This is a genomic window from Catenibacterium mitsuokai (assembly GCF_025148785.1).
GTDB classification, from domain to species: domain Bacteria; phylum Bacillota_I; class Bacilli_A; order Erysipelotrichales; family Coprobacillaceae; genus Catenibacterium; species Catenibacterium mitsuoka.
This window is the reverse complement of record NZ_CP102271.1, coordinates 1,957,911-2,188,596: the sequence shown is the minus strand read 5'-3', so window position 1 is coordinate 2,188,596 and position 230,686 is coordinate 1,957,911. Positions and strand designations below refer to the sequence as shown.

At 33.4% G+C, this 230,686-nt stretch carries 232 protein-coding genes, 3 tRNA genes and 2 pseudogenes (2 of these 237 only partly in view); 186 read left to right on the top strand and 51 right to left on the bottom strand.

Annotated elements, in window-relative coordinates; all coding sequences use genetic code 11:
* The 27 genes from NQ499_RS11360 to NQ499_RS11230 form a co-directional block, all read left to right on the top strand.
* Positions 1-531 carry the 3' portion of an energy-coupling factor ABC transporter permease gene (locus NQ499_RS11360; protein WP_006504541.1) on the top strand. The gene continues 456 nt to the left of window position 1, outside the view, so 531 of the gene's 987 nt are visible here — the last part of the coding sequence; its start codon lies beyond the left edge, outside the window; the stop codon is at positions 529-531.
* Complete coding sequence (locus NQ499_RS11355; protein WP_006504540.1) at positions 506-1,240, top strand: energy-coupling factor transporter transmembrane component T; 735 nt, start codon at positions 506-508, stop codon at positions 1,238-1,240. The genes NQ499_RS11360 and NQ499_RS11355 overlap by 26 nt, the downstream gene beginning before the upstream one ends.
* The gene (locus NQ499_RS11350) at positions 1,237-1,965 is read left to right on the top strand and encodes an energy-coupling factor ABC transporter ATP-binding protein (RefSeq protein WP_006504539.1); all 729 of its coding nucleotides are present in this window, start codon (positions 1,237-1,239) and stop codon (positions 1,963-1,965) included. Before NQ499_RS11355 ends, NQ499_RS11350 begins: the two co-directional genes overlap by 4 nt.
* Before the next feature lie 23 nt (positions 1,966-1,988).
* Entirely contained in the window at positions 1,989-2,495 is a 507-nt protein-coding gene (nrdG, locus tag NQ499_RS11345) for an anaerobic ribonucleoside-triphosphate reductase activating protein (RefSeq protein WP_006504538.1), read from the top strand.
* Positions 2,496-2,591: 96 nt separating this feature from the next.
* Positions 2,592-4,214, top strand: coding sequence for a peptide ABC transporter substrate-binding protein (locus NQ499_RS11340; RefSeq protein ID WP_040389575.1), 1,623 nt, complete (start codon positions 2,592-2,594; stop codon positions 4,212-4,214).
* A gap of 126 nt (positions 4,215-4,340) precedes the next feature.
* Positions 4,341-4,417 (top strand) — tRNA-His (locus NQ499_RS11335).
* A gap of 190 nt (positions 4,418-4,607) precedes the next feature.
* Positions 4,608-5,426 carry a M15 family metallopeptidase gene (locus NQ499_RS11330; protein ID WP_006504536.1) on the top strand — a complete coding sequence of 273 codons (819 nt, stop codon included), beginning with the start codon at positions 4,608-4,610 and terminating at the stop codon, positions 5,424-5,426.
* 287 nt (positions 5,427-5,713) lie between these two features.
* Positions 5,714-6,307 carry a L,D-transpeptidase family protein gene (locus NQ499_RS11325; protein WP_006504535.1) on the top strand — a complete coding sequence of 198 codons (594 nt, stop codon included), beginning with the start codon at positions 5,714-5,716 and terminating at the stop codon, positions 6,305-6,307.
* 150 nt (positions 6,308-6,457) lie between these two features.
* A complete protein-coding gene (locus NQ499_RS11320; protein WP_006504534.1) occupies positions 6,458-6,640 on the top strand; it encodes a hypothetical protein in 183 nt (60 codons plus the stop codon).
* Entirely contained in the window at positions 6,633-7,043 is a 411-nt protein-coding gene (tnpA, locus tag NQ499_RS11315; RefSeq protein ID WP_006504533.1) for an IS200/IS605 family transposase, read from the top strand. Before NQ499_RS11320 ends, tnpA begins: the two co-directional genes overlap by 8 nt.
* Complete coding sequence (locus NQ499_RS11310; protein ID WP_259848516.1) at positions 7,036-8,649, top strand: hypothetical protein; 1,614 nt, start codon at positions 7,036-7,038, stop codon at positions 8,647-8,649. The genes tnpA and NQ499_RS11310 overlap by 8 nt, the downstream gene beginning before the upstream one ends.
* Before the next feature lie 244 nt (positions 8,650-8,893).
* Positions 8,894-9,733 carry a diaminopimelate epimerase gene (gene dapF / locus NQ499_RS11305; protein ID WP_006505522.1) on the top strand — a complete coding sequence of 280 codons (840 nt, stop codon included), beginning with the start codon at positions 8,894-8,896 and terminating at the stop codon, positions 9,731-9,733.
* Positions 9,726-10,430 carry a 2,3,4,5-tetrahydropyridine-2,6-dicarboxylate N-acetyltransferase gene (gene dapD / locus NQ499_RS11300; RefSeq protein WP_006505521.1) on the top strand — a complete coding sequence of 235 codons (705 nt, stop codon included), beginning with the start codon at positions 9,726-9,728 and terminating at the stop codon, positions 10,428-10,430. The genes dapF and dapD overlap by 8 nt, the downstream gene beginning before the upstream one ends.
* A gap of 2 nt (positions 10,431-10,432) precedes the next feature.
* Positions 10,433-11,548, top strand: a complete 1,116-nt coding sequence (locus NQ499_RS11295; RefSeq protein ID WP_006505520.1) for a M20 metallopeptidase family protein — start codon at positions 10,433-10,435, stop codon at positions 11,546-11,548.
* Positions 11,548-12,723 carry an aspartate aminotransferase family protein gene (locus tag NQ499_RS11290; RefSeq protein ID WP_006505519.1) on the top strand — a complete coding sequence of 392 codons (1,176 nt, stop codon included), beginning with the start codon at positions 11,548-11,550 and terminating at the stop codon, positions 12,721-12,723. The genes NQ499_RS11295 and NQ499_RS11290 overlap by 1 nt, the downstream gene beginning before the upstream one ends.
* Positions 12,724-12,777: 54 nt before the next feature.
* Complete coding sequence (locus NQ499_RS11285; RefSeq protein ID WP_006505518.1) at positions 12,778-14,796, top strand: cysteine peptidase family C39 domain-containing protein; 2,019 nt, start codon at positions 12,778-12,780, stop codon at positions 14,794-14,796.
* 6 nt (positions 14,797-14,802) lie between these two features.
* The gene (ybeY, locus tag NQ499_RS11280) at positions 14,803-15,270 is read left to right on the top strand and encodes an rRNA maturation RNase YbeY (protein ID WP_006505517.1); all 468 of its coding nucleotides are present in this window, start codon (positions 14,803-14,805) and stop codon (positions 15,268-15,270) included.
* Positions 15,270-15,665, top strand: coding sequence for a cytidine deaminase (gene cdd, locus NQ499_RS11275; RefSeq protein WP_006505516.1), 396 nt, complete (start codon positions 15,270-15,272; stop codon positions 15,663-15,665). Before ybeY ends, cdd begins: the two co-directional genes overlap by 1 nt.
* Positions 15,662-16,558: a GTPase Era gene (gene era, locus NQ499_RS11270; protein ID WP_006505515.1), complete on the top strand. Its 897-nt coding sequence runs from the start codon at positions 15,662-15,664 to the stop codon at positions 16,556-16,558. The genes cdd and era overlap by 4 nt, the downstream gene beginning before the upstream one ends.
* The gene (recO, locus tag NQ499_RS11265) at positions 16,545-17,282 is read left to right on the top strand and encodes a DNA repair protein RecO (RefSeq protein WP_006505514.1); all 738 of its coding nucleotides are present in this window, start codon (positions 16,545-16,547) and stop codon (positions 17,280-17,282) included. Before era ends, recO begins: the two co-directional genes overlap by 14 nt.
* Before the next feature lie 15 nt (positions 17,283-17,297).
* Positions 17,298-18,221 (top strand): serine aminopeptidase domain-containing protein, encoded by a 924-nt coding sequence (locus tag NQ499_RS11260; protein WP_006505513.1) that lies wholly within the window; start codon positions 17,298-17,300, stop codon positions 18,219-18,221.
* 136 nt (positions 18,222-18,357) lie between these two features.
* Positions 18,358-19,734, top strand: coding sequence for a glycine--tRNA ligase (locus NQ499_RS11255; RefSeq protein ID WP_006505512.1), 1,377 nt, complete (start codon positions 18,358-18,360; stop codon positions 19,732-19,734).
* Between the two features lie 12 nt (positions 19,735-19,746).
* The gene (gene dnaG / locus NQ499_RS11250) at positions 19,747-21,513 is read left to right on the top strand and encodes a DNA primase (protein ID WP_006505511.1); all 1,767 of its coding nucleotides are present in this window, start codon (positions 19,747-19,749) and stop codon (positions 21,511-21,513) included.
* A 2-nt stretch (positions 21,514-21,515) separates the two neighbouring features.
* The gene (gene rpoD, locus NQ499_RS11245; RefSeq protein WP_006505510.1) at positions 21,516-22,772 is read left to right on the top strand and encodes an RNA polymerase sigma factor RpoD; all 1,257 of its coding nucleotides are present in this window, start codon (positions 21,516-21,518) and stop codon (positions 22,770-22,772) included.
* Entirely contained in the window at positions 22,772-23,443 is a 672-nt protein-coding gene (locus NQ499_RS11240; protein ID WP_006505509.1) for a tRNA (adenine(22)-N(1))-methyltransferase, read from the top strand. The genes rpoD and NQ499_RS11240 overlap by 1 nt, the downstream gene beginning before the upstream one ends.
* Before the next feature lie 46 nt (positions 23,444-23,489).
* Positions 23,490-24,233, top strand: coding sequence for a Nif3-like dinuclear metal center hexameric protein (locus tag NQ499_RS11235; protein WP_006505508.1), 744 nt, complete (start codon positions 23,490-23,492; stop codon positions 24,231-24,233).
* A 1-nt stretch (position 24,234) separates the two neighbouring features.
* The gene (locus tag NQ499_RS11230) at positions 24,235-24,693 is read left to right on the top strand and encodes an NUDIX hydrolase (protein ID WP_006505507.1); all 459 of its coding nucleotides are present in this window, start codon (positions 24,235-24,237) and stop codon (positions 24,691-24,693) included.
* A gap of 15 nt (positions 24,694-24,708) precedes the next feature.
* Here NQ499_RS11230 and NQ499_RS11225 read toward each other — a convergent pair whose 3' ends face one another.
* Together NQ499_RS11225 and NQ499_RS11220 are read right to left on the bottom strand one after the other, a co-directional pair.
* Positions 24,709-25,560 (bottom strand): Cof-type HAD-IIB family hydrolase, encoded by an 852-nt coding sequence (locus NQ499_RS11225; protein ID WP_006505506.1) that lies wholly within the window; start codon positions 25,558-25,560, stop codon positions 24,709-24,711.
* A gap of 8 nt (positions 25,561-25,568) precedes the next feature.
* A complete protein-coding gene (locus NQ499_RS11220) occupies positions 25,569-26,480 on the bottom strand; it encodes a 4-hydroxy-3-methylbut-2-enyl diphosphate reductase (protein WP_040389831.1) in 912 nt (303 codons plus the stop codon).
* Between the two features lie 98 nt (positions 26,481-26,578).
* Between NQ499_RS11220 and NQ499_RS11215 the strand changes: the two genes are divergently transcribed.
* The 3 genes from NQ499_RS11215 (at position 26,579) to NQ499_RS11205 (ending at position 30,663) form a co-directional block, all read left to right on the top strand.
* Positions 26,579-27,952, top strand: coding sequence for a DEAD/DEAH box helicase (locus NQ499_RS11215; RefSeq protein ID WP_006505504.1), 1,374 nt, complete (start codon positions 26,579-26,581; stop codon positions 27,950-27,952).
* Positions 27,949-28,821, top strand: a complete 873-nt coding sequence (locus tag NQ499_RS11210) for a deoxyribonuclease IV (RefSeq protein ID WP_040389830.1) — start codon at positions 27,949-27,951, stop codon at positions 28,819-28,821. The genes NQ499_RS11215 and NQ499_RS11210 overlap by 4 nt, the downstream gene beginning before the upstream one ends.
* 588 nt (positions 28,822-29,409) lie before the next feature.
* Entirely contained in the window at positions 29,410-30,663 is a 1,254-nt protein-coding gene (locus NQ499_RS11205; protein WP_006505502.1) for an RNA-binding domain-containing protein, read from the top strand.
* Between the two features lie 31 nt (positions 30,664-30,694).
* On the opposite strand, the gene ispG is transcribed toward NQ499_RS11205, so the two are convergent.
* Positions 30,695-31,762, bottom strand: a complete 1,068-nt coding sequence (ispG, locus tag NQ499_RS11200; RefSeq protein WP_006505501.1) for a flavodoxin-dependent (E)-4-hydroxy-3-methylbut-2-enyl-diphosphate synthase — start codon at positions 31,760-31,762, stop codon at positions 30,695-30,697.
* 113 nt (positions 31,763-31,875) lie between these two features.
* Positions 31,876-32,139, bottom strand: a complete 264-nt coding sequence (rpsT, locus tag NQ499_RS11195; RefSeq protein ID WP_040389829.1) for a 30S ribosomal protein S20 — start codon at positions 32,137-32,139, stop codon at positions 31,876-31,878.
* A 144-nt stretch (positions 32,140-32,283) separates the two neighbouring features.
* Here rpsT and fmt point away from each other — a divergent pair, with 144 nt between their 5' ends.
* Genes fmt through NQ499_RS11175 form a run of 4 tightly spaced genes read left to right on the top strand, consistent with a single transcriptional unit; the run spans position 32,284 to position 36,074 of the window.
* The gene (fmt, locus tag NQ499_RS11190) at positions 32,284-33,234 is read left to right on the top strand and encodes a methionyl-tRNA formyltransferase (protein ID WP_259848515.1); all 951 of its coding nucleotides are present in this window, start codon (positions 32,284-32,286) and stop codon (positions 33,232-33,234) included.
* A gap of 9 nt (positions 33,235-33,243) precedes the next feature.
* On the top strand, positions 33,244-34,545 hold the full coding sequence (locus NQ499_RS11185; RefSeq protein WP_040389828.1) for a pyrimidine-nucleoside phosphorylase: 1,302 nt from the start codon (positions 33,244-33,246) through the stop codon (positions 34,543-34,545).
* A gap of 3 nt (positions 34,546-34,548) precedes the next feature.
* On the top strand, positions 34,549-35,391 hold the full coding sequence (locus tag NQ499_RS11180; RefSeq protein WP_006505497.1) for a Cof-type HAD-IIB family hydrolase: 843 nt from the start codon (positions 34,549-34,551) through the stop codon (positions 35,389-35,391).
* A gap of 11 nt (positions 35,392-35,402) precedes the next feature.
* On the top strand, positions 35,403-36,074 hold the full coding sequence (locus tag NQ499_RS11175; RefSeq protein ID WP_006505496.1) for a TIGR00266 family protein: 672 nt from the start codon (positions 35,403-35,405) through the stop codon (positions 36,072-36,074).
* Positions 36,075-36,129: 55 nt separating this feature from the next.
* Here NQ499_RS11175 and NQ499_RS11170 read toward each other — a convergent pair whose 3' ends face one another.
* Positions 36,130-36,720: a sugar O-acetyltransferase gene (locus tag NQ499_RS11170; protein ID WP_006505495.1), complete on the bottom strand. Its 591-nt coding sequence runs from the start codon at positions 36,718-36,720 to the stop codon at positions 36,130-36,132.
* 136 nt (positions 36,721-36,856) lie between these two features.
* On the opposite strand from NQ499_RS11170, the gene pyrB reads away from it, so the two are divergent.
* The 8 genes from pyrB to NQ499_RS11130 all read left to right on the top strand — a co-directional run bounded on the left by pyrB (position 36,857) and on the right by NQ499_RS11130 (position 46,508).
* A complete protein-coding gene (gene pyrB, locus NQ499_RS11165; protein ID WP_006505494.1) occupies positions 36,857-37,792 on the top strand; it encodes an aspartate carbamoyltransferase in 936 nt (311 codons plus the stop codon).
* Positions 37,789-38,214 carry an aspartate carbamoyltransferase regulatory subunit gene (locus tag NQ499_RS11160; RefSeq protein ID WP_006505493.1) on the top strand — a complete coding sequence of 142 codons (426 nt, stop codon included), beginning with the start codon at positions 37,789-37,791 and terminating at the stop codon, positions 38,212-38,214. Before pyrB ends, NQ499_RS11160 begins: the two co-directional genes overlap by 4 nt.
* A gap of 95 nt (positions 38,215-38,309) precedes the next feature.
* Positions 38,310-38,738, top strand: coding sequence for a MarR family winged helix-turn-helix transcriptional regulator (locus NQ499_RS11155; RefSeq protein WP_006505492.1), 429 nt, complete (start codon positions 38,310-38,312; stop codon positions 38,736-38,738).
* 13 nt (positions 38,739-38,751) lie between these two features.
* Positions 38,752-40,503 (top strand): ABC transporter ATP-binding protein, encoded by a 1,752-nt coding sequence (locus NQ499_RS11150; protein WP_006505491.1) that lies wholly within the window; start codon positions 38,752-38,754, stop codon positions 40,501-40,503.
* Positions 40,493-42,385: an ABC transporter ATP-binding protein gene (locus NQ499_RS11145; protein WP_006505490.1), complete on the top strand. Its 1,893-nt coding sequence runs from the start codon at positions 40,493-40,495 to the stop codon at positions 42,383-42,385. The genes NQ499_RS11150 and NQ499_RS11145 overlap by 11 nt, the downstream gene beginning before the upstream one ends.
* 572 nt (positions 42,386-42,957) lie before the next feature.
* Positions 42,958-44,253, top strand: coding sequence for a group II intron reverse transcriptase/maturase (gene ltrA / locus NQ499_RS11140; RefSeq protein ID WP_259848505.1), 1,296 nt, complete (start codon positions 42,958-42,960; stop codon positions 44,251-44,253).
* A gap of 348 nt (positions 44,254-44,601) precedes the next feature.
* The gene (locus tag NQ499_RS11135) at positions 44,602-45,477 is read left to right on the top strand and encodes a DUF5131 family protein (RefSeq protein WP_006504923.1); all 876 of its coding nucleotides are present in this window, start codon (positions 44,602-44,604) and stop codon (positions 45,475-45,477) included.
* 95 nt (positions 45,478-45,572) lie between these two features.
* The gene (locus NQ499_RS11130; protein ID WP_050772150.1) at positions 45,573-46,508 is read left to right on the top strand and encodes an Abi family protein; all 936 of its coding nucleotides are present in this window, start codon (positions 45,573-45,575) and stop codon (positions 46,506-46,508) included.
* Between the two features lie 141 nt (positions 46,509-46,649).
* On the opposite strand, the gene NQ499_RS11125 is transcribed toward NQ499_RS11130, so the two are convergent.
* On the bottom strand, positions 46,650-47,294 hold the full coding sequence (locus NQ499_RS11125) for a hypothetical protein (RefSeq protein ID WP_006504925.1): 645 nt from the start codon (positions 47,292-47,294) through the stop codon (positions 46,650-46,652).
* A 110-nt stretch (positions 47,295-47,404) separates the two neighbouring features.
* Here NQ499_RS11125 and NQ499_RS11120 point away from each other — a divergent pair, with 110 nt between their 5' ends.
* From NQ499_RS11120 to NQ499_RS11100, 5 genes are all read left to right on the top strand, one after another.
* Complete coding sequence (locus NQ499_RS11120; protein ID WP_006504926.1) at positions 47,405-48,742, top strand: MATE family efflux transporter; 1,338 nt, start codon at positions 47,405-47,407, stop codon at positions 48,740-48,742.
* 30 nt (positions 48,743-48,772) lie between these two features.
* Positions 48,773-49,264 (top strand): signal peptidase I, encoded by a 492-nt coding sequence (lepB, locus tag NQ499_RS11115; RefSeq protein ID WP_006504927.1) that lies wholly within the window; start codon positions 48,773-48,775, stop codon positions 49,262-49,264.
* A 194-nt stretch (positions 49,265-49,458) separates the two neighbouring features.
* The gene (locus NQ499_RS11110) at positions 49,459-51,210 is read left to right on the top strand and encodes a hypothetical protein (RefSeq protein WP_006504928.1); all 1,752 of its coding nucleotides are present in this window, start codon (positions 49,459-49,461) and stop codon (positions 51,208-51,210) included.
* Positions 51,211-51,332: 122 nt separating this feature from the next.
* A complete protein-coding gene (locus NQ499_RS11105) occupies positions 51,333-52,091 on the top strand; it encodes an SDR family NAD(P)-dependent oxidoreductase (RefSeq protein ID WP_006504929.1) in 759 nt (252 codons plus the stop codon).
* A 124-nt stretch (positions 52,092-52,215) separates the two neighbouring features.
* Entirely contained in the window at positions 52,216-52,629 is a 414-nt protein-coding gene (locus tag NQ499_RS11100) for a hypothetical protein (RefSeq protein WP_006504930.1), read from the top strand.
* 9 nt (positions 52,630-52,638) lie between these two features.
* Here NQ499_RS11100 and NQ499_RS11095 read toward each other — a convergent pair whose 3' ends face one another.
* Together NQ499_RS11095 and NQ499_RS11090 are read right to left on the bottom strand one after the other, a co-directional pair.
* Entirely contained in the window at positions 52,639-53,481 is an 843-nt protein-coding gene (locus NQ499_RS11095) for a hypothetical protein (protein WP_006504931.1), read from the bottom strand.
* Between the two features lie 197 nt (positions 53,482-53,678).
* Positions 53,679-54,356: a LytR/AlgR family response regulator transcription factor gene (locus tag NQ499_RS11090; RefSeq protein WP_040389675.1), complete on the bottom strand. Its 678-nt coding sequence runs from the start codon at positions 54,354-54,356 to the stop codon at positions 53,679-53,681.
* 180 nt (positions 54,357-54,536) lie between these two features.
* Between NQ499_RS11090 and NQ499_RS11085 the strand changes: the two genes are divergently transcribed.
* The 3 genes from NQ499_RS11085 to NQ499_RS11075 are packed head-to-tail and all read left to right on the top strand — an operon-like array spanning position 54,537 to position 55,778.
* The gene (locus tag NQ499_RS11085; protein WP_155812590.1) at positions 54,537-55,082 is read left to right on the top strand and encodes a hypothetical protein; all 546 of its coding nucleotides are present in this window, start codon (positions 54,537-54,539) and stop codon (positions 55,080-55,082) included.
* 30 nt (positions 55,083-55,112) lie between these two features.
* A complete protein-coding gene (locus NQ499_RS11080) occupies positions 55,113-55,490 on the top strand; it encodes a hypothetical protein (RefSeq protein WP_006504934.1) in 378 nt (125 codons plus the stop codon).
* Between the two features lie 21 nt (positions 55,491-55,511).
* Entirely contained in the window at positions 55,512-55,778 is a 267-nt protein-coding gene (locus NQ499_RS11075; RefSeq protein ID WP_006504935.1) for a hypothetical protein, read from the top strand.
* Between the two features lie 115 nt (positions 55,779-55,893).
* Here the strand turns inward: NQ499_RS11075 and NQ499_RS11070 are convergent, their stop codons facing one another.
* Positions 55,894-57,186 carry an IS110 family RNA-guided transposase gene (locus NQ499_RS11070; RefSeq protein WP_006504659.1) on the bottom strand — a complete coding sequence of 431 codons (1,293 nt, stop codon included), beginning with the start codon at positions 57,184-57,186 and terminating at the stop codon, positions 55,894-55,896.
* 317 nt (positions 57,187-57,503) lie between these two features.
* Between NQ499_RS11070 and NQ499_RS11065 the strand changes: the two genes are divergently transcribed.
* A complete protein-coding gene (locus NQ499_RS11065; protein ID WP_259848514.1) occupies positions 57,504-57,854 on the top strand; it encodes a hypothetical protein in 351 nt (116 codons plus the stop codon).
* Between the two features lie 62 nt (positions 57,855-57,916).
* On the opposite strand, the gene gdhA is transcribed toward NQ499_RS11065, so the two are convergent.
* Positions 57,917-59,260, bottom strand: a complete 1,344-nt coding sequence (gdhA, locus tag NQ499_RS11060; RefSeq protein WP_006504877.1) for an NADP-specific glutamate dehydrogenase — start codon at positions 59,258-59,260, stop codon at positions 57,917-57,919.
* A gap of 260 nt (positions 59,261-59,520) precedes the next feature.
* Here gdhA and NQ499_RS11055 point away from each other — a divergent pair, with 260 nt between their 5' ends.
* Entirely contained in the window at positions 59,521-59,757 is a 237-nt protein-coding gene (locus tag NQ499_RS11055; RefSeq protein WP_006504878.1) for a PF20097 family protein, read from the top strand.
* A 53-nt stretch (positions 59,758-59,810) separates the two neighbouring features.
* On the opposite strand, the gene NQ499_RS11050 is transcribed toward NQ499_RS11055, so the two are convergent.
* Positions 59,811-60,539 (bottom strand): MIP/aquaporin family protein, encoded by a 729-nt coding sequence (locus tag NQ499_RS11050; protein ID WP_006504879.1) that lies wholly within the window; start codon positions 60,537-60,539, stop codon positions 59,811-59,813.
* A gap of 96 nt (positions 60,540-60,635) precedes the next feature.
* On the opposite strand from NQ499_RS11050, the gene NQ499_RS11045 reads away from it, so the two are divergent.
* Complete coding sequence (locus NQ499_RS11045; RefSeq protein ID WP_040389662.1) at positions 60,636-61,028, top strand: hypothetical protein; 393 nt, start codon at positions 60,636-60,638, stop codon at positions 61,026-61,028.
* Positions 61,029-61,113: 85 nt separating this feature from the next.
* On the opposite strand, the gene NQ499_RS11040 is transcribed toward NQ499_RS11045, so the two are convergent.
* Entirely contained in the window at positions 61,114-61,377 is a 264-nt protein-coding gene (locus NQ499_RS11040) for a hypothetical protein (RefSeq protein WP_006504881.1), read from the bottom strand.
* A gap of 225 nt (positions 61,378-61,602) precedes the next feature.
* Here NQ499_RS11040 and NQ499_RS11035 point away from each other — a divergent pair, with 225 nt between their 5' ends.
* From NQ499_RS11035 to NQ499_RS11015, 5 genes are all read left to right on the top strand, one after another.
* Positions 61,603-62,535 (top strand): AEC family transporter, encoded by a 933-nt coding sequence (locus tag NQ499_RS11035; protein ID WP_040389663.1) that lies wholly within the window; start codon positions 61,603-61,605, stop codon positions 62,533-62,535.
* 45 nt (positions 62,536-62,580) lie between these two features.
* The gene (locus NQ499_RS11030) at positions 62,581-63,138 is read left to right on the top strand and encodes a TetR/AcrR family transcriptional regulator (protein ID WP_006504883.1); all 558 of its coding nucleotides are present in this window, start codon (positions 62,581-62,583) and stop codon (positions 63,136-63,138) included.
* 99 nt (positions 63,139-63,237) lie between these two features.
* Positions 63,238-64,686 (top strand): oleate hydratase, encoded by a 1,449-nt coding sequence (locus tag NQ499_RS11025; protein WP_040389664.1) that lies wholly within the window; start codon positions 63,238-63,240, stop codon positions 64,684-64,686.
* Positions 64,687-65,253: 567 nt separating this feature from the next.
* Positions 65,254-65,544 carry a hypothetical protein gene (locus NQ499_RS11020; protein ID WP_006504885.1) on the top strand — a complete coding sequence of 97 codons (291 nt, stop codon included), beginning with the start codon at positions 65,254-65,256 and terminating at the stop codon, positions 65,542-65,544.
* Positions 65,537-65,842, top strand: a complete 306-nt coding sequence (locus NQ499_RS11015; RefSeq protein ID WP_006504886.1) for a type II toxin-antitoxin system RelE/ParE family toxin — start codon at positions 65,537-65,539, stop codon at positions 65,840-65,842. Before NQ499_RS11020 ends, NQ499_RS11015 begins: the two co-directional genes overlap by 8 nt.
* A 157-nt stretch (positions 65,843-65,999) precedes the next feature.
* Here the strand turns inward: NQ499_RS11015 and NQ499_RS11010 are convergent, their stop codons facing one another.
* Both NQ499_RS11010 and NQ499_RS11005 read right to left on the bottom strand, forming a co-directional pair.
* On the bottom strand, positions 66,000-66,887 hold the full coding sequence (locus tag NQ499_RS11010; RefSeq protein WP_259848513.1) for an IS3 family transposase: 888 nt from the start codon (positions 66,885-66,887) through the stop codon (positions 66,000-66,002).
* An 11-nt stretch (positions 66,888-66,898) separates the two neighbouring features.
* A complete protein-coding gene (locus NQ499_RS11005) occupies positions 66,899-67,651 on the bottom strand; it encodes a helix-turn-helix domain-containing protein (protein ID WP_259848497.1) in 753 nt (250 codons plus the stop codon).
* Positions 67,652-67,972: 321 nt separating this feature from the next.
* On the opposite strand from NQ499_RS11005, the gene NQ499_RS11000 reads away from it, so the two are divergent.
* From NQ499_RS11000 to NQ499_RS10930, 15 genes are all read left to right on the top strand, one after another.
* On the top strand, positions 67,973-68,941 hold the full coding sequence (locus tag NQ499_RS11000; protein ID WP_006506043.1) for an ATP phosphoribosyltransferase regulatory subunit: 969 nt from the start codon (positions 67,973-67,975) through the stop codon (positions 68,939-68,941).
* Positions 68,934-69,557 carry an ATP phosphoribosyltransferase gene (gene hisG, locus NQ499_RS10995; RefSeq protein WP_040389977.1) on the top strand — a complete coding sequence of 208 codons (624 nt, stop codon included), beginning with the start codon at positions 68,934-68,936 and terminating at the stop codon, positions 69,555-69,557. The genes NQ499_RS11000 and hisG overlap by 8 nt, the downstream gene beginning before the upstream one ends.
* Position 69,558: 1 nt before the next feature.
* Entirely contained in the window at positions 69,559-70,854 is a 1,296-nt protein-coding gene (gene hisD, locus NQ499_RS10990) for a histidinol dehydrogenase (protein ID WP_006506045.1), read from the top strand.
* 3 nt (positions 70,855-70,857) lie between these two features.
* Entirely contained in the window at positions 70,858-71,445 is a 588-nt protein-coding gene (gene hisB, locus NQ499_RS10985; RefSeq protein ID WP_006506046.1) for an imidazoleglycerol-phosphate dehydratase HisB, read from the top strand.
* A complete protein-coding gene (gene hisH / locus NQ499_RS10980; RefSeq protein ID WP_006506047.1) occupies positions 71,446-72,054 on the top strand; it encodes an imidazole glycerol phosphate synthase subunit HisH in 609 nt (202 codons plus the stop codon). It begins immediately after the preceding gene.
* A complete protein-coding gene (hisA, locus tag NQ499_RS10975; protein WP_006506048.1) occupies positions 72,048-72,767 on the top strand; it encodes a 1-(5-phosphoribosyl)-5-[(5-phosphoribosylamino)methylideneamino]imidazole-4-carboxamide isomerase in 720 nt (239 codons plus the stop codon). Before hisH ends, hisA begins: the two co-directional genes overlap by 7 nt.
* Entirely contained in the window at positions 72,757-73,524 is a 768-nt protein-coding gene (hisF, locus tag NQ499_RS10970) for an imidazole glycerol phosphate synthase subunit HisF (protein WP_006506049.1), read from the top strand. Before hisA ends, hisF begins: the two co-directional genes overlap by 11 nt.
* Complete coding sequence (gene hisIE / locus NQ499_RS10965) at positions 73,524-74,165, top strand: bifunctional phosphoribosyl-AMP cyclohydrolase/phosphoribosyl-ATP diphosphatase HisIE (RefSeq protein ID WP_006506050.1); 642 nt, start codon at positions 73,524-73,526, stop codon at positions 74,163-74,165. Before hisF ends, hisIE begins: the two co-directional genes overlap by 1 nt.
* Before the next feature lie 44 nt (positions 74,166-74,209).
* Positions 74,210-75,679 carry a UDP-N-acetylmuramoyl-L-alanyl-D-glutamate--2,6-diaminopimelate ligase gene (locus tag NQ499_RS10960; protein WP_006506051.1) on the top strand — a complete coding sequence of 490 codons (1,470 nt, stop codon included), beginning with the start codon at positions 74,210-74,212 and terminating at the stop codon, positions 75,677-75,679.
* On the top strand, positions 75,672-76,460 hold the full coding sequence (locus tag NQ499_RS10955; protein ID WP_006506052.1) for a histidinol-phosphatase HisJ family protein: 789 nt from the start codon (positions 75,672-75,674) through the stop codon (positions 76,458-76,460). Before NQ499_RS10960 ends, NQ499_RS10955 begins: the two co-directional genes overlap by 8 nt.
* Positions 76,461-76,496: 36 nt before the next feature.
* The gene (locus tag NQ499_RS10950) at positions 76,497-76,853 is read left to right on the top strand and encodes a hypothetical protein (RefSeq protein WP_040389978.1); all 357 of its coding nucleotides are present in this window, start codon (positions 76,497-76,499) and stop codon (positions 76,851-76,853) included.
* Positions 76,854-76,897: 44 nt separating this feature from the next.
* Entirely contained in the window at positions 76,898-78,061 is a 1,164-nt protein-coding gene (locus tag NQ499_RS10945) for a cation diffusion facilitator family transporter (protein WP_006506054.1), read from the top strand.
* Positions 78,062-78,143: 82 nt separating this feature from the next.
* Positions 78,144-79,433 carry a galactokinase gene (locus tag NQ499_RS10940; RefSeq protein WP_006506055.1) on the top strand — a complete coding sequence of 430 codons (1,290 nt, stop codon included), beginning with the start codon at positions 78,144-78,146 and terminating at the stop codon, positions 79,431-79,433.
* A 106-nt stretch (positions 79,434-79,539) separates the two neighbouring features.
* Positions 79,540-80,883 (top strand): magnesium transporter, encoded by a 1,344-nt coding sequence (gene mgtE, locus NQ499_RS10935; protein WP_040389979.1) that lies wholly within the window; start codon positions 79,540-79,542, stop codon positions 80,881-80,883.
* Positions 80,884-80,901: 18 nt separating this feature from the next.
* A complete protein-coding gene (locus NQ499_RS10930; RefSeq protein WP_040389980.1) occupies positions 80,902-81,150 on the top strand; it encodes a TIGR03905 family TSCPD domain-containing protein in 249 nt (82 codons plus the stop codon).
* A gap of 25 nt (positions 81,151-81,175) precedes the next feature.
* Here the strand turns inward: NQ499_RS10930 and crcB are convergent, their stop codons facing one another.
* Positions 81,176-81,538, bottom strand: a complete 363-nt coding sequence (gene crcB / locus NQ499_RS10925; RefSeq protein WP_006506058.1) for a fluoride efflux transporter CrcB — start codon at positions 81,536-81,538, stop codon at positions 81,176-81,178.
* Positions 81,539-81,620: 82 nt separating this feature from the next.
* Between crcB and NQ499_RS10920 the strand changes: the two genes are divergently transcribed.
* The 7 genes from NQ499_RS10920 to NQ499_RS10890 all read left to right on the top strand — a co-directional run bounded on the left by NQ499_RS10920 (position 81,621) and on the right by NQ499_RS10890 (position 87,020).
* A complete protein-coding gene (locus tag NQ499_RS10920) occupies positions 81,621-82,301 on the top strand; it encodes an MBL fold metallo-hydrolase (RefSeq protein WP_040389981.1) in 681 nt (226 codons plus the stop codon).
* On the top strand, positions 82,288-82,671 hold the full coding sequence (locus NQ499_RS10915; RefSeq protein WP_006506060.1) for a hypothetical protein: 384 nt from the start codon (positions 82,288-82,290) through the stop codon (positions 82,669-82,671). Before NQ499_RS10920 ends, NQ499_RS10915 begins: the two co-directional genes overlap by 14 nt.
* A 24-nt stretch (positions 82,672-82,695) precedes the next feature.
* Entirely contained in the window at positions 82,696-83,592 is an 897-nt protein-coding gene (locus tag NQ499_RS10910; protein WP_006506061.1) for a LysR family transcriptional regulator, read from the top strand.
* 115 nt (positions 83,593-83,707) lie between these two features.
* Positions 83,708-84,106, top strand: coding sequence for a hypothetical protein (locus NQ499_RS10905; protein WP_040389982.1), 399 nt, complete (start codon positions 83,708-83,710; stop codon positions 84,104-84,106).
* Between the two features lie 208 nt (positions 84,107-84,314).
* Positions 84,315-85,610 (top strand): phosphopyruvate hydratase, encoded by a 1,296-nt coding sequence (eno, locus tag NQ499_RS10900; RefSeq protein WP_006506063.1) that lies wholly within the window; start codon positions 84,315-84,317, stop codon positions 85,608-85,610.
* Between the two features lie 80 nt (positions 85,611-85,690).
* The gene (locus NQ499_RS10895; RefSeq protein ID WP_155812784.1) at positions 85,691-86,590 is read left to right on the top strand and encodes a DMT family transporter; all 900 of its coding nucleotides are present in this window, start codon (positions 85,691-85,693) and stop codon (positions 86,588-86,590) included.
* A 46-nt stretch (positions 86,591-86,636) separates the two neighbouring features.
* Positions 86,637-87,020, top strand: a complete 384-nt coding sequence (locus tag NQ499_RS10890) for a hypothetical protein (RefSeq protein ID WP_006506065.1) — start codon at positions 86,637-86,639, stop codon at positions 87,018-87,020.
* A gap of 10 nt (positions 87,021-87,030) precedes the next feature.
* Here the strand turns inward: NQ499_RS10890 and NQ499_RS10885 are convergent, their stop codons facing one another.
* From NQ499_RS10885 to NQ499_RS10875, 3 genes are read right to left on the bottom strand one after another with little or no spacing between them, the layout of a single operon-like run.
* On the bottom strand, positions 87,031-87,636 hold the full coding sequence (locus NQ499_RS10885; RefSeq protein WP_006506066.1) for an ABC-2 transporter permease: 606 nt from the start codon (positions 87,634-87,636) through the stop codon (positions 87,031-87,033).
* Entirely contained in the window at positions 87,633-88,451 is an 819-nt protein-coding gene (locus NQ499_RS10880; protein ID WP_006506067.1) for an ABC transporter ATP-binding protein, read from the bottom strand. The genes NQ499_RS10885 and NQ499_RS10880 overlap by 4 nt, the downstream gene beginning before the upstream one ends.
* Complete coding sequence (locus tag NQ499_RS10875) at positions 88,438-88,824, bottom strand: GntR family transcriptional regulator (protein ID WP_040389983.1); 387 nt, start codon at positions 88,822-88,824, stop codon at positions 88,438-88,440. Before NQ499_RS10875 ends, NQ499_RS10880 begins: the two co-directional genes overlap by 14 nt.
* 130 nt (positions 88,825-88,954) lie before the next feature.
* Between NQ499_RS10875 and NQ499_RS10870 the strand changes: the two genes are divergently transcribed.
* Positions 88,955-90,394, top strand: a complete 1,440-nt coding sequence (locus NQ499_RS10870) for a glycoside hydrolase family 1 protein (RefSeq protein ID WP_006506069.1) — start codon at positions 88,955-88,957, stop codon at positions 90,392-90,394.
* 37 nt (positions 90,395-90,431) lie between these two features.
* Here NQ499_RS10870 and NQ499_RS10865 read toward each other — a convergent pair whose 3' ends face one another.
* Positions 90,432-90,785, bottom strand: coding sequence for a Rossmann-fold NAD(P)-binding domain-containing protein (locus tag NQ499_RS10865; RefSeq protein WP_006506070.1), 354 nt, complete (start codon positions 90,783-90,785; stop codon positions 90,432-90,434).
* Positions 90,786-90,881: 96 nt separating this feature from the next.
* Here NQ499_RS10865 and NQ499_RS10860 point away from each other — a divergent pair.
* The 11 genes from NQ499_RS10860 to NQ499_RS10810 all read left to right on the top strand — a co-directional run bounded on the left by NQ499_RS10860 (position 90,882) and on the right by NQ499_RS10810 (position 97,644).
* A tRNA-Trp gene (locus NQ499_RS10860) sits at positions 90,882-90,955 on the top strand.
* Between the two features lie 111 nt (positions 90,956-91,066).
* Positions 91,067-91,336: an HPr family phosphocarrier protein gene (locus NQ499_RS10855; protein ID WP_006506071.1), complete on the top strand. Its 270-nt coding sequence runs from the start codon at positions 91,067-91,069 to the stop codon at positions 91,334-91,336.
* A gap of 59 nt (positions 91,337-91,395) precedes the next feature.
* A complete protein-coding gene (locus NQ499_RS10850) occupies positions 91,396-92,175 on the top strand; it encodes an HAD family hydrolase (RefSeq protein ID WP_006506072.1) in 780 nt (259 codons plus the stop codon).
* Between the two features lie 6 nt (positions 92,176-92,181).
* On the top strand, positions 92,182-92,430 hold the full coding sequence (locus NQ499_RS10845; RefSeq protein ID WP_006506073.1) for a hypothetical protein: 249 nt from the start codon (positions 92,182-92,184) through the stop codon (positions 92,428-92,430).
* Positions 92,430-93,395 (top strand): dipeptidase, encoded by a 966-nt coding sequence (locus NQ499_RS10840; protein ID WP_006506074.1) that lies wholly within the window; start codon positions 92,430-92,432, stop codon positions 93,393-93,395. The genes NQ499_RS10845 and NQ499_RS10840 overlap by 1 nt, the downstream gene beginning before the upstream one ends.
* 241 nt (positions 93,396-93,636) lie before the next feature.
* Positions 93,637-94,461, top strand: coding sequence for a MurR/RpiR family transcriptional regulator (locus NQ499_RS10835; RefSeq protein ID WP_006506075.1), 825 nt, complete (start codon positions 93,637-93,639; stop codon positions 94,459-94,461).
* Positions 94,462-94,469: 8 nt separating this feature from the next.
* A complete protein-coding gene (locus NQ499_RS10830) occupies positions 94,470-95,312 on the top strand; it encodes a fumarate hydratase (RefSeq protein WP_006506076.1) in 843 nt (280 codons plus the stop codon).
* Positions 95,309-95,863: a Fe-S-containing hydro-lyase gene (locus tag NQ499_RS10825; protein ID WP_006506077.1), complete on the top strand. Its 555-nt coding sequence runs from the start codon at positions 95,309-95,311 to the stop codon at positions 95,861-95,863. The genes NQ499_RS10830 and NQ499_RS10825 overlap by 4 nt, the downstream gene beginning before the upstream one ends.
* 2 nt (positions 95,864-95,865) lie before the next feature.
* Positions 95,866-96,705 carry a MurR/RpiR family transcriptional regulator gene (locus NQ499_RS10820; protein WP_006506078.1) on the top strand — a complete coding sequence of 280 codons (840 nt, stop codon included), beginning with the start codon at positions 95,866-95,868 and terminating at the stop codon, positions 96,703-96,705.
* Between the two features lie 65 nt (positions 96,706-96,770).
* Entirely contained in the window at positions 96,771-97,046 is a 276-nt protein-coding gene (locus NQ499_RS10815) for an HU family DNA-binding protein (RefSeq protein WP_006506079.1), read from the top strand.
* 73 nt (positions 97,047-97,119) lie between these two features.
* Positions 97,120-97,644, top strand: coding sequence for a flavodoxin domain-containing protein (locus NQ499_RS10810; RefSeq protein WP_006506080.1), 525 nt, complete (start codon positions 97,120-97,122; stop codon positions 97,642-97,644).
* A gap of 32 nt (positions 97,645-97,676) precedes the next feature.
* Here the strand turns inward: NQ499_RS10810 and NQ499_RS10805 are convergent, their stop codons facing one another.
* Positions 97,677-98,246, bottom strand: a complete 570-nt coding sequence (locus tag NQ499_RS10805; RefSeq protein WP_006506081.1) for a PduL/EutD family phosphate acyltransferase — start codon at positions 98,244-98,246, stop codon at positions 97,677-97,679.
* Positions 98,247-98,390: 144 nt separating this feature from the next.
* Between NQ499_RS10805 and cdaA the strand changes: the two genes are divergently transcribed.
* From cdaA to NQ499_RS10745, 12 genes are all read left to right on the top strand, one after another.
* Positions 98,391-99,191 carry a diadenylate cyclase CdaA gene (cdaA, locus tag NQ499_RS10800; RefSeq protein WP_040389984.1) on the top strand — a complete coding sequence of 267 codons (801 nt, stop codon included), beginning with the start codon at positions 98,391-98,393 and terminating at the stop codon, positions 99,189-99,191.
* Positions 99,184-100,293 carry a CdaR family protein gene (locus tag NQ499_RS10795; protein ID WP_006506083.1) on the top strand — a complete coding sequence of 370 codons (1,110 nt, stop codon included), beginning with the start codon at positions 99,184-99,186 and terminating at the stop codon, positions 100,291-100,293. The genes cdaA and NQ499_RS10795 overlap by 8 nt, the downstream gene beginning before the upstream one ends.
* A gap of 15 nt (positions 100,294-100,308) precedes the next feature.
* Positions 100,309-101,655 carry a phosphoglucosamine mutase gene (gene glmM / locus NQ499_RS10790; protein WP_006506084.1) on the top strand — a complete coding sequence of 449 codons (1,347 nt, stop codon included), beginning with the start codon at positions 100,309-100,311 and terminating at the stop codon, positions 101,653-101,655.
* Between the two features lie 76 nt (positions 101,656-101,731).
* On the top strand, positions 101,732-102,385 hold the full coding sequence (locus NQ499_RS10785) for a response regulator transcription factor (protein ID WP_040389985.1): 654 nt from the start codon (positions 101,732-101,734) through the stop codon (positions 102,383-102,385).
* On the top strand, positions 102,385-103,698 hold the full coding sequence (locus tag NQ499_RS10780) for a sensor histidine kinase (RefSeq protein WP_006506086.1): 1,314 nt from the start codon (positions 102,385-102,387) through the stop codon (positions 103,696-103,698). Before NQ499_RS10785 ends, NQ499_RS10780 begins: the two co-directional genes overlap by 1 nt.
* A gap of 44 nt (positions 103,699-103,742) precedes the next feature.
* Complete coding sequence (locus NQ499_RS10775) at positions 103,743-104,858, top strand: aldo/keto reductase (protein ID WP_006506087.1); 1,116 nt, start codon at positions 103,743-103,745, stop codon at positions 104,856-104,858.
* Positions 104,859-104,863: 5 nt separating this feature from the next.
* A complete protein-coding gene (locus tag NQ499_RS10770; RefSeq protein ID WP_259848512.1) occupies positions 104,864-105,286 on the top strand; it encodes a hypothetical protein in 423 nt (140 codons plus the stop codon).
* The gene (locus NQ499_RS10765; RefSeq protein ID WP_040389986.1) at positions 105,234-105,599 is read left to right on the top strand and encodes a hypothetical protein; all 366 of its coding nucleotides are present in this window, start codon (positions 105,234-105,236) and stop codon (positions 105,597-105,599) included. Before NQ499_RS10770 ends, NQ499_RS10765 begins: the two co-directional genes overlap by 53 nt.
* 4 nt (positions 105,600-105,603) lie before the next feature.
* Entirely contained in the window at positions 105,604-106,308 is a 705-nt protein-coding gene (gene deoD / locus NQ499_RS10760; RefSeq protein ID WP_006506090.1) for a purine-nucleoside phosphorylase, read from the top strand.
* Positions 106,308-106,919: an HAD-IB family hydrolase gene (locus NQ499_RS10755; protein WP_006506091.1), complete on the top strand. Its 612-nt coding sequence runs from the start codon at positions 106,308-106,310 to the stop codon at positions 106,917-106,919. Before deoD ends, NQ499_RS10755 begins: the two co-directional genes overlap by 1 nt.
* Before the next feature lie 89 nt (positions 106,920-107,008).
* Entirely contained in the window at positions 107,009-108,085 is a 1,077-nt protein-coding gene (gene alr / locus NQ499_RS10750; RefSeq protein WP_259848511.1) for an alanine racemase, read from the top strand.
* On the top strand, positions 108,075-108,392 hold the full coding sequence (locus tag NQ499_RS10745; protein WP_006506093.1) for an FmdB family zinc ribbon protein: 318 nt from the start codon (positions 108,075-108,077) through the stop codon (positions 108,390-108,392). Before alr ends, NQ499_RS10745 begins: the two co-directional genes overlap by 11 nt.
* A 29-nt stretch (positions 108,393-108,421) precedes the next feature.
* Here the strand turns inward: NQ499_RS10745 and NQ499_RS10740 are convergent, their stop codons facing one another.
* Positions 108,422-108,844, bottom strand: coding sequence for a hypothetical protein (locus NQ499_RS10740; RefSeq protein WP_006506094.1), 423 nt, complete (start codon positions 108,842-108,844; stop codon positions 108,422-108,424).
* 395 nt (positions 108,845-109,239) lie between these two features.
* Here NQ499_RS10740 and NQ499_RS10735 point away from each other — a divergent pair, with 395 nt between their 5' ends.
* A complete protein-coding gene (locus NQ499_RS10735; protein ID WP_006504947.1) occupies positions 109,240-109,614 on the top strand; it encodes a RidA family protein in 375 nt (124 codons plus the stop codon).
* 96 nt (positions 109,615-109,710) lie between these two features.
* Entirely contained in the window at positions 109,711-110,553 is an 843-nt protein-coding gene (locus NQ499_RS10730; RefSeq protein ID WP_006504948.1) for an undecaprenyl-diphosphate phosphatase, read from the top strand.
* 32 nt (positions 110,554-110,585) lie between these two features.
* Here the strand turns inward: NQ499_RS10730 and trpS are convergent, their stop codons facing one another.
* Positions 110,586-111,587, bottom strand: a complete 1,002-nt coding sequence (trpS, locus tag NQ499_RS10725; protein WP_040389680.1) for a tryptophan--tRNA ligase — start codon at positions 111,585-111,587, stop codon at positions 110,586-110,588.
* Between the two features lie 296 nt (positions 111,588-111,883).
* Between trpS and spx the strand changes: the two genes are divergently transcribed.
* Both spx and NQ499_RS10715 read left to right on the top strand, forming a co-directional pair.
* Positions 111,884-112,336 (top strand): transcriptional regulator Spx, encoded by a 453-nt coding sequence (spx, locus tag NQ499_RS10720; protein WP_006504950.1) that lies wholly within the window; start codon positions 111,884-111,886, stop codon positions 112,334-112,336.
* Positions 112,337-112,889: 553 nt separating this feature from the next.
* Positions 112,890-113,528, top strand: coding sequence for a reverse transcriptase domain-containing protein (locus tag NQ499_RS10715; protein ID WP_259848510.1), 639 nt, complete (start codon positions 112,890-112,892; stop codon positions 113,526-113,528).
* A 56-nt stretch (positions 113,529-113,584) separates the two neighbouring features.
* Here the strand turns inward: NQ499_RS10715 and NQ499_RS10710 are convergent, their stop codons facing one another.
* The 3 genes from NQ499_RS10710 to NQ499_RS10700 are packed head-to-tail and all read right to left on the bottom strand — an operon-like array spanning position 113,585 to position 116,781.
* Positions 113,585-114,592 (bottom strand): site-specific integrase, encoded by a 1,008-nt coding sequence (locus NQ499_RS10710; protein WP_006504374.1) that lies wholly within the window; start codon positions 114,590-114,592, stop codon positions 113,585-113,587.
* Positions 114,579-115,556 (bottom strand): tyrosine-type recombinase/integrase, encoded by a 978-nt coding sequence (locus tag NQ499_RS10705; RefSeq protein ID WP_006504375.1) that lies wholly within the window; start codon positions 115,554-115,556, stop codon positions 114,579-114,581. Before NQ499_RS10705 ends, NQ499_RS10710 begins: the two co-directional genes overlap by 14 nt.
* On the bottom strand, positions 115,534-116,781 hold the full coding sequence (locus tag NQ499_RS10700) for a site-specific integrase (protein ID WP_155812551.1): 1,248 nt from the start codon (positions 116,779-116,781) through the stop codon (positions 115,534-115,536). Before NQ499_RS10700 ends, NQ499_RS10705 begins: the two co-directional genes overlap by 23 nt.
* A 149-nt stretch (positions 116,782-116,930) precedes the next feature.
* Between NQ499_RS10700 and NQ499_RS13700 the strand changes: the two genes are divergently transcribed.
* Positions 116,931-117,632 (top strand): group II intron maturase-specific domain-containing protein, encoded by a 702-nt coding sequence (locus NQ499_RS13700; protein ID WP_259848822.1) that lies wholly within the window; start codon positions 116,931-116,933, stop codon positions 117,630-117,632.
* A 95-nt stretch (positions 117,633-117,727) separates the two neighbouring features.
* Here NQ499_RS13700 and NQ499_RS10690 read toward each other — a convergent pair whose 3' ends face one another.
* Positions 117,728-118,294 carry a CYTH domain-containing protein gene (locus tag NQ499_RS10690; protein ID WP_259848509.1) on the bottom strand — a complete coding sequence of 189 codons (567 nt, stop codon included), beginning with the start codon at positions 118,292-118,294 and terminating at the stop codon, positions 117,728-117,730.
* Between the two features lie 317 nt (positions 118,295-118,611).
* On the opposite strand from NQ499_RS10690, the gene NQ499_RS10685 reads away from it, so the two are divergent.
* From NQ499_RS10685 to NQ499_RS10670, 4 genes are all read left to right on the top strand, one after another.
* A complete protein-coding gene (locus NQ499_RS10685; protein WP_006504659.1) occupies positions 118,612-119,904 on the top strand; it encodes an IS110 family RNA-guided transposase in 1,293 nt (430 codons plus the stop codon).
* A gap of 183 nt (positions 119,905-120,087) precedes the next feature.
* Complete coding sequence (locus NQ499_RS10680; RefSeq protein WP_006507187.1) at positions 120,088-120,855, top strand: NAD kinase; 768 nt, start codon at positions 120,088-120,090, stop codon at positions 120,853-120,855.
* Positions 120,852-121,700, top strand: coding sequence for an RluA family pseudouridine synthase (locus NQ499_RS10675; protein WP_006507186.1), 849 nt, complete (start codon positions 120,852-120,854; stop codon positions 121,698-121,700). Before NQ499_RS10680 ends, NQ499_RS10675 begins: the two co-directional genes overlap by 4 nt.
* Positions 121,672-122,133, top strand: a complete 462-nt coding sequence (locus NQ499_RS10670; protein ID WP_006507185.1) for a hypothetical protein — start codon at positions 121,672-121,674, stop codon at positions 122,131-122,133. The genes NQ499_RS10675 and NQ499_RS10670 overlap by 29 nt, the downstream gene beginning before the upstream one ends.
* Before the next feature lie 41 nt (positions 122,134-122,174).
* Here NQ499_RS10670 and NQ499_RS10665 read toward each other — a convergent pair whose 3' ends face one another.
* Positions 122,175-123,377: an FtsW/RodA/SpoVE family cell cycle protein gene (locus NQ499_RS10665; protein ID WP_006507183.1), complete on the bottom strand. Its 1,203-nt coding sequence runs from the start codon at positions 123,375-123,377 to the stop codon at positions 122,175-122,177.
* 88 nt (positions 123,378-123,465) lie between these two features.
* On the opposite strand from NQ499_RS10665, the gene NQ499_RS10660 reads away from it, so the two are divergent.
* The 7 genes from NQ499_RS10660 (at position 123,466) to NQ499_RS10630 (ending at position 130,051) form a co-directional block, all read left to right on the top strand.
* Positions 123,466-123,801 carry a PTS transporter subunit EIIB gene (locus NQ499_RS10660; protein WP_050772230.1) on the top strand — a complete coding sequence of 112 codons (336 nt, stop codon included), beginning with the start codon at positions 123,466-123,468 and terminating at the stop codon, positions 123,799-123,801.
* A gap of 12 nt (positions 123,802-123,813) precedes the next feature.
* Complete coding sequence (locus tag NQ499_RS10655) at positions 123,814-124,182, top strand: VOC family protein (protein ID WP_006507182.1); 369 nt, start codon at positions 123,814-123,816, stop codon at positions 124,180-124,182.
* 319 nt (positions 124,183-124,501) lie between these two features.
* Positions 124,502-126,763: a formate C-acetyltransferase gene (gene pflB, locus NQ499_RS10650; protein WP_006507181.1), complete on the top strand. Its 2,262-nt coding sequence runs from the start codon at positions 124,502-124,504 to the stop codon at positions 126,761-126,763.
* 51 nt (positions 126,764-126,814) lie between these two features.
* Complete coding sequence (gene pflA / locus NQ499_RS10645; RefSeq protein ID WP_040390280.1) at positions 126,815-127,549, top strand: pyruvate formate-lyase-activating protein; 735 nt, start codon at positions 126,815-126,817, stop codon at positions 127,547-127,549.
* A 36-nt stretch (positions 127,550-127,585) separates the two neighbouring features.
* Complete coding sequence (locus NQ499_RS10640) at positions 127,586-127,843, top strand: hypothetical protein (protein WP_006507179.1); 258 nt, start codon at positions 127,586-127,588, stop codon at positions 127,841-127,843.
* A gap of 86 nt (positions 127,844-127,929) precedes the next feature.
* The gene (locus NQ499_RS10635) at positions 127,930-128,814 is read left to right on the top strand and encodes an ROK family protein (protein WP_006507178.1); all 885 of its coding nucleotides are present in this window, start codon (positions 127,930-127,932) and stop codon (positions 128,812-128,814) included.
* Between the two features lie 37 nt (positions 128,815-128,851).
* Positions 128,852-130,051: an L-serine ammonia-lyase, iron-sulfur-dependent, subunit alpha gene (locus tag NQ499_RS10630; protein ID WP_006507177.1), complete on the top strand. Its 1,200-nt coding sequence runs from the start codon at positions 128,852-128,854 to the stop codon at positions 130,049-130,051.
* Positions 130,052-130,175: 124 nt separating this feature from the next.
* Here the strand turns inward: NQ499_RS10630 and NQ499_RS10625 are convergent, their stop codons facing one another.
* The gene (locus tag NQ499_RS10625) at positions 130,176-131,426 is read right to left on the bottom strand and encodes an IS110 family RNA-guided transposase (RefSeq protein ID WP_259848508.1); all 1,251 of its coding nucleotides are present in this window, start codon (positions 131,424-131,426) and stop codon (positions 130,176-130,178) included.
* Positions 131,427-131,881: 455 nt separating this feature from the next.
* Between NQ499_RS10625 and NQ499_RS13760 the strand changes: the two are divergent.
* Positions 131,882-133,154, top strand: a pseudogene (locus NQ499_RS13760) (transposase).
* Between the two features lie 364 nt (positions 133,155-133,518).
* Positions 133,519-134,799 (top strand): MATE family efflux transporter, encoded by a 1,281-nt coding sequence (locus NQ499_RS10610; protein WP_259848506.1) that lies wholly within the window; start codon positions 133,519-133,521, stop codon positions 134,797-134,799.
* 106 nt (positions 134,800-134,905) lie between these two features.
* On the opposite strand, the gene ltrA (NQ499_RS10605) is transcribed toward NQ499_RS10610, so the two are convergent.
* Both ltrA (NQ499_RS10605) and NQ499_RS10600 read right to left on the bottom strand, forming a co-directional pair.
* Complete coding sequence (gene ltrA, locus NQ499_RS10605) at positions 134,906-136,201, bottom strand: group II intron reverse transcriptase/maturase (RefSeq protein ID WP_259848505.1); 1,296 nt, start codon at positions 136,199-136,201, stop codon at positions 134,906-134,908.
* Between the two features lie 567 nt (positions 136,202-136,768).
* On the bottom strand, positions 136,769-137,074 hold the full coding sequence (locus NQ499_RS10600; RefSeq protein ID WP_006504532.1) for a hypothetical protein: 306 nt from the start codon (positions 137,072-137,074) through the stop codon (positions 136,769-136,771).
* Between the two features lie 184 nt (positions 137,075-137,258).
* Between NQ499_RS10600 and NQ499_RS10595 the strand changes: the two genes are divergently transcribed.
* The 3 genes from NQ499_RS10595 to NQ499_RS10585 all read left to right on the top strand — a co-directional run bounded on the left by NQ499_RS10595 (position 137,259) and on the right by NQ499_RS10585 (position 138,656).
* Positions 137,259-137,666, top strand: a complete 408-nt coding sequence (locus NQ499_RS10595; RefSeq protein WP_006504531.1) for a hypothetical protein — start codon at positions 137,259-137,261, stop codon at positions 137,664-137,666.
* A gap of 156 nt (positions 137,667-137,822) precedes the next feature.
* Complete coding sequence (locus NQ499_RS10590; protein WP_006504530.1) at positions 137,823-138,134, top strand: transcriptional regulator; 312 nt, start codon at positions 137,823-137,825, stop codon at positions 138,132-138,134.
* A gap of 99 nt (positions 138,135-138,233) precedes the next feature.
* Positions 138,234-138,656: a VanZ family protein gene (locus NQ499_RS10585; protein WP_006504529.1), complete on the top strand. Its 423-nt coding sequence runs from the start codon at positions 138,234-138,236 to the stop codon at positions 138,654-138,656.
* Positions 138,657-138,716: 60 nt separating this feature from the next.
* Here NQ499_RS10585 and NQ499_RS10580 read toward each other — a convergent pair whose 3' ends face one another.
* Together NQ499_RS10580 and pepT are read right to left on the bottom strand one after the other, a co-directional pair.
* Positions 138,717-139,622, bottom strand: a complete 906-nt coding sequence (locus tag NQ499_RS10580) for a diacylglycerol/lipid kinase family protein (protein WP_006504528.1) — start codon at positions 139,620-139,622, stop codon at positions 138,717-138,719.
* 3 nt (positions 139,623-139,625) lie between these two features.
* Entirely contained in the window at positions 139,626-140,840 is a 1,215-nt protein-coding gene (pepT, locus tag NQ499_RS10575) for a peptidase T (RefSeq protein ID WP_006504527.1), read from the bottom strand.
* 117 nt (positions 140,841-140,957) lie between these two features.
* Here pepT and NQ499_RS10570 point away from each other — a divergent pair, with 117 nt between their 5' ends.
* From NQ499_RS10570 to NQ499_RS10560, 3 genes are all read left to right on the top strand, one after another.
* A complete protein-coding gene (locus tag NQ499_RS10570; protein ID WP_006504526.1) occupies positions 140,958-141,548 on the top strand; it encodes a ribonuclease H1 domain-containing protein in 591 nt (196 codons plus the stop codon).
* Positions 141,545-142,438 carry an exonuclease domain-containing protein gene (locus tag NQ499_RS10565; RefSeq protein WP_006504525.1) on the top strand — a complete coding sequence of 298 codons (894 nt, stop codon included), beginning with the start codon at positions 141,545-141,547 and terminating at the stop codon, positions 142,436-142,438. The genes NQ499_RS10570 and NQ499_RS10565 overlap by 4 nt, the downstream gene beginning before the upstream one ends.
* Positions 142,439-142,591: 153 nt before the next feature.
* Positions 142,592-142,915: a PadR family transcriptional regulator gene (locus tag NQ499_RS10560; RefSeq protein WP_006504524.1), complete on the top strand. Its 324-nt coding sequence runs from the start codon at positions 142,592-142,594 to the stop codon at positions 142,913-142,915.
* A 60-nt stretch (positions 142,916-142,975) separates the two neighbouring features.
* Here the strand turns inward: NQ499_RS10560 and NQ499_RS10555 are convergent, their stop codons facing one another.
* Positions 142,976-144,085, bottom strand: coding sequence for a YdbT family protein (locus NQ499_RS10555; protein ID WP_006504523.1), 1,110 nt, complete (start codon positions 144,083-144,085; stop codon positions 142,976-142,978).
* A 132-nt stretch (positions 144,086-144,217) separates the two neighbouring features.
* On the opposite strand from NQ499_RS10555, the gene NQ499_RS10550 reads away from it, so the two are divergent.
* The 5 genes from NQ499_RS10550 to NQ499_RS10530 all read left to right on the top strand — a co-directional run bounded on the left by NQ499_RS10550 (position 144,218) and on the right by NQ499_RS10530 (position 148,239).
* Positions 144,218-145,225, top strand: coding sequence for a glycosyltransferase family 2 protein (locus NQ499_RS10550; RefSeq protein WP_040389571.1), 1,008 nt, complete (start codon positions 144,218-144,220; stop codon positions 145,223-145,225).
* Positions 145,226-145,298: 73 nt separating this feature from the next.
* Positions 145,299-145,964: a phosphatase PAP2 family protein gene (locus NQ499_RS10545; protein ID WP_006504521.1), complete on the top strand. Its 666-nt coding sequence runs from the start codon at positions 145,299-145,301 to the stop codon at positions 145,962-145,964.
* Between the two features lie 131 nt (positions 145,965-146,095).
* Positions 146,096-147,307, top strand: a complete 1,212-nt coding sequence (locus tag NQ499_RS10540) for an ATP-binding protein (protein WP_006504520.1) — start codon at positions 146,096-146,098, stop codon at positions 147,305-147,307.
* Positions 147,308-147,596: 289 nt separating this feature from the next.
* On the top strand, positions 147,597-148,136 hold the full coding sequence (cysE, locus tag NQ499_RS10535; RefSeq protein WP_022425388.1) for a serine O-acetyltransferase: 540 nt from the start codon (positions 147,597-147,599) through the stop codon (positions 148,134-148,136).
* A 26-nt stretch (positions 148,137-148,162) separates the two neighbouring features.
* Positions 148,163-148,239 (top strand) — tRNA-Arg (locus tag NQ499_RS10530).
* Positions 148,240-148,361: 122 nt separating this feature from the next.
* Here NQ499_RS10530 and NQ499_RS10525 read toward each other — a convergent pair.
* The 4 genes from NQ499_RS10525 to NQ499_RS10510 form a co-directional block, all read right to left on the bottom strand.
* Positions 148,362-149,015, bottom strand: a complete 654-nt coding sequence (locus tag NQ499_RS10525; RefSeq protein WP_006504517.1) for a helix-turn-helix domain-containing protein — start codon at positions 149,013-149,015, stop codon at positions 148,362-148,364.
* Between the two features lie 124 nt (positions 149,016-149,139).
* A complete protein-coding gene (locus tag NQ499_RS10520) occupies positions 149,140-150,174 on the bottom strand; it encodes a PDDEXK nuclease domain-containing protein (protein WP_040389570.1) in 1,035 nt (344 codons plus the stop codon).
* A gap of 273 nt (positions 150,175-150,447) precedes the next feature.
* Positions 150,448-150,792 carry an inorganic diphosphatase gene (locus NQ499_RS10515; protein WP_006504515.1) on the bottom strand — a complete coding sequence of 115 codons (345 nt, stop codon included), beginning with the start codon at positions 150,790-150,792 and terminating at the stop codon, positions 150,448-150,450.
* A 251-nt stretch (positions 150,793-151,043) separates the two neighbouring features.
* Positions 151,044-152,384, bottom strand: a complete 1,341-nt coding sequence (locus NQ499_RS10510) for an ATP-binding protein (RefSeq protein WP_006504514.1) — start codon at positions 152,382-152,384, stop codon at positions 151,044-151,046.
* Between the two features lie 494 nt (positions 152,385-152,878).
* Between NQ499_RS10510 and NQ499_RS10505 the strand changes: the two genes are divergently transcribed.
* The 8 genes and pseudogenes from NQ499_RS10505 (at position 152,879) to NQ499_RS10470 (ending at position 158,717) form a co-directional block, all read left to right on the top strand.
* Positions 152,879-153,007, top strand: a complete 129-nt coding sequence (locus tag NQ499_RS10505) for a hypothetical protein (protein WP_006504512.1) — start codon at positions 152,879-152,881, stop codon at positions 153,005-153,007.
* A gap of 199 nt (positions 153,008-153,206) precedes the next feature.
* On the top strand, positions 153,207-155,288 hold the full coding sequence (locus NQ499_RS10500) for a glycogen synthase (RefSeq protein ID WP_006504511.1): 2,082 nt from the start codon (positions 153,207-153,209) through the stop codon (positions 155,286-155,288).
* A gap of 168 nt (positions 155,289-155,456) precedes the next feature.
* Entirely contained in the window at positions 155,457-155,951 is a 495-nt protein-coding gene (locus tag NQ499_RS10495; RefSeq protein ID WP_040389569.1) for a nitroreductase family protein, read from the top strand.
* Between the two features lie 146 nt (positions 155,952-156,097).
* Entirely contained in the window at positions 156,098-156,676 is a 579-nt protein-coding gene (locus NQ499_RS10490; RefSeq protein WP_006504509.1) for a type IV toxin-antitoxin system AbiEi family antitoxin domain-containing protein, read from the top strand.
* On the top strand, positions 156,676-157,170 hold the full coding sequence (locus NQ499_RS10485) for a nucleotidyl transferase AbiEii/AbiGii toxin family protein (RefSeq protein WP_006504508.1): 495 nt from the start codon (positions 156,676-156,678) through the stop codon (positions 157,168-157,170). Before NQ499_RS10490 ends, NQ499_RS10485 begins: the two co-directional genes overlap by 1 nt.
* Positions 157,171-157,358: 188 nt before the next feature.
* On the top strand, positions 157,359-157,640 hold the full coding sequence (locus tag NQ499_RS10480) for a hypothetical protein (protein WP_259848504.1): 282 nt from the start codon (positions 157,359-157,361) through the stop codon (positions 157,638-157,640).
* 214 nt (positions 157,641-157,854) lie between these two features.
* Positions 157,855-158,217: pseudogene (locus tag NQ499_RS10475) on the top strand (nucleotidyl transferase AbiEii/AbiGii toxin family protein); the annotation flags it as partial.
* A gap of 128 nt (positions 158,218-158,345) precedes the next feature.
* Positions 158,346-158,717: a hypothetical protein gene (locus NQ499_RS10470; RefSeq protein ID WP_006507025.1), complete on the top strand. Its 372-nt coding sequence runs from the start codon at positions 158,346-158,348 to the stop codon at positions 158,715-158,717.
* On the opposite strand, the gene NQ499_RS10465 is transcribed toward NQ499_RS10470, so the two are convergent.
* The 5 genes from NQ499_RS10465 to NQ499_RS10445 form a co-directional block, all read right to left on the bottom strand.
* Positions 158,667-159,632, bottom strand: coding sequence for an IS3 family transposase (locus tag NQ499_RS10465; protein WP_259848503.1), 966 nt, complete (start codon positions 159,630-159,632; stop codon positions 158,667-158,669). The two genes, NQ499_RS10470 and NQ499_RS10465, sit on opposite strands and share 51 nt — an antisense overlap.
* A gap of 81 nt (positions 159,633-159,713) precedes the next feature.
* Positions 159,714-160,142 carry an HTH domain-containing protein gene (locus NQ499_RS10460; protein ID WP_006507027.1) on the bottom strand — a complete coding sequence of 143 codons (429 nt, stop codon included), beginning with the start codon at positions 160,140-160,142 and terminating at the stop codon, positions 159,714-159,716.
* Between the two features lie 238 nt (positions 160,143-160,380).
* On the bottom strand, positions 160,381-160,989 hold the full coding sequence (locus NQ499_RS10455) for an NUDIX hydrolase N-terminal domain-containing protein (protein WP_006506745.1): 609 nt from the start codon (positions 160,987-160,989) through the stop codon (positions 160,381-160,383).
* Between the two features lie 263 nt (positions 160,990-161,252).
* Positions 161,253-161,708, bottom strand: coding sequence for a hypothetical protein (locus tag NQ499_RS10450; RefSeq protein ID WP_006506744.1), 456 nt, complete (start codon positions 161,706-161,708; stop codon positions 161,253-161,255).
* Positions 161,705-162,202, bottom strand: a complete 498-nt coding sequence (locus NQ499_RS10445; protein WP_006506743.1) for a GNAT family N-acetyltransferase — start codon at positions 162,200-162,202, stop codon at positions 161,705-161,707. The genes NQ499_RS10450 and NQ499_RS10445 overlap by 4 nt, the downstream gene beginning before the upstream one ends.
* 701 nt (positions 162,203-162,903) lie before the next feature.
* Between NQ499_RS10445 and NQ499_RS10440 the strand changes: the two genes are divergently transcribed.
* Positions 162,904-163,602, top strand: coding sequence for a CvpA family protein (locus tag NQ499_RS10440; RefSeq protein WP_006506742.1), 699 nt, complete (start codon positions 162,904-162,906; stop codon positions 163,600-163,602).
* 50 nt (positions 163,603-163,652) lie between these two features.
* On the opposite strand, the gene NQ499_RS10435 is transcribed toward NQ499_RS10440, so the two are convergent.
* Positions 163,653-163,916, bottom strand: coding sequence for a tryptophan synthase subunit alpha (locus tag NQ499_RS10435; RefSeq protein ID WP_006506741.1), 264 nt, complete (start codon positions 163,914-163,916; stop codon positions 163,653-163,655).
* 216 nt (positions 163,917-164,132) lie between these two features.
* Between NQ499_RS10435 and NQ499_RS10430 the strand changes: the two genes are divergently transcribed.
* The 3 genes from NQ499_RS10430 to NQ499_RS10420 all read left to right on the top strand — a co-directional run bounded on the left by NQ499_RS10430 (position 164,133) and on the right by NQ499_RS10420 (position 167,611).
* Positions 164,133-164,267 (top strand): hypothetical protein, encoded by a 135-nt coding sequence (locus NQ499_RS10430; protein ID WP_259848502.1) that lies wholly within the window; start codon positions 164,133-164,135, stop codon positions 164,265-164,267.
* A gap of 104 nt (positions 164,268-164,371) precedes the next feature.
* Positions 164,372-164,521, top strand: coding sequence for a hypothetical protein (locus NQ499_RS10425; protein ID WP_006506739.1), 150 nt, complete (start codon positions 164,372-164,374; stop codon positions 164,519-164,521).
* A 291-nt stretch (positions 164,522-164,812) separates the two neighbouring features.
* Complete coding sequence (locus NQ499_RS10420) at positions 164,813-167,611, top strand: metallophosphoesterase (protein ID WP_040390156.1); 2,799 nt, start codon at positions 164,813-164,815, stop codon at positions 167,609-167,611.
* A 171-nt stretch (positions 167,612-167,782) separates the two neighbouring features.
* Here NQ499_RS10420 and NQ499_RS10415 read toward each other — a convergent pair whose 3' ends face one another.
* On the bottom strand, positions 167,783-169,702 hold the full coding sequence (locus NQ499_RS10415; protein ID WP_006506737.1) for a BglG family transcription antiterminator: 1,920 nt from the start codon (positions 169,700-169,702) through the stop codon (positions 167,783-167,785).
* 197 nt (positions 169,703-169,899) lie between these two features.
* On the opposite strand from NQ499_RS10415, the gene NQ499_RS10410 reads away from it, so the two are divergent.
* The 16 genes from NQ499_RS10410 (at position 169,900) to NQ499_RS10335 (ending at position 192,703) form a co-directional block, all read left to right on the top strand.
* Positions 169,900-170,361 carry a PTS sugar transporter subunit IIA gene (locus NQ499_RS10410; protein ID WP_006506736.1) on the top strand — a complete coding sequence of 154 codons (462 nt, stop codon included), beginning with the start codon at positions 169,900-169,902 and terminating at the stop codon, positions 170,359-170,361.
* Position 170,362: 1 nt separating this feature from the next.
* A complete protein-coding gene (locus tag NQ499_RS10405; RefSeq protein WP_006506735.1) occupies positions 170,363-170,683 on the top strand; it encodes a PTS fructose transporter subunit IIB in 321 nt (106 codons plus the stop codon).
* Positions 170,684-170,785: 102 nt separating this feature from the next.
* Entirely contained in the window at positions 170,786-171,886 is a 1,101-nt protein-coding gene (locus NQ499_RS10400) for a PTS fructose transporter subunit IIC (protein ID WP_006506734.1), read from the top strand.
* Positions 171,887-171,935: 49 nt separating this feature from the next.
* Complete coding sequence (locus NQ499_RS10395; protein ID WP_006506733.1) at positions 171,936-174,656, top strand: glycoside hydrolase family 38 N-terminal domain-containing protein; 2,721 nt, start codon at positions 171,936-171,938, stop codon at positions 174,654-174,656.
* 148 nt (positions 174,657-174,804) lie between these two features.
* Positions 174,805-176,586 carry an AIPR family protein gene (locus NQ499_RS10390; protein WP_040390155.1) on the top strand — a complete coding sequence of 594 codons (1,782 nt, stop codon included), beginning with the start codon at positions 174,805-174,807 and terminating at the stop codon, positions 176,584-176,586.
* A 189-nt stretch (positions 176,587-176,775) separates the two neighbouring features.
* Complete coding sequence (locus tag NQ499_RS10385; RefSeq protein ID WP_040390154.1) at positions 176,776-178,641, top strand: DUF2075 domain-containing protein; 1,866 nt, start codon at positions 176,776-176,778, stop codon at positions 178,639-178,641.
* Between the two features lie 12 nt (positions 178,642-178,653).
* Positions 178,654-178,974, top strand: a complete 321-nt coding sequence (locus NQ499_RS10380) for a nucleotide pyrophosphohydrolase (protein WP_006506730.1) — start codon at positions 178,654-178,656, stop codon at positions 178,972-178,974.
* Positions 178,975-179,190: 216 nt separating this feature from the next.
* On the top strand, positions 179,191-179,343 hold the full coding sequence (locus NQ499_RS10375) for a hypothetical protein (RefSeq protein WP_006506729.1): 153 nt from the start codon (positions 179,191-179,193) through the stop codon (positions 179,341-179,343).
* 158 nt (positions 179,344-179,501) lie between these two features.
* Positions 179,502-180,635 carry an SIR2 family protein gene (locus tag NQ499_RS10370; protein ID WP_006506728.1) on the top strand — a complete coding sequence of 378 codons (1,134 nt, stop codon included), beginning with the start codon at positions 179,502-179,504 and terminating at the stop codon, positions 180,633-180,635.
* Positions 180,632-182,446 (top strand): ATP-binding protein, encoded by a 1,815-nt coding sequence (locus NQ499_RS10365; protein ID WP_006506727.1) that lies wholly within the window; start codon positions 180,632-180,634, stop codon positions 182,444-182,446. Before NQ499_RS10370 ends, NQ499_RS10365 begins: the two co-directional genes overlap by 4 nt.
* A gap of 24 nt (positions 182,447-182,470) precedes the next feature.
* A complete protein-coding gene (locus tag NQ499_RS10360; protein WP_006506726.1) occupies positions 182,471-182,791 on the top strand; it encodes a nucleotide pyrophosphohydrolase in 321 nt (106 codons plus the stop codon).
* A 598-nt stretch (positions 182,792-183,389) separates the two neighbouring features.
* On the top strand, positions 183,390-184,673 hold the full coding sequence (locus tag NQ499_RS10355) for a hypothetical protein (RefSeq protein WP_006506725.1): 1,284 nt from the start codon (positions 183,390-183,392) through the stop codon (positions 184,671-184,673).
* 326 nt (positions 184,674-184,999) lie between these two features.
* Entirely contained in the window at positions 185,000-185,803 is an 804-nt protein-coding gene (locus tag NQ499_RS10350) for a hypothetical protein (protein ID WP_006506724.1), read from the top strand.
* Positions 185,804-185,815: 12 nt separating this feature from the next.
* Positions 185,816-186,244, top strand: a complete 429-nt coding sequence (locus tag NQ499_RS10345) for a DUF6508 domain-containing protein (protein WP_006506723.1) — start codon at positions 185,816-185,818, stop codon at positions 186,242-186,244.
* Positions 186,245-186,501: 257 nt separating this feature from the next.
* Entirely contained in the window at positions 186,502-191,577 is a 5,076-nt protein-coding gene (locus tag NQ499_RS10340; protein WP_006506722.1) for a discoidin domain-containing protein, read from the top strand.
* A 112-nt stretch (positions 191,578-191,689) separates the two neighbouring features.
* Positions 191,690-192,703, top strand: coding sequence for an ATP-binding protein (locus NQ499_RS10335; protein ID WP_155812877.1), 1,014 nt, complete (start codon positions 191,690-191,692; stop codon positions 192,701-192,703).
* Positions 192,704-192,823: 120 nt separating this feature from the next.
* Here the strand turns inward: NQ499_RS10335 and NQ499_RS10330 are convergent, their stop codons facing one another.
* Positions 192,824-193,840, bottom strand: coding sequence for an ATP-binding protein (locus NQ499_RS10330; protein ID WP_006506720.1), 1,017 nt, complete (start codon positions 193,838-193,840; stop codon positions 192,824-192,826).
* A 174-nt stretch (positions 193,841-194,014) separates the two neighbouring features.
* On the opposite strand from NQ499_RS10330, the gene NQ499_RS10325 reads away from it, so the two are divergent.
* Positions 194,015-194,374 (top strand): hypothetical protein, encoded by a 360-nt coding sequence (locus tag NQ499_RS10325; RefSeq protein ID WP_006506719.1) that lies wholly within the window; start codon positions 194,015-194,017, stop codon positions 194,372-194,374.
* Between the two features lie 240 nt (positions 194,375-194,614).
* Here NQ499_RS10325 and NQ499_RS10320 read toward each other — a convergent pair whose 3' ends face one another.
* Entirely contained in the window at positions 194,615-196,261 is a 1,647-nt protein-coding gene (locus tag NQ499_RS10320; RefSeq protein ID WP_040390153.1) for an RNA-binding domain-containing protein, read from the bottom strand.
* 638 nt (positions 196,262-196,899) lie between these two features.
* Here NQ499_RS10320 and NQ499_RS10315 point away from each other — a divergent pair.
* The 15 genes from NQ499_RS10315 (at position 196,900) to NQ499_RS10245 (ending at position 219,371) form a co-directional block, all read left to right on the top strand.
* Positions 196,900-198,240: a glycoside hydrolase family 1 protein gene (locus NQ499_RS10315; protein ID WP_006506717.1), complete on the top strand. Its 1,341-nt coding sequence runs from the start codon at positions 196,900-196,902 to the stop codon at positions 198,238-198,240.
* A 16-nt stretch (positions 198,241-198,256) separates the two neighbouring features.
* Complete coding sequence (locus NQ499_RS10310; RefSeq protein ID WP_040390152.1) at positions 198,257-199,270, top strand: LacI family DNA-binding transcriptional regulator; 1,014 nt, start codon at positions 198,257-198,259, stop codon at positions 199,268-199,270.
* 86 nt (positions 199,271-199,356) lie between these two features.
* The gene (locus NQ499_RS10305) at positions 199,357-204,975 is read left to right on the top strand and encodes a discoidin domain-containing protein (protein WP_050772190.1); all 5,619 of its coding nucleotides are present in this window, start codon (positions 199,357-199,359) and stop codon (positions 204,973-204,975) included.
* A 631-nt stretch (positions 204,976-205,606) separates the two neighbouring features.
* The gene (locus NQ499_RS10300) at positions 205,607-206,563 is read left to right on the top strand and encodes a carbohydrate kinase family protein (RefSeq protein WP_202898495.1); all 957 of its coding nucleotides are present in this window, start codon (positions 205,607-205,609) and stop codon (positions 206,561-206,563) included.
* 123 nt (positions 206,564-206,686) lie between these two features.
* Positions 206,687-207,109, top strand: coding sequence for a PTS sugar transporter subunit IIA (locus NQ499_RS10295; protein ID WP_040390151.1), 423 nt, complete (start codon positions 206,687-206,689; stop codon positions 207,107-207,109).
* 18 nt (positions 207,110-207,127) lie between these two features.
* The gene (locus tag NQ499_RS10290) at positions 207,128-207,613 is read left to right on the top strand and encodes a PTS sugar transporter subunit IIB (protein WP_006506712.1); all 486 of its coding nucleotides are present in this window, start codon (positions 207,128-207,130) and stop codon (positions 207,611-207,613) included.
* Between the two features lie 19 nt (positions 207,614-207,632).
* Complete coding sequence (locus NQ499_RS10285; RefSeq protein ID WP_006506711.1) at positions 207,633-208,433, top strand: PTS mannose/fructose/sorbose/N-acetylgalactosamine transporter subunit IIC; 801 nt, start codon at positions 207,633-207,635, stop codon at positions 208,431-208,433.
* Entirely contained in the window at positions 208,430-209,254 is an 825-nt protein-coding gene (locus tag NQ499_RS10280; RefSeq protein WP_006506710.1) for a PTS system mannose/fructose/sorbose family transporter subunit IID, read from the top strand. Before NQ499_RS10285 ends, NQ499_RS10280 begins: the two co-directional genes overlap by 4 nt.
* Positions 209,255-209,284: 30 nt before the next feature.
* Positions 209,285-211,384: a glucosidase family protein gene (locus tag NQ499_RS10275; RefSeq protein WP_407651062.1), complete on the top strand. Its 2,100-nt coding sequence runs from the start codon at positions 209,285-209,287 to the stop codon at positions 211,382-211,384.
* Entirely contained in the window at positions 211,368-212,486 is a 1,119-nt protein-coding gene (locus NQ499_RS10270) for a glycoside hydrolase family 172 protein (protein ID WP_006506708.1), read from the top strand. Before NQ499_RS10275 ends, NQ499_RS10270 begins: the two co-directional genes overlap by 17 nt.
* Positions 212,487-212,588: 102 nt before the next feature.
* A complete protein-coding gene (locus NQ499_RS10265) occupies positions 212,589-215,222 on the top strand; it encodes a sigma 54-interacting transcriptional regulator (RefSeq protein ID WP_040390149.1) in 2,634 nt (877 codons plus the stop codon).
* The gene (rpoN, locus tag NQ499_RS10260) at positions 215,212-216,456 is read left to right on the top strand and encodes an RNA polymerase factor sigma-54 (protein ID WP_006506706.1); all 1,245 of its coding nucleotides are present in this window, start codon (positions 215,212-215,214) and stop codon (positions 216,454-216,456) included. Before NQ499_RS10265 ends, rpoN begins: the two co-directional genes overlap by 11 nt.
* 304 nt (positions 216,457-216,760) lie before the next feature.
* Positions 216,761-217,033 (top strand): hypothetical protein, encoded by a 273-nt coding sequence (locus tag NQ499_RS10255; protein ID WP_259848501.1) that lies wholly within the window; start codon positions 216,761-216,763, stop codon positions 217,031-217,033.
* Between the two features lie 88 nt (positions 217,034-217,121).
* On the top strand, positions 217,122-218,168 hold the full coding sequence (locus NQ499_RS10250) for an IS1/IS1595 family N-terminal zinc-binding domain-containing protein (protein WP_040389582.1): 1,047 nt from the start codon (positions 217,122-217,124) through the stop codon (positions 218,166-218,168).
* Between the two features lie 204 nt (positions 218,169-218,372).
* Positions 218,373-219,371, top strand: coding sequence for a type II toxin-antitoxin system antitoxin SocA domain-containing protein (locus tag NQ499_RS10245; RefSeq protein WP_006504985.1), 999 nt, complete (start codon positions 218,373-218,375; stop codon positions 219,369-219,371).
* A 41-nt stretch (positions 219,372-219,412) separates the two neighbouring features.
* On the opposite strand, the gene NQ499_RS10240 is transcribed toward NQ499_RS10245, so the two are convergent.
* Positions 219,413-219,799: an HIRAN domain-containing protein gene (locus tag NQ499_RS10240; RefSeq protein WP_006504984.1), complete on the bottom strand. Its 387-nt coding sequence runs from the start codon at positions 219,797-219,799 to the stop codon at positions 219,413-219,415.
* A 12-nt stretch (positions 219,800-219,811) separates the two neighbouring features.
* Complete coding sequence (locus NQ499_RS10235; RefSeq protein WP_006504983.1) at positions 219,812-220,483, bottom strand: hypothetical protein; 672 nt, start codon at positions 220,481-220,483, stop codon at positions 219,812-219,814.
* A 257-nt stretch (positions 220,484-220,740) separates the two neighbouring features.
* Between NQ499_RS10235 and NQ499_RS10230 the strand changes: the two genes are divergently transcribed.
* Positions 220,741-222,936 carry a family 16 glycosylhydrolase gene (locus tag NQ499_RS10230; protein WP_006504982.1) on the top strand — a complete coding sequence of 732 codons (2,196 nt, stop codon included), beginning with the start codon at positions 220,741-220,743 and terminating at the stop codon, positions 222,934-222,936.
* A gap of 25 nt (positions 222,937-222,961) precedes the next feature.
* Here the strand turns inward: NQ499_RS10230 and NQ499_RS10225 are convergent, their stop codons facing one another.
* The 3 genes from NQ499_RS10225 to NQ499_RS10215 all read right to left on the bottom strand — a co-directional run bounded on the left by NQ499_RS10225 (position 222,962) and on the right by NQ499_RS10215 (position 225,005).
* The gene (locus tag NQ499_RS10225; RefSeq protein ID WP_006504981.1) at positions 222,962-223,684 is read right to left on the bottom strand and encodes an HAD-IIB family hydrolase; all 723 of its coding nucleotides are present in this window, start codon (positions 223,682-223,684) and stop codon (positions 222,962-222,964) included.
* On the bottom strand, positions 223,665-224,099 hold the full coding sequence (locus NQ499_RS10220) for a heme-binding protein (protein WP_040389688.1): 435 nt from the start codon (positions 224,097-224,099) through the stop codon (positions 223,665-223,667). Before NQ499_RS10220 ends, NQ499_RS10225 begins: the two co-directional genes overlap by 20 nt.
* Positions 224,100-224,216: 117 nt before the next feature.
* Positions 224,217-225,005, bottom strand: a complete 789-nt coding sequence (locus tag NQ499_RS10215; RefSeq protein ID WP_040389687.1) for a MurR/RpiR family transcriptional regulator — start codon at positions 225,003-225,005, stop codon at positions 224,217-224,219.
* A gap of 117 nt (positions 225,006-225,122) precedes the next feature.
* Here NQ499_RS10215 and NQ499_RS10210 point away from each other — a divergent pair, with 117 nt between their 5' ends.
* The 8 genes from NQ499_RS10210 to NQ499_RS10175 form a co-directional block, all read left to right on the top strand.
* Positions 225,123-226,460, top strand: a complete 1,338-nt coding sequence (locus NQ499_RS10210) for an MATE family efflux transporter (protein WP_040389686.1) — start codon at positions 225,123-225,125, stop codon at positions 226,458-226,460.
* A gap of 131 nt (positions 226,461-226,591) precedes the next feature.
* Complete coding sequence (locus tag NQ499_RS10205; RefSeq protein ID WP_006504977.1) at positions 226,592-227,290, top strand: amino acid ABC transporter permease; 699 nt, start codon at positions 226,592-226,594, stop codon at positions 227,288-227,290.
* Entirely contained in the window at positions 227,280-228,014 is a 735-nt protein-coding gene (locus NQ499_RS10200) for an amino acid ABC transporter ATP-binding protein (protein WP_006504976.1), read from the top strand. The genes NQ499_RS10205 and NQ499_RS10200 overlap by 11 nt, the downstream gene beginning before the upstream one ends.
* A 43-nt stretch (positions 228,015-228,057) precedes the next feature.
* Entirely contained in the window at positions 228,058-228,819 is a 762-nt protein-coding gene (locus NQ499_RS10195; protein WP_006504975.1) for a transporter substrate-binding domain-containing protein, read from the top strand.
* 62 nt (positions 228,820-228,881) lie between these two features.
* Positions 228,882-229,151 carry a hypothetical protein gene (locus NQ499_RS10190; RefSeq protein ID WP_155812594.1) on the top strand — a complete coding sequence of 90 codons (270 nt, stop codon included), beginning with the start codon at positions 228,882-228,884 and terminating at the stop codon, positions 229,149-229,151.
* Positions 229,152-229,160: 9 nt separating this feature from the next.
* Positions 229,161-229,847, top strand: coding sequence for a Tim44 domain-containing protein (locus NQ499_RS10185; protein ID WP_040389684.1), 687 nt, complete (start codon positions 229,161-229,163; stop codon positions 229,845-229,847).
* 151 nt (positions 229,848-229,998) lie between these two features.
* Positions 229,999-230,529, top strand: a complete 531-nt coding sequence (locus NQ499_RS10180; RefSeq protein ID WP_006504971.1) for a methylated-DNA--[protein]-cysteine S-methyltransferase — start codon at positions 229,999-230,001, stop codon at positions 230,527-230,529.
* A gap of 100 nt (positions 230,530-230,629) precedes the next feature.
* Positions 230,630-230,686, top strand: the start of a protein-coding gene (locus NQ499_RS10175) for a type II toxin-antitoxin system RelB/DinJ family antitoxin (protein WP_006504970.1). Its footprint extends 249 nt past the window's final position; only the first 57 of its 306 coding nucleotides appear in the window; its start codon is at positions 230,630-230,632; its stop codon lies beyond the right edge, outside the window.

Genomic DNA, 230,686 nt, shown 5'->3' with positions numbered 1-230,686 from the left:
CAATTAGGTGCTTTCTCAGTAGTTGTAGAAACAGAATTATCAGGTATTACAGCACTCCCATGGAACTTATTCATTGGTGTGATGCAGCCTATTCATCTTGCGATAGGTGCGGTAGAAGGTATTATTACAGGCTTAGTTCTATCGTTTATTTATGAAGCACGTCCAGAACTCATCTGGCAGGGGCATACAACTAAACTAGCAAAAACATCTAAAAAGAAGCTTCTTGCATTATTTGGTGGTCTATCAGTTGCAGTGGCTGGTATCTTATCCATATTCGCAAGTGCCTTTCCTGATGGATTAGAATGGTCTATTTTACAGTTAACTGGTTCTACAGAACTACAACACAAAGGGGCTATTTATTCTATGTCTTCTCGTGTTCAGGAACTCACTGCATTATTACCTGACTATAATATTGCAGGACATGAATCAATCTTAGGTGGGATGTTTGCAGGAATCGTTGGAGTCTTAGTTGTTATAGGACTCTATATGCTCATTCATTGTTATCATGAAAAACATACAGAAAGCAATTAAGAGAGTGCATCAAATTGATGCACTTTCTAAGCGTACAACCATTCTTTCTGCCATTCATCCCACTTATAAGATTTTGATTGTATTACTTTATTTGATAATCACTGCTTCTTATTCTATTCATGATTTATATATTTTGGTGATGTTTTTACCATTACTCTTATTTTCGTTATTGGGAGAAATCAATTTATTCAAATGCCTAGGAGAACTCAAACCATTAGTGGCTTTACTACTCTTTATGGGAACACCTTTCTTATTCTTTAAGGGATATGGAACCACTTGTTTTATTGTGCTTGCATTAAAAGGAATATTTGCTTTACTATTCTCTTACATATTGATGACCACAACATCTATGGAGGAACTCTGTATGGGATTATCTAAACTAAAAGTGCCTCAACCTCTTATTGTCGTCATCATGTTAATCCAGAGATATCTCATTCTTTTCTTTAAAGAAACAGATAAAACTTTGCTTGCCTATAGCTTGCGTGCACCAGGACAGAAAGGTATTTCTATAAAGACATGGGGTACATTAGTTGGTTCAATGATGCTTCGTTCCATTGATCGTGCTATGAATGTCTATCAATCTATGATGTTAAGAGGTTTTAAAGGTGTAATGCCATTACAATCACAAAAATATGATTATAAGTTATCTAAACTTACATTTGGTATTATGTGTGTACTATTACTATTCTTGAAAGGAGTGACTTTATGATTAAACTGAATCATTTCTCTTTCTCTTATATAGAGAATCGTATTATATTAGATGATTTGAATTTTCATATCCAAAAAGGTGAAAAAGTAGGGCTCATTGGCTGTAATGGAGCAGGGAAATCTACACTTCTTAAAACTATTATTGGAATAGAAAATGGTCAGGGAGAACTGAAAGTTACAGATTTAACTATGAACAATCAAAACCTTGCATCCATTCGTTCCCATATAGGTTATGTCTTCCAGGATTCAGATAATCAGCTCTTTATGTCTTCTGTATATGAGGATGTAGCCTTTGGCCCAATGAATGAAGGATTACAGGGAGATGAATTAGAAGAACGTATCAACAAAGCATTAGATCTTGTACATATGCAGGAAAAGAAGCATGAGAAGATTTATCGCTTATCTGGTGGGGAGAAAAAAAGAGCTGCCATTGCGACAGTCCTTTCTATGCGTCCAGATATTCTATTATTTGATGAACCTTCTGTTTCATTAGATCCTAAACATCGTCGTGGACTAATTAACGTATTAAACGAACTCCCTTATACAATGTTGATAGCGTCCCATGATTTAGATTTTATTTATGATACATGTGATCGTGTTTTATTACTATCTAATGGAAAACTTGTTGCAGATGGACCAACTCAAGACATCTTAACAAATAAAAAGCTTCTTGAAGAAAATGGTTTAGAGCTTCCTCTTTCATTTAGTAGACAAAAGAGTATATAATAAAACTTTGTGAGGTGAAAAAGATGCGTTATGCACAAATAAGAGAAGTAGATATTGCGAATGGACCAGGTATTAGAGTATCTCTTTATACTCAAGGATGTCATCGTCATTGTCCATTCTGTTTTAATCAGGAAACATGGGATTTTAATGGAGGAAAGGCTTTTACATCTGAATTAGAAGATGTATTAATTAAACTAATTAATAAACCCCATATTGCAGGATTCACACTTTTAGGTGGAGAACCTTTTGAAGAAGAAAACAGAGACGATATTTTAGAATTACTCAAACATATCAAAAAAGAATGTCCTACTAAATCTATTTGGGTCTATTCTTCATTCCTTTATGAAGAAATTATGGAATGGAAACAGCCATTACTTGATTATGTTGATGTATTAGTAGATGGACCATTTGTAAATGAATTAAAAGATGCAAATCTCAAATTCAGAGGTTCTTCTAATCAAAGAATTATTGATATTAAGAAAACAAAAGAAAATAAAGATATCACTTTAGTTGAGTTCAAAGAGATATAATAAATGCTTATTAGTTTGATAAATATTTTTCTGTACAAAAGAAAACGTTTTAGCGTATAATAGTATTTATAAAGATTATAAATGGAGGGGATTTTTATGAAAAGTCTCAAGATTATAGTGGCAGCAGCTTTGGTTGCTTCTATGTTAGTGGGATGTGGTTCTACTTCCGATGATAAAGCAATTTATAACTTTTCAAGTGAAGCAGATGTAACATCTCTAGATTCAAGTGTATCTGATGATGGTGTTTCATTTAATGCGATTCATGCATTTAGTGAAGGACTCATGGATATTACTGCAAAGGGTGGTACAAAGCTTGTACCAGCTGCTGCATCATCTTATAAGGTATCAGATGATGGATTAACTTATACATTTACTATTAGAAAGAATGCGAAATGGTCTAATGGTGATGATTTAACAGCTGATGATTTTGTTTATTCATGGAGAAAACTAATTGCGAATGCAGGTAGCTATGCCTATATCTTTGGTAAAGAAGGGGCATGTATTAAGAATGCAGATGAATTGGCTGAACTTGGTACTACTGCTGGTGATAAGATCAAGGAACTAGGTGTTGAAGCAAAGGATAAGAAAACATTACAGGTTACTTTATCTCAGCCATGTCCTTATTTCCTAGAAATTATGACATTCCCATGCTTCTATCCACAGAATCAGAAATTTGTTGAAAAGTGTGGTTCTAAATATGCTACTGATGCGAAGTATTTACTTGCAAATGGTCCATTCAAGGTGACTAAGTGGACTAAGTCTAATAAGATTACTTTTGAAAAGAATAATAAATACTATGATGCAGATAAGATTGAACTAGATGGTTTAAATATGTATCTTGTTCAAGATCCTAAGACTGCAGCTGCAGCATTTGATAATGGTAAAGTTGATTTTGCGACTATTAACTCAGCTTTAGTTGATAAGTATGAAGGTAAAGATAGTCTTGTAAAGTTCAAACAGGGTTATATGTATTATTTATATTTGAACTTCAATAACAAGGCTCTTGCGAATACAAATATTCGTAAAGCATTATCTCTCGCTATTGATCGTAAAGACTTATGTAATAAAGTCTTAAAGGATGGTTCTAGAGAAGCAGATGGTTTTGTAAGTGCTGATTTCACTTATGGACCAGATGGTAAAGAATATCGTTCAGAAGGTAAAGATTATACTGAATATAATCTAAAAGAAGCACAGGCTGCTTTTGATCAAGGCTTAAAAGAACTTGGTGTTTCTTCATTAAAATTAAGATTGCTTTATGGTACAGATGAAACACCTGCAGATACTGAAGCAGAATATTTACAGGCATGTTTCAAAAAACTTAAAGGTTTAGATATCGAAATGGTTGCAACTGTTAAGAAAGACCGTGTAGAACGTCAGAAATCAGGCGACTTTGATATCTCATGTGCAAGATGGGGACCAGACTTCCCAGATCCAATCACTTATTTGAACCTTGTTTCTACAGGTAACTCAAATAACTATGGTAAATATAACAATGCGAAGTATGATCAGCTTATTAAGGCTTCTGCAACTGAAAGAGATGCTAAGAAGAGATGGCAGATGCTTTATCAGGCAGAAGATATCTGTATGAGTGAATATGCTGTATTACCAGTATTCCAGAAGGGCGCTGCATCATTACAGAATAAGAAATATACAGGTATTGTATATGAAGCTGCATTAGGTTCAGCATTCACATTCAAGTTTATTCATAAGACTAAATAAGATACAAATCCCGGGTCAATCTCGGGATTTTAAATTTCTCACGAATTCTTTAAAAAAAGTTAAATTTTCTCTTTACAAACCACTCACACTTGTATATAATCTTACTTGTCTCTTACGAGAGATATGGCGGTTGTGGTGAAGCGGTTAACACACCGGATTGTGGCTCCGGCATTTCGTGGGTTCGATCCCCATCAGCCGCCCCATTAAAAAATAACTCTGGTTTACCAGAGTTTTTATTTTATATAAATAAAGGAACTGTATTTTCATATAGTTCCTTTCATATTGTTGATAAACTAAATGTGTGAGCAGTCTTATCTTTTGATTTTAGTGATAATGTTGTAATGGTATATTGTTTTGAACAAATGATTAACAAGAAGAAATCAAGGTTGGTCTATGAAAAAGAAGAGAATTCTATTAATAACACTTATTTTTGCATTATTGATCTGTTTTTTCTTTTTCTTGCCTAAAGAAGTTAAACAGCCAGTAAAGAAAAAAATAAAATCTATAAGTTATGAACATCCAGAATATAAAGAACGTTATAATTTATATAAAAGTAAGCATCCTCATCTAACGAAAGAAGAGATTGTTACACTTGTAAATATGAATCGTGATTATGATTTCTATGATCATATTATAAAACAAGAACATCCTAATGATTTAAATACAATTGTGAATAAATATTATCAGTTAGATGAAAACTATGCGCCCGATGATCTTGTAGAAATCAATAATAAAGCTAAAAAGTATGGTTTTCTTTATGGTAAACATACTGCTCGAAAAGTTTTATATGATGATTTTATTGCTTTACAAGAGGCTTGTTATCAAAAGGGCTTTGAGTTATACGTAACTTCTGGCTATCGTTCTACACTTTGGCAAAAAGAAATCTATAATCATATGGTAGAAACCTATGATGTTGCAAAGGCCGATGAAACATGTTCACGTCCCGGTCATAGTGAGCATACAACAGGTCTAGGACTTGATGTTGCTTTAGATCAATACAAATATGAAGATGTTGTTAATCATCCTTGCTATAAATGGTTTTTAAGTCAATTAAGTCAATATGGTTTTATTCTACGTTACCCAAAGGATAAAGACGATTTGACAGGGTATCATTATGAATCATGGCATATTCGTTATGTGGGTAAAGATTTAGCTAAAAAGGTAGAAGAGAGTCAATTAACATTTGATGAATATTATGCTAGACATTACTAGAAAGAAGATAAAAACTATCTTTTCTAGACTGTAAGTAAACAAAATTGAATGTATAGTTAATGTCGTAAGTGTCCACACTTCAATTAAGAAAATTTGTGGTCTTGCGACTTTTTTGTTTCTTATAAATGGGATGTAATAATAGAAATGACTCATCAATTTGATGAGAAAGACCTGTGAAAAGAACAACAGGACTTATAGATGGTTTTAAATATCTGAATTTGTCAATAATCTGAAAGAAATTGTATTTTCGGATTGTTTTTTCATATAATGATGAGGGAGGGATTTATATGGATATAGATTCTTTAAAAGCATCAAAGAAAACAGATCAGCTCTTTTTGGTTTGTGTCGATCATTATAATACAAGTCATGCGACATTCTATTATTATAAGAAAGAAGAAAAATGGGAGCTTGTCTTACAAACACCAGCACTTATTGGACAAAGAGGCATGGGTGAAGGAAAAGAAGGAGCAAGACAAACACCTATAGGTGAATATACTTTTGGTAAACTCATGGGTATTGCGCCAGATCCTGGTACAATAATGCTTTATCATCAGATTACTGAAGATGATTATTGGTGTGGTGAACAATATTATAATGAGTTTGTGGATGAAAAGACTAGGAACCATTCTCATTGTACAAAAGAGAATGATGAACATCTCATCGATTATGCAAAGCCTTATGAATACACAGCCTTCTTTAACTATAATAAGGAGTGTATTAAAGGAAAGGGGAGTGCTTATTTCTTTCACTGTTTTGGTACTCATGACTATACAATGGGATGCGTTGCCTTACATCATGATATTGTGAAATATCTCTTTACTATGATTGATGAGAAGACGATTATGATCATCGATTCTTACGATAATTTGTATAAATATTAGTTAGTGTCACAGTGATAATTTTATGTTATAGATTAGTGGCGAAAAAACCATAGGCTTGCCTATGGGTTGAAAGCCACATAATTTTTACTTAAGTTTTGTATAGAGTCGATATATAATGTATGTATAAAAACAGAAAGAACTTTTTAATCAATGGGAAGACCAAAATCAAATAATGTTCAAATAAACATATCTATTCCTATGGAGTGGAAAATAGAACTTGAAAACCTTGCGCGTATCTATTCTGTTAAGGAAGGCAAGACTATTACATTTCTTGATCTTATGCGTAGAGGCATTCAGGAAAAATATCAGCTTGGAGAGCAGGGTGATGAGTGAAAAAAAATATCATAGTGCTTCACATTGTAAATATCTAATACAATATCATATCATATGGTGTCCTAAATTCAGATTTTCGGTTTTAAAAGGTAATGTTGAAAATACTTTAAAACAGACATTACAGAAAATTTGTAATGATTATAATTATCATATAAAAGCACTCGAAGTGATGCCAGATCATATACATATTTTCATAGATGTGCCACAGACTGTTGCTCCTTGCGATGTGGCTAGAACTCTTAAAAGTATCAGTGCTATCGAATTATTTAAAGCGTACCCGCAGCTAAAAAAGTTCTATGCAAGATATGGAGCTTTATGGTCAGGAGGGTATTTTGTCTCAACTGTAGAACGCATAAGCGAAGCTACAGTAGTTAAGTATATAGAGGAACTAAAAGATGATTAGTGACGAAGAATACAAAAAGACTCTAAAACAATTTCATAAGCTTTCTGATAGGCATATTCTAGCTGCTGAAACTGATATGTCTTTTTCTGATATACAAAAAGTTGTAAAGCTTTCGGATAAGATCAGAAAAGCAGCTAACGAACTTGTAGGTCTTATGAGAAAGAATTTTGATCAGCTTATGCGTACCAAGAGATATCGTAAACTACTAAAATTATATGGTTCTACAGAAGACAAGAAAAAACGTAAGTATCTTGCTGGACAGCTTAATGAAATGCAAAAGCAGTATGATGTTACCTGGGATTTTTGCAGAAAATCAATGATATTTATTGGCAAGAAGTATAATGTAGATGCGGTCTTTGCCCTTACTAAAGCTGAAGATGTTTGGCATGGCATGGAAAAATGTTTATATGGTAATGGTAATATCTTACATTTCTCTAAATATGGAGACCTGCCTTGCATAAGGGCAAAACAGATGAATCGTGATATCCCTATCTTCGTTAAGGATAATAAGTTACAGTTCAAGCTTGGCAGAACTGTATTTGGAATTAAGATTAATGATAGATTTCAGACAGATGAAGTGAATGCAGTATTGGATTATCTTGCTGAACCTGAAATCATGAATAATAAGGCTGTGCAGACACTCATGGATGAAGCGTACTGTATTGATACATACAGACCCTGCTATGCTACTCTTGTACCAAAAATAATTCGTGGTAAATACAGAGTATATTTACATATAACCATCGAAGGTAAGGCAAAACCTAAATATGACAGATTCGGCAATCCAAGACATAAATATGGCAGAGGAATGATCGGTGCTGATATAGGAATACAGACAGTTGCCTATACTTCCAATACGGAAGTAGTACTTAAAAATCTTTCGGAGCGAGGCAACAGTATTCAGACTTCTGAGAGAAAAGAACGTCTGCTTTATCGTGCTATGGACAGGTCAAGACGAGCAACTAATCCGCAGAATTATAATGAAGATGGTACAATTAAAAAAGGTCGCAAGACTTGGAAATATTCTAATCATTATAAGAAGTTAAAAGAAAAACATTCTGAATTATGCCGTATTAATGCGATAAATAGACAGCTTGCTATAAACGAAGACGCTAATTATTTAAGGAGTCTTGGTGATGTATTTATAACAGAAGCTAAAAATGCAGGTAAGCTTATGAAAAGAGCCAAGGAAACTACTGTCAATAGCAAGGACAGGTTTAATAAGAAAAAACGTTTTGGCAAGTCTATTAAGAATAGATGTCCTTCTGGTTTTCAGACTGCTGTAGAAGAAAAATTCAAGATCACAGGTGGTACATATATAGAAGTGCCTAATGATTATAGAGCATCACAATATGACCATACAGCAGATGAATACATAAAGAAAAAATTATCTGACAGGATGTATCATCTATCAGATGGAACTCTAGTACAAAGAGACTGGTATTCATCATTTCTGTTGTACTGCTATGATTACAGGACTAAGAATATAGATAGAGACAGATGTATTTCAGAATTTGAAGAGTGTTACAGCAAAGAAGAAGCTTTAATTAAAAGAATTAAAATTAATAGAATCAAAGTATTGAATAGTGGAATCAAAATAGCATAAAATAAGCAACAGGGAGATTGATTACACTTCCGTATCGCAAGATAGAAATTTACCGCTAATGTGGTCGTTGGACTGCTTGGTAATAAAAGTTCTTACTTAAATAGATTTACACTTGTATTCCAAAGCCTGAAAATGATGTACGATTACAAGCTAAACTTGACAGTAAGAACCCTACGGGCTTGCCCGTGGGAGTAGTCAGACTGTCAATAAGTTCAGAGTATGAACAAGAAAGGTGTAAAAGAAAATGTTGAAATTCTTGAAAATGGAAGGTATCGGGAATGACTATGTTTACTTTGATGGAATCAATCAGGATGTTCCAACAGATGAAACATTTATCAAGAAGGTATCTAATCGTCATATAGGTATTGGCAGTGATGGTGTCATTATCATCTTACCAAGTGAAACATGTGATTTCAGAATGCGTATGTTCAACCTTGATGGAAGTGAAGGAAAGATGTGTGGAAATGGAATCCGCTGCTTTTCTAAATTTGTGTATGATCAAGGCTTAACTGATAAGACAACATTGAAGATTGAAACACTTGCAGGAATAAGAACCTGTGAATTGAATGTAGAAGATGGAAAGGTAACAAGTGTCTGTGTAGATATGGGTGAACCAATTACTCTATGTTCTGATATTCCGGTGAATTATTCTAAAGTAGAGATGGTGAATGCACCTATTGAAATAGATGGTAATACATATTATTGTACAGCTGTTTCTATGGGTAATCCGCATGTCATCCAGTATGTAGATACACTTGATTTTGATATCGAAGCAATTGGTCCTAAGTTTGAGCATGCTTCTTTATTCCCTGAATCAGTGAATACAGAATTTGTAAAGGTTGTTGATAGAGAACATCTAAAGATGCGTGTATGGGAAAGAGGCAGTGGTGAAACAATGGCTTGTGGTACAGGTGCATGTGCTGTGATGTATGCAAGTTATCTCAACAACAAGTGTGATGAGAAAGTGGATGTAGAATTATTAGGGGGTCATTTACAGATTGAACTCCGTGATAAGAAGATATTTATGACAGGTCCTGCAAGGACTACTTTTGAAGGTACATTAAAGGAGGAAGACTATGCTTAAAACTGCAGAAGAAATTATCCAGTATATTGGAAATGCGAAAAAACAAACACCAGTCAAGGTATATATCAATGGTCATGATTTACCTAAGGCTGAAGGATTCAAGATGTTTGGTACAGAAGATTCAAAAATCTGTATTGGAGATTTAGATGCAATCCGTGCTTATTTAGAAGAAAACAAAGATAAGATTACAGAAACTTATATGGAACAGGATCGTCGTAATAGTGCGATTCCTATGATTGATATGACAAATATCAATGCGCGTATTGAACCAGGCTGCTTTATCCGTGAACATGTCACTATCGGAGATAATGCAGTTATCATGATGGGTGCAGTCATCAACATTGGTGCTAAGATTGGTGAAGGTTCTATGATTGATATGGGTGCAGTACTTGGAGGACGTGCTGAAGTTGGTAAACATTGTCACGTTGGTGCAGGTGCAGTGCTCGCAGGTGTTATTGAACCCCCTTCAGCAAACCCAGTTGTCTTAGAAGATGATGTATTGATTGGTGCCAATGCGGTTGTTATTGAAGGTGTAAGAATTGGTAAGGGTGCTGTCGTAGGTGCAGGTTCTATCGTTACTAAGGATGTACCAGCAGGTGCCGTTGTTGTGGGTAACCCAGCTCGTATTGTGAAAGAAGAAAAAGACGACCAGACAAAAGATAAGACTCAGTTAATGGATGATTTAAGAAAGATCTAATCATGGATGATTTAAAGAGATGGCGCAGGGATCTACATCAGATTCCTGAGCTAGGATTAAAAGAGACACAAACAACAGCTTATCTAAAAGCCGAACTGGAAAAGATGGGGTATCAGCCACAGCCATTATTAGAAACAGGACTCTATGTCTTTATTGATCATGGCTATGGTAAATCAGTGGCTTTTAGAACAGATATTGATGGCTTACCTGTCAATGAAGAAACAGGTGTAGACTTTGCTTCTACCCATAAAGGAATCATGCATGCCTGTGGACATGATGGCCATATGACTGCACTTCTAGGCTTTGCGAAGGCTTTAAAAGAGAATAAAGAACCTATTCTTTATGATATTCTTTTAATCTTCCAGCCAGCTGAAGAATCTCCTGGAGGGGCACGTATTGTCTGTGAAAAAGGTTTATTAAAACAGTTTAACGTAGAATCTATTTTTGGTATTCACCTCATGCCTTTGTTAGATGAAGGTGTGATTGCTTCTAAACCAGGTGGTTTAATGGCTGAATGTGGTGAATTAGATGTAAAAGTAATAGGAAGAGGAGCTCATGCAGGACTACCTCATGAAGGTGTAGACTCTTTACTTATTGCTTGTTCTTTAATAAATGAATACCAGCATATTTTGACAAGAATGAAGACGCCATTCCATCCAGCTATTATGAATATTGGAGAAATTCATGGTGGTACAGCACGTAATAGTGTGGCCAAGGAAACAGAATTCCATGGCACAGTACGTTGTTATAGTGATGAAATGTTTGCCCATCTCACAGATTCTATAGGACGTATTAATAAAGGCTTTGAAGAAGCCTATGGATGTCAAATTGAGTGGAGCTGTCCACCATTTTATCCAGCTGTCATCAATGATAAAAAGCTATTTAACTATGTCTCATCAATCACTTCATTAAAAGAACTTGATGAACCACTCATGCTTGCTGAGGATTTCTCTTTCTATCAGAAAGAGGTAAAAGGTCTATTTATCTTTGTCGGTACTAAAACAAAGGAATTCCAAAGCGGACTTCATACAGGTACATTCAATTTTAATGAATCTGTATTACAGTCTGTTGTGGATATGTATATGAAAATCGTTTTGAATTATCAGGAGGAGAACTAATGGGGTATTATGAAGAAGGAGAACAGTATTTTCTTCATGCGTATGGCAGATATGATACTGTTTTAGATCATGGAGAGGGAGTATATCTCTATGATACAGAAGGTAATAAATACTTAGATTTCTATAGTGGTATTGGTGTCAATTCACTTGGCTATGGTTATCCTGCTTATGTAGAAGCAGTAGAGAAGCAGTTAAAGACATTAACTCATGTTTCTAACTATTTCTATACTGTCCCTGCCATTGAAGCAGCTAAGAAAGTAGTGGAGGCAACTCGTCTTTCAAAGGTATTCTTCTGTAACTCAGGTGCAGAAGCAACTGAAGGGGCATTAAAGCTTGCACGTAAATACTACTTCTTAAAACATCATAAGGCTGATAGTGAAGTCATCGCATTCCATCAGTCATTCCATGGACGTACAACAGGTTCTGTTAAGTTGACTGGTAATGCCCATTATCAGCAGGCATTTGGTCCATTAATGGAAGGTGTAAAATATGCCACTTTAAATGACTTAGAAAGCGTTAAAGCCTTACTTACTGATCGTACAGGAGCTATTATTGTAGAACCAGTACAAGGTGAAGGTGGTGTCAATCCTTGCACAAAAGAATTCTTACAGGGATTAAGACAAATCTGTGATGAAAAAGATATTTGTCTTATTCTTGATGAAGTACAGTGCGGTATGGGAAGAACAGGAACTATCATGACTTATTTCCAGTATGATATCTTACCTGATATTGTCTGTCTTGCGAAAGGTATTGGCTGTGGTGTGCCCGTAGGTGCTTTTGTGGCTAATGAAAAGTTTGCAGAGGCAATGGAACCAGGCGACCATGGAAGTACTTATGGAGGTAATCCATTTGTGACTGCTGCTGTTTCTACTGTATTTGATATCTTAAAGAAAGATTCAATTGTAGAAAACTGTAGAGAAGTATCTGAATATCTTCTAGAAGAGTTAGATAAAGTTGTTGAGGATTATGACTGTGTTGTAGGTCATAGAGGTTTAGGATTAATGCAGGGAATTGTATTAAATGTCCCAGCTAAGAAATATGTCCAGGCATTACTTGATGAAGGTGTCATTGTAGTCACTGCAGGTGAAAAGGTGATTCGTTTATTACCACCTCTAGTAATCACAAAAGAACATGTTGATGAATTTATTACTAAACTTAGAAAAGTTTTAGCTTAAAATATTAAGAAATCTCCCACTTGTAAAGGAATAAGTAAGTGGGAGGTTTTTTATATGCGTAAATATCCTATATATCTTCAGGATGATGAAATATCCTGTGGTGTCTATTGTATCAAGATGATATTGAAATATTATGATATTGAAGAAGACACCCTCAACATTAAAAGAAAAGCACGAATGGACCATACGGGTACAACCATTAAGGGGTTAGTAGAAACATTTAAAGCCTATGCGATAGAAGCCAAAGCATACCATGCTTCTTTATCAGATATTAAAGAACATATTACATTGCCCTGTATCTTACATACATTAGAAGAGGGCATAGGACATTTTGTAGTGCTCTATGAAATCAAGGAAGATACTTATATTATTGGTGATCCTGCACATGGTATTGTGGTCTATGATCAAGAAGAATTGGCATCAATTTATACAGAAAATGTAGTATCCATCACTCATATTGGACGTTATTTTGAATATGAGAATAAGACATTCAAACAGTTCTTGAAGGAAATCAAGAAGCTCTATCATAAGGATATTAGAAAATTAGGTAGCTATACATTCTTTATCACATTATTCTCTTATGTATTATCACTTATTTATGCTTCACTTATTGATTATATGAAGGTCAAAACACCGAGTGTGATATTAATGATTGTTTCAGGTGCTTACTTGCTTATTGGTTTAGTGAAGATTGGTATAGAAAAGACAAAAGAGAAGAAAAGTATTCTTTTAACTCGTGCTTTTGACAAGGAATTTGTGTATACAAGTATCAGTCATGCAATAGACTTGAAAGGAGATACAGGAACATTACATCCACAGATCATGGATTTATACCAGTTAAGTCAGTTCTGTATTGCGTATTTTAGTATCTTCTATGTAGATCTTGTATCTATTCTATTAGAACTACTTGGTTTATTACTTATTTCTAGACAGTTATCTTTAGTGCTTGTTGTTGTATTAGTGATTCTATCTCTCTTTATCTATTTTAAAAGTAAGCATTTCTTAGAACTCTATAAGGATTATATTGCGGCTCATATTGAGTCTTCTCATGCATTGATTGATTATTTGGACCAGAGGGAAATAGGAAAGAGATATTATGGAAAACATCAATGGCTAAAAAGATATGAACACTATTATGAAAATGAAGCCAATCATAAGCAAGATCAAGAAGAATTCTCACTGACACTCTCTACTGGTATGCATATGATCCAAATACTTGGAGAAGCACTTATATTATTTGTAGGGTTATTTCTTTATCATCAAAAGAGTATTCGTATGGGTGAATTGATTTTATTTTATATGGTTTATAATATGATTCTTATTCCTCTTATTCATCTTTGTACCACTCTAGTGGAATATTCCCAAAGTACAGTACTTTATGAAAAGTATAAGGAACTCACCACACCATTACCGCAAGGTCAATTGCTTATAGAAGAACCCATTCATGCTATTCATATGAATAATGTTTCTTATGCTTATGGTTTTCATGAGCCTGTTTTAAATCATCTTGATTTAGAAATAGATCATTCTTTCTTCTTGTTTGGAGATAATGGATCTGGTAAGTCTACTTTAGCTTATTTACTCGAAGGCAATGATTCTCACTATCGTGGTGAAGTACTCCTGAATAATAAGCCTTTAAAGGATATCAATCAGGATTCTTTAAAGAAACATATCATTCTTGTACAGGAACATGAATCATTTATTCCTGGTTCTATCAAAGAGGTATTGAATTGTGAGGATGAAGAACGTATACTTCATGTATTACTTTCCTTAACAGGAGAAAGATTAATTGAATTAGGAGACTCACCCATTACTTCTCAGGGACTTCCTTTATCCTTAGGAGAACAACAGATTCTTTCCCTTGCCCGTGCCTTGTTGTGTGATGGAGATATTTATATTCTTGATGAGGCCTTGAGTCATCTTTCTTTTGAACGTAAAGAAATCATCATTCAAACTTTGTTTGAGACTTATCAAGAAAAGTTGTTTATGGTGATTTCACATGATAAAAAAATCATGAACATGGGATATGACTATGTTATAATGGATAAAGGAAAAATCATCGAGAAAGGGTGATCATAAATGAATATAGATTTTGTATTTGATAATGAAGTAGATAACTTTGAAAATAATTATGAACAGGATTTTACAGCTATTATTGAACAGGCTTTAAAGACTTTAGGTATTGAAGATGATGTAGAAGTATCATGTGTACTTGTAGATGATGAAAGAATACATGAAATTAATAGAGAATATCGTCATATAGATCGTTCCACTGATGTTATCAGTTTTGCGATGGAAGATAATGATCAGTTTTATGTGGAAGGCATGCCTAGAACTTTAGGGGATATTTTTATTTCTGTAGATCATGCTAAGAAACAGGCAGAAGAATATGGTCATTCTTTAAGAAGAGAAATGTGTTTCTTATTTACACATGGTATTCTCCACTTACTTGGTTATGATCATATGACAGATGAACAGGAAAAAGAAATGTTTGGTTTACAGGATGAGATTTTAGGTGCCTTAAGTATTGAAAGAGAGGGAGTCTAATGGATTATCAATATCTAGTGGATGAAGCCTTTAAGGCAAGAGAAAATGCCTATGCCCCTTATTCACATTTTAAAGTAGGCGCATGCTGTGAACTCAATGATGGCAAGATGATTTATGGTGCCAATATTGAAAATGCTGCTTACGGTTCTACGATGTGTGCTGAACGTAATGCAGTATTTCAGGCTTATTGTCAAGGCTACCGTAAAGAGGATATTAAAGCACTTGCGATTGTCGGAGATGGACCTACATTGATTTCTCCTTGTGGTTCATGTCGTCAGGCATTGAGTGAACTTTTAAAGCCTGATACACCTATTGTATTAGGAGCAAGAGATCACTATGAAGTGACAAATATCTATGAATTATTACCTAGAAGTTTTAGTGAGGAGGATTTATGAGTTATAAATCAGGTTTCGTAAGTATTGTAGGACGTCCTAATGTAGGAAAGTCTACTTTATTAAATCATATTTTAAAGACAAAATTAGTTATTACATCACCTACTGCCCAGACTACAAGAAATACAGTTCAGGGTGTTTATACAGATGATGAAGCACAGATTGTATTTTTAGATACACCTGGTATTCATAAACCACAGGATGGTTTAGGTTCATTTATGAATACAACAGCTCTAAATAGTATCGTAGGAACTGATGTGATTTTATTTATCGAACCTGCCAATGAACGTATTGGTAAGGGGGACCGCTTTATTGTAGAAAGGCTAAAGAAAGCAGAATGTCCTGTCTATCTTGTTTTAAATAAGGCGGATCTTCTTTCAAAAGATGAATTAATGGATAAGTTGATTGAATGGAATCAGATGATGGACTTTAAGGAAATCATCCCAATCAGTGCACTTAATGGGGATAATGTGGATGAATTAATCAAGACTGTCAAACAGGATTTACCAGAAGGCCCAGCGATTTATCCAGAAGATACAATTACAGACCATCCAGAACAGTTTATTATGGCTGAATTCATCCGTGAAAAGATTCTTTATTTCACTCATGATGAAATTCCACATGATGTGGCAATAGAAATTGAACAGTGGATTGAAGATGAAAATGGATTAGACATCATGGCTGTCATTATTGTGAATAGAAAGAGCCAGAAAGGTATTATTATTGGTAAGCAGGGGACAATGATCAAGAAGATCAAAGACCAGGCAAGACGTGATATGAAGCGTTTTGCGGGTGTTCCTGTTAAGCTTTCACTCTTTGTAAGAGTAGAAAAAGACTGGCGTAATAAAGCACAGTATTTAAAGGAATTTGGTTACAACCAGGATGATTACTCATAATATTGAGAAAACAGAAGGGGTTGTACTTAAAATAACACCTTCAAAAGAATCTGATGCAATACTTTCTATTTATACACATGACTATGGTCGTATATCTGTCTATGGAAAAGGAATTAGAAAGATCAATTCTAAAAACGCCCGTGGAGTGACACCTTCCTCGTTAAGCTTATTTGAATTGAATATACGTAAAGGCTTGTCTACTCTTGTACGTGCAACAGGAATTGAATACTATATACATATCCAGGATCATATAGAAACAGATATTCTTGCACAATGTTTATTAGAATATTATTATCGCTATGTTCCTGAAAATAAACCGGATCTAGATACTTATGCATTTTTGGTTGATGCACTTAAGGCAATAGATACAGGATATTCATATAAATTGATTTATGCATTGATTCTTGTCTTTATTATGAAAGATAACGGAATAGAGTTAGAAGTAGACGGGTGTGTCCATTGTGGACATACATCAGTCACTTCTTTTTCACTTGTAGATGGTGGATTTGTATGTCGTAAGCATCAAACACCACAGGATGTACAGATGTCTATAGAAGCTTTAAAGGCAATACGTCATATTTATAAGACGCCGATGGCGCATATTGATACATTGTCTATAGATGAATCTGTACTTAAAGAGATATTATTCATATTTGAGTATTATATTGATGAATATTGTGGAATATATCTCAATGCGTTGCGTTTTGTGAAGGAATGGATATGAGGGGAGGATGGATGTATGAAGCACGAAGAAACTTATACATCAACACTACATACACATGTTCACTTTTTCGTTTATGAACCACAGGTGATCATTAGAGTCAAAGCTGTTTTATTTGTACAGCATGATCTCAATGAAAATGCATGTAACTATGATCATTTTGCGAATTTCATGTGTGATAAAGGATATGTTGTCGTAGTGAGTGATATGGTCGGACATGGTCATTCACTGATTGATTTTGAACAGGGTTATTTTGGAAAAGGAGAAGTACTTGATCATTTGATGAAGGATATGCATCGTCTTCAGAAAATCATGATGGCACGCTATACAGATACACCTTATTTTTATTTAGGAACTGGCTTTGGTGCACAGATGATTCGTGAATATGCAGCACGCTTTGGTGATTATTTCCAGGGAATGTTGTTGATGGGGGCAGTGTCCGGTGTCAGAGCGTACCGCTATAAGAATCTTTGTCTTAACTTCTTTAAGCTGATGAAGGGTGAAAGATATCATTTAAATAAGCTTGCATTAAGAAACAGAATGAAGTTATCACATCGTTTCAATGAAGATCATCCATTCTCTTATCTTGCAGATAATGAAAAATTAGTAGATAGATTTTCTAATGATACATTGACGAATTTCTCTTATACAGTTAAAGGGTATAGTGATATCTATAAGATTTCTAGACATGCCAATAGTGAAGAGACATACCAGAAAACACCAACTTATTTATCTACATGGATTGCATCAGGTGCACTTGATCCTCTCACTCGTCTAGGTAAAGATGCGCAGCTGATTTATCATAACTATAAAACACTTGGCATATCTGATATTACACTAAAGATCTATGACAACAAACGTCATGCATTACTATTTGGCAAGGATCGCATCAATGTCTATACAGACATTCTTGCCTGGTTAAACGCACGTACTTATATCTAACCTTTCTTAGGAAAGGTTCTTTTTTATACCCTTATGATTGGTTGACAAATATACACTATAAGGGTATAAATAGTGGGACTATAAAGTTCATGGCTTAGGTTATTCCTAAGTCATTTCTTATCTCAAGGAGGAAAATATGGCTACAAAAGATATGGAAAAGCTAATTGCACATGCAAAAGGTGAAGGTTTTGTCTATCAGGGATCAGAAATCTATGATGGACTCGCAAATACATGGGATTACGGACCAATGGGTGTCCAGTTAAAGAATAACATCAAAAACTTATGGTGGAAGAGATTCGTTCAGGAATGTCCTTACAACGTAGGTATTGATTCTGCAATCTTCATGAATCCAAGAGTTTGGCAGGCAAGTGGACATGTAGGTAACTTCAATGACCCACTTATTGACTGTAAACAGTGTAAATCAAGACATAGAGCGGATAAATTAATTGAAGCTTATGATCCTGAATTACATCCAGATGGATGGACTCCAGAAGAAATGATGACTTTTATTAGAGAACATAACATCGCATGTCCTGAATGTGGTGGACATGATTTCACAGATATCAGACAGTTCGAATTGATGTTTGAAACATCTATGGGTGTTGTAAAGGATGCTAAGAGCAAGATCTACTTAAGACCAGAAACTGCTCAGGGTATCTTTGTAAACTTCAAGAACGTTCAGAGAACATCACGTAAGAAATTACCATTTGGTATTGGACAGATTGGTAAATCATTCCGTAACGAAATCACTCCAGGTAACTTCATTTTCCGTACGAGAGAATTTGAACAGATGGAACTTGAATTCTTTACTAAACCAAATGAAGACTTAGAATGGTTTGAAAAATGGCGTCATGACTGTATGCAGTTCTTATATGATTTAGGTATCAATAAAGAAAACTTAAGATACAGAGACCATGACCAGAAAGAACTTTCTTTCTACTCTAAAGCAACAACAGATATCGAATACTTATACCCATTTGGATGGGGTGAATTATGGGGTATCGCAGATCGTACTGATTATGACTTAGGACGTCATCAGGAATATTCTAAGAAGAACTTAGAATACTTAGATCCAGACACTCATGAAAAGTATCTTCCATACGTTATTGAACCATCAGTAGGTGCTGACCGTTTATTCTTATCAGTTCTTGCAGATGCATTCGAAGAACAGAAACTTGAAAATGGTGATGTAAGAAAAGTTATGCATTTCCATCCTGCATTAGCTCCAGTAAAGGTTGCAGTATTACCACTTACTAAGAAGCAGTCTGATGAAGCAATGGAACTTTATAACGATTTAGTAAAAGACTTCTATTGTGAATATGATCAGGCAGGTCAGATTGGTAAGAGATATAGAAGACAGGATGCTATTGGTACACCATTATGCGTGACTGTAGACTTCGATACAGCTGAAGATCATAGCGTTACTGTAAGAAATCGTGACACTATGGAACAGATCAGATTACCAATTGATCAGTTAAAAGCTTATATTGCGGATAAAACACGTTTTAACTAAGAGGATGATTAGATGGCAAGATTATCACAGGAAAAGATTGATGAAATCAGACAAAGCGTAGATATCGTTGATGTGATGGGCCAGTACCTTGAACTTCATAAAAAAGGCAAGAACTATATGGCTATCTGTCCTTTCCATGATGATAATCATCCATCTTTATCTATTTCACAATCAAGACAGATTTATAAATGTTTTGTATGCGGCAACGGAGGGAATGTTTTCACATTTATTCAGGAATATTTAAAGGTTCCTTTCGTAGAAGCCGTTATGAAAGTGGCAGAGTTTGGACATGTAGATATGTCTGGCTATTCACTAGAAAAGCGTGTTGTGAAAGTAGATGAGGCGCTTGCGCCTCTTTATGATATGCACGCTTTTGCATTAAAACTTTATATGTATTATCTTTATACCCAGTCAGGTAAACAGGCACTTGATTATTTACGTCATCGTGGTTTTGATGATGATCTCATCAAGATGTTTGGGATTGGTTATGCGCCAGAAAAATCCATTCTACATGAACGTTTCCAGAAAGAAGGCTATACTGAAGTGGCTCAGGTCAAATCAGGCCTAGTCTTAGAGAATGAACGTCATTATGATCGTTTCCATGATCGCGTCATGTTCCCTCTTTATGATGAATTTGGAAAAGTTGTCGGTTTTTCAGGAAGAGTTTATAAAGTTCAGGATAAGAATTCTAAATATATGAACTCACCAGAGTCCGATATATTTATTAAAGGTAAAACACTTTATAATTACCATCGTGCGAAAGAAGCAGTTCGTCAGGCAGGCTTTGTCTATATTAATGAAGGGTTCATGGATGTGATTGCGATGCATCGTGCCCATCATGATAACTGTATTGCCTTGATGGGTACAGCTCTTACTAAAGATCATTTAAGAATGTTGAAGCGTATGACACGTACGATTCATTTATGCTTAGATGGTGATATGGCCGGTCAGGCGGCCGCAATGAAATCCAGTGATTTACTTACATCGCAGGGCTTTGAAGTCAAAATCGTTCTTTTACCTGATGGACGAGATCCAGATGAAATCTTATCAACAGAAGGTATAGAAGGTCTGGATGCGGTTTTAAAGGATACATTAAGTCCTATTGACTTCATGATGGCCTTTGAATGTTCAAGACTTGATTTACGTAATTATGAAGATCGTAAAACCTTACTTGTAAAGGCATGTGAGAAGATTGCGAAGATAGAAGATAGAATTGATCGTGGACATTATATTGCGAAGCTTTCATCATTGACTGATTTCCCTAAGGAAATCATTGAGGAACAGCTGCTCAATAGTTCCGCTATTCTAGAACATCGTGAACAGTTCTCTCAAAATCGTATTGAAACAATTCAGGACCAGCGTCCTATTCTAGATAAATATACTTTGGCAGAAAAGAATTTATTATTCTATATGTTGAATGACCGTCAGGTCAGTGATATTTATGAAGCAAAAGCAGGCTTTATGCATAATGATACATATCGTGCATTAGCCGCTTATATTAGAGACTATTATCGTACGCATAAGACAATGGATGTAGCGAACCTTATCGATAAGATTGGGAGTTCTCATTCAGCTCTTGTGAATGCATTGACAGATATTGCGGAGTGTTCACTTCCACTCCCTTATCAAAAAGAAGTAATTGATGATTATATTGCGAGAATTACAGAAAATACCAAGAATATTCGTGAACAGGAACTGCAGCAACAGTTCAAGGATGTTCTTGCACCTAGCGCAAAAGCTGAGATTCTCCAAAAACTAATTGATTTGAAAAAGGAGTAGCTATGGCAAAAAAGGATAAAGCAGTACAGGGTATTACTCTTGAAGAACTTGAAAAAATGCTGATTAGTGCCGCTAAGGCTAAAGGCAACCGTTTAACTCAGGATGACTTAGATGCTTTCCAGTCTAGATATGATTTAGATGATGAAGCATATGAAAACCTTATTGATGCAATCAATGAAAACCACATTGAAATTGAAGATGGTTTAGATGCATTAGAAATAGATGATGATGACTTCATGGCTGGAGGGGCAGATGATCTTGATGACCTTGAAGGCTTAGAAGTAGATACAGATGATGATACAGGTGATGATGATATTGCTAATCTAGATTTCGGTAATGATCTAGATATGGACTTTGGTGATACAAATAAGATGTATAACCAGTCTGATGACGATGATGATATGAACCAATTAGGTTCTAACGTTAAAATCAATGACCCTGTAAAAATGTACTTAAAGGAAATTGGTCGTGTAGACTTATTAACTCATGAACAGGAAATTGAACTTGCAAAACGTATTCTTGAAGGTGATGAACAGGCTAAGAAAGAACTTGCAGCTGCAAACTTAAGATTAGTTGTATCTATCGCTAAGAGATATGTAGGGCGTGGTATGTTATTCCTAGACTTAATTCAGGAAGGTAACATGGGTCTTATTAAGGCTGTAGAAAAGTTCGATTATACAAAAGGATTTAAGTTCTCTACATATGCAACATGGTGGATCAGACAGGCTATTACTCGTGCAATTGCCGATCAGGCACGTACTATCCGTATTCCAGTACATATGGTAGAAACTATCAACAAGTTAACTCGTATCCAGAGACAGCTTGTTCAGGAATTAGGTCGAGAACCAACAGCTGAAGAAATCGCAGAAAAGATGGATGGAATGACTCCTGCAAAGGTAAGAGAAATCCAGAAGATTTCTTTAGAACCAGTTTCTTTAGAAACACCTATCGGTGAAGAAGATGATTCTCATTTAGGAGATTTCATTGAAGATGAAGGTGCTATGAGTCCTGATGATTATGCATCTAACGAATTATTAAAAGATGAATTAAATGAAGTATTATTAGAACTTACAGATAGAGAAGAAAAAGTATTAAGACTTAGATTTGGTCTAGATGATGGACGTACAAGAACACTTGAAGAAGTAGGTAAAGAATTCAATGTTACTCGTGAACGTATCAGACAGATTGAAGCAAAAGCTTTAAGAAAATTAAAACATCCTTCACGCTCTAAACGTCTAAAGGACTTCTTAGATCACTAATGAAGCTTCATTCAAAACGTCTAAGCAAAGTTGCTTGGATGATTGAAGAACATAAACAAGGAACTATCCTGGCAGATATCGGCACTGATCATGCCTATCTGCCTTGTTTTTTACTTGATGAAAACATCATCACATCAGCTTATGCATGTGATGTAGCGGAAGGACCTCTCTCTAGTTCTAAAGAAACAATTCAGTCTTTACATCTTGAAAATCAAGTCATCCCATTACTTGGTAATGGATTAGATCCTATCATCGATAAGAAAGTAGATATGATCTCTATTTGTGGTATGGGTGGCTTATTGATGAGTGAAATATTAGATGCCCATCTTGACTATGTAGAAGATAAAATACTCTTTCTACAGGCCAATACAGCCATTGATTTATTAAGAGAATACTTAATGAATCATAACTTACAGATTATTGATGAAGCATTAGTCAAAGATGCTCATCATATTTATGAAATCATGGTTGTGAAAAAAGGCCATCAGGAATTAGATGAAAAAGATATTCTCTTTGGACCAGTCCTTAGAAAACAGAAGGATCCTCTCTTTATTGAAAAGTGGGAAAGAGAACTAAAGATCCAAAGACGTATATTGGATTCATTAAATACTGAACATGAAAAATATGCAAAGGTATTACATTCTATTGCCTTAATTGAAGAAGTACTCTAGGTACTTCTTTTTTGTGTTATAATGTTTGAAATGGAAGGTGATATTTATGAAAGCAGAACAGATTATTAAAATCATGGAATCTCATTATCCTTTAAACTGTCAAGAGGACTGGGATCATTGTGGATTACAGGTGGGTAATATTCATACTGATGTGAATAAAATAATGATTGGTTTAGATGCAGACTTACAAACTCTACAGGAAGCCATTGATGCAGGATGTCAGATGTTGATTACCCATCATCCATTCTTATTCAATACATTGACTTTAGATACTACAACACCTGTAGGACGTTTTATTGAAAAAGCGATTAAACATAACATTGTTGTCTATAGTGCGCATACATCTTTAGATAAGATTTCCATGAATAGATGGCTAATGGAAGCATTAGGATGTTTAAATATTGAAGATGCCGATGAATCTAATATTACCAAGAAGGGTGTACTCCCAGATACAATGGGTATGTATGAATTCTTAGACTATGTAAAGAAAGCTTTTAATATTCCATCAGTCAATTATGCAGGTAAAGTGAAAGAAGTCTCTACAGTAGGAATCTGTGGTGGCTCTGGAGGAGATTTAATAGATGAAGTCGCTCCACAGGTCGATGCTTATGTCACAGGTGATTTGAAATATCATAGTGGTTTAAAAGCATCAGATTATAATATTCTTTTAGTAGATGTAGGACATCATGTAGAAGTTATTATGGTACATAAATTAAAAGAATTATTAGAAAAAGAAATAGACTGTGAAATCGTAGAAGCGACTTCTCCAGGCTATTTCAAGGAGTATTAGGATGATTTTGACTACAATAGCGTATTTAAAGAAAGATGGGCAGACATTACTTCTTCATCGTATAAAAAAGAAGAAAGATATCAATGAAGGTAAATGGATTGGCGTAGGCGGTAAATTAGAACCAGGTGAATCACCTGATGAATGTGTAAAAAGAGAAATACTAGAAGAAACAGGTTATACAGTGCATTCAGTTAGATGTCATGGTTATGTCACATTCCCAGGTCTTTATTATGGTGAAGACGAAGGTATGTTTGTTTATTCTTGTCATGACTTTGAAGGGACATTAAAAGAATGTGATGAAGGTGTTCTTGAATGGGTGAATGATGATTTAATTCCTGATTATCCACAATGGGAAGCAGATTATCATTTCTTAAACTGGATGGAAGATGATCATTATCACCATGCCAAGGTGACTTATAAGAATGATGAACTTGTAGAATATAAAGAAGAAATATACTAAAAAAGAGCGCGGACATTAGATTAATCCGTGCTCTTTCATATTTTTATAAATACCATCATTCGCAATATCATCACATACTTCATCAGCAATAGCCTTTAAACCTTCTTTCGCATTACCAACTGCAACACCATGAGCTACAAATGTCAGCATTTCTGCATCATTCATACCATCACCATAAGCATATGTATCCTTTTGATCAATACCTAAATGGTTAATAAGTGCTTCAATGGCAGTATGCTTATTCACACCCGCTACAGACAATTCACCTGATGCATCACCAAATGCAGGAACAGTACATTCAATCACCTGGAATGCATCACTAAACTGCTTTCTAATCTCATCAAATGGAATAGATTCATGTTCTAAGAAACAAATCTTATTCACATCATTTCTATACATATTCTCATTTTCAATCAGTGCAGTAATAAAATGACTTGGTTCCTCTTCCTTCTTTCTTCTTGCTTCAGGATCATTTTCTAGATCACCATAGATGATGCTTTCTAATCTTTTAATGAGGTTCTTAGAGGCAAATAAACCACCATTAGACTCTAAATAATAGTCATAATGATTTGTTTCAAAGAAGTCTACAACACGATGAACATCTTCATCACTGACCTTCTTATGATATAACATCTTATCACCCATCTGTACAAATCCACCTCCAGCACCAATAATGCCATCAAATCCTACATCTAAAATATAAGGATAGATTTCTGCAAGAGAACGCCCTGTACAAAGGTAACATAAATTTCCTTTTTTACGCGTCTCGTGCACTGCCTGGATAGTTGATTCAGGAATACATTCCTTTACAGGTCTCACATCAACTAAAGTCCCATCTACATCAAAAAATATAATCTTCTTACGCATATACTCTCCTATAACATCTTTTCATAAGGTATTTCAGGTTTAATAAAACTATCTGGGTTATTTTCATCATACTGTTTCAAAAAATCAATAATCTGATTGGTCAATACAGTAGGGGTAGAAGCTCCAGAACTTACTCCTACATGTTTCTTTCCTTTAAGCCATGATAAATCTAACTCTTCAAGACTTCCAATCATCTTGGTATCTTTATGTGCTTTCTCCATACTAATAGAAGCCAGCTTCTTTGTATTATTAGAATGAGGATCACCTACAATAATGACTAGATCAATATCTTCATCCATCTTCGCAATGGCTTCCTGTCTAATCTGTGTAGCTGAACAAGTTTCCTTCATGATCTCTACATCTAATATTTCTTTCGCATACTCACATAAATCATAAACATCATAAAGGGACATAGTTGTCTGGTTTGTCATGACATAATGTTTATCTTTATCGAGTGTCTCTAAATCCTTCTTAGATGTAATTAAATGAATATGTTCAGGATCAATCAATAATGCACCTTCAGCTTCAGGATGATTCTTTTTACCTATATATAAAACATCCTTACCACGCTTTAACTGTTCCTTAATAAGCGTATGTGTCTTAATAACATCTAAACATGTTGCATCCACTACATTGAGTCCTTTACTCTTTGCCTTCTCAATGACACAATCTCCTGCACCATGTGCTGTAATAATAACTGTTCCTTCATTGATTTCATCAAGAAGTTCCATTCTAGTCTTACTTGCATCCTCAATTGTGATAGCACCACGCTTCTTTAATGCATCCACAATAAACTGATTATGTACAATCATACCAAGTACTGTAATAGGACCTGGCTGTTCTATTGTCTCTTTTACTATATTAATGGCACGTATAACACCCTTACAATATCCTCTAGGGACAATTCCTGTAACCTTCATATTCTTCACCTCAAAAACAATTCTAACATAAGTGAGATTAGATTTGTTTTTTTTTAAAATCATGGTATGATAATAGACGCTAAAGGAGGCGAATTATAATGGATTTATTTGACAAATTTCAATTTAATGATTATGTAAAAAAGACTTTAAACAACATACATTTCACATCACCAACACCTATACAGGATAAGGTGATCCCCCTTGTTTATAAGAATAAAGATATTATTGGTATCTCACAGACAGGTACTGGTAAAACTCATTCATTCTTAATTCCTATTATTGATCGTATTGATACAAATGCAGATTATGTACAGGCTGTTATTACAACTCCTACAAGAGAACTTGCACATCAGATCTATGAAAACGCAAAGGAATTTAAGAAAGAAAACCCTGATTTAAGAATCTCACTAGTGATTGGTGGTTCTGATAAGCAGAAGGCTATTAATAAGCTTTCTACACAGCCACATATCGTTATTGGTACACCAGGACGTATTAAAGACTTATCTTTAAATGAACAGGCTTTAATTATCACTACAGCTACTACATTTGTAGTGGATGAAGCCGATATGACTTTAGAATATGGTTATCTTGAAGATTTAGATGCAGTCTTATCTAAGATGAGAGAAGATTTACAGATGCTTGTATTCTCAGCTACTATTCCTGAACATTTATGGCCATTCTTAAGAAAATATATGAATGCGCCAGAATTAGTACAGATTGATGCCCATAAGAAAACAACAGACAATACAAAACATTACTTAATTCATACAAAGCATCATGACCGTTATACAGTATTAAAGAATATCATGGATATCATCGATCCATATATCTGCTTAATCTTCTGTAATAAGAGAACAGAGGCCACTAAGCTATCTGATCAGTTAAGAAGTGATGGTTATCGTGTCGGTGAAATTCATGGTGACTTAGAACCACGTGAACGTAAACAGATGATGAGACGTATCAACAATAATGAATATCAGTACATTGTAGCTACAGATATTGCGGCTAGAGGTATTGATATTGATGGTGTATCTCATGTTATTAATATGGAATTCCCAACAGAAAGAGACTTCTATATTCATAGATCTGGTAGATGTGGTCGTGGTAAGTATAAGGGTGAATGTTACTCTATGTATGATTCATCTAATCAGCAGATGGTTGAATCACTTGAAAAGAAGGGTATTCACTTTGAAGTAAAAGAAATCCGTAATGGTGTATTAACGGATGCCAAGGCACGTAATAAGCGTAAGAATAGAAATGCGCCACAGTCTGAATTAGAAAAAGAAATTCAGCGTATTATTAAGAGACCTAAGAAGGTTAAACCTGGTTATAAGAAGAAGAGAAAAAGAGAAATTCAGGCTATTTACCAGAAAAAGAAAAGAGATATTATTCGTAAAGATATTCAGAGACAGAAAAAAGAACGTGCGAAACAGGCACAGAGAGAAAAACGTGAAAGGGAGAACATGCAGTGATTATAGGTTCACATGTCTCAATGGGTGGTAAGGAAATGCTTCTAGGAAGTGTAAAAGAAGCATTAAGTTATAATGCCAATACATTCATGTTTTATACAGGTGCGCCTCAGAATACGAGACGTAAACCTGTTTCTGAATTACGTGTAGAAGAAGCCAAAGAATTAATGAAAGAAAAGGGAATAGATATGGACAAAGTTGTTGTTCATGCCCCTTATATTATTAATTTAGGAAATACAATCAAGCCTGAAACAAGAGAACTTGCCGTATCATTCTTACGTCAGGAAATTGAAAGATGTGACGAAATTGGTGCTACAAGACTTGTTCTTCATCCAGGTGCTCATGTTAAAGCAGGGGATGAAGCAGGATTAGATGCCATTGTATCTGGCTTAAATGAAGCAATGAAACCAGACCAGAAGGTACATATTGCCTTAGAAACAATGGCTGGTAAAGGCACTGAACTAGGTAGAACATTTGATCAGTTAGCTTATATTATTGATCATTGTGATTATCCTGAATTATTAGGTTTATGTTTAGATACTTGTCATTTAAATGATGCAGGTTATGATATTTCTGATTTTGATGCAATTCTTGATGAAGTCGATGAAAAAATCGGTTTAGATAAGGTATTAGTTGTTCATGTCAATGACTCTAAGAATCCACAAGGTTCTCATAAAGATAGACATGAGAATATTGGTTTTGGGACAATCGGTTTTGATACATTAGACTCTATTGTATCTAATGAACGCTTAAAGGATGTTCCTAAGATTCTAGAAACACCTTATATTGAAAAGAATGCACCTTATAAAGAAGAGATTGAAATGTTGAAAAAGCATGAATTCAACCCAGGTTTAAAAGAAATGTTTGAATAAGCAGCCGTAATTGGTTGCTTATTTTTTTTATGTTCAATAAGTACATAATTTGGACGTAAAACTTTTCGATTGAATTTATGATTGTCTTTGATGTGTATTGTTGAATTATTCAGCTATATTATTACCTTGTCATGTAACGAGTAAGTTATTAATTTGGACGAAAATCCCACAAAGAGGGTGTTTTAAAATTTACGATTGAAAATAGCGCGGACGAAAAAGTTTTCGATTGAATTTTCGATTGTTTTTACGCGTATTTTTGCTTGAATAAGCTCTATATATGTATCTAGTGAGTGTTTGATGTTATAAAAAATACTGTTATATACTTTATAATTTTGATTATGTTTTAAAGCATGAACGAAAATTGAATCGATTGAAATTACGTTCATTTTTAATTTTATTTATGAGAAATGGAATGTATTCTGAGATTGATATTCGTATAATTAAGTGTATTATTCGCTCGAAAATCATATAAAAAGGGTGTTTTTTCTGATTTACGATTGAAATAATTTGGACGAAAAAGTTTTCGATTGAATTTACGCTCATTTTTAATTATACTTAAAGTAGTAGGATAGGAAAGGAGATAGTAATATGCGTGAAACAAGAAATTTAGAGTTCAAAGAAACAATCACAAGTACTTTCTTGAAAACAGTCAGTGCTTTTTCTAACTATGATGGTGGAACAATCTTGTTTGGAGTTGACGATGATGGCAATATTAAAGGTTTATCAGATCTAATCAAATCATGTTTAGATATTGAAAACAAAATCAATGATACTATTTCTCCACAACCAGATTATGTACTTGAACCAAATGAAGTAAACAAGACCATAAAACTTATTGTGAAAAGTGGATTACAGAAACCATATTTATATAAATCAAAAGCATACAAGCGTAATGATTCTGCGACTATAGAAGTAGATACATTAGAGTTCTCAAGACTTGTATTAGAAGGTAAAAATATTAGCTTTGAGGAATTACCATGTAAAGACCAAAATCTTACTTTTCATTTTCTTGAAGAACAATTAGAAAAATCTATTCAAATCAATTCGTTTACTTTAGACACATTAAAAACTCTTAATCTCTATGATAATAATAATGGTTATAATAATGCGGCTGGTTTACTAGCAGATAATAATGATTTCCCTGGAGTTGATATTATAAAATTTGGAGAAAATATCAGTGTTATTCAGAAAAGAATTACATTTGATCATATGTCTATTCTAGAAGTCTATAAGAAAACACTTGAGGTATTTAGAGATTATTATAGATATGAAGTGATAGAAGGACCTGAAAGAAAGAATGTAGAAAAGATACCAGAAGCAGCTTTTAGAGAAGCTATTGCGAATGCTCTTATTCACAGGGTGTGGGATGTGAATTCTCATATTAGAATATCTATGTTTGATAATCATATCGATATAGTGTCTCCAGGTGGATTGCCTTCGGGGATTTCTGAAGAAGAGTATTTGAATGGTAAAATATCTGTTTTAAGAAATAGAAATCTTGCGAATGTATTCTATCGATTAGGCTTTGTAGAAATATTTGGGACAGGTATTACACGAATCAAACAATTATATGAAAGTAGTTTTGTGAAACCTCGTTTTGAAGTATCAGAAAATGCTATAAAGATTGAATTGCCTGTTTTTGAAGATATTTCTGATTTGACAGATGATGAGCATCTTATTTTAAAAGCATTAAGTAAAACAGTCCTAAAATCTATTAGTGAAATAGTACCAAGTACACCTTTTGGTAAATCAAAAGTATCTTCTCTATTAAAAATATTAGAGAAAAAGGGAGTTATACTGATTCAAGGAAAAGGTAGATCTACAAAATATATAATAAAATAGAAAATCTAACGTAAAAAAGCGAGTTTATGAATTACTCGCTTTTTTCTTCAACCATCTTTAAAATCTCATCTTTAAGTGTCTGAACCATATCTTCCTGTTTAACACGTTTTACAATCTCTCCATGCTTAATAAGAAGACCTTCACCAACACCACCTGCAATACCAATATCTGCATGACGTGCTTCCCCTGGACCATTTACTGCACAACCCATGATTGCGACTGTAATATCGAGATGAATATCCTTTAAGAAATCTTCCATCTCTTTAGCGATAGGAATCAAATCATACTGAATACGACCGCAAGTAGGACATGATACAAGAGTAGGGACACCCTTTAATAAACCTAATTCCTTTAATAGAATCTTAGCAACCTTGATTTCTTCTACAGGATCATCACTTAAAGATACTCTAATAGTATTTCCAATACCTTCATATAATAATGTACCAATACCTAAAGAAGACTTAATAGTGCCTCCTAAGGCTGTACCTGCTTCAGTGACACCTACATGCAAAGGGTAAGGGAATGTTTTAGATGCTAATTCATATGCTTTAATAGTCAACATTGTATTAGAAGACTTTAATGAAATAACGATATCATGGAAATCTAGATCCTCTAGAATTTTTACATGCTTCATTGCGGATTCAACCATACCTTCAGGTGTAGGTTCTCCATATTTCTCTAGAATATCTTTTTCTAAAGAGCCACCATTAACCCCAATTCTAATAGGGATATGCTTTTTTTTACATGCATCTACAACTGCTTTTACCTTTTCGATAGAACCAATATTACCAGGATTAATACGTACCTTATCGATACCAGATTCTATGGCAATAAGAGCGAGCTTATAATCAAAATGAATATCAGCCACTAAAGGAATATGAATCCCTTTCTTAATCTCTTTAATTGCATAAGCATCTTCTTTATCAAATACAGCCACTCTTACAAGTTCACAGCCTGCCTGTTGTAATGCATTGATCTGTTTAATAGTTGCTTCTACATCCTTAGTCTTTGTATTACACATAGACTGAATCACTACATGATTATTACCACCGATAGTTAAATTGCCTACCTGTACACTTCTTGTTTCTTCTCTTAACATATTTCTATACCTCGCACTTTATATTTTAAGAAACTTACACCCTAAATGCAAGGTATAAGAAAACATCCAGCAAAATGCTGGATGTTTATGTTTCATATAGAAAACTCTATCAATTATCCGATTGAGTTAATTTTCTTCTGAAGTCTTGCTTTCTGTCTGCTAGCATAGTTCTTGTGATGGATATGCTTAGTTACAGATGAATCTAACTGTCTTGTGCAATCGTTAAATTCCTTAGTAGCAACTTCCTTGTTACCTTCTTCTACAGCCTTTAATACCTTCTTGATTGAAGTCTTTAAAGCGCTCTTTACTGCGTTGTTTGCTAATCTTTTTTCATTATCGTTTTTATAACGTTTAATCTGCTGTTTCATGTTTGCCATAATAATCTCACCTCGTTCTATAGTTTGCTGAACTATAATACCAAAAATGCTAGATGATTGCAATAGTTTTTTTGGCTTTTCCTGTGTGGTAGCACTTATAAAATGAGTATGTTATAATAAAAAAGACAATACAGGAGGAATTTTATGAGTAAAAAAATTGTTTTTATGGGAACTGCATCTTTTTCATTAAAAGTACTGCAGATGTTATTAGAAAATAAATATGATGTTGTGGGTGTTGTCACTCAGCCAGATCGTTATGTAGGAAGAAAGAAAGTACTCACTATGAGTGATGTGAAACAGGAAGCATTAAAACATGATATTCCTGTATTACAGCCAGAACGTATTAGAAATGACTATCAGGCAGTCTTAGATCTAAAGCCTGATTTAATTATTACTGCAGCTTATGGACAGATTGTACCAACTGCTGTATTAGAAGCACCACGTCTAGGATGTGTGAATGTACATGCGTCTTTATTACCACTTTATCGTGGTGGGGCACCAGTGCATCGTGCTATTATTGATGGTCGCACAGAAACAGGTGTGACTATTATGTATATGGCAGAAAAGATGGATGCAGGTGATATTATCTCTCAAAAATCCACACCAATTACAGATGATGATAACTTAGAAATTGTATATGATCGTTTAACTGATATTGGTGCTGAATTATTAAAGGATACATTACCATCTATCTTTGATGAAACAAATGATAGAATTCCACAGAATCCTGATGAAGTTGTTTATGCACCTATTATTAAGAGAGAAGATGAAAGACTTGACTGGAATAAGACAGCAAGAGAAATCTTTAATCACGTAAGAGGCTTATATCCTCATCCGGGTACATTTACCACTTATAATGGACAGATTGTAAAAATCTATAAGGGTGAAATTCATGACTGCCCTAATGCCAAGGAACATCATAAAGATGAAAAGAATGGTACTATCGTTAAGATCTTTAAAGATGCAATTGGGGTAAAGGTAGAAGATGGTGTATTCGTTATTACAGAGATACAGCTTTCTGGTAAGAAACGTATGTCTGTAAAGGATTATTTAAATGGTAAGAATATATTCGAGGTAGGAACTCAGTTTGAGTAGGTGATATTTATGAGAATGGTAGATCTTATTGAAAAGAAAAAAGATAATGTAGTATTAACTGATGAAGAAATTCATGAATTAATCCAGGGATATACGAAAGGTGATATTCCTGATTATCAGATGAGTGCTTTCTTGATGGCTGTTGTCTTTAATGGATTAACAGATCACGAAACAGCCCAGCTGACTTTAGAAATGATGCATAGTGGTGATGTGATTGATTTAAGTGGTATTCATGGTATTAAAGTAGATAAGCATTCTACTGGTGGTGTTGGTGATAAGACATCTTTAGTATTAGGTCCAATGGTAGCTGCATGTGGTGTACCAGTCGCTAAGATGAGTGGTAGAGGACTTGGACATACAGGTGGGACTCTAGATAAGATGGAGTCTATTCCAGGACTTAATATTTATGTCAATGAAGAAGATTTTATTAAACAGGTGAATGACATTCATTTAGCTATTATTGGTCAGACAGCGTCTCTTGATCCTGCTGATAAGAAGATGTATGCATTAAGAGATGTCACTGGAACTGTTCAGTCTATTCCTTTGATTGCTTCTTCTATTATGAGTAAGAAGTTAGCTGCAGGCAGTGATGCAATTTTACTTGATGTAAAATATGGTGATGGTGCTTTTATGAAGAACTTAGAGGATGCGAAGAAGCTTGCTCGTACAATGATCACAATTGGTCAGCATCTTCATAAGGATACAAGAGCCACTATTTCTAATATGTCCCAGCCTTTAGGCTATGCAATTGGTAATTCATTAGAAGTGAAAGAAGCGATTGCAACACTTAATGGCAATGGTCCTGAAGATTTATTAGAATTATGTCTAACTGCAGGAAGTACAATGCTGATGATGGCACAAAAGGCAGAAACAGTGACTGAAGCAAGAAAGATGCTAGAAGACGCCATTTCTTCTAAAAAAGCATTACATGCCTTAGAAGCAATGGTAAAAGCACAGGGTGGAGACAGCGATTATATTCTTTATCCTGAAAAGTTTACAGTAGCTGAACACATATTTGATGTTTATGCACCTGAAACAGGATATATTGAAGATCTAGAGGCATTAACTCTTGGACTAGTATCAATGCGTCTAGGTGGAGGAAGAGAAACAGTCACAGATGAAATTGATCATAGCGTTGGTTTGATTCTACATAAGAAGATTGGTGATTATGTAGAACAGGGAGAACCATTAGTGACTGTTCATGATAATGGTAAATGGACACAAGAAAGAAAAGAAGAATTATTAAGTGCATTCCATTTTAGTAAAGAAAAGGTTGAAAAACCTATATTGATTGATGAGATTATGGAGTAATATATGAGTAAATTTTTATTTTTTGATATTGATGGTACATTAGTAGGAAAATCAAGACATGTAACAGAAAAAACAAAAGAAGCGATTCAAGCAGCAAAGAATGCAGGAAATAAAGTATTCTTATGTACAGGTAGAGCACCTACTTCTATTGTAGGTGATGTCAAAGCATTACCGATAGATGGTATTGTGGCAAGTGCAGGAGGATTTGTTCAGGTAGATGGAAAGTATATCTTTAAGAACTACATGGATCAATATACTCTTTCAGAAATGATGACACTCTTTGTGAATCATGGTATCTTATTCTGTCTAGAAACTGAACATGCTATTTATCAGACACCAGGTGTGAATGAATTCTTTGACAAGAGACACAATAAGGAATTTGGGGATAATGTAGAATTACAGAGATTCTTTGAATTAAAACGTCAAGAAGAAAATCGTATTCCTATCTCACAGTTTGATTTAGAAAAGACAGGTGTCACTAAGATTGGTTTTATTGCCCCTGATCCGATTGCTTTTTATGATTGTGTAAAGTATATTGCGCCAATGTTTAATATTGTGACATTCTCTAAATATGAAGATGATTTCATTAATGGTGAAATCATCTTAAAGAACTGTACAAAGGCAGATGGTGTGAGACGTGTTGTGGATTATTATCATGGAGATATGAAGGATACAATCGGTTTTGGAGATTCTATGAATGATTTCCAGATGATTGATGCATGTGAAATTGGTGTCGTTGCAGAGAATGCGCCAGATAAATTAAAAGCCATTGGAACATGCTTCTTCAAGGATCCAGATGCTGATGGTTTAGCAGATGCGATTTATGAATTAAAATTAGATCAGTAGGAGATGATTGTATGAAGTATGAAATTAAAGGAAAACCACTTCCTGTCGCAATACTTCATCTAGATCAAGGCGAATCTATTTTGACAGATAGTGGCGCAATGGTATGGATGAAACCAGCTCTAACTATGGATACTGTATCAGGTGGTATGAAATCTTTATTTGGCCGTGCTTTTTCAGGAGAAACACTTTTCTTGAATAAATATACAGCGACACAGCCTAGTATGATTGCCTTAGGCTCTTCTTTTCCTGGTGATATATTAGTCTATGATGTGAGTCAGGGAGATATTATCGTACAGAAGTCTTCTTATCTTGCAAGTGAAGAAACTGTAAAAAGAGAAATCTCATTCTCTAAAAAAGGAACTATTGGTTTCTTTGGTGGAGAAGGGTTCATCATGAATAGATATTTTGGCTCAGGTTTACTATTTATTGAGATAGATGGTACAGCTATAGAATATGACTTAAATCCTGGTGAAGAGCTGATTGTGAATACAGGTAACCTTGTCGCAATGAGTTCATCTTGTCATATTGATGTTGTTTCTGTAAAAGGTATAAAGAATAAGTTCCTAGGAGGAGAAGGATTCTTTAATACAGTAGTCAAGGGACCAGGCCATGTCATTGTACAGACAATGCCTATTTCTACATTGGCTGAAAGCTTATCTGGTTTTATGCCTCAAAATGATTAGAGGAATGTCCCTTAGGTGAATATGTAATTATAAAAGGATGTCGGCGACATCCTTTTTAAATACGATCCCAATCTGTGTGTTCATCTTCTTCGGTAATTTCTCTAATAACATGGCATGGATTACCTACGGCTACACTGTTGCTAGGAATATCCTTTACAACAACACTGCCTCCACCAATAACAACATTATCTCCAATAGTGACTCCAGGCATCACTTGAACACCTGCACCAATCCAGACATTATTTCCCACCGTAATAGGATAAGCAAATTCAAGTCCTTGATTTCTACGTTTTGTATCAATTGGATGTCCCGCAGTATAAAAACCACAGTTAGGTGCGATAAAGACATTATCTCCAAAAGTTACTGGAGCACAATCAATAATGACAGTATTATGATTCGCAAAGAAGTTTTTTCCTACCTTGATGTTATATCCATAATCACACCAGAAAGATGCTAGAATCGATGCGGTATCATCTATTTGTCCAAGTAGTTCCTTTAATAGTTTCTTTTGATTCTCTACATCAGAAGGCATCAGCTGATTGAATTTGAAACATAAATCTTTTGCGATTGTTCTTTCTTTAAGTAGATCTTCATCATTGTTGGCATTATACAACATTTCTTTCAACATTTTCTCTTTTTCAGTCATATTTTCTCCTTACCTATATCATAATAATATAGTTAATATATCAATTAAACGTTTTTATTAGAAAAAACTGTTTAAATAGAGGGTCTGTGATATAATAGATAGGAATTAAAACAAGTTTATAAAGAAGGAGCTCACCATGAAAAAATTCATTATTGATCCAATGGACTTATCTGTTGAAGAAATTGATGATTTAATCGCACTCGCAAACGATATCATCAAAGACCGTACACGTTATCAGGACGTATGTGCACATAAGATTCTTGCAACATTATTCTTCGAACCTAGTACACGTACAAGATTATCTTTTGAAAGTGCTATGTTATCACTTGGAGGAAAGGTATTAGGATTCCCAACTGCTAACGTATCTAGTGCCTCTAAAGGAGAAACAGTATCAGATACAATTCATGTAGTTAGCGGTTATTGTGATATTATCGCGATGCGTCATCCAAAGGAAGGTGCTCCAGTTGTGGCTTCATCAACATGCACTGTACCTTTAATTAATGCAGGTGATGGAGGACATAATCACCCTACTCAGACATTAACTGACTTATTAACTATTCAGAGAGAAAAAGGCACTTTAAAGAACCTTACAGTAGGTTTCTGTGGTGACTTGAAGTTTGGACGTACAGTTCATTCATTATTAAAAGCAATGTCACGTTATGAAGGTACTAAGTTTGTATTTATCTCTCCAGATGAATTAAAACTTCCTGAATATTTAAAAGAAGACATTCTTGATCCAATGGGTATTGAATATAAAGAAGTACGTAGCATGGAAGAAGTCATGCCAGAATTAGATATTCTTTATATGACAAGAGTACAGCAGGAACGTTTCTTCAATGAACAGGATTATATCCGTTTAAGAGATACTTATATCTTAGATGAAGAAAAATTACAGGCTGCAAAGAAAGATATGATTATTATGCATCCACTTCCACGTATCAATGAAATCAAGACTGAAGTCGATGCAGATCCAAGAGCTGCTTATTTCAGACAGGCTCATAATGGACGTTTTATCCGTATGGCATTGATCTTAAGCTTATTAGGATTACAGAATGAGGTGGAAAGATTATGAGAATAGACAGTATTAAAAATGGTATTGTGATTGACCATATTGCAGCTGGTAAGGCAAAAGAAGTATATGATGCTCTTGATCTAGGTAAGTTAGATTGTCAGGTTGCAATCATCATGAATTGCCGTTCTAATAAGATGGGTAAGAAAGATATCATCAAGATTGATAACGATTTTGATGTTGATTTAGATGTATTAGGTTATATTGATCCTAATATTACTGTTTCTATTATTAAGAATGGTGAAACAGTAGAAAAGAAAAACTTACAGCTTCCAGAAAAAATCATTAATGTGGCTAAATGTAAGAACCCAAGATGTATTACATCTGTAGAAAGAGATTTAGATCAGGTGTTCTATCTAGCAAATAGAGAGAAACGTATCTATAGATGTTATTATTGTGAATCTAAGGCTGAGAAGAAGGACTAAGTCCTTCTTTTTTTATAATTTAATATTTAATAGCATACTATTGACATTAGATTGAAAGTGTACTATCATTCTAATGCGCAGAAGGAGGTAAACTGATGAGAGAAAGTGAAGCAGTAGGCTATATTAAGCATATTAATGACTGTTTAAAGAAGCGTGCGAATAATTCTTTAAGAAAAGAAGGATTAACTTTAATGCAGTCCCATGTTTTATTGAAATTACAGGACGCACCTGATCAGAAAATGACCTTTAAGGAGATTGAGAAGGATTTACATGTAGCTCAATCAACAACTGCGGGACTTCTTAGAAGACTTCAGGAAAAGAATCTGATTGATTGTTGTGATGATCCGAAGGATAAGCGAATTAAAGTTGCCTGTTTATCACAAAAAGGAGAAAGCCATTGTGCACAGGTAAGACGTAATATAGCGCAATCAAATCGTTTGATGATGAGTGGATTAACACAGGAAGAAATTGATACTTTAGCTGATCTTCTTAGTAAAGTCTATTCAAATTTAGAAAATAAATGAAAGGGGAAAAAAGATGAATATAATTCGTGTGCTTAAGAAAAGTATTCGTGAATACAAGAGAGATTCTATTTTGACACCTATCTTAGTTGCCTTTGAATCATTGACAGAATGTTTTCTACCATTGATGGTCGCAACTTTGGTGAATAAAATGCAGAACGGTTGTGATCTCTCTGTTATTGTGAAATATGGTGTGATACTTATTATCATGGCTTGTTTCTCACTCCTATTTGGTGCTCTTGCAGGTATTACTGCAGCCAATGCATCAGCAGGTTTTGGTAAGAACTTACGTAAAGACTTGTTTGTCGCAGTTCAGAACTTCTCATTTGAAAACATTGACCGTTTCAGTGCATCATCACTTGTTACTCGTATGACAACGGATGTTACTAACGTTCAGATGGCTTATATGATGATTATTCGTACAGTTATACGTGCGCCACTTATGTTGATCTTCTCATTAATCATGGGATTTGTAATGGGTGGTCGACTTGCATTAATCTTCTTATTCACTATTCCAGTACTTGGTATTGGTTTAGGTCTTGTTATTAAGAAGACAATGCCTTTATTTAGAAAAGTATTTAGAAAATATGATAATTTAAACAACTCAGTACAGGAAAACATTAATGGTATCAGAGTTGTAAAATCATTTGTCCGTGAAGACTTTGAAATGAAGAAATTCAATACTGCAGCAGAAGATGTTTGTAATGACTTCACAAGAGCTGAAAAGATTCTTGCATTAAACAACCCAATGATGCAGTTCTGTATCTATGTTGTAATGATCTTTGTAATGACATTTGGTTCATTCTTAGTTGTTAATTTTGGTGGAGCTATTATCCAGGTAGGTCAGTTATCTTCATTACTTACTTATAGCTTCCAGATTCTTATGAGCTTGATGATGTTATCTATGGTATTTGTCATGGTGACTATCTCTATGGAATCATGTGAACGTATTGTTGCTGTATTAGAAGAAAAACATACTATCTCTAATCCAAAAAATCCTATCTATGAAGTAAAAGATGGTTCTATTGATTTTAATAACGTTTCATTTAAATATTCTAAACGTGCTGATCGTTATGCCCTTGCAAATATTAATCTACATATTAAATCTGGACAGACTATTGGTATTTTAGGTGGTACTGGTTCTTCTAAAACATCACTTGTTAATCTTATTTCACGTCTTTATGATGTAACTGAAGGTGAAGTAAAAGTCGCTGGTGTAAATGTAAAAGACTATGACTTAGTGACTCTAAGAGATGCAGTTTCTGTTGTATTACAGAAGAACGTCTTATTTTCTGGTTCTATTAAAGAAAACTTACGCTGGGGTAATAAAGATGCTACAGATGAAGAAATAGTAGAAGCATGTCATCTTGCATGTGCTGATGAATTCATCGAACAGTTCCCAGATAAATATGATACACATATTGAACAGGGTGGTACTAACGTTTCTGGTGGTCAGAAACAGAGATTATGTATTGCACGTGCATTACTTAAGAAACCAAAAATCTTAATTCTTGATGACTCTACAAGTGCTGTAGATACTAAAACAGATGCTATTATTAGAGCAGGATTTAAGAAGTTTATTCCTGAAACAACTAAGATCATTATTGCTCAGAGAGCATCAAGTGTACAGGATGCAGATCAGATCATTATTATGAATAATGGTTCTATTGAAGCAATCGGTACACATGATGAACTTCTTGCATCAAATCCAATTTATCAGGAAGTATACTATTCACAAAACAAGGGAGGTGAACAGGATGAAAAATAATCGTGGTAATAAGAAGAACACATTTACACGTTTGATCAAAACACTCTTTGAATTCTATCCTGTTCTTCTACCTGTCATTATTTTCTTAATTCTTTTTAATGCAGTTGTCAGCTCTATTCCATCTATCTTCATGCAGAATATTATTTCTGTTATTGAAAAGTATTGGCGTACTAAAGACTGGGTACATGCAAAACCTGAAATCTTCTCAATCGTTGTTGTATTACTCGTTCTTTATATTCTTTCATTAATCGCATCATTTACATACAACCGTTTAATGGCTGTAGTGACTCAGGGCTCATTAATGAAGTTCAGAGAAAAGATGTTTGCGAAAATGGAAAGTCTTCCTATCCGTTATTTTGATACAAATGCACATGGTGATATCATGTCTATTTATACAAATGATACAGATACATTAAGACAGCTTATTTCGCAGTCATTACCTGCACTTATGCAGACTTCTATTGTTTTAATCACAGTGGTTAGTATCATGCTTTATTTCAGTTTATGGCTAGCAGGAGTTATCTTCATTGGCTGTATCGTCATGGTTTTAATTACTAAGAATTTTGGTGCTAAGAGTTCAAGATTCTTTATTAAACAGCAGCAGACACTTGGTGAAACTGAAGGTTATATTGAAGAAATGATGAACGGGCAGAAGGTCATCAAAGTATTCAACCATGAAGAAGAAGCAATTGCTGGATTTGATAAAGTAAACAATGAATGGTTTGAAGCGTCAAGAAAAGCCAATACGTTTGCGAATATCTTAATGCCTATTCTAAATAACGTAGGTAATATACTTTATGTATTAATTGCCTTAACAGGTGGAATTCTTCTTTACTTAAAAACACCTAATATTTCATTATCTGGTATGGCTTTAAATATTTCTATTGTTGTTCCATTCTTAAATATGACTAAGCAGTTCTGTGGACAGATTGGTCAGATTTCTCAGCAGATCAACTCTGTTGTTATGGGGCTAGCAGGGGCTAGTCGTATCTTTGGATTATTAGATGAAGAACCTGAATTTGATGAAGGTTATGTTACTTTAGTGAATGCTAAAGAAGAAAATGGTGAATTAGTAGAAACAACTGAACGTACTGAAATGTGGGCATGGAAACATCCACATGAAGATGGTACTGTGACTTATACAAGACTTGAAGGCGATGTAGAAATGCATGATGTAGATTTCGCTTATAATCCTAATAAGATGATTCTTCATAACATCACATTATATGCAAAGCCTGGTCAGAAAGTAGCCTTTGTAGGGGCTACTGGTGCTGGTAAGACAACTATTACTAATCTTATTAACAGATTCTATGATATTGAAGATGGTAAGATCAGATATGATGGTATCAACATCAATAAGATCAAAAAGCCTGATTTAAGAAGATCACTTGGTATTATCTTACAGGATACAAACCTCTTTACTGGTACAGTTATGGATAATATCCGTTATGGTTATCTAGAAGCGACAGATGAACAGTGTATTGAAGCTGCAAAGCTTGCGGGTGCTGATGATTTCATTACTCGTTTACCAGATGGTTATAACACAATGTTGACTGGTAATGGGGCAAGTTTATCACAAGGTCAGAGACAGCTTATTGCGATTGCAAGAGCTGCTGTGGCAGATCCACCTGTTATGATCATGGATGAAGCAACATCTTCTATTGATACACGTACAGAAGCAATTGTACAAAAGGGTATGGATGCTTTAATGAAGGGACGTACTGTATTTGTTATTGCACATAGATTGTCTACTGTACAGAACTCAGATGTAATCATGGTATTAGATCATGGTCATATTATTGAACGTGGTTCTCATGAGGACTTAATTAAACAGAAAGGTCAGTATTATCAGTTATATACTGGAGCATTCGAATTAGAATAAAATGAGCATGCCTAGAAGGCATGCTTTTTTGAGGTGTGCCGGGCATGGCACTGATTCAGTCGGAGATAAACCGACCACAGGTAGTTACCGCCAAGTGTAGTGAACCACAAGCCGATACCATAAAGGTAGGAGTGAAGGAAGTGGTGTAGCAATTCCTTTGAGCGTACGAACAGAAACTTGATATAAGGCTAAATGGTGGATAAGGTTGCCTTACAAACCGAAGTCCTAAAGGTAAACGTAAAACCAAGAGAGTAAATCAAGGCGTTGTGAAGGAAACAGGATTAGTGAATTACCCCGGGAGGCCTCACAGGCAACGAAGTCCAATATCTTTAAAATCAGTGATGGTAAGTTGTGCGACAAAAAGCTCACTGTGAGGAGTCAGCTGAGGTCATAGTAGGTGTCTCACCAACACTAAAGGACCTAATGTTTATATGATGTTACTCATCATAAAGCAATGTCTAGATAGTTCGAAATTGGAATCATTTCATAAATGGAAAACGTAATTTCTGTGGAGATGAAGGAAGAGGGAACAGTTCTAGATAAATCTACGATATGAAAAGGAGAACACAGACATGAGATTAATTGATGAAATACTTAGTGATTCTAACATCGACAGGGCTATTCTACAGGTCAAGAGAAACAAAGGTGTATCTGGAATCGACAAGATGACAGTAGATGAACTTGATGAATATTTCTATAAGTATAGAAGAGAGATTAGATACTCTATACTTAATAAGAAGTATAAGCCCCAATCAGTCAAGAGAGTCTATATCCCAAAGCCTAATGGCAAGAAAAGACCATTAGGTATACCTACAGTAGTGGATAGAGTTATTCAACAGGCTGTTGCACAGATATTGATGAAGAAATTAGATTCTTCATTCAGTGAATTCAGTTATGGATTCAGACCAAGAAAAAGTGCACAGATGGCTGTATTAAAGACTCTAGAATACATCAATGAAGGTTATGACTGGGTTATAGACTTAGATATTGAAGCATACTTTGACACTGTAAATCATGATAAATTAATCTCAATACTTAGAGAAAAGCACGTGAATGACTCAACAACATTACATCTTATTCGCAAATTCATGCAGGCAGGGATTATGGAAGATGGTTTAGTAAAACCTTCGAGAATCGGTGTGCCTCAGGGAGGTCCACTCTCACCAATCCTTTCTAACGTTTATTTAGATAAGTTTGACAAGGAACTGGAATATAGAGGACTACGCTTTGTTAGATATGCAGATGACTGCAATATCTTCGTTAAGAGCGAGATGAGTGCAAATAGAGTAATGAAGTCAGTCACTTCATGGCTAGAGAGAAAACTATTTCTTAAAGTCAGCGCTACTAAAACCAAAGTGGTCAGACCACCCGAAAGCAAGTTTCTAGGATTCACCTACCTCCAAAGGAATGGTGAATGGAAATGCAAGCCTTCCAATCAGAGCAAGATGAAAATCTACGATAAATGTAGAAGAGAACTTATAAGAAGGATAGGAATTGCACGCCCTCTTGCAGTTACATTCAAGAGAATCAATCAGATTGTAGTGGGGTGGATTAACTATTATCGAATAGGCGTGATGAAATACTTCATTGACGTCTTTGGTCAATGGCTTCGCCATAAAATCAGAGTAATCATTTTGAAACAGTGGAAAAGACCTAAAACGATTTATAAAAACTTATACAAAATGAATAGGCTATTTTCTTGCCAATTTTCTGATGAACAAATCTTTTCGGTGGCAAACTCTAGACGCGGACTTTATAGCCAGGCCTGTGGTCATGTAATTAATAATATTATTAGTCCCAAATTCTTGGGTAAAAGAATAGGAGATAGACCTGGTCTGATCAATCCCCTTAATTACTATCTAAGTTAGTCTGAAATTATCATATAAATGTAGCGCCGTATACGAGACCCGTACGTACGGTGCAACGGGAGGCACAGAAATAATAGTTAATTAACCTTTTAATATTATTCCTTGTCTACCCTATTGCAATTACACTATCGTACAGTCTCATTTGTTTCTTCTATCAGTAGTTATCTTAAGTTTTTCTAATCATTATAATAAGGCGTATTTCTTGTGTAAGAACTGTTTTGATATTACAATGATTGCAGCAACTATTATTCTCTGTTTAGTAACACGTTCACCACTCTATGGCATATGTGTAGGACGTATTATTAAATGGTTTTAAATAAAGCAATTTAGTTTGATAAGGAGTTAATAATGCATGATATCTGGAATCCCTGGCATGGCTGTGTAAAGTATTCTGAAGGGTGTATGAATTGTTATATGTATGTTTTGGATAAGATGAGAAATCAGGATGGTTCACATATATATAAGACCAATGATTTTGCATATCCACTTTCTAGAAATAGAGATGGTACATATAAGATACAAAGAGGAGAAAAGATAAGAGTCTGTATGACAAGTGATTTCTGTCTAGAAGAGGCAGATATATGGAGAGATGATGTCTGGTCCATGATCAGAAGAAGACAGGATGTCATTTTCTATATACTTACTAAAAGAGCAGAAAGACTTGAAGAATGCTTACCAGATAACTGGGGTGATGGATATGAGAATGTAATACTTAATGTTACATGTGAGAATCAGAAACGTGCTGATGAACGTATACCTATTCTATTAGATATTCCTGCTAAACATAAAGGAGTTATGTTAGCACCTCTTATCGGTCCTATTGATTTAGAAAAGTATTTAGATGGACGCATAGAAGAAGTGACATGCGGTGGAGAGAATTATGGTGGTACAAGAGCATGTGACTTCGATTGGATTAAATCTTTACATAATCAATGTGTGAATAAGAACACTACATTCACTTTTATAGAAACAGGATCTCATTTTGTGAAGGATGGTATTCATTATCGAGTGAAAGGAAAAGTAGCTCAGACAAGAATAGCTTATCGTTCTAAAATGAATTATCAAGGAAATAAACCAGTATATCATCTTTATGATTTCTTTGATAATGAATTAAGAGAAGATCAGTTGTATAAAAGAGAATTCAGTGAACATTGTATAGAATGTGCATCAAAACCTATATGTAATGGATGTGCAAGAAGATTTGGATGTAAACAATGTCTTTGATAATGAGAAAAAAGAAGTTTCAAATAGTATGAATAAGTAGAAGACTATAAGAGTAATTCTTATAGTTTTTTTGATACGTTTAAAGGAGATAGATGATGGAAAAGAATAAACCAAGATTATCTCTAGATGAACAGATTCAACATTTGAAAGACAAGGGAATACTTTTCAATATCATGGATGAGGATTCTGCTAAACAGTATCTCAAATACAACAATAATTATTATAAGTTGACTTCTTTCAGAAAAAATTATGATAAACATCCAGGTGGAAAAAATGAGGGAAAGTATATTAATTTGGAATTTGCGTATCTAGTAGATGTGTCAATCATTGATATGCGTCTTCGCTATAGAGTAGTAGAAATGGCTTTGGATATTGAACATCATACTAAATTACAATTATTAAGAAAAATAGATGAGTATGATGAAGATGGTTATCAAATAGTCAAAGATTATATTGGTTCTTTGGATGACAGGCAAAAGAATAATTTTGAATCTGAGATTAATAGGAACAGAAGAGGTATCTATTGCAGGGATATTATTGAAAAATACGAAGGTAATTATCCTGTTTGGGCATTTATTGAAATAATATCGTTTGGGAAATTGGTTGGATTTTATCACTATTGTGCTAATCGTTTCTCTGATAAGGAAATGAAATATGATTATTATGGGTTGTTAACTTGTAAAAAAATTAGAAATGCATCAGCTCATAGTAATTGTATATTAAATGATTTGAGATCTCATACTGCAGAACATCGAACAAAGAAAGATATTACAGAAGAACTAATGAATATTCCGCATATGAATTCTAATTTCAGAAAGAATAGAATGAGTAACGAGAGAATTCAACAGATTATCACATTATTGTATATGCATAAGAAAATGGTAAGAAGTGAAGGAGTTGCCTTATATGAAAGTGGGAAATTGAAGAAATTAATAAGAAGGATTGATAGAAATTCTACCTATTATAAGACAAATAAATTAATCCAAGGAACTTTCAAATTTCTAGGATTAGTAGTTGACAGTTGGTTTTAGACAGTGTAACATTGCAGTAGATGAAAAAAGATATTCTTTTACAGTAGCGGCATTGTGCAAACGATGTTTGCTCGGGTTTTCTATTAATAGACCTCTTCGGAGGTCTTTTTTGTACATAAAAAACACATGTTTCCATGTGTCTTACTTAATAGTTGGATTGTAGTAAGTAATATGATGCTTCTTACAATAAGCATTGATTGCAGCTCTCCAGTCAGTATTTTTAGTATACTCTACTAAATAAGTCGCAATACCTTTTTCCTGACATGTATTTAAATATTTCTTTAATCGTGTTGATACTTTAGTATCCTGTTTTACATATTTCTTACCCTGTTTCTTAGTCATCATACAAGTCTGGTTTACACCTGCAACCATCTTAGAATTCTTATAAACAGTTTCTCTATAATCATAGGCATTATTCACAATAACTTTTAACTTATTCTGATTTGCTTCTTTAATAAGAGCATCTAATGCATCTGCATCATCAATCTTACTAATAAAAATACCATCAGCCTTTAACTCTTCAGCTTTATGATGTGGTTTCTTTAAATTCATATAGAAATAAATCTGTTTAGACTTCTTTCTTAAAACCTTCATATCTTCTATAGTTAAATCTTTACTTCTCACTACAATAAGATCATAGTGTTTCTTCATCTTAAGAAGCTCACTCTTTTTCTTTTTAGTAAGGACTGCATATGTACTCGCTTGTGATTTAACAGCTGTTTTAGAAGAACATCCAGTTAATACAAAGAAAGTACATAATACTAGTGTTAATATTTTTTTATACATTTTCTCATACCTCGCATCTCTTACATTATCACAATTTTTTCATTATGTGAACCCAGATTGTTTTAAGTGTGAAGTAGTTTTATAATAAATAGCCAAAAGGGGAAAGTTATATGACACAATATGAATCACAGTATGAGAGAATGATCAAGCAGCCAATCCCTTCTCTGATACTTACTCTCGCATTACCAACAACAATCTCAATGTTAGTGACTAATATCTATAATATGGCTGATACGTACTTTGTCTCTACAGTTGGGACAAGTGCTACAGGTGCAGTAGGGATTGTTTTTGGATTGATGGCTATACTGCAAGCTTTTGGTTTTATGTTTGGGCATGGAGCAGGCGCAAACATATCAAGAAGACTAGGGGCAAAAAGAGTAGAAGAAGCACGTATTTTTGCATCTACAAGTTTTTTTGGTTCACTCTTTTTTGGTGCTTTAATTGCGATACTTGGCCTTATATTCCTAAACCCGCTTATGTATTTAATGGGTTCAACTTCTACTATACTACCTTATGCAAGAGCCTATGCCTTCTTTATTTTGATTGCAGCACCTGCCATGACTTTATCATGTGTGATGAATAATATACTAAGATATGAAGGACAAGCATCACTTGCAATGATTGGACTCACATCTGGTTCTATTATTAATATCTTTGGTGATTATATTTTTATGCGTATATTTCATATGGGTGTCACTGGTGCAGGACTCTCTACGGCCCTGTCTCAATATATCAGTGCATTCATTCTCTATTCTATGTATCACAAAGGAAAGACACAAAGCTGTTTCAAATGGCAATATGTAAGTTTAGAAAAACATGTAATTGGAAGTATTGTTGCGGTAGGATTCCCTTCATTATGTCGTCAGGGATTAAATAGTATCAGTGTTATGACTCTTAACTTTGCGGCAGGAATCTATGGAGATGAAGCGATTGCGGCAATGAGTGTTGTGAGTCGTATATCTAATCTCATCTTCTCAGTAGGAGTAGGCATAGGTCAGGGTTTCCAGCCAGTATCAGCATTTAGCTATGGTGCTAAACGATATGACCGTTTGAAACAGGCATTTATCTTCACTGTGACTCTTTCTACTATTCTATTAAGTATTATTAGTGTCATCTGTTTATGCTTCACTAAACCGCTTCTCTTACTCTTTACACAGGATAGTCAAGTACTCTCTATTGCGCAGCTTGCGATGAAATTTGAATGTATTGCGATATTCTTTATGGCTATTAGTATTGGTGCAAATATGTTGTTCCAAAGTATTGGTAGAAGTGTTATAGCGACATTTCTAGCTGCTTTAAGAAGTGGTTTGGCTTTTATCCCACTAGTCATTCTATTGCCTCACATATGGGGTATTACAGGTTTAGCCTTATCTCAGCCTATATCTGATTTATGTGCAAGTATTATTCCTATTCCCTTTATTTTTAGTTTATTCAAGGAATTATCCTAAAACTATGGTATAATCATTTCGGTGATTAAAATGAAAAATATGAAACAAACAATATTAGAATATGTAAAAGTAATTCTTGTGACAGTAGTTCTTACATATGGTTTCTTATTCTTTGTCCAGATTTCTCATGTAGAAGGACAATCTATGGAACCTAATTATCATGAAGGGAACATTGTCTTAGTCAATAAGCAGTTCTATCATTATGATGATGTAAAATATGGTGATGTTGTCATTGCAAAATGTAATATATTAGGACAGCAGAGACAGATCATTAAAAGAGTCATTGGCAAGCAGGGTGATACAATAGAATGTATTGATCATGAACTCTATCGTAATGGTAAGAAAGTCAATGAAACATATATCAATGAACAAATGACAGACAGTAATTGGACTTATACAGTTCCTAAAGGTGATGTCTTTATTATGGGGGATAATAGAAACCATTCTACAGATTCCCGTTATATAGGTGCTGTTTCTTTTAAGAAAGAAATAGTCGGTAAAGTATTCTTTAAGGCCTTCTAGTAAAGGTCTTTTTTATATTACATATTAGATTTAACTAACTTAGCAAGCAAAATATGGGAATTTACTAAATTCCATAAATAATACCGCTTACATATGATAATTACAAAATTAGGCTTTGCATATTGTAAATATCTCTGTTATTATGGGGTAAAATAGATAGGAGCTAACATAATCTATTTAGAAAGGATGAAAAAATGGCTAAGAAATTCGAAATTACTAGAGGTAATGCAATCTTAAACTTCTCTGAAGAATTCTGTCAGAGTAGATGTGAATTAGTGGAAAGTGAATCTTTCTCTAAGGTATTGGAGAAATTCATTAAGAATCAGCGCAGATTAGAAACACAGTTATATATTTATTTACATGAACGCAATGCGGATGATTTCTTCTTATTAGGAGATTTAAGAAGCATTTTCAAGTTATTACTTGTACTTGATGCAGAACAGGTTTGTGCATTAAGACCAGAATATGCAGTGTATTTTGAAGATCGTGATATGTTCGTAAAGTTAATTGAAGACATTTATTTATACTGGAGAAAACTTCAGAGATATGCAATTGTTTTCAATGACTCAAAGAAATCAGGTTACCAGAGTGTACAGTTTGCTGACGCTCAGGAAGCATTTGAAAAACTTGTATTAGAAGTATATCGTTCAATGCAGAGAGCTGTAGGTAAGAACGATAAGGTATTAAGACAGATTACAGCAGGTGTGAATGCTGGTTTAACTGTTACTCACTTAACTACAGGTTTACCTGATGATTATGAATGTTTAAAGGATGTTCCATTCATTGAACAGGTTGTTATTCATCCACCATTCATCACTTATTCTAAGAGAAACAAAAGAGATGGTGTATTCCCAGAAAGTAGAACAAATCCAGTCACTGACTTAACATTTAATCCTGATCAGTGGTTATGTTACCCTGCAAAGGTTGGTAAGTTATTATGTTTCGTTTACTTCAATACTAAGTTTATGGCACAGGGTGTTACTTTATGTAACTTATTTGAACTTGCTGATGAATCAGAATATAGACATAATAAACCAGATCTAGTATATGTATATGGTTATGAAGATGGTAAGAAGGATCAGTCATTCTTCCAGGATGACAAGAACGATATGATGGTTGCTAAACTATCAGCAAGTGATGAATTCGATTACTTCGGATATATGAAGAAGATGTGTTTAACACTTCACAACGTATCTAACATCAACCACCACAAATTACCTATCCATGGTGCTATGATCCAGATGAAGTTACATGATGGTTCTGAAAAGAATATCGTTGTAATGGGTGACTCTGGAGCTGGTAAATCAGAAACTATTGAACAGATTAAGGCTTATGGTGAAGCTTATATCGAAGATATCAAGACTATTTATGATGATATGGGTTGCTTATCATTAGTTGATGGTAAAGTAAAGACTTCAGGTACAGAAGTTGGTGCCTTCGTTCGTCTTGATGACTTAGATGCTGGTTACAGCTTTAAGGAATTAGATAGATCTGTATTCATGAACCCAGATAAAGTCAATGCTCGTATTGTAATTCCTATTACTGATTATAAGGATGTTATCGCTGATCATGATGTAGATATCTTCTTATATGCTAATAACTATGAAGCTGAAGGTGAAGCCTTAGAATTCTTTGACAATGAAGAAGATGCATTAAAGGTATTCAGAGCTGGTAACCGTATGGCTAAGGGTACTACTACTGAATATGGTTTAGTTGGCTCTTATTTCGCAAACCCATTTGGTCCAGTTCAGAGAAAAGAACAGACAGAACCATTATTACAGGAATTCTTCCATAAGATGTTTGAACAGGGTGTACAGGTTGGTGTACTTCGTACAAGACTTGGTATTAAGGGTCAGGAATATGATGGTCCTAGAACTGCTGCAAAGACTATCTTACATTATGTAACTGGTGATAATGATCTTAAGGAATTACCAGAAGAACAGTAATATCTCAAACACTTCAAGATTATTCTTGAGGTGTTTTTTTATATAAAAACAGATGGATTTGATTATCTACTCTATGAATACGCTTACAGTTATGATACTATTGATATCAAGGAGGCTTGAATATGGGTAAATTAGATAATAAAGTCGCTATCGTTACAGGCGGTAACGCAGGTGTCGGTAAAGCTATTGCAAAATTATTTGCAAGTGAAGGTGCAAAGGTTGTTATTTCAGCAAGAAGAAAAGAAGTATTAGAAGAAGTAGGTAAAGAAATTGAGGAAGCAGGAGGTACTGTATTATGTGTACCTACTGATATTTCTAAGATTGATGATGTAAAGAACCTGGTTTCTAAAACTGTAGAAGCATTTGGTAAAGTAGATGTATTAGTGAATAATGCAGGTGTACTTGATAAAGGATTAAATGCGATTGATCGTATTGATTATGATGATTTAAATAGAGTTATTGATATTAACCAGAAGGGTACAATGTATTGTATGTCTGAAGCATTAAAGGTTATGACAAGTGGTGCTTCTATTGTAAATATTGCAAGTGTTGCAGGTCAGTTTGGTGCTGGAGGAGCAGTTTATGTTTCTACAAAAGCCGCTATTATTGGTGTTACTAAACATGCTGCAATGCGTTTTGCGAAAGAAAATATTCGTTGTAATGTAATTTGTCCGGGTAGTATTACTACAGATATGGCAGCAGGCTTAACACCTGATACAATGGATATGAAGATGATGGGTGCTATGAGTGCTCATAGTGATTTATCACTAAAACCATGTAGTCCAGAAGATGTTGCAAGAGTCACTCTTTTCTTAGCAAGTGATGATGCAGCACCTATTACAGGACAGGTTGTAGTTACTGATTATGGTGTAGATTTATAATGGAGTGCGGCTTAGGCTGCACTTTTTCAATGTCTTTTATGCAAGAAAATATGTCTCTTGTGCAAGAATTATAGGCAATAAATCATATCTTAGATAGAGTTGAAGTGTAGAAAGGAGTGAAATGATGAAACTCAAGAAAATATTAGTCATTCTTATGACACTTATCGTTGTTGTGATTGTCTCTACGCTTCTTCATTATCAGAATATGAATTATATATCTGAAAACTGGAATATCGACTTCCCTTCAGAAAATACCATTGTCTATCAAGTAAAACCTTCTCCTTCATTTACGAATGATGGAATATATTATGAGGTACAGGAAGTTAAAAATAAAAATCTTCCCATTACATTGAATAATAAGAAGAATGATGAAATAGAAGAAGAATTCAATAAATATATCATAGAAGCAAAAGTATCACAAAAGCAGTTGCCAGACTTCACTCAGGATTATAAGTATTATAAGAAAAGTGATGTAGGAAGATCACTGATTGTAGTAGCTCAGGATCAATTGCTGTATATTGTATCCTATAATCTATAAAACGCCTCGTTAATGAGGCGTTTTTAAGCGGATTGATTTTGTTTTGTCATTACAATTTATAATGAATTGATTATCTTTAACCTTTAATCTTATTTCTGTATGATCTGTTACATGTTCTCTAATAAAGATTTCCATCTGTTCAATAATATTTGCGTCATCCAAACGAGCATCAACAGGAATCATGACTATCATCTTAATATCATAATCTTCCAAACTCTGCATAAGAATAGTTAATCTATGATCAAAGATAGGATTATTAGTATGAGATACAAATTGTTTATGCATTAAATCATCTATTTCTTTCTCAATAAACTGATGTGTTTCTTCATCAGATATTACATGATCAAGCTTTCTTAATACATAAAGCATACGATGTTCTTTCTTTAATAAAGAATCATATATATGATTAATTCGGTCATTATTTTCTCTTTGTATTTTTAGCTTCTCTTTTTCTAAGTAATTCTGTCTATATTGGAAGAATAGAAAAAGAAATAATAAACTTAATACAAATACCAATACAGTCATTAAGATGATTGTAGATTGCGATAGCTTAATAAAAGAAAGAGCCTGCATTAATAAAGAAATTAATATAAGTAATATAATCCCAATTAGACCAAAGGTCTTATTCTCTTCGAGGAAGGAAAGATTATTTTTATTGTATTTTAATATCTTTAATAACCCCAAGGCAATCATACAATATAGAATTCCGAAAGGAAGTCCATAAAAATCGCCTATATTCAATATAGAAAATAAACGAACAAATAAAAGATTCACAAAAAGTAAAGCAGTAAAGAATAGAAGTGTTGTAGAAATACTATAGATCACAGCTTTATATTTATGAATATAAAGCATACATGCTTGTGTTACACATATAAGAATGATCAATAAAAAGTTATTGAGGAGAGAAGGATAGGTAAAAATAAACATTTCTGTGAGAGTAAGAGGAGCACAAAGAATAGTGTAGGAATACTTTTTTTCGGGTATTAAAATACTGCTGATGCAAAAACAAAGCATTGCAGTACTTATAACTGAAAATAAGAAATCAAATATCATAGCTTAATATACTCCTTGTAGTGGTGTAAAAAGTTGTTCTTATAGATACGTCCTACAGTCAGATTTTCATTATTATATAGGATGATATTACGATTGTAATCTTCTACATATTGAAGGTTAATGATCATATTTTTTTGAATCTGAACGAGTGTTGTATTGATGTAATTATTACAGAAATCTTTAAGAGTACCAGTTGTCATATAATCTTCTTTAAGTGTATGGACAACGAGATCATGACCAATAGAAACAACTGAATAGATATCTTGAATAGGAATCTGTAATGAACGTTTACTGTCTTTAAGTGTAATAGTGATATAAAGAGTAAGTAGTTTCTCTTTTAACTGCTTAAAGACAATATTTTTATCATAATCATAATGGTTCTTTCTGATGAATTGGAAAGGCTCAACCTGAAATGTATTAAATACAAGATTCTCGTGACTTGATGTGAATATAACCAGACAGTTATGCTTGTTTTTATGATATTTTGCGATTTCAATACCGTTCTTATCATTTAATTCAATATCCATGAATATAACATCATATGTACCTTCTATTTGATCAAAATGGTCAGTAATCACATTTGTAATCATATTAGGATTATGAAAGTATTCATTTATATCCTTTTGTAGCTGCATTGCGAAAGCGGTATTATCATCACAAATCAGTATATTCATAACATCACCTCTGTTATATTTTAACATATTATTTTATTAGATTAGAGAGGATTTTTTGTGGAATGTCTTTTATGCACGAAAATGTGTCTCTTATGCGAGAATTATAGGCAAATTTAATATCATAGTATAACATTTAGTTAACATCTAGATGGAAATTAAAAAAGAGAAAGGTTTAAAGCAATGAAGAGATTAATGATAATACTATTATCTCTTGTGATGATTTTAAATATCCCGATAACTAATGTTTTTGCTGATCATATTGAAGAAAACAATTTGAATTATTATTCCTATGAATTATTTGAGAATAGTGAAAAAAGATATGTGGATGTAATTAATAAGAAAACAAAGCATGTAGATTATATAGTATATGATAAAAAGACAGGTGTACTCACAATTAATGGAAGAAATAAAAAGTATGTTGTTCATGCAAATCATCCTAGAAATGCATCACATTATAAAATGAATTTCACTGTTGATTATCAAACAGCTGGACTTCTAGCAGGTAGTATTTTAGCTTTTACAGCGACTTCTATTTCATCCCTTAAAAAGGTGATGCCAGCTTTTAAGTTAGCGGTAGGAACTCAAGTAAAAGGCTGTTTAAAATATAAATGTCATAATAATAGGAGAACTTATATAACTCTTACAATAAAGTTTGGTAGCGGTCCAAAAAAGTCATATAGTTTTAAAACTAGTAGTTTGCGGATGAGCACTAAACCTTATATTTAAACACTCACATTTTATTAAGGAGGACTTACTATGAAAAGATTATGGGATTTAAATATCTGTATATGTATAGTAGTTACGTTTTTGTTTGAGTTATTAGATGGCAGCAATATGATTCCATCTCAATATCGTCTAGCAATAGCGGCTATCATTCTGATTTTCGATGCAATCTTTGCAATATATGCAATTATTGAAAGTAGAAAGAAAAATCATTCAATTAAACTGTTTTTAGATAATACTGTTTCTACTTTGGTTCCAGCAACTATTTTCATGCTTCTCGTATTTAATGTTGGTCCATTAAAATATCGTAATGAAGTAAAATCTGCAGCTATTTTATATTTAATTATAGGCTTGGTCTACAATTTTGTTAAGGATTGGAAATCAATGAAATCAGTATCAAAAAATCGATGAATTATATTAGTTATACTCTTTGTGCTTGATGCAATCATTTTAAGATATCTTCTTAATGACAGAATGAAAGAGAACAAATCAAAAGAAGTATTTTTACAAACTGATATCTTTGTGCTTATTTTACTTATTGTTCTTATACCTTTGCATTTAGATATTGTACATCCAATTATTGGTGCAGTATTATCAGGTTCAGTAATAATTTACCAGGTAATCGCAATTACTCATAATATTAAAGAGAGAAGAAAGAAAAAGAAAAAAAAGAAATCAGTCGCAATCCCTAGCGTCTAATAAAAAAATAATATACTATTATATGTAAGAGAGGTTCTAATCTGAATAAAAATTGAAAGAGAAAACAAATTTTACCCTAAAAAAGTGCATAAAGCCCCTTTCCCCAAATGGAAGGCTATTCTATTTGAGGTGAGTTCTTAGATTCTTTTCTGATGAGTTGTAGAATCTCTGCTTCAGACAAGCCTGTGCGGCTGAGTTGATTGAAGGCATTTCGTAAATTATTTTTAACGTATTCAATTCGTTGCTTCTTTGTTGTTTCAACATCTGCCATGTCTGTTGGATTAAATGCTTCACCTGTTTTTAAAAGATGATAGACAGCAATAAGTATTTTTCTCGCAATCGCAATGATAGCTCGTTTCTTACCGCGTCTTTTAGATATCTTGTTGAATTTGTCTGCATAGTATTCGCATTCCTTATCTTTTACGGCAGCATGTGCAACCTGAACAAGACAAGGCTTAAGATAAACGCCAGCTTTTGAAACTTTAACCGATTTCTTTTTGCCAGCTGATTCATTACATCCAGGAGCTAATCCAGCCCATGCAGCAAGTTTGCGATGAGAGGACCATTGAGACATATCAGTGCCGATTTCAGAGATAATGGTAATAGCAGATTTTCTATTGATTCCTGGTATTGTACAAAGAAGCTGTATGTAGTCTTCGTAGTTGGCAACCATCAAGTTGATATGGTGCTGTATTTCATCAAGAAGAGAATCCAGATAGTCCATATGTTTCTGAACGATTTTAATTCTAGCCTTTTGAAACTGATTTAGCTGAATACCATCAACAGCACTCAGGATGTCTTCATGAGATGCTTTACAACCGGCATGAACTTTAGAAAGAATATCTTCACTTGTATATGGATCATTTGATAAAATAGTATTGACAATAGCGGAAGCAGATTTACCAAAGATATCAGAAAAAACAATATCAAGTTTACAGTTTCCAGTAGTCAAAGCATTTTGGAAACGATTCTTTTCAGAAGAACGCATATTGATAAGTTTATACTGATAGCGGGTAAATTCCCTGAGGACGCGGATATCCTTTTCAGGGATATAGCTGGATCTGACAATACCGAATTTAAAGAGGTCGGCAATCCATTTGGCATCCTTATTGTCATCCTTCTCACCTTTGATAGCCTTGACCCATTTAGGATTGGCAACAACGACATTAGAAATATGGCCTTCTAATGCATTGTATACAGGGATATAGTACTTGCCGGTTGATTCCATGCATACATTTTGACAGTTGTTTTCAATAAGCCAATCCCTGAATTGAATGAGCTGGTTATTGAAGGTTGAGAATCTTTTTTTAATGTACTTGGGTTTGACGGATTCAGAGATGCAGATAACAGCAACAATGAAAGATTTGTGCACGTCAACACCACAAGATCTAGGGTAAACAATCTCCATAAATAAAAGGCTCCTTATAAGAATATAGAGAAGGAGCTCAGTGACTGACTGATCAACACTAAAAGATTAAACTCAAGTCAATGATTAATCTGCAGACTTAAAAGACATACTCATGTGTGCTTGAAAAGATCAGCCTTGCACTGGTTATTATACTGTTTTGACTTGAACGAGTTGCAAGAATCTACAACTCACCTCGCCGTGCTTTGTAGTGTAAGACTCCTTCAATTAAAATATAAAATAAGATGCCTGCACAAACAAGAATTATTCATTTCTATGTGTGCCTTGGAGCCGCAGGCGGAAAGGAATGTGAGGTTATTATGAAAAAAATTCTGAATTATTTTACTGGTGTAATCATTACATTCCTATTTCTAATATTTAATGATCTTGATGCGATTCCATCAAAGTATCGTTTAGGAATAGCAGCAGTTATCTTTATTTTTGATGCAATAGTACTTGCTTATGAACTTATTGATAGTATGAAGAAAAACAAATCCGCAAAAGTATTACTTCAAGAGAATATTTGTATGATCATTATATTTATGATTTTGTTGATTTTGAGAATGAGTCATTTTTCTCAAGAATGTAAGTTTGTGATTGCAGGAGTGGTAGTTTGTTATATTATAATAAGTATAATCTATAATCATAAGAAAAAGGTGGAATTTGACTAATCCACCTTTTTTAAAGCGCAAAAAAAAGAGCTGTAATGATTTCATTACAACTCTCGTTAATATTAATAGTTACCCTGAGCAATCATAGCATCTACAACTTTTTCAAATCCTGCAATATTTGCACCTTTGATTAAGTCATAACCTAAGCCATACTTTTGGGCTGCTGCAACAGAGTTATTGTAGATATCTACCATGATAGTATGTAGTTTTGCATCTACTTCTTCTTTAGTCCAGCTATAACGCATTGAGTTCTGACTCATTTCAAGTGCAGAAACTGCAACACCACCAGCATTTGCTGCCTTTGCAGGTGCTAAAGTACCTTCATGACCTGTGAAGTATGCAATAGCTTCTGGAGTAGTAGGCATATTAGCACCTTCGATAATATACTTACATCCGTTTTCTACTAACTTCTTAGCATCTTCTTCTTCGATTTCATTCTGTGTTGCACAAGGGAATGCCATATCACACTTAACACCCCAAGGTTTTTCTCCTGGATGGAATTCAGCACCGAACTTTTCAGCATAGTCTTTTAACTTAACATCGTTCTTAGTTCTGATTTCAACAAGGAAGTCCCACTTTTCCTGAGTATTGACACCTTCTGCATCATATACATAACCATCTCTACCAGAAATAGTAACAACCTTAGCACCAAATTCAGTTGCTTTTTGGGCAACACCCCATGCAACGTTACCATATCCAGAACATGCAATAGTCTTGCCTTCATAGCTGTCATTGAAATGTTTTAATACTTCATTACCATAATAAACAGCACCAAAACCAGTCGCTTCAGGACGAATTAAGCTTCCACCAAATGGTAAAGCCTTACCAGTTAAAACACCGTTTTCATAAGCATCTTTAATTCTCTTATACTGTCCAAATAAGTATCCGATTTCTCTTCCACCTACACCGATATCACCAGCAGGTACGTCTACGCTAGGACCGATATGACGGTATAATTCAGTCATGAATGACTGACAGAAACGCATTACTTCAGCATCACTCTTACCTTGTGGATCAAAGTCAGAACCACCTTTACCACCACCGATAGGTAAAGTTGTAAGAGAGTTCTTTAAGATCTGTTCAAGACCTAAGAATTTAATAATACCTAGGTTTACTGAAGGATGGAATCTTAAACCACCTTTGTAAGGACCGATTGCGCTAGAGAACTGTACACGGTAACCTCTGTTCACAATAGTCTTACCTTCATCATTAACCCAAGGGACTTTAAACATAATAACTCTTTCAGGTTCAGTAAATCTTTCAAGGATAGCCATATTTTCATATTCAGGGTGTGCTTCAATAACTGGTTCCAAACTCTTTAAGATGTTTGTAGCCGCTTCAATGAATTCTGGCTGATCAGCATTCTTTTCTTTTAATTCTGTTAAAACCTTATCAACATATTTCATAACGAAATCCTCCTTAAATTAATTATATTATGCGTATGATAGGATTTCTATAAAATAAGAAATTATTATCACAAAGATAAAATAAGGGTTAAAGTAATAAAAAACTAGAAATTATTGGTTTTGTCTAAAAAATAGGCAGGAAATTCTAGCTTGATAGGTGATAAGATGAAAGCTGATATAATGATTGATGTACTATATATTTTTTGGGGGATGGTATAATACATATATAGAAAACTTTTTTTGTTGGAGGAGGGATTGAAATGAAATTTGATAAATGTCCTTATTGTTCAGGTAAATTGATTCATGGCTATATTAAAACAAGAGGAGAGGCTTTGACATGGTCAACAGATTCTAAAATACCAGTTTTTCTAGATAGCTGGCATTATTTACAGGAAGATGTCAAACTAGGTAATTTCCGTTATTTCAAAGGTGATAAAATCGATGCATACAGATGTGATACATGTCATGTCATTATCATAGCCGACAGCAAGGAATAAAAAAACGAGCACCACATTATTGTGATGCTCATTAGATTTTTGAATCAGTTGAGTTATGCAATCTTTTCGCCTTTTAATAACTTATAAACGATATAAGCGACTAAAGCACCAATAAGTGGTGATAATAAAAATACCCATAACTGATTAAGTGCAGTGCCTTTGCCAAGTATCTTCATAATAACTGCTGGACCAAATGATCTTGCAGGGTTAATAGAAGCACCGGTAAATGGAATACCTAAAATAGTAACAAGTGTTAAAGCACCACCAATTAATAATCCAGATAGTCTTTCTAATCTTTCATCATTTACTACATGTAAGTACACTAATACAAATACAAAAGTTAATACAGCTTCTATAAGAATAGCACCCTTTACATCTAATGAAATCATACTTAAAGAACTATAACCTGTCTGTCCAATACCTAAAGTAGTAATAGATACACTAGGAATACATTTAAGAGTACCAAGTAGTAATCCACTTGCAAGAAGTGCACCTAATAGTTGTGCCACAATATAAAGGATCATTTCTACGAGAGAGATAGCTCCATTAAAATACATTGCGATAGACACTGCTGGATTGACATGTGCTCCTGAAATAGAAGAGAACATATAATAAACGAATGTCATTGCAAGACCAAATACAACTGCAATACCGATAATACCTGCTACTGTACTATATGTAGAACCTAATCCTGTAGATCCAAGTAATGCATAAGCTGTAGTACCTAGAAATACAAGTAGGAAAGTACCAAGTAGTTCAGATAGAAATTTCTTGATTTTCATTGAATACCTCCAATATTTTTATGAAATGAGTGTAAGACAAATTCAATAACTTGTCAAATGATCCTAATCCATGTAGAATGTGAAAAGGTGATGAAAATGAAAAAATTCAAAGATTTTAGAGTAACAGTATTTATGATTATTATGATTCCTGCATTACTCGCATTATCTATTTATTCCAAAGTTGTATGGCATTCACAGATGCGTTTTGTCTTAGCTCTTATTATGACAATCACTATCGCATTAATCTGTCTTGCTGGCTATAATCTTCACTTATATAGCGATATTATCATGATATATACATGGAAATATGTCGCATTACTTCCAGAAATGATTGAAGTAAAGGATATTAAATCAATCAAGGCAGTAAGTAAACATAAGATCAAGATTGCGCATAAGTATATTTCTTATGCTTATGTGAGTAATAGTGAAGAGTTCATGGAAAACTATCAATTATTACAGGAATCTGCACAAGAACAAGAAAATATGTAAAATCATGTGAAATACCAAATGGGCATCTATTTGGTGTTTTCTTTTACTAAAAAACCATATAGCCGTATGTGACTATATGGTCTGATTATTTCTCTTTGAGTACAGTATACATATTAACTAAAGATAATATGATAGATATACCGAAGAATAGTGTATTGAGACTACTGGAACTTATACCCAATTCATCTATAAGAATAGCTGTGTTCCACAAAGATATTGCAGCAGATATAGAAATACCTAAAGAAATCAAAACAAGTAGTACGCTATTATTATGATTACGTTTGATAAATAGGAATAAGAGTAACTGTAGAATCAATACAATTGAGAAGTAAATGATAGTTGTAGTCATGATTCTTCTCCTTTCTTTATGCTAAGTATTTTTACAAATATATTGTATCATAATAATAATATCAACGAATATATGTTTGAATAAGTATTGTAGAATGAATAATGCATACATACAATGTATTAAAGTGTTCACTATAGATTTGTGCCAATTACTTTTTTCATCTTATGCAAAAAAAAGCTTTTAGAAGATAATAAGTGTATGATGCCTTCTAGGAGGGTTAAAGATATGGATTTAGCTATTTCACTTGCTACACAAATTGGAGCTTTATTTATTATGATAGGAGTAGGATATGTACTAATTAAAACAGATATATGTACAATATCAGAATCAAAACTTTTATCACAGATTGTATTATATGTTTCTGCACCTTGTGCAATTATCAATTCATTCCAGATTGACTTGACAGAAGAAAAGTTAAAAGGTTTCTTACTGTCTATTGGTGCAGCTATTCTTGTACATATTATTTATTATATACTTGCTAAGATACTCACAAAGAAATGTCATTTTAATGCGATTGAATCAATGTCCATTATGTATCCTAACTGTGGAAACTTGATTCTTCCTCTTGTTTCTATTGTATTAGGAAACAAAATGGTTTTCTATTGCTCAGGTTATATGATTGTACAGACTATATTATTGTGGACACATTGTAAGTTCATTATTAGTGAAGATACACATTTTGATTTAAAGAAGATCCTCTTGAACATCAATATGATTGCGATTGCAGCAGGTATCATTATGTTCTTTTTACAGATTAAATTACCTACGATGTTTCAGAGTGCTGTATCTGGTATGGGCAGCTTAATGGGACCATTGAGTATGTTTGTAGTAGGAATGTTACTTGCTGGTATGAATATGAAGGAAGTCTTTACCAATGTCCGTGCTTATGTCGTATGTTTCCTTCGTTTAGTTGTATTCCCAGCAATTATTTTATTAGTTTTTATTTTTACAGGCATGACAAAACTATTCCCAAGTGCATCACAGGTATTAATGATTTCATTACTTGCAGCCAGTGGTCCAGCCGCTTCTACTGTGACTCAGTTTGCGCAATTATATGATAATCATGCTTTTGAAAGTTCAGTTATTAACGCATTATCTGTTCTTTTATGTATTATTACTATGCCAATCATCAATATCATCTATACGTTTTTGTTGTAAAATGTAAAAACAACGTGCATAATAGTGAATATAAGGAGGGCCACAATGTCACAAACTACGAAACGCGCTATTGAAGCGTCATTGAAACATTTATTATTAAAGAAGCCTCTTGATAAGATCACTATTAATGATATTGCAGAAGACTGTGGTATCAGCCGTATGACTTTCTATTATCATTTCCAGGATATTTATGATCTCGTAGAATGGTCATGTATTCAGGATGCTGAAGAAGTTTTACAGGGCCATAAAACATCTGATACATGGGAAGAAGGTCTCTATGCACTCTTTGGTGCTATCTTAGATAACAAACCATTTGTCACTAATGTTTATCGTTCTGTTAGTCGTGAACATGTAGAAACATATCTTTATAGAATTGTATATAAGTTATTGAAGGATGTTGTAGATGAACAGGCTGTAGGAATGAATGTCAGAGAAGATGACAAAGAGTTCCTTGCGAATTTCTATAAGTATTCTTTTGTAGGTCTTACATTAGAATGGATTAATAATGATATGCGACAAGACCCAGAACTTATTATCCGTAAACTAGATAAAGCCATCAAAGGAAACATCAAAGCAGCCTTAAAACGCTATGAAACCTTTTAAACAAAAACACTATAATGTATAAAGAATAAACATCTTGTATGGGATGTTTATTTTTTTATATTTTATTTTTTCTATACTATGAGGATAGGGGGGATTACCATGGATTTATTTGTGAAGCCAAGAAAAAGAGAAAACATTGATGCACATAATGCATATATATTGGGGAGTGACTTTACTAGCTTAGTGACTGCCTGTTATTTGTTGAGAGATGGTTCATTAAAGGGTGAACATATTCATATTATTGATTCAGTAGATTCATTTCACCGTTATGAGTCTTATCTTTCCTTTGTAGATGATCGCAGTTTCTATTTTTGGGATATATTACGTTCTATACCTTCTATAGAAACAGAGGGACTCACTGTTTTAGATGAAATGACTTATTTAAATCATGATGCACCTATGAAGACTGTTCATAATATACAATTAAGTGATCAATTGATATCAGAACTTGTTCATTTCTTCTTTACTTCAGATGAACAATTAGAAGGAAAACAGGTTAAAGATGTATTCAGTCAGGACTTTATGGAATCTGATTTCTACTATTATTGGCATGCTTTATTTCCAGTCAATGATGCTTATTCATTTAAAGTGACATTACATCGTTATATGCATATATTGACCTCTCACAGCATGATTTCTCCTAAGTACTGTATGTATGAATCAGTGATTGTACCTATTATAGAATACTTAGATGCACATCATGTTGTCTTCCATTTCAATACTGAAGTGACTCATGTAGAAATAGAAGACAATACAGCTACTGCCTTTACAATTAAGAGTGAAGGCATGGAAGAAACGATTGGACTTACAAGACAGGATCTTCTGTTTATTCATACAAGTCAAAGTAAAGATTCTATAGCCCATGCAGTTATTACAACTCAGGATGAGAAGATCATCCACTACTTAAGAAATATTCTTCAAAAAGATCCACTTTCTGGTGAAGATATTACAGGTGGTGTTATTCCAATTAATGAATCAGCCTGGGAACTCAACTGGACAATACCAAGACAGCCTTACTATAAGAACCAGAAAGAGAATGAATGTGTTATTCTACTTCATGGATTACATCCAGAGAAAACTGGTGATTATGTAGAAAAGTCTATGTTAGAAAGTAAAGGCTATGAGATATGTGCAGAATGGCTTTATCATTTAGGTATTCCACAAGATAAAATCAATGAATTCTCATTGATGTCTGCTTCTACCGTTCCTTACACTCATACTAGTACTCATTGTGAAGCACACATCAATGGATTAAATTATGCTTATATAGGTGAAGGAGTTTCATTACCTTATGAATATCCAGGAAGCTTAGATTATCTTGTGCATACCGCAATGAATGCAGTGTATAGTTTATTACATATCACAAGAAGTATTCCTGCTTATCGTTATTCTATTGAAGACTATTTAAGTGTCTTCTCATCTTTATATGGTGATGAGACATTCATGGAAACTCAGTCATTCACAAAACGTCTTGTCTTAAAAGAGTTATTAAAAAGAATAGAGGGCTCTGATCTAGAAGCCCTATTAAAGGAATATAAGTTCTTCTAGATAATATGAAAGTACTTTCTTATAAGAATCTCATTATGAGGTTCTTTTTTTTGTGCGATAGGCAGTCGCTTATATGTTATGTCAACAGGGGCATGACATTTTTTACTTGTGAACTACCTCGACTTAATACTCCGTATTCTTATTGCGTGTCCACTTCGCCTCTATTGTATAGACAATATTTGCTTCCACAACGCTACTTTTACGCATGATATTTAATGCACCATTCACATCTGCATTCAGAACTTGTCCACGATTTATTCTCTTTCCACTGAAATGGTATTCTTCAGTATCATCCTCTTATAGACTGGTATGACATCCTTATCCCAAAAGTTTGCCTATGTTCTAATTCTTCTGAAATGTTTCATTATAGCCCACAACAAGAGTTCCAATATCATGATCGATACAGTAATCAATCACCCTGCGTGCAGTCTTATTCATGTAGTCATTTCTGCTGTTTTCATTTAGATAAAAGAATGGGAAACCAATTATTAGTAAAATTCTTCTAAAAATATTACTTTGAATTATTCTTAATAAATACGTATAATAATGATGTGAGGAGTGATTGTTATGCCAGTTATTAAACCTATTTCAGATTTAAGAAATTATAATCAAGTGCTAGAAAAAGTATCTGTTGGTTCACCTGTTTATTTGACAAAAAATGGTCATGGTTGTTATACGATTATGGATATCAATGAACAGGAGGAAATGTATGAAAAAGCAATGAAGTATGATAAACTTGTTGCTGAGATGAAACTTATGAGCATGTTAAATGAAAGTGTTGTTTCTGCTAATGAAGAAGGGTGGATTGATGAAGATGAAATGCTAAAACATTTTGAAAAGAGATTCAATAATGATTAAAATATTTTACTCACCAAAATCAAGAAAAGATTTGGATAGAATTTATGATTATATCTATGATGATTTGAATAATCCGATTGCAGCAGAAAAAACAGTAAAAGGAATTCTCGATAAAATTAGTGAACTTAAGGAATATCCCCAACTCGGACCAGTATGGTATTTAGAAAATAATATTGATAGTGGATTTCGATTTTTAACATGTGATAATTACATTATATTTTATCAGATTACTAAAGAAACTATTTTGATTGTACGAATACTACATTGCCTGCAAAATTATGTTAAACAATTATTTTAAGAAAAGATATCAATTTTTACATGGTAGATATATATAAAAATTTAATTCCAGTTTTATTTTACAATTGAGAGCCTTTTTTGATCCGCCCCTGTCAAGTAGACAGGTGAAATAATTAAAAACATGTACCTATGCCTGCCACTACGTGGCAGGCATATTTTTATGCATAATGTGCCGCCTTATATTTCTGTATCGCCTTGTTCTCAGGTATTGGATACTGAACTGGATTCTCATTGCACAATGCTTCACTTCTTACTTCATAAGGTGTTCTCACACCAAATCTTCTTTGATATCTTTCATGACTGTAATATCTTATCCATTCTCTTATTGCCTCTTCTAATTCCTCTCTTGTTTCATATTTCTTCCCATAATGATATATCTCACATTTAAGTATTCCCCAGAATCCTTCCATTGGTCCATTATCAATGCAGCAGTGAACTCTGGACATGCTCTGTTCCATGCCATTATCCTTAAGCATACGTACAAAGAATGGACTCGTATACTGGTAGCCACCATCACTATGAAATAACGGATGTGCTCCTGGATTAGCTTCTACAGCTGATCTGAATGTATTGAAGACAAGGTTATTATCATTATGGTCACTAATTTCATATCCTACTGGATATCTGTCATAAAGATCTAGTATCAGGCTTAGATATAGCTTATTTTCATTATTCTTTCCATATTTGAACTCAGTGACATCTGTTACCCATTTTTCGTTAGGTCTTGATGCATTGAAGTCTCTTTTGAGATTATTCTTGGCTGTATTATTGCTTTTTCTGACTGTACAGCTTCTTCTTTTTGGTCTTATGATTGACTTGATGCCAAGTATTTTCATCACCTTGTAGACCTGCTTGTCATTATAGTTCTTGTTTTCATCTCTGTTTATTCTATCTGCCATCATTCTGTAGCCAAGCGTATGATTGAATTTCACATCATACTTTCTTATAAGGTCTGCCAGTTCCTCATTTTCAAGATCTCTTTCGCTCTTATTGCGTCTAAGCCATTTATAATAATTCGCCCTCTTTACACCTAATATCTCAAGCATAGCTGATAGGCTTACCTCTTTGTCTTCTTCCTTGATTTCCTTGATTGACTGATATTCATTCTCGAATCTGCTTGTTCTGCATATCCTCTCCTTTCTATCTCCTCCACTTTTTTTAACAGTCTTATCTCCAGATGAGCTCTCTCAAGCTCACGTTCCTTTTCTCTCAACTGTTTCTTTAGAAGGCCAAGTTCATCTAGCTCCTCATCCTTTTTACGGCGTCCACGTCTATCTGATAAGCCTTCTTCACCTTTTTCTCTGTACTTTCTTACCCAGTTAAATACATTTGAATATGTCACATCAAACACTTTGCACGTTCCCGAATAATCAAGATTGTGTTCCATGCAGTACTTTACTATCTCTATTCTTTCTTCTTTTGTGACTTTTCTGCACTTTGCCATATAGATTTCCTTACCTCCAGGAATATAATCCTTTAATTCTATATGATCATTATATAACTTTACCCATGCAAGTACTGTACTATCTGAAGGAATATTATATTTTAGCGCAATATCTATTAGTGAGCTTTCACCAGCAAGATATTCTTCTACAACCTTCCTTTTAAACTCTTTTGTATATGATTCATTTGCAGGTTTTTCATCAAATGCAGAATCACCATACGCTTTAAAGATTCTAATCCACTTTTTCACTGTGTTTTTACCAGCATTTATTTCTTTTGCTAGACTAATAACTGATTCACTGCCATCTAAGTACCTTCTACATATTTCAATTTTTTGTTGTTTAGAAAACTTGCTTTTTCTTCCCATAAGAAAAACCTCCTCAGCAAACAGTGCTTTTAATTATTTACACTGTCTACTGGGAGGTCATCATATCATTTTAAGGCTCTTTTTTGTATTAAAATGCTTTTTTTTATAAGTAAAATGTGGTAGTATATTAAAAACTGAGGTGATTATTTATGAAAAATACAATTTTTGTCAACAATTTACACCATCACCATCGTGGTTCTAGTTAGGGTTATATCAATTAGATACAGCCCGTTTTGACATACAACTCAAAAAAACGGACACGAAACAATGACATAAGGGAACAGGTCATTGGACCTGTTCCTTTTTATATATAAGGGGGACATGACTTTGGAAGAATTTAAATATCTGATTCCTGAAGAAAGTAATGATGCAACTAGAATGGACGCTTCTTTAATGCGTACAATTGAAGGACATTTAAGAAAAACATTCAATGCACATGACTACCAGGAGTTATTATTACCTACATTTGAATATGCAGACTTGTTAAGTGGTTTTGGGACAAATGAAGAAACAATGTTTCAGTTCATTAACCATGAAGGAAAGCGTATCACTTTAAGAACTGACTTTACTGTACCTATTGCACGTATTTATAGTAACGCTCATACAGATGAAGTAAGACGTTATAGTTATTTTGGTAAGGTATATCGTACCCAGGCACGACATAAAGGTAGAAGTTCAGAACTATTTCAGGGTGGTATTGAGTTGTTTGGTCTTCCAGGACGTGAGGGAGATCAGGAATGCTTATCACTTATTGAAGAAACAATGCAGAATATCGGTTTAAGTGATTTAAAACTAGAACTTGGTTCTGCAAAGTTCTATAAGCGTTTATTGACTCTTGTAATGGATCGTTCTCTCACTGATATATTAAAGAAAAAGAAAAGTTCTGAGATGAAACATTTAGTAGAAGCACATGATTTTGATGAAGATTTAAATAAACTCTTATTAATTCTTCCTAGTGCTTTTGGGAATATTAAATGTTTAAGAGAAGTAAAAGAGATTGTGAAGGATGAAGAACTTTTAGTGGCTATTGAAGAGATGGAATCGTTGTATGAGTTCTCTAAGTATAAAGAGAATATTATCTTTGATTTATGTATGGTACCTGAGAGAAGTTATTATACAGGTATTATGATGAAGGGATTCTCTTATTATAGTGCCCATCCAATTCTCCAGGGAGGACGTTATGACCATTTATTCGATCATTTCTATAAGAACGTACCTTCTATTGGATTCTCATATCATTTAAATAATGTATTGGATGCAATAGGAAAGGAGAATGAAGCCAATGATTAAGATTGCGATTACTAAAGGAAGAATAGAAAAGCAGGTATGTAAGTTATTACAACAGCAGGGCTTTGATATGGATCCTATTTTTAATAAAGACCGTGAGTTATTAATAGAGACAAAGGATGGTATTTCAATGATCTTTGCGAAGGCAAATGATGTATTGACTTTCCTAGAACACGGTATTGTGGATGTTGGATTTGTCGGTAAGGATACTTTGGATGAATCTGATTTTGATGATTATTATGAGTTATTAGATTTAGAGATTGGTAAATGTTATTTTGCGTTAGCGGCTTATCCAGAATACCGCACAAAGACATTTAATCGTCGTAAACGTATTACTTCTAAATATACAAAGACCGCAAAAGAATATTTCGCATCTAAACAGGAGGATGTAGAAATTATTAAACTGGAAAGTTCTGTAGAGCTGGGACCTGTTGTTGGTTTATCTGATGCGATTGTAGATATTGTAGAAACAGGATCTACACTTAAGGCCAATGGTCTTGAAGTGATTGAAAAGATTTCAGATATTTCTACAAGAATGGTTGTGAATAAAGTGGCTTTAAAATATAAGAAGGATGAAATATTCAAACTAGTGGATGCACTAAAGAAGGGGGATCATTAAAGTGTTAAAAGAATTGATTTATAAAGGAAACTATGAAGAACTAGAAAATAAACTTCATACAAGAAAAACCGAAATATCTGAAGAAGTCAATAAGGCAGTCAGTGAAATCATTAATAATGTACGTGAAAATGGGGATGATGCATTAAAGGAATACTGTGCTAAGTTTGATGGTTTCCATGTATCTAGAAAGGATGATTTCATCGTTTCTAAACAGGAAATCATGGATGCTATTACTAAGGTAGGTCCTGAATTCATGAAGATTCTAGAACGCACAAAGGATCAGATCACTGAATATCATAAGAACCAGATTGAAAAATCATGGACTATGTATAAGGATAATGGTGTTGTCATGGGACAATTAGTGCGTCCAATCGCAACAGTGGCTTTATATGTACCAGGTGGAACTGCTACTTATCCTTCTACTGTTATGATGAATGCTGTACCTGCAAAGCTTGCAGGTGTAGAAGATCTTTATATTATTACACCAGTAAAGAAGGATGGTAAGGTTTCTGATGTTATTTTAGCTGCTGCTTATGTAGCTGGTATCACTAAGATTTATAAATGTGGTGGAGCACAGGGTGTTGCCGCTGCTGCTTATGGAACTGATACAATTACGAAGGCAGATAAGATTGTGGGTCCAGGTAATATCTTTGTCGCAACTGCAAAGAAGTTATGTTATGGAGTCGTTGATATTGATATGATTGCCGGACCTAGTGAAATTCTTATTGTCGCTGATGAGAACGCAAATCCTAAATATATCGCAGCTGACTTAATGAGCCAGGCTGAACATGATAAGCTTGCCAGTGCGATTCTTATTACAACTTCAAAAGAATTAGTAAAGAATGTAGATGAAGAATTAAAGAGACAGGTAGAAGATTTACCTCGTAAAGATATCATCAAGTCTTCATTAGATAACTATGGTGGTGCTGTTATTGTAGATAGTATCAAGGAAGGTATTAACTTATCTAATAAGATTGCGCCTGAACATTTAGAAGTATTAGTAGATAACCCACTAGAACAATTACCAAATATCAAGAACGCTGGTTCTATATTCTTAGGTGAGTATACACCAGAACCATTAGGTGACTATATGAGTGGTACAAACCATGTATTACCAACAGGTGGTACTGCTAAGTTCTATAGTGCTTTAGGTGTTTATGATTTCATAAAGCATTCTGCTTTCAGCTATTATCCACAGGCAGTACTTGGTACATTCAAAGATGATATTATGAAGTTTGCACATCTAGAAGGTTTAGATGCACATGCTAATAGTATCAAGGTACGTTTTGAGGATTAAATTATGCGACAGGCAGAAATAGAAAGACAGACAAAAGAGACATATGTATATGTTTCTTTAAATATTGATGGTAAAGGAGAAGCAGATGTGGATACAGGTGTAGGGTTCATGGACCATATGCTTGAGCTTCTTGCTTTCCATGGTAATTTTGATTTAAAGGTGAGATGTAAGGGTGATCTACAGGTTGATTCTCATCATACTGTAGAAGACTTAGGGATTGTCTTAGGACAGTGCTTCAATAAGGCTTTAGGTGATAAGCGTGGTATTACCCGTTATGGTCATTTCACTATTCCTATGGATGAAGCACTTGTGACGACTGACTTAGATTTTAGTGGACGTCCTTATTTAGTTTTTAATGTGGAACTAGATAATATTCATCTAGGTAACTATGAAGTAGAAATGACAGAAGAATTCTTCCGTGCATTTGCCTATAACTGCTTCATGACTCTACATATTAATGAACATTATGGTAAGAATACACATCATATTATAGAGGCAATATTTAAATCTATGGCACGTGCCATCAAGGAGGCTGTCACAATTGATGAAGCCCATAAGGGGCAGGTAGTATCAAGTAAAGGGGTGTTATAAATGATTGCGATTGTTGATTATCATGTAGGAAATCTTGGATCAGTCACAAATGCCTGTAAAAGACAGGGCATGGATGTAGTTGTCACAAATGATCCTGAAGTTATTCGTCAGGCAGATGGCATTATTCTTCCTGGTGTTGGCGCATTTCCTGCAGCTATGAGTAATTTAGAAGCATGTCATCTTGTACCTGTACTTAATGAAGTAAAGGACAAGGGAACACCAATACTTGGTATTTGTATTGGGATGCAGCTTTTATTTGAAGAAGGCAGTGAGAATGGATATACAAAAGGATTAGGATTCTTAAAAGGTTCTGTCGATAAGATGGAAGTCGATGCAAAACTTCCACATATGGGATGGAACCAGTTAGTTATTAAACAGTCTCATTCTTTATTAAAGTATGTAGAAGAAGGCGATTATGTCTACTTTGTACATTCATATAGTGCTCATTGTCCAGAAGATGAGATTGGGGCTTATGTGAATTATGGTGGTAAGAAGATTACTGCTTTTGTATATAAAGATAATGTCATGGGTACGCAGTTCCACCCTGAAAAGAGTGGAGAGATTGGTAAGAAGATCTTACGTGCCTTTAAGGAGTTGGTATCATGTTAGTTATTCCAGCCATTGATTTAAAAGATGGAGAAGCAGTCCGTCTTTATAAGGGCGATTACAATAAGAAAGTTGTTTATTCATCACATCCTGAAGAATTAGCAGCAGGATTTGAGAAGATGGGTGCAAAGTATCTCCATGTAGTAGATCTAGATGGTGCAAAAGATGCCCATGCAACCAATAAAGAAACAATTAAAAGAATACGTGCTGCTATTTCTATTCCAATGGAATTAGGAGGAGGTATTCGTGATATGGATACAGTCTCTATGTATTTAGATGAGATTGGGGTAGATCGTGTGATTCTTGGTACGGCTGCAATTAAGAATCCTGCTTTTCTTGATGAAGCATTAAAAAAGTATGGACCAGAAAGAATAGTCGTAGGAGTAGATGTAAGAGATAGGAAGGTCAGTATTGCCGGCTGGCTTGAAACAAGTGATGTAGATTATCTGACATTTATTCATCAATTAGAAGAAAGAGGTGTGAAATATATAGTATGTACGGACATCTCTAAGGATGGTACTCTCACAGGACCTTCTTTCCCTCTTTATGAAGAAATACACGCTAATTCTAAGATTAACTTTGTAGTCTCTGGTGGTGTAAAAGATGATGAAGATGTCTATGAAGTAAATAAACGTGATTATTATGCCTGTATTGTAGGTAAGGCATATTATGAAGGGCGTATTAATCTAAAGGAGGTCATTGAAAATGCTGGCTAAAAGAATTATTCCCTGTCTAGATATTAAAGATGGGAAGGTTGTAAAAGGTGTTAATTTCGTTGGCCTGAAGGATGTTGGTGACCCAATTGAACTAGCAAAAGAATATGACCGTCAAAGTGCAGATGAAGTTGTCTTTCTAGACATTACTGCCACTTATGAAAATAGAGACATCATCAAGGACCTGATCCAAAGAGGGGCTGATGAACTTTCTATTCCACTATGTGTGGGTGGCGGTATTCGTACTGTCGAAGACTTTCGTATGATTCTTGCAGCGGGTGCAGATAAGGTATCTGTTAACTCAGCTGCAGTCAAGAATCCAAATATTATTAAGGAAGCCAGTGATGAGTTTGGTGTTCAATGTGTTGTTGTGGCAGTAGATGCGAAAGCACGTGATGATCATTCTGGATGGGATGTCTATGTCGCAGGTGGACGTACAAATACTGGACTCGATTTAATAGAGTGGGTTAAGAAATGTGAATCTCTTGGCGCAGGTGAAATACTTCTTACAAGTATGGATGCGGATGGAACAAGAGATGGATTTGATATCGATATGTTGAAGGCAGTAGTGGCAGCAGTCAATATTCCAGTTATCGCAAGTGGTGGCTGTGGTGGTAAAGAAGATATCGTTGATGTTTTTAAAGAAACAGACTGCGATGCTGCATTAGCTGCAAGTTTATTCCACTTTGGTGAAGCGACAGTGGATGAAGTTAAGGAATCCTGTGCACAGGCAGGTATTCCAGTAAGGAGAAATAGTTAATGAAACCAGATTTTGAGAAAATGAATGGTCTTGTACCTGCTGTTGTACAGGATGTCAAGACTAAACAGGTATTAATGCTTGCTTATGTAAATGAAGAAGCCTATGAAAAGATGTTAGAAACAGGAGATACTTGGTTCTATTCACGTTCTAGAAATAAGCTATGGCATAAAGGTGAAGAATCAGGACATTTCCAGCATATTAAGGGTCTTTATTTAGATTGTGATTTAGATACAATCGTTATTTATGTAGAACAGGTAGGTGCTGCTTGTCATACAGGTTCTTATTCTTGCTTCTTTAATGAAGTAATTCCTTATGACAATAGTGATTTTGCGCATGAACTTTATGATCTTATTGAAGATAGAAAAGTGCATCCAGTAGAAAAGTCTTATACAAACTACTTATTAAATGAAGGTATTGATAAGATCTGTAAGAAGGTTGGAGAAGAAGCTACTGAAACAGTTATTGCAGCTAAGAATACATCTAAAGAAGATTTGATTGGTGAAATCGGTGATTTATATTATCATGTATTAGTCTTAATGAATGCCTATGGTTTAACTGTAGATGATGTTTTAGATAAATTAAAGGAAAGACATAAGGTGACAGGCAACAAAAAAGTATTCCATACAAGAGGAGAGATTTAATTCTCTCTTTTTTTTTGGTATAATCGTGTAAGAGAGGTGTTTGTATGAAATTAGAAAAGTTATTAAATGGTTTTGAATATGAAATCATTGGGAATAAAGATGTAGATATTACAACATTAGTCTATGATTCACGTAAGGTAGAAGAAGGCAGCTTATTTGTCTGTATGGTTGGTGCTGCTTTTAATGCACATGATTTTATTGATCAGGTGATTGAAAAGGGAGCTCATGCGATTGTGATTTCTCAGGATGTCTCTTTAAAAGAGGGAATGACTTATATTAGAGTCAAGGATACACGTATTGCGTTGGCTTTATTATCTTGTGCTTATTTTAATTATCCTAGTAAAGAATTAAAGGTTGTTGGTATTACAGGAACAAAGGGTAAGACGAGTTCTTCATTAATGATCAAGTCTATTCTAGAACATGCAGGTAAGAAAGTTGGTATTATTGGGACAAATGGTACTTTTATTGGAGATATCCATGAACCTACAGCCAATACAACGCCAGAATCTTATGAATTACAGCGTATCATGAGAAAGATGGTAGAACATGATTGTGAATATTGTGTTATGGAAGTATCAAGTCAGGCTTTAAAGATGAATCGTGTGGCTGGTATTGAATTTGATTATGGTGTCTTTACAAATATTTCACCTGATCATATCGGACCTAATGAACATAAGGATTTTGCAGAATATATGGCATGTAAGAAACATTTATTTGATTTCTGTCAGGTTGGTTTATTTAATAAGGATGATGAACATTTTGAAGAGTTCACAAAGGATGTTCCTTGCAAGGTATTAACATACAGCATTGAAAAAGACAGTGACCTTAAAGCTCTCCATATTGAACTTTATAATGAGAATGGTGAATTAGGTATTACTTTTGATACAAAGGGATTAATTAATGCCTCTTTTAAAGCTTCTATGCCAGGTAAGTTCAATGCTTATAATGCATTAGTCGCAATTATGATCTGTTATTTAATTGATGTCCCTACAAAGGATATACAAAATACATTACCACAGGTTCATGTATTAGGTAGAGGACAGGTTATGCATGTCTCACCTGATTATAGTGTATTAATCGATTATGCTCATAATGGTGTTTCTTTTGAAAGTATTATTTCTACTGTAGAACAATACAATCCTAATAAGTTAATTGTAGTTTATGGTAGTGGAGGAAAACGTTCTAAAACAAGAAGATATGAATCGGGTGAAGTAGTCGCAAAGCATGGTGGTTATTCTATCTTGACTGCAGATAACCCAAGAGGAGAAAAGATTGTAGATATCTGCAAGGACATCGTAGTGGGTATTGATAAGTATCATGGTGAATATACGATTATTCCTGATCGTAAAGAAGCCATCTATCATGCATTAGATATGGCTTGTAAGGGTGATGTTGTCTTATTACTTGGTAAAGGTCATGAAACTTATATGATTGGTGAAGATGAAGTGACACGCCATTTCTCTGAAACAGAAGTATTAGAGGAATATAAGAAGGAGCGTGGACTTAATGCGTAAGATTGATTATCATATGCATACGCATTTTAGTGGTGATAGTGAAGCAAGTCCTCGTGAACATATTGAACAGGCAATTAGAATGGGATTAGATGAAATATGTTTTACTGATCATCGTGATTTTGATTATCCTATTGATACATTTGATCTCGATACAGATGCATATTTCATGGAACTGAGTGCCTTGAAGAATGAATATGTAGATCGTATTACTATTAAGATTGGTGTTGAAGTTGGATTAGACATGGATCATATTGATGAAATCAACACTTTTGTAGCACAATGTCCTTTTGATTATGTTATTGGTTCTATTCATGTTATTCATCATACAGAATTCTATTATGGAGAATTCTTCAAGGGTAAAACAAAAGAAGAAGCACATAGAGAATTCTTTGAAGAAACATTAAAATGTGTACAGACATTTGACTGTTTCAACTGTTTAGGTCATTTAGACTATATTATGCGTTATGGTCCTTATGAAGATAAACGTGTAGAACATGAGTTATATCAGGATATTATTGATGAAATCTTAAAGACACTTATTCAAAAGGGTAAGGGTATTGAAGTCAATACATCAGGATATGCATTAAATAAGACATGTGGTTTTCCTAATTTTGATATTGTGAAGCGTTATAAAGAACTAGGTGGTACAATAATTACAGTGGGTACAGATTCTCATACAAGTGATCGTGTAGGAGAACATGTAGAAGATGTTTTAAAACATTATCAGAAAATTGGTTTTGACGATGTAACTACATTCACAAAAAGAGTGAAAGATAATTAAGTCTATGTTATAATAGGCGAGATGGGAGAGATAAAGATGATAGAAATACTTACAAAAGATGATGTAGAAGAACTAAATGGCGAAAAAAATGATCAATATTACATTCCTGGTGAATTATTTAATGGGATGCAGTATAACCTTATAAGACTAGAAGTCAAATGGGCTTATGTGGCTGTATTAAATACATTATTGAATAAACCACACTATGATCAGGATAATAATGCCTATGTAAAAGATGATTCTCCTGCAATTATTGAGATGTTAGTTAAGATTGCGAATAAGAAAGTCAATGCTGCAAAGATTGAAGGCTATCTTGATGAAATGGATGAATTAGAACTCGTAAGACGTGATGGAAGAAACGTTTACGTTAGAAAAATTGTTTCAATTTTTTAGAGAAAGGTTCCTTTCTCTTTTTTAATAGTTAAGGGGGAGTATATATGTATCAGTTATTAATAAAAACATTTGTACGTGATTATAAGAATACTGAAAATGCACATGTAAGAGAACAATATGGAACAGTCTGTTCTATTATCTCTATAGTATGTAATATTATACTTGTAATATTTAAACTTATTTTTGGAACATTAGTTCACTCTGTTTCTATTGTTGCAGATGGTTACAACAACTTATCTGATGCAGGAAGTAACATTGCGACATTTTTTGGATTTAAGCTTGCTAATAAGCATCCTGATGCAGAACATCCATATGGTCATGGACGTTTTGAATATATTACAGGTTTAGGTATATCTTTTTTAATTATTTTAGTTGGTTTAATGAGTTTAAAGGATGCAGTCTTAAAAATCTTTAATCCAGAAGCAGTCAAGTTCAGTGTTCCTGCACTTATTGCTTTGATATTCTCAGTATTCGTTAAGATATGGATGGGTTACTTTAATCGTAAAGCAGGTAAAGAAATTAACTCAACCGCATTAGAAGCAGCAGCCCAGGATAGTATAAATGATGTCATGGCAACTTCTGCCACTATTGTGGCTCTAGTAGCTTCTTTAGTTACTGATCTACCAGTGGATAGTCTCATTGGTGCGGCAGTCTCTGTTGTTGTTGTCATTTCTGGTATATCTATCGCAAAATCAACCATTGATCCACTTCTTGGTATTAAACCAGATCCAGAAACAATTAAAGAAATAGAAGACTATTTGATGAGTTATGACTGTGTTATGGGTATTCATGATTTAATGATGCATGACTATGGCCCAGGACGTCGTTATTTAACTGTTCATTGTGAAGTAGATGCTTCTATTGATATGATGACAACGCATGATGAAATAGATAATATTGAACGTGCAATGATGGAGAAATTTCATATCCTTACTACAATTCATATGGATCCTATTGACATCCATGATACACTCACAAATGAATTAAGAGATAAAGTGACTCGCATTGTAGAATCTATCGATTCATCACTTTCTATCCATGACTTTAGAATAGTGAGAGGTCCTACACATACTAATCTTGTCTTTGATGTATTAATGAAGGATGATAAGTATAGTAAGAAGGAACTTAATAAATTAATTACTTCTAAGGTTAAAGAAATGAATACAACATACTATTGTGTGATTAATTTCGAATATTCATTTGTCTAGAAGTGTACAACTATAGTAAGAAATGTTAAAATCTTAATAGATAACTATCAATAATTTCATATATATATTCGAGGTGATTTAAGTGAAAAAAGCAAGTAAGATTATTACAGGATTTAACAAAGGGGAATACAAAGCACTCATCAAGGATCTTTATACAGAAGATGCCAGACTTACAAAGCAGAAGAATCGTTATGTCACTGCTTTAAAAAAATTCATTGAATTATATGGTGATGAAGAAGTAGAAATCTATAGTGCACCAGGACGTAGTGAAATCTGTGGTATGCATACAGATCATCAGCATGGTAAGATGCTTGCATGTGCTGTTAACCGTGATATTATTGCGGTTGTTACACCTACAGATGACAACGTTGTAAGACTTGTGTCTGAAGGATTCCCAGATATTCGTCCTATTACAATTAGTAAAACAGGATTAAGGTTAGCCTTTGATGAACAGGGTACAACTGAATCTTTAATTAAAGGCATTGTGTCTCAGTTCCAGAAACTAGGTTATGAAGTAGGCGGTTTTAAAGCTTATATTACAAGTGAAGTACCACTTTATTCAGGTATGTCATCAAGTGCTGCAATAGAAGTTCTTCTTGCCACTATTCTTAATGGTTTATACAATAGTGGTTCAATTAGCTCATTAATTATTGCACAGATTGCACAGTATGCTGAAAATATCTATTTTGGTAAGCCATGTGGATTAATGGACCAGGCAGCTTGTGCGATTGGTGGCTTAATTAAGATTGATTTCAAGGATCCTAAGAAACCACTTATTAAGAAACAGACAATCAAGTTTGAACAGTTCAATCATTCTTTATGTATTGTAGATACTAAAGATGTACCAGCTAACTTAACGAAAGAATATCGTGCTATCATTGAAGAAATGAGATCAGTAGCCAAATATTTTGGTAAAGAATTCTTAAGAGAAGTAGATGAAAATGAATTCTATGATCATATCATTCCAATGCGTAAAGTATGTTCAGATAGAGCCATTTTACGTGCTATGCATTTCTATAGTGAAGAAAAGCGTGTAAATAAGGAATTAAAGGCATTAAGAGATGGTAACTTTACTGAATTCAAGATTCAAATCAGACGTTCAGGTAATAGTTCATTTGAATATTTACAGAATGTTTATTCTTCAAAAGATCCTTCTCATCAGAATATTTCTCTCGCAATTTGTATGAGTGAAAAGATTCTTAAAGATAAGGGTGTAGTAAGAGTACATGGTCCTGGTTTTGAAGGTACTATCCAGGTATTTGTTGAAAATGATTATGCAAGAAAGTATAAGAATGAAATAGAAAAGTATATGGGTAAACATTGTTGCTATGTGACTCATATCAGACAGCAGGGCGCTATGAAAGTCATCTAAACGATGACTTTTTTTGTAATAGTTTTTACATCATAAGGCTTTAGATTTAACATAAAAAATGATAAAATGGCAAAGGACTTTTATGTATACAAGGAGGGTGAATAACATGGATAAGATGACAAAAGAACATCTTACGAGTCTCTTAATAAATGGGACTTCAGAACAGATTCAGGAAGCGATAGATGATATTCACCCCGCGGATATTCTTGATGTATTACAGGATCATCATAGTCAGTTAAATAATATTCTTTCTAAACTCCCAAATGATATTATTGCGGATGTTATTGAGGAAGAAGAGGATGAGGATGAACAGTATGAAATCCTTAAAACATTCCTAAAAGATCGTCAGAGCGCTATCTTAGATGAGATGAGTGATGATGAATTAGCCGATTTGATTGGTGAACTAGATGATCCAGAAGAACGTGCAGATGTATTATCTAAATTAGACATAGAGGATAAGACACATATTGAGAGCCTGTTGAAATATGATCCAAGCACTGCTGGTGGTATTATGACAACAGAGTTTATCTCTATTAAAGCCAATAATACAGTATTAAAGACTTTAGAATATTTACAGACTCAGGTTGAAGAAGATACAACGTATTATTTATATGTTTTAGATAAAAAGAAGGTATTGAAAGGTGTTATTTCATTAAGAGATATTGTCTCTTCTCCTTTCGATACACCAATCATGGATATTGTGAATCCTAATGTAAAGACAGTGGATGTTAATATGGACCAGGAAGAAGTGGCTAAGAAGTTTATGAAATATGGCTTCTATATGATGCCAGTTGTTGATTCAGAGTATCGTATGCTTGGTGTGATTGAAATTGATGATGTTATGGATGTCATGGAAGAAGAAACAACAGAAGATATCAACTTAATGGCTGGTATGAGTGGTGAAGAACGTGTAGATTCTACAGTATTAGAATCTGCAAAGAGCCGTATTCCTTGGCTTATTGTCAACTTATTTACAGCAGTTATGGCTGCTGCAGTTGTCGCAAACTTTGAGTCTACAATCGCCAAGGTTGTCTCTTTATCTTCAGTTATGTCCATTGTAACTGGAATGGGTGGTAATGCAGGGACACAGTCACTTACTATCTTATGTCGTGGTTTATCTCTTGGTGAAGTGGATAAAGACAATGCCTTCCAAATTTTCTGTAAAGAAATCACAGTTGGTTTATTATCAGGTATTGTGATTGGTATTATTGTGGCTATTGGTGCCTGGTGGTTTGCTAGTAACCCATGGTTTGGTTTGGTCGCAGGTTTGGCTATGATCTTAAATATGCTTGCGGCTAATATTGCAGGTTATTTAGTACCAGTTATCTTAAAACGTTTAAATATTGATCCAGCACTTGCATCAGGCGTATTTGTCACAACTGTGACAGACTGTATGGGCTTTTTCTTCTTTTTAGGTCTTGCCACATTATTCCTTCCTTTGTTAATATAAGAGATGGAGGATATGATTATGGAACATTTTACTTATAAAACTAAAGGAACTTGTGCAACTGCTATTGATTTTGACTTAGAAGGTCATACAATTCATAACGTTGTATTTACTAGAGGATGTAATGGAAACTTAAAAGCCATTGGTAAACTTGTAGAAGGTAAAGAAGCAGAAGAAATCGTAGCTATTCTAGAAGGTAATACTTGTGGTATGAAAAATACATCTTGTGCAGATCAGTTTGCACATGCATTAAAAGAAGCAATCAAATAATTAAAAAGGCAGAGAAATCTGCCTTTTAGTGTGCACAATAATCACCTAGAATGACTGCACTTAGTCCAAGTACTATACTTAAGACTATATAAATCATTGCAAGAGTTGTATTGCCATTCTTATGTAAAGTAATAGATTCTAACGCAAATGTAGAGAAGGTAGTAAAACCCCCACATAATCCTGTTTTAAGTAATAGAACTAAGTGAGGATTCATAGACTTCTTTAAAGCTATAGTGCTAATAAAACCTATTAAAAATGCACCAAGAATATTAATAAATAGAGTCAGTAATGGGAATCCATGTGTAGTCTTTAAAGGAATCAAACCGACTAAATAACGAAGTACTGAACCAATAAAACCACCCATACCGACATATAAACATGCTGTCATATATTTTCCTCCTTTTTCATGTATTATAAAATAGATGGAAGAGAGAATCAAAGGTGTTATAATACAAAAAAGAGGTGGTATTATGTTGAAAATTACTTATATAGCGCATAGCAGTTTCTTTATAGAAACAGATCGTACATGCTTGTTATTTGATTATTATACAGGAACTATTCCAAAAGTGCCTGTTGGTAAGAAACTTTATGTTTTTGCAAGTCATAGACATGGTGATCATTATTCTAAGAAGATTTTTGATTTAAAGAATGAATACAAAGATGTTCATTATTTACTATCAAGTGATATAGAGAAAATAGAAGATGATTCTATCTCTTATTTAAAGGATAATATTGTTTATTTTGATTCTAATATAGAAGTGAGTACTTATTTATCAAATGATGAAGGTATTGCGTTTATGGTACAAGTAGATGGTTATACTCTTTATCATGCTGGAGATCTCAATAACTGGGATTGGGTTGGGGAAGATAAAGAATGGCTTGATTGGCAGAAGAACCTTTATCATACAGAATTAGAAAAGATGGAGGACTTTGATATAGATGTAGCCTTTATTCCTTTAGATCCTCGTCTAGAAGATAATTATCATGAAGGTATTACAGACTTCTTAAAAGTATGTCATACGCGTTACATTGTCCCAATGCATTGCTGGAATAAATATGATGTCATTGAAAGATTTATAGAAGAACAGGGTCATAAAGATCAGGTTCTCTCATTTACACAAGAAGGAGAAGTTATGGATGTCAAAATATAAAATACTTTGGGTTATTCCCCTCTTTTTTATAATTTCTATATGTGGTGTTCTCTATTTTCAGAAAAATATACCAAATGAGATGTCTCGCTTCGAGATTGCCTATATTAATAATCATTTGATTATTCCTGATAGCCAGGAAATCATTGAAAAAGGTTATCCTAAAAATAAATCAGGGCAGACTTATGGTCCTGATTTATCAGACTATGTAGGTAGTGTTCCTGATCTCATTCTTGCAGAAAGTGAAGATGGGATTAAAGGTTATTTAAAGAAGACAGACAAGGATTCTATTACATCATCATCACGTACATTACCGCTCTATTTACAGGATGGTCAGACAAAGATTGCAGAACTCACACTCAAAACAAAATAATTTCCCAGGAAAAGGAGGAAAATCATGACACTCAATCAATTACGTTATGTCGTCATGGTGGCACAAACAGGAAGCATTACTCAGGCGGCTAAAAGACTATTTATCTCACAGCCTTCTCTTACAAATGCGATTAAAGAATTAGAAAGCGAAATGCATATCACAATCTTTAGACGTACCAATAAAGGTGTTATTGTATCTAGAGAAGGAGAAACATTCTTAAGTTATGCTAGACAGGTATTAGATCAAGCTGATCTACTTGAAGAACGCTATATGAATGATAAACATCAAAGTCCTCATTTTAGTGTATCCTGCCAGCATTATTCCTTTGCAGTTAATGCATTTGTAGATGTTATTAGACAGTTTGGTGTTAACCAATATGATTTTACATTAAGAGAAACAGAAACACATGAAATTATCGAAGATGTTTCTACTATGAAAAGTGAAATAGGTGTTCTTTATACATGCCCTAAGAATGAAGAAGTCATCATGAAGATGATCAGACAGAATAACTTAGAATTTAAAGAACTATTTATCGCAAAACCTCATGTCTTTATTTCTTACCATCATCCTCTTGCTTATAAGAAGACATTAACTCTTAAAGACTTAGAAGATTACCCCTATCTTTCTTTTGAACAGGGAGAATATAATTCTTTCTATTTCTCAGAAGAAGTATTAAGTACATTGGATAGAAAGAGAAACATTAAGGTAAGAGACCGTGCGACACTCTTTAACTTGTTGATAGGTTTAAATGGTTATACAGTATCTACTGGTATTATCTCTAAAGAATTGAATGGGGAAACAATTATTTCTGTTCCTTTATTAGTGGATGAAATTATGAAAGTAGGCACTATTACACAAAAGAATATGATACTTTCACGTTATGGAGAAGCTTATATGGAGGCACTAAAAAAGCATATATAATGATAATCTCTTGATTTTACCACTTAAATATTACTAGTGATATTCTTGCTTTTTGTGATTTTTGGTGTAAAATACTACCAACATCACAAGCGTGATGTTGAAGGAGGTAAGACTCATGTTGAAACGTTATTTAGAGAAGCTGATCTCTTTTGGCTGTAGTCTTCAGGATGTCCCTCGCGTAGATGTTGTTTATGAAATGCCAGAAGGTCAGAACTATCATTTAGTGAAATATATATCAGGAAAGCAAGGATGCTTATATGTTGATATCGATGCTTTCAAGAAGGAAAATCAAAAATCCTTATTTGCGTTATTTACAGAATTAAGACGTTATTATCAGGATTATACAAATATGAAACAACCCCATGATCTTGAATATGTTATCGATGCCAATGCCTTTGCGGTTATGGTCATGAAGGTCTACTTTGGTGTAGATTCTCCAGTTAATCATGATCTACCAATGACAAGAGTGATGCTTGCATCCCATCGTCTCTCACAACAATTAAATATCAAGTAAAAAGAGTGGCCGTGGCCACTCTTTTCTTAAGGATTGTAAGGATATGTTTTTTGTTACTAGTTAGTAGTAACTAACTAGATATTATCATACATATAGGGTAAATGCAATAAATATATTAAATTAATTTTTCTTGGTCATTTTACTTGTTTAACAACTATAGTTATGCTAGACTAACTATAGTTAGAGAAGTCTAACTTGGAGGTAAACAATGAATAAATATCTAATTGAGAAAGTATATGGACGTGAAATTATTGATTCTCGTGGGAATCCTACAGTAGAAGCAGAAGTGACTCTTGCGGATGGTACAGTAGGACGTGCTGCAAGTCCTAGTGGTGCTTCTACAGGTGAATTTGAAGCATTAGAACTAAGAGATAACAATCCTAAGAAGTTTGGTGGTAAAGGTGTTTCTAAGGCAGTCGAACATGTGAACAATGAAATTGCGAAAGCAGTCATTGGTGCAGATGCAAGAGATACATATCATGTTGATAAACTAATGATTGAAGCAGATGGTACAGAAGATAAATCTAACTTTGGTGCCAATGCGATTCTAGCTGTTTCTTTAGCGGCTGCTCAGGCTGCTGCTAAGAGTGAAGGTATTTCTTTATACCGTTTCATTGGTGGTGTGAATGCGAATAAGCTTCCTGTCCCAATGATGAATATCTTAAATGGTGGTGCTCATGCCACAAATACTGTGGACGTACAGGAATTCATGATCATGCCAGTAGGTGCTGATAGCTTTAAGGATGCATTAAGAATGGCGACTGAAGTATTCCATGCGTTACAGTCATTATTAAAATCTAAGGGACTCGCTACTTCAGTAGGTGATGAAGGTGGATTTGCGCCAGACTTATCAACTGATGAAGAAACAATCGAAACTATTCTAGAAGCAGTTAAGAATGCAGGTTATGAACCAGGTAAAGATTTTGTACTTGCGATTGATGCTGCATCAAGTGAATGGAAGACTGATAAGAAAGGCTTCTATAAATTACCTAAGTCAGGTAAGACTTATACATCTGCAGAGTTAATTGCACATTGGAAGTCTTTAGTTGAAAAGTATCCAATCTATTCATTAGAAGATGGTTTAGATGAAGAAGACTGGGAAGGCTGGACACTTATGACTCAGGAATTAGGAGATAAAGTGCAGCTTGTAGGTGACGATTTATTCGTTACTAATACTAAACGTTTATCTAAGGGTATTGAATTAAAAGCAGGTAATTCTATCCTTATTAAGTTAAACCAGATTGGTACTCTATCTGAAACATTAGAAGCTATTAAGATGGCTCATAACGCAAACATGACAGCCATCGTATCTCATCGTTCTGGTGAAACAGAAGATACAACTATTGCGGATTTAGCTGTTGCACTCAATGCAGGTCAGATCAAAACGGGTGCACCAAGTAGAACTGAAAGAGTAGCTAAATACAATCAGTTACTTCGTATTGAAGAAGCTTTAGGTGATAGTGCAGTTTATCCAGGTATTAAGACATTCAAGTTCAATAAGTAAGGCAGAGAAATCTGCCTTTTTTACTTCTCTTTTAATTTGTTTGTGTTATGATATATGAACATATTTTCGGGGGAAACATTATGAAACATTTTAAAAGAGGAGTGCTTCTCACTTTAATTGGTGGGACATGCTGGGGATTTTCAGGTGCAAGCGGACAGTTCTTATTTACTCATTATCAAGCCAATCCTATGTGGCTCACATCTATGCGTATGTGTTTTGCGGGATTATTGATTACACTATTTGGTGCATTGACACAAAAAGAAGCGATGAAACGTTTAGTAAGTCAAGAGAAAGACCTACTTAAAACATTTGGTTTTGGTTTTGTCTTAATGTTGTGTCAGTTTACTTATTTACAGGCTATTAATACATCTAATGCGGGAACGGCTACAGTATTGCAGTATCTTTCACCAATTTATATCATGATCTTCGTTTGTCTTACATCAAAGAGATTACCAAATAAGATTGAAGCATTATGTATTGTCTTAGCCTTAGGTGGTGCCTTTGTGATTGCGACACATGGTCGTTTAAATGGCTTAGCACTTACTCCAACAGGATTATTCTGGGGAATATTCTGTGGTTTTACAGCTGCTGCATATTCTATCTATCCTAAGCGTCTGATGGCAGTTTATGGCAGCGTTCCAGTCACAGGTATTGGAATGTTATTTGGTGGTATTGTGCTATTATGTGCAGGTAAGACATGGACTCTTGTACCTGCATTAGACTTAGCTGGAGTACTTGCGACAATAGGTATTATAGTCATTGGTACAGCAGTTGCCTTTACATTGTATTTACAGGGAGTTGTAGATATTGGACCAGTCAAAGCAAGTATGATTGCAAGTATTGAACCTGTTTCAGCTACATTATTTGCCTTTGTATGGTTATCTACACCATTTAAGGGTATTGATCTTGTTGGTTTTGCGATGATTCTTGTGACAATCTTCTTATTAGCTCTTCCTAGTAATCAAGTATCAAATTCATAACTATTACATATATTTTGTAATATAATAATATTAGGGAGTGGTTATTATGAAGAAGTTAAAGAAGGGAATTCCATTTCTCATTTATATGATGATTTGGTCTTTGTATATATTATTTGCCTGGTCAAGAACACATCCAGGACAGATTATTGAAGTGTCATTATTTATATTATATTTAGTATTGCCTGCATCCGCTTTTATTATATCAGTGCTCTATGGTCAATCAGATCATCGTGCTATTTACTTACTTACATTATTCTTTGGTATGATGGAGCTGCTTGGCTGTTATCTTAGCTTTATTCGTGTCTCATTAACTGATATAGAAAAGATTCTTGCACCAAGTTCAGAAATAGTATTATATGGTGTACTTCCATCATTACTTGGAATCATGATTGGACAATATATAAACAAAAAGAACCGCTACAACATGTAGCGGTTCTTTCTTATAGTTCTTTATCGTTAAGAATAGAGATTGTACTTCTATATGAGATGATTAAGACAATGAGTACAATGAAGGCATATATTCCAATAAGTAGGAATGCTGAAATTTGACTCATCAACATGCCAACTGATGTGGCACCACTTGCGACTGCAAGAAATAAAACAAGCATCAACATTAAGACAATAATAGTTGCCTTTTCACGACCATATTTCATCATTACAGGAATCGTGATAGAAATATATATTAAAGCAGAAAAGAGCATGGCAAGCTGGACAATCACTGTTTCTAAGTTAATATGAGTTGCGGAACTTATAAGGAATGCAATCAGCCATGATATGAATGTGACAGTGAATGCATAGATATATTTCTCTATACAGTATTCTTTCTTACTGAAAGGCAAGGCAAAGAGATAAGTCATCTCATTGTGATACATATCATAAGAAAATGAATTGAAGACAAGTCCTGTTCCCATAAATGTAAGATAACTAGAAATATACGCAAATCCAGAATTTGCATAAGCCATAATTAAACAGATCACAACAATCGTTACAACATACTTTATTTGAGACTTGAGCAATAATAAATCTTTTTTGAGTAGTCCTTTCATAAGCGTTCACCTTTCAATAGAATAGGAATCATTGTATCAATATGATTCTGTTCAATCACAATAGTAGGATAGTTTTCACTATAGAACTGTCTAACATTAGTCAGACATGAATAACCAAATGGTTCTTTCATTACTTTCAGCAGATAATCTTTATCTAAGTTATCGTAATCTTCTTTAGATACCTTTAATACACCATATTGAGATAGAAGTGTATCCATTTCTTCATGCATGATGATCTGCCCATGATCAATTACATAAAGATCATCACATAATGATTCTAAATCACTCGATATATGAGAAGAAATAAGAATAGTACAATCTTCCTGTTCCATATAATCTCTTAGTATATCTAGAATTTCATCTCTAGTAAGAACATCAAGTCCTGCAGTTGGTTCATCTAAGATCAGTAACTGTGCATGATGTGTTAGGGCAATAATGATATTGAGTTTTGCTTTCATGCCTGTAGAGAATGTACGTGTTTTCTTATCTAAAGGAATATCAAAACGCTGACAATAAGATTGAAACAAATCTTCATCAAAACGTTTATAAGTACATTTCAGAATACTGATTATATCGGATACAGTAAAGAATTCACTGAATCCTGTTTCACTTAATACAACACCAATTTCCTGTTTATCAGGTATCTGTATGTTACCTTCATCAATAGGATTAATACCAAGAATACTCTTGAATAATGTGGTCTTACCAGCCCCATTCATTCCAATAATTCCAGTAATCATACCTTTAGGAATATCTAAACTGCATTCAAGAGTAAATGAGTCATAACTCTTTTTTAAATGATCAATGTGAATCATACATATCCTCCATAATAAGAGATAACATGTCCTGCATTTCTTGATAAGTAATGCCAGAACATTTCCCTTTTTCTATAGCACGAGATAATAGTTCTTCTGTTTCTTTTAAACAATTTTCTTTTACTTCATTTTGAGAAACCTCTAATACATAGCTTCCTTTTCCATGAACAGTTGTTGTATAGCCTTCTTTTTCTAAGAAATCATAGGCTTTCTTCACAGTTAAAGCACTGATTTTTAATTCTTTAGATAAAGCACGTACTGAAGGGAGTGCTTCATTAGGAGATAACTGATTAGAGAGTATTGCTTCTTTAATGGCTTCTACAATTTGTTCATATATAGGAATCATTGACGAATGATTAATGATAATATGCATATCTCTTCCTCCTATAAACAGTATATAACAGTATATAACACTGCGCAATACAAAATTCAAATTATGAAAATACTAAGCATAATCTTTCAATGTTTGATAGTATACTCTTGAAAACAAGGAGGACATAATAATGAGTTTTAGAAAAGACTTTTATTGGGGTGGCGCAACTGCAGCCAACCAGCTAGAAGGAGGATGGCAGGAAGGTGGAAAAGGTATTTCCTGTCCTGACGTATGTACCGGCGGAAGTGCAACAGTAAGTAAACGCATTACACCAGTATTAGAAGAAGGTACTTTTTATCCTTCACATGATGCGATTGATCATTATCATCGTTTTAAAGAAGATATCGCATTATTTGCAGAAATGGGATTCAAGATGTATCGTTTCTCAATTGCATGGACTAGAATTTTCCCTAATGGGGATGAAGAAACACCTAATGAAGCAGGTTTAAAGTTCTATGAAGAATTAATTGATGAATGTCGTAAATACAATATTGAACCATTAATTACTATTTCACATTATGAAGTACCATTTAACTTAACTAAGAAATGGAATGCCTGGGCAGATCGTCGTATGATTGACTGTTACTTAAACTTCTGTAAAGCAATTTTTACTAGATATAAAGGTAAAGTAAAATACTGGTTGACTTTCAATGAAATTAACTCAGTGACTACACCACTGGGTGGTTTCTTATCACAGGGTATTTTAAATGAAATCAAGACAATGAATTTCATGGAACAGGTAGATGTTCCTCAGAATCGTTTCCAGGGATTACATCATCAGTTTGTAGCAAGTGCACTGGCAGTTAAAATGGCTCATGAAATTGATCCAAATTATCAGGTGGGTTGTATGCAGATTATGGCAACTAGCTATGGGTTGACATGTGATCCTCATGATCAGATTGTGAACCAGGAAAAGAATCATTTAATGAACTGGTTCTGCTCAGATGTACAGTGCCGTGGTGCTTATCCAAACTATATTAAGAGATACTTTAAAGAAAATAATATCAACATCGTTATGGAAGAAGGCGATGAAGATATCTTAAAGGCTGGTCCAGTTGATTTCTATACATGTTCTTATTATATGTCTAATTGTCAGACAGCAGATAAGAGTAAAGAAGCAGGTTCAGGTAATATCTTAGGTGGTGTACCAAACCCATATCTTAAAGCTTCTGACTGGGGTTGGCAGATTGACCCAATTGGTTTAAGATATTCATTAAATGAAATCTGGGATCGTTATCAGAAACCAATCTTTGTCGTAGAAAATGGCTTAGGTGCTTATGATAAGATTGATGAGGATGGTAAAGTGCGTGATGACTATCGTATCGATTACTTAAGAAGCCATATTGAACAGATGCATGAAGCTGTATTAGATGGTGTTGATTTAAGAGGTTATACTCCTTGGGGATGTATTGACTTAGTATCAGCTTCTACTGGTGAAATGGCTAAACGTTATGGTTTCATCTTTGTAGAAAGATATGATGATGGAACAGGTGACTTCTCTAGACGTAGAAAAGAATCATTCTACTGGTATCAGAAAGTCATCAAAACAAATGGGGAAGATTTAAAATAATATGAAAAAGAAGGACTATGGATTTTATAGTCCTTCTTTAATGTTTATGTCTTTTTTGTTTGACAGAATTACCTTCTTCAGGTCCTTTGAAATCTACTAAAGATCCTAAATCAAAGACCTTAAATCCAGCTTTGACTAATTTTCTTGCACCTTCATGTGCAGTGCCAGCTGCAAGGGCATAAACATAATATGTTGCAGTAGGATCAAGATCTCTTTTTGCATGCTGATCAATTAATCTTGCAGGATAACATTGTGCATCAACTGGATGTCTGACATCAAACTTTAAATCATCATCTACACATAGTAGAATAATATTCATATTATTTTGAAATTCTTCATAAGCATGATTAATTTCTAGTGTTTGTACTGCTTCTTTACGTTTAAAAAACATAGACTCACCTCACTTATACAATAATATCATTTTCTTATGCATTTTACTATTGCTTTTTAGAAATTGGTATGGTAATATAAACAAGCAGTCTAACTTAGGGGCTTGGTCCAATGGTAGAACATCGGTCTCCAAAACCGTTGATACGGGTTCGATTCCTGTAGCCCCTGCCATCTGTAAACAACGAACATTAATTTGTTCGTTTTTTTTATTTAATTTTATGTTTATTTATTTAATACCCCTTTTATTGTGGTATAATATAGTTATGAAAGGGGTTACAATTTATGGCAAAAACTTTAGCATGTATCGTAACAGATCCAGTAGGCTTATATGCGACACCTGCAATGGATCTTATCGAAGTCGCAAAGACTTTCGACAGTGACTTTACCTTAACTTATTCAGGTAAAACTGTGAATCTTAAATCGATGATGGGTGTTCTTTCATTAGGTATTCCAACAAAGGCAAAGATTGTGATTACTGCCGATGGAGACGATGAAGAAACAGGTATTGAAGCAGTACATGAAAAAATGAAAGAATTAGGTATTATCGGATAAAGAATGCATGATGCATTCTTTTTCTTTTTTATGTATAATAGGCGTAAGGAGTTGATGGTATGAAACCGATGATGTGTTTTGATGTGGATGGTACCATTAGAGGTACGACAGATGAACATATAGTATATGATTCGACGATTCTTGCACTTAAGAAATTAAAGGAAGCAGGATATCCGATCGTTGTTTCAACAGGAAGAGGAAGAGACTCTTTCTTACGTACTGGTATACAGGATATTGCCGACTGGGATGGATTTGTATTTAATAACGGTCAGTTGATTACAGATGGGAAAGGCAATGTGATCAATGCCCATCATTTTAAGAATGAGGATGTTATTCGTACAATTGCGAAAGCAGATGAATTGAATCTTGCAGTAACTTTAAAAAAGGAACATCGTATTATCACAAAGGAACCAGATGAGTATGTCTTAGAGACACAGCGTTATTTTGGAAACCAGATTGGTCCTGTAGAAAAGTATAACGGGACAGATCTTGTAGATATGATGATTATCTATGGTCCTAAAGGGTGGGACTATAAACCATTTCTTGATTTAGAAGGTATTTCTGTATTGCCAGGTTTATCCTGCTTTGCGGATGTTGCCATTGCAGGTGTATCTAAAGCAACAGGTATTATGGAATTAGGAAAGGTATTAGGTAGTGATCATTATGTATGTTTTGGTGATTCACAGAATGATATAGAAATGATGAAGCATGCCTCAACATCAATTTGTATGGGCAATGGTGATGCAATGACTAAAGCGGAAGCAGATTATGTAACTGCAGATATTGATGATGATGGTATTTATAAAGCTTGTATTCATTTTGAATATATAAAGGAGTAGAGAAAAATGACATTAAAAGAAGCATATGAAACAGGTAGAGATTTAGATGTATATGTAGATAGTGAAATGGCTGATCAGGATTCACATAGTTTTGATGATTTATGGCAGTCTATTTATGATATTGTACAGGTAGCAGTAGGGGGAATCGTAGAAGAAGACCCTGAAGAATTAAAAAAAGCCATTGCATGGCTTAAGGAAACACAGGATAAAACAGAAGCCTATAAGACTTTAGATATCCCATTTGAGGTAGAGTAATGAAAGTAGTAGATATGCATTGTGATACACTTTATGAGATGGAAAAGAATCACCTCTCATTAAGTGAAAATAACTTAAATATTGATTTAAAAAAGATGGAAGAAGGAGATTATCTTTTACAGAACTTCGCAATCTTTACTGAACTAAAGAAAACAGCTGATCCAGTCGATCATGTGATGAAATGTATTGATTATTTCTATCAAGAAATGAGAAAGAATAAGGACAAAATCCAGCCAGTTACAACTTATGATGAAATCATGGAGAATACACATAATGGTATTATGAGTGCGCTGCTTACTATTGAAGAAGGGGCAGTTATTCATGAAGATTTGTCTTATTTAAGAAACTACTATCGTTTAGGTGTACGTATGGTGGCCTTAAGCTGGAACCATGTCAATGGACTCACATACCCTAACTTTGATATGAATGATGATACACATGGTTATCATACATATGATGATGTTCATGGTCTCACTGATGCAGGAAAAGCCTATATTAAAGAGATGGAAGATCTCGGTATGATTATTGATGTGTCTCATATGTCAGATAGATGTTTCTATGATGTGTTAGATATCGTCAAGAAGCCTTTTGTGGCATCTCATTCTAATGCACGTGCTGTATGTCCTCACGCTCGTAATATGAGTGATGATATGATTTTAAAACTTGCACATCGTGGTGGTGTTATGGGGCTTAACTATGCTGCAGGTTTCTTAGGTGAGAATGCGGAAAAGTCACGCATTGAGGATATGGTGAAGCATATTCTTTATATCAAGGACTTAGCAGGTATTGATTGTATTGGATTAGGTTCTGATTTTGATGGTATTTCACAAAATCTAGAAATGAAAAATGCGTCTTATTTACCTCAATTAGAAAAGGCATTGAGAGACGCAGGGTTGACAACTGAAGAAATTGAAAAAGTCTTTTATAAAAACGTATTACGCGTTTATAGAGAAGTCTTGAAATAGAAAAAATGACAGGCCGTATATGATGGGGAAGCCTGTCATTTTTCTTTTAATAACTTTTTGGGGGAGAAGTTATGTAGTCACTTGGGAGTATCCGTGAACTACGTATATCAATATAACGGAGAATTGTGAACGTAATATGAATACAGTTCATATTTATGTAAAATAGTACACATGTCTTTCTTTTTTTAATTCTGAAAGTATTATATAATAATATAGATAAATAACGTGAAGGAGAGAAAATATGAAAAATTTATTTTATCGCCTGATGATCTATCTAGATACAGCTAGTGAAACAGATACAAACTATTTTATAGCTTTATTTATGGCTAATAATTTCTATCGTATCCCCGATATGCGTATTAGTGAACTTGCAGAAGAGTGCTTTGTATCTCCTGCAACCATTTCACGTTTCTGTCGTGCTTTAGGATATGAAAACTTTGCGCATTTAAAACAAGAATGCAATAGTTTTCATTCTAATAATAAGAAATTCAATAATTTAATTAATATTGATTTGGAGTGTATGGCACATTCACCAGAAAAAGCAACAGAAGAATTCGCTCAGCAGATTATTGAATCTACTAAAGAAATTTCAAAAATCCTTGATTGGAAAATATTGGATGAAGTGCTTCATTTGATTCATGATCATGAAGAAGTGGCTTTCTTTGGAACGCAGTTCTCGACAAGTGCTGCAATATTACTACAGACGGATTTATTAATGTTGGAGAAGTTTACTATTGCATATATGGATTCAGAAAGACAGTTAGAATGTGCAAAACAGATGACTGAAGATTCAGTGGCGATTGTTATTTCGTTGAATGGTAATTTTGAACACGTGGGACATAAGGTCTTACAGTATCTTCATAAATCTAAATGTCATATTGTATGGATTACTTCTACTCATGAAGATAATCTAGGTATTCCTGTTGAATATAAGGTATTAGTCGGTGGCTCTCTTGAAAATAAGACAACGAAGCATGCACTTTTAACGGCTGTACAATTAATGAGTTTGCGTTACTATAGTTTATTCTGTCCGGATCTCAAGTCAATGAAGAAGAAATTGGTATAGGTGGTTATATGAGAATAATTAAATCAGAAATAATTACAGAAACAATTAAAGAGTTATGTATTAAAGGAGCTTGTCATCTTCCTGCAGATGTCTATAACCGTTTATTAGAAGCCATCTCTACAGAAGATTCTCCTGTTTCTAAACATACATTAGAAATATTGAAGGAAAATGCGGATATTGCAGCGAATAACCAGGAACCAATCTGCCAGGATACAGGAATGGCCTGTATCTTTGTAGAAATAGGTCAGGAAGTCTATGTAGAAGGTAACCTTACAGAAGCAATCAATGAAGGGGTCAGACAGGGATATACTGAAGGATACTTAAGAAAGAGCGTGGTGGATGATCCTGTCTTTGACCGTATTAATACAAAAGATAATACACCAGCGATTATTCATTATGATATTGTGCCTGGAGATCAGTTAAAGATCACGGTAGCACCTAAAGGATTTGGCAGTGAAAATATGTGCCAGGTGAAGATGCTTAAACCAAGTGATGGCATTGAAGGTGTAAAGGACTTTATTCTCAAGGTTGTAGAAGATGCAGGTCCTAACCCATGTCCTCCTATTGTGATCGGTGTAGGTATTGGTGGGACATTTGATCATGTCACTTATTTGGCAAAGAAGGCGATGATCAAGAAGATAGAAGAACATCATCCAGATCCTCGTTATCGTGCATTAGAAGAAGAAATGTTGGAAAAGGTGAATGCGACTGGTATTGGTCCTGCAGGATTTGGTGGTAAGACAACAGCACTTGCCTTACATGTGGAAACTTGTCCTACTCATATTGCAGGTTTACCTTGCGCTGTGGCTATCTGCTGTCATGTATCACGTCATCAGGAGGTGACATTATGATCAAATTAGAAACACCTCTTACTATTGAAAAGGTGGAATCACTTCGTGCAGGTGATCAAGTATTATTAAGTGGTACTATTTATACAGGACGTGATGCGGCGCATAAGCGTTTTGTAGAAGCATTAAAAAATAATGAACCACTTCCTTTTGATCCTTATGATCAGGTGATTTATTTTGTAGGTCCTACACCTACAAAGCCTGGTCATATTATTGGGAGCTGTGGACCTACAACGTCTTATCGTATGGATGCTTATTCTCCTGCCATGTTAGCACAGGGATTAAGAGGGATGATTGGTAAAGGAAGAAGAAATAACGACGTAAAAGAAGCAATGAAAAAATACAAAGGTGTTTATTTTGGTGCGATTGGTGGTGCAGGAGCGATTATAGCCTCTTGTATTAAATCATGTGAAGTGATTGCCTATGAAGACCTTGGACCTGAAGCGGTACGTCGTCTCGTTGTAGAAGATCTACCACTTACTGTTGTAATTGATAGTGAAGGACATGATCTTTATGAAATAGGCCGTCAGGATTATTTGAAAGGAAAGAAATAGTTATGGATCAGCCATTTAGAGATTATAATGAGACAGATATTCTATATCTTCTCATGACATATGTAAACTTTTCATCTGGACAGGATATGTATTACAGTATTGCGAAAACAATACTTACACATCTTGAACAGATTCCTAGTATTTCAATTAATGATCTTGCAGAGCTTTGTTATACATCTCCAGCAACAATCTCAAGATTCTGCAAGGATTTAAATTGTCGCAACTTTGCAACATTCAAAAAAGAAATGGCGATTGCTTTAGAAATAGCACATGATGAAATTCATTTCTCTTTTGATGATGATTTTAAAATCAAAAAGAATCCGCAATATCTTGTAGATAAAGTCTATGATGATACAAAAAAATCATTGGAATTAGGACAGCAGCAGCTAGATATCAATGATGTTGATAAAATCTGCGAACTTATTCATGATGCGCCTCACGTATTTATGATTGGTTATCAGTTCTCACGTATTGCCTGTCAGGATTTTCAATTAAAGATGTTAAAACTTGAAAAGTTCCTCTATGCTTTTGCGAATAGAGGAGATGAAGTTCAAAAACTTGATCTGATTGAAGAAAATGATCTGGTTATTATTGTGACAGTACGTGCAAGAAAAGAATTGATTGATTCATTGATTACACGTATTAAGAAACAGAAGGCGCGTATTTTGATTGTGACTATGAATAAGGATTATACAAATCCTGAAGTAGACTACTATTACCATTTAAATGGTGAAGAGAGTGATTATACACAGTCTTCTATTTCTGGCTTTATTGATACAGTTTCATTCTTTAATGTTGTATATTTGCGTTACGGTTTACTCTATAATCAATATTTATTATAACTGTATACGTAGTACCAACAAAATGGTATAATGGAACAAGTTGAAAAGAAAGGAAGTATCTATTCATGAAGAAAAATGAATTAGTAGAAAAAGTTGCTGAAGGTGCATCTTTAACTAAAGCTGATGCAGAACGTGCTATTAATGCTTTAGTTGATGCAGTATCTGGAGCTCTTGTTGAAGGCGATAAAGTGGCTTTAAAAGGTCTTGGAACTTTTGAAGTAAGAGAAAGAAAAGCGAGAACAGGTATTAATCCTAGAACTCGTGAAACTATCGAAATCCCAGCAAGTAAAGTTCCTGCTTTTAAAGCAAGTTCTACACTTAAGGATGCAGTGAATAAATAATATTAAAAAAGTGCTTCGGCACTTTTTTATTTTGTTCATTTAGTTTAGAATTAGATAAAAGGGAGTGGTGAGGATGATTACAATACTCTATACATCAAAGCATGGAGCAACAGCTAAAATAGCACGTGTTATCAATACATATCTTAATCATACATGCACGTTGATGAACTTAGATGAATTAGATATGGCTGTCTTAGAGAAGACAGATACGATTGTTTTAGGAGTTCCTGTTTATTATGGGGCACTTGATCCAAAGATGGTGGATTTTATCAAGAAGAATCAGGGATTACTTATTAAGAAGCATTATTCTATTTATATTACAGCTCTTTTCCATACTGAATTCATGAGTTATATTACTAAAGAGTTTGATTATTCTATATTAAAGAATGTAACGACAATGGCAGGACTTGGCGGTGCAATCTATTATCCTGATTTAAGTATTCAGGAGAAGATGGTTCTTGCAGTTATGAATAAGAATCGTCCAGTCATTCCAAAAGAGCATCATATCAATATCTTTGAGAACTTCGATAATCATGAAATAGAATTATTCTCACAGAAGATCAAAAGAATTGAAGATTATGCAATCAAAGCAAAATAAAAAAGGAGAAGCGACCTGCTTCTCCTTTAAAATTAATCAACAATAATTGTACCTTCTTTAGGTCCACCAGCAGCATTTGATTCATCTGTATCGATATGCATGAAAGTAGCATAAGTATCTTTAACACGGCACATAACATCACCAAAGATTAATGAACGACCATTTGTTTCAACTTCTACTTTTACAATCTGACGGTCCTTAATACCCATTGCTTCAGCATCTTCTGGAGAGAAATGGATATGACGTTTTGCAGCAATAACGCCTTCAGTTAATTCAACTTCACCTTTAGGTCCAACTAATTTACAAGCTCCACTACCAGCAAGGTCTCCAGAACCTCTAACAGGTGCTTCTAAACCTAATGATCTGGCATCAGTAAGAGCTAATTCAATCTGAGTATGGTCTCTAACAGGTCCAAGAACAGACATCGCTTTTTCGCCTCTAGTTCCTACAACCTTTACCTTTTCAGCACATGCAAACTGACCTGGCTGAGAAAGATCCTTTTTCTTTGTTAGTTCGTAGCCTTTACCAAATAATGTTTCTAAATCAGCCTGACTTAAGTGAATATGTCTAGCTGAAGTTTCAATGATAATTTTGTTATTCATAATCTGCCTCCTAGTCACGTATTTTACACCCTTTTATGCATTTTGAAAAGGCTTACTTTACAAATATCTATAAGTGTAACCTATCAATGTTTATTTTCATTAATTCTTAAAACTGCTATAATATTTGTAAGTGAGGTTGATGTTATGATAAATGTTATTACGTCGGAATTACCAATAATATGGAAGTTTACAAAATCAGCTATTGATTTATTGGCAGTATGGGTTTTATTATACTATGGTATCATGATGTTCAAGACAAACATGCGTACTATGCAGTTATTTAAAGGGGTTATTGTTGTCCTTCTTGTTAAGGCTGTTACAAGTGTTCTAGGATTAGTTACTCTTGGTACAATTGTTGATGCAGTGATCACATGGGGAGTATTGGCTATTGTTGTTATCTTCCAGCCAGAAATACGTGTCTTATTAGAGAAGATGGGGCAGACTAAAAATGAAGTACAGCATCGCTTATCTGATGATGAAAGAGAACGTGCAATGGATGAACTTGTTGAATCTATTACAACAATGTCTAAGGATAAGACAGGTGCGCTTATTACTTTTGAACGTCGTCAGTCTTTACAGGATTTTATTAATACTGGTGTGAAGGTATCTGCATCTATTAAAGCAGAACTTTTAACAACTATCTTCTATGAAGGAACACCTCTTCATGATGGTGCAACTATTATAAAGAATGATATGATTGTTGCTTCTGCCTGCTTTTATCCTCCTACAAATAAGGAAATTCCTTCACAGTATGGAGCAAGACATAGAGCGGCAATTGGTATTAGCGAAATCACAGATTCTTTGACAGTGGTTGTATCTGAAGAAACAGGAAATGTCAGTTTTGCAGCGAATGGAGAATTGACAAGAATTAACTTGAATGAACTTCGTTCTAAATTAATTGCTGAATTGAACTGGTATGGTGAAGGCGGTGAATCCCATGAATGATCCTAAGAAAAAGAAACAGACGGATTCTACAACGGATTTCTTCTTGCAGTTTGTAAAGGAAGAAAAATCTGAAAAAGAGAAGACAGAAGCGAAAAAAGGAGAAAGAGAACAGACCTATACAAAAACAGTAGAAAAGGTCTCTACAGGCTATAACTACTTTAATAAGCTGTTAGATAAGCTTCTTGAGAATAAGCATTCTGTGCGTATTCTTTCATTTGTGCTTGCTTTATTCTTATTTGTTTCATTCTCTGGTGGGGATGTAATGAATTCTACAACGGCTGGGGCAACGCTTAAGAAGGTGCCAGTACAGGTAGAAGGATTAAAGGATCGCTATGATGTATCGGGAGTACCTCCAACTGTAGAAATAGGTTTGATTGGTCCTTCTATGGATATCTATACAACTAAGTTAACAAGTAATTATGAGGTTTATTGTGATTTATCTGAATATAATGAAGGAACACATCATGTTACATTAAAGACAAGAAATTTTGATAGTGATTTGACTGTGATGCTCATTCCTGAAACAGTGACAGTTAAGATTCTGCCTAAGGTGGATGCAAAGTTTGATTTAGGATATAAGTTTATTAATCAAGATAAATTAAATGAAAAATATAGTGTTTCAGTTGATTCAATATCTACAAAACGTGTTACAATAACAGCGACACAGAATAATCTTGATAAGATTGATAAGGTCCAGGCACTTATTGATGTGGAGGATAAGACAAAGGCATTCCAGCAGGCATGTGAAATTAAAGCTTTTGATGCAGATGGGAATGAAGTACAATGTACAATTGCACCAGAAAAGGTGAATGTCAGTTGTCATGTTGATTCCTATTCTAAAGAAGTGCCAGTTAAACCAGAATTTGTTGGACAGTTGCAGGAAGGCTATCAGATGACAAATTATAAGTTATCTAGTTCTACTGTAACGATCTATGGTAAACGTACTGATATTAGTGATATTAACTATATTACATGTCAGGTCGATATTTCTAATTTATCAGGATCAACAACTTTATCTGGTATCGCATTACAGGGAAATGACAAAATCAATAAGATATCACAGAATACTATTGATGTGACTATGTTTATTGAGAAAAAATAGAGAGGATAAGTGAAAATGGGTAAATATTTTGGAACAGATGGCTTTAGAGGAGAAGCAAATAAGACATTAACAGTAGAACATGCTTTTAAAGTAGGTCGTTATTTAGGCTGGTATTATAATCGTCATCATAAAGCAAGAATCGTTATTGGTAAGGATACAAGACGTTCAAGTTATATGTTTGAATATGCACTTGTAGCTGGTTTAACTGCAAGTGGTGCGGATGCATATCTTCTTCATGTAACTACAACACCTTCAGTATCTTATATTGTAAGAACTGATGGATTTGATTGTGGTATCATGATTTCTGCATCACATAACCCTTATTATGATAATGGTATTAAGCTTATTAATGATAAAGGTCAGAAGTTTGATGCAGATGTTGAAAAGCAGATTGAAATGTATATTGATGGTTTAACTGAAGAACTTCCATACGCAACTAAGGATGGTATCGGTCGTGCTTTTGATTACTCTATGGGTAGAAATAGATATATTGGTTACTTAATGAGCATTCCTAAGAGAGCATTTAGAAATGTACGTGTTGGTTTAGATTGTGCTAATGGTGCATCTTCTAATATCGCAAAGGCCGTATTTGATGCATTAGGCGCAGAAACATATGTCATCAATGATCATCCTGATGGAGTGAATATCAATACTGACTGTGGTTCTACACATATGGGTGCATTACAGAACTTTGTCCGTGAAAATGGTTTAGATATCGGTTTTGCATTTGATGGTGATGCAGACAGATGTTTAGCCGTAGATGAATTTGGTAGAGTTGTTGATGGTGATTTAATTCTTTATGTATGTGGTCAGGAATTAAAGAAAAACAATGAACTTGCCAACAATACAATTGTTACTACAATTATGAGTAATATTGGTCTTTATAAGGCTTTAGATAAGATTGGTATTGGTTATGCAAAGACTGCTGTTGGTGATAAATATGTTTATGAAAACATGGTGACTAATGGCAACGTTATTGGTGGAGAACAGTCTGGTCATATTATTTTCTCTAAGCATGCGACTACAGGTGATGGTATTTTAACATCATTAAAGATTCTAGAAACATGTATTGAAAATAAGAAGACTTTAGCTCAGTTAACAGAACCAGTAACTATTTATCCACAGCTATTAATCAATGTACGTGTAAAAGATAAAGCTGAAGTATTAAATGATGAAGATATCAAGAAAGCCATTGAAGAAGTGACAGAAGTATTGGGTGATGACGGTCGTATTCTAGTAAGAGAATCTGGTACAGAACCATTAATTCGTGTCATGGTTGAGGCACAGACAGATGAAATCTGCCATGAAAATGTGCTTAAGGTAGTAAATCTTATTAAAGAAAAAGGCTATGCCGTTAAATAATCACATAATCTAACAAAATATTGCCACTTTGCTGGCAATATTTTCACTATAATGGTAAATATGGGAGGTGAGTCTCTTGAAATACAAAATCAACATCATTGATGATGAAAAACAATTGAATGATCTAGTAAGAACTTATTTAGAAAAAGAAGGATATGAATGTACTTCTTTCTATACATATGATGAAGCTTTAATGCATTGCGATGACGATGTTCATTTATGGCTCGTTGATATTATGCTTGATAAGAATAGTGGTTTTGACTTATTAACTGCTATTAAATCAGCACGTCCTGATATGCCTATTGTCTTCATGTCTGCAAGAGATCAGGAATTTGATCGTATTATAGGCTTAGAAAAGGGCTGTGATGAATACATTACAAAACCATTTAATATGAAGGAAGTAATTCTTCGTATTCATAATGTCTTAAAGCGTGTTTATAAGGGTACTGAAATGATTGATATCGATGGTTATATGATTGATGAATCAAAGCGTAAAGTATTAGAGAATGGCCATGAAATTGATTTGACAACCAAAGAATATGAACTGCTTCTCTATTTTATGAAGAATAAAGGTATTGCGATTTCTCGTGAACAGGTCTTAACACGTGTCTGGGATGAAAACTATTTTGGTAGTGACCGTGTCGTAGATGATACATTAAGACGTTTAAGAAAGAAGATGCCAAATATCAATATCAAGACAATTTATGGTTTTGGCTATAGACTAGACTGATGTTTAAATCTCTTTCTTTGTTGAAGCAGCTTCTTGTGGTAATTCTAGGTTTAGCTATTATGCTTGTGGCTGTTGTCATGCCGGTTGTGGATTCTAATGTTCATGATATTATTGATGACCAGATGTACGAAAAACTAGAAACCTCACAAAGAAATACTGTAGAATATGATTTCATGCCTTCTAATAATAAAGAGAAGCCTATTTATACAATTGTCTATGATCCAGTAGAAAATGCCTTCACATTTAGTAACCTTCATGGGGATGCCACTACATTGACATTACTTTATAATTACTTATTTGGACGTGATTTAGAGAAAATAGTCAACAGTAGAAAACACTATACGATAGAAAACAAAGGAACTTATGCAAGAGAAACCTATTATTATCGTATAATGAAGGTCGATGATGAGTATTTGATTTCTATTATGTCTAATTCTTATTCAGATAAGCTGATTAGGGATATTCGTAATCGTATTATTTATATACTTTATGCGGTACTCACAATTTTTGCGTTAGTTCTTGTTTTATGGGTTATCTCTTTGATTCGTCCTTTAAAGAAAATCAAAACCTATGTAGACTCTATTGCGAATCGTGAGGATAGCACTCTTGTCATGGATAGACAGGATGAAATAGGGGTTGTTGGTAATGCGATTGTGACAATGAAAGATGAACTCATGAAGCAGGAAAAGGTCAAAGAAGAAATGATTCATAACATTTCTCATGACTTAAAAACACCTATTGCACTTATTAAAACATATGGGCAAAGTGTTAAGGATGATATCTACCCATATGGGGATAAAGAAAGTTCTATGGATGTTATTTTAGAAAATGCGGACCGTTTAGAACATAAAGTCAAATCCTTACTCTATTTAAATAGACTCGATTACTTAAGTGCAGAAGAAAGTGAATTAAAGCCTTTCCCAATTAAAGATTTAATTGAACATATTGTCATGCAGATGGAAGCAATGCAGCATATACATATAGAAACAGATCTCGATGATGTAGCCTTCATCGGTAATGAAGAGCATTGGCGTGTTGCGATTGAGAATATTATTGATAATGCGTCACGTTATATGAAGTCTGTGATTATGATTACATTAAAGAAAGATACACTCATTATTTATAATGATGGGGATCCTATTGATGAAGATAAGAAAGAGGATCTTTTCAACCCTTATGTTAAAGGGGTGAAAGGACAGTTTGGTTTAGGTCTTTCTATTGTCGCAAAAATTGCGGATATGTATGGCTATGATATTCATGCTGAAAATAAAGATCCAGGTGTTGCATTTATATTTACGAAAAGAGCTTCCTAGTTTGGAAGCTTTTTGTGTTAAAATAGAATAAAGGAGTTGAGACTATGACTTATTTTGGAGAACATACGCCAAAGCTTGGTTTTGGTATGATGCGTTTACCACGCACTAATGGACAAATTGACATTGAAGAAACAAAAAGAATGGTGGATGTTTTTATGGCTGCTGGACTTACTTATTTTGATACAGCATATGTCTATGAAGGTTCAGAGGAAGCAACTAGAATTGCGCTTGTAGAACGTTATCCTCGTGATTCCTATACTTTGGCTTCTAAGATCAATGCAAAGATGATGTGTCATGATGAAGCAAGCTGTCAGGCACAATTAAAGGTAAGTTTAGAGAGAACTGGTGCAGGATATTTTGATTATTATCTTCTACATGCATTATCTGATGCCAATGTGGCTTTATACGATCAATATCATATATGGGACTTTGTGAAGGATGCAAAAGCAAAGGGACTTATTAAACATTATGGTTTCTCTTTTCATGGAACACCACAATTACTGGATGAATTACTCACTAAACATCCTGATGTAGAATTTGTACAATTACAATTAAATTATGCAGACTGGGAAAATCCTGCTATTACATCTCGTGCCAATTATGAAATTGCGAGAAAGCATCAGAAGTCTATTGTCGTTATGGAACCGATTAAGGGTGGTACATTGGCTACTCCTCCTGATTCAGTAAGAGATATTCTGTATAATGCGAATCCTGATATGTCCATTGCATCATGGGCTGTACGTTATGTGGCATCACTCGATGGTATTATTACAGTATTGAGTGGAATGAGTACAATGGAACAGGTACTCGATAATATTTCTTATATGAAGGAATTTAAGCCTTTAAGTGAAGAAGAACAGAATACGATTAAGGAAGCACAAAAGGCATTGGATGCCATTGAATCTATTCCATGTACTGCATGTCATTATTGTACACCAGGATGCCCTATGGGTATTGAAATCCCTGATATCTTCAAGGCAATGAACTGGTATAAGATTTATGGTTTGAAGGGTAAAGCAAAGAATCGCTATGAAGGTATTATAGAAAAGAGTGCGAAAGCATCTGTTTGTATAGGATGTGGTCAATGTGAGGGTGTTTGTCCACAACAGTTACCTATCATCAAATATTTAAAAGAATGTGCTGATGTATTAGAGGAGTGATGTATTTGAAGAAATGGGTAGTATGTCTATTAAGTTTATTATTAATAACAGGATGTACACAAAAAAAGGTTAAATTACCTCATCCTGTCACAATTGAATTCTATTCAGTCAAGACATGTGCTGAATGTATCGCTTTTAAGAAAAATGCGATTCCTTATTTAAAGAAACGTTATAAGAATATTTCTATCAAGATGTATGATATGGATGATACGAAGACAACAGTTCATTATGACCAGGCAGTGAATTCGTTAAAGGATTTTGATGATGAATATTATGGTTTAGGTCCATTTATTTATGTAAAAGGTTATTTTGCCTTACTAGGATATGAAACAGATGATGAAGAAATACTCGCAAAAGATATTGAACGTGTCGCTAATGGAAAGAAACCTACTCAAGATTTTAGTGATCGCAGGTTTACTGTTAAGTAGTACATCATGTAAAAAGAATGTATATTCTGTAAAAGTCTATGGACTTAAGTCTTGTGGAAATTGTAGAATATTAATAGATGATTTCAAGGATGATGATAATATCCAGCTGCATATGATTGATATTGATACACATATTTTAGCTTACAAGAAAGATATCGCATTATATGTTGGTTTGAGTGATAATCAGGCACCTGTCATAATGACAGAGTCATTTGCGAAAGCAGGCTATTCAAGTAAAGATTATAAAGTACTCAAGGATGCAATCATATCAGGTAAGAAACCAGATCTAAAAAATTATTATAAAAGGAGATAAAATTATGGCAACACCACACAATGAAGCAAAAAAAGGTGATATCGCAAAAACAGTCTTAATGCCAGGAGACCCATTACGTGCAAAATATCTGGCAGAAACATATCTAGAAGATGTCGTACAGTTTAATGCTGTAAGAAACATGTTTGGATATACAGGAACTTATAAAGGAAAGAAGATTTCTATTATGGGTTCAGGAATGGGTATGCCTTCTATCGGTATCTATTCTTATGAATTATTTACACAATATGATGTAGAAAACATTATCCGTATTGGTAGTGCAGGTTCTATGCAGAAGGATGTTCATATTAGAGATGTCATTATTGCACAGGGATCATGTACAGACTCTAACTTTGCACATCAATATGAATTACCAGGCACTTTCTCAGCTATTTCTTCTTATTCATTACTAGAAAAGGCTGTAACACTTGCAAAAGAAAAGAAGATCAACTATCACGTAGGGAATGTCTTAGCATCTGATATTTTCTATCATGCAGATACAACTTCTGTAGAAAAATGGTCTAGAATGGGTGTTCTTGCAGTAGAAATGGAATCTTACGCATTATTTGCGACAGCTGCTTATTTAGGTAAGAATGCTTTAACATTACTTACAATCTCTGATTCTTTAGTAAATGATGAACCAGAAACTACTGCTGAAGAAAGAGAAAAGACATTTACTGCAATGATGGAAGTCGCATTGGAGATTGCTTAATGAAACAGAAGTGTGCATTTTTTGATTTTGATTATACAATAGCCCATGGTGATTCTATCAATAAGCTATTGTTATATACTTTAAAGAAATATCCTTTATCAGTGTTCCGCTTTCTTCCGCTTATTCCTTATGGAATTGGATATGTTTTACATATCTGTTCTATGGAATCAATGAAATCATGGATTCATTTCCCTTTGGATCTTCTTACTGATGAAGAGATTAAGGAGTGTTATGAAAAGGATATCGTCCCTACTTATTACCCTCATATGGTTGAAGAGATGAAGAAGAGACAGGAAGAGGGATGTCTTGTATTTCTAGTCACTGCAAGTGCAGAAGCTTATATGCGCTTTAATACTCTTCCATGTGACGAGTTAATGGGTACTAAGACAAAAATAAAGAATGGGCATTATACATCTCGTATTATTGGTGAGAACTGTAAAGGTAAAGCAAAGGTGACTAGAATTAATCAGTATATGAAGGAACATGATCTAGAAATAGATTATGATCATTCTTATGGCTATTCTGATTCTAATTCAGATCTGCCAATGTTGGAATTATGCCGTTATCGTTATCGTGTTGATAGAAAAGATGGCCATTTAACAGACTTTTAAGCAGCACATGAGTGCTGCTTTTTCAAACAGTTCTTGAAAAGTATAAATGTCTAGTTTATACTTTTTATTTAAGAAAAGAGGAATATAAAATGACACGTTATCGTGATACGTATGCTAAAGTGCGTTTAGATTATATTAAAGAAAATGTAGAAACATTATATAAAAAAACTAAAAAGCCTATGGTGGCTATCATTAAAGCAAATGCTTATGGACATGGTTATAAGGAAGTCGCTTCTGTATTAAAGGATGAACCAATTATTCAGATGTTTGCAGTGGCAACTTTAAAAGAAGCAGTAGACTTAAGAAATTTAGGTGTAAAACAGGATATTCTAGTACTAGGTGCAGTACCACTCGAAGACTTAAATATTGCGATTGAGAAGAATATCAGTCTTGCTTTATTCTCATTTGATTACTTAAATAAGATTAATGAAATGCATCATTATGATGCGCCTGTTAAAGTTCATTTAAGTATCGATTCAGGAATGAATAGAATTGGTTTTAAAACAGAAAAAGAATTTGAACAGGCTATGGAAATGATTGATCCTGCAAAGATTGATGTAGAAGGTATCTTCACTCATTTTGCGACAGCAGATGATTTTTCACAGGATGATGAGTATGAAAAGCAGCTGGCTTTATTCAAGTCTATTGTAGGGAATAATCGTTTTAAGTATGTTCATTGTGATAACTCTGCGGCTATGATGTTCCATCATTCTGACTTTGGTAATCTAACACGTATTGGTATTGCAATGTATGGTGTAGATCCACGTGGTGAAGAAAATAAAGATTTAAAACAGGCGATGAGTCTTTATACTAAAGTTGCAATGGTTAAAGTTGTACCTAAAGGTGAAAAGATTGGTTACGGTATGACTTATACGGCAGATGAAGATCAATATGTTGCGACTTTACCAATTGGTTATGCAGATGGATTTACACGTGCAAATCAGGGTAGAGAAGTTTATATTAATGGTCACTACTATCCTGTTGTAGGAAGAGTATGCATGGATCAGTGTATGGTGAAGGTCGATGAGAATGTAAAACCTGGTGATGATGTAGAAATCTTTGGAGAACATATCTCACTCGCAAAGATGGCTAAGGAAATTAATACAATCCCTTATGAAATCATTTGTCTCATTTCACCAAGAGTGGAGAGAATATATGAAAAGTAGAAATCAATATGCAAAAACAATTCGAAGAATAGAAATCGGTTCTAACTTCTTACTTATTATTGGTATATTAGTCAGCTTCTTTATGTCACTAGGATTACCTGGTACTATTGGAACAGTTGTGCTATATATTTTACTTATGGCTTATAACTTTAAACTAATGAAAAGATGTCGCTGTGATTCATGTGGACATGTAGATGTCTTTACAAAGTCTAGAAGTTTTGTGACAGGTGTAGAAAAGAGATGTCCAAACTGTAACCATAAGTTAAAGAATGATTTACCACTTGATGAAATTGAATTTAAAGACTAAAAAAGATTGCCACATCGGCAATCTCTTTTTTATAGGTTTGCATTAATAAAATCTTTGAAATAATAGTACTGTAGAGCACCTGGATACTTAGCAGTCACTTTACCATTTTTAATAATGAATGTGCAAGGTGTAGAGACATTGACATTCAATTTCTTAGTTAGGTAATCACTAGACTTTCCTTTTGTATCAACATAATAAAGCTTATTTTTTCTATTCTTTGTCTGGTAAGTTGTCATAACTTCCTGGAAAGATTTCATTGTATTATCAGAACTATCACCTGCAACAAGAATAAAGCTATCTTTATTTTCAATCTTCTGTTCAAACTTTGTGCTTGATAAAGTTGTATAAGTTGCATATGTTGCCTGACGATAAATGAATAAGCCAAGGAAAACAACAAGTACTAATCCAAAAACACTGATTTCACGTGCAAATTTCTTGATAAAATTTTTCATCGTTCTTGTACGCCTCCGCTAAATATTGTAGCAAATTCTATCTCCTATGACAACATCTTATTATTTCACTTTGGTATATCTCAATTGTAAAATGAAACTGGAATTAAGGAATTAAAAGAATTGAGACTAATAGAATCAAAGTATTGAATAGTGGAATCAAAATAGTATAAAATAAACATCAGGGAGATTGATTATACTTCCATATCGTAAGATAGAAATTTACCGTTAATGTGGTCGTTGGACTGCTTGGTAATAAAAGTTCTTACTTAAATAGATTTACACTTGTATTCCAAAGTCTGAAAATGATGTGCGATTATAAGCTAAACTTGACAGTAAGAACACCACGGGCTTGCCCGTGGGAGTAGTCAGAATAGGACCATTAGGAGGATGTAAAAATGACTAAAGTAGTAAAAACAGACAAAGCACCAGGTGCTATTGGACCATATAGCCAGGGAATTGATATTGGTAATATGATCTTCTTCTCAGGACAGATTCCACTAGATCCTGAAACAGGTGTGATGCCAGAAGGTATCGAAGCACAGACTAGACGTGCATTAGACAATGTGAAAGGGTTACTTGAAAGCCAGGGATTAACATTCAAGAACGTTGTAAAAACAACTGTATTCTTAGATAATATCGATGATTTCACAACTATGAATGGTATCTATGCTGAATATTTTGAAGAACCTTATCCAGCAAGAAGTGCTGTAGAAGTAGCTAAATTACCAAAGGGTGCTTTAGTAGAAGTAGAAGTTATTGCAGTAAAATAGGCTTTCTCAATTGAGAAAGTCTTTTTTTGACCCCAAAACCTTGAAAATAATGAGAATTGTGCCATAATCAAAAAGACAACAAAAAAGGAGATTAATATGTTACTCTATTTAAAAACTATTTTGTTTGGTATTGTGGAAGGAATCACTGAATGGTTACCTATCAGCAGTACTGGACATATGATCTTATTAAATGAATTTGTGAAATTAGATGTTTCTAAAGATTTCTATTCTATGTTCCAGGTTGTAATTCAGTTAGGGGCTATTCTTGCAGTAGTCGTTATCTATTGGAATCAGATCTGGCCATTTAAGAAGAATACAAATCCTATGGTAAAAGGTTTCTTTAAATATGTGGATAGAGATATTTTTGACTTATGGCTTAAGATTATCTTTGCATGTATCCCAGCAGCTGTTGTAGGTCTATTATTTGATGATGTATTTGAAGCATTATTCTATAATCCACCTTGTGTAGCACTTGCACTTATTGTCTTTGGTGTCGGCTTTATCGTTATCGAAAATAGAAATGCGAAGCTTAGACCTAAAATTAACTCTTTAAGAGCAATCAATGGCAAGACAGCTTTCTTAATTGGTATGTTCCAGTTAATTGCAGCTATTTTCCCAGGTACATCTCGTTCAGGTGCGACAATCCTTGGTGGATTAATGTTAGGTGTAAGCCGTACAGTCGCTGCTGAATTCACGTTCTTTTTGGCAATCCCAGTTATGTTTGGGGCAAGCTTATTAAAACTCGTTAAGTTTGGTCTCGCATTTACAGCTTCACAGCTTGCAGTATTAGGACTTGGTATGCTTGTTGCCTTTGTATCTTCAATTTTAATCATCAAGTTCTTAATGAGCTATATCAAGAAACATGACTTCAAGGTATTTGGGTGGTACCGTATTGTATTAGGATTATTAGTACTTGCATATTTCTTTATCATCAAGTAAAAAAAACAATGGCGCGCGCCATTGTTTTCTTTTTATCTTTTCTTGATTGTAATACCAATCTTTCTTTCAACCTTTGCAAGTTTCTTTCTTGCGATTCTTCTTGCTTTTTCTGCTCCTGCTTCAAGAACATTATCAAGATAATCACCATTCACAATTTCATTGTAACGGTCCTGGATTCTTTGAAGTTCATCTCCAACTACTTCAGCAAGATCTTTCTTGAATTCGCCATAACCCTTGCCTTCATACATTGTTTCAAGTTCTTCAATAGTTTTACCTGAAATAATAGAATAGATTTCAAGTAGATTAGAAATACCAGGTTTATTTTCTGGGTCAAACTTCACATGTGAATCACTATCAGTCACTGCAGATAAGATTTTCTTCTTAGATACATTAACTGGATCTAATACATAAATACATCCCTTACCATTAGGTGAAGATTTACTCATCTTCTTAGTAGGATCCTGTAAGTCCATAATACGTCCACCTACTTTAGGAATAATAGGTTCAGGAAGCTTGAAAGTATCACTATAACGGCTATTAAAACGTTCTGCAATGTTTCTTGCAAGTTCTACATGCTGTTTCTGGTCTTCTCCTACAGGTACATAATCTGGATCATACATAAGAATATCTGCATTCATTAATGAAGGGTAGTTGAAGATACCGGCACCAATATGTCCGCCTTTTTCTTCTGCTTCAATCTTCTTTGATTTATATTGAGTCATACGTGATAATTCACCCATAGAAACCATACAGCCTAAATACCATCCAAGCTGAGCATGTTCTAAGACATCACTCTGTAAGAATAAAGTTACCTGTTCAGGATCTAATCCTGCCGCAATATATAATGCGATGAGGTCTTTCGTATTCTTTCTTAAATCCTTTGGTTCCTGATAAATAGTCATTGAATGAAGATTTGCGACAAAGATGATCATCTCATATTCATTCTGGAACTCTACAAAAGGCTTAATTGCGCCAATGTAGTTACCTAAAGTAACACGGCCTGTAGGTTTAATACCACTTAACATTCTTTTCATCATTACATCCTCCTAAATAAAAAAGGCACGCCCAAAGGACGTGCCACCAATGTGTAATTGTGCTGGTAACGACAGCAGACGTTTCTAACTCATGCTAGAAAAGCTCCCAGAACCCAATTCATTTCCTATATATGACTCATTTCCACCACCCATGAGCTCTCTATCCATAGTATAAAAAACTACTTATTTCTGTTCATTGCTTCTCTCATTATAATACAAAATTATGTGAATGCAACCAATAAACATATACAATGAATGAAAATGATGTATAATAAACACAAGAAAGAGGTGAAATCATGATTAGAATCTACACTGCACCAAGTTGTGCATCATGCAGAAAAGTCAAAGCATGGCTAAAAGAACATGATATTCCTTATGTAGAAAAGAATATCTTTTCTACAATATTAAGAGAAGATGAATTACGTGAGTTATTAGAACGAAGTGAGAATGGTACAGATGATATCATTTCTAAACGTTCTAAGATCATCAAAGAAAATAAAGTAGACATTGAAGATATGTCTATCAATGAATTGATTCATTTCATTCAGAAGAATCCATCTATCTTAAAACGTCCAATCATGATTGATGAAAGACGTTTCCAGGTAGGTTATAATGCTGAAGAAATTCGCGCATTTATTCCAAGAGAATTAAGAAAACTGGCAGAATGTCAGAAGTTCGACAATTGTCCACAATTCAGTGCGTCTACACTTGTAGAAGATTATCATCGCAGTAATAAAGCAGGCTCATAAGCCTGCTTTTAATGGTGTGCCGGGCATGGCACTGATTCAGTCGGAGATAAACCGACCACAGGTAGTTACCGCCAAGTGTAGTGAACCACAAGCCGATACCATAAAGGTAGGAGTGAAGGAAGTGGTGTAGCAATTCCTTTGAGCGTACGAACAGAAACTTGATATAAGGCTAAATGGTGGATAAGGTTGCCTTACAAACCGAAGTCCTAAAGGTAAACGTAAAACCAAGAGAGTAAATCAAGGCGTTGTGAAGGAAACAGGATTAGTGAATTACCCCGGGAGGCCTCACAGGCAACGAAGTCCAATATCTTTAAAATCAGTGATGGTAAGTTGTGCGACAAAAAGCTCACTGTGAGGAGTCAGCTGAGGTCATAGTAGGTGTCTCACCAACACTAAAGGACCTAATGTTTATATGATGTTACTCATCATAAAGCAATGTCTAGATAGTTCGAAATTGGAATCATTTCATAAATGGAAAACGTAATTTCTGTGGAGATGAAGGAAGAGGGAACAGTTCTAGATAAATCTACGATATGAAAAGGAGAACACAGACATGAGATTAATTGATGAAATACTTAGTGATTCTAACATCGACAGGGCTATTCTACAGGTCAAGAGAAACAAAGGTGTATCTGGAATCGACAAGATGACAGTAGATGAACTTGATGAATATTTCTATAAGTATAGAAGAGAGATTAGATACTCTATACTTAATAAGAAGTATAAGCCCCAATCAGTCAAGAGAGTCTATATCCCAAAGCCTAATGGCAAGAAAAGACCATTAGGTATACCTACAGTAGTGGATAGAGTTATTCAACAGGCTGTTGCACAGATATTGATGAAGAAATTAGATTCTTCATTCAGTGAATTCAGTTATGGATTCAGACCAAGAAAAAGTGCACAGATGGCTGTATTAAAGACTCTAGAATACATCAATGAAGGTTATGACTGGGTTATAGACTTAGATATTGAAGCATACTTTGACACTGTAAATCATGATAAATTAATCTCAATACTTAGAGAAAAGCACGTGAATGACTCAACAACATTACATCTTATTCGCAAATTCATGCAGGCAGGGATTATGGAAGATGGTTTAGTAAAACCTTCGAGAATCGGTGTGCCTCAGGGTGGGTTATGCGGATATCGGCATAACCCACCTTATGTGGACAAAGATATTATGCCGAGTTAATTTGAAATATCCTTTAATAATCATAAGGTTTTCTTTATTTTCTCGGCATAATAATGTTATTTAAAGCTGTTTAGGAAGTCTAATAAATCTTGATCCTTACTCCAATCAACATAATTTTCTTCAATTAATTTCGGTGCCAAATTATTTATGGCTTCATTTTTCTTTCTTGAATCTGCTCTGGCATAAATCATAGTTGTTGAAATATCTTCATGCCCCAGAAAATCTCGAATATAGACAATAGGAATATCAACTGCAAGCATGTGCATTGCTTTACTATGTCTAAACATATGGGGATGAACTTTTGATGGAAAACTAGGATCATTGTTTTTTAAGATTGTTGCATATTTCTGAACTATATATTCTATCCCATCTCTACTCATCTGTTGATTATTTTTATTCTTAATCAAATACTCATTTTTCAATTTAATATCTGAAAAAAATTTAGATATGTACACTTCTAATATCTGATTCATATTCTTAGAAATAGGGACTATGCGTATTTTTGAACCTTTACCATGCAGTTTAACTGTAGGATTATTACCTAAATTGATATCTTCAATTTTTAAATCACATAATTCCTGTACTCTAGCACCTGTATCATATAATAAGCACATGATGATACGATGTCTAATTCCTGTAGATGTATCTGTAGGCGGAAGATTTATCAAGTTATTCATTTGTTCTTCAGTTAGATAATCAACTTGTCTAGTAGTAGTTTTTAATGACTTAACTGATAAGACAGTTTGTAAATAAGCCAGATTTTCAACACTTTCATACTGTGCAAAATTTATAAATGATTTAATCCCTGCTAATCTATGGTTGATAGTAACAGGTGAATTTCCACGATTTTCCAACCACTCAATAAATTCAAGAATAAGTTCTCTATTAATCTGGTGCATCTTAAATTTATTGATGTTCATACTTTTGTGATCTCTTAGAAAGAGAATAAATAATTTCAAAGAATCCTTATAGCTGCTTATAGTATTTTTTGAACAGTTTCGATGAAGAGGTAGATATTCAGTTAAAAACTTGGTTACGAGAACTGCGAAATCAGTTGCTGTCATGTTCTTCAATCGTTTCAATTATATTAGGATAGGAACTTTCAAGCTTTAACTGAATCATCGGAAAAAGTGTAGCTGTCAATTTAAGATAATAGGCTGTTTCATCAAAACTTTCATGACCTAACATTGTTTTCATATATGGCAGATATACCAATAGATTCTTTTCCTCATATACCCATTTCTTTAATAAGTTGACACAATAAGTATGACGAAAGTCATGGACTCGTGGGCCACGTCCATTATGCGATATTCCGGCCTTATCAAGATATCTTCTGAAATTATTGTATACACACTGAAGTGTTAGTGGTTTGCCAGGTAATTTCATAAAGAAATATTCTGATTCATCAGAATCAATATGAATAGTTGATTTTAATTCCTTACATTTTTTTACTAATACAGGATGAATTGGAATTATTCTATCTTTATTATTCTTTCCACTTTTAACTATAAAGTAGCCTTCATCCAAATGAAAGTCCTCAATTTTAGCCAGTCTTAGCTCAGATACACGCAACCCGCTTGTATATAGTATTCTAAAGAATATAGGCATAATAATATGGCGATATGGACATTCAGAAGGAACTGATTGACTCTTATCAACGGCTTTAAAAAATCTTCTTAATTCATCATCGGTGTAGATATGTGCATTATATTTTTGGGGTTTTCTTATCAATCCTTTTGGAGGAACATATACATCAAATCCTAATTCTAATAAATATGAGCATAGTACTCTCATCATTGATATTCTACTTTTTTGATTTGCTTGTGTTTCATACGTCTTTCTTAGACACCATTCATCAACTACTGATTTAGTAATCACTTTTTCTTGTATGTTTTTACCTGCAAGATACTTATCTATTCTTTTTAATGCGAATTCTTCTGTTACGTATTTAAATCCTTGGGCTCTCTTTAAATTGATCAGATCTTGAATTTCATTTTTGAAAATACTATCGAATATCAATGTATTCATCGTCAAACGTCAAATCCAAAACACATTCTTTTAATTTATCAAGATCTGTCTTTAAATAAATAGAAGTTATATCCGTACTAGAATGTCCAAGAATTGATGTGATGACTGGTAATTCGACTCCTGCATCGAGAAGCATAGAAGCTGATGTATGTCTTAGAGAATGAAAGCCCCTGTGACAGTTTTTGTTTAATGGAATCTTCGCCTTTTTCATATAAAAATGAATTCTATCTGACAAATGGTTTTCATCACTTAAACTACCAAAAGGTGGCATATGCTTTAGAAATATAAATTTGGATTCGTAATATTTAGGTCTTCCATTCTTTATATAATCTATTACTGCCCATCCCACTGCATCAGGGATAGGCAATGTTAATGGCTTTTTTGTCTTATGTTGAATGATGCTCAGCTTTTTTTCTTCCCAGTTAAAATTATCAAATTTTAAGTTCTTAATGTCAGAAATACGTAACCCTAAAATACAAGCTAACACTATCATTGCGTAATCCCTTTTTCCAATAGGACTGTTTCTATCAATAGCCTGTAATAATTTTTTGATTTCATCTTCAGTCCATACCGATGGTATCTTAGTCGATTTTGATATAGCTGGCATATGAATAAGAGAAGCAACATCACTTTCTAGCACATTTTCTTCATTTAAATATCTTAAAAAATATCGTAATCCACAGATATGTTGTTCAATCGTTTTAAAAGACATACCAGTAAAAGTTCTTATATAATCATTACATATGGATAAATCAATGTAACTAACATCAGTTATTCCTTTTTGATTGAGATAGTCAAGAAATATTAGAGAAATTCTAATATAATGCTTTTTGGTGGACTTCGACAACTCGGTGTGATCTAGATAATCATTAAAACGAATATGAATATTTAAATAATCACCCTCTAATCTGATTGGATTTTTAGATGCATGATATCGTCTAGTAAGTACACCATGAAGCTTATAATCCTGTAAGATTTGAATCGATCTAATCAACTGCAACTGTTGATCTTTTAATTTGGATTCTTCAAAAGATGAAACAATACCATGAATCTTTTCTAAAAAGATTAAACCTTTATCAATAGAAAAAACATCATCCCCATATTCTGATAAAAGAAAATCATTTAGTTTTTTCCATTCTCTTTTATAAAAGTTTATGGTGGTTGGACTATAGTTATTATCTACTAATAATTTTGTCAATCCACTACAAATTAGTTCTAATCTCATAATCATCACACTTTAAATAGAACTATAATTCTATTTAAAGTGTGATGCATTATGCCGAGAAAATAAAGAAAATTGTATGATTATTAAAGGGTTATCTAAATTAACTCGGCATAATATCTTTGTCCACATAAGGAGGTCCACTCTCACCAATCCTTTCTAACGTTTATTTAGATAAGTTTGACAAGGAACTGGAATATAGAGGACTACGCTTTGTTAGATATGCAGATGACTGCAATATCTTCGTTAAGAGCGAGATGAGTGCAAATAGAGTAATGAAGTCAGTCACTTCATGGCTAGAGAGAAAACTATTTCTTAAAGTCAGCGCTACTAAAACCAAAGTGGTCAGACCACCCGAAAGCAAGTTTCTAGGATTCACCTACCTCCAAAGGAATGGTGAATGGAAATGCAAGCCTTCCAATCAGAGCAAGATGAAAATCTACGATAAATGTAGAAGAGAACTTATAAGAAGGATAGGAATTGCACGCCCTCTTGCAGTTACATTCAAGAGAATCAATCAGATTGTAGTGGGGTGGATTAACTATTATCGAATAGGCGTGATGAAATACTTCATTGACGTCTTTGGTCAATGGCTTCGCCATAAAATCAGAGTAATCATTTTGAAACAGTGGAAAAGACCTAAAACGATTTATAAAAACTTATACAAAATGAATAGGCTATTTTCTTGCCAATTTTCTGATGAACAAATCTTTTCGGTGGCAAACTCTAGACGCGGACTTTATAGCCAGGCCTGTGGTCATGTAATTAATAATATTATTAGTCCCAAATTCTTGGGTAAAAGAATAGGAGATAGACCTGGTCTGATCAATCCCCTTAATTACTATCTAAGTTAGTCTGAAATTATCATATAAATGTAGCGCCGTATACGAGACCCGTACGTACGGTGCAACGGGAGGCACAGAAATAATAGTTAATTAACCTTTTAATATTATTCCTTGTCTACCCTATTACTTAGAACTCTCACAATCTTACTTGCACAGTTTTCTTTATATTGTAGATGATATATCTCACATAATTCCTTGAATTGTTTAAGTCCTGCTTCTTCATCATTGACTTCAAATTCTAATTCATAATCGGTGATTCCATTATAATGATTCTCATCAAGAGATAACATGCCTGAATCAAAAGGAACATCTCTTCTAATAGTAGTTAAAGAATAAGACTGTTTAATAAGACTTAAATCAAAGCCTTTGTCTTTTAATAAGCATGTAATTTCATTATCAGGCATCTGTCCATTTTGAATCATGATGAGATCTTCTTTCGTAATCTCTAGGTTATGTTCCATACGACCATTTGCGGCAGGTGTTTTAAGTGTCATCTCATAATAGCCTTCCTTTTCTCTAATACGAAGACTATAGCGTAATGCACCTAATTCAATACTTGTAAGATAATAGTTTGTCTGACTATAAGTATGCCCTGTAAAATCATTCATCAATTGATGGAAAACCTCCTCAGTAAGCAGCATCTTATATTCTATTTCAAGATTCTTTTCCATAATAACCTCACATTCCTTTCCGCCTGCGGCTCCAAGGCACACATAGAAATGAATAATTCTTGTTTGTGCAGGCATCTTATTTTATATTTTAATTGAAGGAGTCTTACACTACAAAGCACGGCGAGGTGAGTTGTAGATTCTTGCAACTCGTTCAAGTCAAAACAGTATAATAACCAGTGCAAGGCTGATCTTTTCAAGCACACATGAGTATGTCTTTTAAGTCTGCAGATTAATCATTGACTTGAGTTTAATCTTTTAGTGTTGATCAGTCAGTCACTGAGCTCCTTCTCTATATTCTTATAAGGAGCCTTTTATTTATGGAGATTGTTTACCCTAGATCTTGTGGTGTTGACGTGCACAAATCTTTCATTGTTGCTGTTATCTGCATCTCTGAATCCGTCAAACCCAAGTACATTAAAAAAAGATTCTCAACCTTCAATAACCAGCTCATTCAATTCAGGGATTGGCTTATTGAAAACAACTGTCAAAATGTATGCATGGAATCAACCGGCAAGTACTATATCCCTGTATACAATGCATTAGAAGGCCATATTTCTAATGTCGTTGTTGCCAATCCTAAATGGGTCAAGGCTATCAAAGGTGAGAAGGATGACAATAAGGATGCCAAATGGATTGCCGACCTCTTTAAATTCGGTATTGTCAGATCCAGCTATATCCCTGAAAAGGATATCCGCGTCCTCAGGGAATTTACCCGCTATCAGTATAAACTTATCAATATGCGTTCTTCTGAAAAGAATCGTTTCCAAAATGCTTTGACTACTGGAAACTGTAAACTTGATATTGTTTTTTCTGATATCTTTGGTAAATCTGCTTCCGCTATTGTCAATACTATTTTATCAAATGATCCATATACAAGTGAAGATATTCTTTCTAAAGTTCATGCCGGTTGTAAAGCATCTCATGAAGACATCCTGAGTGCTGTTGATGGTATTCAGCTAAATCAGTTTCAAAAGGCTAGAATTAAAATCGTTCAGAAACATATGGACTATCTGGATTCTCTTCTTGATGAAATACAGCACCATATCAACTTGATGGTTGCCAACTACGAAGACTACATACAGCTTCTTTGTACAATACCAGGAATCAATAGAAAATCTGCTATTACCATTATCTCTGAAATCGGCACTGATATGTCTCAATGGTCCTCTCATCGCAAACTTGCTGCATGGGCTGGATTAGCTCCTGGATGTAATGAATCAGCTGGCAAAAAGAAATCGGTTAAAGTTTCAAAAGCTGGCGTTTATCTTAAGCCTTGTCTTGTTCAGGTTGCACATGCTGCCGTAAAAGATAAGGAATGCGAATACTATGCAGACAAATTCAACAAGATATCTAAAAGACGCGGTAAGAAACGAGCTATCATTGCGATTGCGAGAAAAATACTTATTGCTGTCTATCATCTTTTAAAAACAGGTGAAGCATTTAATCCAACAGACATGGCAGATGTTGAAACAACAAAGAAGCAACGAATTGAATACGTTAAAAATAATTTACGAAATGCCTTCAATCAACTCAGCCGCACAGGCTTGTCTGAAGCAGAGATTCTACAACTCATCAGAAAAGAATCTAAGAACTCACCTCAAATAGAATAGCCTTCCATTTGGGGAAAGGGGCTTTATGCACTTTTTTAGGGTAAAATTTGTTTTCTCTTTCAATTTTTATTCAGATTATCTCCTTGTTTTTCTAAAATTATATACTTGTCAAACAACCTCGTCAATACAAGTCATATTGCTTAAAAAGCTAATAGAAAGTATAATAATAACGGTGATGAAAAAATGAAAAGATATGCGATTGTGTCAAAAAAAGATGATGTATCCCGTCATCTTGCAGCTTTAATTAAAGAAGAACTCAAGGAACTGACTTACGATGAAGAACATCCAGAGATAGTGATATCTGTAGGTGGAGATGGGACAATGATCTATTCTATCCATCGTTATGAGCATGTTTTAAATGATGTTTCTTTTGTAGGAATCCATACAGGAACACTTGGATTCTTTACAGATTATTTAAAAGATGAGTATAAACAGCTTGTAGAAGATATTCTTACAAAACAACCAGAGATTTTTGATCGACATCTCTTACGTATTTCTTATAATGGAGAAATCTTTCATGCATTAAATGAAATGCGTATAGAAAATAGTTATCGTTCACAGGTGATTGATATGTATGTGAATGATGAACATATGGAAACATTTAGAGGAAATGGGCTTTGTGTAAGTACACCATCAGGTTCTACAGCATTGAATAAGTCATTAGGAGGTGCAGTGATCAATCCTAGTTTAAGATTGATGCAGGTGACTGAAATAGCGGGTATTCATCATAATGCTTATCGTTCTTTAGGTAGTCCTCTTATTTTAGGAGAAGAGGATGTTGTACGCTTTGAGACAGATTTTAATGAAAATGCGGTTTTAGGCATAGATACAGATATATATGAATTAAAGGATCATGATGTCATAGAAGCACGTCTTTCTAAGCGTGTAGCGCATTTTTGTAATTACCGTCATATATCTTTTGTGAAGAGATTGAGGAAATCATATCTATGATCTTACAATTTGAAATAGATGCACAGCATGTGGATATGCGTTTAGATGAATTCTTCTATTTACATGGTATTTCTAAGAAACTAGTGAAAGATTCTAGGAATCATGGAGAAATATTGGTGAATGGAGAAAAGCGGTATTTGTGTTATAAAACAGTTGAGGGAGATAGTGTTGCGATTGTCTTCCCTAAAGAAACAAGTAATGTGATTCCTGTAGATATCCCTTTGAAGGTTGTTTATGAAGATGATTATTTGATGATCATTGATAAACAGCCCAACCTTGCCTGTATCCCTGTTAAGAAGTACTTAACAGAGTCGTTGGGGAATGCTATTATGTATTACTATAAAGTGAATCATATTGAGAGTGCGATACATCTTGTCAATCGACTTGATAAAGAAACATCAGGACTCATGATGATTGCGAAAAGCCGTTATGTTCATGATGCTTTTTCTCATGATATCAAGCAGGTGAAACGTGTGTATCATGCACTTGTCAAAGGCAATCCAGGGCAGGGAACAGTAAATGCTCCTATTGACCACGCAGAAGGTCATGGGACAAAAAGAGAAGTAAGAGAAGGCGGTAAAGAAGCAATCACCCATTACCGTACTATTAAAACAACTGGAGAGTATTCTCTAGTAGAATGTAAGTTAGAAACAGGACGTACGCATCAGATTCGTGTTCACATGGCTTATTTAGGGTGTCCACTTGTAGGAGATCCACTTTATGGTGAAGGAGAAGGCTTTTATCTAGACAGTGTAGAAATAGCTTTTAGACATCCTATCACACAACAATGTATGACTTTAAAGAAGGTGTTTAACGATGTACGAATTAAAAAAATTAAATCTTAAGCAGTCAGAAAAATATATGACTTATAAATGTAATGAATATGGAAAGCACTATAAGAAGTTCTCTAGAATTATTCCTGTAGTTGTGATTATCACATTAGTGGCTGCTTTTCTTGTTCCATCTCAAGCTAAAGTAATCTATGCTCTTGGGATGGCTATTACTGCTGGCTTATTCTTCATGGTTTATAGCTATTATAAACAGATGGTGAGCTTAAAAGAGGTGCCTACAGTACCTTGTGAATATGTGGTTACACCCGTCAAGTACAATGAAAGAGTCCAGCTTAAGACAACTAAAGGGGATGATCTCTTATTCGCATTTGTAGAAAAGAGTCGCTCTATTTATAAGAACGAAAGAGAAGCACTTATTATCTATGTGCCTGAATCAGGACACATTTATGGTGAACATGTAGCTTTACTTAAAGATATTAAGGGATAAGTATTAAAAAACGGCATACCTCATAAGAGGTATGTCGCTTTTTAATATTGTTTATGTTTTACATCGCGAAGCTTATTCTGATAATCGATATCAATAATAATACCTAATGCGAACATATATGAAAGTAATGAAGATCCACCATATGACAACATTGGTAAAGTGATACCAGTAATAGGAAGTAATCCAAGAATCATTCCAATATTCCATGTCTGCTGGAAGATGAGACAACCAAATGTTCCCATGATAAATGTCTTATCACGAATATTATCACTCTTTAAGCCGATACTTAAGATAATGACATCAAATGCGGCAATTGCAAGTAAGGTGATGAATGCACCTATATAACCAAAATCAGTCGCAATAACAGAGAAGATAAAGTCTGTCTGACCTTCAGGGAAGACTTTGACAACAGCTCTAAAGCCATGTCCAAACCATCCGGCTGTACCATAAGATAACTGCGCAAACCATGACTGTAACCCCTGGTTACCTGTTGTTCCTTCAGGATCTAACCAACCATAAATACGGGATAACTTATGTCCTGAAATAAGAGATGTGAAGATACCATTCTGGTAGATAAATAAATAAGCCAGTCCAAGTACACCGATAAGGCCGATGATAATAATAAATAGGAACCAATTCTTATTCATACCACTTGATAATAATACAAAGAAGACTGCGGCCATAATAATCATCATAACCCCTGAGTCATTCTGTAAATAAATAAGAATAGCAGGTGGTAAAGAAATCTTCATCACTTGGATGATATACTGGATTTCACTATCAGTTGTTTTGACTAAGATACGCTCATTATATTCCTGTGTGATTTTCGCAAGATACATAACCATGATAATCTTCATAAATTCAGAAGGCTGAAAAGTGAAGCCTGGGATGTTATACCAGGAAGTAGCACCATTTGTGAATTTTGCGAGAGGTACTATATGGATATGTAATAGTTTTGTATAGACAAAATGATCTATTGCAAGTCCGATAAGTAATACAATAAAAATCATATAGAGTGTTTTTATATGATTATATAGGGTATCCTGACCAATCTTATAGATGATATAACTTAGAACACCGCCTAATAAATAATATAGAGCCTGCTTTAACCAAAGCATGTAAGGATTTGCGACGTTGGTCATAATTGGTGCAGCACTTGCAACTGCAAGACAACTGATTGCACCAAACAATATAACTAAGGCAATGAGAGGATATTTCTTGAGTGTTTCTTCAAGTTTTTCCATGCGTGCCCTCCTTTTTTCTTTTTACTTTTTTCATTCTTATAGTATACTATATTTTAAAGATACTTCAATAAAAAGGAGTGTGTATAAAGTGTCTAAAAATATGATGATTGGTATTATTGCAGCAGTAGTTGTTGTGCTTATTATTGTTGTGATGATGACTCGTAAAAAGAAAACAAGTAAAGAAGAATGTCCGATTGATGCGGATCTATTAATTAAGGCGTTAGGTGGTAAAGACAATATTACTGCTTTAGAAGCATCACCTTCTAAATTAAAGGCAACTTTAAAGCAGGATAAGGATCTTGATATTGAAACAATTAAAACACTTGGTGCAAGTGGTATTGTAGCAGGTCATTTAACACTAACTATGATCTTTGGTAAAGCATCAAGTGTTATCTGTGAAACAGTTTTAGAAAAAATCAAATAAGAGGTATTCACAATGAAATTTAAGATGGTACATGAAAACTATAACGTTAAGGATCTAGATGCGTCTCTTAAATTCTATGAAGAAGCATTAGGCTTAACTGAAAGAAGACGTATTGTGAGTGAAGATGGAAGTTTCATTATTGTCTATGTTGGTAATGAAACAACTCCATTTGAATTAGAACTCACATGGCTTAAAGATCATCCACAGGCTTATGATATTGGTGAAGAAGAATTCCATTTAGCTTTTCATGTAGATGATTATGAAGGGGCACATGCATTACATGAAAAGATGGGATGTATCTGTTTTGAAAACCCTTCAATGGGCATCTATTTTATCCAGGATCCAGATGGATACTGGCTTGAAATCATACCTGAAAAATAGTCTAGGAAATGCATGCTGCATTTCCTTTTTTTGTGAAAAAATAATTAAAAAATATTTTTATGTAGAAAAAAAAGTTACTAATGTAAGCGCATTATTCCTAAAATAACAAATGTAATATTACTAATTTCGGAAAATAAAACAAATATGTGAGAAAAATTTTTATTACGAGGCTAAAAATGTTATGCGTTTACAGAAAACGCATACAAAAATGTAGGCAAATCCATGGACAAACATTTTGAATAATGGTATATTGAAGTCGCTGAAAAGGATGCGTAACAAAATTCAGTAGTTTTATATACTTTAAGGAGGAATTGTTACAATGGATACAAATCGTTTTGCTGATGCGTGGGCTGGATTCAAAGGCCGTTTATGGAAAGAAGAAGTAAATACTAGAGACTTCATTCAGAATAACTACAAACCATATGATGGCGATGAATCATTCTTAGCTGAACCTACAGAAGCAACTAATAAATTATGGGGCAGATTACAGGAACTTCAGGCAGAAGAAAGAGCTAAAGGCGGAGTTCTTGATATGGAAACTGAAGTAGTTTCTGGTTTAACTGCTTATGGACCTGGTTATATTGATGAAAGCATGAAGGACTTAGAAACTGTTGTTGGTTTACAGACAGATAAGCCTTTAAAGAGAGCATTCATGCCTTATGGTGGTATCCGTATGGCTGAACAGGCTTGCGAAACTTATGGTTACACACCAAGCCCAGAATTACACAAGATCTTTACTGAATATCATAAGACTCATAACCAGGGTGTATTTGATGTTTACACTCCTGAAATTATGAAAGCACGTCATAATAAAATCATCACTGGTCTTCCAGATACTTATGGTCGTGGACGTATTGTTGGTGACTACAGAAGAGTTGCTTTATACGGTATCGATGCATTAATCGAATGGAAGAAAGAAGACTTTGCTAACTGCGGTAGCGGATCAATGACTGAAGACGTCATCAGAAAGAGAGAAGAAATTGCTGAACAGGTAAGAGCTCTTAACAATATGAAGAAGATGGCTGAAGTTTATGGTTATGATATTTCTAAACCAGCTACTAACGCTCGTGAAGCATTCCAGTGGTTATACTTTGGTTATTTAGCAGCTATCAAGACTCAGAATGGTGCAGCTATGTCAGTTGGACGTATCTCTACATTCCTTGATATCTATATTGAAAGAGATTTAGCTAACGGTACATTAACTGAAAGCGAAGCTCAGGAATTAGTTGACCATATCGTTATGAAATTCCGTATGGTTAAGTTCGCACGTATCCCATCATACAATGCATTATTCTCTGGTGACCCAGTATGGGCTACTCTTGAAGTTGCAGGTTTAGGTACTGACGGACGTTCAATGGTTACAAAGAATGACTACCGTTTCTTACATACATTAGAAGATATGGGTCCTTCTCCAGAACCAAACTTAACAGTTCTATATACAGAAGCATTACCAGAAAACTTCAAGAAGTATGCTGCTAAGATCTCTATCGATACTTCATCAATTCAGTATGAAAACGATGACGTTATGAGACCTGTATGGGGCGATGACTATTCAATCTGCTGCTGTGTATCAGCTACTCAGACTGGTAAAGAAATGCAGTTCTTCGGTGCGAGAGCTAACTTAGCTAAGTGCTTAACTTACGCTATCAATGGTGGTGTTGATGAAAAGACTAAACAGCAGGTAGGTCCTGAATACAGAGGAATTACTTCTGAATATCTTGATTATGATGAAGTTATCAAGAAATATGACAACATGATGGGCTGGTTAGCAGATTTATATGTAAATACATTAAACTTAATCCAGTACATGCATGATAAATACTATTATGAAGCTGCAGAAATGGCATTAATCGATACTGATGTTCGTAGAACATTCGCTACTGGTATTGCTGGTTTCTCACATGTAGTAGACTCATTAAGCGCAATCAAATATGCTAAGGTTAAGACTATCAGAGATGAAGATGGTATCGTAGTTGATTATGAAGTTGAAGGTGACTTCCCTCGTTATGGTAACGATGATGACAGAGCTGACAACATCGCAGTTTGGTTATTACATACATTCTTAGAAAAGATTAAACAGCATCATACATATAGAAATTCTGAACCAACTACTTCTATCTTAACAATCACTTCTAACGTAGTTTATGGTAAGGCTACAGGTTCATTACCTGATGGACGTAAAGCTGGTGAACCATTATCTCCAGGTGCTAACCCAGCATATGGTGCAGAAAAGAACGGTTTACTTGCTTCATTAAACTCAGTTGCTAAGTTACCTTACGAATGGGCATTAGATGGTATCTCAAATACTCAGACAATCGCTCCAAGTGCTTTAGGTCATGACGAAGCTGAAAGAGCTGATAAGTTAGTAACAGTTATGGATGGTTACTTCAGACAGGGTGCTCATCACTTAAATGTTAACGTATTCGGTAAAGAAAAGTTAATCGATGCTATGGAACATCCAGAAAAGCCAGAATATGCAAACTTCACAATCCGTGTATCTGGTTATGCAGTTAAGTTCATTGACTTAAATAGAGAACAGCAGTTAGACGTAATTGCTAGAACTTGTCACGATCATATGTAATAATAAAAACAGTCTCTTATGAGACTGTTTTTTATAGAGGAGGAGAATGTGATGAATGCACGTGTACATTCTATAGAAACATTTGGTCTTGTAGATGGGCCAGGTGTACGATTTATCTTATTTCTACATGGATGTCCTTTTAGATGTCAATTCTGCCATAACCCAGATACATGGGCAAGTCAGAAGTTTGAAGAATGGACACCACAGCAGGCCTTAGACCGTGCCCTACGTTTTGAACCTTATTGGGGTAAAGATGGTGGAATTACTGTATCTGGGGGAGAACCGCTTGTACAGATTGACTTCCTATTGGAATTTTTCAAGCTTGCTAAAGCAGCAGGAATCAATACATGTATTGATACAAGTGGTGCATGCTTTACAAGAGAAGAACCTTTCTTCTCTAAGTTTGAAGAACTTATGAAATATACAGATCTACTTATGGTAGACATAAAAGAAATCAATGATGAAAGACATCAGGTGTTAACAGGTGCTTCAAATAAGCGTGTTCTTGATATGATTCAATATTTGAATGATATCAATAAATCTATCTGGATCAGACATGTCTTAGTCCCTGAAAGAAGTGACTTTGATGAAGATCTTCATGCATTGGCTGATTATATTGATACTTTAAGTAACGTTAAAAAGGTAGAAGTTCTTCCTTATCATACTCTTGGTACTTACAAGTGGAAGGAACTTAACTTAGAATATCAGCTAGAAGGAATTGATCCACCTACAAATGAACGTGTAGAAAACGCAAATAAGATTCTACATACAGATAAATATAAATAAGTATGATATAATGTCTCCTAGAAGGAGGCATTTTTCATGGATGAATTGCTTTTTGATGAAAATTACATCGTTTTCTTACAGAATCAGAGTTTAGACACATTATGCAGCCTTTATTTAGAGGTACATAATCAATTAATGGATATTATCCATACACATAACGGGGAAGAAAACTACAAAGAAATCACTGCCAAGCGTGCGATGATTGAAGGAACAATCATGACTAAGGTCATGCAGGAACATGGTTATTCACTCGATCAATATGCATATTATAAAAATGATAAAATGGTGGCCTAAAAATACTATACTTTTTAAAAGCTCGTTTACTTTTAGGAGTAAATAATTTAAAATATGGGTAATTATTATTATGGAGGTATAGGTTAATGAAATTAGGTACTATTGAAGGTGGAGGAACAAAGTTCGTTGTTGGTGTTGGTGATGAGAATGGTAACATCTTTGAAAGAGAATCTTTCCCAACTACAACACCAGAAGAAACAATGAAGAAAACAATTGAATTCTTCAAGGATAAGGGTGTAGAAGCAATTGGTTTTGGATCATTTGGCCCAATTGACCCAGATAAGACAAGCCCTACTTATGGAAATGTCACTACGACTCCTAAACCAGGATGGTCTAATCATAATGTCGTAAAGGATTTAGAAGAAGCATTCCCTGGTGTTCCTGTAGGATTTGATACTGATGTAAACAGTGCATGTTTAGGTGAAGTAGAATTCGGTGCTGCTAAGGGATTAAACAGCGCATTATATTTGACTATTGGTACAGGTGTAGGTGGAGGTGCTGTTGTAGAAGGTAATCTTGTACACGGCTTATTACATCCAGAAATGGGTCATATGAAATTGATTACTCGCCCAGAAGATACTTATAAGGGTAAATGCCCATATCATGGAACATGTTTTGAAGGTTTAGCAGCTGGACCAGCTATTGAAGAACGCTGGGGTAAGAGCGCTAAAGAATTACCTGCTGATCATCCAGCATGGGATCTAGAAGCTTATTATATTGCTCAGGCTTTATGTATTTATATTCTTACAATCTCACCTAAGAAGATTATTTTAGGTGGAGGTGTTATGCACCAGAAACAGTTATTCCCAATGATTCATAAATACGTTCAGGAAATGTTGAACGGTTATGTTGCGAAAGAAGAAATTACAACAGATAAGATCAAGGATTATATTGTTTATCCAGGACTTGCAGATAATGCAGGATTTTGTGGTGGATTAGCACTTGCTAAACAGGCTTTAAAGAATAAATAAAAAGTAGGCATAGCCTGCTTTTTTTAAGGAGGATAATATGCAGTCACTTAGAGAACTTTATAAGATAGGAATTGGTCCTTCCTCATCTCATACTTATGGACCGATGAAGATTGCTGAAAGAATCAAATCACTTTATCCAGATATGGAAAAGGTACATGTTGATCTGTATGGTTCTTTATCTTTAACTGGTAAAGGACATTTAACAGATAAAATCATGCAGCAGACATTTGCCCCTATACCATGTGATTTTTCTTTTAAAAGCGGTGAATTACCTTACCATCCTAATGGGATGTTAGTCACAGTATATTGTGGTGGAGAGGCATTAAAACCTATTGAAGCGTATTCTATTGGCGGAGGAGAAATTTACTTTAAGGGAGACTTAGAAGAGGAAAAGGTAGAAATCTATCCTCATCATACAATGCGTGAAGTCATTGATTATTGTGAAAATGAAGGATTATCACTTTATGATTATGTCTTACGTTTTGAAGATGAAAACTTTAAAGAATATTTATTTGAAGTTCTTGAAGCAATGTTTACCTGCGTAGAAAACGGGTTACATACACAGGGTATCTTACAGGGCAGTCTACAATTAAAAAGAGTAGCCGGTTCTATGTATCAACAGGCTTTAAATACACATCATGAAATGGCTCAGGAACGTTTATTTATTGCCAGTTATGCTTATGCAGTTTCTGAAGAGAATGCAGATGGTCATATGATTGTCACTGCACCAACATGTGGTGCAAGTGGTGTACTACCAGCTATTCTCTATTATGCACATCATCAGATGGGCTTAAAAAAGAGAGACTTAGTCAAAGCACTTGCAATTGGTGGATTATATGGTAATACAGTTAAATATAATGCGACTATTGCAGGTGCAGATGGAGGATGTCAGGCAGAAGTAGGAACAGCTTGTGCAATGGCAAGTGCCTCTATGGCCTGGATCAATGAGTTAAATAATAGTCTCATTGATTATGCCGCAGAAATGGGATTAGAACATAACTTAGGTCTTACATGTGACCCAGTAGGTGGCTATGTACAGATTCCTTGTATTGAAAGAAACGCCTTGGCTGCATTACGTGCTTATGATGCAGCGATGCTTGCAGGGCAGTTAGGTTATGTACGTAAGAATAAAGTACCTTTCGATACAGTTGTAAGAGTTATGAAGGAAACAGGCAAAGACTTGAATGTTGCTTATAAAGAAACATCTCTAGGAGGTCTCGCAAAAGAATTGAAATAGTGATTTCACTATTTCTTTTTTTATAAGGGGGGAAAGTGTGAAACAAAAATCAATCAAAACGTATAAAAAAAGACGAACTTAAAAACAAGTTTGAATAATTTAGAAAAAATAGAATAATCGAATATTATGGTTTAGTTAATTTAGAAACGTCAAAACCTGATTTCTTAAGAAACTCAATTGCTGATTCTTCTGTTAAAACTTGTTGCTTTATAGGTGGCTTAGGATTTTTAAATGATTCATAATCTGAAGGATTAAATGTCTCTCCAGTAAGAATCATATGGTATATACTGACAAGCATCATTCTTGCAATTGCGATAATGGCTTTCTTGTGACCTCGTCTCTTTTTGATACGAGAATACTTAATTCCAAAATAGCCATCCTTATCTTTGATTGCTCCAAGAGCGCACTGAACTAATAAAGGTTTTAAATATTGACCTGCTTTAGAAATACGAACTGATTTTTTCTTGTTAGCACTTTCGTTGTTTGCAGGTGCTAATCCAGCCCAACAGGTTAGCTGTTTATCTGATTCGAATTGTTTCATATCTACTCCGATTTCTGAAATAATGAGAATTGCAGATAAAGTGCTGATGCCTGGTAGTTGGGTGATGTGCATGAATTGATCGAACATTGGTGCTGCACGTTTCATCATTTCGATTTCACAGTTATTAATATGGACTTGTAATTCTTCCATATGAGTCATTGATTCATTCATTTTAAACCTCTGATCAGTTTCGATATTGCAGTGTTTAATGGAATCTAGAATCTTATCTTTATTTTTACACGATCTATGGATACATTTCAAAATTTTCTCATCTTCAATGATATCTGACTCAAGTACTTCTTTCATGATTGCTTGTGCAGACTTTCCAAACGGATCTGAAAATACAGAACCAATACCGATATTGGAAACTGTCATACAGTTCTGATATCGATTACGTTCAGAGGAACGCATTCCAACCAATTTATAGCGATAGCGAGATATTTCTCGTAAAGCTCTTATTTCTTTGGGCGGTATGAAAGAAAATTTGATTAGATCATGTTTAAATAAGTCACAGATCCATTTTGAATCTTTCTTGTCAGTTTTCTTCCCTTTAATTGCTTTGACATATTTTGGATGAGTTAAGTAAATATTGATTTCATCTTCTAAGATGTTAAAAATTGGAATCCAATATTTGCCAGTAGATTCCATGCATGCATCAAAGCATTTGTGATTAATGAGCCACTGTTTAAGATTCAGTAAATCAGGGTTTAAAGTTGAAAACGTTTCTTGGATGTATTCGGTAATACGAGTTTTCTTATTAGTAATACCGATTGTAGCCACAATGATATTCTTGTGAACATCCATGCCACAGCAGATTGGTCTAACAATCTTCATAAAAAAATCTCTCCTTTCATTGAAAGAAGAGAAGTGGCATTGACTGCTATCTAAGCTAATCACTCAGTTGATTGTACAATCATAAGTGTCCTGGCTCTAAGTCCAACTTATTTGTGCTTGAAAAGATAGCGGCTACTTATAACAATTCAGGATATTCTATTTGAGTAGAATTGCCTACTCTCCCTCACGTGCTCTGTAGTATACCACCTCTCTTTGATTATACTATTATATCGAGAGGCACACTAGAGTTTTGGTGGATTTGAGTTTGATTTCTAAAGTGAAAAGTTAAATTCCACTTTAGGCGGGTCAAAGTTGCGTTTAGTCTTTCACATCTTTCCAGTTGATTTTACTCTTACAGTTGAATTTACTTTTACACCTTCAATAGTTGAATTTTCTCCTTCAGGTATATAATTACCGTGATGTCTGTTTCTCTATTTCATGAAAGGCTGATTATCATGGCTAAATCAAATAAGAATTTACATCTTACTCTTTCAGAAAGACAAATCATTGAGAGAGGGATAGAAAATGGTGCTACCAAGGCTTCTATCGCTGCAACTCTTGGGAAGGATAAATCAACTATAGGCAAAGAAATAAAGGCACATAGAAAACATTCACATTACTGCAGTTTTGATCCTGCATGTGCCAACAAGGACAGATGCAAGCATCATCATGTATGTAAGGATTGTGCTGATTTGGTAGTTTTTAAATGCAAGCGAAGAGACAGATCTCCTGGTGCCTGCAACGGGTGTCCTAAATTCCAGCACTGTAGATTTGACAAGTTCACATATTCTGCAGATCTCGCCAATAAGGAATATATGGCTGATCTCATTGAATCAAGAGAAGGAATAAACATGACATACAGCGAACTTAAGGCTTTAGCTGATGTCATTGTCCCTCTTGTTAAGAAGGGTCATTCACCATATCGATCATCACTTCTCATCCTGAACTGAATATTTCTGAAAAGACATTATACAATTACATAGAATCTGGCGTATTTAGACAGTTCGGCCTGCTTGATATTGACTTAAGAGTCAAGACAAGAAGAATATCAAAGAAGGATTCTGTCAAATATAAAAAAAGAGAAGACAGAAAGTTCCTGATAGGCCGCACCTATAAGGATTTCATCTCATATACTGACGATCATGACAACGTTAGTATTGTCGAGATGGATACCGTCTACAATGGGCAAAGCGGTCCTTCATGCAGACTTTTAAGTTCCTGTCTTACTCTTTCATGTTCATTATATACCATGAAGAGAAGACTGCAAAGGCTATGGTTGAAGGCGTAGCCCTTCTTGAATCAATATTAGGAAAAAACCTTTTTGTAAAGGAAGTGGAGGTCATCAAGACAGATAGAGGTACTGAATTCTCAGATGCAGATGGACTAGAAAAGGACAATGATGGCAGCATGAGGACTCATGTCTTTTACTGTGATCCTATGCAATCATGCCAGAAAGGAAGTCTTGAGAACAACCACAAAGAGATACGTTACATATGCCCTAAAGAAGCAGATCTCAAGGATCTCGGTTTTGATTCACAGGAGAAGGCTAACCTCATGGCATCCCACATCAATTCCCAGCCAAAGGAGAACCTAAAAGGAAAGTCACCGCTGGAGATGATGGAGTTCCTAAGTCCAGATTTATATAAGAAATTCATAGAATTTGGAATCAAGAAAATAGAAAATGATGAAATAATTTTAAAACCATATTTATTAAAAGAAGATAACTAAAATCATTCGGAGAATGTATGAAACATGAGATGCAGACTGACAATAGCACATGCAGTTAAAGTGGAATTTAGTCTTACACCCGAAAAAAATGAACGAAATTCCATAGCTTTATTGTGCCTTAAAATACAATGATTTCTGTGATTAAAGTCACACTTCTTATATACGTATGACTAATTTCCATTTCTAAAACAAAAAGAATATCAGACTTAATATCCGATATTCTTATGAAAACATTATCCTGAACGAGTAAATTCCACATTTGTTTCGTTCTGTTTTAAAGTGGAATTTAACTTTTCACTTTAGCTTTGAGTTTGATTATATATTTGTGTCCGCGCAACGAAGGCGCGGGGAAATGGAGGAAACTATGAAACAAAGATTTATTAAATATATATGTTTCAGCATATTGGGAGAAATGGCTATATCGTTTTATATACTTGCAGATACATTCTTTATTGCCCAGGGAATAGGGGATAAAGGACTCACTGCATTAAATCTTGCAATACCTGTATTTAATTTTATTTATGGGATAGGACTCATGTTAGGAATAGGATCTGGCATTAGATTATCTATTTTGAAAATAGATCACAAGCATGATGAAATCAATCAGGTATTTAATCACACAGTGCTTTTAGGACTTGTAATAGGCGCACTTTTCATGATTACAGGAGTATTATATAGTCCTTCTCTTGCAAGAATGCTAGGAGCCAATGATGCCGTATTAAAAGATACAGTGACTTATCTCAGAACTATTATGATATTTACACCTGCCTTTATCTTCAATAATGCACTCAATGCATTAGTAAGAAACGATAACAATCCAGCTCTCGCTACAACAGCTATGATTGTCGCTTCATTTATGAATGTCGTACTTGATTATGTATTTATATTCTTATGTCATATGGGAATGTTTGGTGCTGTTTTTGCGACTTGTCTCGCACCTCTGATTGGATTAAGTATTCTCTCTTTACATTTCATTAAAAAGAAGAATACATTCCATCCTGTTCAGCTTCGTTTTCAGTTCTCTATTATAAGAAGAATTATTAAATTGGGATTTCCTTCTATGTTGATAGAGATTTCAAGTGGTTTAGTAGTACTTCTTTTTAATACACTTATATTAAAGATTACAGGTAATATAGGTGTTGCTACTTATGGTGTTGTATGTAATATATGGCTTGTATGTATTGCGATATTTAATGGTCTTGCACATGGTATGCAGCCTCTTACTAGTGAATCCTATGGTTCTCATGATACAAAGAATCTTATTATGTTAAGAAGAATGACTCTTACTATTTCGTTGTTGTTATCTTCAATCATCTACTTAACAGTATTTACAAATGCCTCTATGATTACCTCTCTCTTTAATAAGACAAACAATGCAATGTTATACCAATTAGCTGTAGAAGGCTTTAAAATCATGTTTACAGGCTTATTCTTTGCAGGGGTAAACATTGTCTTAACTACATACTTTACTTCAATAGAGAGTGCTAAAATAGCCTCTACACTTATTCTATTACGTGGTGTAGTGCTTATCGTGCCTGCATCTATCGTTCTTTCACAGCTAGGTATGAAAGGAATCTGGGCTTCATTACCACTATCTGAAATAATTACTACGTGTGTAGGACTTACATATCTCAAAATAGGGTAGACAAGGAATAATATTAAAAGGTTAATTAACTATTATTTCTGTGCCTCCCGTTGCACCGTACGTACGGGTCTCGTATACGGCGCTACATTTATATGATAATTTCAGACTAACTTAGATAGTAATTAAGGGGATTGATCAGACCAGGTCTATCTCCTATTCTTTTACCCAAGAATTTGGGACTAATAATATTATTAATTACATGACCACAGGCCTGGCTATAAAGTCCGCGTCTAGAGTTTGCCACCGAAAAGATTTGTTCATCAGAAAATTGGCAAGAAAATAGCCTATTCATTTTGTATAAGTTTTTATAAATCGTTTTAGGTCTTTTCCACTGTTTCAAAATGATTACTCTGATTTTATGGCGAAGCCATTGACCAAAGACGTCAATGAAGTATTTCATCACGCCTATTCGATAATAGTTAATCCACCCCACTACAATCTGATTGATTCTCTTGAATGTAACTGCAAGAGGGCGTGCAATTCCTATCCTTCTTATAAGTTCTCTTCTACATTTATCGTAGATTTTCATCTTGCTCTGATTGGAAGGCTTGCATTTCCATTCACCATTCCTTTGGAGGTAGGTGAATCCTAGAAACTTGCTTTCGGGTGGTCTGACCACTTTGGTTTTAGTAGCGCTGACTTTAAGAAATAGTTTTCTCTCTAGCCATGAAGTGACTGACTTCATTACTCTATTTGCACTCATCTCGCTCTTAACGAAGATATTGCAGTCATCTGCATATCTAACAAAGCGTAGTCCTCTATATTCCAGTTCCTTGTCAAACTTATCTAAATAAACGTTAGAAAGGATTGGTGAGAGTGGACCTCCCTGAGGCACACCGATTCTCGAAGGTTTTACTAAACCATCTTCCATAATCCCTGCCTGCATGAATTTGCGAATAAGATGTAATGTTGTTGAGTCATTCACGTGCTTTTCTCTAAGTATTGAGATTAATTTATCATGATTTACAGTGTCAAAGTATGCTTCAATATCTAAGTCTATAACCCAGTCATAACCTTCATTGATGTATTCTAGAGTCTTTAATACAGCCATCTGTGCACTTTTTCTTGGTCTGAATCCATAACTGAATTCACTGAATGAAGAATCTAATTTCTTCATCAATATCTGTGCAACAGCCTGTTGAATAACTCTATCCACTACTGTAGGTATACCTAATGGTCTTTTCTTGCCATTAGGCTTTGGGATATAGACTCTCTTGACTGATTGGGGCTTATACTTCTTATTAAGTATAGAGTATCTAATCTCTCTTCTATACTTATAGAAATATTCATCAAGTTCATCTACTGTCATCTTGTCGATTCCAGATACACCTTTGTTTCTCTTGACCTGTAGAATAGCCCTGTCGATGTTAGAATCACTAAGTATTTCATCAATTAATCTCATGTCTGTGTTCTCCTTTTCATATCGTAGATTTATCTAGAACTGTTCCCTCTTCCTTCATCTCCACAGAAATTACGTTTTCCATTTATGAAATGATTCCAATTTCGAACTATCTAGACATTGCTTTATGATGAGTAACATCATATAAACATTAGGTCCTTTAGTGTTGGTGAGACACCTACTATGACCTCAGCTGACTCCTCACAGTGAGCTTTTTGTCGCACAACTTACCATCACTGATTTTAAAGATATTGGACTTCGTTGCCTGTGAGGCCTCCCGGGGTAATTCACTAATCCTGTTTCCTTCACAACGCCTTGATTTACTCTCTTGGTTTTACGTTTACCTTTAGGACTTCGGTTTGTAAGGCAACCTTATCCACCATTTAGCCTTATATCAAGTTTCTGTTCGTACGCTCAAAGGAATTGCTACACCACTTCCTTCACTCCTACCTTTATGGTATCGGCTTGTGGTTCACTACACTTGGCGGTAACTACCTGTGGTCGGTTTATCTCCGACTGAATCAGTGCCATGCCCGGCACACCTTAAAAGAGCGATTGACTAAATCGCTCTTAAATTCTTTTTCTTAATATGATATAGAGTATGATTGAAAGAAGAGGAATAAGTAAGTATATTCCTACTATTGTGAACATATTGGAAAGTGTACTAAAGATTTTTGTCTGTTCATATAACATCATTGACATTGATATTGTGCTATAGTGGAGTATCAATATCGCAATGACTTCTATACCTATGAGTAGATAAAAGAACTTAGTCATCTTTGATTTCACTAATAGGAATGTAAGGATTAGTGATCCAATTAATAAAGGGAGAACTTTAATTAATAAACCACTATAAAGAGTTTGAGAAACATTCATAAGATTCACCTGCGCTTTCGTTTATGTTTTCTTTCTATAATTATTATATAAATTCTTTAAGAAAGAGTAAATATATATTACTATTTTAAAAAAAGTATATTTGAAAGCAGAATTATGACAACTTAATAGGAGTCTTGTAACTTACATTAAAATAGATTAAAATACTTATAAAAGGGGAAAGACTATGAAAGATACGACTAAATCAATTATCTATGGGGCAACTCCTATAGCGCTTTATATTATTCAAACTTCATCAACAGAATACGTACAGAAATTCCAGCAGGCACTTACATTACTGACTCATAATCAGAATTATTCTACAGCTGTATCATTTTCAATTATCACAAATATCTTAATTGCGATATGTTTTATTTTAATGTTTGTGATGGCAACTAAGAATAATGTCACAAAGATTATCAGTGGTGTCTATGCAGCAATTGGATTATTTTTAATATTTGACCAATATTCTGCGATTATTCAGAACCATCTATATACGAATGTGATTACACAATTCACATATAATAATATTTCTTTAATTGTGATTACTACTGTGATCATGATTTATAATCTCTATAACCTTCTAAAAAAGTAGAAATCATTGATGATTTCTATTTTTTTATTGTTCATAGTCTTTAAATTTATTGATATAAATTATATAATAATTATATATTTTGAAAAATATGCTAAACAACCAGAAATTAATGCATATTGGTAATGCTGATTCTATTGATGCTAGGGAGGAAATCTAATGGAAAACGTTATGAACAATACATCAAAGGTATTTGAATCGCACATAAGAATTCAAATGATTGCCAGTTTAAGTATTGAAGATCTCACTTATAAACAGATGAAAGAGATTCTAGGTTGTACAGACGGGAATATGACAACACATACTAAAAAGCTTATTCAAGAAGGATTTATGGAAGTGAGAAAGGAATTTGTAAATAACAGACCACAGACAACTTATCATTTGACTGATGGAGGTAGAACACAGTTTGAAGAGTATGTGGCTTTATTGAATAAATTAGTGGAAGAGGGAAAAAATGCACAGAAAGTCTGATTTTATCAGATTTTTTTTTTTGATAGTATATAATTATCTTGTAGTAATAAGTAGTGAAGATAGTCAAATAGTTCATGATCATATTAACAGGAGGAAATTATGAAAAAGACCCTATCGTTTAAATCATGCATTATCGTATTCTACTTACTTGTATTTATCGCATTTATAATAGAGAAAAGACCTATTCTAAGTAGCAGCACACCTTATTTCTCTAGAATAGCCAATGCGACTAATCTAGTTCCATTCTATTATAATCCTAATACTAACTATCAGGCGTTACAGATGAATGTGATTGTGAAGATATTCTTAGTGATGCCAGTCGCATTGTATTATGTGATCAAGAAGGATTGTACATTAGGACAGTTAATCACATTTATTCTAGGTGCTAGCTTTATTTTCGAAGTAGCGAAATTACTTTCATTAAGAGGCTATTTTGATGTCACTGATTTCTTCTATTATATGGCAGGTGCCGCACTCGCTTACTATATCTATAGAAGTATCAAGTTCTTTACAAAAAAATAAACAACTTAACATCATGAACTAAAAAAAGAGGAAAATCAAAATCGATTTTCCTCTTTGTGTTTAGTTTTCATCCTGATCTGGAATAATGAGTGAAAAAGCATGTCTTAAACATTCAACATGAACAGGGAAAGTCTGTCCCTTTTCACCATCAATATCATAGACAATATCCTCATCACAACTGATTGTGATATCCTTTGCCTGGACATAATGAATCATAGGATTCTGTGGATGAAGATTACGCTTATAATCCATGAAGACATTAAGTAGTTCAGCGACATTGCCTTTTTTAATAATAATAAGATCTAACTTGCCATCACTTGTAGAAGCATAAGGAGTCACTCCTGAAAATCCTCCAACATGAGAACTATTCGTAATCATGAATAATGCGGCATCTTCTTCAAACTCTATTTCATCTGCTTTTACTTTAAGATGAAGTGATAAGCCTAACTGTTCAGGTAACATCTTCAATCCATTAATATAGTAGGCAAGAGGACCAAACTTTTTCTTTTCCTCTTTAGTGACAAGGAATCCAATATCACTAAACATACCACCACTTAATACATTCGCAAAACAATGATTATCTACATAACCTGCATCAATCTTCTTTGTCTTGAAACGGGCAATCATATCACGGAATGCTTCTGGAGTATTAGGAAGATTTAGATAAGTTGCAAAGTCATTCACAGTGCCTGCTGCTAAGATTGCAAGAGGAATCTTAGATTCACTCTTAATAAGTCCTGTAATGATTTCGTTAATTGTACCATCTCCACCTACGGCTACAATAAAGTCATATTCATTTCTAGTTAATCTTGCTGCACGTTCTAATCCATCATTCTTGCCTCTTGTGAAGTAAGTATCAATTGTATTCACGTTAGTATGAAGTATTAACTGACCAATAAACTTGTCAATAGACTTCTGGAATGCATGTGTACCACTAGAAGGATTAATAATAAACAAACACTTCATATACTATGCCTCCTTAATCAATTCAAGAAGCAACTTAACACCCTTTTTCATAGAATTAATACTACAGAATTCATAAGGACCATGATAGTTATATCCACCAGTACCTAAGTTTGGACAAGGAAGTCCCATAAAGCTTAAATTAGCTCCATCAGTACCACCTCTAATAGGAGAAGCAATAGGATCAAGTCCTATATTAATCATTGCCTGTTTTACCTTATATACAATATCAGGTGTCTTATTGATAACTTCAATCATATTCTTATACTGTAAAGTAAAGTCAATATCAATATAATGTCCATGATTTACCTGATTTAAATAAGAAGCAGCTAACTGCATTGTATGAATCATATCATGCATATTGTCCATATCATGATCTCTTAGTATATAAGTCATCTTAGTGGTAGAAACATCACCTTCCATATGATGAAGATGATAGAAGCCTTCTTTATGTTCAGTCGCTTCAGGACGTTTATTATCACCAAGCATTGTATCAAACTGACGACCTAAAGTAAGGGCATTGACCATCTTGCCTTTAGAATCACCTGGATGATAACTCTTACCTGTAATAGTGACATCTGCTTTATAGGCATTGAAGTTTTCAAAACTGAATTCATCGATTCTGCCACCATCTACTGTATAAGCATAATCAGCACCAAATCTCTTAACATCAAAGTTTTCAGTACCTCTACCTACTTCTTCATCAGGTGTAAAGGCAATACAGATATCTCCATGCTTAAAATCTCTATTCTGGCAGATATACTCTACCATGCTCATAATAATAGCCACACCTGCTTTATCATCAGCACCAAGAAGTGTAGTTCCATCAGTTGTAATTAAATCATCACCCACAAGTCCTTTTAATTCAGGATTTGTTTCTGGGTCTAAATACATCTTCTTTTCTTCATTAAGAATAATACGTCCTCCTGGATAAGAACGAATAATACGTGGATGAATATCATGTCCACTTGCATCTGGAGAAGTATCCATATGTGCAATAAATCCAATAGCTTTCATAGGCTCATCAGTATTACTATAAATCTTACCGTATACAATTCCCTGATCTGTTCTTTCTACTTCATCTACACCAAGAATCTGCATTTCTTCACTCAAGAAATCAGCTAAATCAAATTGTTTTTCTGTAGAAGGAGATGTTGTAGAAGATTCATCAGATTGTGTATCAAAACTCACATATTTCAAAAATCTCTTTTCAATCAACATAAAATAACCTCACTTTGTTTATTTCTTTCATTTTAACATAGTAAATTGTTTTTGTGAACTTGCATAATTAACTAGACAAGCCCTATTGTTTTCATTATTATGGGGTAGGTGATAAAAATGAAATATTATGCCGTAAAAAACGGAAGAGAACCAGGTATCTATAACTCATGGGCAGAATGCCAGAAGCAGATTCATGGCTTTAAGAATGCGTCTTATAAGTCCTTTACATCACGCAAGGAAGCAGAAGAGTTCATTTCTGATAAAAAGGAAATACCTCAAATGGAACATGGGTTAATTGCTTATGTAGATGGTTCTTTTAATGCAAAAAAGAAAGTATATGGCTATGGTGCTGTTTTAATTGATGGACAGCAGGTCATCAAACGTCTTTATGGACATGGAGATAATGAGGAATGCTTATCGAGTCGTAATGTTGCAGGAGAAATATTTGGAGCTTTAGCTGCAGTAAAGTATGCAGTAGAACATCCTGAATATGATGGTATTGTGATTTATTATGATTATATGGGAATTGAAAAGTGGGCTATTGGAGAATGGAAAGCCAATAAGAAGCTGACACAGTATTATGCGAGTCAAATGGCTGAGTATCGTCAAAAGCTGCCTATAGTATTTATGAAGGTAGAAGCACATACAGGTGACTTCTATAATGAACAGGCAGATCAGCTTGCCAAGAAAGCAGTGGGAATTGAATGAGTGAAAAAATAACTATTTTTGACATTGAAGAATTGAATAATGATCCTGTGAGTGTCTGCTCTATAGGTATAGTTGTGCTAGAGGATATGAAAGTGAAGGAAACATTCTATTCACTTATTAGACCTCCTAAATTGACTTTTGATCCTTATCGCTATAAGGTTCATAAAATAAGACCACAGGATTTAAAGAAACAACCGACATTCCCAGAAATATGGCCTAAGATCAGTAAGTATTTTGAAAACAGTATCGTGATATCTCATGATATCCAATCAGACCTCAATCACTTGCTAGCCGTATTTAGAAGATTCCGTATAAGAAAGCCTACCTGTTATTTATCATGTACATTAGTTCTTGCAAAGCTATTTCATCCTGAATTACAGAAGTATGGTTTAGGTTCTCTATGTGACTTTTATTCTGTTGATCTCGAAAATGCGCATAATGCATTGGCTGATTCATTGGCTTGTGCAGAGCTATTAAAGAAGATGATGGAAGAACATCACTATACAAGTCTTAAGGAACTTCATGAGAAAGAAAATGTACCTTTAGGACGTATGACAAGTTCATCTATTGAACCTCTTGTATCAAGTGATAAGGTACAGGAAGTGAAGATGGGAATTCAGAAAGAAACAGTCGCATTTACAGGTAAACTTGCCCATACAAAACAAGAAATAGAATCATTCGTAGAACAGGATGGTATGATACCATCATTCCATGTAACAACTCAGACAAAATATCTCGTTATTGGTAAAAAGGACTACCAGCAGACAAGATATCAAAAAGGCAATAAGAAGATTAAAAAAGCCATCACTTTATCAAGACAAGGCCAGGATATCAGAATCCTTCATGAAGACCAGTATATTGATATGGTAAGAAAAAGAACTCTTAAGTGAGTTCTTTTCTTGTGTACTATTATTTAAAATGTCCACTTTTTTATTAAAAAAACAGCAAGAAATTACAGTTTGGTGCAATAATGCGTCATTTTATTATTGAAATGTATTGAAAACGCTTCTAATTTTTGATAGTCTTATTGTAGGTGATTAATTATGGCAAAGACTTCAAACTATTTATTTAAACTCGATTTAATGATTTTAAGCTTATTGAAAGAAAAAGATCAATATGCGTACGAATTAACTAAAGAGATTGCAGAAAAATCTAAGGGTCGCATTGAACCAAAGAATGGTACAATGTATCCTATTATCTACAAACTCATTGAAAACGGCTATATTTCAAGCAACACAGTCATCTACCACAATAAAGCTAGAGTGTATTATCACCTAGAACCAGCCGGAAAGGAATACTTAGACAAGATTATTGTGGAATTTGACGAATTAGTGGATTGTATCAATTCATTTATTCACAAAGATTAAAATAGAGTTTCCTACAAAGGAACTCTATTTTTTTGCATTAAAAAAGAAATAGGCATCTGCCTATTTCTTGATTTCTTTATAGCTGACTGCGAAAGGTCCAGTTTTAGTAGTAATAGTGATTGTATCACCTTTCTTATACTGTTTGAATTCTTTTGCGGTAGCACGATAAGTAAATTTCTTTTTACCTGTTTTCACATTAAAATGATAGACCTGTGAAAACTTGGTTGTATAATGTTCTGTCTTAGTAATAATGCATTCTTCAGTCGCAGTTACTTTTGCAAGAGGATCATTAATCCAGCATAATGCGAGAGGAATGAAGATCACTAAGAAACATGTAAATAATGCATCTCTAGGTAATCCAGCTTTTTCACCAATCCAGCGATAGAATACAAAGATAATTAAGAATACAATAATTGATGCATAAATAAGAGGTCTTGTATTTTCCATTGCATATTTAGTGAATAGAACTAACCATCCTGTAATAGCAGGGATAATAAAGTTACAGAAGAACAATCCATACAATTCTTTGATTGCTGGCTGATTTCCTTCAGCAGTGAGACCTAAATAGTAAATACCTGCAAGTACTGGGATAACGATAGAAATTAATCCACTCACAACAAGAGAATCAAGTGCGCCAATCATACCAGCCACTAATGACACTAACTGGATAAGTGTTAATACAAGCATTACTGGTTTAGTAACTGATACAGAAGGCATACGACTAGGTGCTTCCTTTGTACCTTCAATATCTTCATAAGGGATCTTATGGTCAGTACATTCTTCAACTAATTCAGCTAAATCAGCCACTTCAAATTCTAATGAAGAAAGCTGTGCAATCACTCCTTCTTTAGAATAAATAGTGAGTGTCTTACCATCATCTACTAGTTTAGTAATATCTTCATAAGCATACTTTTTTTCATTATTACCTTCTTTAAAAGTAATATCATCTTCAGTCATCATATAAGAGAAAGTCTTCTTCTTGTTCACCTTTAAAGTGATATAAATCATAAGTAGAAGCCCGATGACACCAAGCCCTGTAATCACATAATAACCGTCTTTTGCTTCTATAAAGCCAAGAACTAACATGATAATACCAAATACAGGACAAAGGACCTTCATTGTACTAATGTGAAATAGTAAACTATCCTTATATGTTACGTCTCTATTCATTTTTTTACCTCAACTCCTTACGTATACAGTATATATTACATTAATTTTAGATGTAAACACAAGCGATAGTTGATAAATTATAGCCTTAATAAGGTGATTTATGGTAAAATAAATCTATATGGAGGTAAAAATATGAAAACTCTTACAGTTGCGGTTCCTTGTTATAATTCACAGGATTATATGAGACATGCTATTGAACCATTATTAATATGTGAAAATGATATTGAAATCTTAATCATTGATGATGGTTCTAAGGATAAGACAGGAGAGATAGGGGACTTATTAGAGGAAGAATATCCTGCAACAATCAGATGTATACATCAGGAAAATGGTGGACATGGTGAAGCAGTTAATACTGGTTTAAAGAATGCAACCGGACGCTTCTTTAAAGTATTAGACAGTGATGACTGGTTTGATGAAGCATCTTTAGTTAAAGTGATTCAGACATTAAAGAAACTTGGTAATGATGTCGATATGATGATCTGTAACTATGTCTATGATAAACCATCAAAGAATACACAGAAGCCTATTCGTTATACAAATGCATTACCTGAAAATAAGATTTTTAGATGGTATGATGTGAAATATTTCTATCCATCACAGAACCTATTAATGCATTCAATTATCTATCGTACAGAAGTATTACGTGCAAGTGGTCTTGTACTTCCTAAGCATACATTCTATGTAGATAATTTATTTGTGTATGAACCAATTCCATTCGTTCAGACTATGTATTATCTAAATGTTGATTTATATCACTATTTCATTGGTCGTGAAGATCAATCAGTGAATGAAACAGTCATGATTGGACGTATTGATCAGCAGATCAGAGTGAATAAACGTATGATTGATGCAATCGATATTGATAAGCTTAAATCACGTAAGATGAGAAAATACTTAATCAAGTATCTTTCTATGATTACTACAGTAACTACTGTATTATGCATTAAGAGTGGTACAGAAGAAAACCTACAGAAGCGTAATGATTTATGGGCTTATATGAAAGATACAAAGCCAGCTGTTTATAAGGAAGTTAAAAAGACTGCATTAGGTCTTGCTATGCAATTAGATGATCCGCTAGGACGTAAACTAATCGTTGGTGGATATAAACTTGCACAGAAACTATTCGGTTTCAATTAACAGTGATTCTATCACTGTTTTTTTATGTTGACTATTACCTACTGAATCGATAGAATAAACTTTGGGTGATTAAATGATTAAGAAATTCATAAAGACTCATGAACATGCATGGGTTCTTGTCTATTTTGTATTTTATATGCCTTGGTACTTTGGATTACAACAAAGAGATATCCGTCATTTCTTTGATATGTATGTAGGATTGGATCGTATCATACCATTCGTACCAGCATTTATTATTCCCTATGTCTATTGGTTTTTATTTGTTGCAGGAACTTTGTTATTCTTGTTTTTTTATGATGCAGATGAATTCTATCGTGGCTTTTCATTTCTAGCCTGTGGTATGACTATTTCACTCATCATATTCACAATCTTCCCAACAACATTCTGTCATCGTCCAGAAGTACTTACAGGGAATGCCTTTGAACAGTTCTGGTTAAGATTTATTTATGGGGCAGATAAACCAACCAATGTATTTCCAAGTATTCATGTATTTAATTCAATAGGATGTGCGATAGCACTTATTAAATCAAAAAAATTTAAAGATAATAAACCAATGCATATATTTGCGATTATCTCAGCAGTACTTATTACATTATCTACAATGTTCATCAAACAGCATTCATGTATGGATGCAGTAGCAGCAGCTGTCATTGCATATATACTCTATCAATTGATTTATAAGAGAGAACATCCTCGTTTACGTCAATTCGTATATTCAAAGTTTCCTAATAAAGGCTAAAGGTGTCAGTAAAATGACATCTTTTTTAATCGCGATAGTTTATAAAATAATAAAGTTTTGCGGTTTTAAACCGCAAAACTATTGTGAATGAGTTAGTTTTGCTATAAAATTTATATGAAAGAGGTGATTGTATGATAGAGAGACCATTATATTTAGATAAAATCATGCCTTTTGTAGATACTCCATTTGTGAAAATATTGACTGGAGTTCGACGCTGTGGTAAATCAACAATTCTGAAGATGATTATTAAAAAGCTTAAAGAAGAGAAGCAAGTAGATGATGAACAGATTCTTAATTATTGTTTCGATTCTATGGAATATGAAGATATGACTACAAAAGAATTGTATCTAGAAATAAAATCGAAAATACTACAATCAAAAAAGACATACTTATTCTTAGATGAGATACAAGAAATTGAAGGATGGGAAAAAGTAGTGAATACGCTTGCTTCAGACTTTGATGTAGATATCTATATTACAGGATCCAATTCAAGAATGATGTCTTCAGAGATATCTACATATCTAACAGGCAGATATATTACTTTTCATATATATACTTTGTCATTTGAAGAATATCTTATGTTCAAGAAAAGCTATACGACTCTTAAGGATTTGAAACAGGAATTTAGCCAATATGTACGATTGGGTGGATTCCCTGCAACTCATTTACAGGATTATTCTCAGGATGAAGTTTACACGATTGTGAAGGACATTTATAATTCAACTATTTTTTCTGATATTGTACGTAGAAACCAAGTCAAGAAGATAGACCAGCTAGAAAGAGTTGTAAAATATACGTTTAATAATATTGGAAATACATTTTCTGCAAAATCAATTTCTAATTATTTCAAATCAGAACAGAGAAAAATTGATAATGAAACAGTTTGTAGTTATTTAGAGAAATTACAGAAAGCCTATATTCTTCATAAGTGTTCTAGATATGATCTTCAAGGAAAGAATATATTAAAAACACAGGAGAAATTCTATCTTTCAGATGTTTCTTTGCGTTATTCTGCATTGGGCTATGCTGTAGATAGTATTGCTTCATCTCTAGAAAACATAGTATATTTAGAACTTAAAAGAAGAGGCTATGATGTTTATATTGGTAAGATAAAAGATAAAGAAATTGATTTTGTTGCTACAAAACAAAATGAAAAAATTTATGTTCAGGTAACACAGGAAATAAAGTCTGAAAAAACACAGAAAAGGGAATATGAACAGCTTTTAGAAATCAGAGATAATTATCCTAAGTATGTTGTGATGGCAGATAATTTTGCGGGTGGTAATTATGAAGGAATAAAAACAATGAATATAGTAGATTTCTTATTAAGTAAAGAGTATTAGAAATGAGTTGAGAAACTCATTACCAGAAAAGAAGTGAGATACTGTAAAATGTATAGGGTATTTGAATAATATAGAAGTAATCATTTTTTCTAACTTTTGATGAATCGATTGATCATCATCTACAATCGCAATATGAAACATAATAGCCTCCCTGTTTAGAAAGATAATAAAAAGTATATTATATTTTGTCAATGAAAGTATCTAATCCCTAAGATGACTAGGATTTATTATTACATTGTTTGACCATCAAATGATAAATCCTTATAATAGGGAAAAAGGAGTGGGGAGAATGGCGAAAACTATTGTTGGTGCAGTATTAGAAAATGATCCAGCATCACGTAACTGGTTCAATGTAATATTGAACTATCCAGGTGTACATGCTATCTTTTTTTATCGCATCAATCATTTCTTATGGACAAAATGTCATATGAAATTAATTGCACGTTTCCTGTCACAAGTAGCACGCTTTTTTACAGGGATTGAAATACATCCAGGTGCAACGATTGGTAAACGATTATTTATTGACCATGGTATGGGAGTTGTAATTGGGGAAACAACTATTATTGGTGATGATTGTTTATTATATCAAGGTGTGACTCTTGGAGGGGTAGGTACAGGAGAACATACATGTAAAAGACATCCAACCTTACACAATAATGTAATGATTTCAGCTGGTGCAAAAATTATTGGGGATATTACTATTGGAGATAACAGTATTGTAGGTGCGAATTCAGTTGTATTGAAAGATGTACCACCTAACTGTACAGTAGTAGGTGTTCCTGGTATGATTGTGAAAGAGAATGGTGTCAAAGTACATCGCGAATTATAAAAAGGGGCATAAGCCCCTATATAAGTGTCTCAGTAGCTCAGCTGGATAGAGCATTCGCCTCCTAAGCGAAAGGTCGTAAGTTCAAATCTTATCTGGGACGCCATTTTAAAATATTAACAGGCTTTTAGCCTGTAAATGATAAAAGAGATTTGATTGATGTATGTTCATCATTCAAATCTCTTTTTGTTTCAGGTAATTCTTATGGGTGAATTAGTATTTTTCTTGTTATTTATTTTTTTGATTGTGGCGTTTCTTATTCCACAGTGAACCTGCCAACATTCCGATTGCAGAGATTATTGCGCCAGCTACAATCATTCCCAAGTCAGGGGAATTCAGTTTGTTAAAAGTTATGTTGTTTGCTATTTTGAATGTGCCATATTCAGCAAGCATATACATTACGCCAAAGAAAATAGTGAATGCCCATTTTCCTTTCCCCCAAAAGTTATCTTTACCAATAATAACGGACACAATAAATGTAGTTACAGGAAGAATAAACCAAAGGAGCATCAAACTGTAGCCCATAGCATCACTTCCACTTGTAAAAAACCAGAACACAATCATTGCAGATGCCCAAATCAAAAGATAAGAGAGAATCGTAACAATCTTGTTTCTGTTGGCATTGCTTTTAACAACATTCGTACTTTCTTCAAGATAATCATAATAGTTTTTCATTTTTTCTTCTCCCTTCAATAAATAGTCAAGAGAGACATCGTAGCATTCGCTCATTTTAATAACACTGATAATATCTGGATAGGATTTTTCGTTTTCCCAATTTGAGATGGTCTGACGACTTACACCCAACAATTCGGCAACCTGTTCTTGCGTCAGCTTTTTTCCAATTCGTGCTGCCTTGATTTTGCTTCCAATATCATATTCCATGCCACTATACCTCCTTGCACTTCTATTGTAGGAATAACACCCACTATTGTCTATCAAATAGCTTTGACATCACTTATTATGCGTGTCAAAATCCTTTTACATCTGCCAAATCCGATTTATGATTCTATTCTTCATTTAAAATGTTTTGTAATTCTTCTTTGCTTGGTAATACTGTTTGGAATTTACTCGCAAAGATTTGATTATTATTTTCAGGTAAAGTCATTTCTACAATGGATTGTTTTTTGTCTTTACATAGAATAATTCCAATTGTATTATTTTCATCTTCAAGTTTTACTTTACGGTCATAGTAATTCACATACATCTGCATTTGTCCAATATCTTGGTGTTTCAATTCTCCGATTTTTAAATCAATTAATACAAAACATTTTAGTATTCTATTGAAGAATACTAAATCAACTTTGAAATGTTCCTCATCAAATGTTAGTCTAACTTGTCTGCCTACAAATGTATAACCTTTTCCAAGTTCAAGTAAAAATTGCTGTAAATGATCAATAATCTTATTCTCTAACTCACTTTCAGAATATACAGGTAATTCTGGTAATTGTAAAAATTCTAATACATATGGATCTTTAATTGCATCTGCTGGTTTTTCTATTATTTGTCCCTTTTGTGATAACAACATTACTTCATCTTTGTTTTTACTTAACGCTAAACGTTCATATAATGAAGAATCATATTGTCTTTTTAATTCTGATAGACTCCAATCATTTTTAACGGATTCGATTTCGTAGAAATGTCTTTCCTCGATATTAGTGATTCTCATTAGTTTTAAATAATGCGACCAGCTTAGGTAAAATTTACGTCCTGTAACAGTGGCAGGGTAGTTTTTGAATTGGGGAAACACTGTTTCCCCAATTGAGTCAGTTTTATAGATTGTATAAAACCTTCTTATTAGTTTTAGGTTGTCAACGGAATATCCCTTACCATAATGCTCAGTCAAAAAGGATGATAAGTTTTTAATTATATATTTACCGTATTCAGCTCGATTATCGCCATTTTGTTCTTCTTCAATAATCATTCGTCCAATCTCAAAATATGTATAGACCATAGCAATATTTACAGCAGTTTTAACATTTTTTTTAGCTTCTTCGATTAATGAAGAAACTCTATCTAGAAATTCATTGCTTACTTCATTCATATGTAATACACCACACTTTCCATATAATCTCATTATACCTGCATTCATCATTTGTATCTATATAACAATAAATAAAACGTTTTTTGTTAATCGTTACAGACCTATAGTGCATAGGTCTCCTAAACGAAAGGTCGTAAGTTCAAATCTTATCTTGGAACGCCATTTTTAAAAATTTAAACAGGCTTTTAGCTTGTAAATGATAAAAGAGATTTGTCTGATGTATGTTTATCATTCAAATCTCTTTTTGGCATTTATTTAATTTAAAAATAGAATTCATCGAAGCAATTTACCAGTAAAAAACTTTTCTTGAAAGGCTATTTGTTTAAGAATTTCTTGATCACTATAATTTTTATTATCAAGAGAAATAATCCATTTATCTTCAATATCATTATCTCTACGATATACAGCTATTACATAACCTCCAAATTCAGTTAATGGCTTATCGCTACCTAACAAATAAATGTCTTGCTGCTCACCATCTTCAGCTAAAATATCATCTACATATCCGTAATTAAGTGGATATGTCATATCAGGATATTTAGGATGATGGCTACCTATAGGTCTGTCTATTTTACCATGAACAAAACTACCAATAATTTTAGGATAATCATTACGCATAAAATTCCTCCCCTTATGGATTTAGGAAAAGAAGTTTCCTATATGTATTATACTATTTCTCGCACCAAGATTACTCAACAAAACGCCATTTTTTCGTTCTCATCAGTTTCAAATAATGCAACCAGATTAAATAGAATTTACATCCAGTAATACTGAAAGGGTAGTTTTTGAATTGGGGAAACAGTATTTCCCCAATTGAGTCAGTTTTTTTCTCTGAATGTGGTGATCACGGTATATAACCTAGTTTCCGGTTAAATGAATGGAATCATATAAATAGGAATATATTGAATTCCATTTTCTGATTTATAATCTTTCGTATGAACAACATATTTATCTTTGATTCTATTACTGACTTTATCACAGAATAAATTTAATGATTTGTGAGATCTATAGTTTCCTGACTTAACCTCTATTGGACATATTTTATTGCCTTTGGAAAATAAGAAATCAATTTCATATAGATGATTAGAATTATCACTATTCATTGTGTAATAAAATAAATTATTGCCTTTCGCCATTAACATTTGAGTTACGACATTTTCGTACACATATCCCAGATTAGTATCGAGTTTATTTGATAAGAGTTTATTGTAGATGATATTTTCGGTGAAATCTTTATCTTTGAATATAAGTGTTATAAACAATCCTACGTCAGAAAGAAATAATTTATAACGATTAATATCCTTTTCTAGAGACATACCAACATTAGGATTGTTTGCATGATATGCAATATTTACAGTGAATGAACTAAGCATATCAGGAATTAATTCTCGAACTCTATTTGCTCTTATGCCATTTTTTGCGATTGATAATATATATCTTGATGCATTACTGCTTAAATTTGCTGGTATAGCATCATAAATGTCTCCTGCAAGTCCAGTTCCATCAATTTTGATAAAGTCTTCTTCATATAAGTCTATAATTTCTCTTTTTACTTCGTCTACTACTTGTAAATTATTACTTTCTAGATATGATTCTATAGCTTGAGGCATGCCACCTATAAGCATATAAAGTCTGAAAGTGCGCATAAGATTTCTATGTAGTGCATTACCAGCAGGCTTTTTACTCTTCATTAGTAGTTTTATTGTATCTGCAGTCATAGTGTCATCGATAGCCCATAAAAACTCTTCAAAGTCCATAGGATACATAGATATCTTGTGTTCTTCGCTAGGTATTAAAATGTCTTTGGTGTTTTTCTTGATGGATAAAAGAGATCCAGTTTCAATATATTTGTATCTTCCATCAGCCACCAGATATTTAATTGCTTGTCTAGCTTTTGGGAGGAGTTGTACTTCATCAAAAATAATGACTGATTCATTCTCATATAAGCGAACACCTGTGAATTGTTGAAGTTGTAAAAAGAAAAAGTCTAGATTGTACATGTCATCGAATAATTCTATGATTTCCTTACTTGTATGTGCAAAGTCTATTAGTATGTATGATTTAAATTCTTTTTCTGCAAACACTTTAGTAATTGTACTTTTTCCTATACGTTTCGCTCCTTTGATTAGTAATGAATATTTATCACTTCGATTTTCTTTCCACTCAAGTATTTCATTGTATATTTTTCTTTTGAAAACTGATTTTTCCACAGATTATCACTTCACATTTTCTATTATAACTTGAATTAGAGTGCAAGTGAACGCAGAAAATACGCAAATCCCCGTTCGTATAAGTATTAAACATACGTAAATCCCCGTTCGTATAAGTATTAAACATACGCAAATCTCCGTTCGTATAAGTGCTAAACATACGCAAATCCCCGTTCACATAAGTGCTAAATATACGCAAATCCCCGTTTAAATACATGGAATGTTTTGAAATGATCCTTGCGAGTGATTCATTTTTTCTATTGTTTGAGAGAATAATGGTAAAATATATTACAAGAGAGGTGACTGAAGAAATGAATATCTTGAGATAAGAAGTGAATTAGAAAAGTATCCTTCGTGGATCAAGAATATTATTGCTGTTATTGATTCTATTATATGATTAGTTATGGATGGATTAGATTTAAAATCATATGCTGATGCTGTGAAAGTATTTGATGAGATAGGACTTATAGAAGAAGCAGAAGTACTTCGTGGTTATGAAAGAGAATGCAGAGAAATGCTATGAGAGATTAGCTATTAATAATGATTATGATGCTTTCTGGAATAAGGTATATGTTTGTATTGATAAGAATACATATAATAAGTACTTGGAGGAATATGCATAAATCCATTTTTTGGAATAAGTCTCTTTTGTATAAACAACTTTTACAGATTATGGTACAATAAATAAAGAAATATTTTGAATATATTACTAACTTTAAGTGAACTTAAAGTTTAATTGTAATAGTAGGGGATGTTGCAAGAGAAAATGAGAAAGTTAGGCTTTTATGTTTTGATTTAATCTAAGAGATCGGAGAAGAAGATATGAGAAAGAAAACTACAAAGAAAAGAACTACAAAAGCAGCTGCTGTTAAGAAAGAAACAGTAACAGCTGCTAAGGATACAACAAAAGAAGCTGCTCCTGTAAAGGAAACAGTTAAGAAAGCTACAGCCACTAAGACTGCAACTAAAAAAGAAACTCCTGTAAAGGAAACAGTTACTAAAGTAGAAACAGTAACAGAAGCTGAACCTAAAAAGGAAACAGCTAAAAAGACTGCAACTACAAAGAAAACAACAGTTAAAAAAACTGCTCCTGCAAAAGAAACAACTAAGAAGACTACAGCTGTAAAGGCTGAAACTAAAAAGGTAGAGCCTGTAAAGGAAACAGCTAAAAAGACTGCAACAAAGAAAGCAACAACTAAGAAGACTACAGCTAAAAAAGCTGCAGCTAAGACAGAAACTGTAAAAGAAGAAGCACCTAAAAAGACAACTAAGAAAGCAACTGCAAAGAAGACAACTAAGAAGGCTACAGCTACTAAGAAAGAAACAGTTAAGAAGGAAGAACCTAAAGTAGAAGAAACAGTAGCTCCTGAAGTTGAAAAGAAGGTTGAAGTAGAACCTGAAGTAGTTGTTCAGGAAACTCCTGCTCCAGCACCAGTTGATTTAGGCCCACGTAGAAGTGTAGCATTCATTGGTTCTGAATGTTATCCATTTGTAAAGACTGGTGGATTAGGAGATGTTATGTCTGCTCTTCCTAAGAGTCTTGCTAAGTTGAATTGTGATGTTAAGGTTATTATTCCTAGATATAAATGTATTCCACAGAAGTTCCAGGAAAAGATGGAATATAAAGGTTCATTCTCTATGGACTTATGTGCAGATGGTAAACAGTATTATGTAGGTATTATGGAATACCAGGAAGATGGCGTTGTTTATGATTTTATTGATAACGATGAATTCTTCTCTTGGGGTAATCCATATACTAATCTAATCGATGATATTCCTAAATTCTGTTATTTTGGTAAAGCGGCTCTTGCAGCACTTAACTATTTAGATTGGACACCGGATGTTGTACATTGTCATGACTGGCAGGCTGCTTTAGTTCCACTCTATTTAAGAACATGCTTCAAAGACAGCAATGTAGGACGTGCAAGCTGCGTACTTACTATTCATAACTTAAGATTCCAGGGAATCTATGATAGAAAGACTATTCAGTACTGGTCAGGACTTCCTGATTATGTATTTAATAAAGACTGCCTCACACAGAATTGGTTGGATGCGAATATGTTAAAGGGTGGTATTACTTATAGTAATGTTGTAACTACTGTAAGTAATACATATGCTGGTGAAATCCAGACTGAAGAATATGGTGAAGGTCTTGAAGAACACTTAAGATATCATCATAACAAGCTTGTAGGTATCGTAAATGGTATTGATACAGATATTTGGAATCCAGCAACTGATAAATTATTAGCTGCGCCATATGATAGTACGAATGTTATTGAAAACAAGAAAGCAAATAAGAAAGCTTTACAGGAATCATTAGGATTAGAAGTAGATGATCATAAGATTGTCATTGGTTTGATTTCACGTTTGACTAACCAGAAGGGTCTAGATCTTGTAAATAGTGTAATTCCACATATTATGGATGAACATACACAGGTTGTTGTATTAGGTACAGGTGATGCCGAATATGAAGATGCATTCCGTTATTATGAAAACGCGTATAAGGGTAACTTCTGTGCTTATATTGCCTACAATGAAAATGTAGCACATAACATCTATGCTGGATGTGATGCATTATTAGTACCATCTAGATTTGAACCATGTGGATTAACTCAGTTAATTAGTATGAGATATGGTTCAGTACCAATCGTAAGAGAAACTGGTGGATTAAAAGATACAGTACAGCCTTATAACTTATTTGATAACACTGGTAATGGATTTACATTCGATAGATATGAAAGTGGACTTTTATATGATGCAATCAATCGTGCTAAGACACTTTACTTCGAAAGTAGACCATACTGGGATGACATGGTAGTTCGTAATATGAACAAAGATGTCTCTTGGGAACAGAGTGCAAAACACTACAAAGATATGTATGTAGGATTAACACCTAAATATTAATGTAAACAAAAATGCAATGTTAGTAATCTAACGTTGCATTTTTTTCCCAATATAATTATTTATCTCCCAAAAATGGTATCAATTTGGGAGAAAAAAGATAGAACTTGGGAGATAATCTTAATAACTATTAGACAACATATAAATTATTTAGGGATAAGGAGAATAAGAATGAAAGAATTATTTCACAGAACAAGTGTTAGAAAATATCTAGATAAGCAGGTAGAGGATGAAAAAGTAGAAATGATGTTGAAGGGTGCTATGGCTGCACCATCTGCAGGAAACCAACAGCCTTGGGAATTCTATGTAGTTAAAAATAAAGAAACAATAGAAAAGCTATCAAAAACAAGCCCTTATGCATCATGCTGTGCATCTGCACCTCTTACTTTTGTTGCATGTTATCGTATTAACTGTAGAATGCCTGAATATGTCCATATTGATATGAGTGCATCAGTAGAAAATCTTCTATTAGAAGCAGATTCACTTGGACTTGGTGCTGTATGGTTAGGTATTGCACCATTAAAAGAGAGAATGGATGCAGTGCGTGAAGTATTAAATATACCTGAAAACTTAGAAGCTTTCGCAATTATTGCATGTGGATATCCTGAATCAGTGCGTCCTCAACAGAATCGTTTTGATAAAGATAGAATACATTACGTGTTATAAAAGCGCATTTTTGTAGATGAATCTAAGAAATTTTCAAAATAATTGAGTATGATTCTTATAGGAGGAGTAATCTGTGAGGAATTCGATTTACAAAAACACTAATATAATATATAATATTAGCAAGAATGTAAACATGAGGTGATATCATGGATGAAATACTTAGTTATATGAATAATGGTGTTTTGAATTTAAAAAGTTTAAAAGAAGTGAATTTGTCTAGACAGTCTATTTATAATTTCATTAAGAGAAATAATATGGAAAAGGTAGGACCAGGTATTTATATCTCAAAAGAAACATTAGAAGATGAAGCCTATGTATTATCGTTACGTTGTCCAAAAGGAGTGGTATCTCACGATGATGCTTTGTATTATTATGGTTTAGTGGATCGAGAACCTATGATTCATAATATTACGATGTATTCTGGCTATAATCCAACTACCTTAACTCGCGCTGGGTATAAAGTGTATACTGTAAAGAGAGAACTATTGGATTTGGGTAAAAAAACTGTTGTAAATCAATTCGGTCATGAGATTCCAATGTATGATTTAGAAAGAACAGTTTGTGATTTGGTAAGAAATAGAAGTAATTTTGAAATACAGGATTTTAATGCTGCATTAAAATCCTATGTAAAAAGAAAAGATAAGGATCTAAACCGTTTAATGTTTTATGCGAAGACATTTAGACTGGAAAAAATAATTAAACAATATATGGAGATATTGTTGTAATGTATTTGACTCCTGCACAAATAAAAGGAAAGATCAAGAATTTAGCTAAGAAAAATGGTACAGATCCAATTGCTTTGTTGAGAATATATATGATGGAACGTTTTCTGGAGCGAATAAGGTATTCAAAGTATAAAGATGATTTTATAATCAAAGGCGGAATATTGGTGACTTCTATGATTGGTATTGCAATGCGTTCGACAATGGATATTGATACAACAATACGTAATTTTGATTTAACGAAGGAAGAAACAACGAAAATTATCAGCGAGATTAAAGATATAGTTCTTGATGATCATATTGAATTTGCTTTGAAAGACGTGTTAGATGTCATGGATAAAATGGAATATCCGGGATTAAGAGTTCATATAGATGCAAAACTTGAAGAACTTGTGGTTCCGATTAAAATAGATATATCTACAGGGGATGTAATCACGCCAAATGAAATAAAATATGAATATCCATTGTTGTTAGAAGAAAGAACGATACAGTTATAAATTTTGTGGCGAAAAACCCATAGGCTTGCCTATGGGATGAAAGCCACATAATTTTTACTTGAGTTAAGCATAAGGGTAAGTTTAATAAGAAAAAACGTTTTGGCAGGTCTATAAAGAATAGATGCCCTTCTGGGTTTTAGGCTACTGTAGAAGAAAAATTCAAGACCACTGGTGGTACATATATAGAAGTGCCTAATGATTATAGAGCATCACAATATGACCATACAGCAGATGATTACATAAAGAAGAAATTATCTAACAGGATGTATCATTTAGCAGATGGAACTCTAGTACAAAGAGACTGGTATTCATCATTCCTATTATACTGTTACGATTACAGAACTAAAAATATCGATAAAAACAAATGCATTTCTGAATTTGATAAGTGTTACAACAAAGAAAAAGCTCTAATCGAATGGATTAAGGTTAACGAGATCAAGGTATTCAATAGCGGAATTAAGATAGCGTAAAACATATTCAGGGAGATTGATTATACTTCCTTACGAAAGTAGAAATTTACCGTTAATGTGGTCGCTGGACTGCTTGGTAATGAAAGTTCTGATTCAAATAGATTTACACTTGTAACTCCAAAGTCTGAAAATGATGTACGATTACAAGCTACACTTGGCAATCAGGACCCCGCGGGCTTGCCCGTGGGAGTAGTCAGGGTCTTATAATTTAGAAACACTGCTTGCGGAAAAAATACAAACAATCCTTTCAAGAGGAGTTTTGAATACAAGGATGCGTGATTTTTATGATGTGACAACTCTTTTTGGATCTTACAAAGAGTCCATAGATTATGATGATTTGTCTTTAGCGTTTATTAAGACATGCACAAAAAGAAAAACTAACTCTCTGCTACGAGATTCTAAAGAGATAATACTTTCTATTAGTCAAGATTCAACTTTACAGAGATTGTGGAAAAGATATACTCAAAAGCATAAATATGCAAGTTGCATAGAGTTTTCTACTAACATAGAAACACTAAACTATTTGATTGATAAAATTATTTTAAGAAAGGGGCAAGTTCTTTTTAAGTGCGTCTGAAATATGAAAAGGTTATTCACCGCCACGTTAATGTGGACCCCGAGTCAAGGACATTAAATAAAAAGGCGCTTAAAAATGATTAGAAATAAAGATATCCTCTAGGTGTAATTAACCAGGAGGATATTTTTATGTGTAAACTATGTAAATATGTAATTATTAAAGATGGAGTTTTATGTGTATTGGAAACAGATAGAATGAAGGAAGTCATAAGAAATGAACTTGGTGTATTTGACTACCGAGATTATATATTTGATGATGATCCATCAGTCTATCTTCTTGTAAAGGATTTAAGTGTATATGATACTGGTCATACTATTGTTTACAGATCATTTCCAGATGATGCTGACGGTTATTTTAATGGCACTGTTATATTCACTAAGATGGATGATTTTGGCTTTGCATCATTAAGTAATAATGATATAGATATAATCAGAAGTCATTTACGCAGACTACCTGATGGACTGTTTGAAATGAGTTATTCTTTGAAGGATAGCTACTAATTTCTCGAGCGTTGAGTTTCTATCAAGATTATTTCTTATCTGTCTGAATTTTTCCTTATATTCATCAGGCTCCTTTGCGACATGAATTAGTGGGTATTCACCAGTTATATAATATTCAAAATATTCATTTGGTGAAAGTTTGGCCAGATTGTACTGATAACGATCATTGTTGTAATAAACCATATAGGAATCTATTATTTCCTTTAGTTCTTCATATGAGCAGGCATTCTCTGTATATCTACCTATCTCATCTTTCATATGTCCGAAGAAGGATTCCTGGGGAGCGTTGTCCCAGCAGTTTCCTCTTCTTGACATTGACTGTCTGATTTCCAGGCTCTTGAGTAAGTCAATAAACTTGACACTTGTATAATGCACACCCTGATCACTGTGTATCAAAGCATCAGTGTGAATATTATGCTTATGTTTACTGTAAAGCTGATTGATTGTCTCCAGGACAAAGTCTACTTCTAAAGACGGTGATAATACATATGCAAGAATCTGCTTTGTAAATCCATCCTTTATCACCGATAGATAGGCTTTAGATCTTTTGTGACCGTAGAATAGATAAGTAATATCTGTTTCAAGCACATATCCAGGACCATATTCCTCGAAGTGTCTGTTTAGAATATTATCTGCATAATTTGATGTTTTCATTGCCTTAGCCATTCTTCTTGCAGGATTGGCTTTTCTTATTGGACAGAATAGTCCGTATTTCTTCATCAGTCTTGAAATCTTTTTATGGTTTATCACAATGCCCATGTGAAGAAGACGCATATGAATACCACGTCTGCCCTTGTCATATCCTTTGAACCTGTATGCTTCTAAAATCAGTTCAAAATCCTTACGGTCTTGTTCTTCTTTTTCGCTTATAACCTTTTCGTTTCTTCCATGAATAGAACCCACTTCTTGAAACACCTGCAGTATCACATAATGCTGAGACACTCAGATTATTACTAGGTGATTCAAGAGTTCTATCTATCATTTTATATTTTTCTCTTATTGTTTGCCCTTCTGCAGTTTTAATATTTGCTTTCTGTTGATAAATCTCACTCTTTTTAAAAAATCGTTCTCCTGCTGGAGAATTTTATTTTTCTGCTTAAGCCTTTCTAGCTGTTCCTCAATGGTAAGATTCTTTGTAGAAGGTCTTCCGGATTTTGTGCCTCTGGTATCCTTGAATCCTTCTTCCCTTGCTGCTTCTTTCCTTACACGATCTGTGAACTTGAGAGTTCGACTAGATCCTAACATATGAGGATCAAATCCATACTTTCTAAATATGTTTCCAGGCATCATGCCTTTCTGTAAATCAATCCAGAAGAGTTCTTTGAATTTTTCTGAATAGGTTATGCTTTTGATAGATACTTTCTTTACATATGGATTCTTTTCGAGTTCCTTTACTTGTTCATCACTAAAATAGTTTACTCCCATAATAACACCACCATTCTATAATCATTATACTATGCAAAATAAAAACCCTGTAAAACAGGGTCACGAAATAAATATCCTTTTTTATCGTGTCCTTTTTACAGGGTCCATTTTACGTGGTGAATAACCTTTTTAGGTGGGAATATACGAAAAAAAGCTGTAACTTTCAAGGTAGTAGTAAATACTATTTATTCGTTACAGCCCCATTTTTTTAGTGGTGTTAATTTGAAAGATATAATTTCTAATCAAAAGTTACTGTCCAATGATCAGATTGATAAGCGTCAAAACACATCAGTATTTGTTCTTTGTTACATTTATGTTCAGCTAATTCTGGAAGTTCTTCTTTAGAAAAATATCTACTTTCAGTTGTTTCTATATTTTCAACAAACTTTCCACCTAGTACTTCACATAAGTAGAAAATCTTTACAACACCATAAGCATAAGGTGGAAGGTTATGCTTATCTCTATCTTGTACAGATATGACCTTTTTAACACAGACATCCAATCCTGCTTCTTCTTTAGTTTCTTTCACTACATTATCAGCAGGAGAAAGATTAAATTCACACCATCCTCCAGGAACAGACCATTGCCCTTTTTCTTTTACAAGAAGAATCTTTCCATCCTTGAATATAGCTGCACGAGTGTCTACTTTTGGCGTTTGATAGCCTACATCATTACAGAATAATCCATGAATCTTTTCGGCTGGTACATCTGTTCTTGTTAACATCATTTCTGCTGCAATCTCTCTTATACGCTGATAACGCTCTTTATCATATACATCGTGTCCATAGAAAAGTCCTGCTTGTGCAAGGCTCTGTAATTCTTTTGCCCATTCTAATACTTTGTCCATAACTTATGCCTCCTTACTATTGCTTGTTAATAGTATAGCACTAAATAGGATCCATTAAGCAGATGATATGAAAATATTATTATATTATATTTGAAAATAGTGCTGTGGAGGATATCTCTTTTGGCATAAAACATTACACACTTAATGGTTCTTTCAAGACAACAGTTTAACGAAGGTAACATTATAGATGCTGATGAAGTACTTGAAAGGATTGCAAATAAATACGAACTGTAAAAGAACCTGCTCATTTGAACAGGTTCTTTCTACATGAAGGACTCTACAACATAGAGTCTCTTGTCTTTCTTATTCCATAACATGATTATTTCACTATGGTCTTCATGTGACTTATACCAATAGACACAATCGGTGTGTTGAGGACGACTTATTGCAAGTACATTGATCTCATCCAGCCATCTGTTGGTTGCATCTTGATAGTTGCCATCATAGATGGTTTCTCCTTGATCTTTTTTCCAGGAAAACATCTTTTCGATAGGTTCTTCATTCTCATATGTAAAAACATGATAACGGACACCATCTCCATTAAAACTTGATCCAGCATCCTTACTATATACTTCAGAATAATCAGAATCTGAAGGAATAGATATATTCCAGTTCTCTTTGATTACATGATTATAGTCTTTAGAATAATTCCAATACATTACACCACTTACAATAATAATACAGGCAAATATGATAGATATAATCGTTTTCTTATTCATAGGAACACCTCCTCGTAGTCTGCGAGTTCTTTTAGAGTATCTTCAGTAATTCTATATACTGTCCAATCTGACATAGGCTTGCCACCTAGAGATAAATAGAAATCAATACTAGGCTTATTCCAGTCAAGACACCACCATTCTAAACGTCCACAGCCACGTTCTACTGCAATAGAAGCGAGCTTCTTAAGAATTGCCTTACCATAACCGTTTCCACGACATTCTGGTTTTACATACAAATCTTCTAGATAAATACCAGAACGTCCTAGGAATGTAGAGAAGTTATGGAAGAATAAGGCAAAACCTATTTCTTTATTATCTACTACCGCAAAGATCACTTCTGCTTTCTGTTTATCAAATATCCATGTTTCAAGTGTGGATTCATCTGCAACTACTTCATCTAGCATCTTCTCATAAGCAGCTAATTCTTTAATGAATTGAAGAATAAGTGCTGTATCACTACGCTTCGCAAATCTAAATGTAAGAGTATTGTTCATGGTCATTCCCTCCGTTTATCTTATTATACTAATAGGGTAGATGGTAAGGTACTTAAGTTTTCTTAAGATAGAGAAATGTGTTTTTAGTTAAATGTCTCAATTGTTCAAAAAATAACATAACTTCTTTTATGTAATTGATCAAAAACAACGAAAATTAGATAAAAATCATAAAATTAACATAAATTTTAATCGAAATAACATTAATAATTTATGTAAAAACATTAAATAAGATAAATAAATGAAAAATAACATAAATATTTATCAAAATAGCATAAATGATTTATGTTAAAACAGTAAATAAACCAACATACATTTCAGTTCTTTCAATCGAAAGAACTTTTTTGCAATAAAAAAGGAACTCCGAAGAGTTCCGATGTAATGGATGCAAGTTTTAGGTCTCTGCTCCGACCACTGGACATGGTTTTTTGAGGTCTCCATACCGACCTTTTCTTTATCTACATCATAACCTCTTAGCAAAAAAGTCAAATTATATATAGTGAATATCTTCTAGAATCTAGAATAATATTCTGGTTGCTAACTCTCTGGTTAATGTTTTTTTTGTGTCTATACAATGCAAGGACTTCCTAGTTATGTATATTGTGAATATAGATGTGAATATTGAGCATCTGATGAAAATAGAACTATTTTTAAATAATCGTATGATATAATGAGAGACAATCTAATATGAAGGGAGATTAATTATGCACTATAGATTAGGAAGGGAACTTAAAGCATTATCAAAGATTTTTACGCTAATAGGTATACTAGTGAATGCATTTCTTTTGTATCATTATCTAGGAAATAATTATTTACTAAGTAGAAAAATCTATTACGCAGTCATTTTCGTATTCTTAATGATTCTTGTATGGGTATTTGGAAAGGCAATAAATGGAATAGGGGTCATGCTTACAACTCAAGGTAAGATGTTACATGAACCAAAATTAGAAGAGCCTGAAAATGAAGAATCTATCAAAAGTACATTTATGGCATTCTGCCATGCATTCAAGAAGAATAAAAAAGTATTTGTTTCACTCATTGTCGTATGTGTTCTTCTACTTGGTGGTGGTATTTATGCGAAAGTAAATTATGATATTAACCATGTATATGATGGAATATGGAAGATAGAAGGAGATCTAGAAGGAAATTATTTTGATATACGTGGTGATGATGTAGCATTCTTTGAAACAAATAGGGGTGAGGAGAAAAGAGAATCAGAGTATAAATGTATATATGCAGGAAGTCGAACAAATAACGAAGTAAGATTCTATTGTTATACTTATGATTATACAAGTAATTATGATTATAAATCAAAAGAGATTGATCAGACTATTCACCTTAATAGAATAAACAATAATGAACTTGAAGTAAATGGAAAGAGATATAATAGAATTCCAGATTAGAGCGCGTGAGCGCTCTTTTTTATGAAAAAAACTTGATCCCAGGACCAAGTTTACTTAAGTGCTTTCACCATCTCTTTTACATATGCTTCTACATATTGCGGGGCATCTTTTCCATATTTTTCAATAATCTTAATAATCGCATTACCAACGATGGCACCATCTGATTGAGATGCCATCTTTTTTGTCTGCTCTGGTTTAGAGATTCCAAATTCGACCGCTAAAGGTACATCTGTGACTTCACGTATTAAGTCAACCATTGCACCAATATCAGTTACAATCTTTGAACGTACACCAGTAACACCTACAGAAGACACATAATAAAATACCTTTTAAATTTTTAGATGTAGTTATTGCATTAATCAGTTTTATTTGGATTTGTGAACCGCCCCTGTCAAGTAGACAGGTGAAATAATTAAAAACATGTACCCTTGCCTGCCACGTTGTGGCAGGCAATTTTTTTATGCATAATGTGTAGCCTTATATTTCTGTATCGCCTTGTTCTCAGGTATTGTTCTTTAGAGTTTGGTCATTTGATTGTAACTCATGATTCTATTCTAAAGGGATTGAAGACTATTGCAAATGAATTAAGTATGATGAAATTAAGTAAAAATGGGAATGTTGATGATAATTATATTGTAAATGACATCGAATTACCAAAATTATAGGAGCATACTATGAGTGAATAACGTTTAATAAAAAGAATACTTGTGATTTTATTTATTCTGGTAAAAGAAAAGGTAATAAAATAACTTATACAAAATACAAAAGAATGCCTTATCATTCATATTATGAATCATATAGTGTAGGTGATTATTTAGTAGAAAATGATTATAAGAAGAATGTTAAATTTAAAAAATTAAGTAATGGTAAAATTGAAATAGATGGATATTATACATTTTCTAAGTCAAATGAATACTAGGTAAGTAAGAACAGTTTAGCCGTTCTTTTTTGTTTGTTCTAACAAAAAACATGATTAGCACCTTATCAGAGGCGTTGTAGAAGACTTAGGAAATACATGACTAGAAGATATGCGGTATAATATAAGTGAGTAAATAGTTATGCTCTATAAATAACTGTGATAGAAGTTTTTTGCTTTCTATAACATTTAAGATACAATTATAGAGATGGTATTTTACTTAAAGATAAGTTTTTAGCAGAAAATGTAAATGCATACTCAAATGGTTAGGCGATTAGAAGTGGAGAAATGCTTATGGAATTAAAAATAGGAGATAAATACGGTTGTCTAGAAGTCATCGGAGGTTGTGAGGAAGCAGAGGTAGATATTATGCCTATAATTAAACAACTTGCTGAGAAAGAGTGGAATAAATTTGAATACAATCGCTATAGGATATTTTTTAATTTTTATGAATATTTCGAATTAAGTGAAGAGGAAACGAAGGCTTATTATAATAAAGATTCAATGCCTATAACTTTTGTAGACAAGTTTAGAAATCATTATCGTGATTTTAAAAATGTAGAAATGTTTCTTTATCATGATCAGCATCCTGGTACTTTTGGTAGTCTTTTGACTGCAATTAGAGAAAAGCAGTTGTATAAAGTAAGATGTAATAAATGCGGTAAGATTTATTATATGGATGCTGATAGTATAACTTGCGTTGAATGGCATTGTTGCAAAAATCCAAAGTGTGCCAATAATAATCCAACAAAGCAAATCTCAGATTATTCAAAAAGCTTATATAGCTGGCATTCAGATACAAATGAACTCCAAGTTCTAAATCACCAATTAGCTATAGTGGATCAGCTTGGAAATTCACTTTCATATTACAGCAATGACTCTCAAGTAAGAATTTCATACATTTCAGATATTCATTTGGGACATCATTTAAAATATTATGATAATGATGAAGAGAAGATGATACGTATAATTGGAGATAGACTCTATAATTCATCTTTATCATCAGATATTGTTATATTTGATGGAGATATTTCTTCAGATAAAGAACTCTTTATGGAATTTTTCTCATACTACATGAGAAGATATGATTTAGTCAGTTTTAAAAGATTTAGAAATGAACTGAGTAAATTGAAAGCAATGAAAGAAATGATTGCTGATAATCAGTGGTATAAGATTTCATATGCTAAGTTGTCAATGAGTATAGAAAAATTGAAAAGGGAACTTCTTCCTAAGTTTGATTTTATAAAGTTTGATAAATACAAAAAGAAATATAAACCTACTGACTCTAATACAAGTGCATTTGAATGCTATCGAAAGGTAAAAAGTTTTAAATCCTTAGAATTACCAGATTCAGTTATAAGAAAAATCGAAGTGGTAGTTTCTTTATTGGATTTAAAAGAGAAGAAGTACAAAGAGATAGAAGATTATAAATGTCATAGAGAAAAAATAAAGCATGAAATTGAATCGTTTGAAAGTCAGTATTGTAAGAAAGTTGAAGAAATAACGTTATTAGATTATAAACATTCGTATCAAGGAAACGTATTTGTGGTTTTGGGTAATCATGATTATATTGCGTTTGAAAATGTGGATGAAGGAGTGGAATATTATAAGAATCAGTTATCAAAAATAGGAATCACTCTTTTACACAATACTTATAAAATAGGTGATGAATGTCTTATTTATGGTGGTACAGGATTTGCAAAGTATGATACAGTTTGGAATGCAGATAGTTTAGTATGTTGCAAGGGATTTTCAAGAGAAGACGAGATAAAAGAAACAGAAACTTTTGAAAAAGGATATTATGATGCATTAGCATATGCTAAAAAGCATGGTCTTTGTTTTATATGTGTATCTCATTATCCAGTATCTGCTTGTTTAAATAATCATTATGAAAAGGAAGCTATTTACTTTACTGGACATACACATATAAATGAATTCATAAAGAATGAAGAGAAAGTTGTTTATGCAGATAATCAGATTGGCTATAAAAGTAATGATATTTACTTCAAGAAAGCAACAACTGGATTATATTTAAATCCATACGGTGAATTAGGTGAAGGATTATATAAGACCTCAGTAGATGATTATTTAGAGTTTTATAGATATATCGGTGAAAAAATAGGTAATGGAAAGTTATTAAATAATAGATTACAGAATGGTGATACTGATTTCTATGTACTTAAGCGTAAGGGATATTATGGATTCTTTTTGATGAGGAAGACAGGAGTTTCAAAAGGAATTTCTATAGTAAACGGTGGTGCAACAAAAAAATTGACATCATCAACAGAAATGAGTTGGATTTGTGAGAATTTTGATATTATTTTATCTAAATATTTGCAATCTATGATTCCATTAAGAAAGCTTCAGGAACAGCTATCAAAGGAATTAAAAGATTTAGGACTAGATGGTAAAATCCATGGCACTATAGTCGATATTGATTTTTTTCACCATATTATGATTAATCTTTATGATAACAGTATTAGTTATTACTATTCTCCATATTTTGGTGCAGTTGAAGCATTAGGTTCATTTGATGATGTTATTAAGTCTTTATCGAGAAAGCATAGCTCTATTTTATCTGGAAATGAAGCTTTGGATTCTAAGAAACAATTAGATATAATTCAAGAGAAATATAATCAAAAATCAGCAAATTCGCAATATCTATTAGCTTCTATTCATGATAAGCAATTGATAGAATCATATGAACAAAAAACAACTGAAATAACAAGTGATAAGTTAGTGCCAGTGAGTAGAACAGGTGAAATTTATGGGTTGTCTAGAAACATCAATCAATTACAGCGATTGTTTAGTGGACATGTGTTAAGACTATTTGATTTAAGTTTAACTGAAACAAGTCCGAAATCATTCAGACAAACATTGTATACTGGCAAAAGATTTATATATGATTTTACTGAATATGTGGTGGTTGAAGATGATGGGACTGAGATGATTGTTGCTGAAATAGTTGATGTGGAAGCAACTAATAAAACGGGAAGTTTGCAATCGACAGGAGTTAGAGAAAGTTTTTCTATCACTGCATTAAAAAGTGCGTTTTCTAAAGGCCAATCATGGCGTTATAGGTGGGTAAAGTAGTTTCTTAAATTAGGAGATAATATATCACGAATTTTTTAAGGATTAATTGTATTGATTGCAATTGACAGCAAATATATTTTGTTAAGTTAGACGGGTAATTATTGTATTAAACCTGAAAACAGGAAGGAACGAATAATCCTTCCTGTTTTTATATGTAATCAATTGTATGGCTTATTGTATATGTTGTATAAGTGTTTTAATAAACTGATCATATGTCTTAGAACACATAACTTCACGTTGGAATTTGGTGTTATTAACGAGTTCAATAAATACATCATATAAGTGTTCCATGTTAAGACTATCTCCGTTCTTGATTGCTAGAAGGAATACAATTCTAACAGTTTCATCACCATTCCACTTAAGTGGTTCATCTAATATTGCAACAGCAACTTTTGTTTGTTTTGCAAAAACATTCAATGGATGTGGTAATGCAAATACATCATTCATATTTGTATTGGAGAGTTCTTCACGTTTATAGACAGAATCAAGATAATCATCACCAATGATATCTTCATTAAGCAATAGAGTACTGAGTTCTTCTAACAATTCATTTTTTGAGTTCACTTTTTTCTTGTGAACAAATAAAGAAGAGTCAAAGAACTTTTTGATTTTCTCATATTTACTTTGATCTATAGATGTAATTAAACGAGACACCATTTCTATATCCTGTTGATTAAGAGAGAAATCTACAGTAATTGTTGGAACATATGATTGTTCTAAAGGAATTGTTGAAATAACACAATCTATCTCTTTGAAATCATTCTCTGTACAATTTAGATACTCAATAAGAGACAATCTTTTGACAACAGTCAGCTTATTCGCAAAGACATTATGTAATCTTGCCTCTAACATACGTGCAGTTGCTTGTCCTGAACCACATACAAGATAAACGGCTTTTTTCTTGATAGAACCAGAGAAACATCTTTCTATCGCTGCACCAATATGTAAAGCGATATATCCTATATCATCTTCAGGGAAAGTAATAATATTAGAAGACTGGCTAAGAATAGTCTTTGATATTTCAAATGGTAGAGGGTAGTTCGTTTTAATGGTATTTAATAAAGGGTTTTTATTCTCTAAATGAAGTTCCATCATTGATATTGAAGTACGGAAATGATAGAAAAGATCAGATCTTAGTATTTTGTCATCCCTTAAGTCAAAATTATATCCTTTGTAGATACCTTCTAAGAAAGAATCAATAAGATTATGTATAGATTGATCATCTATAGAATTATTGTTGTACTTAATATTAGAAATAAAATGCAGTGAAATATATTGTTTTTCACCACGAGTAATTGTTATGTCATAATAATCACTTAATGACTCACATATCTCATTCATTATTTCCTTAATATTGTTAGGAATTTCTGTGTTATTCATAACACTAATGTAGTCATCATTAAGTATTCTAGAAATCATTAATGCAAAATAAGTAGTAAGATTCTTTAATTTATAGTCATCTGTTTGAATTTTATGTTTATTGAAAACATTAATTAATAAAGAAACAATATAATTGACTTCAACATCGTTGTAGTAAATCTTTTCTCCTTTAGAAAATGTTGAAACAGTTGAATATTCATTTAAAGGGTGTGTTTCATTTATGATACAATCTCGTTTATCAGATTCATTACCGATGATTTTTATTCCAACACCAGGCTTTACAATGTATTCAAGATTATAAAGTGGTAGGCTTTTTTTGATTATTTTTATGTAATTAGAGAATGTATTTTTTGAAACATAAACTGAGTCAGCAAGATCATCAGCAGAAATATAATCGTGTGAATAAAGTAGTTTATTCAATATGAAATGTATTCTATCTTCACTGGAATCAAGATCTACAATATCAGATTCTTTAGATGTTATACTATCCAGAAATGAATTGAACTTCTCTTCATCTTCAATTTCCAGATAATAACCAGCTTTCCTTTTCAACTGTACACTTGCTCCCTGTAATTCATTATTTAAATTATTAATATCAGTACGAATTGTACGATCTGATACTTTGAATAAATCTGCTAGCTTTGCAGCAGTAGTGTAATCATTACTACGTATATAGTTAAAAATATCTTCAATTCTTTTGTAATTAAACATGGTTATCCTCCTTTCTCTATCTTTATTATTAATATTAGCGACTTTTTAAAAATTGACAACCAAAATCATTTCCACTTAAAAGTGGAAGCGCTTATTATGATAACACTTACATTTCCTATTTGAAGTGGAAATTGCATGAATTGAGAAATGGAAGAAGATTATTTATACTAGGTATTGTCGAAGAGAGGTGAACAGCAATGAACGAATTACTAAACGAACAGACAACATTCCTAGATGTTGATGAGAAAGACAAAGATGGCATTCTTAAATTTATCAGTCATAAAGCAAAACTACTTGATATTACTGATGATGAAGATGCTTTATATCATGACTTTCTTGAAAGAGAAAAAGAATTCTCTACAGGATTACAAGATGGATTTGCAATCCCACATGCAAGAACAGATAACGTTAAGAAAGTAACAGTTATGTTCTTACGAAATAAAAATGGTATTGATTGGCAGACTCTAGATGACAAGCCAGTTAAATATATTTTCGCATTACTAGTACCTAAACAGAGTGCTGGTGACGTGCATTTGAAGATGATTTCTTCACTTGCAACAGCATTATTAGAAGATGAATTTAAAGATACAATTATTTCATCAAATGATAAGGCTGAATTAACACGTTATATTTTAAAAATGATGGAGGAGGAAAATTAAAATGAAAGTTGTTGGTATTTCAGCTTGTCCAGCTGGTTTAGCTCATACTCCAATGGCTGCAAAAGCATTGGAAAAGGCTGGAAAGAAGATTGGTTTTGATGTCAAGATGGAGCAGCAGGGTTCAATGGGGCAGGTTAATGCTATTACAAAAGAAGAAGCTCAGGCTGCTGACTTTGTATTAATTGCATCTGATCAGCATATTGAAGGTATGGACCGTTTTGAAGGTAAACCAGTTATTCGTGTCAATATTACTACTTGTATTAAGGCACCTGAAGCAGTTTTAAAGAAATGTGCTAAAGCTGTTGAAGCAAAAAAAGGATAAAAAAATTCATAGGCCTATTGCGGAGACCTATGAATACATACTATATAGTGAGTACGCACTCTCATTATATAGCAAAAAATTTATATTGAGGAGAAAAAGTTTATGAAAAAGTTTTTTAATGAAGCTAAAGGTCATATGATGACTGGTATTGGCTACATGTTACCACTTATCATTGGTGCTTCTTTAGTTGTTGCAATTCCATTAATTATCGCATTATGTACTGGCGTACAGAGCTTAGATCCATATGCAAAGGCAACTGGATTCTATCACACTTTATGGCAGATTCAGCAAGTAGGTTGGGCTGGTATCGGTCTTGTTAATACAGTTCTAGCTGGTTTTATTGCTTACTCTATCGCTGAAAAGCCTGCTATTGGTGCTGGTTTAATCGGTGGTGCTATCGCTTCTAATTATCAGGAAGGTTTCTTAGGAGCTGTTATTGCTGGTTTCTTAGCTGGTTACACTGTAAGATGGTGCAAAAAGACATTTAACTTACCTGAATCATTCCAGTCAATGATGCCATTAGTTATTTCACCATTCTTTGCTACAGCTGTTATTGCTCTTGTAATGGGTGTTATCTTAAATACTCCATTATCAATGTTAAATACTGCATTAATTTCTTGGATTCGTACTATGACAAAATCAGGTACTAACCAAGTTCTCTTAGCTGTCATTTTAGGTGCTATGATTGGTTCTGATATGGGTGGACCTATCAACAAAGCTGCTTGGATGGCTGGTAACGTATTAATGGCAGAAAAAATCTATCAGCCTAACGTTTATATTAACTGTGCAATTTGTATTCCACCACTAGCATATGCTATTTCTACTGTTATTAAGAGCAAATGCTATTCAGATTCTTTCAAAGATGCTGGTAAAGGTAACTGGGTAATGGGATTTGTTGGTATCACTGAAGGTGCTATCCCATTCACATTAGTAAAAGCGTCTCGTCTAGTTCCACTTAACATGATTGGTTGTGCATTAGGTGCTGCTGTAACATGTCTTTTAGGTGCTAAGGCTACTATTCCTCCAGTTGGTGGTATTTATGGTTTCATCACTATTGGTAGTGGATGGGCTTATTTAGTAGGTATGCTAGTAGGTGCATTATTCATCGCATTTGTTGCTCCATTACTTGCTAACTTCAACGTTGATCCAGAATCAGAAGACGAAACTATGACTGAAGACGACGTAGAAATTTCATTTGAATAAAATTTAATAAAGAAGGCAATGCCTTCTTTATTTTGTTAAGGAGAAGATTATGGCAAAGAAAATTCATATTGTTCCACATTTTCATTGGGACCGTGAATGGTATTTCACAACATCACGTTCAAAAATATATTTAATGAAGGATTTAGGAGATGTACTAAATACGTTAGAAAAAGATCCTGAATTCAAGTACTTTATGTTAGATGCACAAGGTTCATTGTTAGATGACTATATTAAATGGAGACCAGAAGATGAGGCAAGAATCAAAAGATTAGTACAGGCTCACCGATTAGTTATTGGCCCTTGGTATACACAGAGTGATTTAATGGTTATTTCTGCTGAATCAATTGTTCGTAATATGTACTATGGTATGAAGACATGCCTTAAATATGGTCCATATATGAATGTAGGCTATGTACCAGATTCATTTGGTATGGCTGGAAATATGCCTCAGATTTATAATGCATTTGGAATTAAAGATACATTATTCTGGCGTGGTGTAACGAATGATATGGTCAAACATACAGACTATAACTGGCGTGGACATGATGGAAGTACAGTATTTGTAACTCAGATTCCTCATGGATACTATATCGGTGGTAATATTCCTGAAGATGCTGAAGATGCAAAGAAATTCTGGAAAAATGAATGTTTAATCAAAGCTGGAACTGGTGCAACAGACAATATTTATTTTCCAAATGGCTTCGATCAGGCTCCTATTAGAAGAAATCTTGTTGAATTAGTAAAAAAACAGCAGGAAGCTGATCCAGAAAATACTTATGTTATTAGCTGTATTGAAGATTATATTAAAGATGTCAAAGCTGCACATCCTGAATTAGAAGAAGTAGAAGGAGAATTGATTTTAGGTAAACACAGTCGTGTACATAAATCTATTTTCTCATCTCGTTCTGATTTAAAAGCTTTAAATACTAAACTTCAGAATTATGTGACTCATGTTTTAGAACCTTTAATGACAATGTCTTATTCTTTAGGTAATGAGTATCCACATGGTCCAATGGAAACTATCTGGAAACTATTATTTGAGAATGCAGCACATGATTCAATTGGTTCATGTATTTCAGATACTGCCAATGAAGATGTTTATATGCGTTATAAACAGGTGAGAGATATTGCGGATGCCTTAGTAGAATTACATACAAGACTTATTGCGACTAGTATTAAAAATAATGCTGATATGACTATTACATTGTTCAATACTTTACCATTTGTCAGAGATGAAGTTGTAACAACAAAAGTTTATCTTCCAGGTACAGATTTTGCTTTGAAAGATAATAATGGAAATGATGTTAATTATACAATTCTAGAATCAAAAGATTTAACTGATTATGTTCTATCTCAAACAATTAAATTAAATCCAAGCAAGAAGGTTTATACACCTGAAAGTGTTATTGAAGCAACTATTGCAATTGAAGCTAAAGACCTTCCAGCAATGGGATATGTTCAGTATACTTTAGATTTCTCTCATTCTTCTAAGAAGGAATTAAAAGAATCTTCAACAGTAGAAAATGAATTCTATTCTATTCATTTAGAAGAAGATGGAACTCTTACTATTGTTGATAAAACAAATAATCATGTTTATAAGAATCAGGCAGTATTTGAAGAAAATGGTGATGGAGGAGATTCATTTAACTACTCACCAGCACATCAGGATTTAGTAACATATTCAAAGGATCATTTAGTAGATAGCAATATTCAAGCATGTGACTTATATGCTACATTGAATGCAGAATATAAATTACCAATTCCAAGTGATCTTGAAGAACGTGCATTAGGTAAACGTTCTATTGAACTTCCAGTTAAGATGTCTGTATCCTTAAGAAAAGGTTCACCTGTTATTGATTTTGATGTACATGTAGATAATGTTGGTAAATCACATCGTCTTTGTGTTGTATTTGATGCTGATCTTGTTTCAAAAGTAAATATTGCGGATGAACAGTTTGGTGCTATTGAAAGAGAAAATGTTCATGAAAAAGAAATGGCTCTTTATAATGAAGCATTAGAAAGAGTAAAAACAGTAAAAGAAGAAGTGAATAACGACTTACCAGTCAACTTCCAGCAGAGTAATACTACATGGCAAGAACCACCTATCTCTATTGAACCTACACAGAGCTTTGTAAGCTTAAGTAATAGTGAAAGAGGTATCGCATTAATTCCTCAGGGAGTACGTGAATATGAAGTTATTGATGATCATGCTATCCGTTTAACACTATTTAGAACTTACTCATTTATGGGTAAAGAAAATCTTATCTATCGTCCAGGACGTGCGAGTGGAGAACGTATTATTGAAACACGTGATGCTGAATTACAGAAACCACTTGATTTCTCATTTGGTTTCACTACTTTTTCGGGTGATTTCAATAGTGCACATATTGCAAATACAGCAAAAGCATACAATACTCCAGTTGTTGCAAGAGAGTATTCAGAATTCTTAAATGGTAGATTAATCTTCTCTGAACCTGAAGTAGAAGGTACAAAAGAAGATAGTTATTCATTATTTTCTACAGAGAATAAACTTGTAGTAAGTGCAATTAAGAAAGCTGAAGATAAAGATGGATATATTATCAGACTTTATAATGGTCAGTTCCATGAAGAAGAAAGTGATACATTAGTATTTACTCAAAATATTAAGAAAGCATATTATGTGGATTTAAAAGAAGAATATGCAGATGGTATTGAAGTAGTAGATAATACTATTCAAGTTAAGCCTCTTACACATTGTAAGTTCACAACAATTTATGTAGAAACAGAATAAAGATTAACCCCCAGGTATGAATATGTCATACTTGGGGATTCTTTTCTATTACAAATTTCGTGGTAGATCTTTATGTGAATCATAACCTGAGATATAATTAATAATAGTTTACTAAATAAGATCAGTTATGATTATGGAGGTGTACTTTATGGCAAGTGAAGTACTTTTGAATGAATTAAGAAGTATTAAGGAAGAATTAGAAAAAAGCAATAAAAAGGTGACAGATGAAAATGCCTTTGAGTATTTAGCAATGCAATTTTTCTGTTATAAGATTAAGAATATAAAGCCTAAGTTATATGATATCGAAAGTTCGATTACAAATGGTCCAAATGATGGTGGTATTGATTTTGTATATTATGATGATGAAGAGTCTAAGGTTGTGTTAGGACAATGCAAATATACAGAAAATATGAAATTAAATGATATCATATCTGAATTAAATAAAATGAGTAGTACTGTAGAAAATTTTAAGAAGGCTTATACAGGTACATACAATAAGAAACTTAAAACTAATCTGCAAAACGCATTAGATAGATTACCTGATGAAAGTGCAGGAAATGTTGAGTATTGTATCTTTACTACATCAGATATAAATCAAAATGATGTCACTAACAAACTTCATGCAGAAAATAATCTATATTCAAAAGATATGGTATCAGTTTACGGTGTGAGTGAAATTAATTCACAGATTAAAGAATTAATTGAAAAAGCTAAAACAGTGAATGAGTACAAGATAGAAATTGATTATCCACACAATGTATTGCAATATGAAACTGATAATGTATCAGGAATTATGGTTAATATGTCTTCAGAATCTCTTGTCCGTATGTACGACAAGTTTAAAGATGAAGGGTTGTTTGATTTAAATATTAGAAAATACATTAAGAATAAAACTGTTGATGAAGGCATCAAGGAGACTCTAGACAAAGAAAGAGATAATTTTTGGTTTTATAATAACGGTCTAACAATTGCATGTAGTGAGTATGTTTTGGATGGTAATAAAGTTAAACTTTATGATTTTTCAATTGTTAATGGTGGACAGACTACTAATAGAATTGGTAATTATAAAGGAAGTAATAATGACAAATTTTATCTTCCATGTAAAATTATAAGCATAAAGAATGATGATCAAAAACTTTATTCAAAGATAGCCGAGGCCACAAACTCTCAAAAACCAATTAATCCAAGAGATTTAAAATCAAATTCTCCTGAAATGAAGATGTTACAGAGATGGCTTGGGAAAGAAGGCGTTTATTTAGAAATTAAACGTGGTGAAAAGAAAAAACTAAAAAATATAAAAAGTATAAAAAATGATGAACTTGGTCAGCTATTACTCTCATTTGGTTATCAACAACCTGGTACAGCTAGAAGTGGAAAGAGAAACATATTTGAAAATAAGCCACTATATAATAAACTGTATAGGGTGAATTATGAGAAGGACCCAAATAAAAAAGAGTTTGTTCTTGATTTGATTAAGTTGTCAGAAGATTATACAATAATAGAAGCAGATTTAAAGAATGGAACTACAATTTCAGATGATGAGAAGATTGTCTTAAGTAATGCAAAGTATGTGATTTTCTCCTTATTAGGATTATCTTATTATATTGTAAATGAGGATTATTCACGTGATGACTTAAATAATGATATTTCTGTATTAAAGAGTCCTGATTTAGTATATTCGAAGTTTATTTCTAATTATAAAGCTGATGATTATCAAGAAAGACTCAAATCATTAATTGAAATGATATTAGATTCATTATGTGATACGTATGAGAATTGTGTAGCACGTAATGAGGTAACAAGTATCAGTAACTTGTTTAAAACTGATAAGAAGTACAGGGATAGTATAGTAAAGGATTTTTTAAATGTCATTAACAAGAGAACTATGAAAAATGAATTCATAAGTGCTTGTGAGATTTTAAAGAGATAGTTTATGGCAGGGATTCCTTGCCAAGATGAGAACGGTTTTAGCCGTTCTTTTTTTGAGTTTGGTAACAAAAATATAATAATGTTCATTCTCTAAACCTATTTGCAACTCCATAACTCATAGAGTATAATTTTTCTATAACTATTATGTGATTCATATTCTCTTACATACATAATGAAAGAAGGTAGACAGATGATTGTATATTCAGGAATAAAAAATGACTTTCTACATGCAGTAGAAATGGATTCTATTGCTCAGGAGATAGAAGAAACAATTTATACTAAGATGCATAGAAAAACTGCTCGTAATGAATTCCGTTCATGGGAGAATTCTTTAGAATATATGTATAAAGTATTAAATGATCAGGCAATACCAGAAGATTCTGGTATTGCGATTGAGTATAATATTCCCCAAACATCTAAAAGAGTAGACTTTATCATATCAGGATATGGAGAAAACAAAGAACCTAATGTTGTTGTTATTGAATTAAAACAATGGGATAAAGTAGAAGCAGTTAGTGGACAGGATGCATTAGTAGAAACATTTACTGGTGGTGCAGTACGTAAAGTTGTTCATCCTTCCTATCAAGCATGGTCTTATGCAGCCATGATTAACGACTATAATCAGAATGTACAGATGGAGAATATCCAATTACATCCATGTGCTTATCTACATAACTATAGAAAAAGTAATCCAGAAAAGTTAGAACAGAATCAATATCAGGAATATGTTGAAGATGCACCTATATTTGCGAGAGGTGAAGTATCTAAGCTAAGAGAGTTTATTAAGAAATCTGTTAAGACAGGTGATAACAAACAAATCTTATATGAGATTGATAATGGTAAGATTAAGCCTTCTAAGAGCCTTCAGGACTCTATTAAGAGTATGATAGAGGGTAATCAGGAGTTTATCATGATTGATGAACAGAAGGTCGTATATGAAGAAATACTACAGACTTCATTAAAGTGCATGGAAGACCATAAGAAGCGTACAGTAATAGTGAAAGGTGGTCCTGGTACTGGTAAAACAGTAGTCGCTATTAATCTATTATCAAAACTTACTAATGAAGGACTATTTGTACAATATACTTCCAAGAATAGTGCTCCTAGAAATGTTTATGCAAAGAAGTTAACAGGACATAAGAAAAGCAGTATTAATAATATGTTTAAAGGTGCTGGTTCTTATATAGAAGTAGAATCCAATATCATAGATACAATACTATGCGATGAAGGACATAGATTAACTGCAAGAACACAGTTGGGTCCTAGAATTGCAGGAGAAAATCAGATTAAAGAAATCATGAATGCATGTCTATGTAGTGTATTCTTTATAGATGAAAGTCAAAGAGTTACTCTAAGTGATATAGGTTCTGTTGCTGAAATTAGAAAATGGGCTAAAGAACTTAATTCAGAAGTATCTGAATTAGAACTTCTTTCTCAATTTAGATGTAATGGGTCTAATGGTTACTTAGCTTGGTTAGATGATGTATTAGAAATAAGAGAAACAGCTAACTATGATTTAAAAGATATAGATTATGATATAAGAATTCTAGATACACCTAATGAAGTAAGAGACTTGATATTTGAAAAGAATAAGATTGATAATCGTTCTAGAATGTTAGCAGGTTATTGCTGGGAATGGATTAAAGCAGGTAAGAATGATTCTACAGTTCATGATATAAAGATTGATGACTTTGAAATGAGCTGGAACTTAGGTAATAGTTCTACGTTTGCGATAGATGAGAATTCTATTAATGAGATAGGATGTATTCATACATCTCAGGGATTAGAATTTGATTATGCAGGCGTTATTATTGGTGATGATATGAGATATGAAGATGGTCATATTGTGACTGATTTTAATAAGCGTGCAAGAACAGATCAGTCTTTAAAGGGAATAAAGAAACTATATAAACAAGATCCAGACAAAGCATTAAAAGAAGCGGATCAAATCATAAAAAACACTTATAGAACTCTTATGACAAGAGGAATGAAAGGCTGTTATGTTTATTGTACCAATAAAGAACTAGCAGACTATTTAAGAGAACGTATAAAGTAGAGGATAACTAACATGAGAGAAGAAACAGTAAATAGAATCAGAAAGTTCACAGAAGACAGGGACTGGGATCAATTCCATTCACCAGCTAATCTAGCTAAGTCTATCGTAATAGAAGCAGCAGAACTATTAGAATGTTTCCAATGGTCTGATGATAATTATGATTTACAGCATGTTAAAGAAGAATTAGCTGATGTGATTGTATATAGTCAGAATCTATTAGATAAGCTAGGATTAGATGCTGATGAGATAGTGAATATGAAGATGAGTCAGAATGAAGCTAAGTACCCTGTAGAAAAGGCTAAGGGTAAGAGTGATAAGTATACTGAGTTGTAATATGTAATTGAGTTGTAAACAAAAAATAATAGAAGGAACTAGTAGATGATACTGGTTCAACAAGAAAGGCTATTATCCAGATTCTTCAAGGTATACAGCTATCTGTATTAAATCAGTTTAAAGATAACCTTGAAGAATTTATTATCAAAGCTACATCACTTATTAATGATGAGAAAGCAACAGCTATTATTCAGCATATTACATATGATGTAATGGATGAAAAATACGATACTGACATATTTACTGATCCTACTATTTAAAGGACGTCTTGGTGTCAATGCAATGAAAGCTAAGAGACATTTATATGATCATGTTGTTTCTGATGTTGTAGATAGTTACAAGTCATTGCTTGATATCATTACAAAGTAATAAGTTATAAATATTGGATTCTCATAGTCCTTTGAACGGAGACTATTCTGAACTTATTGTTAGTTTAAGTGGTGCCTTAGTTAGGATGATTGAGAATCCATTTTCTTTAATAACAATTCTAGTACGGATAATAAAAATAAATTTTAGGAGGAAATGTGATGACAGAGTATATTACGCATGAAAAATTGAGAAATATTTTAGAAACATTAGAAGGAAAAAACATTAATTTTCTAATTGGTGCTGGTGCTTCAATGCCATATCTACAATCATTGGACTTAGGTAATGATATAAGCTTCGAAGATTTATATGAAGCATCCAAAAAAGATGAGTCAAGACAAAAAGTATACGAGTATTTAAGTGCATGTTTTCTTTATAATTCAATTATTAAAGGTACTTATGAAAAAATACATGAAGAGCAAGCAGAAAATGATGAATGTAAAAAAATTGCTCGACAATATCAATCATTTATAAAAAATATATATAGCATATTAAGAAGAAATTCTATTCAACAACCAAAAAGGGCCAATATTTTCACTACAAATTATGATATGTTTTTTGAGTATTCTTTTGACGAAATAAGCAAAAACAATAATAACGTTTACTTTAATGATGGTAGTTATGGGTTTATAAATAAAACAGTATCCGTAGATAGGTTTCATATTAAAGTTACTAACGTAGGGGTTGATTCTCGATTTGAGCGTGAGATGCCAATGATTAATCTTATGAAACTTCATGGATCTTTAAACTGGAAATCAGATAATGATAAAATTATATTATCTAATAAACCTTTATTGGATGAAACTAGTTTTAATGTGAATCAAGTGAATGAAATATTAAATATAAAAAGTTTTATTGCTGATACTGTAGATGATAGTCTTTTAAACATTGAAAATAGTATCAGAGAAGATTATTCTGAATTTGTGAACATATTAAATGAATTATCAATAGTTAAACCATCTAAGAATAAATTTTCAGAAACTGTTTTAGAAGAGCAGTATTATCAAATGCTTAGAATCTTTATACAAGAAATGGAAAGAAATCAAAGTGTATTAATAGCGTTTGGCTTTTCATTTGAGGATGAACATATTCGATCAATCTTAAAAAGGTCACTATCAAATCCAAATTTATTAGTCTATATTATTTGTTTCAATGAAAAGGCAACCAATAAATTCAATAGATATTTTAGAGAATTTGAAAATGTTAAGTTAATAGTGAATGCATTGGAGAATCAAACTGAAAAAGTAGGGGATTTTTCTTTCCTAAATAATATTTTAGGAGGTAATAATCTGTGAATGAAGAAATGGAAATAGGGCTTGTAGTTGAAATTGAGGGAAATTCAGTTATTGTTGAAACAAATCAATTTTCTAATGATCTTACTTATTTTTATAATGGTGTTGTGTATCGAGGAATATGTGTTGGGCAATTCATAGGAATTATTAGAGGACCTTATCTTATTATTGGAAGAGTTGTGAAAGAATACTTGGAAGATATAAATGCAGTTCAAAATAAAATCTCATATTCATTGGATAATATAAGAAGAAAAGTAGTTGTAAATGTAATTGGATATATTGAGAATGGATCATTTAATTTAGGTATAATATCTTATCCAATGGTTTATAACTCTGCTGTCATGCTTGATGAAAAACAAATTTCAGCTGTTGTTAATGATTACAATGGCACAAATGACGAATTTAATTTAACTATCGGGAAAACTGTGAAAGAAAACAGTATTGTTAAGATTAATCCATTCAATTTTTTTAATACCCATATAGGTATTTTTGGAAATACAGGCAGTGGAAAATCGAATACATTAGCTAAAATATATACTGAATTGTTTAATAATGAATACTTAGATGTGAGCAATAGCAAATTTTTATTTATAGATTTTAATGGTGAATATACTGGTAGTAATGTTTTAACATCTGACAAAAAGGTTACTTTCTTATCTACGGGGAAAAAAGAAGGAGATAAGATTAATATATCAAGTTCTACATTTTGGGATATTGATACGTTATCAATATTATTTTCTGCAACTGAAAAAACTCAAAAACCTTTTTTGAAAAATGCGATTGATTTTTTTCTTGATAAGGAAAGCTATGAAATTACAGATGAAAAAATAATTACTGGTATATGCTCAGCTTTTTACAATACGTTTCATTCTAATAATTGTAAAGAAACTAATAAATTACTCCATTTGATTTATGATGAGATCGGCATTAGTCAGGATACGATATCAAAAATTCCTTATTATGATTATATGTGGCATGAGCTGTCTAGAACTTATTACAAGGATGGAATGTATATTAATCAAGTTGATGATAAGGACCTTAAGGAAAAAAGGTCTGATTTGAATGAACTTTTAGAAAAGGAATTGAAAACAAAATATTTATCCACTACTGAAAAAATGAAAATTGCTATATATGCTCAATTGATTTATGGCTTATCTTATGGGCAAGTTCAGTATGAATATATAAGCCCACTAATTGAACGATTAAAATCAAGAACTAAAATTATAGATAAACTCATTAACATAACTGATGAGTCAGAGGAATGTAATGTCTCGGTCATTTCATTAAGAAAGTGTAATACAGATGCTAAGAAAATGATTCCACTCTTGCTTGTGAAAAATACATATAACAAACATAAAGAGTTAAATGAAGATGGTATAAATAAATCATTTCATTTGATAATTGATGAGGCACACAATATTCTTTCAGAGCAGTCGATTCGTGAAGAATCTACATGGAAGGATTATAGACTTGAAACTTTTGAAGAAATTATTAAAGAGGGAAGAAAGTTTGGATATTATATAACGCTTGCTAGTCAAAGACCATCTGATATTTCTGGAACAATCATTTCACAGTTACATAATTATTTAATTCATAGATTAGTAAGTGAACTAGATCTACGTATGATAAATAATACAATTAATACTTTGGATTCAGTTAGTAAGAGTAATATACCTCTATTGTCACCTGGACAATGTATTATTACTGGTACTTCATTTTCAATTGCTAAGATAGTTCAAATTACAAAGCTTGATGACGCAGCTGCTCCAGATAGTGCTAGTGCTAATTTAAAGAATTTATGGATTAAGACATAAAAATAGAATAAGAGGATAACTAATATGACACAAGAAACTATTAATAGAATTAGAAAGTTCACAGAAGATAGAGACTGGGATCAATTCCATTCACCAGCTAATCTAGCTAAATCTATAGTAATAGAAGCAGCAGAACTATTAGAATGTTTCCAATGGTCTGATGATAATTATGATTTACAGCATGTTAAAGAAGAACTTGCTGATGTGATTGTATATAGTCAGAATCTATTAGATAAGCTAGGATTAGATGCTGATGAGATAGTGAATATGAAGATGAGTCAGAATGAAGCAAAGTACCCTGTAGAAAAGGCTAAGGGTAAGATCGATAAGTATACTGAGTTGTAATAAGTGATGTTGTTGTAAGTACAATTAAGTGAATATATAAAAGGGAACAATCAGATTTGGTTGTTCCCTTTATATGTATAGAGAAAGACTGTCTTTAAAACGACAGTCTGCTTAAATAGGATTTTTTAATTATTTTCGTTAAGTTTAAGAAATATGTTGTTACTAGATTATTAAATTTAGCTTAACATATGATTTTCTACTTCTTAAGAAGCAGGTTAAGCACACATTCACGAGAAATGAAATGTCATTGAGATTCTTAGAATGATTATGGATACTGAGGCTTTTAGCAATGAAATGGTGAGAACTACGTCTATGCATATTTCACTTAAGGAAGCATGTTACGAGTATCGTTACGGAATTCTTGCTGAATAAGATAACCTAAAACAACATTTGCTTAAAAAAGAACAATTATTTTAACATATCATATAAGCGTGAAAAATCGACATCTGTAAAGATTATCATTTTTATGATAAATGTCCTTTGAAATTAAAAAAATAGAGAAAAGGATTTTTTGAGTGTACAATTCTATGTTAAACTTGTTTTATAATAGTAAATCTATTTAATAGAATTATATGTTTAGATAAAAGTAGGTGGAAAAATGTTATTTGATGAGAGAGATTTGAGAGTGTTTGATAATTCTGATTCAGCAAATTATTTTAAAGAAATAGTTCAATCGTATTATAGCCAGAATTACCGAGCTACAATTGTATTGCTATATTCTTTTGTTATTTATGATTTATTTATAAAGTTACAAGATATGGCTAATGAGGGAGATAGTAAAGCACAGTCTAAACTATCTGAAATAAATAACCTGATTAAAAATGATGAAAGATATTCAAAAATTGAAAATGAAATAATACAATTCTTTAAAGATAACTGTAATCTTTATTTTGAAAAATTTATCGAAGATATAGAATATTTGAAAAATTGTAGAAATAAGTGTGCTCATTTAAAGGTGAATGATAACACTTTGTATGTTCCTAATGATTATCATGCGAGAATGTTGATTTGCTCAATGTATGATAATGTATTTTCAGTCAAAGCACCATTTATAATGGATTTGTTTAAAATTGCTGAAAAAGATGTTGAAATATATAATAAAAAAATCAATTGTATTTCGTATAGTGATTTTGATGAGTCTATTAAAACTGAAATCACTAATAAGTATCTGATTAGGATGACATACGAGTCTATGAAAAAATCTTATAGAACATTTATTAAATTATTATTAGTTTCAGATAAGCAAGAGTGTATTGAAAACCTTTGTGGTTTGTATGCATTCACTTATGCAATGACAGATTATATTTTAAGAAGTGGTAATAGTACATTGTTTAATGAAGAGAATATCTCCAATATGTTTTTGAGAATTAAAGTTCAATCATTAGAGGATAATTTAGAAAGAAAAAAAGCTTTATTTATGCTAATACAGAAGTTTCCGTGTATATTGGATTCTGTTAGATACAATAAAGATGTGTTTGAATATATGAGACATTTAGTTCTATCTAAAGCTCAAGGGTTGAGGTTTTATAGGTTATTCTATCCGAATGAAAAAGAAACAGTATATGGATATTTTAAAAATAAAAACAGTCGCTATTCACCTATGTATATAGAAGAAATATATGATGTTGTTAAGGAATGTAATGATTTCGAATTTTCGGAATATATAAAATTGATGATAGGTAATATTCCAGGTTATAATGCGTTTAATGTTGCTGATTCTTTTATGGATTTTTTTAAAGGTAAATTACCTGAATTATCTATAGAAGATATAAATTATGTTATGAAGGAATATTCAAAGAATACTCAATGCACAAATAGATATAGACACTCTGAAGATATAACTGTGGTAAAAGATTATATTTCACAACATACTGAAAAATAAGTTAGATAATACAATAAAAATATGATTGATATATAGAATGGTTTAACATTCTTTTGATTATTCCACTTTAGTTGACCACATATTACGATTGGGTTGACCAAGTATTCCGATACGCCTGACCAATAATTCCGACAAGATTGATCAACTAATTGATTTATATGCAAATCCTAGAACGGTTTAACACCCGTTCTTTTAAATTAAATAAAAATATTTTTTAAACCCCTCATAAAAGGCATTGTAGGATCACATCTAAACACATTTCTTTTTTAAATAGACTACAATAGAACTATAGAAAGAAGATACATCTAGAAGGGAATATTACTCATATGAAAGAAAATCACAATAAAGATAACATATTATTTTATTTCGTATTATTCAGTTTCATTGTTTCAATATTATTAGGGCTTGTAATACTTATTACAGATTTTATGAAAGGTCCAATACCTAATTATCTAAAGTATGGATTTAAGACTACAGAAGTCGCAAAAACATATCAAAAAGAATATGTACCAGAAATAGAAGAATATATTCAAACAAGTGATCTTCCAGATGTAACTATTAAGGTAGAGCGTTGTTCATATACTGAATACAATAAAGCATATGGTGTGCCTATATATCAACTAGACTTCACTTATTCAAGTCATACAGTTGATGATTATTATGATTTGGCTATTGATTCTAAACGTGGTGCAAAAGACTTATTCTATAAGATACTAGAAATAAACGGGAATAAGAATTATTATGAGAATGAATCTAAAATATTTTGGGATGGTGAACCTTTTGAATCAGAAGGAAGAATGGTGTTATTTCAAGAAGATGATAGATTTGTGATGAGATTATCTGGTGACAAGCATAATTATGAAATAGAAAATCAACAGTATTATGATAGGCTCACTATTGATGGAGAATTAGTATATGAACTAAATAAACCTGGACCAAGCACTTACACTCCATCAAAACCTAAGAAGGAATACAATAGTTATGAATCAAGTGAATCATCTAGTGGTTATAATGATGGCTATAATTCAGCAATAGATGATGGCGATTATGATCATGATAGATATCGCACTAATCCTTCTTATAGACAAGGTGTAGACGATGGTTTTGATGAAACAGATGAAGATTATTAAGAGGTGATTTATATGTATGAAAATCTAACTAAATATTTAGATGAGTTCACAGGAACAGAATTTGGTACATGGATTGTTGGTGATAAGAGTGATGGAACATTAGAACATCCACTTCAGTTCCCTTTCGTTGACTATTCAAGAGTTGTAGACCAGTTTATTCATGATGTCTATTCTTTTGTAGATAACCATGAAGAGATGGGATTACATAATTATATAAAAATCCTAGAAGACAATGGCATCAAATGGAGTTGGGAACCGATGGTTAAAGCAGAAGTAGATAATTTAGATGCTCAATGTATTATTGCCTTGATTTATGGCGCTATTCGTGCAGATAGATTTGGAGAGGGGACATTGCTTGCATTTTTAAAAGATGGTTTTATTACAAAATGGCTAGAAAGACTAAAAACATTGGACACAGATAGTAATAATATAAAACTATAGTTAAACATTTTACAATGATTTCTTTCTCAACCTAATAATAGATAAACTTATGTAAGAATTATCTATAAGTATAAAACAAGACAATTAATTAAAAAAACACTTGAATAAGTATATTGAAAGTGCTATCATTTCACATGATGAAAAACGTATAGGATTGTTACTATTGAATTAGGCAAGACCAAAGTAAACCTTCTTTTTTAGAGGGGTACTTTGGTCTTTTTTGTTGGTCCTATATAGAAAAGAAAGGAAAAGGGATAATGAACAAAAAACAAGGTGTTATTGGATTAGTTGCTACTGTTATGATTGCGAATGCTGCATTTGTTGATGTAAAACCAGTCTATGCTGTAGGAAACTTAAATCTTGCTAAAGGATGTACTGTTAATGCAAGTAGTTATGAAGTAAACAGCACATCACCAGACAAAGCAGTAGATGGCGATATGAAGACTCGCTGGGGAACTGCACAGAATAAAGCAGACAATGAATGGATTGAAATTAATCTAGGTGGAGAAAAGACAGTACGTCAGATTAATATCAATTTCGAAAGAACGGATGATGCACAGAATATTCTAGGTTATAAAGTAGAATTAGAAGAAAACGGACAATATAAAGAAGTATATAGAAAGACTACTAAGGCAAAACAGAATGAAATCATTCAGTTAGATAAAGATCATCAAGCCACTAAAGTAAAGGTAACTGTACTTTCTGCAGATGGAGGTACAATCAACTGGAAGAATGTCGGAATCAATGAAATTGAAGTCTATAGTAAAATCATTGAAAAAGCAGATGCTACGCCTAATAAGAACCATATGGCAAACGCTACAGTCACTGCATCAAGTAGTGAAGCTAATACACTTAGTCCAGATAAAGTAAAAGATGGAAGCACAGAAAAAGCAAACCGCTGGGCAAGTGATTATGAAACTCCAACTACTAATATCTGGTTAAATACTAAGTTTGCAGGATTGACTCTCATTAAGGAACTTAAGATTCATTTCTTTGAAAGAGATGTTGCTCCAATGCCATCTAACGTAAAGAGTTTTGATATTAAATACAAAGATAAAGATGGTGTAGAAAAACTTGCAAAGAGCTTTACTAATACAAAGAAGGGTGACGGTTATAATAATGAAGTTGTTGTTAAGTTCAATGAACCTATTGAAGCAAAAGAATTAAAGCTTTGTAACTTTGTTGCTGAAGCATCATCATGGAATAACGTAAGTATTGCGGAAATGGAAGTTTATTCTAACGAACAAACAGCACAGAAAGCAACTCTAAACTCTGTTGTCTCTTCTATTGAATCTCAGAGTAAGACAATTGAAGCAGATGTGAATACATTAGATATGCCAGCTGTACCAGCAGGATTTACTGTAAGAATCAATGGTGCAGACCTTGAACAGATCATTGGTGCTGATGGTAAAATTGTCCATCCATTAGTAGACAAGAATGTAAAGGTCTCTTATGTAGTTACAGAAACTGAAACTGGAAAAGAAAAGAAGACTGCAGATGTTGACTATGTTGTAAAAGGTATAAACGAACAGTCTGCAAATAAGAATACTAAACCTACTGTTATTCCAGAAATCCAGGAATGGCATTCAAACTCGACAGAAAAGATTTCTGTTAACGCATTAAAGACAGTGACTTATACAGATGATAAGTTAAAAGCTGTTGTAGATGAATTTGTACGTGATTATAAAGATTTCACAGGTATTAACCTTACAGTGAAAAAAGGTGCTTCTCAGGCTAATGCATTCAACTTTGAATTAAAAGCACCAGATGCTCTTCTAGGTGATGAAGGATATACAATGGATATCCAGAAAGACCGTATCAATGTTGCTTCTGTTCATACAACAGGTAACATGTATGGTATGCAGACAATCCTTCAGATGTATAAAGAAGACAATGAAGGCTATAAGATTGGTAAAATGCGTGACTATCCTCGTTTCAAGACACGTGGATTCTTATTTGATGTAGCACGTAAACCAGTTTCATTAGATATGATGAAGGATGTTGCAAGAACAATGCGTTACTATAAGATGAATGACTTACAGACTCATTTATCTGATAACTACATCTTCTTAGAACAGTATGGTAAAGGTGATAAGGAAAATGAAGCATTTAAAGCCTATGAAGCCTTCCGTCTAGAATCAGGATTATCTAACGATAAAGGTGAAACACCTACTGCAAAAGACTATTCTATTTCTAAGAATGACTTCAGAGAATTCATTCAGGGTGAAAGAGCCCTTGGTATGAAGGTAGTACCTGAAATTGATGTTCCTGCTCATGCAACTTCATTTACTAAAGTATGGCCAGAATTAATGGTTCAGAACAAGGTATCACCATTAAATAGAAATAGACCACTTATTGACCATCTTGATGTCTCTAAGAAAGAAACAAAAGATAAAATCAAAGAAATCTTTGATGATTATACAAAAGGTGCTAATCCAGTATTTGATGGAGAAACAACTGTACATATTGGTGCAGATGAATTCTTATCAAACTATACAGCATATCGTGGATTCGTTAATGATTTAGTTCCTCACCTAAAAGAAACAAATACAGTACGTATGTGGGGTGGTTTAACTTGGATCAAAGATAATCCAGTGACTCAGATTAAGAGAGAAGCTATTGATAATGTAGAAATGAACCTTTGGTCAGCTGACTGGGCAGATGGTATTGAAATGTATGATATGGGCTATAAGCTTATTAATACAATTGATGACTTTGGTTACATGGTTCCAAATGGAAACAAAGGACGTGCCAATGCTTATGGTGACTTATTAAACGTAAATAGAATCTTCAACCAGTTTGAAGCAAATAAAGTAAGAGTCAAAGGTGGCGCTTATAAGTATGTTCCTGCTGGTGATGATCAGATGTTAGGTGCTGCATTCGCATTATGGAGTGATAACATCGATAAGAGCGCATCAGGTTTAAGTGAATCTGATCTATATTGGCGTTTCTTTGATGCATTACCATTCTATGCAGAAAAGACATGGGCTGCGACTGGTAAGGAAAAAGGCAGTGCTGATGCTCTCGCAAAACTCGCTCAGGATAAGGGAACAGGACCTAATACAAACCCTTATTACAAAGAAAATAAAAAGGGTGAAAACTATGAAAGCTATGATTTCAATAACGGTTTAAAGGATAGTTCTGAAAACAAACGTGATCTTAAAGAAGGAAAGAATACTGAAATCAAGAATAATGCATTAGTATTAAAAGATGGTGTAAGTTATGTTACTTCTCCAATTAAAGAACTAGGTAATGGTAATAAGCTATCATTTGATATTAAACTAAACAAACCAGCAAAACCAGGAGATATCCTATTTGAATCAGATGCTGACTATGGAACACATGATATCAGAATCATGGAAGATGGTAAGTTAGGATTCACAAGAGAACTTTATAACTATTATTTTGACTATGAATTACCAGTAGGTAAGAAAGTCAATATCGCAATCACTACAGCTCAGCAGAAGACAAGTCTTTATGTTAATGGTGAATATGTATGTGATGCAAAAGGTAAGTTTATTCACAATGATATGGTGAAGAAAGACAATATCACTCATTCAACATTCGCCTTACCATTAGAAAGAATTGGTTCTAAGACAGAAACAGTTTCTGCAGTAATTGACAACGTAGTAGTCACTGAAAAAGCACCAGAAGTAGATCTTTATAATAAAGCATCTTGGACTGGTAAAGCAGAATCAGAAACACCAACAGCTCACGGTGGTCAGAATGAAGGTATTATCGGTATGGCATTTGATAATAAAGCTTCTACAATCTGGCATTCAGACTGGTCACAGGCTACAAAAGATAAGGTTCCTACTACATCAGGTGCTTCAGGTACAGGTAAGGGTGCTGATGGAAGCATTTGGACAGAAATTTCATTTGATAAAGCTTATGAAATCAACCAGGTATCATTCACACCACGTCAGGATTCTAACAGTGGTCAGGTGACTAAAGCTTCACTTTATATCCAGACTGAAAAGAATGGTGAATGGGTAGAAGTTGCGAAAGATCAGACATTTGATGCTAACAAGTCAGAAAAAACATTTACTTTTGATACACAGAATGTATATGGATTCAAGTTTGTAGCATCTGAATCAAATGATGGATGGGTAGCTATCTCTGAATTCAACATTGCGAATAAAGATGTAACTAATAACACTTATACTGTTTATGTAGAAGCAGAAAAAGGTGGTAAAGTAAGTGGTGGTAAGGAAGTTAAAGCAGGTAAATCTGTAACTATTACTGCAACACCTAATAGAGGTTATGTATTTAAAGGATGGTATCGTCCTAATGGTGAAAAAGTATCTGATAAAGCAGAATATACATTCAACGTTAAGGGTAATACAGCTTTAATTGCGAAGTTTGAAAAGTCTTCTGAAGCAGATGTTAAGATTACAAATATCCAGAAGCTAGATGATCTCACTGTAGTAAAAGGTACAACACTAGATGAATTAAATCTACCAAACAAAGTATCTATTACATTAGAAAACAATGAAACAGAAGAAGCAGACGTAACATGGAATAAAGCATCTTATAAGGCTAATGAATGTGGTACATATGTATTAGAAGGTACTCTTACATTACCAGAAGGTGTTGTAAATCCAGATGGCTTAAAAGTAGTTGTAAAAGTAACTGTTGAAAATAAGAAGTATACAGTTGCAGTAGATAGTGATCAGAACATGGGTACTGTCAAAATGAATAAAGAAGATGGTATTTATGAAGAAGGTTCAAATGTGACTGTAACAGCTAAGGCAAATAAAGGTTATGAATTTGTGAACTGGACTGATGAAAATGGAAGAGAAGTAAGTACTTCTAACCCATATACATTTGAAGCAACTACAAACACTACTCTAAAAGCAAACTTCAAGAAAGTTGAAGTTACTCCAGCTAAACCATCATCACAGGATATCCTAGACGATTTACTTGCAGGAAATAAGGTACAGTCAGTTGTTTCTAAAGGACAGACACAATTTGTACTTCCTGAAGTACCAGAAGGCTATGGTATTACTATTACTAAGGTAAGTCCTGAAGGTATTATCTCATTAGATGGTAAAGTAACTACTCCTAAGAAGGATACAGATGTGATTGTTACTATCACTGTAACTGATGCAGAAGGAAAGACTGCAAGTCATGACTTTACTGTAAAAGTAATTGGACTTAATGAAGTAGATAAGGAAACTCCAAAAGATCCTGAAACAGGAAAAGACACACCTAAAGATCCTACTCAGGATAAGAAACCAGCTAAGACAGGTGATGCAACATCAATTGCAAGCTGGATTTCTATGATGACAGTAGCAGGTGCTATGTTACTCAAGAGAAAGAAAAGATCATAATACTTAATTGGTCTGAGAGATAGCGAAAGCTATCTCTTTTTATATATATCGGGTGTTATTTGTACAAAATGAGCTTATAATATTTATAGATATACAGCGGGAGGGATAATAAGTGAAATATTATATTGAATGTATGAAAATTGAAGATGTCTTTGACTTTCCTAAAAAGTTAGAGGCATTAAATTCAAATGATGATGTAGTGTTCAATTTTTCTCATATGGGACGCATAGAACCTTTAGGAATGCTAGCTATAGGATCTATGATACATAAATATATTGAAAAATATCCTGATGTCACATTTGATTTTACAGGAACAGAAAATAAATCTTACGCATGTACAATGGGGTTATTTAAGTATTTATCACCCAAATCAGATATTGGTAAATTACCTGGAGAAGCAAAAGGAAGTATCAATTACATACCTATAACGCCAATTGTATTTAATGAATTAAGGGATGATAACTATACTGTTGTAGGTGATTTGATAGAAAAAGAATCTGGACGTCTTGCAAAAGTTATAAGTAGAGAGAATACAGAATTACATAAGCTGCTCACTTATTTGATTAGAGAAATACTTCGTAACACATATGAACATGCTGAAGCTGATAGATCATGGATCTGTGGTCAATATTGGCCTTCATATGATAAAGCAGAAATTGGAATTATAGATGAAGGAATAGGGATATTTGAAAGCTTAACGCAGAACCTAGCACATAAAAAATATATCACTGATAATAAAACAGCATTACAATGGGCTTTAAAAGCAGGAATTTCAGAATCATTCAGACCATCAAAAAAAGATGGTGGTGATGACAGATGGGCAAATTCAGGATATGGATTATATATGGCCAGTGAAATATGTAAATATTTACATGGTAGCTTTTTACTTATGAGCTATGGTAATTATATTCTGGTAAAAGATAACAAGACTGCTATTGGAGAAACTTTATTTGAAGGTACAGCTATACGTATGGTTATTCCTACTGATAATATTAAGAATGCGAAAGATATTATTGGGCATATAGCGAATAAAGGTGAGAGTGAATCAAAGAAAATCAAGAATGCATTTAAAAAAGCGTCTGTGCCATCAAGAGGATTAATGGACGAGCTCAAAATTAATTTATGATAAAGCAGTACAGTTTATAGGGGGTGCCTTTGCACTGTACTTTTTTATGGACCATAATAAAATATTTTTTTATTCGTTGTATATAAAACAAAAGGCTGTAGCAAATCTAATCGCTGCAGCCTATTCTTCTAACAACCAATCTATGAGATTAATTACCTTAATACCATCATAATTTCCAAGTGTATATCTATCTAAAGTAAGGAATATTTTCTCATAATCATCTTCTATTAGTTTTAGAGGACGAATCTCTCTGTTAAAAGTATTCTCATTCACAAGTGATGCAGTAACCTGTATATAAGTATAGACATCATTTCTTTTCGCAATGAAATCAACCTCTGCAAGTTCACTTCGTCCAATATTTACAATATATCTTCTTCTTAGAAGTTCTAGATAAACAATGTTTTCAATCGTGAATCCTAAATCATAAGATTGCTTTGGAAGAATATAATTACGAATTCCTGAATCTACAATATAATACTTCTTATTGGACTTTAATACTTCCTTGCCTGATATATCCATCACTTCAACAGGATAATAAAGGTATGACTCACACAATGCTTCCATATCTTTCACAATCACAGTATTATTTATTCCTTCTAGATACATATCAATTTGTTCTTTATCCAGTTGTATTTGATTAATATAGGGGAAACCACCAGTTTTCATATATTTCTGAAAAGCTTCTTCTTTATCAGTTCCAGGTTTATATATTTCTTTAAATGATAAAGGAAGAACATGTATTTCTATATATTGACTGTTTAAATGTGTGATTGGATGCTTGGTGGATCTTACAATATAGATATCAATATTCTCTTTTACATAAAGGCTATCTACAACTTTTCCATAAGAAGGAACATTCTGTATTTCATCTAAGAAAACATAAATCATCTTGTTTTCTACTAATCTATCTTTGATATATTGGTAGAGTTTATGATAATCTAGCAACTCTTCATACTCTAGGTCATCAAAGTTAATAGAAATGATTTGTGATTGATCAACACCGCTATTTAATAAATACTCTTGATACATTTTTAATATCGTAGTTTTTCCACAATGTCTAACTCCACTTACCAATTTTATTATATCTTTATCTTTCCACGATACTAATTGATTTAAATATGCTCTTCTTTCCATCATGATATTCACCTCTATTCTGTTTGAATTATATCATAATATTTTCTTAGGTTTGATTTATGAATACAAATTCACAGAGTTACATTAGTGTTCAAATTTGAGAACACCTTATGTTTGATTCCTGTTTACAGAATGTTGCCAATAAGAGAAAATAAAAAAGAATAAGGAGATATACCAATGAAAGAAAAGAAAACATTAGAAGAACTTATACAAGATTATAATGAGTGTAAAGAAATATTTGGTGATGCTGATTTTACCAGTATTATGATAGCAAGTTCAATTTGCGATACATATTGTGAAAGAAAACAATATGATAAGGCATCGGAATATGCCAAAAGAAATTATGAAGCGAGTTTAAGGGAATATGGTGTTGATGAGCCTATGACATTTAATCTGTTGGCTAAACTTATAGGATTTTATGAAAAAGCTGGAGATAGAGAATCTATTGATTCTGTTGTTGATGAATATTATAGAATTCGAGAAGAGACTCTAGAAATTGAAATACCAGATTCAACGGATGATAATATTCTATTCTAACGCTCGTGAGTGTTAGGTGAGCGTTAGATGAGCGTTAGAAAGTTAAAAACCGCATAACTAAGCCAAAAAATCAATATAATAGTGAGCGTTACAATGTATTAAATGAGCGTTAGAATAATATAAACTATTTCTTTTCAAGCAATAAAAAAATCTAACACCTATTTAGTACTTGGAATGAGTGTTAGATTAATGGGTTTTTTAGTTAATTATATGATGTTGAGAAGATAAATATAGGATTGACTATTTTGCTTTGTAGCGATATTTTGCATAACGTCCTTTATTAATTGATTCGAGAATGTTCTTTTCTGTTAAGATTTTTAAAAGACGATATGCTTTATTGCTGTCAATATGTAGTAATTCTATTACATCTGCACGAGAAATAAAGTCGTTTGTTTTTGCCATATTCGTGATTAATTCCAAGTAGCGTGTTTCATCAATGTCCACCTGGCGTACATAACCCATTTTCTTGGATTTTGTATTATATATTTTTGGTGAAAGAATATATGTTCTATTACGACCGCTTCCATATGTACTTACTAAGCCATTTTCAATTGATGTATCTAATACACTCTTTGTGGTGATTTTCGATAGATTTGCAGCTTCTGATAATTCTTCAACAGTTGATCGTGGAATGTCTTTAAGAATATTGAGTAGCAATAAAGTGTTTAATGTTAGAGGTCGTCCTAATCTTTGTTGTTCTTCAGATACTATTTTTGTAATCTGAGGATCTGGCTTGCTGCGGGGGATAAATAGGGATACGGTAACCTGAGTAGAATTACTATAGTCTGGAAGAGGATTCCCATAAGTTAATGAGCCTTCATAGATTCTATCAATACCTCTTCCAGTTTTTTCTGCTAATCCGATTCGTTTTAATGTATCAGCGAGTTGAGGATTTCTACCGTGTGGTTCTGCGGTTAATAGGTTATTAATTGATACCCCTTCAATAAAACCACCAGGATTAGCAATAGTAAGTCCTTCGTCATTGATTGAGATTCTCACACGTCCCATTTTTGAATAATCTCTATGACTAAATGCATTTATTAAAGCTTCACGAAATGCTCTCTTGTTAAAATCTGGAATTGAAATACGAAATAAACCATCTTCAATTTCTTGCTCAGGATTCCAAGCGTTCATATATGTATTGATTTTATCAATGGTTGATAGGAGTGGTAGATAAATATCATCATTTAGTTTGATATCTGTTCCAGATAACACTTGAAATGAAGTGGAATGAGTAGGTATGTATTTTTTTATGGAGTCTACTTTTCCAATCATAAGTAAACCGGTGATTGTAGGAACTAGTTGATTGTTTATATTTCGAACTAATCCCAATGCCTTCAATAAATCTTCGTTTGTTAATTCTAAAAGAGGTTGTTCTCCGTTTTGAGATAGAATTAGATTACGTAAATGTTCTATTTCAAACGAATCAAAATCGTCTAGAGTACAGTCAGGAAGTGTCATTGCAGAATAATCCAGCATTCGTAAATCAGAAAGGCGTGTAGCAAATTCTACGGGATACATTGGAATGTTTTCTGGAGTTCCGTCAGCTTTTATTTGACGACGTTGAACTTTTCCAGATATAGTTGCGACAATTCCGTTTTGAGATTTAGGCACAGATATTTTTAATACAGGGTATTCGTCTTCAATTATTTCTGCTCTGATAGGGACAGGTGGCAGTGTATTGTTTGCAATAAAAGCACTAAGCGTACAAGGATTAATATGATCTTTATGGACACCTGTAACTGTTCCGTTATCCTCAATCCCAAGATATAGATCTCCTCCTTCAGTGTTTGCAAACGCAACAACTGCATCAAAAATATCAGAGTTAGATAGTTTTTTCTTATCACTTTTGAATTCGATTGTTAAAGTTTCTTTTTTAGGTAACATTGATTTCACCTCCAATGCTATTTTAACACTCATGAGTGTTAAAAACAATGATTCTAACGCTCGTGAGCGTTAAATAAGCGTTAAAAAGTGTTAGAAAGTGCCGAAAAGTGTCAAAAAGTGCCATACGAGGAATTATACTTATCTATAAGTATATATAAAAGAGAAAAGAGATAGATGAATGTCAAATGAGTGCTATAAACTGTAAAAAAACATGAAGTAATGCCGTAAATTTCTAATAATTAATAATTAGTGTTAAAAGCATTGGATTCATTTTAGTGAGCATTGAGAAGAAAGTTGAAAGAGAATACAACAACATAAAACCAATAAAATACTAAAGATTAATAATGAGTGTTAGATGAGCGTTAAAATGCGTTAGAAAGTTTAAAAAATCGCATAGACAAGTTAAATGCTCAATGCAATAGTGAGCGTTAAAATGTATTAAATGAGCGTTAGATGAGCGTTAGAAAGTTTAAAAACCGCATAACTAAGCCATAAACTCAATATAATAGTGAGCGTTAAAACGTATTAAATGAGCGTTAGAATAATATATACTATTTCTTTTCAAGTGTTACTTCCTTGAAATTCAAGTACATCCTTAATAGACTTAAATAAGAATATACATAAAGGAGTAAATAAAAATGTTAAGAAAAGATTTCTTATGGGGTGGTGCTGTCACTGCTCATCAAAGTGAAGGTGGATATAATGAAGGAGGAAAAGTTCCTGCAGTATGTGACTTAACAGTCACTGGTAAGTTCTCAGACTTTAAAAATGGTATTGATGCTTATCATAGATACAAAGAAGACTTTGATTTATATAAAGAGTTAGGCTTTAATGCATACCGTTTCTCTTTAGACTGGTCTAGACTTATGAGTGATGAGAATACGTATAATGAAGAAGGTTTTGCTTTCTATGATGAATTTATTGATGAATTACTAGAGAGAGGTATAGAACCTATTCCTACATTCTATCACTTTGAAATGCCTGTATTTTTATATGAGAAATACAATGGTTTTGCGAGTAGAAAGGTTGTTGATCTATTTGTAGAATTATGCAAGAAGATTGTAGACCGTTATTGTCATAAAGTGAAATACTGGATTATCTTCAATGAACAGAATGGAATACTACAGAAAGGTCCGAAGATGTTCTTTGGTGCTGTATGTCCTGAAGGAGAACCCCCTATTATTCTAGATCATCAAATTATGCATAATACATTAATAGCGCATAGTTTGATTAACGAATACATTCATCAAAAAGGAGGCTATGTTTTAGGTATGGCCACTATTGTACAAAGCTATCCTGAAACATGTTGCCCATTAGATACATTAGAATCTATGAAAGCCCAAAGCGAAGCATTTGTATTCCTAGATGTCTTTGCGAGAGGACACTATAACAATTACTTCCTAGCTAATATGAAACTAGAAGGGACTATGCCAGTCATAGAAGAAGGAGACTTTGAAATACTTAAGAAGGGTAAAACAGATGCTCTTGCGATAAGCTATTATATGTCTACTATTAGTCATTATGGTGAAGATAGTTTGACTAATGTAGAAGATGTAGTCGTTAAGAAGAATCCTTACTTAGAAATGTCTAAATTTGGTTGGACAATAGATCCTATTGGATTACGTATTACTTTAAGACAACTTTATGATAGATATGAAATGCCTATCTATATTGTAGAGAATGGTTATGGATATGATGATCAATTAGTAGATGATGTTATTAATGATGATTATCGTATTGATTATATGAGAAAACATTTAGAAGAGATGAAAAAAGCTGTAGAAGAAGGTGTAGATTGTAGAGGATACTTATCTTGGGGTCCTATTGATATCTTAAGCAGTCGTGCACAGATGAAGAAGAGATATGGTTTTGTCTATGTAAATAGAGATAATGATGACTTAAAGGATATGAGAAGAATTAAGAAGAAGTCATTTGAATGGTATAAGAATGTAATAAGTAGTAATGGGGAAGTGTTGTAAACAAAGAGGTGATAGCATGAAAGTGACTATGAAAGATATTGCGAAAGAATTGGATATTTCTATTAATGCTGTATCGATTGCATTAAATGATAAGCCAGGTGTAAGTGAATCAATGCGTCTAAAAATATTAAGAACAGCTGATAAAATGGGATATATCAATGAAAAACATCATTATCTTTCAGTCTTTTCTAAATCTAATATTTGTATTCTTATGCAGAGCTATTATGCAAATACAGGACATTTTTATTCTATTGTCTTACGTTCAATAGTTGAACGTGCTAAAGAATTAGGTTATATATCTATTTTGAATTATTTTGAAGATAATCAATTTGAATTTCCGGATTGTATTATAGATAGAAAAGTAGCTGGTATTCTAGTGGTTGGTAAAATATCAGATCAGAATTTAAATCAGTTGAAAAATACAGGTATTCCTGTAGTTCTTGTGGATTATACATCACTAGGGGATACATGTGATTGTGTTTTAACTCACAATAAACAGGGAGGGTATTTAATCACTCAATATGTTCTTGATAAAGGATATAAAAGAGTTGGATTTTTTGGAGATTTAGAATACTCTTTAAGCTTTTCTGATCGTTTTGTAGGATATAAACAAGCTTTAGTAAATAGAAATACTATATCTGATATAGAATCATATATAAATCAATACTCCATCTTACATGAAACAGAGAAATATGTATTAGAAAACGATGTTAATAGCATTGTATCATTACTTAAAAAAAGTGAATTACCTCAAGTTTTTGTATGTGCTAATGATTCAAATGCATTTATATTGTTGAATGCTTTGACCTTAATGAATATAAAAGTACCAGATCAAATAGCTATTACTGGCTTTGATGATACACCTCTATGTGATAAAACAATTCCTAAACTCACTACTGTTCAAGTACAAAAAGAATTAATGGGAGAAATTGCAGTCAATAAACTTATAGATCGTATTCATCGTGAAAACGATGTTCAAATGACTCAATTATTATCTACTAAAATAATTGAAAGAGATTCAGTGAAATAATAATTATTCAAGTTAATCCAAATTGAAATTAAAGTATATGAATGGCATTCTATAATTAGAAAGTGATTACAAAAGGAGGGTTAATGATGAATAAAGTAGTAAAAATAATAATTTCTTTGTTTGTTGTATTTACAATGTCACTATCAAGTGTGCAAGTGACATTCGGATTAACATCTAACGAAGAAATAAGTATTATCAAGGGAAGGCTAAAGGAACATTTCTTATCTTTAGATACGATTGATGATGGTTCTAAAGTTGAAACATGTTATGTTTCTAAAGCAGTCGATTATCTAAAACTTATAAAAGAAGATGGTTCTTTTGATGATGTTAATTATAAGGCAAATAATAATGCTGCAAATGGAGCAGCATGGTCTCCTTATCTAGCATTAGATCGTCTTCAAGCTATTTCTATAGCTTATAGTAAAGTAGGTAATGCTTTATATAAAAAGCAGGAAGTAGTAAATAAACTAGAGAAAGCTATTAAGTATTGGGCTGAACAAAATCCTCGTTCAACAAACTGGTGGGAAAATCAAGTAGGTGTACAGCTTCGTTTTTCTAGAATGGCTCTATTTCTAGAAGATGTTGTAGATGAAGATACAGAAAATATCATGCTAAAGAAGCTTTTAGAAAAAGTACCAGTTAAATATGGAACAGGTCAAAATAATCTATGGTTTGCTCAAAACTATCTTTATTATTATTTGTTGACAGAAGATTCTGAACATTTACATGATATGATCAATAATTATCTGAGTTATTGTTTAGTTACACAGAAGGATGATAAAACATCTGAAGCTGTACAAGTAGACAACAGTTTTTATATGCATGGTAAACAGTTTTATTCAAATGGCTATGGAATGTCTATGTTTAGAGATATGAGTTTCTGGATTTATATGTTGAGAGATACTTCATTTTCATTAGGAAAAGATGTTATTAATCGTATGGCTGATTATATGATTAATGGAACAAGCTGGACAATTAGGGGAGATATTCAAGAACTATATTTAGGTTATCGTGAATATAAATATTCAGTTGGTTATAAGAATTATGCAGCTGAGTATATTGAGCCATTAAAAAGAATGATTGCTTCTGATAAAATACATGCTAAAGAGTATCAGGACATTTTGAATAATATTGAAAACCCACAGATCACAAATGGTAAAAATGGAAATTACTATATGTGGAGATCAGGCTATGCATCTCACATGAGAAATGATTATGGTGTTAATATAAAAATGGATTCCAATGAAATCATTGGAGGGGAATGGAGAGGAAGCTGGCCTAATGGAAATAAAGGTCAACTCATTTATTGGACTTCATCAGCATCATCTACTATTAGTGTTGATGGTGATGAATATACTACTGTTTATCCAACTTATGATTGGGCACATTGTCCTGGAACAACAACTGCTGCAAGATTAGTACAGGATTATTCTAATTCAGGACGTTTTACTAACGGAACAAGTCATACTATCGGTGTATCGAATGGACAGTATGGTGCTTGTGCTTATGCAATGGATAAAAAGGGAACTCAAGTAAAGAAAGGATATTTCTTCTTTGATGATGAAATTGTAGCATTAGGTTCAGGCATTACATCTAGTGAATCAGTTGAAATCCATTCAACACTTAATCAGGCAAAAGCTGATAATGTTTTAGTGGATGGAGATGTTATCTCTCAAGATACTACTAAAACTATTAAAAATAGTAAGTGGATTTACAATAATAAAGTTGGATATGTTTTCCCTGATGAAACATCAGTGACTGTATCTAATGCATATCAGAAAGATAATCCTTCTTTATGGGCAGAAGAAAAGAAGGCTTCTACTCCAAGAACATTTAAAGCATATATTAATCATGGAATAAAGCCTAGTAATCAGTCATATTCTTATATTATTCTGCCAAACAAAACAAGTAAAAAGGTATCAGAATATGCTGATAGTAATCCTATAACTATTGTTGCGAATAATGAAAATATTCAAGCGGTTAGAAATGAAAATCTTAAACAGACACAAATCAATTTTTACAAAGCAGGGACATTAGAATATAAAACAGGATATAAAGTAACGGTTGATCAGCCTTGTAGTTTAATTATTGATGAATCTGAAAATCAAAGAAAAATCACTCTTGCAACATCAGAAAACCAAAGTAATATTACTATTCAAGTTAAACTTGATTATGGTCAAACTACTACAAAAACTGATTTTATTACGCCATCAGCACCGTATACTGGTTCATCTATGACTTTGAATGAAAATGATAGTAATTTGTATAATTCTAGTTCATCTTTATCACCACATGATGTCAAATCAGCTTTTGATAATGATATGAGTACTTATTGGCAGAGTAAGTCTAATGATGAAGAATGGATCAGCTTTTATGCTGGTAATAGTTATATTTCAGAATTAAATATCAAATGGGGAGATCATTATGCTTCAGATTTTGATATATACACATCTAAAGATGGTAAAACATATACTTATTTAAAATCAGTGAATCAAAATGTAACTGATTCTACTGTCAGCATCGGTGGCATATACCCTTATATAAAGATAGTAATGAAGAAAACTAAGGGTTCTTATTATCAAATTAAAGAAATAAGCTGTAAAAGTCAGGATGCATTAACATATAAGAAACCTGTTGAAGTAAGTTCTCAATATAATGATGAATTAAAGAAAGAGAATGCTGTTGATGGCAATACAAATACACGATGGGGTTCAAAGAGAGATAGTAATGATAACTGGATTATTGTAGATTTACAGAAGAATTGTTCAATTAAGGCTTTAAATATTTTATGGGAAGCCGCATGCTCAGATGAATATAGTATTGAGATTTCTTTAGATAAGAAAAACTGGACTACTATAAAAGAAAAATTAAAATCAAATCAATCATTATATGATCAATATTTATTTGATGATAATGTTTATGGTCGTTATTTAAAGATACATTCTACAAAAACTAGAATTGTTAATGGTAAAAATTATGGAATCAGTATATATGAACTTGTTGCGTATGGTAATGAAGAACAAGAAGATACGAATTATAGTAATATCGCATTAAATAAATCAGTAGAAACAAGTTCACAATATAATAATGAATTAAAAAAAGAAAATGCTGTTGACGGTGATATAAAAACACGTTGGGGATCAATTAGAAACAGTGACGATAATTGGATTATTATTGGTTTAGAACAGTATTCAAAAATTAATAAGATTCAAATTGATTGGGAAAATGCGTGCTCAGATGATTATACAATAGAAGTATCTAATGATAAGAAAACTTGGCAGGTAGTTACTGAAACAAAAACAAATACATCATTAAGAGATATTCATACATATGATTCATATATTTATGGTCGATATCTTAAAATTCATTCTTATAAAACACGCCGTGTAAATAATAAGAATTATGGTATTGGTATTAATGAAGTAGCAGTATATGGTGATAAATCATCAGTAGTTAATGAAAATCAAAACATTGCATTAAATAAACCTTCATATTCATCTAGTATTTATAAGAGTCAATATTGTTCTGAAAAAGCATTTGATGGAAGTGTAGATAAAACATCTGGTAAAGAATCAAGATGGGTTTCTTTAAGAAGAAAAGATAATTCTGGTAAATCTGTTGATTATCAATGGATTTATGTAGATTTACAGAATTATTATGATATTTCAAAAATAGTTTTAAATTGGGAAGCAGCATGTGCTAAAAGTTATAAAATCCAGATTTCTTCAAATGGAAAAAACTGGAAGGATATTACTTCAGTAAGTGATGGAAAAGGTGGAAAAAGAGAATTTGACTATACTGACCAAACAGTAGCAAGATATGTAAGAGTAGAATGTCTAGAACCTTCTACTGTTTATGGTTATTCATTATGGGAATTTGAAATATATGGTAATAGAGTTAAACAGCCAAAGACTACAAATTTAGCACTAAATAAGAAGTCTAGTGCATCTAGTTCATATAAAGCACAATATGATTCTTCCAAGGCATTTGATGGAAGTGAAGATGCCACTTCAGGAAAGGAATCTCGTTGGGTTTCTTTAAGACAGAAAGACAATAAGGAAGATGTTTCAAATCAATGGATTTCTGTTGATCTTGGAGATTATTACAATGTTAATCAGATTAAGTTGAATTGGGAAGGAACTGGTGCAGAGGAATATAAGTTACAGGTTTCTTTAGATGGAGAAACATGGACTGATATTACACATGCACAACATTCTAACGGTGGCATTGAAACATATAATTATAATGGTGTAACAGCCGAATATGTAAAGATGCAGGGAATTAAACCTAACAGTATTTATGGGTATTCATTATGGGAATTTGAAGTATACGGAGATTCACTTGATAAATGTGAACTAACAAATTTATATTATATGAATGTCAATATGGATACTTCTATTTATACACCAGAAACAAAGGAAAGATTCAATCAAGCATTGAATAATACCTACAAGGTGATCAATGAAAATGTTGAGTCTTCTACGATATTAGAAACAAAACAAGAGTTACTAGATAGTATTAATAATTTGAAATTATTGGCTAATTTTGATTATTTGGGTAGTTTAATTAAAGAATGTAAAAATCTTGATGAATCAGTATATGCACCTGCTACTTTTGAAAAATTGAAAGATAAGTTACAAGAAGCTGAAATGATCTACAATGATAAAAATAGTAGTCAGGAAAAGATTGATTCTATTTGTGAGGAACTTGTTGAAGCAAAAGATAAATTGATTTTCAAGAGCGATAAAACAGATTTAATTGCATTGGTTGATGAAGTGAATAAGCTTGATTGTTCATTGTATATAGATGTTTGTGTAGAGGAATTAGACATTTATTTGAATAAAGCACAAGAAGTAATAAATGATGGAAATGCGAATGAAGAATCTGTCTTAGAAGCATATAAGAATTTGTCTGATGCAAAAAATCTTCTTGTTACTAAAGAATCTTATGAACATCTACAAGAATTGATGACAAAGGCATTAGACATTGATGAATCTAAATATACAGAAGAGTCAATTAAATTACTTACAGACAAGAGAAAGCAAGCTGAAGAAGCTTATAAAGAATCTGTCCCTCAAAATGATAAGGTACAAAAGTCAATATTAGAATTAGAAGCTGCTTTAAATGCTTTAGAAAAGAAGATTGATTACTCTCAGTTAATGGTTATTATTGGTAAAGCTGAATCTATTGATCAAACAAAATATACTGCTTCATCATTGTTGAGAGTGAATAATGAAGTACTTAAAGCGAAAGCACTCATAGATAAAGATGATGTTACTCAAAAAGAAATTGATGAAATGGTTAATACCTTATCAGAGGCTATTGATCATCTTGTTTTAAAAGCAGATAAGACAAAACTTAAAGAGTTGATTTCAAAAATTGATGCTTTAGACATGAGTAAGTATGAAAATACAGATTATTTAATTACAGTATTAAATCAAAGTAAAGAAGTATTAATGAATGAAGAAGCTACACAAAGTGAAGTGGATCAAGCTTATGAAATGTTGAATGCTTCATATAAACAGCTTAAATTTAAGTCTGATAATATTGAAATAACAGAAATACCAACTCAGAGTACAAATAAGACTGATAAAAATGAACAGATTAAGACGGGTGATACTACTTATATTAATATGATTGGATGGTCTTTATTGATTATGATGAGTTGTTTAGGAATATTCTTTATAAGAAAGAGAGTATATTAAAAATAAATAATATAGAGAAGATGGTTGCGAAAATAGCGCCATCTTTTTTTAAAACGGCAAATGCGTTAATAAATTGAGAAAATTAGCTATATAGAGCTGATTTTCTAAGATAAAAACAGGAAATCTGTTTTTATTTTAGGAATGCTGTGAAATAGTAGAGCACTACTCTTTTGCTCAAAAATACTCGCTAAAAAATGTTGTTGACTATTTATACGAAAGAAACGTATAATACATACAGGAACAAAAACATTTTGTTTTATGTAGCCCGACGCCTGCGTTGGGCTACTTTTTTTTACATAAAATAGAAAGAAGAGACACACCTCTATATAAAATGGATATGCCTATAAGAATAAGAGTATCCTAGAATGTGTAGAAACATAAATATCATGCTTCAAATACGAGGTAATTCTGAGTGGGTTGTCATAAATGTTATTGACTATTTATATGAAAAGAATCTATAATACTGACGAAGGACAAAAACATTTTGTTTTATGTGATGCAGCGCCTGCGTTGCGTCACTTTTTTATTTTATTTTATCTCACAGTACATAAACTGTGAGTTTTTTATTTATACCTCAAACTTGGCATATGAATTGCAGTATATATAAATGAATAAACAATGGAGGTATTCTATGTACGATGTAACAGCAACAGGTGAACTATTAATAGACTTCACTAGAAATGGTTTAAGTGAACAGAATAACCGTATCTATGAAGCCAATCCAGGAGGTGCACCATGTAATGTACTTGCTATGCTTGGAAAATTAGGTTATAAAACTGCTTTTATTGGTAAAGTAGGAGATGATGAGTTTGGTAAACTATTAAAAAATACTATTACAGAACAGAAGATTGATGCAGCTGGACTTATTCTTGATCCTAATGCAAAAACAACACTTGCTTTTGTAGATAATGATGAAACAGGTGACCGCAGCTTCTCTTTCTATAGAAAGCCAGGAGCAGATATGATGTTTAGGGAAGACGAAGTGAATTATGAATTAATTGATAACTGTCGTATCTTCCACTTTGGCTCTTTGTCTATGACGGATGAGCCAGTAAGATCTGCTACTTATGCGATGGTTGATTATGCAAAAAAGAAAAATAAGATTATTTCTTTTGACCCTAACTTAAGACCACCTTTATGGGAAAGTGAAGATCTTGCAGCTAAACAGATCTGGTATGGTATTGAACAGTGTGATATCTTAAAGATTGCAGATAATGAGATTGAATGGCTCACAGGTACTGATGATTATGATAAGGGAATTGAAATCATTAGAGAAAGAACACATGCAAAACTCATCAATGTTACACTTGGTCCAAATGGTAGTATTGCTTACTATGGTAATCATAAAGTATTTATGGAACCTTATTTAAATAAGGATACTATAGAAACAACAGGTGCAGGTGACACATTTGGAGCCTGTGCACTTCATGCAGTACTTAAAAATGGATTAGACAATATGACTGAAGAGAATTTAAAAGAAATGCTTCAGTTTGCGAATGCAGCAGCTTCTTTAATTACAACTAAGAAGGGCGCATTAAGAGTGATGCCAGAAGAAAAAGAAATTAAAGAATTAATAAATAAAAACTAAAAGTTGGCATTACAATTGCAGTATATATAAGTGAAAAGAAAAAGAAAGGAGAAAATAAAAAATAAGAAAACTAAAAGTTGGCATGACAATTGCAACTTATATAGTCGTAAGGGGGATATCAAAATGAGACACATTTTAATCGCAACACATGGGTTACTTGCTTCAGGTGCAAGATCAACAATGGAATTCTTAATCGGTAATGTAGATAACGTAGACTATATTACAGCTTATGTAGATGGACAGAAACCTATCAATGAGCAGATTGAAGAATATTTCGCAAAGATTCCACAGGAAGATGAAGTAGTCATCTTTACTGATATTAAGGGTGGAAGTGTAAATCAGAAGATGATTTCATATTGTGTAAGGGAAAACACTTTCTTGGTATCAGGATTCAATTTAGCTGTTCTTATTGAAGTCACTATGACTCCAGAAAAACTTACTAATGAGTTCTTAAAGGCTAAGATTGAAGAAGCTAGAGAACAGTTATGCTTAGTAGAAATTGAAAAAAACAACACGGAAGAAAACGATGACGATTTTCTTCTATAAGAAAGAGAGGAAAAGAAAATGATTGTTTGTTTAAGAGTAGACGAAAGATTAATTCATGGACAGGTTGCTATGACTTGGACAAAGGAATTAAAGCTTCATGGTTTAGTTGTTGCAAGTGATGAAGCAGCATCAAACGAATTACAGAAGATGTCATTAAAGATGGCAGTGCCAGAAGGTATCAAATGTATTATTAAATCAGTAGAAGGCGTTTCATCAATCTTAGATGATCCTAGATCAGAAAAGATGCGCTTGATGGTTCTTGTACCTACAGTACGTGATGCTGTTACTTTATGTAAGAAATACAAGAATATTCAAATGGTTAACTTAGGTAACGCTGGAAAGATGACCTCAGGAGAAAAGATTAATTTAACTAAAGAAGTTATGTTGACTCAAGAAGAATTAGACGCATTAAAAGAATTAGTTGAATTATATCCAAATACATTCTTCCAGGGTACACCTTCAATGGAAAAGAAGCTTGCTACAAACGTATTAAAAAATTTATAAGAGATAGGAGAGAGTTATTATGTTAAACGCGTTTTTCGTTGCAGTGGCAGTATTCGTAGGCGTTGCAGGACATGAATTTTTCGGTATGGTCATGTTAAGTAGACCAATCGTCGTTGCACCACTTACAGGTTTATTGCTAGGAGATGTTCAGACAGGTTTATTAGTTGGAGCATCATTAGAATCAATCTTTATGGGAGTTGTCAATGTAGGTATCTCAAGTACTGCTGAACCAGCTCTTGCTGCAGGTCTTGCTACAGCATTCACAATCCAGATGGGTGGAAATGTTGGTACTATTATTCCAATCGTATTCCCACTTGCTGTATTAGGTCTTCAGTTCATGAACTTTATTTTCTCATTCGTTATTGGTCCATTCGCACCAAAATTCGAACAGTTAGCTTTAGAAGGTAAAGACAAATCAATCACAGCCCTTCACTTTGGTTTATGGGCATTACACTATGGTTTATATGCTTTAATTCCATTCTTTGCTGTATGGTTAGGATCTGATGTTGTACAGACAATCTTACAGTCAATCCCTAAGGTTATTATGAATGGTTTAACAGTTGCTGGTAACATGCTTCCTGCTGTAGGTATGGCTATGTTAATGCAGATGTTATGGGATAAGAAAACAGGTGTTTACTACATTTTAGGATTTGTTGCAGTGGCTTATTTAAAATTACCATTAATCGCAATCGCAGTATTAGGTGTTGTTATCGCACTAGTAACAGCACAGCGTGATATGCAGTTAAAAGATATGATGGCTAAACCAGCTGTTGCAAGTGCATCAGCTAATGACAGTGAAGAGGAGGACTTTTTCGCATGAAACTAATGAATAACATTGATAAAGAAGAAAAGAAATTAATCAGAAAGATGTTCTGGAGATCAGGCGCTATGTATGCATCTGTTAACCCAGTTACTATGGGTGGTGCAGGTTTCTGTTATGCTATGATTCCATTCATTAACCATTTCTATAAGAATGATGAAAAGAAAAGACGTGAAGCTCTTGCAAGACATGTCTCTTACTTCAGTACTACAGTACCTCTTGCATCATTTGTAATGGGTATTGCTGGCTCAATGGAAAAAGAAAACAGTGAAAAACCAGACTTTGATGCCAATGCAATTGGTTCTATTAAAACAAGTTTAATGGGTCCTTTAGCTGGTATTGGTGACTCATTATTCTGGGGTGTATGGAGAGTAGTTTGTGCAGGTCTTGCTATTGGTTTTGCTAATGCTGGTAACATCCTTGCTCCAATTATCTTCTTAGTATTATTCAACGTACCAAACTTCCTATGCAGATACTATGGTGCATGTTTAGGATATTCTTTAGGGGCTAAGTATATTGAAAAATTATATGCAAACGGCATGATTGAAATCCTTACAAAAGCAGCTGGTATTGTTGGTTTAATTATGGTTGGTGCCATGACTAGCCAGACAGTCGTATTTAAGACAATTCTTGAATTCAAGATGAAGGGACAGTCATTAATGAATGTTCAGTCAGCTCTTGATAGTATCTTTAAAGGTATCGTTCCATTATTAATGACATTTGGCTGCTATAAGCTATTAAATAAGAAAGTCAACGTTATCGCTATTATCTTTGGTATCGTTGCATTAGGAATCGTTTTATCACTATTAGGTATTTGCTAGTAAATATCACAGGAGGTCGCTTTGAATACAATGAAATGCAATCCATTCTATATGCTAAGAATCAAGAATGGAATCTATAGTACAGACAACACAATCAGTTATTATCGCAATAAGCTTCCAGATGATACATTTTCATTTGATTCTTCCAATCAAAAAGTTCAAGCTAATCTTGATGAATTTGGCACAATTAAAAACCTTACTTTCTTTCATCACAACTACTACATGGAAAGCAAACCAGGTGTATGGGTAGGAAAAGACTTTGTCCAGGAACATGATCTTTCTGTCTCTATCACATGGAATGGTAAAAGAACTGAATTAAAATCTGATAATGTAGATGTCGTATCTGATCTTGCAGATAATCTTTTTCCAAGAAGTATTCATCATTTTAACTATGGAACAGTCAGTTTGATAGCTGCTGCGCCTATTACTCATGATGGAGAAAGATTAAGCAGTTTGATGTATGGTATTATCGTTGAGAATCAAAGCGATACAGAAGGAGAAGGAGTCTTAGAACTTCCTTCTCTCTATAAAAAGAAATACTCTGATACAAGAAATGTATTAATAGAATGCCGTGAGACACAATCTCACAACTGTATTTCATTTACTTTACCACCTCATTCTCAAAAAGAATTCATGATTGCTTTCACTGATCCTAATGCGTATCAAGACACACAGAAACTGTTTAGCAGAAGTATTGATGAATGGTTAGAAGAAACACGTCAGTATTATAAACAATGCATAGGTAAAGTCCATTTTGATAATGATCCAATGGCAGGATACTTAATTGAAAGAGCCTATCAGCAGGCGTCCGGTGCTTTCGCCATGAATAGTTATGATCAAATATTGGGCTCAAACTGGGGCACATACCCCGTTACTCCTCATATATGGAATAAAGATATGTATTATTCTAGCTTACCTTATACAATGACCGAACCTGACCTATGTAAACAAACTATAAAATGGTTTGCTCAATATGGTATTAAATACCCTGGAACCAAATTTAAAGGCGGTATCTTCCATTCATTAAGCAATTCATTATCAGTCATTCTACTTTCTGGTGCGTATTATGATTATTTTGGTGATCATCATTTCTTTCTAGATAATGAAGATTTATATAAACAGATGAAGGAAATCCTTAACGAAGTCATTACTTCTAGAAATCCAGATGAACCACATCTATACCACAGTATATGGATTTCAGACGCCTACTCCCTTGGCACATATCATACAGGATCTAACATTTGTGTATATCGTGCATGTCGTTCCCTATCAAGACTTGCACTTGAAATCTTTGACGAGAAGGAATATGCGATTGAACTAGAAAATGAAGCCCAGGCAATCAAGAATGATATAGAGAAATATATGACTGTAGAAACGAATGGTCATCGTATTTTTCTAGAAGGTATTGCATCACTTGATCCAGATACAAAAGAACATATGTCAGATGAGTGTTATCGTAAAGAGATGCTTGATCAAGGACTTCAGTTCTTAACTGACGTGGATCATGACGGTACTATCATATTAAGAATGCATGATGGTGAAGAATCAGACACTACATTATTGAAATATTATGGCTATGAGGCAGGAGACAGGACAACTCACTATGGACAATTCAGTTCAAGTGATGAGAATCCTACTTATAGTAAGCTGAGCAGAGGGATTAAATGGGGTAACCAGTCAGGTGCAACATTCCCAGGATATATTTCAATATTGAATGGTGCAGATAATGTAGAAAACTGGAGTGGAGAAAACGGCAGATTTAAAGAATTAGAAAGACTGGCTGATTTAGATGGCAGCTGGTGGTGGTGGCCTTATAAAGTAGGGGCACCTACTGGAGATGTCACACGAATGAACAGTTGTGGTAAATGTGGATGGGCATCAGGTATCTTTTATATCTTGTTCATTACAGAATTCTTAGGAATCAACTATGATGCACCAAACAAACACTTAACGATTCATCCGAAGGAATTTATTGGAAACTTCTTCTGGGAGGATTTCCATATCGGTGAATCAAGATTTGATATCAAGGTAACTGATCAGCACATTCACATTACCAATAAAAATAATTATTCAATTACTGTCAATCAACATGCAGTAAAGGAAGGAGAAGATTATGAATTTACTAAGTAATATCATGACTTATAAAGGAGAACGTTCTAGAGCTGTATCACCAGAAAACCCAACTGGTGAAAAAGGCAAAGCGTGTATGGAAGCAAGTGCTTTAGGTCCATCAAGAAAAGGCCGTGGAAGCATTAAATTACCTATGGGTGAAGAAACAGTGATTGCGGATATTAAAGGTCCAGGTATTATTAGACATATGTGGATGACAATCCGTGAAAATACTGAAAAAGGCAGCTTTGTCATGAGAGATGTTGTCTTAAGAATCTATTGGGATGGTAGTGATACACCTGCAGTAGAAGCTCCTATTGGTGATTTCTTCTGTAATGGTTTTGGTGAAAGATGTGATGTTGCTTCTTTACCAATCGTAGTTAATCCTACTGGAGGAATGAACAGCTACTTTGAAATGCCATTCGCAAAAAGAGCCGTCATTACAATGACAAATGAACATCCAAAAGATATTACATCTTTCTTCTATACAATCAATTATGCTGAAGTCGATGCACTTCCAGAAAACTGTTTATATTTCCACGCTTACTGGCGTAGAGAACGTCAGACAGAGCTTGCGAAAGACTATGTCATCTTAGATGATGTAAAGGGTAAAGGTTACTATGTAGGTACTTACCTTGGCCTAACAGCACTTGAAAGATATTGGTGGGGTGAAGGAGAATTTAAGTTCTATCTTGATGGTGATGAAGACTATCCAACAGTATCTTCAACAGGTTCAGAAGACTACTTTGGTGGTGCCTGGGCATTCCATCAGAAAGATGAATTAGGAAGACCTTCAGTTAAACCATATTCTAACTTATTCCTAGGTTATCCATTCTATTCAACAAAGGATAAAACAAGAGAAAGATTTGAAACAGGTAAGTTGAATGCTGTTCATGCTTTTGGTAATGACAGCCTTCCACGTCATGGCTTATATAGATTCCATATTTTGGATCCAATTGCCTTTGATGAAGATATCAAAGTGACATTACAGCAGATTGGTAACGATGATCTTTCATTATATGAAAGACAGGATGATGTTTGTACAGTCGCTTATTGGTATTGTGATCATAAAGAAGGATTCGATAAAGAATTCCCAAATAGAAGAGCAAGACTCCCAAGATAGTCTGACAGGAAGATATACGCATATCTTCCTTTTCATGCGTGTAGGAGTTAAATTGTTTTCTTCAAATCTTCAAGGTATAATTATGAGTAAGGAGGTATCATGATGGATGTAAAAGAAAAGGTTTATATGTCACTCAAGGAATCTTTAAATGAGTCTGAAAAGATCCCTACATCTTTAATTGCAGATAATCTTCATTTAAGCAGACAGATTGTGACACATTATTTAAATCAACTTTTTGATGAGGGAAAAGTAAAGAAAACAGATACAAGACCGACTTACTGGTATATAGAAAAAGAAGAACAGAATGCACCTGTCGAAGAAGAATTAGATTCAGAAGTATTTGATTCTATGATTGGTGCTACAGGAAGTCATAAGAAAATAGTAGAAATGTGTAAAGCATCTGTTTCTTATCCACCAAATGGTCTTCCAATTCTTATTATTGGTGAAAGTGGTGTAGGTAAAAGCTATATCGCAAAGCTTATTTATAGTCATGCATTACAAACAGGCAGTATTGATAAAAAAGCACCTTTTGTCGTATTAAACTGTGCAGACTATGCCAATAACCCTGAACTTCTTTCTGCTACATTACTTGGTTATAAGAAAGGAAGCTTTACAGGGGCTGATTCTGATAAAACAGGATTATTACAGGAAGCAGATGGTGGTTATCTTTTCTTAGATGAAGTACATCGTTTATCATTTGAAAACCAGGAAAAACTATTTGTATTTATGGATACAGGTCAATATCGACCTCTTGGTGATTCTAAATGGAGACATTCAAATGTGAGATTCATATTTGCGACAACAGAAAACCCACAAGAAGTCTTATTAGAAACATTTAGAAGAAGAATCACATTACAGATTACTATTCCTAATATTACTGAACGTCCTTTGCAGGAACGTCTAGAACTCATTGAAACATTCTATAAAGAAGAAGCATCTAAAATAAAGAAAAACCTCACTATTTCTAGTGGGGCTGTCAAAATGTTGTGTTTCTCTAAGTTCCCAGGTAATATTGGTAGACTAAGAAATCTGATTCAGGTCAGTTGTGCAGAAGCCTATTTCAAGCATGGCAAAAAAGACAATCTTCTTATTTCTGAAGCAGAGCTTATTCATGCAGGTGGAGATATACCTGTTAATACAGCAGGATTTCAGGCTGAGCGTAATATGGAAATATCTATTACATGGAATCAACCTAAAGAATGTATTCATCAAGAATATTATGATGAACATCATTCAGAAATCATGAATTTATTTCATAAGATAGAAACTGCATCATGGGGGCAGATAGACCAGCTTTATTTGAACTTTCGTGCTATTTTAAGAAAAATCCATCCTACTCATAACAACTTTACAGAACAGCGTTTTTTTATGCATATCTGTAAGGATATATTGATTCGTTATGGTGTCAAGATGAATGATTCCTGTGGTAAAGAATTATATATTCTTTATATAACATTCAATCAAATGTGTATTGATAAGGAACAGGAATGGAAGCTTAAAGCTTATTTTGAACAATCATGCCCTCGTGCTTTCTATGTTGCAAGTCGAATTATCCTTGAATTAAAGAAATATGAATTGCAGCTAGAAGATAATCTTGCATTCTTGTTTGCCTTAGCTATTCATGAATATATCAGTGAATCATTAGAATTAAATGGTCTCATTGCAGCCCATGGTGATACAACAGCATCTAGTATTGCGAAGGTTGTCAATCAGGCGTGTGGTACCTTTATTATGGAAGGTATTGATATGCCTATGGATACAACTCTTGATCAGACTGTCGAAAAGGTACAGGATTACTTGCTTCACTCTGCGAAGGGTAAAGGACTTATCTTACTTGTTGATACTGGATCATTAAGAAGTATGTATTCAAAAATTAAGAATAACTTATCCGGTGATTTGTTGATTATTAATAATGTCTCTACAGCTATAGCCCTAGATGTTGGTTTAAAGATGTTGGGACATGGTTCATTTGAACAGATTGTAGAAAGTACTAAAAAGATTAATAGCTTTGATGTTCAGTTCTTTGAAGGTTTATCTAAAGATAAGAATATAATTATTTCATGCATGTCCGGTGTTGGTATTGCGGAAAAGATACAGGAAATCATGAAGAAGACTTTAGGAGACTGTGGTCTTGATTTTGTGACTATGGAATATAAGAAACTCCTCGATCTACTTGATGAAAATGAATCTAAGAATTTCAATCAAACTCTTATGATTCTCACAACATCTCCTCTTCATGATGGTATCTCTACACCTTGGCTGAGTGTTTATGATATATTAGATGGCCATGGTGAAGAAAACCTATGGAATGCATTAAGAAGTGTAGTCACACCAGAACAATTTGAAGCATTAAAGAATGAATTTGTAAGATTCTTTACAATTGAAGGTATTGTCAGCAGATTACAGTTCCTCAATCCTACAGTTGTTATTCAGGATGTAGAAATGATCCTTCATCGTTATGAAGATTATTATAAGCTGGAAATGTCAGGGCATATAAGATTAAATCTCTATATGCATATCGCATTTATGTTTGAACGTCTAATGACTGCAGATGATACGGATGATGAAGAAGAACCTACAAATCCATCACAAAAAGAATTCTATCGTATCTCAAAAATTGTTTTCCATGATGTAGAAAAGAAATATCGTATTCATATAGATAATTATGAATTATCTATATTGTATGAATTATTGAACAAAGTTATTAAGGAGCCAATAGGCTTAGATGAAGCTTGAACTTAAACAAGGTCAAAAACATCAAATATATCAGAAACAGATTGAAAAGAATCAGATCTTACAGATGGACGTCCAACAACTTCTTGCCCACATAGAGAAGATTTCTTTTGAAAATCCATTAATAGATACTGATGATATGATAGAAAGTACTTCTGATATAGGAAAAGAATTTGATATTGATAGCTTATCTAGGAAAACTGAACCGACATTAAAAGAAGTTATTCATTGGCAGTTGATAAACAAGGATATAGACAATAAAGAATTAGTAGAATCTCTTGTAGAATTATTAGATGATAATGGGTATCTACGTCTCTCAATAAATGATATCTGTACTTATCTAAAGTGTGATGAAAAAGAGTATTTAGAAGCTAAAGATACATTATCCAAGCTAGATCCCCCTGGACTTGGTGCTGATACATTAAAAGAATGTCTCCTTCTTCAATTAGAGCGCCTCAAAGAAACAAAAGATATTCATCTCACAAAAATACTTGTAGATGAATGTTTAGAAGACCTTTCTAAAAGTCACTACCATGCTGTTTCCAAGAAACTTGGTATATCACAAAATAAAGTAAGAGAATTACTACAAATTATCCTTACATTAGATCCGCGTCCAGCAAGTAACTATAGTTCTTCTCTTGAAGTCAATTATCCTGTACCCGATATTATAATCAAGGATGGTATAGTTCAATTAAATCCTATGATTTATAAGGATATAAACATTAATACAAACTATTTGTCTCTTGATGAGAACAAAGAAACTAAGAAATATATAGAATCCAAATTAAGACAAGTTTCTTGGCTCCAACAATGCCTTAGCCAAAGAAAGAATCTCATATATGATATTGCGGTCTTCTTATTTGATTACCAGCAAGACTTTTTTATGAATCAAGGATCTTGTCATCCATTACTACAAAAAGATCTCGCAATGCTGCTTGGAGTACATGAATCTACAATCAGTAGAGCCATCAAAGATAAATATATATATTGTGATAAGGGCTTTATTCTTCTGAGTGATCTTATTCCAAAGGGAACAGAAGATAACTCTGTTGATTCTATCAAAGAAAAAATCAAAGAAGTTATAGATAATGAAGATAAGAAAAAGCCTTTAAGTGATCAGAAAATTACTAATCTATTAAAAGATAAGGGTATTGAAATATCTAGAAGAACAGTTGCAAAATACCGTTCAGAATTAAATATTCCAGATGCATCTGGTAGAAAGCATGTAAAAAAGTAGAACCGCGTTCTACTTTTTTGCATACTTTATTTTTTCTTTTTTGCAGCATTTACATCACTGATTTTGTATATTTCTTTGTGTCACCAAAGTAATTCTCATCCGCTCTAGAATAATAAGCCACTCATTTCTTCATATCAAAATTCTCCTATGGTTATCATAACGGTAGATAGTTACTCTCGGTCAATGTAATAATATTTTCAATTGCATTGACTATATATGATGTTGAATTGTATAATGATGATACAAATTAAAGAAAAACGTATCACAAAAAAAGGAGGGCGTGATATTATTGGAAATAACACGAATGGAAATTGAAAAATATTTGAATAGAGTGAAAGTGGCTGTTGAAAAAGATAAGTATCGTATAGAGATAAATAAAAATAGAAGTGACAATAGAAATTTATTTGAAAATTATGTTTTAAGTGAAGCAAGGATTAAAGAGATACTTTTGAGTTTAACGGTTGATGATTTTTCTGAAAGGAGAAAGAATAACCATAAAGGATTCGAAAAAGAAATATTATATATTTTCGCTAAGTTTATGAAAAATGTTGCTACTAGATCATTAAATTTAACTTAACGCCTATTTTTCTACTTTATAGCCACCTAACTCAAATCATCATTTCTCGAACAGTTGTAAAATGATCTTAAAAGGTCAGGTGAGTGCTATGATAACTGAAAACCAGGTAAAAAACTATTTAAGATCTAAGGATAAGGATTATGTAAATAAACTTATCGAATCATTATATGAACAGGATGATGAAGACATTGATCCATCTCATAAGGCATGCCCTATATGTGGTTCAGTCCATTTCAAGAAGAATGGAAAAGATAAGAACAGACATCAGAGATATATCTGTCTTGACTGTCACAAGTCTTTTAGTGATAGAACCAACACCTTATTCTACTGGTCTCATTTTACTTTGGACCAGTGGCTTCACTTCATTGAACTGGAACTATATAAAATGCCTCTAGAGGGTGAGGCTCAAGTCTTAGAGACAAGCAAGACGACCTGCTTCTATATGCGTCATAAACTTTATCATGCAGCATCTGAAATCATGGGTCATCAGAAATTATCTGGTGAAGTTGAAATAGATACACAGTATAAAAGTATAAACCTAAAGGGAACACGTCCTCAAAATATGCCTAGATACTCAAAGAAAAGAGGTAAACAGGCTGCATATAGAGGAATATCTCATCACAAGGTTGCCATTGTCTGTGCTACAGATGAAAATGATCATATGATGATGCAGGTATCAGGTCTTGGAAGTGAGTCATTCGATAAATATAAAGCGAATAAAGACTACTTTAAGGATGTGGAAGAGTTCATATCAGATTCAAAGGCAAGCATACAGCAGTTTGCCAACTATCTTGAAGCAGTAAACAATAAGATAAAGACATCTCCTTTAGAGAAGAGATATCTTACTGATGATGGTAAATCATTAGGAGCTGTCAATGAGATGATGACAGAAGTAAGCTCAATGATACAGACAACAAGAGGCGTTGGCACCAGATACATACAAGGTTATCTAGATTTCCTGCTTCTTAAGAAGCAGGCTAAGTATACATTCAAGAGAAAGGAAATGGCATCTGAGATTCTAAGAATGATGATGGATACTGAGGCTTTCAGTAATGAAATGGTAAGAGCTACACCTATGCCTATTTCACTTAAGGAAGCATATTACGAATATCGTTATGGTATATTCGCTGAATAAGATTACTCAAAGCAACAATTTTCTTAAATTGAGCGTATATTTTTGGAAAAGAAATAAAAGCATTAGAGAGATTCGGTGAAGACTACAAGGCAATCAATTTATATATAAAATTTAATTTGATTGCAGATGATTTTGTGTTTATTATATCCTTTCATGAGCAGAAATATCCGCTTCACTATTATTTTAAATAAGGAGAAAAATATTATGAATGAAATAAGAAGAGATTATTGTATAAATTGTAGAAAAGAAACAACCTACACATTGAAAAAACAGGAAATCAGAAAAGTTATTAAAGATAAGGAATATACTTTCTTGATTACTGTTGCAGTGTGTAATGAATGTAATGAAGAAATATCTGTACCAGGACTACTTGATTTAAATATTAAAGAAATAGATTCACAGTATAGAGAAAAGGAAAATCTAATTACTATTGAAGATATCAACAAACTATTAAAGATATATGATATTGGGAAAGGACCTCTCGCTTTAGTTCTTGGCTTCGGTGAAGTGACTATCAAAAGATATCTAGATGGGCAGGTGCCTTCTCTTGAGTATTCCAATATCATGAAAAAAACTTTACTTTCTCCTGATTATTTTGATAAGAAATTACAGGAAAATAAAAATAAGATTACTTCAGCTTCTTATAAGAAATCACAAGAAGCAGTGAGTAATCTACAAGAATTATTTGTATTATCAGATAAGATGAGACAGGTTATCGCATATTTATTTAAAGGATTAAATGAAGTTACACCATTGATGCTGCAAAAACTTCTTTATTTAATTCAGGGAACCTCTTATGCCTTATATGATCATCCTATGTTTATAGAACATTCACAGGCATGGGTTCATGGCCCTGTCTATCCTGATGTTTATCATTTATTCAAGCAGTTCAGTTTTAATCCTATTGATGATGATCGATTTGTACTCTTTGAAGAATTAGAGAATACATTAAGTGAAGAAGAATGTCATGTGATTGATTTAGTTATTCATACATATGGTCTCTATAGCGCTAAAGTATTAGAAACAATCACTCATACACAGGATCCTTGGATATCAGCTAGAAAAGGATATGAAGGAACTATTCCTTCTCATGAACCTATTATAGAAGAAAATATAAGAAACTATTTCCAAACATTACATAAACAATATGATTTTTCTCATAGAGAAGGAATCAATCGCTATATTCATGATATTATCATGTAATGACTATGTATCACTTATTATATTCTTTATTCTGTGAATAACTAGAAATCCATCATACAGATTTTAATAGAAACATGCCAATGACAATAATCAGCCTCATAACATGAGTATACTCTTGCGTGAAGTATCTTACCTGCATCCATTAGTCGAGTAAAAATACAATTATCCTTTTTAGGAATATACCCAAGCTTTTCACCATCTATTGTAAGCACCTTAATCGCATTACTATCATATTCATTATCTGCTTCTCTTTCTAATAGAAGAGGGTCATTCTTCTCTAGTCTCTTAAATACATCCTGGTTATCTACATAACGTGTTCCTGCAATATCAGTAAAAGACAAAAAGATTTCATTCATTAAAGGCATAACCACATTCTCTATCCCATTCATTTCTACTGCTTCTAAAATCATATCTTTCATTTGATCCATAAATGCTTCCTCCTAACATGCATGCATAACTTTTTCATAACAGGAATATTGTTTATCTAAGTTATATTTATACAATCTGTATATCATGATTTTCTTTTCTAGATACTCTTTTGTTATTTTAGGTTTTCTATTCTCAATAGACTCTATTTCTTTTTTGATTCTTTCTATTTGTGTTGTGAGATAGGTCATATCTAAGTTTTTTCTAATTGATTGGGTATCATAATCCACCAACATTTCTATATCTTTTAAATCATTCAAGTTATTATATCGATAGGATTTAAGAGCACGTTCCCATAAAGGATGGTCTTGATCAATTCTTTTAATGATTCTTTTGAATATCTTCTTTGCCTGCTTCATATCTTCATCACTTAGATGCTGTTTCACTATTTTCTTATGAGTTCTTAGTTCCTCTAACTCATGCATATAATCTTCTTTCACAGCATCCATATAGCCTTCTAACTCTTCCTTATATATCTTGATATGATGATTCTTACATCGCTGACAATAGGCAATTCTTTTCTTAAGGAAGATACACTCAACCATCAAACTATAATATTCTTTATATGAATCAGCATATATTTGATAATTATCTTTTTGATTCTCTTCAACTTGTTTCTTCAATTCATCACGCTTAATGATTAAACTTCTGTAAAGTTCGATTAAGTAGTTTGTTGTAGTAGACATAACGCATCTCCTCCTTAACTACATCATACAACTTTCATCAAAAAAATGTTTTGAGTAAGGCACTCATAAAGTCTATTTATAGGCGTTCAAATATTTTTTTGTGTAATGACTATGTACCACATATATTGTTAGTTAGTATGTGCATAGACTATCTTATATAGAATATTATTACTTTCATGCATGAAAGTGTAGTGTCGTGATTGTGAAGTAAAATATCTCATGATACAATTAAATTACTATTCATAGGAGGAAAAGAGATGAAACACAAAGGGAAAAAGATATTTGCGGCTTTAGTAGCAAGCACGATGATTTGTAGTGCTCCTGTCTATGCAGCCAATAATACAACAGATGTATTCTATGATGATTTCAGTGGTACAACACTTGATACAAATAAGTGGTTGATTGCGGATAAATCATGGGGTGGAAACAATGGTGGTGTTGTTCCTGAAAACGTATCTGTTTCTAATGGTACATTAAAATTAGAAGGGCATGGAAACAAATATAAAGGAAACGTAAAAGGACATAACCAGCCAACAGGTATTCGTACAGGAGCCGCTATTGCAACTAGAAATTATTATTCTTCAGGTAGTTATGAAGTCGTCGCAAAAGTTGCACCAGAACTAGGTGCCTGCTCAGCTATCTGGACATTTGAATATGAAGAGTACTATCCAGGTGATCCAGAATATGAAGCATCAGGTAAAACAGGACAATATTATGCCGTCAATCATGAGATTGACATTGAATTACCTACAGCCAATGCAACGCATAAAACACCTTCATTTGAAGCAGCACGCTTTAATACATTCACTACAGAAAATGGCTATAGTATGAAAGAAGATTTACCTTATGCAGTCGATGATGGAAAGTTCCATACATATCGCTTTGACTGGCATACAGGCAGTGATACAGAAGAAAAACGTGTGGATTATTATGTAGATGATATTTATATGTGTACAAGTAGAACACAGGTTCCAAGCAATGCGGGACGCTTTTGGATTGGTTTATGGTTCCCTACAAGTATTGATGCCGATAAAGATGGTATCTGTGAAACAGGTTGGACAGGCACAGCAGACTTTGATACAACCGTATTTGAAATCGATTCTGTCAAGATTGAACCTTACCATGAATCAGGTGACACCCCACAAAAAGAATCATTCCCATATGATGGCTGGGCTATTGATTCATTCCCAGAACTTATTGATCAGGAAAAATACAATCATATTATTAATGGTGACTTCTCAGAAGGTAAAACAGCCTGGACTCTATCTGGAGATGCCGCTGTATTAAACGAAAAAGCTGTACTTTCTTCAGGTTCTAAAACGGATACCATCTCACAGCTTATTGATATTAAACAGCGTATGACTTATACAATCAGTGCTGATATTGAAACAGATGGTACAGAAGTAACTATCGGTGCAAGAAAGAAAAATGGTACATTCAACTCATCTCAGACATTTAATAAATCTGGACATGTAGAAGTATCATTTGTGACAGATGCAGGTTCTTCACAGCAGATGGAGGCTTATGCACAGGTATTACGTTATCAGCAGGGCGCACCTGTTAAGGTAGATAATATCAAGGTAACAAGTGGTAAAGCTTCTACAGTGATTCCTACACCTACACCAAAACCAGACGTCTTTCAATTAGTAGCTAATGGTGAATTTGATGAAGGAGATAAGAACTGGAAGTTATCAGGAAGCACTATTATTGAAAACGGACATGCTGTGCTTGCTTCTGGTTCAGATACAGATGGATTATCACAGAAAATCAGTGTAGAAGGTGGCAAAACATATACATTAACGGCTAATGTCATTTCTAGTGGTACTAATATTGATGTTGGTATCAGAGATTATAATGGTCGTTATACAAATATTCATCAGACATTCAATAAATCAGGTACAATGACTCTTACATTCACTACCGCAAAGCATATCAAGGAAGTAGAATTATATGCTGAAGTAGTCAGATATCAATCAAACAACAATCCTGTCTATTTGGATTCTATTGTCTTAAAAGAAGGAAAAGAAGAAATCACACCAGATCAGCCAGAGATTCCAGAAATTCCTGTTTCAGGATTATTAAATAATGGCACCTTTACACAAGGTAATTCTTATTGGACACTAGGTGGTAGTGCTTCTATTTCATTAGGAAAAGCTATTCTTACTTCAGGATGTGATACAGATACAATCTCCCAGAAGGTATCTGTAGAAACAGGTAAGACATATAAACTTACTTGTGATATTGAATCCGATGGCTGTAATGTAGATCTTATGATTCAAGGACATGATGGTAAATATAGTAATAAGAAGTTGTCTTATTCTACAAATACAAAAGGGGAACTAGTATTTACAGTAGGAAAAGTACACTCTGAATCTAAAGTAGTGATCCAGGTATTACGTTATCAGAACGGATCAGTTAAAGTATCCAATATTCAATTAGAAGAAATGAAATAAATAAGGCAGAGACACCCGTCTCTGCCTATATTACTTTATAGATGGCTTCACTGACACTGCTTACTACTTCATTGACTTGTTCCTTTACACTATCAGGAGAACTATGGAAAGTAAAACTATAATCACTTGCCTTAAACAAAGGTAAATCATTATAGGAATCACCAATACCAAGCATCTTATCCGCATTAAAATGTTTTTTAATAGCCTTTACACCTGTTCCTTTAGAAATACCCTTTGATACAATATCAATTACATTCGTATTCTGATAACCAGATACCATAGGGTATCTATCATGCACATCTGATACAAATGTTGCTGCTTCTTCATTGGTATTAAAAACTAAAGAAATACTATAGAACTTTGAATCCTTGATTTCTTCAAAATCCTTAATCATAGTAAAAGTAGGAAAATCAATAAAATCAGTAAAATAGAAATGAGATTCACTTTCTGTCTGTACAATAATGTTAGAGTAGTCTCTATAATGATTATATATATCCCTCACAAGTTCTTTATCTAAAAGGTGTTCCTCAATCACATGTCTATCCTTATCTAATAATAGTGCACCTGTACACATAATATAGAAATCAAAAGGAATACCCTCTACATCATATAAACAGCTCAGTGGTCTTCCTGTACAGACACCAAATAGATTCTCTTTTTGAAAAGCTGCAATGGCCTCTCTATCTGTTTCTGTTACTTTTTTATTATGAACTAAAGTACCATCTAAATCAGTCGCAAATACCTTCATTCTTATATCCTCCTAGTACATCTATAATTAAGTGGTGATCTTCATCATGGGCAAGTCCTGATGCAATCACACATCCACGTAATTCACCTTTTATAAAAAGTGGAAAACCTCCTCCACATATTGCGATAGTAGAATCATTCTCATCATATACATGTCTTTCTTCTTGATCTAGAAACACATAATAAGTGCTATGGTGATATCGTTCCACTGTATTCTGCTTTCTATCGAGCCATTCTACGCCCTTTTTGCCAGGCATCAAATACTGGAACACAATATCTCCATCTAATACGATTCTAATACGTACTGGTTTACTTGTTTTCTTTACTATTTCATTCCCAATACAATACGCATCTTCTGCATCAAAATGATCAAAACTTAATTCTTCCTCTAACTTTAATACATCTTCTTTATTCACGTTCATCACCTGATTCATTTCTATCACAAATCATCTTACAATGAAACAGTTTTCATATGTATAGAAACAAACGTTCTCTTATTCTTGTTTATTGATAGAATTGAGTGAACTAAAAGTTCAATCATTCACCTGATGATAAATAATCGCATAAAGATTACTTAACACATACTGAAAAGCTAATTGTGAATAGAATGTACTAATTCTATTCTCTTTCTCACAATCAGGAATCATAATCAAATCATCACAATAAGCCATTAATGAATTCTTCTTATTCGCAGTAATAAGTCCAATTTTCACATGATTCCTGCTCAATGTCTGTACACACTCTAGAAGTCTTTCCTGTCCTCTATAACTGATAATAAGTGCATAATCATCCTTGTTCATACGTTTAGAAATATGTCTCTCTTCTCCAAATTGAGTCGCAAGAGTAGGGAATATATTCACCTTTACAAGCTTATTCGTAAAATTAATCACTGTAGTTTGTGTATCCCCATAACTAAACAAAAAGATACGTTTCTTATGAATAATCTCATGTGCTATAGACTTGAGTACATCTATATCTAGACTTGAATACACCTGCTTAATACTCTCCTGATACAAAGAAAACATATTCTTCATAATCTCTTCTGTCGTTTCATTAAACTGAAAAGGTGTCGTATAATCCACACTCTCTACAATATATTTATTCGCTTCTCTTTCTTTAATTAAATCTACCTTTAAAGCCTTATATCCACTATAACCTGTCTTACGGCATAATCTAATAATAGTCGCATTAGAAGTATAAGTCTTTTTCGCAAGATCATTAATAGACAACTCTTCTAATAAATCCAAGTGATTCATTAAATAATCAATCACTTCTTTTTCAGTCTCTGTATACTTATTTTCCTGTGATATATCTAGTATCATGGGCTTCACCTCTCTTTCTATTTTAAGTGAATTTTCTTTGATTAAAAGAGTAAACAACAAGATATCTTTTATTCTCTTTCTATGATATCATGTATTAATCTTTTAGGAGGGAATAACATGAATCAGACACAAGATTTCACTAAGGGAGTTATCTGGAAACAGTTGCTTTTTTTCTTTTTTCCTATTCTTATAGGAAGTTTTTTCCAACAGTTATATAACACTGTTGATACAATTATTGTTGGACAAGCTTGTGGGACAAGCGCACTTGCTGCAGTCGGTTCAACAGGAAACTTAACGAATTTAATTGTTAATTTCTATGTAGGCTTATCTACAGGTGCTTCCGTAGTCATCGCCCAATACTATGGTGCACAAAATAATAAGAAAATCCATCAGGCAGTGCATACTTCTTATATCCTTGCAATTGTCAGTGGAATAATCATGATGCTTTTTGGCTTATTTTTCTCATATCAATGTCTAGATGCTATTGGTACACCACATGATATATTGAATGATGCCACTCTCTATATGCAGCTTTACTTCTTATGTATGATTCCAGGTGCAATCTACAACATCGGTGCAGGAATCTTAAGAGCAGTAGGTGACAGTAAAAGACCACTCTATTACTTAATTGTATGTAGTATTGTGAATGTTGTATTCGACTTTATCTTTGTAGTCATCTTCCATCAAGGTATTGCTGGGGCAGCCATTGCGACAGTTATTGCACAATTTGTCTGTGCCATACTTGTCACTATTCAATTAATGCGTACAAATGAAGTCTACAAGCTTACATTATCAAAAATGAAATTTCATCTACCTGTATTAAAGAAGATTATTATGATTGGTGCTCCTGCGGGTATCCAATCTACAATGTATAGTATCTCAAACATTGTCTTACAGAGTCATATCAATGCTTTTGGTACACGAACAATCGCTTCATGGTCAGTTTATGTAAAAATAGATGCATTGTTCTGGATGATGATTGCGGCTATTGGTGCAGCTATCACCACCTTCGCAGGCCAAAATTATGGAGCCCATCTTCATGACCGTATTAAAAAGGGGGCAAGAACAGCCCTTGCTATGGCTTTCATTATGACCATTTCAATCAGTACAATACTCTGCTTAACAGGCAGTTATATCACTAGACTGTTCTCATCAGATCCACATATTATTGAAGAGTGTTATAGCTTGATGCTGTTCTTAATGCCATTCTATTTCTTATATTGCTGTGTTGAAATATTCTCAGGAACAATGAGAGGGTGTGGAGAATCAATTAAACCAATGATATTAGTATGCTTAGGTATATGTGTACTACGTATTGCCTGGCTCACATTCATTTCACCACACTATCCAACTATTAAAGGTGTTGTTGTCTCTTATCCAGTCACTTGGTTTACGACCTCACTACTCTTTATTATTTACTATAAATATTTCAAAAAGCATCATTTTGATGCCTAATCAAGGAACAAAGTCTCACTTTGTTCTTTTTTTAGTACAATTTAATAATTTATTTTTACAGTGATAAAAAATCTTTGACATATATTAAGAATTGGTGTAATTTATAAACATAAAAGAAAAGGGGGATTCATGTGAAAGGATTTTTTGATAACTTAGGATTTTTTGCCAGTCGATTCAATCAGGCTATAGTGATTACTATTGAATTATCAATCATATCATTAATAGCTGCGACTATTATTGGAATCATTGTTGGATTAGTCAATACTTTAAAAAGTAAGTCAGTGATCATGAAGATATTAAAGGCAATCGCCAACCTTTATATTTATATCATTCGTGGTACACCAATGCTTGTACAAATATTGATTATATATTTTGGCTTGGGACAGATGTTAAGACCTACAGGATTTAGATGGTTAAATATCGGGGGTACTTTTACTGCTGGTACTGTTGCCTTATCACTTAATGCCGGTGCTTATATGGCAGAAATCGTCAGAGGTGGTATTGAAGCAGTAGACAAAGGACAGATTGAAGCAGCCAGATCACTTGGCTTAACTTATGGTAAAACAATGAAAAAGATTGTCTTACCACAGGCTTTAAGAACGATGTTACCTTCAATCATCAACCAGTTCATTATTTCTATTAAGGATACTTCATTATTATCTGTTATTGGTCTAACAGAATTGACTAACGTTGGTAAAACAATTGCCGCAACGCAGTCAGCTCATATGATGGTCATTTATTGTTTTATGGCTTGTTATTATTTATTTATCTGTACAGTACTTGCACAGGTATCAAAAGTTGTAGAAAAGAGGTTATCTTATGGCAAATAAAAAAGTCTCTGTCAAAAACTTAAAGAAGAACTTTGGTTCTTTAGAGGTTTTAAAAGATATTTCTTTAGAGATTAATGAAGGAGAAGTTATCTGCTTGATTGGTCCTTCAGGATCAGGTAAATCAACTTTCTTAAGATGTTTGAACCGTCTAGAAGATATTACAAGTGGTAGTGTTGTCATTGATGGTGAAGATATCACAGATCCTAAACTTGATATCAATAAGAAAAGAGAAAACATCGGAATGGTATTCCAACATTTCAATCTTTTCCCACATATGACAGTCAAAGAAAATATTATGCTTGCACCTGTTGAACTCAAGAAGATGACAAAAGAAGAAGCAGAACAAACTGCTTATCAATTATTAGAACGTGTTGGTCTAAAAGATAAGGCAGACAGCTATCCAGCTCAGTTATCTGGTGGTCAGAAACAAAGAGTTGCTATTGCGAGAGCCCTCGCAATGAAGCCTGATATTATGCTTTTTGATGAACCAACTAGTGCGCTTGATCCAGAAATGGTTGGAGAAGTATTAGCTGTTATGAAAGATCTTGCAAGTCAAGGTATGACAATGGTTGTTGTCACTCATGAAATGGGCTTTGCGAGAGAAGTAGGAACTAAAGTTATATTCATGGATGGTGGATATATTGTAGAACAGGGTAATCCATATGATGTTATCAATCATCCACAGCAACAAAGAACGATAGATTTCTTAAACAAAGTATTATAAGGTATCAACACATAAGTGTAGATATATAAGGGAGGAAACGATTATGAAAATGAAGAAGTTCGGTGCTATTGTATTAGCAGGTTTAATGGCAGTTTCATTAGTAGGTTGTGGAGGAAATTCTAGTAGCAAGAACGAAGAAAAGACTTATATTATTGCGACTGATAAAACATATCCTCCATTTGAAATGGAAGATGATTCTGGTAAATTAGTTGGTGTCGATATGGACTTAATCAGAGCTATTGCTAAGGATCAGAAATTCAAGATTAAAATTAACTCATTAGGTTTTGATGCTGCATGTACAGCGCTAGAATCAGGTGAAGCTGATGGTGTTATTGCAGGTATGTCAATCAATGATGAAAGAAAACAAAAATATGATTTCTCAGACCAGTATTATGAAACAGGTGTTTCAATGGGTGTTGCAAAAAAATCAGGTATTAAAGGTTATGCTGATTTAAAAGGTAAAACTGTAGTTGCTAAAACATCGACTGCAGGATTAAAATATGCTCAGTCTATTAAAGATAAATATGGATTCAAACTAGAAGTTGTAGAAGAATCAACATTCATGTTTGAAAAAGTTAAATCTGGTGAAGCAGCTGCATGTTTTGAAGACTATCCAGTATTAAAATATATGGTTAAGACAGGTCAGTTACACTTCGATATTCCTTGTGGTAAAGAAAGTCCAGCATATTATGGTTTCGCAGTATTAAAAGGTGAAAACAAAGAATTATTAAAGAAGTTCAACAAAGGTTTAGCTAACCTAAAGAAGAACGGTGAATACGATAAGATCGTCGCTAAGTACGAATAAGACTTGTTAAAGAGTGATAAGATATATTTCTTATCATTCTTTTTTTATGATATACTTTGTCTATGAAAAAAATGAACTCTATACCACTTATTTGTGGTTTATTATTTATTGCGGCATTTTTTATCTATTTCTATAGTGCCAACCATGCTCCTTATTCTTATACAGATATCATTCTGCTTGGCCCTGTATTTTCTTTTGTAGGACTCATCTTTTCTATTATTACTAGAAAAGAAAGAACACTTATTTGGTGGCTAGGCTTATTACTATGTATCTTTGGCTTTTTGGTATGTATCATGGTATTCATGATATTAGTTTTATTTTTTATTTCTTAGGAGGAATTTATGAAGAGATTAATAAGATGTTTATTTATTGTATGTATATTATGTTTTTCTGTTTCTCCTGTCTATGCTAGAGCTGGCGGCGGGGGAGGAGGATCAGGAGGCGGTGGAGGCGGCGGCAGTTCCTCAAGTGGTCATACACCTCACTCTGAGAGTCATCCAGCTTCAAATGAAGATCGTGCTGCTAGTGTTATATTATTTATTCTTGGATCATATAGTCTTTCATGTTTTGAAAAATATCGTCGCAGATATAAAGCTATCTCTATGCATAAGGCTATGAAAAAAGAATTAAAAGAAAAGAATAACGCATTCTTTGAAGAAATGAAGATGAACAGGGAGGTTACTCACTACTATTATGCTATACAGAATGCATGGAGTGATAAAGATATGGATACTCTTAAACAACATCTTTCTTCCTCTCTTTATGGTCAATGGAAAACAAAACTCAACTGGTGGGAGTATGAAGGTATACGTAATGAACTCTCTGATATCAGACTTCTTAAAACAATGGTTGTAGAAGTAGGTGATGATTACTTCTGGTCTTATATAGAAGGTAAGATGAGAGATAGAATGATCAAAGGTAATGAAGTCACTCAGGATAATAAAGAAGTATTTATTGAATACTGGCGATTTATAGTAGAAGATGACAAGATTTACTTAGATGAAATCAGGCAGGAAGATGAAGTCTAAGATTGACCTTGTGAAATAATTGTGTTACAATACAACCAACAAAGGAATATTTTATAGCATGTCATTCACAAAGCATTAGCTATACGTAGAAAAAGAAATTCTTTTTTGCGTACGCTAATGCTTTTTTTGTTTATTTTTGGAGGTAAAAATAATGGAATATATTAAGAAATACCAGTCTCCTATTGGAAATATTACTATGGCAAGTGATGGTGAATCACTTATTGGTTTATGGTTTGAAGATGATAAATATTATGCAGATATCCTCAAGGAACCTATTGAACAAGATTTACCCGTCTTTGATCAGACAATTGCTTGGTTAAACTTATATTTTGATGGAATCGTTCCTAACTTCTGTCCACCTATTAAGATGCAGGGTACACCATTCCAGAGAATGATCTGGACTATTATCCAGCATATCCCTTATGGTGAAACAATTACTTATGGTGATATTGCGAAAGCTATTGCGAAATATGGCAATAAGAAAGAAATGTCAGCACAGGCAGTTGGTGGTGCTATTGGTCATAATCATATTGCGTTAATCATCCCTTCACACCGTGTCGTAGGTTCTAAGGGTAACTTAAAAGGCTATGCTTCTGGCGTAGAAAAGAAAAAGAAGCTTCTCCTCTTCGAAAAAGCCTCAGTTATTAACAGCAGTATGAGAATAGATACAAGACTTGCATAATGCAGGTCTTTTTTTATACTTAAAAATATGCTGTTAGCATGCGAAAAGATTGCTAATAGCATGCAAAAAGTGCTAAACTATAGAAAAGGAGGTAATCATTATGGCAAGAACCGCAAATGTGTTTGCACGTGTTGAACCTGAACTTAAGGAACAGGCT

What these genes read in the sequence shown, in the direction of transcription:
- NQ499_RS11355 (WP_006504540.1), top strand. Translation starts at nt 506, where the DNA reads ATGAAAAACATACAGAAAGCAATTAAGAGAGTGCATCAAATTGATGCA.
- NQ499_RS11350 (WP_006504539.1), top strand. Translation starts at nt 1,237, where the DNA reads ATGATTAAACTGAATCATTTCTCTTTCTCTTATATAGAGAATCGTATT.
- nrdG (WP_006504538.1), top strand. Translation starts at nt 1,989, where the DNA reads ATGCGTTATGCACAAATAAGAGAAGTAGATATTGCGAATGGACCAGGT.
- NQ499_RS11340 (WP_040389575.1), top strand. Translation starts at nt 2,592, where the DNA reads ATGAAAAGTCTCAAGATTATAGTGGCAGCAGCTTTGGTTGCTTCTATG.
- NQ499_RS11330 (WP_006504536.1), top strand. Translation starts at nt 4,608, where the DNA reads ATGAAAAAGAAGAGAATTCTATTAATAACACTTATTTTTGCATTATTG.
- NQ499_RS11325 (WP_006504535.1), top strand. Translation starts at nt 5,714, where the DNA reads ATGGATATAGATTCTTTAAAAGCATCAAAGAAAACAGATCAGCTCTTT.
- NQ499_RS11320 (WP_006504534.1), top strand. Translation starts at nt 6,458, where the DNA reads ATGGGAAGACCAAAATCAAATAATGTTCAAATAAACATATCTATTCCT.
- tnpA (WP_006504533.1), top strand. Translation starts at nt 6,633, where the DNA reads ATGAGTGAAAAAAAATATCATAGTGCTTCACATTGTAAATATCTAATA.
- NQ499_RS11310 (WP_259848516.1), top strand. Translation starts at nt 7,036, where the DNA reads ATGATTAGTGACGAAGAATACAAAAAGACTCTAAAACAATTTCATAAG.
- dapF (WP_006505522.1), top strand. Translation starts at nt 8,894, where the DNA reads ATGTTGAAATTCTTGAAAATGGAAGGTATCGGGAATGACTATGTTTAC.
- dapD (WP_006505521.1), top strand. Translation starts at nt 9,726, where the DNA reads ATGCTTAAAACTGCAGAAGAAATTATCCAGTATATTGGAAATGCGAAA.
- NQ499_RS11295 (WP_006505520.1), top strand. Translation starts at nt 10,433, where the DNA reads ATGGATGATTTAAAGAGATGGCGCAGGGATCTACATCAGATTCCTGAG.
- NQ499_RS11290 (WP_006505519.1), top strand. Translation starts at nt 11,548, where the DNA reads ATGGGGTATTATGAAGAAGGAGAACAGTATTTTCTTCATGCGTATGGC.
- NQ499_RS11285 (WP_006505518.1), top strand. Translation starts at nt 12,778, where the DNA reads ATGCGTAAATATCCTATATATCTTCAGGATGATGAAATATCCTGTGGT.
- ybeY (WP_006505517.1), top strand. Translation starts at nt 14,803, where the DNA reads ATGAATATAGATTTTGTATTTGATAATGAAGTAGATAACTTTGAAAAT.
- cdd (WP_006505516.1), top strand. Translation starts at nt 15,270, where the DNA reads ATGGATTATCAATATCTAGTGGATGAAGCCTTTAAGGCAAGAGAAAAT.
- era (WP_006505515.1), top strand. Translation starts at nt 15,662, where the DNA reads ATGAGTTATAAATCAGGTTTCGTAAGTATTGTAGGACGTCCTAATGTA.
- recO (WP_006505514.1), top strand. Translation starts at nt 16,545, where the DNA reads ATGATTACTCATAATATTGAGAAAACAGAAGGGGTTGTACTTAAAATA.
- NQ499_RS11260 (WP_006505513.1), top strand. Translation starts at nt 17,298, where the DNA reads ATGAAGCACGAAGAAACTTATACATCAACACTACATACACATGTTCAC.
- NQ499_RS11255 (WP_006505512.1), top strand. Translation starts at nt 18,358, where the DNA reads ATGGCTACAAAAGATATGGAAAAGCTAATTGCACATGCAAAAGGTGAA.
- dnaG (WP_006505511.1), top strand. Translation starts at nt 19,747, where the DNA reads ATGGCAAGATTATCACAGGAAAAGATTGATGAAATCAGACAAAGCGTA.
- rpoD (WP_006505510.1), top strand. Translation starts at nt 21,516, where the DNA reads ATGGCAAAAAAGGATAAAGCAGTACAGGGTATTACTCTTGAAGAACTT.
- NQ499_RS11240 (WP_006505509.1), top strand. Translation starts at nt 22,772, where the DNA reads ATGAAGCTTCATTCAAAACGTCTAAGCAAAGTTGCTTGGATGATTGAA.
- NQ499_RS11235 (WP_006505508.1), top strand. Translation starts at nt 23,490, where the DNA reads ATGAAAGCAGAACAGATTATTAAAATCATGGAATCTCATTATCCTTTA.
- NQ499_RS11230 (WP_006505507.1), top strand. Translation starts at nt 24,235, where the DNA reads ATGATTTTGACTACAATAGCGTATTTAAAGAAAGATGGGCAGACATTA.
- NQ499_RS11225 (WP_006505506.1), bottom strand. Translation starts at nt 25,560, where the DNA reads ATGCGTAAGAAGATTATATTTTTTGATGTAGATGGGACTTTAGTTGAT.
- NQ499_RS11220 (WP_040389831.1), bottom strand. Translation starts at nt 26,480, where the DNA reads ATGAAGGTTACAGGAATTGTCCCTAGAGGATATTGTAAGGGTGTTATA.
- NQ499_RS11215 (WP_006505504.1), top strand. Translation starts at nt 26,579, where the DNA reads ATGGATTTATTTGACAAATTTCAATTTAATGATTATGTAAAAAAGACT.
- NQ499_RS11205 (WP_006505502.1), top strand. Translation starts at nt 29,410, where the DNA reads ATGCGTGAAACAAGAAATTTAGAGTTCAAAGAAACAATCACAAGTACT.
- ispG (WP_006505501.1), bottom strand. Translation starts at nt 31,762, where the DNA reads ATGTTAAGAGAAGAAACAAGAAGTGTACAGGTAGGCAATTTAACTATC.
- rpsT (WP_040389829.1), bottom strand. Translation starts at nt 32,139, where the DNA reads ATGGCAAACATGAAACAGCAGATTAAACGTTATAAAAACGATAATGAA.
- fmt (WP_259848515.1), top strand. Translation starts at nt 32,284, where the DNA reads ATGAGTAAAAAAATTGTTTTTATGGGAACTGCATCTTTTTCATTAAAA.
- NQ499_RS11185 (WP_040389828.1), top strand. Translation starts at nt 33,244, where the DNA reads ATGAGAATGGTAGATCTTATTGAAAAGAAAAAAGATAATGTAGTATTA.
- NQ499_RS11180 (WP_006505497.1), top strand. Translation starts at nt 34,549, where the DNA reads ATGAGTAAATTTTTATTTTTTGATATTGATGGTACATTAGTAGGAAAA.
- NQ499_RS11175 (WP_006505496.1), top strand. Translation starts at nt 35,403, where the DNA reads ATGAAGTATGAAATTAAAGGAAAACCACTTCCTGTCGCAATACTTCAT.
- NQ499_RS11170 (WP_006505495.1), bottom strand. Translation starts at nt 36,720, where the DNA reads ATGACTGAAAAAGAGAAAATGTTGAAAGAAATGTTGTATAATGCCAAC.
- pyrB (WP_006505494.1), top strand. Translation starts at nt 36,857, where the DNA reads ATGAAAAAATTCATTATTGATCCAATGGACTTATCTGTTGAAGAAATT.
- NQ499_RS11160 (WP_006505493.1), top strand. Translation starts at nt 37,789, where the DNA reads ATGAGAATAGACAGTATTAAAAATGGTATTGTGATTGACCATATTGCA.
- NQ499_RS11155 (WP_006505492.1), top strand. Translation starts at nt 38,310, where the DNA reads ATGAGAGAAAGTGAAGCAGTAGGCTATATTAAGCATATTAATGACTGT.
- NQ499_RS11150 (WP_006505491.1), top strand. Translation starts at nt 38,752, where the DNA reads ATGAATATAATTCGTGTGCTTAAGAAAAGTATTCGTGAATACAAGAGA.
- NQ499_RS11145 (WP_006505490.1), top strand. Translation starts at nt 40,493, where the DNA reads ATGAAAAATAATCGTGGTAATAAGAAGAACACATTTACACGTTTGATC.
- ltrA (WP_259848505.1), top strand. Translation starts at nt 42,958, where the DNA reads ATGAGATTAATTGATGAAATACTTAGTGATTCTAACATCGACAGGGCT.
- NQ499_RS11135 (WP_006504923.1), top strand. Translation starts at nt 44,602, where the DNA reads ATGCATGATATCTGGAATCCCTGGCATGGCTGTGTAAAGTATTCTGAA.
- NQ499_RS11130 (WP_050772150.1), top strand. Translation starts at nt 45,573, where the DNA reads ATGGAAAAGAATAAACCAAGATTATCTCTAGATGAACAGATTCAACAT.
- NQ499_RS11125 (WP_006504925.1), bottom strand. Translation starts at nt 47,294, where the DNA reads ATGTATAAAAAAATATTAACACTAGTATTATGTACTTTCTTTGTATTA.
- NQ499_RS11120 (WP_006504926.1), top strand. Translation starts at nt 47,405, where the DNA reads ATGACACAATATGAATCACAGTATGAGAGAATGATCAAGCAGCCAATC.
- lepB (WP_006504927.1), top strand. Translation starts at nt 48,773, where the DNA reads ATGAAAAATATGAAACAAACAATATTAGAATATGTAAAAGTAATTCTT.
- NQ499_RS11110 (WP_006504928.1), top strand. Translation starts at nt 49,459, where the DNA reads ATGGCTAAGAAATTCGAAATTACTAGAGGTAATGCAATCTTAAACTTC.
- NQ499_RS11105 (WP_006504929.1), top strand. Translation starts at nt 51,333, where the DNA reads ATGGGTAAATTAGATAATAAAGTCGCTATCGTTACAGGCGGTAACGCA.
- NQ499_RS11100 (WP_006504930.1), top strand. Translation starts at nt 52,216, where the DNA reads ATGAAACTCAAGAAAATATTAGTCATTCTTATGACACTTATCGTTGTT.
- NQ499_RS11095 (WP_006504931.1), bottom strand. Translation starts at nt 53,481, where the DNA reads ATGCTTTATATTCATAAATATAAAGCTGTGATCTATAGTATTTCTACA.
- NQ499_RS11090 (WP_040389675.1), bottom strand. Translation starts at nt 54,356, where the DNA reads ATGAATATACTGATTTGTGATGATAATACCGCTTTCGCAATGCAGCTA.
- NQ499_RS11085 (WP_155812590.1), top strand. Translation starts at nt 54,537, where the DNA reads ATGAAGAGATTAATGATAATACTATTATCTCTTGTGATGATTTTAAAT.
- NQ499_RS11080 (WP_006504934.1), top strand. Translation starts at nt 55,113, where the DNA reads ATGAAAAGATTATGGGATTTAAATATCTGTATATGTATAGTAGTTACG.
- NQ499_RS11070 (WP_006504659.1), bottom strand. Translation starts at nt 57,186, where the DNA reads ATGGAGATTGTTTACCCTAGATCTTGTGGTGTTGACGTGCACAAATCT.
- NQ499_RS11065 (WP_259848514.1), top strand. Translation starts at nt 57,504, where the DNA reads ATGAAAAAAATTCTGAATTATTTTACTGGTGTAATCATTACATTCCTA.
- gdhA (WP_006504877.1), bottom strand. Translation starts at nt 59,260, where the DNA reads ATGAAATATGTTGATAAGGTTTTAACAGAATTAAAAGAAAAGAATGCT.
- NQ499_RS11055 (WP_006504878.1), top strand. Translation starts at nt 59,521, where the DNA reads ATGAAATTTGATAAATGTCCTTATTGTTCAGGTAAATTGATTCATGGC.
- NQ499_RS11050 (WP_006504879.1), bottom strand. Translation starts at nt 60,539, where the DNA reads ATGAAAATCAAGAAATTTCTATCTGAACTACTTGGTACTTTCCTACTT.
- NQ499_RS11045 (WP_040389662.1), top strand. Translation starts at nt 60,636, where the DNA reads ATGAAAAAATTCAAAGATTTTAGAGTAACAGTATTTATGATTATTATG.
- NQ499_RS11040 (WP_006504881.1), bottom strand. Translation starts at nt 61,377, where the DNA reads ATGACTACAACTATCATTTACTTCTCAATTGTATTGATTCTACAGTTA.
- NQ499_RS11035 (WP_040389663.1), top strand. Translation starts at nt 61,603, where the DNA reads ATGGATTTAGCTATTTCACTTGCTACACAAATTGGAGCTTTATTTATT.
- NQ499_RS11030 (WP_006504883.1), top strand. Translation starts at nt 62,581, where the DNA reads ATGTCACAAACTACGAAACGCGCTATTGAAGCGTCATTGAAACATTTA.
- NQ499_RS11025 (WP_040389664.1), top strand. Translation starts at nt 63,238, where the DNA reads ATGGATTTATTTGTGAAGCCAAGAAAAAGAGAAAACATTGATGCACAT.
- NQ499_RS11020 (WP_006504885.1), top strand. Translation starts at nt 65,254, where the DNA reads ATGCCAGTTATTAAACCTATTTCAGATTTAAGAAATTATAATCAAGTG.
- NQ499_RS11015 (WP_006504886.1), top strand. Translation starts at nt 65,537, where the DNA reads ATGATTAAAATATTTTACTCACCAAAATCAAGAAAAGATTTGGATAGA.
- NQ499_RS11010 (WP_259848513.1), bottom strand. Translation starts at nt 66,887, where the DNA reads ATGCTTGAGATATTAGGTGTAAAGAGGGCGAATTATTATAAATGGCTT.
- NQ499_RS11005 (WP_259848497.1), bottom strand. Translation starts at nt 67,651, where the DNA reads ATGGGAAGAAAAAGCAAGTTTTCTAAACAACAAAAAATTGAAATATGT.
- NQ499_RS11000 (WP_006506043.1), top strand. Translation starts at nt 67,973, where the DNA reads ATGACTTTGGAAGAATTTAAATATCTGATTCCTGAAGAAAGTAATGAT.
- hisG (WP_040389977.1), top strand. Translation starts at nt 68,934, where the DNA reads ATGATTAAGATTGCGATTACTAAAGGAAGAATAGAAAAGCAGGTATGT.
- hisB (WP_006506046.1), top strand. Translation starts at nt 70,858, where the DNA reads ATGCGACAGGCAGAAATAGAAAGACAGACAAAAGAGACATATGTATAT.
- hisH (WP_006506047.1), top strand. Translation starts at nt 71,446, where the DNA reads ATGATTGCGATTGTTGATTATCATGTAGGAAATCTTGGATCAGTCACA.
- hisA (WP_006506048.1), top strand. Translation starts at nt 72,048, where the DNA reads ATGTTAGTTATTCCAGCCATTGATTTAAAAGATGGAGAAGCAGTCCGT.
- hisF (WP_006506049.1), top strand. Translation starts at nt 72,757, where the DNA reads ATGCTGGCTAAAAGAATTATTCCCTGTCTAGATATTAAAGATGGGAAG.
- hisIE (WP_006506050.1), top strand. Translation starts at nt 73,524, where the DNA reads ATGAAACCAGATTTTGAGAAAATGAATGGTCTTGTACCTGCTGTTGTA.
- NQ499_RS10960 (WP_006506051.1), top strand. Translation starts at nt 74,210, where the DNA reads ATGAAATTAGAAAAGTTATTAAATGGTTTTGAATATGAAATCATTGGG.
- NQ499_RS10955 (WP_006506052.1), top strand. Translation starts at nt 75,672, where the DNA reads ATGCGTAAGATTGATTATCATATGCATACGCATTTTAGTGGTGATAGT.
- NQ499_RS10950 (WP_040389978.1), top strand. Translation starts at nt 76,497, where the DNA reads ATGATAGAAATACTTACAAAAGATGATGTAGAAGAACTAAATGGCGAA.
- NQ499_RS10945 (WP_006506054.1), top strand. Translation starts at nt 76,898, where the DNA reads ATGTATCAGTTATTAATAAAAACATTTGTACGTGATTATAAGAATACT.
- mgtE (WP_040389979.1), top strand. Translation starts at nt 79,540, where the DNA reads ATGGATAAGATGACAAAAGAACATCTTACGAGTCTCTTAATAAATGGG.
- NQ499_RS10930 (WP_040389980.1), top strand. Translation starts at nt 80,902, where the DNA reads ATGGAACATTTTACTTATAAAACTAAAGGAACTTGTGCAACTGCTATT.
- crcB (WP_006506058.1), bottom strand. Translation starts at nt 81,538, where the DNA reads ATGACAGCATGTTTATATGTCGGTATGGGTGGTTTTATTGGTTCAGTA.
- NQ499_RS10920 (WP_040389981.1), top strand. Translation starts at nt 81,621, where the DNA reads ATGTTGAAAATTACTTATATAGCGCATAGCAGTTTCTTTATAGAAACA.
- NQ499_RS10915 (WP_006506060.1), top strand. Translation starts at nt 82,288, where the DNA reads ATGTCAAAATATAAAATACTTTGGGTTATTCCCCTCTTTTTTATAATT.
- NQ499_RS10910 (WP_006506061.1), top strand. Translation starts at nt 82,696, where the DNA reads ATGACACTCAATCAATTACGTTATGTCGTCATGGTGGCACAAACAGGA.
- NQ499_RS10905 (WP_040389982.1), top strand. Translation starts at nt 83,708, where the DNA reads ATGTTGAAACGTTATTTAGAGAAGCTGATCTCTTTTGGCTGTAGTCTT.
- eno (WP_006506063.1), top strand. Translation starts at nt 84,315, where the DNA reads ATGAATAAATATCTAATTGAGAAAGTATATGGACGTGAAATTATTGAT.
- NQ499_RS10895 (WP_155812784.1), top strand. Translation starts at nt 85,691, where the DNA reads ATGAAACATTTTAAAAGAGGAGTGCTTCTCACTTTAATTGGTGGGACA.
- NQ499_RS10890 (WP_006506065.1), top strand. Translation starts at nt 86,637, where the DNA reads ATGAAGAAGTTAAAGAAGGGAATTCCATTTCTCATTTATATGATGATT.
- NQ499_RS10885 (WP_006506066.1), bottom strand. Translation starts at nt 87,636, where the DNA reads ATGAAAGGACTACTCAAAAAAGATTTATTATTGCTCAAGTCTCAAATA.
- NQ499_RS10880 (WP_006506067.1), bottom strand. Translation starts at nt 88,451, where the DNA reads ATGATTCACATTGATCATTTAAAAAAGAGTTATGACTCATTTACTCTT.
- NQ499_RS10875 (WP_040389983.1), bottom strand. Translation starts at nt 88,824, where the DNA reads ATGCATATTATCATTAATCATTCGTCAATGATTCCTATATATGAACAA.
- NQ499_RS10870 (WP_006506069.1), top strand. Translation starts at nt 88,955, where the DNA reads ATGAGTTTTAGAAAAGACTTTTATTGGGGTGGCGCAACTGCAGCCAAC.
- NQ499_RS10865 (WP_006506070.1), bottom strand. Translation starts at nt 90,785, where the DNA reads ATGTTTTTTAAACGTAAAGAAGCAGTACAAACACTAGAAATTAATCAT.
- NQ499_RS10855 (WP_006506071.1), top strand. Translation starts at nt 91,067, where the DNA reads ATGGCAAAAACTTTAGCATGTATCGTAACAGATCCAGTAGGCTTATAT.
- NQ499_RS10850 (WP_006506072.1), top strand. Translation starts at nt 91,396, where the DNA reads ATGAAACCGATGATGTGTTTTGATGTGGATGGTACCATTAGAGGTACG.
- NQ499_RS10845 (WP_006506073.1), top strand. Translation starts at nt 92,182, where the DNA reads ATGACATTAAAAGAAGCATATGAAACAGGTAGAGATTTAGATGTATAT.
- NQ499_RS10840 (WP_006506074.1), top strand. Translation starts at nt 92,430, where the DNA reads ATGAAAGTAGTAGATATGCATTGTGATACACTTTATGAGATGGAAAAG.
- NQ499_RS10835 (WP_006506075.1), top strand. Translation starts at nt 93,637, where the DNA reads ATGAAAAATTTATTTTATCGCCTGATGATCTATCTAGATACAGCTAGT.
- NQ499_RS10830 (WP_006506076.1), top strand. Translation starts at nt 94,470, where the DNA reads ATGAGAATAATTAAATCAGAAATAATTACAGAAACAATTAAAGAGTTA.
- NQ499_RS10825 (WP_006506077.1), top strand. Translation starts at nt 95,309, where the DNA reads ATGATCAAATTAGAAACACCTCTTACTATTGAAAAGGTGGAATCACTT.
- NQ499_RS10820 (WP_006506078.1), top strand. Translation starts at nt 95,866, where the DNA reads ATGGATCAGCCATTTAGAGATTATAATGAGACAGATATTCTATATCTT.
- NQ499_RS10815 (WP_006506079.1), top strand. Translation starts at nt 96,771, where the DNA reads ATGAAGAAAAATGAATTAGTAGAAAAAGTTGCTGAAGGTGCATCTTTA.
- NQ499_RS10810 (WP_006506080.1), top strand. Translation starts at nt 97,120, where the DNA reads ATGATTACAATACTCTATACATCAAAGCATGGAGCAACAGCTAAAATA.
- NQ499_RS10805 (WP_006506081.1), bottom strand. Translation starts at nt 98,246, where the DNA reads ATGAATAACAAAATTATCATTGAAACTTCAGCTAGACATATTCACTTA.
- cdaA (WP_040389984.1), top strand. Translation starts at nt 98,391, where the DNA reads ATGATAAATGTTATTACGTCGGAATTACCAATAATATGGAAGTTTACA.
- NQ499_RS10795 (WP_006506083.1), top strand. Translation starts at nt 99,184, where the DNA reads ATGAATGATCCTAAGAAAAAGAAACAGACGGATTCTACAACGGATTTC.
- glmM (WP_006506084.1), top strand. Translation starts at nt 100,309, where the DNA reads ATGGGTAAATATTTTGGAACAGATGGCTTTAGAGGAGAAGCAAATAAG.
- NQ499_RS10780 (WP_006506086.1), top strand. Translation starts at nt 102,385, where the DNA reads ATGTTTAAATCTCTTTCTTTGTTGAAGCAGCTTCTTGTGGTAATTCTA.
- NQ499_RS10775 (WP_006506087.1), top strand. Translation starts at nt 103,743, where the DNA reads ATGACTTATTTTGGAGAACATACGCCAAAGCTTGGTTTTGGTATGATG.
- NQ499_RS10765 (WP_040389986.1), top strand. Translation starts at nt 105,234, where the DNA reads ATGGAAAGAAACCTACTCAAGATTTTAGTGATCGCAGGTTTACTGTTA.
- deoD (WP_006506090.1), top strand. Translation starts at nt 105,604, where the DNA reads ATGGCAACACCACACAATGAAGCAAAAAAAGGTGATATCGCAAAAACA.
- NQ499_RS10755 (WP_006506091.1), top strand. Translation starts at nt 106,308, where the DNA reads ATGAAACAGAAGTGTGCATTTTTTGATTTTGATTATACAATAGCCCAT.
- alr (WP_259848511.1), top strand. Translation starts at nt 107,009, where the DNA reads ATGACACGTTATCGTGATACGTATGCTAAAGTGCGTTTAGATTATATT.
- NQ499_RS10745 (WP_006506093.1), top strand. Translation starts at nt 108,075, where the DNA reads ATGAAAAGTAGAAATCAATATGCAAAAACAATTCGAAGAATAGAAATC.
- NQ499_RS10740 (WP_006506094.1), bottom strand. Translation starts at nt 108,844, where the DNA reads ATGAAAAATTTTATCAAGAAATTTGCACGTGAAATCAGTGTTTTTGGA.
- NQ499_RS10735 (WP_006504947.1), top strand. Translation starts at nt 109,240, where the DNA reads ATGACTAAAGTAGTAAAAACAGACAAAGCACCAGGTGCTATTGGACCA.
- NQ499_RS10730 (WP_006504948.1), top strand. Translation starts at nt 109,711, where the DNA reads ATGTTACTCTATTTAAAAACTATTTTGTTTGGTATTGTGGAAGGAATC.
- trpS (WP_040389680.1), bottom strand. Translation starts at nt 111,587, where the DNA reads ATGAAAAGAATGTTAAGTGGTATTAAACCTACAGGCCGTGTTACTTTA.
- spx (WP_006504950.1), top strand. Translation starts at nt 111,884, where the DNA reads ATGATTAGAATCTACACTGCACCAAGTTGTGCATCATGCAGAAAAGTC.
- NQ499_RS10715 (WP_259848510.1), top strand. Translation starts at nt 112,890, where the DNA reads ATGAGATTAATTGATGAAATACTTAGTGATTCTAACATCGACAGGGCT.
- NQ499_RS10710 (WP_006504374.1), bottom strand. Translation starts at nt 114,592, where the DNA reads ATGACAGCAACTGATTTCGCAGTTCTCGTAACCAAGTTTTTAACTGAA.
- NQ499_RS10705 (WP_006504375.1), bottom strand. Translation starts at nt 115,556, where the DNA reads ATGAATACATTGATATTCGATAGTATTTTCAAAAATGAAATTCAAGAT.
- NQ499_RS10700 (WP_155812551.1), bottom strand. Translation starts at nt 116,781, where the DNA reads ATGAGATTAGAACTAATTTGTAGTGGATTGACAAAATTATTAGTAGAT.
- NQ499_RS10690 (WP_259848509.1), bottom strand. Translation starts at nt 118,294, where the DNA reads ATGGAAAAGAATCTTGAAATAGAATATAAGATGCTGCTTACTGAGGAG.
- NQ499_RS10685 (WP_006504659.1), top strand. Translation starts at nt 118,612, where the DNA reads ATGGAGATTGTTTACCCTAGATCTTGTGGTGTTGACGTGCACAAATCT.
- NQ499_RS10680 (WP_006507187.1), top strand. Translation starts at nt 120,088, where the DNA reads ATGAAAAGATATGCGATTGTGTCAAAAAAAGATGATGTATCCCGTCAT.
- NQ499_RS10675 (WP_006507186.1), top strand. Translation starts at nt 120,852, where the DNA reads ATGATCTTACAATTTGAAATAGATGCACAGCATGTGGATATGCGTTTA.
- NQ499_RS10670 (WP_006507185.1), top strand. Translation starts at nt 121,672, where the DNA reads ATGTACGAATTAAAAAAATTAAATCTTAAGCAGTCAGAAAAATATATG.
- NQ499_RS10665 (WP_006507183.1), bottom strand. Translation starts at nt 123,377, where the DNA reads ATGGAAAAACTTGAAGAAACACTCAAGAAATATCCTCTCATTGCCTTA.
- NQ499_RS10655 (WP_006507182.1), top strand. Translation starts at nt 123,814, where the DNA reads ATGAAATTTAAGATGGTACATGAAAACTATAACGTTAAGGATCTAGAT.
- pflB (WP_006507181.1), top strand. Translation starts at nt 124,502, where the DNA reads ATGGATACAAATCGTTTTGCTGATGCGTGGGCTGGATTCAAAGGCCGT.
- pflA (WP_040390280.1), top strand. Translation starts at nt 126,815, where the DNA reads ATGAATGCACGTGTACATTCTATAGAAACATTTGGTCTTGTAGATGGG.
- NQ499_RS10640 (WP_006507179.1), top strand. Translation starts at nt 127,586, where the DNA reads ATGGATGAATTGCTTTTTGATGAAAATTACATCGTTTTCTTACAGAAT.
- NQ499_RS10635 (WP_006507178.1), top strand. Translation starts at nt 127,930, where the DNA reads ATGAAATTAGGTACTATTGAAGGTGGAGGAACAAAGTTCGTTGTTGGT.
- NQ499_RS10630 (WP_006507177.1), top strand. Translation starts at nt 128,852, where the DNA reads ATGCAGTCACTTAGAGAACTTTATAAGATAGGAATTGGTCCTTCCTCA.
- NQ499_RS10625 (WP_259848508.1), bottom strand. Translation starts at nt 131,426, where the DNA reads ATGAAGATTGTTAGACCAATCTGCTGTGGCATGGATGTTCACAAGAAT.
- NQ499_RS10610 (WP_259848506.1), top strand. Translation starts at nt 133,519, where the DNA reads ATGAAACAAAGATTTATTAAATATATATGTTTCAGCATATTGGGAGAA.
- ltrA (WP_259848505.1), bottom strand. Translation starts at nt 136,201, where the DNA reads ATGAGATTAATTGATGAAATACTTAGTGATTCTAACATCGACAGGGCT.
- NQ499_RS10600 (WP_006504532.1), bottom strand. Translation starts at nt 137,074, where the DNA reads ATGAATGTTTCTCAAACTCTTTATAGTGGTTTATTAATTAAAGTTCTC.
- NQ499_RS10595 (WP_006504531.1), top strand. Translation starts at nt 137,259, where the DNA reads ATGAAAGATACGACTAAATCAATTATCTATGGGGCAACTCCTATAGCG.
- NQ499_RS10590 (WP_006504530.1), top strand. Translation starts at nt 137,823, where the DNA reads ATGGAAAACGTTATGAACAATACATCAAAGGTATTTGAATCGCACATA.
- NQ499_RS10585 (WP_006504529.1), top strand. Translation starts at nt 138,234, where the DNA reads ATGAAAAAGACCCTATCGTTTAAATCATGCATTATCGTATTCTACTTA.
- NQ499_RS10580 (WP_006504528.1), bottom strand. Translation starts at nt 139,622, where the DNA reads ATGAAGTGTTTGTTTATTATTAATCCTTCTAGTGGTACACATGCATTC.
- pepT (WP_006504527.1), bottom strand. Translation starts at nt 140,840, where the DNA reads ATGTTGATTGAAAAGAGATTTTTGAAATATGTGAGTTTTGATACACAA.
- NQ499_RS10570 (WP_006504526.1), top strand. Translation starts at nt 140,958, where the DNA reads ATGAAATATTATGCCGTAAAAAACGGAAGAGAACCAGGTATCTATAAC.
- NQ499_RS10565 (WP_006504525.1), top strand. Translation starts at nt 141,545, where the DNA reads ATGAGTGAAAAAATAACTATTTTTGACATTGAAGAATTGAATAATGAT.
- NQ499_RS10560 (WP_006504524.1), top strand. Translation starts at nt 142,592, where the DNA reads ATGGCAAAGACTTCAAACTATTTATTTAAACTCGATTTAATGATTTTA.
- NQ499_RS10555 (WP_006504523.1), bottom strand. Translation starts at nt 144,085, where the DNA reads ATGAATAGAGACGTAACATATAAGGATAGTTTACTATTTCACATTAGT.
- NQ499_RS10550 (WP_040389571.1), top strand. Translation starts at nt 144,218, where the DNA reads ATGAAAACTCTTACAGTTGCGGTTCCTTGTTATAATTCACAGGATTAT.
- NQ499_RS10545 (WP_006504521.1), top strand. Translation starts at nt 145,299, where the DNA reads ATGATTAAGAAATTCATAAAGACTCATGAACATGCATGGGTTCTTGTC.
- NQ499_RS10540 (WP_006504520.1), top strand. Translation starts at nt 146,096, where the DNA reads ATGATAGAGAGACCATTATATTTAGATAAAATCATGCCTTTTGTAGAT.
- cysE (WP_022425388.1), top strand. Translation starts at nt 147,597, where the DNA reads ATGGCGAAAACTATTGTTGGTGCAGTATTAGAAAATGATCCAGCATCA.
- NQ499_RS10525 (WP_006504517.1), bottom strand. Translation starts at nt 149,015, where the DNA reads ATGGAATATGATATTGGAAGCAAAATCAAGGCAGCACGAATTGGAAAA.
- NQ499_RS10520 (WP_040389570.1), bottom strand. Translation starts at nt 150,174, where the DNA reads ATGAATGAAGTAAGCAATGAATTTCTAGATAGAGTTTCTTCATTAATC.
- NQ499_RS10515 (WP_006504515.1), bottom strand. Translation starts at nt 150,792, where the DNA reads ATGCGTAATGATTATCCTAAAATTATTGGTAGTTTTGTTCATGGTAAA.
- NQ499_RS10505 (WP_006504512.1), top strand. Translation starts at nt 152,879, where the DNA reads ATGAAAGAGAATGCAGAGAAATGCTATGAGAGATTAGCTATTAATAAT.
- NQ499_RS10500 (WP_006504511.1), top strand. Translation starts at nt 153,207, where the DNA reads ATGAGAAAGAAAACTACAAAGAAAAGAACTACAAAAGCAGCTGCTGTT.
- NQ499_RS10495 (WP_040389569.1), top strand. Translation starts at nt 155,457, where the DNA reads ATGAAAGAATTATTTCACAGAACAAGTGTTAGAAAATATCTAGATAAG.
- NQ499_RS10490 (WP_006504509.1), top strand. Translation starts at nt 156,098, where the DNA reads ATGGATGAAATACTTAGTTATATGAATAATGGTGTTTTGAATTTAAAA.
- NQ499_RS10485 (WP_006504508.1), top strand. Translation starts at nt 156,676, where the DNA reads ATGTATTTGACTCCTGCACAAATAAAAGGAAAGATCAAGAATTTAGCT.
- NQ499_RS10470 (WP_006507025.1), top strand. Translation starts at nt 158,346, where the DNA reads ATGTGTAAACTATGTAAATATGTAATTATTAAAGATGGAGTTTTATGT.
- NQ499_RS10460 (WP_006507027.1), bottom strand. Translation starts at nt 160,142, where the DNA reads ATGGGAGTAAACTATTTTAGTGATGAACAAGTAAAGGAACTCGAAAAG.
- NQ499_RS10455 (WP_006506745.1), bottom strand. Translation starts at nt 160,989, where the DNA reads ATGGACAAAGTATTAGAATGGGCAAAAGAATTACAGAGCCTTGCACAA.
- NQ499_RS10450 (WP_006506744.1), bottom strand. Translation starts at nt 161,708, where the DNA reads ATGAATAAGAAAACGATTATATCTATCATATTTGCCTGTATTATTATT.
- NQ499_RS10445 (WP_006506743.1), bottom strand. Translation starts at nt 162,202, where the DNA reads ATGAACAATACTCTTACATTTAGATTTGCGAAGCGTAGTGATACAGCA.
- NQ499_RS10440 (WP_006506742.1), top strand. Translation starts at nt 162,904, where the DNA reads ATGCACTATAGATTAGGAAGGGAACTTAAAGCATTATCAAAGATTTTT.
- NQ499_RS10425 (WP_006506739.1), top strand. Translation starts at nt 164,372, where the DNA reads ATGCCTTATCATTCATATTATGAATCATATAGTGTAGGTGATTATTTA.
- NQ499_RS10420 (WP_040390156.1), top strand. Translation starts at nt 164,813, where the DNA reads ATGGAATTAAAAATAGGAGATAAATACGGTTGTCTAGAAGTCATCGGA.
- NQ499_RS10415 (WP_006506737.1), bottom strand. Translation starts at nt 169,702, where the DNA reads ATGTTTAATTACAAAAGAATTGAAGATATTTTTAACTATATACGTAGT.
- NQ499_RS10410 (WP_006506736.1), top strand. Translation starts at nt 169,900, where the DNA reads ATGAACGAATTACTAAACGAACAGACAACATTCCTAGATGTTGATGAG.
- NQ499_RS10405 (WP_006506735.1), top strand. Translation starts at nt 170,363, where the DNA reads ATGAAAGTTGTTGGTATTTCAGCTTGTCCAGCTGGTTTAGCTCATACT.
- NQ499_RS10400 (WP_006506734.1), top strand. Translation starts at nt 170,786, where the DNA reads ATGAAAAAGTTTTTTAATGAAGCTAAAGGTCATATGATGACTGGTATT.
- NQ499_RS10395 (WP_006506733.1), top strand. Translation starts at nt 171,936, where the DNA reads ATGGCAAAGAAAATTCATATTGTTCCACATTTTCATTGGGACCGTGAA.
- NQ499_RS10390 (WP_040390155.1), top strand. Translation starts at nt 174,805, where the DNA reads ATGGCAAGTGAAGTACTTTTGAATGAATTAAGAAGTATTAAGGAAGAA.
- NQ499_RS10385 (WP_040390154.1), top strand. Translation starts at nt 176,776, where the DNA reads ATGATTGTATATTCAGGAATAAAAAATGACTTTCTACATGCAGTAGAA.
- NQ499_RS10380 (WP_006506730.1), top strand. Translation starts at nt 178,654, where the DNA reads ATGAGAGAAGAAACAGTAAATAGAATCAGAAAGTTCACAGAAGACAGG.
- NQ499_RS10375 (WP_006506729.1), top strand. Translation starts at nt 179,191, where the DNA reads ATGAAAAATACGATACTGACATATTTACTGATCCTACTATTTAAAGGA.
- NQ499_RS10370 (WP_006506728.1), top strand. Translation starts at nt 179,502, where the DNA reads ATGACAGAGTATATTACGCATGAAAAATTGAGAAATATTTTAGAAACA.
- NQ499_RS10360 (WP_006506726.1), top strand. Translation starts at nt 182,471, where the DNA reads ATGACACAAGAAACTATTAATAGAATTAGAAAGTTCACAGAAGATAGA.
- NQ499_RS10355 (WP_006506725.1), top strand. Translation starts at nt 183,390, where the DNA reads ATGTTATTTGATGAGAGAGATTTGAGAGTGTTTGATAATTCTGATTCA.
- NQ499_RS10350 (WP_006506724.1), top strand. Translation starts at nt 185,000, where the DNA reads ATGAAAGAAAATCACAATAAAGATAACATATTATTTTATTTCGTATTA.
- NQ499_RS10345 (WP_006506723.1), top strand. Translation starts at nt 185,816, where the DNA reads ATGTATGAAAATCTAACTAAATATTTAGATGAGTTCACAGGAACAGAA.
- NQ499_RS10340 (WP_006506722.1), top strand. Translation starts at nt 186,502, where the DNA reads ATGAACAAAAAACAAGGTGTTATTGGATTAGTTGCTACTGTTATGATT.
- NQ499_RS10330 (WP_006506720.1), bottom strand. Translation starts at nt 193,840, where the DNA reads ATGATGGAAAGAAGAGCATATTTAAATCAATTAGTATCGTGGAAAGAT.
- NQ499_RS10325 (WP_006506719.1), top strand. Translation starts at nt 194,015, where the DNA reads ATGAAAGAAAAGAAAACATTAGAAGAACTTATACAAGATTATAATGAG.
- NQ499_RS10320 (WP_040390153.1), bottom strand. Translation starts at nt 196,261, where the DNA reads ATGTTACCTAAAAAAGAAACTTTAACAATCGAATTCAAAAGTGATAAG.
- NQ499_RS10315 (WP_006506717.1), top strand. Translation starts at nt 196,900, where the DNA reads ATGTTAAGAAAAGATTTCTTATGGGGTGGTGCTGTCACTGCTCATCAA.
- NQ499_RS10310 (WP_040390152.1), top strand. Translation starts at nt 198,257, where the DNA reads ATGAAAGTGACTATGAAAGATATTGCGAAAGAATTGGATATTTCTATT.
- NQ499_RS10305 (WP_050772190.1), top strand. Translation starts at nt 199,357, where the DNA reads ATGAATAAAGTAGTAAAAATAATAATTTCTTTGTTTGTTGTATTTACA.
- NQ499_RS10300 (WP_202898495.1), top strand. Translation starts at nt 205,607, where the DNA reads ATGTACGATGTAACAGCAACAGGTGAACTATTAATAGACTTCACTAGA.
- NQ499_RS10295 (WP_040390151.1), top strand. Translation starts at nt 206,687, where the DNA reads ATGAGACACATTTTAATCGCAACACATGGGTTACTTGCTTCAGGTGCA.
- NQ499_RS10290 (WP_006506712.1), top strand. Translation starts at nt 207,128, where the DNA reads ATGATTGTTTGTTTAAGAGTAGACGAAAGATTAATTCATGGACAGGTT.
- NQ499_RS10285 (WP_006506711.1), top strand. Translation starts at nt 207,633, where the DNA reads ATGTTAAACGCGTTTTTCGTTGCAGTGGCAGTATTCGTAGGCGTTGCA.
- NQ499_RS10280 (WP_006506710.1), top strand. Translation starts at nt 208,430, where the DNA reads ATGAAACTAATGAATAACATTGATAAAGAAGAAAAGAAATTAATCAGA.
- NQ499_RS10275 (WP_407651062.1), top strand. Translation starts at nt 209,285, where the DNA reads ATGAAATGCAATCCATTCTATATGCTAAGAATCAAGAATGGAATCTAT.
- NQ499_RS10270 (WP_006506708.1), top strand. Translation starts at nt 211,368, where the DNA reads ATGAATTTACTAAGTAATATCATGACTTATAAAGGAGAACGTTCTAGA.
- NQ499_RS10265 (WP_040390149.1), top strand. Translation starts at nt 212,589, where the DNA reads ATGGATGTAAAAGAAAAGGTTTATATGTCACTCAAGGAATCTTTAAAT.
- rpoN (WP_006506706.1), top strand. Translation starts at nt 215,212, where the DNA reads ATGAAGCTTGAACTTAAACAAGGTCAAAAACATCAAATATATCAGAAA.
- NQ499_RS10255 (WP_259848501.1), top strand. Translation starts at nt 216,761, where the DNA reads ATGGAAATTGAAAAATATTTGAATAGAGTGAAAGTGGCTGTTGAAAAA.
- NQ499_RS10250 (WP_040389582.1), top strand. Translation starts at nt 217,122, where the DNA reads ATGATAACTGAAAACCAGGTAAAAAACTATTTAAGATCTAAGGATAAG.
- NQ499_RS10245 (WP_006504985.1), top strand. Translation starts at nt 218,373, where the DNA reads ATGAATGAAATAAGAAGAGATTATTGTATAAATTGTAGAAAAGAAACA.
- NQ499_RS10240 (WP_006504984.1), bottom strand. Translation starts at nt 219,799, where the DNA reads ATGGATCAAATGAAAGATATGATTTTAGAAGCAGTAGAAATGAATGGG.
- NQ499_RS10235 (WP_006504983.1), bottom strand. Translation starts at nt 220,483, where the DNA reads ATGTCTACTACAACAAACTACTTAATCGAACTTTACAGAAGTTTAATC.
- NQ499_RS10230 (WP_006504982.1), top strand. Translation starts at nt 220,741, where the DNA reads ATGAAACACAAAGGGAAAAAGATATTTGCGGCTTTAGTAGCAAGCACG.
- NQ499_RS10225 (WP_006504981.1), bottom strand. Translation starts at nt 223,684, where the DNA reads ATGAAGGTATTTGCGACTGATTTAGATGGTACTTTAGTTCATAATAAA.
- NQ499_RS10215 (WP_040389687.1), bottom strand. Translation starts at nt 225,005, where the DNA reads ATGATACTAGATATATCACAGGAAAATAAGTATACAGAGACTGAAAAA.
- NQ499_RS10210 (WP_040389686.1), top strand. Translation starts at nt 225,123, where the DNA reads ATGAATCAGACACAAGATTTCACTAAGGGAGTTATCTGGAAACAGTTG.
- NQ499_RS10200 (WP_006504976.1), top strand. Translation starts at nt 227,280, where the DNA reads ATGGCAAATAAAAAAGTCTCTGTCAAAAACTTAAAGAAGAACTTTGGT.
- NQ499_RS10195 (WP_006504975.1), top strand. Translation starts at nt 228,058, where the DNA reads ATGAAAATGAAGAAGTTCGGTGCTATTGTATTAGCAGGTTTAATGGCA.
- NQ499_RS10190 (WP_155812594.1), top strand. Translation starts at nt 228,882, where the DNA reads ATGAAAAAAATGAACTCTATACCACTTATTTGTGGTTTATTATTTATT.
- NQ499_RS10185 (WP_040389684.1), top strand. Translation starts at nt 229,161, where the DNA reads ATGAAGAGATTAATAAGATGTTTATTTATTGTATGTATATTATGTTTT.
- NQ499_RS10180 (WP_006504971.1), top strand. Translation starts at nt 229,999, where the DNA reads ATGGAATATATTAAGAAATACCAGTCTCCTATTGGAAATATTACTATG.